General features: G+C 54.1%; 185 protein-coding genes and 1 riboswitch (2 of these 186 cut by a window edge). Of the genes, 98 read left to right on the plus strand and 87 right to left on the minus strand.

The features are described 5' to 3' along the window. Positions 1-1,692, plus strand: partial view of a cyanophycin synthetase gene (cphA, locus tag AC23NW_RS01605; protein ID WP_487447264.1) — the 3' portion only. Its footprint begins 942 nt before the window's first position; only the last 1,692 of its 2,634 coding nucleotides appear in the window; the start codon falls outside the window, past its left edge; it ends in the stop codon at positions 1,690-1,692. A 70-nt stretch (positions 1,693-1,762) separates the two neighbouring features. Here cphA and AC23NW_RS01610 read toward each other — a convergent pair whose 3' ends face one another. The 5 genes from AC23NW_RS01610 to AC23NW_RS01630 all read right to left on the minus strand — a co-directional run bounded on the left by AC23NW_RS01610 (position 1,763) and on the right by AC23NW_RS01630 (position 5,067). Further along, positions 1,763-1,984 (minus strand): hypothetical protein, encoded by a 222-nt coding sequence (locus AC23NW_RS01610; RefSeq protein ID WP_487447265.1) that lies wholly within the window; start codon positions 1,982-1,984, stop codon positions 1,763-1,765. Positions 1,985-2,265: 281 nt separating this feature from the next. Next, positions 2,266-3,474, minus strand: a complete 1,209-nt coding sequence (locus AC23NW_RS01615) for an acetyl-CoA C-acetyltransferase (RefSeq protein ID WP_487447267.1) — start codon at positions 3,472-3,474, stop codon at positions 2,266-2,268. A gap of 15 nt (positions 3,475-3,489) precedes the next feature. Continuing rightward, positions 3,490-3,885 carry a type II toxin-antitoxin system VapC family toxin gene (locus AC23NW_RS01620; RefSeq protein WP_487447269.1) on the minus strand — a complete coding sequence of 132 codons (396 nt, stop codon included), beginning with the start codon at positions 3,883-3,885 and terminating at the stop codon, positions 3,490-3,492. After that, positions 3,879-4,106, minus strand: a complete 228-nt coding sequence (locus AC23NW_RS01625; protein ID WP_293840582.1) for a hypothetical protein — start codon at positions 4,104-4,106, stop codon at positions 3,879-3,881. The genes AC23NW_RS01620 and AC23NW_RS01625 overlap by 7 nt, the downstream gene beginning before the upstream one ends. Positions 4,107-4,155: 49 nt before the next feature. Further along, entirely contained in the window at positions 4,156-5,067 is a 912-nt protein-coding gene (locus AC23NW_RS01630; RefSeq protein WP_487447271.1) for a TIGR01777 family oxidoreductase, read from the minus strand. Between the two features lie 124 nt (positions 5,068-5,191). On the opposite strand from AC23NW_RS01630, the gene AC23NW_RS01635 reads away from it, so the two are divergent. After that, positions 5,192-5,500 (plus strand): DUF4160 domain-containing protein, encoded by a 309-nt coding sequence (locus AC23NW_RS01635; protein ID WP_487447273.1) that lies wholly within the window; start codon positions 5,192-5,194, stop codon positions 5,498-5,500. Continuing rightward, positions 5,497-5,760 carry a DUF2442 domain-containing protein gene (locus AC23NW_RS01640; protein ID WP_487447275.1) on the plus strand — a complete coding sequence of 88 codons (264 nt, stop codon included), beginning with the start codon at positions 5,497-5,499 and terminating at the stop codon, positions 5,758-5,760. The genes AC23NW_RS01635 and AC23NW_RS01640 overlap by 4 nt, the downstream gene beginning before the upstream one ends. A 32-nt stretch (positions 5,761-5,792) precedes the next feature. Here the strand turns inward: AC23NW_RS01640 and AC23NW_RS01645 are convergent, their stop codons facing one another. The 4 genes from AC23NW_RS01645 to AC23NW_RS01660 all read right to left on the minus strand — a co-directional run bounded on the left by AC23NW_RS01645 (position 5,793) and on the right by AC23NW_RS01660 (position 11,547). After that, on the minus strand, positions 5,793-8,174 hold the full coding sequence (locus AC23NW_RS01645; RefSeq protein ID WP_487447277.1) for a TonB-dependent receptor: 2,382 nt from the start codon (positions 8,172-8,174) through the stop codon (positions 5,793-5,795). A 159-nt stretch (positions 8,175-8,333) separates the two neighbouring features. Beyond that, a riboswitch (TPP riboswitch) is annotated at positions 8,334-8,431 on the minus strand. Between the two features lie 32 nt (positions 8,432-8,463). Then, complete coding sequence (locus tag AC23NW_RS01650; RefSeq protein ID WP_487447279.1) at positions 8,464-10,020, minus strand: S10 family peptidase; 1,557 nt, start codon at positions 10,018-10,020, stop codon at positions 8,464-8,466. Between the two features lie 170 nt (positions 10,021-10,190). Continuing rightward, on the minus strand, positions 10,191-11,180 hold the full coding sequence (locus AC23NW_RS01655) for an aldo/keto reductase (protein WP_487447280.1): 990 nt from the start codon (positions 11,178-11,180) through the stop codon (positions 10,191-10,193). 175 nt (positions 11,181-11,355) lie between these two features. After that, complete coding sequence (locus AC23NW_RS01660) at positions 11,356-11,547, minus strand: cold-shock protein (protein WP_083421823.1); 192 nt, start codon at positions 11,545-11,547, stop codon at positions 11,356-11,358. Positions 11,548-11,823: 276 nt separating this feature from the next. On the opposite strand from AC23NW_RS01660, the gene AC23NW_RS01665 reads away from it, so the two are divergent. The 3 genes from AC23NW_RS01665 (at position 11,824) to AC23NW_RS01675 (ending at position 12,959) form a co-directional block, all read left to right on the plus strand. Next, complete coding sequence (locus tag AC23NW_RS01665; RefSeq protein WP_293840568.1) at positions 11,824-12,276, plus strand: cold-shock protein; 453 nt, start codon at positions 11,824-11,826, stop codon at positions 12,274-12,276. Positions 12,277-12,370: 94 nt separating this feature from the next. Next, positions 12,371-12,541, plus strand: coding sequence for a hypothetical protein (locus AC23NW_RS01670; RefSeq protein ID WP_177225785.1), 171 nt, complete (start codon positions 12,371-12,373; stop codon positions 12,539-12,541). 49 nt (positions 12,542-12,590) lie between these two features. Continuing rightward, positions 12,591-12,959 (plus strand): hypothetical protein, encoded by a 369-nt coding sequence (locus tag AC23NW_RS01675; RefSeq protein ID WP_293840564.1) that lies wholly within the window; start codon positions 12,591-12,593, stop codon positions 12,957-12,959. A gap of 228 nt (positions 12,960-13,187) precedes the next feature. On the opposite strand, the gene AC23NW_RS01680 is transcribed toward AC23NW_RS01675, so the two are convergent. The 5 genes from AC23NW_RS01680 to AC23NW_RS01700 all read right to left on the minus strand — a co-directional run bounded on the left by AC23NW_RS01680 (position 13,188) and on the right by AC23NW_RS01700 (position 17,163). After that, entirely contained in the window at positions 13,188-13,520 is a 333-nt protein-coding gene (locus AC23NW_RS01680; protein WP_487447281.1) for a potassium transporter KefB, read from the minus strand. 147 nt (positions 13,521-13,667) lie between these two features. Continuing rightward, positions 13,668-14,390, minus strand: a complete 723-nt coding sequence (locus AC23NW_RS01685; RefSeq protein ID WP_487447282.1) for a DoxX family protein — start codon at positions 14,388-14,390, stop codon at positions 13,668-13,670. 115 nt (positions 14,391-14,505) lie between these two features. Continuing rightward, positions 14,506-15,597 carry an alkene reductase gene (locus tag AC23NW_RS01690; RefSeq protein WP_487447284.1) on the minus strand — a complete coding sequence of 364 codons (1,092 nt, stop codon included), beginning with the start codon at positions 15,595-15,597 and terminating at the stop codon, positions 14,506-14,508. 92 nt (positions 15,598-15,689) lie between these two features. Next, a complete protein-coding gene (locus AC23NW_RS01695; protein ID WP_487447286.1) occupies positions 15,690-15,959 on the minus strand; it encodes an ArsR/SmtB family transcription factor in 270 nt (89 codons plus the stop codon). Positions 15,960-16,077: 118 nt separating this feature from the next. Further along, positions 16,078-17,163 carry a fatty acid desaturase family protein gene (locus AC23NW_RS01700; protein WP_487447287.1) on the minus strand — a complete coding sequence of 362 codons (1,086 nt, stop codon included), beginning with the start codon at positions 17,161-17,163 and terminating at the stop codon, positions 16,078-16,080. A 457-nt stretch (positions 17,164-17,620) separates the two neighbouring features. On the opposite strand from AC23NW_RS01700, the gene AC23NW_RS01705 reads away from it, so the two are divergent. Beyond that, complete coding sequence (locus tag AC23NW_RS01705) at positions 17,621-18,106, plus strand: response regulator (RefSeq protein ID WP_487447288.1); 486 nt, start codon at positions 17,621-17,623, stop codon at positions 18,104-18,106. A 101-nt stretch (positions 18,107-18,207) separates the two neighbouring features. On the opposite strand, the gene AC23NW_RS01710 is transcribed toward AC23NW_RS01705, so the two are convergent. Then, positions 18,208-18,765 (minus strand): RNA polymerase sigma factor, encoded by a 558-nt coding sequence (locus AC23NW_RS01710; RefSeq protein ID WP_293836769.1) that lies wholly within the window; start codon positions 18,763-18,765, stop codon positions 18,208-18,210. Between the two features lie 161 nt (positions 18,766-18,926). Here AC23NW_RS01710 and AC23NW_RS01715 point away from each other — a divergent pair, with 161 nt between their 5' ends. Genes AC23NW_RS01715 through AC23NW_RS01730 form a run of 4 tightly spaced genes read left to right on the plus strand, consistent with a single transcriptional unit; the run spans position 18,927 to position 27,753 of the window. Continuing rightward, entirely contained in the window at positions 18,927-19,931 is a 1,005-nt protein-coding gene (locus AC23NW_RS01715) for a FecR family protein (RefSeq protein ID WP_487447290.1), read from the plus strand. Positions 19,932-19,963: 32 nt separating this feature from the next. Next, the gene (locus AC23NW_RS01720; RefSeq protein WP_487447292.1) at positions 19,964-23,632 is read left to right on the plus strand and encodes a SusC/RagA family TonB-linked outer membrane protein; all 3,669 of its coding nucleotides are present in this window, start codon (positions 19,964-19,966) and stop codon (positions 23,630-23,632) included. Between the two features lie 12 nt (positions 23,633-23,644). Beyond that, positions 23,645-25,318, plus strand: coding sequence for a SusD/RagB family nutrient-binding outer membrane lipoprotein (locus AC23NW_RS01725; protein ID WP_487447294.1), 1,674 nt, complete (start codon positions 23,645-23,647; stop codon positions 25,316-25,318). Between the two features lie 23 nt (positions 25,319-25,341). Further along, positions 25,342-27,753 (plus strand): hypothetical protein, encoded by a 2,412-nt coding sequence (locus tag AC23NW_RS01730; RefSeq protein ID WP_487447296.1) that lies wholly within the window; start codon positions 25,342-25,344, stop codon positions 27,751-27,753. Positions 27,754-27,759: 6 nt separating this feature from the next. Here the strand turns inward: AC23NW_RS01730 and AC23NW_RS01735 are convergent, their stop codons facing one another. Further along, positions 27,760-28,782: a S66 peptidase family protein gene (locus AC23NW_RS01735; protein ID WP_293836760.1), complete on the minus strand. Its 1,023-nt coding sequence runs from the start codon at positions 28,780-28,782 to the stop codon at positions 27,760-27,762. A 147-nt stretch (positions 28,783-28,929) separates the two neighbouring features. Here AC23NW_RS01735 and AC23NW_RS01740 point away from each other — a divergent pair, with 147 nt between their 5' ends. Together AC23NW_RS01740 and AC23NW_RS01745 are read left to right on the plus strand one after the other, a co-directional pair. Further along, on the plus strand, positions 28,930-29,355 hold the full coding sequence (locus AC23NW_RS01740) for a hypothetical protein (protein WP_293836759.1): 426 nt from the start codon (positions 28,930-28,932) through the stop codon (positions 29,353-29,355). Between the two features lie 77 nt (positions 29,356-29,432). After that, entirely contained in the window at positions 29,433-30,350 is a 918-nt protein-coding gene (locus AC23NW_RS01745; protein WP_487447298.1) for a glycoside hydrolase family protein, read from the plus strand. Between the two features lie 39 nt (positions 30,351-30,389). On the opposite strand, the gene AC23NW_RS01750 is transcribed toward AC23NW_RS01745, so the two are convergent. From AC23NW_RS01750 to AC23NW_RS01805, 12 genes are all read right to left on the minus strand, one after another. Next, the gene (locus AC23NW_RS01750; protein ID WP_487447299.1) at positions 30,390-31,118 is read right to left on the minus strand and encodes a beta propeller repeat protein; all 729 of its coding nucleotides are present in this window, start codon (positions 31,116-31,118) and stop codon (positions 30,390-30,392) included. Positions 31,119-31,254: 136 nt separating this feature from the next. Beyond that, a complete protein-coding gene (locus AC23NW_RS01755) occupies positions 31,255-31,719 on the minus strand; it encodes a DUF2306 domain-containing protein (RefSeq protein WP_487447300.1) in 465 nt (154 codons plus the stop codon). Between the two features lie 182 nt (positions 31,720-31,901). Then, complete coding sequence (locus AC23NW_RS01760) at positions 31,902-32,726, minus strand: alpha/beta fold hydrolase (RefSeq protein ID WP_293836751.1); 825 nt, start codon at positions 32,724-32,726, stop codon at positions 31,902-31,904. Positions 32,727-33,182: 456 nt separating this feature from the next. Continuing rightward, positions 33,183-33,629, minus strand: a complete 447-nt coding sequence (locus AC23NW_RS01765; protein ID WP_487447302.1) for a hypothetical protein — start codon at positions 33,627-33,629, stop codon at positions 33,183-33,185. Positions 33,630-33,763: 134 nt separating this feature from the next. Next, positions 33,764-34,657: a class A beta-lactamase, subclass A2 gene (gene bla, locus AC23NW_RS01770; RefSeq protein WP_487447304.1), complete on the minus strand. Its 894-nt coding sequence runs from the start codon at positions 34,655-34,657 to the stop codon at positions 33,764-33,766. A 399-nt stretch (positions 34,658-35,056) separates the two neighbouring features. Next, positions 35,057-35,566, minus strand: a complete 510-nt coding sequence (locus AC23NW_RS01775) for a hypothetical protein (RefSeq protein ID WP_487447306.1) — start codon at positions 35,564-35,566, stop codon at positions 35,057-35,059. Positions 35,567-36,008: 442 nt separating this feature from the next. Further along, a complete protein-coding gene (locus AC23NW_RS01780) occupies positions 36,009-38,279 on the minus strand; it encodes a S9 family peptidase (protein WP_487447307.1) in 2,271 nt (756 codons plus the stop codon). A 51-nt stretch (positions 38,280-38,330) separates the two neighbouring features. Next, the gene (locus AC23NW_RS01785; RefSeq protein ID WP_487447309.1) at positions 38,331-40,457 is read right to left on the minus strand and encodes a xanthine dehydrogenase family protein molybdopterin-binding subunit; all 2,127 of its coding nucleotides are present in this window, start codon (positions 40,455-40,457) and stop codon (positions 38,331-38,333) included. An 86-nt stretch (positions 40,458-40,543) separates the two neighbouring features. After that, positions 40,544-41,536, minus strand: coding sequence for an FAD binding domain-containing protein (locus tag AC23NW_RS01790; protein ID WP_487447310.1), 993 nt, complete (start codon positions 41,534-41,536; stop codon positions 40,544-40,546). Continuing rightward, a complete protein-coding gene (locus AC23NW_RS01795) occupies positions 41,533-42,174 on the minus strand; it encodes a (2Fe-2S)-binding protein (RefSeq protein ID WP_487447311.1) in 642 nt (213 codons plus the stop codon). The genes AC23NW_RS01790 and AC23NW_RS01795 overlap by 4 nt, the downstream gene beginning before the upstream one ends. A 714-nt stretch (positions 42,175-42,888) precedes the next feature. Then, positions 42,889-43,245 carry a hypothetical protein gene (locus tag AC23NW_RS01800; protein ID WP_487447313.1) on the minus strand — a complete coding sequence of 119 codons (357 nt, stop codon included), beginning with the start codon at positions 43,243-43,245 and terminating at the stop codon, positions 42,889-42,891. A 191-nt stretch (positions 43,246-43,436) separates the two neighbouring features. Then, a complete protein-coding gene (locus tag AC23NW_RS01805) occupies positions 43,437-43,925 on the minus strand; it encodes a DUF6265 family protein (protein WP_487447314.1) in 489 nt (162 codons plus the stop codon). Positions 43,926-44,128: 203 nt separating this feature from the next. Between AC23NW_RS01805 and AC23NW_RS01810 the strand changes: the two genes are divergently transcribed. Next, a complete protein-coding gene (locus tag AC23NW_RS01810; RefSeq protein WP_487447316.1) occupies positions 44,129-45,244 on the plus strand; it encodes a hypothetical protein in 1,116 nt (371 codons plus the stop codon). Positions 45,245-45,377: 133 nt separating this feature from the next. Here AC23NW_RS01810 and AC23NW_RS01815 read toward each other — a convergent pair whose 3' ends face one another. Then, complete coding sequence (locus AC23NW_RS01815) at positions 45,378-48,875, minus strand: ThuA domain-containing protein (RefSeq protein WP_487447317.1); 3,498 nt, start codon at positions 48,873-48,875, stop codon at positions 45,378-45,380. 162 nt (positions 48,876-49,037) lie between these two features. Beyond that, complete coding sequence (locus tag AC23NW_RS01820; protein WP_487447319.1) at positions 49,038-50,948, minus strand: M14 family metallopeptidase; 1,911 nt, start codon at positions 50,946-50,948, stop codon at positions 49,038-49,040. A 147-nt stretch (positions 50,949-51,095) separates the two neighbouring features. Between AC23NW_RS01820 and AC23NW_RS01825 the strand changes: the two genes are divergently transcribed. After that, a complete protein-coding gene (locus AC23NW_RS01825; protein WP_487447320.1) occupies positions 51,096-51,764 on the plus strand; it encodes a TatD family hydrolase in 669 nt (222 codons plus the stop codon). Between the two features lie 99 nt (positions 51,765-51,863). Beyond that, positions 51,864-52,685 carry a tRNA threonylcarbamoyladenosine dehydratase gene (locus AC23NW_RS01830; protein ID WP_487447321.1) on the plus strand — a complete coding sequence of 274 codons (822 nt, stop codon included), beginning with the start codon at positions 51,864-51,866 and terminating at the stop codon, positions 52,683-52,685. Between the two features lie 264 nt (positions 52,686-52,949). Here the strand turns inward: AC23NW_RS01830 and AC23NW_RS01835 are convergent, their stop codons facing one another. Continuing rightward, positions 52,950-53,906 carry an NAD(P)-dependent alcohol dehydrogenase gene (locus AC23NW_RS01835; RefSeq protein ID WP_487447323.1) on the minus strand — a complete coding sequence of 319 codons (957 nt, stop codon included), beginning with the start codon at positions 53,904-53,906 and terminating at the stop codon, positions 52,950-52,952. A 41-nt stretch (positions 53,907-53,947) separates the two neighbouring features. After that, a complete protein-coding gene (locus AC23NW_RS01840) occupies positions 53,948-54,514 on the minus strand; it encodes a hypothetical protein (protein WP_487447324.1) in 567 nt (188 codons plus the stop codon). A 112-nt stretch (positions 54,515-54,626) separates the two neighbouring features. Between AC23NW_RS01840 and AC23NW_RS01845 the strand changes: the two genes are divergently transcribed. From AC23NW_RS01845 to AC23NW_RS01870, 6 genes are all read left to right on the plus strand, one after another. Further along, on the plus strand, positions 54,627-55,769 hold the full coding sequence (locus tag AC23NW_RS01845; RefSeq protein ID WP_487447325.1) for a lactonase family protein: 1,143 nt from the start codon (positions 54,627-54,629) through the stop codon (positions 55,767-55,769). Positions 55,770-55,865: 96 nt separating this feature from the next. Continuing rightward, the gene (locus AC23NW_RS01850) at positions 55,866-56,960 is read left to right on the plus strand and encodes an aminotransferase class I/II-fold pyridoxal phosphate-dependent enzyme (protein ID WP_487447327.1); all 1,095 of its coding nucleotides are present in this window, start codon (positions 55,866-55,868) and stop codon (positions 56,958-56,960) included. 193 nt (positions 56,961-57,153) lie between these two features. Next, positions 57,154-57,552, plus strand: coding sequence for a sugar 3,4-ketoisomerase (locus tag AC23NW_RS01855; protein WP_487447329.1), 399 nt, complete (start codon positions 57,154-57,156; stop codon positions 57,550-57,552). Next, positions 57,552-58,673, plus strand: coding sequence for a DmpA family aminopeptidase (locus AC23NW_RS01860; RefSeq protein ID WP_487447331.1), 1,122 nt, complete (start codon positions 57,552-57,554; stop codon positions 58,671-58,673). Before AC23NW_RS01855 ends, AC23NW_RS01860 begins: the two co-directional genes overlap by 1 nt. Positions 58,674-58,888: 215 nt before the next feature. Then, positions 58,889-59,110 carry a type II toxin-antitoxin system VapB family antitoxin gene (vapB, locus tag AC23NW_RS01865; RefSeq protein WP_487447332.1) on the plus strand — a complete coding sequence of 74 codons (222 nt, stop codon included), beginning with the start codon at positions 58,889-58,891 and terminating at the stop codon, positions 59,108-59,110. Continuing rightward, positions 59,110-59,376, plus strand: coding sequence for a type II toxin-antitoxin system VapC family toxin (locus tag AC23NW_RS01870; RefSeq protein WP_487447334.1), 267 nt, complete (start codon positions 59,110-59,112; stop codon positions 59,374-59,376). Before vapB ends, AC23NW_RS01870 begins: the two co-directional genes overlap by 1 nt. A gap of 132 nt (positions 59,377-59,508) precedes the next feature. Here the strand turns inward: AC23NW_RS01870 and AC23NW_RS01875 are convergent, their stop codons facing one another. Further along, on the minus strand, positions 59,509-60,249 hold the full coding sequence (locus AC23NW_RS01875) for an NUDIX hydrolase (protein ID WP_487447336.1): 741 nt from the start codon (positions 60,247-60,249) through the stop codon (positions 59,509-59,511). Between the two features lie 151 nt (positions 60,250-60,400). Here AC23NW_RS01875 and AC23NW_RS01880 point away from each other — a divergent pair, with 151 nt between their 5' ends. The 3 genes from AC23NW_RS01880 (at position 60,401) to AC23NW_RS01890 (ending at position 64,996) form a co-directional block, all read left to right on the plus strand. Continuing rightward, positions 60,401-62,038 (plus strand): carboxylesterase/lipase family protein, encoded by a 1,638-nt coding sequence (locus tag AC23NW_RS01880; protein ID WP_487447337.1) that lies wholly within the window; start codon positions 60,401-60,403, stop codon positions 62,036-62,038. Positions 62,039-62,243: 205 nt separating this feature from the next. Further along, positions 62,244-62,693, plus strand: coding sequence for an SMI1/KNR4 family protein (locus tag AC23NW_RS01885; protein WP_487447339.1), 450 nt, complete (start codon positions 62,244-62,246; stop codon positions 62,691-62,693). 500 nt (positions 62,694-63,193) lie between these two features. After that, complete coding sequence (locus AC23NW_RS01890; RefSeq protein WP_487447341.1) at positions 63,194-64,996, plus strand: ABC transporter ATP-binding protein; 1,803 nt, start codon at positions 63,194-63,196, stop codon at positions 64,994-64,996. A gap of 101 nt (positions 64,997-65,097) precedes the next feature. Here the strand turns inward: AC23NW_RS01890 and AC23NW_RS01895 are convergent, their stop codons facing one another. From AC23NW_RS01895 to AC23NW_RS01905, 3 genes are all read right to left on the minus strand, one after another. Beyond that, on the minus strand, positions 65,098-66,186 hold the full coding sequence (locus AC23NW_RS01895; RefSeq protein WP_487447342.1) for a glycosyltransferase family 4 protein: 1,089 nt from the start codon (positions 66,184-66,186) through the stop codon (positions 65,098-65,100). A gap of 126 nt (positions 66,187-66,312) precedes the next feature. Next, positions 66,313-67,392: a chorismate synthase gene (gene aroC / locus AC23NW_RS01900; protein WP_487447344.1), complete on the minus strand. Its 1,080-nt coding sequence runs from the start codon at positions 67,390-67,392 to the stop codon at positions 66,313-66,315. Continuing rightward, positions 67,392-68,786: a BatD family protein gene (locus AC23NW_RS01905; protein WP_487447345.1), complete on the minus strand. Its 1,395-nt coding sequence runs from the start codon at positions 68,784-68,786 to the stop codon at positions 67,392-67,394. The genes aroC and AC23NW_RS01905 overlap by 1 nt, the downstream gene beginning before the upstream one ends. A 153-nt stretch (positions 68,787-68,939) precedes the next feature. On the opposite strand from AC23NW_RS01905, the gene AC23NW_RS01910 reads away from it, so the two are divergent. The 3 genes from AC23NW_RS01910 to AC23NW_RS01920 all read left to right on the plus strand — a co-directional run bounded on the left by AC23NW_RS01910 (position 68,940) and on the right by AC23NW_RS01920 (position 72,979). Next, entirely contained in the window at positions 68,940-69,143 is a 204-nt protein-coding gene (locus tag AC23NW_RS01910) for a hypothetical protein (RefSeq protein ID WP_293840649.1), read from the plus strand. A 192-nt stretch (positions 69,144-69,335) separates the two neighbouring features. Further along, positions 69,336-71,321 (plus strand): NADH-quinone oxidoreductase subunit 5 family protein, encoded by a 1,986-nt coding sequence (locus tag AC23NW_RS01915; RefSeq protein ID WP_487447347.1) that lies wholly within the window; start codon positions 69,336-69,338, stop codon positions 71,319-71,321. Next, entirely contained in the window at positions 71,318-72,979 is a 1,662-nt protein-coding gene (locus tag AC23NW_RS01920; RefSeq protein ID WP_487447349.1) for a complex I subunit 4 family protein, read from the plus strand. Before AC23NW_RS01915 ends, AC23NW_RS01920 begins: the two co-directional genes overlap by 4 nt. Before the next feature lie 58 nt (positions 72,980-73,037). Here the strand turns inward: AC23NW_RS01920 and ffh are convergent, their stop codons facing one another. The 3 genes from ffh to AC23NW_RS01935 are packed head-to-tail and all read right to left on the minus strand — an operon-like array spanning position 73,038 to position 74,821. Beyond that, entirely contained in the window at positions 73,038-74,357 is a 1,320-nt protein-coding gene (ffh, locus tag AC23NW_RS01925; RefSeq protein ID WP_293840658.1) for a signal recognition particle protein, read from the minus strand. A 15-nt stretch (positions 74,358-74,372) separates the two neighbouring features. Then, positions 74,373-74,576 (minus strand): type II toxin-antitoxin system HicA family toxin, encoded by a 204-nt coding sequence (locus AC23NW_RS01930; protein WP_487447351.1) that lies wholly within the window; start codon positions 74,574-74,576, stop codon positions 74,373-74,375. A gap of 5 nt (positions 74,577-74,581) precedes the next feature. Next, positions 74,582-74,821 (minus strand): type II toxin-antitoxin system HicB family antitoxin, encoded by a 240-nt coding sequence (locus tag AC23NW_RS01935; RefSeq protein WP_487447353.1) that lies wholly within the window; start codon positions 74,819-74,821, stop codon positions 74,582-74,584. Positions 74,822-74,991: 170 nt separating this feature from the next. Here AC23NW_RS01935 and AC23NW_RS01940 point away from each other — a divergent pair, with 170 nt between their 5' ends. Then, positions 74,992-76,656, plus strand: a complete 1,665-nt coding sequence (locus AC23NW_RS01940; protein ID WP_487447354.1) for a hypothetical protein — start codon at positions 74,992-74,994, stop codon at positions 76,654-76,656. A gap of 53 nt (positions 76,657-76,709) precedes the next feature. Here AC23NW_RS01940 and AC23NW_RS01945 read toward each other — a convergent pair whose 3' ends face one another. Beyond that, on the minus strand, positions 76,710-77,651 hold the full coding sequence (locus AC23NW_RS01945; protein WP_487447355.1) for a polysaccharide deacetylase family protein: 942 nt from the start codon (positions 77,649-77,651) through the stop codon (positions 76,710-76,712). Between the two features lie 145 nt (positions 77,652-77,796). Between AC23NW_RS01945 and AC23NW_RS01950 the strand changes: the two genes are divergently transcribed. The 6 genes from AC23NW_RS01950 (at position 77,797) to AC23NW_RS01975 (ending at position 93,922) form a co-directional block, all read left to right on the plus strand. Next, a complete protein-coding gene (locus tag AC23NW_RS01950; RefSeq protein WP_487447356.1) occupies positions 77,797-79,452 on the plus strand; it encodes a hypothetical protein in 1,656 nt (551 codons plus the stop codon). Positions 79,453-79,632: 180 nt separating this feature from the next. Next, positions 79,633-81,585, plus strand: coding sequence for a helix-turn-helix domain-containing protein (locus tag AC23NW_RS01955; RefSeq protein WP_487447357.1), 1,953 nt, complete (start codon positions 79,633-79,635; stop codon positions 81,583-81,585). Between the two features lie 142 nt (positions 81,586-81,727). After that, positions 81,728-82,153 carry a hypothetical protein gene (locus AC23NW_RS01960; RefSeq protein WP_487447358.1) on the plus strand — a complete coding sequence of 142 codons (426 nt, stop codon included), beginning with the start codon at positions 81,728-81,730 and terminating at the stop codon, positions 82,151-82,153. Positions 82,154-82,236: 83 nt separating this feature from the next. After that, a complete protein-coding gene (locus tag AC23NW_RS01965) occupies positions 82,237-85,491 on the plus strand; it encodes a right-handed parallel beta-helix repeat-containing protein (protein ID WP_487447359.1) in 3,255 nt (1,084 codons plus the stop codon). 320 nt (positions 85,492-85,811) lie between these two features. Continuing rightward, entirely contained in the window at positions 85,812-90,095 is a 4,284-nt protein-coding gene (locus AC23NW_RS01970; protein WP_487447360.1) for a beta strand repeat-containing protein, read from the plus strand. Between the two features lie 263 nt (positions 90,096-90,358). Next, complete coding sequence (locus AC23NW_RS01975; protein ID WP_487447361.1) at positions 90,359-93,922, plus strand: carboxypeptidase regulatory-like domain-containing protein; 3,564 nt, start codon at positions 90,359-90,361, stop codon at positions 93,920-93,922. 25 nt (positions 93,923-93,947) lie between these two features. Here the strand turns inward: AC23NW_RS01975 and AC23NW_RS01980 are convergent, their stop codons facing one another. Both AC23NW_RS01980 and AC23NW_RS01985 read right to left on the minus strand, forming a co-directional pair. Further along, on the minus strand, positions 93,948-94,502 hold the full coding sequence (locus AC23NW_RS01980; protein ID WP_487447362.1) for a pyridoxamine 5'-phosphate oxidase family protein: 555 nt from the start codon (positions 94,500-94,502) through the stop codon (positions 93,948-93,950). A 116-nt stretch (positions 94,503-94,618) separates the two neighbouring features. Then, entirely contained in the window at positions 94,619-95,383 is a 765-nt protein-coding gene (locus AC23NW_RS01985; RefSeq protein ID WP_487447363.1) for a hypothetical protein, read from the minus strand. Positions 95,384-95,475: 92 nt separating this feature from the next. Here AC23NW_RS01985 and AC23NW_RS01990 point away from each other — a divergent pair, with 92 nt between their 5' ends. From AC23NW_RS01990 to nth, 8 genes are all read left to right on the plus strand, one after another. Continuing rightward, on the plus strand, positions 95,476-96,282 hold the full coding sequence (locus AC23NW_RS01990; RefSeq protein ID WP_487447365.1) for a glycosyltransferase family 25 protein: 807 nt from the start codon (positions 95,476-95,478) through the stop codon (positions 96,280-96,282). 35 nt (positions 96,283-96,317) lie between these two features. Beyond that, on the plus strand, positions 96,318-97,967 hold the full coding sequence (locus tag AC23NW_RS01995; protein WP_487447367.1) for an MFS transporter: 1,650 nt from the start codon (positions 96,318-96,320) through the stop codon (positions 97,965-97,967). A gap of 36 nt (positions 97,968-98,003) precedes the next feature. Then, the gene (locus AC23NW_RS02000; protein ID WP_487447368.1) at positions 98,004-100,562 is read left to right on the plus strand and encodes a family 20 glycosylhydrolase; all 2,559 of its coding nucleotides are present in this window, start codon (positions 98,004-98,006) and stop codon (positions 100,560-100,562) included. A gap of 162 nt (positions 100,563-100,724) precedes the next feature. Continuing rightward, on the plus strand, positions 100,725-102,779 hold the full coding sequence (gene metG / locus AC23NW_RS02005) for a methionine--tRNA ligase (RefSeq protein WP_487447369.1): 2,055 nt from the start codon (positions 100,725-100,727) through the stop codon (positions 102,777-102,779). 75 nt (positions 102,780-102,854) lie between these two features. Beyond that, the gene (locus AC23NW_RS02010) at positions 102,855-103,292 is read left to right on the plus strand and encodes a peptidylprolyl isomerase (protein ID WP_293838740.1); all 438 of its coding nucleotides are present in this window, start codon (positions 102,855-102,857) and stop codon (positions 103,290-103,292) included. A gap of 463 nt (positions 103,293-103,755) precedes the next feature. Beyond that, complete coding sequence (locus tag AC23NW_RS02015) at positions 103,756-104,355, plus strand: RNA polymerase sigma factor (protein WP_071502250.1); 600 nt, start codon at positions 103,756-103,758, stop codon at positions 104,353-104,355. Further along, complete coding sequence (locus tag AC23NW_RS02020; RefSeq protein WP_293838743.1) at positions 104,330-104,566, plus strand: hypothetical protein; 237 nt, start codon at positions 104,330-104,332, stop codon at positions 104,564-104,566. Before AC23NW_RS02015 ends, AC23NW_RS02020 begins: the two co-directional genes overlap by 26 nt. Before the next feature lie 164 nt (positions 104,567-104,730). Next, a complete protein-coding gene (nth, locus tag AC23NW_RS02025; protein ID WP_487447370.1) occupies positions 104,731-105,396 on the plus strand; it encodes an endonuclease III in 666 nt (221 codons plus the stop codon). A gap of 156 nt (positions 105,397-105,552) precedes the next feature. Here the strand turns inward: nth and AC23NW_RS02030 are convergent, their stop codons facing one another. Then, a complete protein-coding gene (locus AC23NW_RS02030; RefSeq protein ID WP_487447371.1) occupies positions 105,553-105,783 on the minus strand; it encodes a hypothetical protein in 231 nt (76 codons plus the stop codon). 138 nt (positions 105,784-105,921) lie between these two features. Continuing rightward, positions 105,922-106,737, minus strand: a complete 816-nt coding sequence (locus AC23NW_RS02035) for a T9SS type A sorting domain-containing protein (protein WP_487447372.1) — start codon at positions 106,735-106,737, stop codon at positions 105,922-105,924. 226 nt (positions 106,738-106,963) lie between these two features. On the opposite strand from AC23NW_RS02035, the gene AC23NW_RS02040 reads away from it, so the two are divergent. The 5 genes from AC23NW_RS02040 to AC23NW_RS02060 all read left to right on the plus strand — a co-directional run bounded on the left by AC23NW_RS02040 (position 106,964) and on the right by AC23NW_RS02060 (position 113,415). After that, positions 106,964-108,868 (plus strand): sensor histidine kinase, encoded by a 1,905-nt coding sequence (locus AC23NW_RS02040; RefSeq protein WP_487447373.1) that lies wholly within the window; start codon positions 106,964-106,966, stop codon positions 108,866-108,868. A gap of 80 nt (positions 108,869-108,948) precedes the next feature. Next, entirely contained in the window at positions 108,949-109,647 is a 699-nt protein-coding gene (locus tag AC23NW_RS02045; RefSeq protein ID WP_487447374.1) for a response regulator transcription factor, read from the plus strand. Positions 109,648-109,720: 73 nt separating this feature from the next. Then, positions 109,721-110,698: a porphobilinogen synthase gene (gene hemB, locus AC23NW_RS02050; protein ID WP_487447375.1), complete on the plus strand. Its 978-nt coding sequence runs from the start codon at positions 109,721-109,723 to the stop codon at positions 110,696-110,698. 377 nt (positions 110,699-111,075) lie between these two features. Beyond that, a complete protein-coding gene (locus AC23NW_RS02055; RefSeq protein ID WP_487447376.1) occupies positions 111,076-111,951 on the plus strand; it encodes a hypothetical protein in 876 nt (291 codons plus the stop codon). 21 nt (positions 111,952-111,972) lie between these two features. After that, entirely contained in the window at positions 111,973-113,415 is a 1,443-nt protein-coding gene (locus tag AC23NW_RS02060; protein ID WP_487447378.1) for a tetratricopeptide repeat protein, read from the plus strand. 3 nt (positions 113,416-113,418) lie between these two features. Here the strand turns inward: AC23NW_RS02060 and AC23NW_RS02065 are convergent, their stop codons facing one another. After that, positions 113,419-114,690, minus strand: a complete 1,272-nt coding sequence (locus AC23NW_RS02065) for a nucleotide sugar dehydrogenase (protein WP_487447379.1) — start codon at positions 114,688-114,690, stop codon at positions 113,419-113,421. 202 nt (positions 114,691-114,892) lie between these two features. Here AC23NW_RS02065 and nuoK point away from each other — a divergent pair, with 202 nt between their 5' ends. The 14 genes from nuoK (at position 114,893) to purB (ending at position 133,659) form a co-directional block, all read left to right on the plus strand. Continuing rightward, positions 114,893-115,237 carry an NADH-quinone oxidoreductase subunit NuoK gene (gene nuoK, locus AC23NW_RS02070; RefSeq protein WP_071502258.1) on the plus strand — a complete coding sequence of 115 codons (345 nt, stop codon included), beginning with the start codon at positions 114,893-114,895 and terminating at the stop codon, positions 115,235-115,237. Positions 115,238-115,327: 90 nt separating this feature from the next. After that, positions 115,328-117,229: an NADH-quinone oxidoreductase subunit L gene (gene nuoL, locus AC23NW_RS02075; RefSeq protein ID WP_293840498.1), complete on the plus strand. Its 1,902-nt coding sequence runs from the start codon at positions 115,328-115,330 to the stop codon at positions 117,227-117,229. Between the two features lie 67 nt (positions 117,230-117,296). After that, complete coding sequence (locus tag AC23NW_RS02080; protein ID WP_293840501.1) at positions 117,297-118,760, plus strand: complex I subunit 4 family protein; 1,464 nt, start codon at positions 117,297-117,299, stop codon at positions 118,758-118,760. A gap of 11 nt (positions 118,761-118,771) precedes the next feature. Continuing rightward, on the plus strand, positions 118,772-120,163 hold the full coding sequence (locus tag AC23NW_RS02085; protein WP_487447380.1) for an NADH-quinone oxidoreductase subunit N: 1,392 nt from the start codon (positions 118,772-118,774) through the stop codon (positions 120,161-120,163). Between the two features lie 145 nt (positions 120,164-120,308). Then, positions 120,309-120,791 (plus strand): GtrA family protein, encoded by a 483-nt coding sequence (locus AC23NW_RS02090; RefSeq protein WP_293840507.1) that lies wholly within the window; start codon positions 120,309-120,311, stop codon positions 120,789-120,791. A gap of 155 nt (positions 120,792-120,946) precedes the next feature. Beyond that, the gene (locus tag AC23NW_RS02095) at positions 120,947-121,144 is read left to right on the plus strand and encodes a hypothetical protein (protein ID WP_487447381.1); all 198 of its coding nucleotides are present in this window, start codon (positions 120,947-120,949) and stop codon (positions 121,142-121,144) included. 82 nt (positions 121,145-121,226) lie between these two features. Continuing rightward, positions 121,227-121,853, plus strand: coding sequence for a sprT domain-containing protein (locus AC23NW_RS02100; protein WP_487447382.1), 627 nt, complete (start codon positions 121,227-121,229; stop codon positions 121,851-121,853). Further along, positions 121,828-125,226, plus strand: coding sequence for a type IX secretion system sortase PorU (gene porU, locus AC23NW_RS02105; RefSeq protein ID WP_487447383.1), 3,399 nt, complete (start codon positions 121,828-121,830; stop codon positions 125,224-125,226). Before AC23NW_RS02100 ends, porU begins: the two co-directional genes overlap by 26 nt. A 109-nt stretch (positions 125,227-125,335) precedes the next feature. Then, a complete protein-coding gene (gene porV, locus AC23NW_RS02110) occupies positions 125,336-126,556 on the plus strand; it encodes a type IX secretion system outer membrane channel protein PorV (protein WP_487447384.1) in 1,221 nt (406 codons plus the stop codon). 91 nt (positions 126,557-126,647) lie between these two features. Continuing rightward, a complete protein-coding gene (locus AC23NW_RS02115) occupies positions 126,648-127,925 on the plus strand; it encodes a M16 family metallopeptidase (protein ID WP_487447385.1) in 1,278 nt (425 codons plus the stop codon). A 212-nt stretch (positions 127,926-128,137) separates the two neighbouring features. Next, positions 128,138-128,791, plus strand: a complete 654-nt coding sequence (plsY, locus tag AC23NW_RS02120) for a glycerol-3-phosphate 1-O-acyltransferase PlsY (protein WP_293844122.1) — start codon at positions 128,138-128,140, stop codon at positions 128,789-128,791. Positions 128,792-128,945: 154 nt separating this feature from the next. Beyond that, positions 128,946-130,313: a dipeptidase gene (locus AC23NW_RS02125; RefSeq protein ID WP_487447386.1), complete on the plus strand. Its 1,368-nt coding sequence runs from the start codon at positions 128,946-128,948 to the stop codon at positions 130,311-130,313. A 138-nt stretch (positions 130,314-130,451) separates the two neighbouring features. Further along, entirely contained in the window at positions 130,452-132,236 is a 1,785-nt protein-coding gene (locus AC23NW_RS02130; RefSeq protein WP_487447387.1) for a DUF1207 domain-containing protein, read from the plus strand. 82 nt (positions 132,237-132,318) lie between these two features. Next, positions 132,319-133,659 carry an adenylosuccinate lyase gene (gene purB / locus AC23NW_RS02135; RefSeq protein WP_487447388.1) on the plus strand — a complete coding sequence of 447 codons (1,341 nt, stop codon included), beginning with the start codon at positions 132,319-132,321 and terminating at the stop codon, positions 133,657-133,659. Positions 133,660-133,891: 232 nt separating this feature from the next. Here purB and proC read toward each other — a convergent pair whose 3' ends face one another. The 6 genes from proC to AC23NW_RS02165 all read right to left on the minus strand — a co-directional run bounded on the left by proC (position 133,892) and on the right by AC23NW_RS02165 (position 141,015). Next, positions 133,892-134,695, minus strand: a complete 804-nt coding sequence (gene proC, locus AC23NW_RS02140; RefSeq protein ID WP_487447390.1) for a pyrroline-5-carboxylate reductase — start codon at positions 134,693-134,695, stop codon at positions 133,892-133,894. A gap of 286 nt (positions 134,696-134,981) precedes the next feature. After that, a complete protein-coding gene (locus AC23NW_RS02145; RefSeq protein WP_487447392.1) occupies positions 134,982-136,112 on the minus strand; it encodes a redoxin domain-containing protein in 1,131 nt (376 codons plus the stop codon). Positions 136,113-136,181: 69 nt separating this feature from the next. Then, complete coding sequence (gene gatB / locus AC23NW_RS02150) at positions 136,182-137,699, minus strand: Asp-tRNA(Asn)/Glu-tRNA(Gln) amidotransferase subunit GatB (RefSeq protein WP_487447394.1); 1,518 nt, start codon at positions 137,697-137,699, stop codon at positions 136,182-136,184. Positions 137,700-137,883: 184 nt separating this feature from the next. Beyond that, on the minus strand, positions 137,884-138,720 hold the full coding sequence (locus tag AC23NW_RS02155) for a phytoene/squalene synthase family protein (RefSeq protein ID WP_487447395.1): 837 nt from the start codon (positions 138,718-138,720) through the stop codon (positions 137,884-137,886). 84 nt (positions 138,721-138,804) lie between these two features. Further along, the gene (locus AC23NW_RS02160) at positions 138,805-140,283 is read right to left on the minus strand and encodes a phytoene desaturase family protein (protein WP_487447396.1); all 1,479 of its coding nucleotides are present in this window, start codon (positions 140,281-140,283) and stop codon (positions 138,805-138,807) included. A gap of 216 nt (positions 140,284-140,499) precedes the next feature. After that, positions 140,500-141,015, minus strand: coding sequence for an RNA polymerase sigma factor (locus tag AC23NW_RS02165; protein ID WP_487447397.1), 516 nt, complete (start codon positions 141,013-141,015; stop codon positions 140,500-140,502). A 365-nt stretch (positions 141,016-141,380) separates the two neighbouring features. Between AC23NW_RS02165 and AC23NW_RS02170 the strand changes: the two genes are divergently transcribed. The 3 genes from AC23NW_RS02170 to AC23NW_RS02180 all read left to right on the plus strand — a co-directional run bounded on the left by AC23NW_RS02170 (position 141,381) and on the right by AC23NW_RS02180 (position 146,768). After that, a complete protein-coding gene (locus AC23NW_RS02170; RefSeq protein ID WP_487447399.1) occupies positions 141,381-143,747 on the plus strand; it encodes a TonB-dependent receptor in 2,367 nt (788 codons plus the stop codon). A gap of 133 nt (positions 143,748-143,880) precedes the next feature. After that, positions 143,881-144,327 (plus strand): hypothetical protein, encoded by a 447-nt coding sequence (locus AC23NW_RS02175; protein WP_487447400.1) that lies wholly within the window; start codon positions 143,881-143,883, stop codon positions 144,325-144,327. A 41-nt stretch (positions 144,328-144,368) separates the two neighbouring features. Beyond that, positions 144,369-146,768 carry an ABC transporter permease gene (locus AC23NW_RS02180; protein WP_487447401.1) on the plus strand — a complete coding sequence of 800 codons (2,400 nt, stop codon included), beginning with the start codon at positions 144,369-144,371 and terminating at the stop codon, positions 146,766-146,768. Between the two features lie 65 nt (positions 146,769-146,833). On the opposite strand, the gene AC23NW_RS02185 is transcribed toward AC23NW_RS02180, so the two are convergent. After that, positions 146,834-147,271: an energy transducer TonB gene (locus AC23NW_RS02185; protein ID WP_487447402.1), complete on the minus strand. Its 438-nt coding sequence runs from the start codon at positions 147,269-147,271 to the stop codon at positions 146,834-146,836. A gap of 111 nt (positions 147,272-147,382) precedes the next feature. Here AC23NW_RS02185 and AC23NW_RS02190 point away from each other — a divergent pair, with 111 nt between their 5' ends. After that, positions 147,383-147,865, plus strand: coding sequence for a formylglycine-generating enzyme family protein (locus tag AC23NW_RS02190; RefSeq protein ID WP_487447403.1), 483 nt, complete (start codon positions 147,383-147,385; stop codon positions 147,863-147,865). 130 nt (positions 147,866-147,995) lie between these two features. Here AC23NW_RS02190 and AC23NW_RS02195 read toward each other — a convergent pair whose 3' ends face one another. The 6 genes from AC23NW_RS02195 to AC23NW_RS02220 all read right to left on the minus strand — a co-directional run bounded on the left by AC23NW_RS02195 (position 147,996) and on the right by AC23NW_RS02220 (position 156,523). After that, the gene (locus AC23NW_RS02195; RefSeq protein ID WP_487447404.1) at positions 147,996-148,901 is read right to left on the minus strand and encodes a hypothetical protein; all 906 of its coding nucleotides are present in this window, start codon (positions 148,899-148,901) and stop codon (positions 147,996-147,998) included. 152 nt (positions 148,902-149,053) lie between these two features. Next, positions 149,054-150,895: a tetratricopeptide repeat protein gene (locus AC23NW_RS02200; RefSeq protein ID WP_487447405.1), complete on the minus strand. Its 1,842-nt coding sequence runs from the start codon at positions 150,893-150,895 to the stop codon at positions 149,054-149,056. 89 nt (positions 150,896-150,984) lie between these two features. After that, positions 150,985-153,849, minus strand: coding sequence for an immunoglobulin domain-containing protein (locus AC23NW_RS02205; protein ID WP_487447406.1), 2,865 nt, complete (start codon positions 153,847-153,849; stop codon positions 150,985-150,987). Between the two features lie 389 nt (positions 153,850-154,238). Beyond that, entirely contained in the window at positions 154,239-154,754 is a 516-nt protein-coding gene (locus AC23NW_RS02210; protein ID WP_487447407.1) for a hypothetical protein, read from the minus strand. A gap of 20 nt (positions 154,755-154,774) precedes the next feature. Continuing rightward, the gene (locus AC23NW_RS02215; RefSeq protein WP_487447409.1) at positions 154,775-155,290 is read right to left on the minus strand and encodes a hypothetical protein; all 516 of its coding nucleotides are present in this window, start codon (positions 155,288-155,290) and stop codon (positions 154,775-154,777) included. A 21-nt stretch (positions 155,291-155,311) separates the two neighbouring features. Next, positions 155,312-156,523, minus strand: coding sequence for a choice-of-anchor Q domain-containing protein (locus AC23NW_RS02220; protein ID WP_487447410.1), 1,212 nt, complete (start codon positions 156,521-156,523; stop codon positions 155,312-155,314). Between the two features lie 126 nt (positions 156,524-156,649). Here AC23NW_RS02220 and AC23NW_RS02225 point away from each other — a divergent pair, with 126 nt between their 5' ends. Then, the gene (locus AC23NW_RS02225) at positions 156,650-157,018 is read left to right on the plus strand and encodes a hypothetical protein (protein WP_487447411.1); all 369 of its coding nucleotides are present in this window, start codon (positions 156,650-156,652) and stop codon (positions 157,016-157,018) included. A 14-nt stretch (positions 157,019-157,032) separates the two neighbouring features. On the opposite strand, the gene AC23NW_RS02230 is transcribed toward AC23NW_RS02225, so the two are convergent. The 6 genes from AC23NW_RS02230 to AC23NW_RS02255 all read right to left on the minus strand — a co-directional run bounded on the left by AC23NW_RS02230 (position 157,033) and on the right by AC23NW_RS02255 (position 163,995). Beyond that, on the minus strand, positions 157,033-157,590 hold the full coding sequence (locus tag AC23NW_RS02230) for a hypothetical protein (protein ID WP_487447413.1): 558 nt from the start codon (positions 157,588-157,590) through the stop codon (positions 157,033-157,035). A gap of 176 nt (positions 157,591-157,766) precedes the next feature. Then, on the minus strand, positions 157,767-158,582 hold the full coding sequence (locus AC23NW_RS02235) for an aldo/keto reductase (protein WP_487447415.1): 816 nt from the start codon (positions 158,580-158,582) through the stop codon (positions 157,767-157,769). 77 nt (positions 158,583-158,659) lie between these two features. Continuing rightward, the gene (locus tag AC23NW_RS02240) at positions 158,660-161,113 is read right to left on the minus strand and encodes a hypothetical protein (RefSeq protein WP_487447416.1); all 2,454 of its coding nucleotides are present in this window, start codon (positions 161,111-161,113) and stop codon (positions 158,660-158,662) included. Further along, complete coding sequence (locus tag AC23NW_RS02245; RefSeq protein ID WP_487447418.1) at positions 161,076-162,071, minus strand: hypothetical protein; 996 nt, start codon at positions 162,069-162,071, stop codon at positions 161,076-161,078. The genes AC23NW_RS02240 and AC23NW_RS02245 overlap by 38 nt, the downstream gene beginning before the upstream one ends. A gap of 69 nt (positions 162,072-162,140) precedes the next feature. Further along, entirely contained in the window at positions 162,141-162,917 is a 777-nt protein-coding gene (locus AC23NW_RS02250; RefSeq protein ID WP_293833296.1) for a LytR/AlgR family response regulator transcription factor, read from the minus strand. Positions 162,918-162,924: 7 nt separating this feature from the next. Then, positions 162,925-163,995 carry a sensor histidine kinase gene (locus AC23NW_RS02255; RefSeq protein ID WP_487447419.1) on the minus strand — a complete coding sequence of 357 codons (1,071 nt, stop codon included), beginning with the start codon at positions 163,993-163,995 and terminating at the stop codon, positions 162,925-162,927. Positions 163,996-164,570: 575 nt separating this feature from the next. Between AC23NW_RS02255 and AC23NW_RS02260 the strand changes: the two genes are divergently transcribed. The 3 genes from AC23NW_RS02260 (at position 164,571) to AC23NW_RS02270 (ending at position 168,827) form a co-directional block, all read left to right on the plus strand. Further along, complete coding sequence (locus AC23NW_RS02260) at positions 164,571-167,255, plus strand: TonB-dependent receptor (RefSeq protein WP_487447420.1); 2,685 nt, start codon at positions 164,571-164,573, stop codon at positions 167,253-167,255. 127 nt (positions 167,256-167,382) lie between these two features. Beyond that, positions 167,383-168,336 carry a sugar phosphate isomerase/epimerase family protein gene (locus AC23NW_RS02265; protein ID WP_487447421.1) on the plus strand — a complete coding sequence of 318 codons (954 nt, stop codon included), beginning with the start codon at positions 167,383-167,385 and terminating at the stop codon, positions 168,334-168,336. A 26-nt stretch (positions 168,337-168,362) separates the two neighbouring features. Next, entirely contained in the window at positions 168,363-168,827 is a 465-nt protein-coding gene (locus AC23NW_RS02270; protein ID WP_487447422.1) for a heme-binding domain-containing protein, read from the plus strand. An 88-nt stretch (positions 168,828-168,915) separates the two neighbouring features. Here the strand turns inward: AC23NW_RS02270 and AC23NW_RS02275 are convergent, their stop codons facing one another. Then, a complete protein-coding gene (locus AC23NW_RS02275; protein WP_487447423.1) occupies positions 168,916-169,671 on the minus strand; it encodes an NUDIX hydrolase in 756 nt (251 codons plus the stop codon). 277 nt (positions 169,672-169,948) lie between these two features. Between AC23NW_RS02275 and AC23NW_RS02280 the strand changes: the two genes are divergently transcribed. From AC23NW_RS02280 to AC23NW_RS02290, 3 genes are read left to right on the plus strand one after another with little or no spacing between them, the layout of a single operon-like run. Further along, positions 169,949-172,705 (plus strand): PQQ-dependent sugar dehydrogenase, encoded by a 2,757-nt coding sequence (locus AC23NW_RS02280; protein ID WP_487447425.1) that lies wholly within the window; start codon positions 169,949-169,951, stop codon positions 172,703-172,705. Further along, a complete protein-coding gene (locus AC23NW_RS02285; protein ID WP_487447426.1) occupies positions 172,698-173,519 on the plus strand; it encodes a formylglycine-generating enzyme family protein in 822 nt (273 codons plus the stop codon). Before AC23NW_RS02280 ends, AC23NW_RS02285 begins: the two co-directional genes overlap by 8 nt. Continuing rightward, positions 173,516-174,214: a 3-keto-disaccharide hydrolase gene (locus AC23NW_RS02290; RefSeq protein ID WP_487447428.1), complete on the plus strand. Its 699-nt coding sequence runs from the start codon at positions 173,516-173,518 to the stop codon at positions 174,212-174,214. Before AC23NW_RS02285 ends, AC23NW_RS02290 begins: the two co-directional genes overlap by 4 nt. Positions 174,215-174,268: 54 nt before the next feature. On the opposite strand, the gene AC23NW_RS02295 is transcribed toward AC23NW_RS02290, so the two are convergent. The 3 genes from AC23NW_RS02295 to AC23NW_RS02305 are packed head-to-tail and all read right to left on the minus strand — an operon-like array spanning position 174,269 to position 176,332. Next, a complete protein-coding gene (locus tag AC23NW_RS02295) occupies positions 174,269-175,177 on the minus strand; it encodes a helix-turn-helix domain-containing protein (RefSeq protein ID WP_487447429.1) in 909 nt (302 codons plus the stop codon). 5 nt (positions 175,178-175,182) lie between these two features. Beyond that, the gene (locus tag AC23NW_RS02300; RefSeq protein WP_487447431.1) at positions 175,183-175,527 is read right to left on the minus strand and encodes a hypothetical protein; all 345 of its coding nucleotides are present in this window, start codon (positions 175,525-175,527) and stop codon (positions 175,183-175,185) included. A 28-nt stretch (positions 175,528-175,555) separates the two neighbouring features. Next, positions 175,556-176,332, minus strand: coding sequence for an SDR family oxidoreductase (locus AC23NW_RS02305; protein WP_487447432.1), 777 nt, complete (start codon positions 176,330-176,332; stop codon positions 175,556-175,558). A 186-nt stretch (positions 176,333-176,518) separates the two neighbouring features. Here AC23NW_RS02305 and AC23NW_RS02310 point away from each other — a divergent pair, with 186 nt between their 5' ends. Continuing rightward, on the plus strand, positions 176,519-178,138 hold the full coding sequence (locus AC23NW_RS02310; protein WP_487447433.1) for a serine hydrolase domain-containing protein: 1,620 nt from the start codon (positions 176,519-176,521) through the stop codon (positions 178,136-178,138). Between the two features lie 12 nt (positions 178,139-178,150). Beyond that, positions 178,151-179,857: a carboxylesterase family protein gene (locus AC23NW_RS02315; RefSeq protein ID WP_487447435.1), complete on the plus strand. Its 1,707-nt coding sequence runs from the start codon at positions 178,151-178,153 to the stop codon at positions 179,855-179,857. 45 nt (positions 179,858-179,902) lie between these two features. Here AC23NW_RS02315 and AC23NW_RS02320 read toward each other — a convergent pair whose 3' ends face one another. Beyond that, complete coding sequence (locus AC23NW_RS02320; protein WP_487447436.1) at positions 179,903-180,826, minus strand: LysR family transcriptional regulator; 924 nt, start codon at positions 180,824-180,826, stop codon at positions 179,903-179,905. Between the two features lie 89 nt (positions 180,827-180,915). On the opposite strand from AC23NW_RS02320, the gene AC23NW_RS02325 reads away from it, so the two are divergent. The 4 genes from AC23NW_RS02325 (at position 180,916) to AC23NW_RS02340 (ending at position 183,370) form a co-directional block, all read left to right on the plus strand. Further along, on the plus strand, positions 180,916-182,352 hold the full coding sequence (locus tag AC23NW_RS02325) for an NADP-dependent isocitrate dehydrogenase (RefSeq protein ID WP_487447437.1): 1,437 nt from the start codon (positions 180,916-180,918) through the stop codon (positions 182,350-182,352). 9 nt (positions 182,353-182,361) lie between these two features. After that, positions 182,362-182,607, plus strand: coding sequence for a hypothetical protein (locus tag AC23NW_RS02330; RefSeq protein ID WP_487447438.1), 246 nt, complete (start codon positions 182,362-182,364; stop codon positions 182,605-182,607). Between the two features lie 2 nt (positions 182,608-182,609). Continuing rightward, positions 182,610-182,789, plus strand: coding sequence for a hypothetical protein (locus AC23NW_RS02335; RefSeq protein ID WP_487447440.1), 180 nt, complete (start codon positions 182,610-182,612; stop codon positions 182,787-182,789). 74 nt (positions 182,790-182,863) lie between these two features. Next, entirely contained in the window at positions 182,864-183,370 is a 507-nt protein-coding gene (locus AC23NW_RS02340; protein WP_487447442.1) for a hypothetical protein, read from the plus strand. A gap of 6 nt (positions 183,371-183,376) precedes the next feature. Here the strand turns inward: AC23NW_RS02340 and AC23NW_RS02345 are convergent, their stop codons facing one another. From AC23NW_RS02345 to AC23NW_RS02380, 8 genes are all read right to left on the minus strand, one after another. Beyond that, the gene (locus tag AC23NW_RS02345) at positions 183,377-184,723 is read right to left on the minus strand and encodes an NAD(P)/FAD-dependent oxidoreductase (protein ID WP_487447444.1); all 1,347 of its coding nucleotides are present in this window, start codon (positions 184,721-184,723) and stop codon (positions 183,377-183,379) included. An 85-nt stretch (positions 184,724-184,808) separates the two neighbouring features. Continuing rightward, positions 184,809-186,371 carry a DUF1501 domain-containing protein gene (locus AC23NW_RS02350; protein ID WP_487447445.1) on the minus strand — a complete coding sequence of 521 codons (1,563 nt, stop codon included), beginning with the start codon at positions 186,369-186,371 and terminating at the stop codon, positions 184,809-184,811. After that, a complete protein-coding gene (locus AC23NW_RS02355; protein ID WP_487447446.1) occupies positions 186,368-187,921 on the minus strand; it encodes a DUF1800 domain-containing protein in 1,554 nt (517 codons plus the stop codon). Before AC23NW_RS02355 ends, AC23NW_RS02350 begins: the two co-directional genes overlap by 4 nt. A 292-nt stretch (positions 187,922-188,213) precedes the next feature. Beyond that, positions 188,214-188,666: a hypothetical protein gene (locus AC23NW_RS02360; RefSeq protein ID WP_487447448.1), complete on the minus strand. Its 453-nt coding sequence runs from the start codon at positions 188,664-188,666 to the stop codon at positions 188,214-188,216. 83 nt (positions 188,667-188,749) lie between these two features. Continuing rightward, positions 188,750-189,316, minus strand: a complete 567-nt coding sequence (locus tag AC23NW_RS02365) for a hypothetical protein (protein ID WP_293833332.1) — start codon at positions 189,314-189,316, stop codon at positions 188,750-188,752. Between the two features lie 122 nt (positions 189,317-189,438). Further along, on the minus strand, positions 189,439-190,122 hold the full coding sequence (locus tag AC23NW_RS02370; RefSeq protein WP_487447450.1) for a MarR family winged helix-turn-helix transcriptional regulator: 684 nt from the start codon (positions 190,120-190,122) through the stop codon (positions 189,439-189,441). 277 nt (positions 190,123-190,399) lie between these two features. Further along, positions 190,400-190,768 (minus strand): hypothetical protein, encoded by a 369-nt coding sequence (locus tag AC23NW_RS02375; protein ID WP_487447451.1) that lies wholly within the window; start codon positions 190,766-190,768, stop codon positions 190,400-190,402. 21 nt (positions 190,769-190,789) lie between these two features. Then, positions 190,790-191,308, minus strand: coding sequence for a DMP19 family protein (locus tag AC23NW_RS02380; protein ID WP_487447453.1), 519 nt, complete (start codon positions 191,306-191,308; stop codon positions 190,790-190,792). A gap of 219 nt (positions 191,309-191,527) precedes the next feature. Between AC23NW_RS02380 and AC23NW_RS02385 the strand changes: the two genes are divergently transcribed. The 7 genes from AC23NW_RS02385 (at position 191,528) to AC23NW_RS02415 (ending at position 202,547) form a co-directional block, all read left to right on the plus strand. Beyond that, entirely contained in the window at positions 191,528-192,211 is a 684-nt protein-coding gene (locus tag AC23NW_RS02385; protein WP_487447455.1) for an ABC transporter ATP-binding protein, read from the plus strand. A 36-nt stretch (positions 192,212-192,247) separates the two neighbouring features. Then, on the plus strand, positions 192,248-193,219 hold the full coding sequence (locus AC23NW_RS02390) for an HlyD family secretion protein (RefSeq protein ID WP_487447456.1): 972 nt from the start codon (positions 192,248-192,250) through the stop codon (positions 193,217-193,219). 12 nt (positions 193,220-193,231) lie between these two features. Next, positions 193,232-194,356: an ABC transporter permease gene (locus tag AC23NW_RS02395; protein ID WP_487447458.1), complete on the plus strand. Its 1,125-nt coding sequence runs from the start codon at positions 193,232-193,234 to the stop codon at positions 194,354-194,356. 41 nt (positions 194,357-194,397) lie between these two features. After that, on the plus strand, positions 194,398-195,717 hold the full coding sequence (locus AC23NW_RS02400; protein WP_487447459.1) for a TolC family protein: 1,320 nt from the start codon (positions 194,398-194,400) through the stop codon (positions 195,715-195,717). Between the two features lie 348 nt (positions 195,718-196,065). Then, entirely contained in the window at positions 196,066-199,302 is a 3,237-nt protein-coding gene (locus tag AC23NW_RS02405) for a SusC/RagA family TonB-linked outer membrane protein (protein WP_487447460.1), read from the plus strand. 6 nt (positions 199,303-199,308) lie between these two features. Beyond that, on the plus strand, positions 199,309-200,718 hold the full coding sequence (locus AC23NW_RS02410; RefSeq protein WP_487447461.1) for a RagB/SusD family nutrient uptake outer membrane protein: 1,410 nt from the start codon (positions 199,309-199,311) through the stop codon (positions 200,716-200,718). Between the two features lie 182 nt (positions 200,719-200,900). Then, the gene (locus AC23NW_RS02415; protein WP_487447463.1) at positions 200,901-202,547 is read left to right on the plus strand and encodes an amidohydrolase; all 1,647 of its coding nucleotides are present in this window, start codon (positions 200,901-200,903) and stop codon (positions 202,545-202,547) included. Between the two features lie 117 nt (positions 202,548-202,664). On the opposite strand, the gene AC23NW_RS02420 is transcribed toward AC23NW_RS02415, so the two are convergent. Next, positions 202,665-203,810, minus strand: coding sequence for an exo-beta-N-acetylmuramidase NamZ family protein (locus tag AC23NW_RS02420; protein WP_487447465.1), 1,146 nt, complete (start codon positions 203,808-203,810; stop codon positions 202,665-202,667). Between the two features lie 153 nt (positions 203,811-203,963). Here AC23NW_RS02420 and AC23NW_RS02425 point away from each other — a divergent pair, with 153 nt between their 5' ends. Both AC23NW_RS02425 and AC23NW_RS02430 read left to right on the plus strand, forming a co-directional pair. Further along, complete coding sequence (locus AC23NW_RS02425; protein ID WP_487447467.1) at positions 203,964-205,262, plus strand: aminotransferase class V-fold PLP-dependent enzyme; 1,299 nt, start codon at positions 203,964-203,966, stop codon at positions 205,260-205,262. 204 nt (positions 205,263-205,466) lie between these two features. Next, positions 205,467-205,850 (plus strand): hypothetical protein, encoded by a 384-nt coding sequence (locus AC23NW_RS02430; RefSeq protein WP_487447469.1) that lies wholly within the window; start codon positions 205,467-205,469, stop codon positions 205,848-205,850. Between the two features lie 84 nt (positions 205,851-205,934). Here the strand turns inward: AC23NW_RS02430 and AC23NW_RS02435 are convergent, their stop codons facing one another. After that, positions 205,935-206,357, minus strand: coding sequence for an OsmC family protein (locus AC23NW_RS02435; RefSeq protein ID WP_487447471.1), 423 nt, complete (start codon positions 206,355-206,357; stop codon positions 205,935-205,937). A 165-nt stretch (positions 206,358-206,522) separates the two neighbouring features. On the opposite strand from AC23NW_RS02435, the gene AC23NW_RS02440 reads away from it, so the two are divergent. After that, positions 206,523-207,278, plus strand: a complete 756-nt coding sequence (locus AC23NW_RS02440) for a hypothetical protein (RefSeq protein WP_487447472.1) — start codon at positions 206,523-206,525, stop codon at positions 207,276-207,278. A 109-nt stretch (positions 207,279-207,387) separates the two neighbouring features. Then, positions 207,388-208,263 carry a hypothetical protein gene (locus AC23NW_RS02445; RefSeq protein WP_487447474.1) on the plus strand — a complete coding sequence of 292 codons (876 nt, stop codon included), beginning with the start codon at positions 207,388-207,390 and terminating at the stop codon, positions 208,261-208,263. A 2-nt stretch (positions 208,264-208,265) separates the two neighbouring features. On the opposite strand, the gene AC23NW_RS02450 is transcribed toward AC23NW_RS02445, so the two are convergent. From AC23NW_RS02450 to AC23NW_RS02475, 6 genes are all read right to left on the minus strand, one after another. Then, entirely contained in the window at positions 208,266-209,495 is a 1,230-nt protein-coding gene (locus tag AC23NW_RS02450; protein ID WP_487447475.1) for an MFS transporter, read from the minus strand. A 1-nt stretch (position 209,496) separates the two neighbouring features. Beyond that, positions 209,497-211,500, minus strand: a complete 2,004-nt coding sequence (locus AC23NW_RS02455; protein WP_487447476.1) for a family 20 glycosylhydrolase — start codon at positions 211,498-211,500, stop codon at positions 209,497-209,499. Continuing rightward, the gene (locus AC23NW_RS02460) at positions 211,497-213,059 is read right to left on the minus strand and encodes a sialate O-acetylesterase (protein ID WP_487447477.1); all 1,563 of its coding nucleotides are present in this window, start codon (positions 213,057-213,059) and stop codon (positions 211,497-211,499) included. Before AC23NW_RS02460 ends, AC23NW_RS02455 begins: the two co-directional genes overlap by 4 nt. Positions 213,060-213,069: 10 nt before the next feature. After that, on the minus strand, positions 213,070-213,993 hold the full coding sequence (locus AC23NW_RS02465) for a dihydrodipicolinate synthase family protein (protein WP_487447478.1): 924 nt from the start codon (positions 213,991-213,993) through the stop codon (positions 213,070-213,072). 77 nt (positions 213,994-214,070) lie between these two features. After that, positions 214,071-215,588: a RagB/SusD family nutrient uptake outer membrane protein gene (locus tag AC23NW_RS02470; protein ID WP_487447479.1), complete on the minus strand. Its 1,518-nt coding sequence runs from the start codon at positions 215,586-215,588 to the stop codon at positions 214,071-214,073. Between the two features lie 14 nt (positions 215,589-215,602). Further along, positions 215,603-218,932: a SusC/RagA family TonB-linked outer membrane protein gene (locus tag AC23NW_RS02475; RefSeq protein ID WP_487447480.1), complete on the minus strand. Its 3,330-nt coding sequence runs from the start codon at positions 218,930-218,932 to the stop codon at positions 215,603-215,605. A gap of 153 nt (positions 218,933-219,085) precedes the next feature. On the opposite strand from AC23NW_RS02475, the gene AC23NW_RS02480 reads away from it, so the two are divergent. The 3 genes from AC23NW_RS02480 to AC23NW_RS02490 all read left to right on the plus strand — a co-directional run bounded on the left by AC23NW_RS02480 (position 219,086) and on the right by AC23NW_RS02490 (position 222,259). Then, complete coding sequence (locus AC23NW_RS02480) at positions 219,086-219,790, plus strand: FadR/GntR family transcriptional regulator (RefSeq protein WP_293833372.1); 705 nt, start codon at positions 219,086-219,088, stop codon at positions 219,788-219,790. 3 nt (positions 219,791-219,793) lie between these two features. Beyond that, positions 219,794-220,987 carry a sialidase family protein gene (locus AC23NW_RS02485; RefSeq protein WP_487447481.1) on the plus strand — a complete coding sequence of 398 codons (1,194 nt, stop codon included), beginning with the start codon at positions 219,794-219,796 and terminating at the stop codon, positions 220,985-220,987. A gap of 126 nt (positions 220,988-221,113) precedes the next feature. Beyond that, complete coding sequence (locus AC23NW_RS02490; protein WP_487447482.1) at positions 221,114-222,259, plus strand: n-acyl-d-glucosamine 2-epimerase; 1,146 nt, start codon at positions 221,114-221,116, stop codon at positions 222,257-222,259. A 16-nt stretch (positions 222,260-222,275) separates the two neighbouring features. Here AC23NW_RS02490 and AC23NW_RS02495 read toward each other — a convergent pair whose 3' ends face one another. Further along, on the minus strand, positions 222,276-223,004 hold the full coding sequence (locus AC23NW_RS02495) for a LytR/AlgR family response regulator transcription factor (protein WP_293833377.1): 729 nt from the start codon (positions 223,002-223,004) through the stop codon (positions 222,276-222,278). 156 nt (positions 223,005-223,160) lie between these two features. Here AC23NW_RS02495 and AC23NW_RS02500 point away from each other — a divergent pair, with 156 nt between their 5' ends. Then, positions 223,161-224,441 (plus strand): RNA-guided endonuclease InsQ/TnpB family protein, encoded by a 1,281-nt coding sequence (locus AC23NW_RS02500; RefSeq protein WP_487447483.1) that lies wholly within the window; start codon positions 223,161-223,163, stop codon positions 224,439-224,441. Here AC23NW_RS02500 and AC23NW_RS02505 read toward each other — a convergent pair. Then, complete coding sequence (locus AC23NW_RS02505) at positions 224,433-227,531, minus strand: sensor histidine kinase (RefSeq protein WP_487447485.1); 3,099 nt, start codon at positions 227,529-227,531, stop codon at positions 224,433-224,435. The two genes, AC23NW_RS02500 and AC23NW_RS02505, sit on opposite strands and share 9 nt — an antisense overlap. A 261-nt stretch (positions 227,532-227,792) precedes the next feature. Between AC23NW_RS02505 and AC23NW_RS02510 the strand changes: the two genes are divergently transcribed. The 4 genes from AC23NW_RS02510 to AC23NW_RS02525 all read left to right on the plus strand — a co-directional run. Continuing rightward, the gene (locus AC23NW_RS02510; RefSeq protein ID WP_487447487.1) at positions 227,793-228,668 is read left to right on the plus strand and encodes an SGNH/GDSL hydrolase family protein; all 876 of its coding nucleotides are present in this window, start codon (positions 227,793-227,795) and stop codon (positions 228,666-228,668) included. Positions 228,669-228,759: 91 nt separating this feature from the next. Beyond that, positions 228,760-229,368 (plus strand): hypothetical protein, encoded by a 609-nt coding sequence (locus AC23NW_RS02515; protein WP_487447488.1) that lies wholly within the window; start codon positions 228,760-228,762, stop codon positions 229,366-229,368. Positions 229,369-229,395: 27 nt separating this feature from the next. After that, complete coding sequence (locus tag AC23NW_RS02520; RefSeq protein WP_487447490.1) at positions 229,396-230,001, plus strand: cupin domain-containing protein; 606 nt, start codon at positions 229,396-229,398, stop codon at positions 229,999-230,001. A 38-nt stretch (positions 230,002-230,039) separates the two neighbouring features. Beyond that, positions 230,040-230,686 carry the start of a hypothetical protein gene (locus AC23NW_RS02525; protein ID WP_487447491.1) on the plus strand. 808 nt of this gene lie beyond the right edge of the window, so only the first 647 of its 1,455 coding nucleotides appear in the window; the start codon lies at positions 230,040-230,042; its stop codon lies beyond the right edge, outside the window.

The following is a 230,686-nucleotide window of genomic DNA, read 5'->3' on the forward strand; positions in this document are numbered from 1 at the left end:
TCGCTGCGTATGCCAGCCTCCGTTACCGGCGACGGGCAACAGACGATCCGGCAGCTGATTGAGCAGATCAACAACGATCCGCGCCGCGGCGACGATCATGACAATGTGCTGACCCGGATCAGCATTGACGACTGTGTAATGGCCCTGCTGCACCGGCAACACCTTACCCTGGACAGTATACCGGAAGCGGGCAGTGTGCTGGTTCTCAAGAAAACCGCCAACATCAGCACCGGTGGTACAGCAGTCGACGTAACAGACATGGTGCACCCGGCCATTGTTGCCATGGCTGAACGCATTGCACGGCTGATCGGTCTCGATGTGTGCGGCATTGATCTGATTGCAGAAGACATTTCGCAGGAGCCCGCAGCCGGTTCGCTGGCGGTGATTGAGGTGAATGCCGCCCCGGGATTCCGGATGCATACCCACCCCTCCGAAGGCAAACCACGCCCCGTCGGGAAGGCGGTGGCCGATATGTTGTTTCCCGGCAACGAAACCGGCCGGATTCCGGTCATCGCCATTACGGGTACCAACGGTAAAACGACTACCTCGCGGCTGACGGCGCATCTGTTCCGGCAGGCGGGGAAACAGGTCGGCTATACCACCACCGATGGGGTGTATATCGGGCAGGACTGCATCGAACAGGGCGACTGTACGGGTCCGGGCAGTGCCCGTAAAGTGTTGCAGGACAGCTCGGTTGAGGTAGCCGTGCTGGAGTGTGCGCGGGGTGGCTTGCTGCGTTCGGGGCTCGCGTTTGATCAGTGCGATGTCGCTGTTGTTACAAACGTTGCCGCTGACCACTTGGGGCTGAATAATATCAACACCCTCGACGACATGGCACATGTCAAACGTGTGGTACCCGAAACCGTGAAACCGGACGGGTATGCGGTGCTGAACGCCGATAACGAGTACACCTACCGGATGCAGGAGCAGTTGCGGTGCCGGATTGCGCTGTTCAGCACGCAGCCGGACAATCCGCTTATCGAACAGCATTGCGCGGCCGGCGGATTGGCGGCCGTTATTGACCGTGGCTTCATTGCGATCCGGCAGGGTGGGAAGGTTACGCAACTCATTGAGCTGATAGCGGTACCGCTGTCGTTCGGCGGCAAGGCTGGGTTCATGATCGAAAATATACTGGCGGCAACGCTCGCCGCATACTGTCAGGGGATAATGGCCGAAGACATTGCCGAAGGGCTGCGGACGTTTATTCCGTCGGGTACAAATACGCCCGGCCGGATGAATCTGTTTCAGTTTAATGATTTTGCCGTACTCATCGATTATGCCCACAATCCACACGGGTTGCAGGCGCTCGGTCAGTACATCCGGCAGGTTGAGGCAACCCACAAGGTAGGGATCATTACCGGCGTCGGCGACCGGCGCGACGAAGATATTGTGGCGCTCGGGCAGATTGCCGCGACTCTGTTTGATGAGGTGATCATCCGGCTGGATGAAGACGGACGGGGGCGTTCGTCTGAAGACCTGATTTCGGTACTGACCGATGGCATCCGCTCGGGCGATGAGCAGAAGCTGATCCGTTGTATACCGGACGAGCTCGAAGCGCTGACCTACGCCATCCACCATGCCCGGTCAGGGAGTTTGATTGTCCACCTGACCGAAAAAGTGAAGCGGGCCATTGAGGTGGTTACGGAAGCAAGGGCACAGGAAGAAACATATGGGCTGGTAGATGCCGTCTGACGGGCCGGACAAGTAAACGGGAGCGGCCCTTGACGAACCGCTCCCGTTTACAAATACAGCCTTGTGTGCTTTATACCATCACATGCGGGTTTTGCCGCATTTTATGATAGGTAGCAATAGCTCCCAGCATAAGTACCGGAATATGACGAAAACGTGAATCGGCCTTCAGTTCTTTCAGGCTCGAAAACGTATCGGAATTTGTATGATATTGATCCAGAAAAATTAACTGGGGCCACTGTGACGCCGGTTGACTGAGTAATGCTTTCATCATGCAGGTATAGGTTGGTTGCATGATTAATTCGTGTGCCGGATATTGTGCTTGTAATTGTTGGCGTAAGGTGTTGACTTCTTGACGGTTTCTGTTCGTCACAACCACTATTTTACTCATTGATTCGATGCAGGATACGGAGTCTTTGAAAACTTGTATAAAGATACCGCAAAAATCGATCAAAAACGAACAATTCCGGGAAAAGGTGAGGGAATGGGCTAATTTGTAATAAAACGAGTGTATGTAGTTTTGATGTACCTACACTCATTTTATACTATTCGAATATTACCAGCCGGACGGGCAGACTAATTCAGGCGTTCAAAAATCGTGGCAATGCCCATACCGCCGCCAATACAGAGTGTCGATAAACCGACTTGTTTGCCGGTTCGTTCAAGTTCATCGAGCAGGGTAGCGGAGATGATGGCGCCGGTTGCGCCCAGCGGGTGACCAAGTGCAATGGAGCCGCCGTTGACATTTACCTTCCCGTGATCGACGCCGAAAGCGTCCATAAACAGCATCGGGATGGCCGCAAACGCTTCGTTTACTTCGAACAGGTCGATGTCGGAAATGCTCATGCCGGCCTTTTTAAGGACTTTCTGCGTGGCCGGAACCGGGCCGGTCAGCATGATGGTTGGTTCGGAGCCAACCACGGCAAACGCCCTGATCCGCGCCCGTGGCTTCAGGCCGGCCTGTTCGCCGAATGCCTTGCTGCCAATCAGTAATGCGGCTGCTCCGTCGACGATCTGTGAGGAGTTACCGGCATGATGCACATGGTTGATCTGAACCAGTTCGGCATATTTGAGCAGGGCGAGTGCGTCCATGCCCATCTGTCCCATATTGGCAAATGCCGGTTTCAGGGTCGATAAGCTTTCCGCCGTTGTGCCGGGCCGGACGCCTTCGTCGCGGTCAAGCACCGTGATCCCGATTGAATCCTTCAGCGGTACCAGGGTGCGGGCAAACCGGTTGTCCTGCTGCGCCGCCACCGCCCGCCGGTACGATTCCGCCGCAAACGTATCGACATCGCGGCGGCTGTAGCCTTGTTTGGTGGCAATCAGGTCGGCCGAGATACCCTGCGGAACAATGTTGTGTCGGGCAACAATCTGCGGATTCATGAACAAAGCACCGCCGTCGGAGCCCATCGGCACCCGCGACATCGACTCTACGCCCCCCGCCACGACCGCGTCCACCTGTCCTGACATGACATAGGCCGCGGCCATGTTGATGGCTTCGAGGCCCGATGAGCAGAAGCGGTTGAGCTGTACACCCGCTACCGACTCGGCGTATCCGGCCTCCAGAACAGCGGTCCGGGCAATATCAGCGCCCTGTTCGCCGATGGGCGTCACGCAGCCCATGATCACATCATCGACCAGCGAGGTGTCGAGGCCATTACGGTCGCGCAGGGATTGTAACACAGTGGTCAGCAACTGAATGGGCTGAATGTCGTGTAAGGCCCCGTCGCTTTTCCCGCGGCCACGCGGCGTCCGGACGGCGTCAAAAATAAATGCATCTGCCATGTTGGTTCAGGAATACTAAGGGAGTAATGAATTGGGACTAAGAACGCTCAATGATTTGATATTCAGGAAGTCTTTTTCATTGTCTGTTACGAGTATCATATCGTGTGCCAGAGCGGTGGCAGCAATGAGCGCATCAGGAGTTTTAATTTTGTGCTTACGTCTCAGGTTAATTGTAATATCAATTATTTCAGGCGTTAATGATAGCAGTACACATTCTTCGACAAATACTTCAACTTTATGGAAAATATCAGCTTCAGTGGTTACCCAGCTTAGTAGTTCTATTTTGGTAATGACTGAAATAAACGGCGGCTCACTGAAGACAGCATCCAGAAAAACTAAACCTGATTCAGTGAACCGTCCATCTAAATATTTGCTGACTGCCGATGTATCAATCAGATAACGCTTTACCATTCGTTGCGAATCTCTTTTATATGCTGTTCGAGTGCGTCAGCCTCTTTACCCTTGATACTACCCCGCAGGCTATGGATTCGGTTTGGTTGGTCGCTTATCTTTTCCTGTGGATCATCAACCGGGAGAATGATTAACTGTACCCGTTTTGCCTTGAAATGATCAGGCAGTGTATAGTGAATTGTCCCGTTATGAATCGTTAATACTTCACTGATCGCTTCCATAACTAATTGTCTTTAAACAAATATACGAAAAAGAGGACGAACCTATCCGTTACGTCAGCAAATCCTGAAGCGCATCCGTCAGGTTCGGGAAGCCATAGCGGAAGGTGGTTTCTTCCTTAATCCGTTTGTTGAGAACATTGCTGCTGCCCAGCACGGCGATGGCCATTTCGCCGAACAGCAGCTTAATGCCAAAGGCCGGGATATTGGGCATAAACAACGGTTTGTGCAGGATGCCGGCAATCTGCTTCGTCAGCGATTCGTTCGTTACCGGTCCGGGGGCAACGCCGTTATAGACGCCCTGCCAGCTGCTGTCTTCCAGCGCCTGCATGTACATCCGGCAAATGTCATCCACGTGAATCCACGACATATACTGTTGTCCGGAACCCAGCGGAGCCCCGACGCCAAGCTTGATCGGCTGGGCAATTTTAGGCAGCGCACCGCCTTCCATTGTCAGCACCACACCCGTCCGGATTTTGACGGTCCGGATGCCGAGGGCGGCAACCTGATCGGCGGAGCGCTCCCAGAGCCGAACTACCTGCGCCATAAAGTCGGTGCCCGCCGGACTGGTTTCAACCTGCGGCCGGTCGCCCGAATCGCCGCCGTAGTAGCCAATCGCTGAGGAGGAGACAAAGGCTTTGAGGGGGTGTTTGTATTTCGTCAGAGCCGTTGCCAGCAACGCCGTTGACTGGGTACGGCTTTCGATAATTTCCTGTTTGCGGGCGTCCGTCCAGCGTTCATCGGCAATACCGGCTCCGGCCAGGTGGATGATGTAATCAGCGGTTTCGATGGCTTTCGGATCGATGGTGCCCTTTTTGATATCCCAGGTATACACCGTTACGCCCGGAACCGGTTTGGCTGAGCGGCTGAGCAGGCTCACGGCATAGCCTTTTTCCTGAAGCAGTTGGGTTAAGCGGCGGCCGATGGTGCCGGTGCCACCGGTTAAAAGTACGGTTTGCGACATAAAGCAATGCGTTTGTCAGTAGTAAGATTAACTAACGGGTAGCGGAAAAGTTGCGCACTTACCTTTATATCATACGTGTCTTTTGGCGAATAAGGCGTCGTAACTACGCACTAAACTGTATGGTATGCCTAAAATATTTGAGTATCTTGGAATTGTAATTCGTTTTTACTCCAACGAGCACGAACCGATTCATATACACGCACAATATGGAGCGGATGTAGAGCTGAAAGTAGAGTTTGAAATAGATAACCGTGAGATTGTCGCATTGCATTATTCAAGAGTAGCGGGTAAAGATGATTTCCCGCCGGCTCAGCGCAAAGAGCTTGAAAAACTCTTGAACGAATACAAGTATTTGATTGTAGAAGAGTGGGTAAATTACTTTGTTTATCATACAAAACCGGTACTTCGGAAAATAACCAAACGAATCAGATGAAAATTGTTCGGTTTGACATCCTGGGTGATTATCGACTCCGGGTTTGCTTCGATGATGGTGTAGAGAAAGTGGCTGATATGAAGTCTTTTCTATTGACGAGCGGTAACCCGTTAATCCGTAAGTTTCTGGATAAGTCGCTGTTTGACAGTGTGCAGTTAGATGATTTCGGGGTACTGGTTTGGGGTGATGACGATATGGATATCAATCCACAGGCAATCTACAACGGACAGTTTAGTATGTCTCATAACCAGACAACATAAAAAAAGCGAGCCCGTATGAGCTCGCTTTTCTGTTAGAACCGCAGCCGGACTCCGGCCAGGAAATTGCGGGTCGCCTGCGGGAAATACCAGTTGTCGGCCTGCACCTTACCCTCGCTGACATAAGCATAGGTGTAGCCGTTCGACTCGTACAGCTCGCTGAACAGGTTGTTGAGCAGGAGCGTAAACTCAATCGTATCGGCAAATTTCGGCTTCAGGGTGTAAATCAGCCGGATATCGTTCACAAAGTACGGATTCAGCTTGCGGCTCTCGTTCTGCGTATTGTCGAGGTACTGCTTCCCTACATACTTCGTCAACAGACTCAGCTCCAGATTTTTGACGGGTGTATACATGAACTGCGAACCGGCAATGACCGATGGCGAGAACGAAATATCGGTGTTGGTATGCGTGACCGACCGCTGATCGCCGGTATCGAAGTTGTCGAGGTACTCGGTGAATGTCTTTACTTTATTCTGGCTGAACGTAGCATTGACATTCCAGCGCCATTGCCGCGACAATACCGTGGCCAGTTCCAGCTCAATACCGGCACGGTAACTGGCCGGCACGTTAACACGGTTGTAGGCCCCGACATCGTTGATCTGACCCGTCAGCACCAGCTGGTTGCGGTAGTTCATGTAATAGGCATTGGCCGTGAAGGCATACCGCTGCGCCTGTCGCTTAAAACCGGCCTCCCAGTCATACAGGCTTTCGTGCTTCGGCCGGCTCGTCGGCGTACTTTGGGTATAATCGTCGCGGTTTGGTTCCTTGTTGCCGACCCCGAACGACCCGTACAGCGTATTCTGGTCGTCGAGGGTATAGGTCAGGCCGGCTTTCGGGTTAAAAAACGACAGACTGGCATCCTGCGTCACGTTCTGCAACTGGCTGTTAAAGCCAAGGAACGAATAGTTGACTGTCCGGACCTGGAGGTCTGCGAAGCCGTTCAGCCGCGTTGTCAGTTGGTAAAACGCTTTGCCGTACAGGTTGACATCGGTTTTTGTGGCATCGTCGTCATAATACCGCTGCCGGATGTTGCTGGTGCTGGCAAAACGGGCCCAGATGATTTCGCCGTAGTGCTTGCCTTTATACTGGTTCCAGCCCCCGCCGAAATTGGCCGTCAGCCGACCGCGGCCGTTGTAATCAAGGGAGAAGACAGAGCCGTAGAAGTCATTATCCAGCCAGCGCCGGCGGATAATGTCGGTTTTACGGATCGTATCGCGGCCGATAATCACATTCGGCAGCCCGTACTTCGAGAGTTTTTCGCCTTCACGATACTGTTCGTAGTAACCACGGCCTTTGGTATAAAACCCCGAGACGTTCAGCCGCCAGCTGCGGCTCAGCTCATGCGATGTAATAAGCTGATACTGATCCTGCTGGTAGTTGTCAGTTTCGTTGTCGTAGGTGTATTCGTTATAGCGGCGGTTGGTCGCCAGAATAGCTTCCGGTACGCCGTTCCACGCCTGATAGGTTTGCTCTTTACCCGAAAATACGTTCAGGCGGACAAAGCTTTTCTTGCCGTACCAGCCACCGGACACATAAAACGATTTCAGGTCAGAAAACGCGCGGTCGATGTAGCCGTCCGACTTGATCGCCGACAGCCGGGCGTCCATCACAAAGCCGCCTTTCAGCAGCCCCGAACTGGCCAGTATATTGGCCTTGCGGGTGTTGAACGAACCGCCCGACAGGTTTACTTCGGCCAATGGTTCGCGGTTCAGCTGGTTGGTCTGCACGTTGAGCGATGCCCCGAAAGCCCCCGCCCCGTTGGTCGACGTACCCACCCCGCGCTGGATCTGGATGCTGCTGACTGACGACGAAAAATCGGGCATATTCACCCAGAAAGTGCCCTGCGATTCCGCATCGTTATACGGGATGCCGTTCAGGGTTACGTTGACGCGGGTGGCATCGGAACCACGTATGCGGATGCCCGTATAACCGACGCCCGCTCCCGCATCTGACGTTGTTACGACCGATGGCGTAAAGTTGAGCAGCATCGGCAGGTCCTGACCAAGATTTAGTTTGCGGATGTCACGCTGCGTCACGTTGGTATACGCAACGGCCGACTTTTCGTTGGCACGGGTGGCCGAAACCACTACTTCATCGACCGCCACCACACTTTTCGTGAGCGACACATTGAGGCTCTGATTCTGGCTGATGGTAACCGGCTGCGTAACGGCCTCATAACCGACGAGCGAAATCCGGAGTTGGTAAGCGCCTTTCGGCAGGTTGGTGAGCCTGTAGGCTCCCGTTGCATCGGCGGTCGTCCCTTTGAAGGTGCCTTCGACAGTAATGGCGGCTCCCGGGAGGGTTCCGCCTTCGGCGTCCTTTACGGTGCCGGATAACGTAAACTGTGCCCATGCCGGCAGCGCAAACAGGCCAGGCAACAGGGCAAGCAACATACGATAGGTTGTTGTGTTTTTCATTAACTATGAAAAATGCAACGAACAGGTATAGGGGCTGTACCTATCGTTCAGTGAAAAATCAGGATGTATTCAGTGCTACCAGATAACGATGGAATCAGCATCGTCCCGTTGCTGACGGTTTCAGCATGGCTTCTGATTCAAGCCAATGCATGAAAATACGTCGAAACGTAGCTACTTTCCCTTCGCCGGCATTACCCGGATCAGGTTCGATGGGTATAATCTCAGCCCGTTGTATTAAGGCACCCCTTTAAGATTAGCAGCTACAAAGATAACGGAATTTTACAAATGTTTACTTTGACCCGCCGTATTTAGCCGGCTGGGGCTGATTCGTGCCGGTTGTGGCGGTCTTCTTCAGAAACTGGCGCAGGTGCTCGTTGCTGGTGGCCAGATCTTCTTTCCGCAGGTACATCATGTGGCCGCTGCGGTAACCTTCCCAGCTGATCCGGTCTTTCAGCTTGCCGCCTGCATCAATCTGCCACATGTTGTATTTGGCATTGAAGTAATCGCAGGCTCCGTCGTAGTAACCCGACTGGACCAGCACGTGCAGGAACGGGTTCATGGCCATTGCCTGCCGCAGGTTCTCGCCGGTCTGGTTACCATCGTTGTTCCACGGACGGACGGGGCCGAACATAAAGTAATTCAGGTCGGTCTTGTAGTTCAGCTCTTCCCGCATGTACTGGTTGATGGCCGGTGTAAACGAGTGCAGCCACGAGGTAAGCTCAGCATTGTAGTCAGGCGACATACCTGCGTCGCGGCTGTCGATGCCGAGGTAGCGGGAGTCCAGCCGGCCAACCGTGTAGCCACGGTCGCGGAGCAGTTCTTTCCAGAAAAAGCTGGTCGGAATGTCCATATTCAGCTGAGCAACTATCTTGTCTGACAGGCCGGAGTAACGCGCTACTTTAGCCGTAACCTCCTTTCGTTTCTGGTCGCTCAGTGCACCGCCCATTGTCAGGGCCGGTAAGTATTCCTGAACGGTAAAGGTCTCTACTTCAGGTAGTATATCGGTCAGATCTCTTTTCTGAAGATCGGCCGGAAGGGCTTTGTGGTACCATGCCGTGGCGGCGTAGTAAGGCAACATCAGGGCCGATTTGGCCGGACCGTCGCGCTTGATGCCTAAGTCAGTCGGCGACACCAGAATAACGCCGTTCAGGTACATCCAGTGGCTGTTCTGGAGTTCGAGGGCCAGCCCCGACACCCGCGTTGTTCCATAGCTTTCACCGATCAGGTATTTCGGGGATGCCCAGCGATTGTAGCGGCTCACGAAGGTATTGATCCAGTCGGCCAGGTACTTGATGTCGGCATTAACACCGAAGAACTTTGCCGTTGGCACATCCTTACTGGCTGGCCGCGAAAAGCCGGTATTAACGGGGTCAATGTACACAATATCCGCTACGTCAAGAATCGAGTTCGGGTTGTCGCGCATACCGTAGGGCTGCACCGGATAGCCTTCATCATCAACTTTCAGGATGCGCGGGCCGGTATAGCCGATCATCATCCAGACAGAAGCGGTGCCGGGACCACCGTTAAACGAGATAACCAGCGGTCGTGTTGAGCGGTCACTGACATCCGACCGCTCAAAATAGGTAAAAAACACACCGGCAATGGCCTTGCCTTCTTCGTCCCATACCGGAATGGTTCCGGCTGTGGTTTTGTACGGCACCTTCTGGCCTTTGATCGTCACCTCTCCTTTAGTAACAACCTGGGCATCCAGACTCAGGGTACGGGCTAACGCGCCGGCTTTTTCGGTTTTGGGCGCCGGTGTTTCTGCCGGGGCGGTCGCTGGTTTCTGCGCAAGGCTGTTCAGCATCAGGCAGCTGCCAGCCAGCGTAAGTAGTAGTTTGTTCATGAATAAAGAGTGAAAGAGCGAAAGAGTGAAAGAGCGAAAGAGTGAAAGAGCGAATGAGTGATAGAGTGAATGAGTGATAGAGTGAATGAGTGATAGTGTGAATGAGTGAAAGAGCGATAGAATAAGAGCATGACCGCTCTTTCGCTCTTTATCACTTTCACTCTTTAATATCAGTATTTTCCTCTGATTTTGGGTTTGATCTGGTTGTCGTACAGGGCACGGAGGGCAGCGTGTGTTTCGGCCGGGAGCGGGGGAAGAAGCGCGGCTTCGCCGTTGGTCTGTACCTGTTGTACCTTGGTTGCGCCCGGAATCACGGTTGTAACGGCGGGATGGTCCAGAATCCAGCGGATAGCCCAGGCCGCCAGCCGGTCGTCGGGCATGAGTGCGGCAATGGCCTGGGTTAGCGCTACACCATCCTCGAAGGCGACGCCCGAGAAGGTTTCGCCGACATTGAATTTTTCGCCGTTGGCGTTGTAGTTCCGGTGGTCGGTCGGGGCGAACTGCGTCTCCCTGGTAAATTTGCCCGTCAGCAGGCCGCTCGCGAGCGGCACCCGCACAATCAGCGCCACGCCTTTTTCCTGTGCCAGCGCGAAGAATTCGTCGGCGATGTGCTGCCGGAACAGGTTGAAAATAATTTGCAGGGAGGCAAGCCCGTCCTGTTGCAGGCAGATCATGGCTTCTTCGGCCGTTTCGACACTGACGCCCCAGTGGCGGATGAGTTTTTCATCCTGCAACCGGCGGAGATGATCGAACACTTCCCCTTTTTGCAGTTCTTCGGTCGGGATGCAGTGCAGCTGTTCCAGAAAAAGCTGATCAAGCCGGAGGTTTGTAAGCGACGATTCTACCTGACGCCGCATGGTGTCGTAGGTAAAGTTCTGTGGCCAGCCAAACCCGCTGTCGGAGCGGCGGCCGAGTTTGGTAGCGACCAGCATGGAGGCCGCGGATTGTTTCAGAAACCTGCCGATGGTCCGTTCGCTGATGCCGGTGCCATAGACGTCGGCGGTATCAATAAAATTTCCTCCCTGATCTGCATAGGCCTGCAGGATCGCGAAGGCGTCTTCTTCTGTAACATGACCCCAGTCGGCGCTGCCGAGCTGCCAGGTCCCGAGGCCAATTCCGGAAATTGTTTCAGACTGAAAAGGTCGTTTAGGTAAAATCATGTAAGCTAATGAAGTATACGCGGTTAAAATCCCGAATATACACAACAGGCCGTTAGAATGGTTGCCGGTTGTCCCGAAAACGGAGGAGATTTCTGATTGTTCCGGAGCAGGAGGGCAAAAAAAAAGCATGCTTCGGAAAGCATGCTTTTTACATTAACTAGCTATATCTTATGAATTAAGCCCGTTTTACATTTACTGCATTCAGGCCTTTTCTGCCTTGCTCAACATTAAAGCTAACCTTGTCGTTTTCACGAATGTCATCAATAAGACCTGAAACGTGCACAAAAATATCAGCGCCACCGTTAGCTGGGGTAATGAAGCCAAACCCTTTGGTCTCATTGAAAAATTTAACTGTTCCTTCTTGCATTTTTTTATTGTTTGCGGCAAATAAAAGGCCAATAAACGACATTTCCTAATACTTTGTCAGGAATTTTTGGTTTTATTTATTTGATTGTCAAGGCTGTCAACCCTATAGGGTATTTTTTAGTAGGAATGCTCCCGAACGCAACTTATTTATTAAGTTTGTGGTTGTAAAATAAATGTGGCCCGCTTCTGTCAAAACACGGTTACCTGTTTTCGACCCGAGCGGGCCACATTGCTATGCACAGCAGTGTAATTTTTAATTAAACCAACAGAGGTATTTATGGGTAGATCGCAGGAAACGTTTTCAAAAAAAGAAAAAGAAAAAGCCAGACATAAAAAGCGGCAGGATAAAGAACAGAAAAAAGAAGAGCGTAAGGCAAATGCCTCAAAAGGGCAGGGCCTGGATATGATGCTGGCGTATGTAGATGAAAACGGTAATCTGACGACGACCCCTCCCGATCCACGTAACAAGAAAACGATAGATGCCGGAAGCATTTCAATCGGTGTTGACCGGCAGGATGCCACACCGTCTGTTGCGGAGCGTAAAGGTGTTGTAACAACCTGGCTCGATACAAAAGGCTACGGATTTATTAAGGATACTCAATCGCAGCAGAGTATCTTTGTTCATAAAAATGGACTTATTGACGATATTCGTCAACAGGATAAAGTTAGTTTTCAGATTGAGACGACACCGAAAGGCCCGAATGCCGTTGAGGTGCGTAAAATCGGCTGATAACGCGGGTTAGTGTGCTTACCGGCGGGGTTACAGAGCGATATGTAGCCTGCATTATGTGTTTACATTTCCTCTGTTTTAACCAAACGAAACTATGCAAAAGCTAACTGTAAAAGAACGTCAGAAGGCTGCTCATCAGGCTGTTGAAGCCAGTAAAATGCCCTACTTAGTACGGAATATGCCCAAAACGATTCTTTATCTGACGGAAGAGCAGGCCGCAAAACGTTTCGATCTGATCCCGCAATTCCGGAAGCCGGCTAACTGAACTCATGTGATAAGCATTCGCTTGCTCTATTAAAATAATTAAATCCTCTATGAACAAACAGGAATTCATTCAGCAAGTAGCTGAATGGGCCAGAATTCGTGGCTACACTGATATCAAAGCAAATGCCGAGGGCTTTACTAAACCCGGAGGCTATGGCCGTCAGCAGGACGGTGAATCGTTTGTACCGGATGTTACAGGAATACAATCAGGAGCACGGACATACTTTGAAGTCATGCTGAAGACCAGCGATAAGGACTACCTGACCGCAAAACTCAAACTGCTACACCAACTGACAATCATTAACGGCGGCAAACTCTTCCTGATGGCTCCGAAAGGACATTCTATTTTTGCCAAAAATATTCTGGAAGGCAGCCGGATTAATGCTGAAATCGTTCCTCTTCCGGAGCGCCGGAAATAAATGCCACGATATAGCAACGGGCCGCCGCCTGAAAACGGTGTAGCAGCCTGTTGGTATATACCATATGCTTAAAACGGCCTGCGGCCCGTAGACCGGCTTGGTTACCAAGTCAGTTACGGGCCGCAGGCCGTTTGGTGTACGTCTCCGGAACATAAAAGCCCCGTTATAAAATTGTTCCGGCAATGTACAGGGAGTGCGTCGCTGCGTAAGCGACTGTTTAGCTGTTTTTTAGTGCCATAGTGTGCCGTTTAGTCCCAGAACAATACCTAACCATAAACCAATAAGACCTGCCAGCACACTGATAAACCGGGTGAGCAGTTTGTTCCAGCCATTCAGATGGGCAAAAAAGTCCATGAAGGCGGAGACAATCCCGCCGGCGGCGCCTGCCAGCGGAACAATAATCAACGGCTTCACCATCCAGTAGTCACCCCATTCCGGACGAGGGTGTTTTACCGACGACAGAAAAAGACTGATCACGGCCAGGCCGATCCCCGCACCGATTAAGGCCCGGATACTCACTGATTTCCGGCTGACCCGATTGAACGCATCCTGATGGTACATATTCATTTGATTTATTGGTTCGTACTTTATTTGTATACTAAAAGGACGTTGATTATCAACGTAAATGGATTGTTGTTTACTGTTCAGGCAGCAAGGTGCCATGCGTCATTCAGGTAATCTCAAAAAGCTACATTAATGGCAAAACGGCTATTTTTTCGCGGGACCCTGCCGGTCGTAATCAGCTAAACATTCATCGAGCGGACGCCCCTGCCGGTGGATACAGTCGCAGAACTCCTCGCAGGCCTGCGGGTTAGCACTGCCAGCACACTGCGTCAGACAGTCCCGGGTGTGGTTACGTGGTTTCAGGTCAAAGCCGGTCAGCAGCAGGAACGCCAGCAGTATTACGGTTGCGGCTACACCGGCGAAAAAACGTACCGGGAAGGTGCGGAAGGTTGCCTTTGCGACAGGCCTGACCTCGGGTTCCGGTAGCCGGTTGAAGGGAAAAATGTATTTCAGCTTGTCGTAGTCCCAGCACAGCAGGTATAGATTTGCCAGTACCATTAACGGTGATGTCAGCAGGGAGCCATCGAACCGGACAGCGACTGATAACACATATATATTCAGGATGATGGGTAAATAAATTAACGCTCCGATGATTGCCAGCCGCGGGATCAGCAGGAAAAAAGCGGCTGTCATCTGCAGCACACCGATAAAGGGGTAATAAAAGCCTGTTTTATGCAACGCTTCCAGGTAATGCCCCATCGGGTGATTTACCGACAGTGACGTGAACCGTTCACCCATAATTTTGACAAATCCTGATGGTAAAAAGCCTGCCGCCAGGGCAATACGGCAAAAGACCGTAAAATACCAGAACCACCTGTTTTTCTTTACCGATGCATGAAGCCGGTCAAGCGTTGTCGAAATCGGCATTGTCTTTTTATTTATAAAGTACTTTGTAGTGCAAAGTTATTTGAGAAAAATAAAAAGACAAGTAGTCTGTGAAAAAAAATCCGGCTGCCTGTAAGGGCAGCCGGAGAATAATGGTTTAGGCTTCAACCTCTTCCAGCGTAGGATAATCAGTGTAGCCTTCAGTGCCTGGTGTATAGAATGTACCAAAGTCCGGCTGATTAAGCGGGGCGCCGGCTTGCAGCCGTTCAACCAGATCAGGGTTGGCGAGGAACGGACGGCCAAAGGCAATCAGGTCGGCTTTACCGGCCTCTAAGTCAGCTTCGGCGCGGGCCAGGTCGTAGCCGCCGCTCAGGATTAAGGTACCCGTAAAGGTCGCGCGGATGGTATCGACAATGGCCGGATCCACAGCCGGTGCGCCCATTGAAGTATGGTCCACCAGGTGGATGTAGGTAACGAACGGGTTCAGTTGTTCGGCCAGATAGGCGTAAATAACGTCGTAGTCTGTTGAATACGGCATGTCATTGAAAACACCGTATGGCGATAACCGGATGCCGACTTTGTCTTTACCGATTTTTCCGGCGGTTGCCTGTGCGATTTCGAGGGCAAAGCGGGCGTAGTTTTCGGTGCTGCCACCGTACTGGTCAGTACGGGTATTTGATGTCGGGCGGATAAACTGCTCGACCAGGTAGCCGTTTGCCGCGTGGATTTCTACCCCGTCAAAACCGGCGTCAACAGCATTCTGCGCTGCCTGAACAAACTCGGCAACGGTTGCCTGCACGGCCTCAGTGGTCATCGCTTCCGGTGTTGGCTGCGGCTGCATGCCTTCGGTGTCGGTATAAATATCACCGGCTGCGGCGATAGCCGAGGGCGCTACCACTGTACCACCGGCATGCATGTTTGCCGGATGACCAATACGGCCGGTGTGCATCAGCTGCGCGAAGATTTTACCGCCTTTAGCGTGTACAGCATCCGTAACGGTTTTCCAGCCGGTTACCTGCGCGGGCGTGTACAGGCCCGGAACCCGTGCATAACCGTTGCCGTTCGGCGAAGGCGCAACGCCTTCCGTAATAAGCAGGCCGGCAGATGCGCGTTGTGCGTAGTAGGTAGCCATGATGTCGGTGACGTCATGGTCTGTTGTTGCCCGGTTGCGGGTCATCGGAGCCATTACAATGTGATTACTCAGCGTAATGTTACCAAGCTGAGCCGATGAAAAAATCGTTTCTGACATGTTTTCGGTCGTCTAATTGAGTTGTCGGGGACTATTCGGAGGGGTAACACTTTCAAACATTTAAAAGTTTAAATGTTTTTGGTGAAAAAAAATCAGATCAGACCATTCAGGAAGGCCGTAAGTTCGTGCAGGGCTTCCTTATTGAGGCTCAGGTGGAGGCTCCTGCCTTCTTTTTTAGCTTCGACAAGGCCGCTGTCAGTCAGGAGTTTAACATGGTGAGAGACGCAGGGTTGCGACAGGCCGGTAAGCTCCTGCACATCGGTGCTGGTCATGCAGCCTTTTTGGGCCAGTGCCTGTAAAATACCAAGCCGGTATTTATCCGAAATGGCATTTGTTGCTTTTTCGACGGCCCGGTTATCCATGCGTTGTGAATTGTGATTGTTCTGCAAAAATAACAGAATATCAGGTAGCCTGACTCTGGCGGTTGTTTTTTTGATGGCTGCCGAAGCCAGGCTACGGGGGAAATCAGCGGCGGCGGTTCTACCGGCTGCCGAGTTGCTTCAGCATCCGGGTGTGGGCATAAATAGCCCCCAGAAAAGACGGCTTCTGGTGATAGGTCAGGCCGAATTGCTCGGCGGTTGCCTTCACGATGGGCGCAATGGCCGGATAATGTACGTGGCTGATGGTCGGGAACAGGTGGTGTTCAATCTGATGATCGAGCCCGCCGATAAACCACGAAAATGCTTTTGAACTTTTAAAATTGGCAGTGCTTTCCAGCTGATGGATAGCCCAGGCGTTTTCGATACAGCCCTTTTGGTTGAGTACAGGCTCGTCAATGCCTTCAACAAGGTGGGCTACCTGAAATACAAGGCTTAGAATCATGCCGGCAATGGCGTTCATCACCAGGTACCCGATCAGCCACTGCCCTAAGGTAAGGTCGGTCAGCCAGAGCGGCAGCACGCATACAAATGCCACGTAAAACAATTTACCAAGAATCAGAATCAGGATTTCGTTCAGCGGGAACGGCTTGTTGTGCTTTGATTTTGACTGCTGCCGGTAGGTGCGTACCTGCCGGATGTCTTTCACCAGAAAGGAAAGCGTCATCATCGTATACAGCAGGAAAGCGTACAGGTGCTGATAGCGGTGGAAAAACCGATAGCGCTGACAGGTCGATAGCCGCAGAAACGGTTTACCGGTAATGTCTTCGTCCAGCTGATCAATATTGGTATAGGTATGATGGTTCAGGTTGTGCTGAATGCGCCAGTTGTAAACATTGCCTCCGAGCAGAAACAGGCTGGCGCTGAACAACTGGTTCATGCGGTTGCTGGTCGAAAACGATCCATGGTTGGCATCGTGCATGACGGCCATACCTACTCCGGCAATTCCGAAACCCATGATGATCGTGCAAAGCAGCATAGCCGGCAGCGGCAGACGGTTGGTCAGAATCAGACCGTACGGAATCAGATAAAGCGACAGCATAAAAACTGCTTTCAGGATCATCGGCAGGCCGCCGGTCTTGCAGAGTGTCTGCTGCTGGAAATGCGCTTCAACGCGGCTTTTAAGAACCGGAAAGAAACCGGACTTTTCGAGGTTCAGGAATTTAACAGATACGGGGGCGTTTGACATATTGTCGTTTAAGAGGGTAAACTGGAAGTAAGCTGTCCGTTTTGCTCACCAGGTAACGGGTGAGGCTACTTTTGCAAACTAAAACGACAATCATATACTGAGAACGTACGAATTGATGATAAGCGTATACGGACAGGGAACTTAATATTCTGATTTCTTTCAAATATATGATAAAATGCAGTCAGATGAACTATCATCAGGAGTATTAACAGCATTTTTTCAGTGGAATAAACCAGGGATTCCTTATTTTCCGGGTATATTTATAAAACCTATAAACTTTATTGGTTGATTGAGGTTAATTAGACTACTTTTGGTAAGTTTTAGTTAACAACTGACTACTACTCCTTCTTCTCCCGGTTGAGCAGATCGTATGTCCGTCCTTACCGCTTCACGCACACTTCCCGCTTCCTTTTGAGGCGTTTTTCGAAAACAGCAACAGTGATAAAACACATTGTACATGACTGACTTTCCTCAGATTTTTCCCGTTTTGGTGATTGATGATGACCTTGACATTTTCGACATAATGTCAAGGGCTGCGCATAAGCACTTTCCGGAGGTGTTGTTTATGCGTTGCCGTACTGCCGGCGAAGCAGTCGCGTATTTTAATAAACCGGATAATGTCCGGCCAAAGCTGATTTTGCTTGACCTTTTTCTGGAGGCTGCGGAGTCTGATGGCTTTGTCTTGTTGCCCGAGCTGAAAAAGCAGCTGGCTGAATTTCAGATTCCGGTTGTTATTTTGTCGGGTTATGCAAAGGAAGGCTCTGTATTACAGGCCTATGAGCTGGGAGCAAGTTCATTTATTGAAAAACCGGGCGATTTTCACGGCTGGGTAGCCATGATGGATAAGCTGCTGGAATACTGGAAAGGGAACAGCGTTCCGGAAGTTAAACCGCCTGATGAGCAAACGCCGTCAGTTGTGCCCGAAACACCGCCTTATGAATAAGCGGATCGGCCGGCTCATGCGGCTATATATAGTAATTTAACCTCAGATGCTTATAACGCCATGCCGGCTGGTGTGGTTTTATTTTTGACCTGCGGCTGGTTTCAGGCGATAATCAGCAGCAGAATCAGCGGAACCAGGTGTTCCCGGAGAAACCTGACGGCTTTGTAAATCAGGTTTACGACTGCCTGATAGGTCAGCGCCATAATTTCCGCAATTTCATCATACGTCAGCTGGCTGTAAAAACGCAGGTAGACCGCTTCCTGCTGGCGGCGTGTGAGCTGACGCATAAAGTGCTGCAGCCGTTCCTGCTGTTCAGAGTGGGTCTGCTGTTCAATCAACCGGCTTTCATGGCTGAACTCAAACCAGTGTTCGGGTTCTTCACTAATGCCTTCAAACTTCTCGCCCTTCCTGATTTCCCGGATAAGCTTATATTTCAGCGCCTTAAACAGATACCCTTTTACCGAACTAACCTCTTCGGGAAGCGCCGTATTGGTCCACAGCTCAAAAAACAGGTCCTGAATACAGTCGTCAAGGAGTTGCCCGTTGGGTATTGTTTTCAGGCCGTAGTGGTAAAGTGCCCGGTAATATCTGGTAAATAATGTTTCAAATGCCCGCCGGTCGGCGTTCCGGAAATCCTTCCATAGCTGACTATCTTCCATGGGTATGAAGGGGGGATTTATGCATATACCGGAATCAGGGCCGGTAAGGCTATTGGCGGTGGCAGAATTTTATCGTTTAAATAAATAATAAAAAAAAAGGAAAAAAAATGATTATCCCGTGAGGGTTTGGGGTACTGGTTAGTGTAAGGCTACTCAACGTTATGAAACCTGAACAACTAATCACCGACGATACCTTTCTGGCCTGGTACTTTCAGACCGATGCTGCCTGTGTCAGTAAATGGAATCAGCTGCTGCGCGAAGACCTTGACCTGAAATCGGCGGCCGATGAGGCTGTCTTATTACTGTCCCTGATTCACCGGCAGGAGGAACAACAGGTCACCGACCGGCAGATTAGTCAGTCGCGGCAAGTCCTTATGCGCCGGATCAGTGAATGGGAGCAGGCACAGCAGCGCCGTCCGGTGTTCCGGATTACCTACCGGCGGGTACTGGCACTGGCGGCCTGTCTGGCGCTGGCCGGGTTTGGTGTGGGCTGGTTTCTGCAACAGCGTCAGCCGGCGGGGACCTATGCTACTGCCGGCAACCGGATGGTAATGACACTGGCTGACGGGTCGCTGGTAACGCTCAATAAAGGTACGGCCATAAAGGTGTCGGGGATGGAGGCCAATGAAACCGGTAACCGCGAAGTATGGCTGGACGGGGAGGCCTTTTTTGATGTAAAACACCTGACCGGCAACCGGAAATTCATCGTTCATTCGGGTGATGTGGATGTGGTTGTGCTGGGAACCCGGTTTACTGTAAAAAGCGGTCCGCAGCAGACAGCCGTGGCCCTGGAGTCGGGGCGTGTGGAGCTGACGGTGGCGGGCAACAAGGCGGGCAAACTCATCATGAAACCCGGTGAACTGGTTGAGTACTCGCGGACATCGGGGCGGCTCGCCAGAACGGACATAAACGTGAAAAACTACGCCGCCTGGCAGGACGGGAAAATTGTACTGGAAAACGCCGGTGCGACCGACCTGCAGAAAATCTTCCGCGAGCGGTTTGATATGGACGTAGAAATCGAAGAAGGCGCTGACCCCGGCGAGTTTAACGGGGTATTTCCGGCCGACGATCCGGCGGTGCTGATCCATGCCCTCGAAAAAACGTATCCCGGTCAGGTCGTCCGGACAGAGGGTGGGCTGAAGTTTGTGAAGCCCGGTCAGCCGTGAGCAAAAGCGAATACCAAATCCTTTACCTGTATATGAAAAACCTTTCCATCCGAGTACTGGCATGCTGGTCCTGTTACCTGCTGCTATGTTGTCTGGCGCATCCGTCGCCGGGACAGTTACTGGCTTCCCGCCACGGCGAAGCCCCGCCGGAGCGCTATCAGGTGACTGCCGACGCAAAATCGTTAAAAGTAAGGCTTCAGGAATTACAGACGCGCTACAAGGTCTCGTTCTCCTACGACCGCCGGACCATTGATAATAAGGTGATTGACTACGGTACGCGGACATTTACGACGCTTGAGCAGGAGCTGTCCTTCATTGCGTCGTCGCTGCAGCTGCGGTACGAAAAACTGGCGGGTAATCTCTATGTGCTGACGCCGGTTAAGAAAACGGCGGCTTTGCTGCCGGAGCCGCTGCGAACCACAACTACCCTGGCCGGCAACCTAACCGGCCCTGATCCGGAGGCCATTACCGACCGGAAACGTATAGTGGGTGACGTGATTACGGGTAAGGTAACGGCGAAGGCCGGAGGGACTCCGTTGCCGGGGGTAAATATCATCCTCAAAGGCACACAGACCGGTACCGTAACGGGTACCGACGGGTCGTTCCGGATGGAAGTGCCGTCGGCCAGTGCGGTGCTGGTGTTCTCGTTTATCGGCTACCAGACCACAGAAGTACAGGTTGGGGGGCAGACCTCTGTTCAGGTTGCGATGGAGGAAAGCGTGGCTATGCTGAACGAAGCCGTGGTGACCGCGCTTGGCATCAAACGTGAAAAGCGCTCGTTAGGGTATTCGGTCGGTAATGTAGAAGGCACCGCCCTCACCCAGACGCCGCAGAACAACGTCCTGAATACGCTGTCGGGTAAGGTAGCCGGGGTGCAGATTTCGCAGATGGGCGGCGGTGTGGGCTCATCGGTCAGCATGATTATCCGGGGAGCCAACTCGCTCAACAGCGATAACCAGCCGCTGTTTGTCATCGACGGGGTGCCGGTAGCCAATAAGCTGACTAACTCGTTTTCGGGAGCAGACATGGGTAACCCGATCTCCGACATTAACCCCAATGATATTGCCAATATCTCGATTCTGAAAGGCCCGAGCGCGGCTGCCCTCTACGGCTCACGGGCGGGCAGCGGGGTGGTGCTGATTACGACCAAGTCGGGAGCCGGGGCGAAAAAGGGCCTTGGCGTGTCGTTCAATACCGCACTTGTCATGGACAGACCGATTCAGTATGTGCAGGTGCAGAACAAGTTCGGATCCGGGAAAACGGGTGCTCACGTGCTGGAAGAGGCCGAAAACGAAAGCTGGGGCGCGCAGCTGGATGCCGGCGAAATGTGGGTGCAGTGGAACAGCAACGGCCAGAAAGTGCCGCTGGTTTCGTATCCGGACCGGTTTAAGGATTTCTTTCAGACAGGATTCACCAACACCAACAACGTGTCGGTCAACGGCAATTACGAGAAAGGGAATTTCCGGCTGTCGGCGGGGAACATGAAAAATACCGGCATTATTCCGAATACCGATCTGTCGCGGTTTACGATTGCGCTCAACTCGGCCTACAACATCACGGACCACTTCCGGACGGCGGTCAGCCTGAACATAACCCAGTCGGGATCAGATAACCGGCCGATGATTGATGCGAGCCGGAATGATCCGGTCCGGAGCATTTACGAAATCGGGTCGCAGGTCAATATCAACGATTTGCGGGACTACTGGCTGCCGGGTCAGGAAGGTATTGCCCAGCGGAAATATAAGGACAAGCAGAACAACCCGTTTTTTCTGGTACACGAAAATACGACGGGCTTCGGCCGTGACCGGACAGTGGCCAAAATCCAGCTCGATTATGACCTGAGTAAAGAACTGATGCTGACCGGCAAATATGCCCGTGACTCCTACAACGAGATCTTTGAGGCGAAAAAGGCATACAGCAATTTCGAGGCGCTGAAAGGTGGCTACACGATTTCCAACGACTACCGCAAGGAAGAGAATATGGACATCATGCTGACCTACAAAAAGACCTTTTCGGACGACTGGAGCCTCAATGCGATGGTTGGTGCCAACCGGCTGAGTCAGTATTACCGCGCGTTTTATAATGCAACCACCGAGCTGGTTGTACCGGGGTTGTATACCATCGCCAACGGGGCGCCCGGTACCTTTAATCCTGTTAGCTCACTGGCGCAGAAACTGCTGTACGGCGTTTACGGATCGGCATCGCTGGGCTTCCGCGATTGGGCATATCTGGACCTGACCGCCCGTAATGACTGGACCAGCACGCTCAAAAAAGGGAATAACTCCTATTTTTATCCCTCTGCATCGCTGAGCGTCCTGGCGTCGGAACTGGTGCGGATGCCGCACTGGATCACGTTTGCCAAGGTGCGGGCCGGTTTTGCACAGGTCGGTAATGATGTGGAGCCCTACAGCCGTTCGCAGACCTATAGCACGGCCCTGGACTGGGGCAGCGCTAAGCGTATGTACATGGGGGGCGTGCTCCGCAATCCGGACCTGAAACCGGAAATTTCGACCTCACACGAGATCGGCATCGATATGAAGTTCCTGAAAAACCGGATCGGGCTGGAGGCTACGTATTACAAGCGCGGCAACAAAAACCAGGTCCTGTCGATTACCACACCGATTGAGTCGGGGGCCGGCAATAAGCAGATTAACGCCGGTCTGGTCGAAAGTGAAGGCTTCGAACTGGGTATCGTCACGACGCCGGTTAAAACGGAAAACTTCTCATGGGACATGAATTTTACCCTGACCCGCAACCGGACCTACATCCGTAAACTGGCCGAAGGGATTAAGTATTTCTCGTTTACCTCCTACAGCGGGGCCGAAATCCGGACCTACGAGGGCGGGCAGATCGGGGATATTTACATGGCACCGATGCTGAAGGTGAAAGACAAGGCGTCGCCCTATTATGGTTACCCGATTGTGACCAGCGGTGGCCTTTACCAGACGGATAACGACCCGAATAACCTCGTGAAAATCGGGAATTTCAACCATACGTTTATCATGGGTATCCAGCCGACAATCCGGTATAAGCAGTTCAGCCTGTTTGCGAACATTGACTGGCGGCAGGGCGGCCAATTCTATTCGAATACCATGATGTTTCTGGGCAACAACGGGATGCTGGACGAAACGCTGTCGGGTGTGGCCTATGACCGGTCGCGGAGCCTGGCCGATCAGATCAAAGCCGATCCGGAGCGGTACCTGGGTGAGTGGATCGGTGGCCGGAATGCGGCTTATGGCGGGTTACCGTGGCCCGAAGGCAGCGCCGAAGCGGCAAAGCGGGTACAGGATGCCAGCCTGAATCCGGGCGTACTGGCGACCAAAGATGCTGCCGGTAATACGGTTTATGTGGAAAATCTTGGCGGCGCCGGCAGCAAATGGATTGATCCGTTCAGCGCCTACCGCTACGCCAACCGGCCGTTTCCGGACCGGAATCTCTACAGCGCGACCTATGTGAAGCTGCGGGAAATTGCCATTACCTACATCCTGCCCAAAAGCCTTACCAGCCGCCTGAAAATCCAGAATGCCTCGTTTTCCATTGTCGGCAACAACCTCTATACCTGGACACAGCACGGTATTAAGGGCCTCGACCCTGAGCGGGCATTCCGGCCGACCGGCACAAGCTGGTCGCAAGGCGTTGAATACTATAACGTTATGCCGATGACAGGCTCGCTGGGCTTTAAACTGAATGTAGATATCTAACCACTGACACTCATGACATTCACAGGAATTAAATCACTGGCCTCTGTTTTTCTGACCGGCTGTCTGCTTTTTTCGTGTCAGGACCTGACGCAGATCGACAAAAACCCGAACAGTCCCGAACAGGTATCGTCGAATTACATCATGACCTATGTACTTTCCAATACCGGTAAGGCATTCTTCAGCCTGGGGCGGGACGGGTCAAAAATCGGCGCGGCTATGCAGTATATGCAGGCAGGTACCAACGAAGGAGCCGCCGTCATTAACCAGTATGCTTGGACGCAGGAGAATTGGGATACCTACTACGATATTCTCCGCAACAACCAGCTGATCTACGAAAAAGGGGTTAAGGAAAACAACCGGCTTTTTCAGGGAATCGCCCTCACCATGCGGGCACTGGTATACGGCCTGCTGACAGACCTGTACGGCAATATCCCGTATTCGCAGGCGCTCAATGCGTCGTCGGGTCTGTTTTTTCCGAAATACGATGAGCAGCAGACTGTTTACAAGGGCGTGCTCGCCGACCTGAAACAGGCTGTAACGCTGCTGAACAGTCTGGAAACCAAAGATGCTGTAAACAGTACCTCCGACATTCTGTACAAGGGCGACGGGGCCAAATGGCGGAAGTTTGCCAACTCGCTCCGGTTGCGGTATGCCCTGCGGCTGGCCGATAAGCGGTCGGAGATGTCAGCGCTGGACGTGAACATTCAGGCCGAGTTTACGGAAGCGGCGGCCGATGCCTTTACCAGCAATGCCGACGATGCGTCCATGCTGTTTCCGGGGATCAGCGCCGACAATTCGGCAGCGGGCGGACCACTCAATTCGCCCAACCCCAATTACCTGCTGAAGCCTGGAAAACCGTTTGTCGATAAACTGATTACGCTGAATGATCCGCGCCTGCAACGGTGGGTGCAGCCGGTGCTGCGGAAATGGGATGCGAAAGTGACCAAAGAAACCACCGTGACGGTGAAAAATATGTACGGCGAAAGCTATTCGGTTGTGTATGTACCTGCCACGACGGCCAGTGCCGATACGTCGCTCTATGTCGGGTTACCGATCGGTCTGCCGATTACCCAGGCCATTTCCTATAACAAAGGCAACGACGCCACGGCCTACAATAACGAACGGAATCCGTACATTTCGTTTCTGCACGAGCGCTACCGGAAAAATACGGATACCTATGTGCCGATGAACCTGATGACCTACAGCGAAGTTGAGTTTATCCTCGCCGAAGCAGCGCTGGCGGGCACTTTCGGGGCTACCGATGCCGAGGGACATTACAAAAAAGCTATTCGTGCGTCGATGGACAAGGCCGGTGTCTTTACCATATCGTATGATTTTGAGAAATACTATGCCCAGCCATCGGTTGCCTACGCATCGGCTACCAACAAGCAGGAGCGGATTCTGGAGCAGAAATGGCTGTCGTCGTGGTTTGGTATTCAGTCGTGGTTCGACTGGCGGCGGACGGGCTATCCGGCCCTGAAAGCCGGCGAAGTGGCCCAGTATGGCAAGGCGCTGCCGGTCCGGTACATGTATCCGGTCCCGAATCAGGATCCGTCGTACCTGACCAATTATAATGCTGCTGTAGAACGGCTGGGCGCAACCAATTATATTCCGGCCGGTCAGAGTAAAGACCACCCATATGCCAAAATGTGGGTGATACAGGGCACCGGAAAGCCCTGGAATTAACCAATTAAGCCGGAGAAACCCCGATGAGAACCTTTTCCCTTGTATTCGTTTGCTATCTGCTGTTTAATGCCGGTAAGGTGTCGGCGCAGGTTGATCTTTCCCGCGCCGGCATCTGCAATGTGGCCGGTAATGAACCACAGATTACCCAATCTATAACTGTCCTGCAGGAGGAGGTTGCCCGCCGGACCGGTATTGCCTTACCGGTATCGGCCGGGGTTGACAGCCGCCCGGGGCCAAAGATTGTTCTGGTACTGGAACAAAGGCGGCTTCAGGTACCGGCAGCACTGCGCAGGGCACTGGACGCATTGCCGGCACCGGCAGCGGAAGGGTTCCGGATTGCCACACTGGCGAATGAAGCGGTTGTGATCATTGAGGGAAAAGATGCCCGTGGCCTGTTGTACGGGATCGGGCGGTTGCTGCGGAAATCCGCCATGACCGGTGGCCGCATGGTGCTTGCGGAGGCGCTTACCCTGTCGTCGAGCCCGAAATACAGGGTGCGGGGGCATCAGCTGGGCTACCGGCCAAAAACGAATTCGTACGATGCCTTTACGGTGGCGGGGTTTGATCAGTACATCCGTGAGCTGGCGCTGTTTGGGGCCAACAGCATCGAAATTATGCCGTCGGGAACAGACGATGATTCGACGAGCCGCCACATGAAACTGCCGGCCATGGAAATGGTTACGGCACAGTCCCGGATCTGTATGAAATACGGACTGGATTGCTGGATGTGGTATCCGAACATCGGCAAGGATTTTTCGGATCCTGCCAAGGTAAAACGGGAGTTGCTGGCCAGGGAGCAGGTGTTCCGGACGGTCCCGAAAATTGACGCCGTTTTTGTGCCCGGCGGTGATCCCGGCGAACTCGAACCCGACGAGCTGTTTACATGGCTCGGAAAGGTAGCCGTGGTGCTGAAAAAATACCACCCGAACGCAAAAATCTGGGTATCGCCTCAGTCGTTCAAACCGGAAAAAGTGTGGTTTGATGCGTTTTTTAAACACGTCAACAGCGGTTATCCGTGGCTGGGCGGGATTGTATTCGGGCCTTGGGTGAAGGTGCCCGTCGAGCAGATCCGGAAGATCGTGAAACCCGCTATCCCGATCCGGAATTACCCCGATATTACCCACTCCATTGCCTGTCAGTATCCTGAGCCAGACTGGGATCCGATGTGGGCGATGACGCTGGGCCGCGAAGCCATCAACCCCCGGCCGAATGACCAGAAGCTGTTTCACAACGCCGTAGCACCCTACTGCATCGGCAGCATCAGTTATTCGGAAGGTACAAACGATGATGTGAATAAGTTTATCTGGAGCGATCAGGACTGGCAGCCGGGCACCGATGTGCGCGAAACGCTGAAGGACTACAGCCGTCTGTTTCTGGGGGCTGATCTGGCCGATGAGGGGGCGCTGGCCCTCGCCGCCCTGGAGCAGAATGTCAAAGGCCCTGTGCCGGCGGCGGAACAGATTGACCGTACCCTCGTGCGCTGGCAGGAGATGGAACGGCGTGCCCCGCCGCAATTGCTGGCGAATCCGCGTTTTCAGATGGGGTTGATCCGGGCGTATTTTGATGCGTATATCCGTGAACGGGGCCTCTACGAAACCGCTCTCGAACGACAGGCCTATGCCGCCCTGACCGCACCGGCGGAGACCGCAAAGAGCCGTGCGCAAAAAGCGCTGGCCATTCTGCGGAAAGCCTGGGAGGAGCCGGTGGCGGCACCGCTGAAAGCCCGGTGTCTGGCCCTGGCCGATTCGCTGTACCGGAGCATCGGCGCGCAGCTGACCGTAGACAAACACGGCGCCATGCCGGGGCGTGGCAATTTTATCGATAATCTCGGCTATCCGCTCAACGATGCACCCTGGCTGACCTATGAGCTGGAAAAACTGGCGGGTATGACAGAAGCTGAAGCCGGCAAAGCCCTCGGGCAGTTGCTCCTGCGGACGTATCCGGGAGAAGGCGGTCTGTATGATCACTTCAGCAGTACGCTGAGCCGGAGCCGTGTGGCTGGCCGCATGAGCCGCGAAAAAGACCCCGGCAGCCTGCAATCACCGCGGGTAAGCTATACCGTTACGCTGCCGGGTAAGGACTATTACCGTGCGTTTCCCGGCATGACGACGCCGGTGCCCATTGCGCCGAAAGCCTGGTACACCCAGATGGAGGTGCTGTACGAAAACGTGTTGCGGGTGGCCTACGATCAGCTGGATCCGTTGGCTACCTACAGGGTACGGGTGGTGTATACCGGCCGGTTCAAGTCGTCTATCCGCATGAAAACGTCGGATAATGTCCTGATCCATGACTACCTGAAAGCCGGTGTTCAGCCGGTCTACGAGTTTGCTGTTCCGGCGGGGGCCATTAAAAACGGGAAAGTAGTATTTGAGTGGAACTGCAAAGCCGGTGAACGGGGCCTGCAACTGACCGAAATTTCCCTGATCCGCCAGTAGCATCGCCTAGCGTACCGCCGGTTCGAGCAGCCGGATAGTGCCTTTGCCGGCATCAATTTCGGCTTCCAGCCCTACCGGAACCGTGAATTTATCTTTAATATGCCCGATCATGGCACCGGTGAAAGCCGGTTTGCCAAGCGGGGTAATGTGGTCGGCAAAAATGTCTTCCATCGTCAGCGAGCCGTAGCCGCCGCTGCCTGGATCGCATTTGGTACACTTACCGAACACAAAACCGCTGATCTGATCCAGAATCCCGGATAGCTTCAGCTGGGTCAGCATACGGTCCATGCGGTAAACGTCTTCGCCGACATCTTCAATAAACAGAATGCTGTTTTTCCAGTCGGGGAGGTATGAGGAGCCGATCAGGTGACTCAGCACGGTGAGGTTACCGCCCAGCAGCCGGCCACGCGCCGTACCGGTGGTCAGGGTGGTAATGCGGTCGGCTACCTGCGTCAGGTTATCGCCCTTTTCGGCCGGATTCTGCATCGTTACCGCCTCGCCATCCATCAGTACGCGCCGGAACCAGCCGACGGTATAGGCGTTCCAGGTGGCCGAGCCGACCGGCCCGTGAAAGGTAATGAGGCCGGTTTTCGCGTAAATGGCCAGCAACAGGGCCGTAATATCGCTGTAGCCGATAAGCGGTTTCGGGTTGCGCCGGATAGCAGCATAGTCGAGGAGGGGCAACAGACGGGCACACCCCCAGCCGCCGTGCATGGCGACAACACCCTTGATGTCGGGGTCGGCGAAAAAGGCGTTCAGGTCGGCGGCGCGGTCGGCATCGCGGCCCGCCAGATACCCGTACCGTTCGTAGAAATGAGCCCCCAGCCGCGTTTTGAACCCCAGTGCCTGCAACGATTCAATGGCAACCTGTACTTCTTCGCGGCTGTAGGCCGGAGCCGCCGGACAGAACAGGCCGATGGTGTCGCCCGGCTTCAGGCGGCCGGGTTTCAGAGAATCAGCAGACAAGGCTGGCAGGCTGAGTGCAGGAGCCAGTGAGGCAAGTTTGAGGAACGAACGGCGAGTTGACATAAGGCAAATATAAACAAATACGCCCGATCCGGTTAAACAGGACAAAACAACACCTCAGCCGGTGCTTTTGCCAGTTGGCGGAAAACGTGCTTCGTGAGTTGGATGCTGTGTGCCAGCTTTGTACCAGCAAACAACAACTACAAGCACATGAAAACGTCTTCTTTTGCCCGCACTGCCGTCATGGCAGTTTTATGCATCGCGGCCCTGACCGGCTGTAAAAAAGAAATTGAACCATCACCGGAGCTGTCGGCGCGGGTTACAGGATCGTATACCATCGCCAGTATCGAAACGGATGGTAAAACGTATCCGGCCGTACAGACCAACCTGAAAGGTGGCCTGACAGTGGTTCGGGAGTCAGAAACGTCGGTGGGTATCGACCTGAACATTACCACAAAAGATAACGGGGATTTCCTGCAGGGGAACGTGAGCGGTGTATCCGTAACGGATGCCGGCAACGGGCAGGTAAACCTGATGAAAAGCGGGGACAACTTCGGCAAGGGCGGTAACGGCCAGATCTCAATCAAGGTCTCGGATACGAACGATAAGGACATGGTTATTAACCTGAAAAAATAGCCTTTCAGCAGTACTGTAGCGTAATATGGTTATCTTGTCCGGAAACTGAATACTAACCTGTTCCGGAGATAATCGTTATGAAACTTCCGATTCTGCTGGTGTCGGCCCTGTGCCTGGTTGCCGGTGCGTTCCGTACGCCTGTCGTTGCGCCGGCCGACGCTGAATTTCCGGCCGGACTGGTATCCTTTACCCCTTATGCCGGTAATCCGGTGTTTACGGGTACTGGCGAACCAACAACCTGGGACCAGACGATCCGTGAGCGGGGGTATATCCTGCATGAAGGCAACACATACCACATGTGGTATACGGGTTACCGGAAAGCCGGTGAGGACAAAACCAAACTGTTGGGCTACGCCACCTCGGCCGATGGCCTGCACTGGACCCGGTATCCGGCCAATCCGATTCATCAGGGGCTTTGGGTGGAGGACATGTGTGTCCTGAAAGATGGTAACACGTATTACATGGCTGCTGAAAGCCGCGACGATATTGCGCATCTGCTCACCTCTGCCGACCGGATTCACTGGCAGGATCAGGGGGCGATTGACATCCGCTACAAAAACGGGCAACCGCTCAGCAAAGGCCCGTATGGTACCCCAACGCTCTGGAAAGAGGGAAAACGCTGGTATCTGTTCTACGAACGCAAGGACGAAGCGGTCTGGCTGGCCACGTCAACGGACCTGAAAACATGGACCAACGTACAGGATGAACCGGTTCTTGACAAAGGGCCGGACGACTACGACCGCTTTGCCGTGGCGATGAACCAGATCGTACGCCACAAAGGCCGCTACTATGCGTATTACCACGCCAGCGCGTTTAAGGACTGGCGCGAATGGTCGGTGAATGTGGCGGTTTCAAGCGACCTGGTGCACTGGAAAAAATACCCCGGCAACCCGATTATGGGCAACAATGCGTCGAGCGGTATTCTGGTCAGCGACGGCAGTAAGTACCGGCTCTATTCGATGCATCCGGATGTCCGGGTATATTTCCCGAAATAAGGCACAGGCCGCTTCCGGATTGTTCAGCAGCAGGATTTATCAGGGTTGCGGGCGTTTTGAGATATAGACTACGCCCCGGCCCGACTTGCTGTTACAGAAAAAAAAGTTTTCGCCGGAATGTCCCCTGCCACAGACAGCATCGGTACCGGCAATGTATAACCGTTGTTGCGCATCCAGATAAAGGCCCCGGATCTGATGCAGCTGAGGCAAGTCAATACGCCGGTTGGTTTGAGTGATAATGCCCGGAGTTTCAAAACGACGGGTTGACTGCGTCGGTGGATCCAGATACACCCGGTTGATGGCATACACTTCTCCGGACGCGGATTTGACCGGACTGATGGCAAGCGGTGAATCGTCTGTATTTTCAAATGCATTCAGGTCTCGGTTGTACCGGCGATAGAGCTGCCAGGTTAACCCGTCGTCGGTGCTGAATTTGCTTGCATTGGTCATCGACTGTGCCAGTCCATTTCGCGTAATTAGTCCGTCAAACGCAAACAGCGTGTCCCGGTACATCAGAAACCCAAAGACGGATGCCGTAGGCTGCGTTACCTTCTGCCAGTTCTTTCCCTGATCTGTCGACCGGAAAACAGAGGTAATGGTCGAAATCAGCAGTGTTTTATTGTAGTCACCCCATACCCCAAAGATTTCTTCGTCTATGGGCGCTTTGACAGTGTACCAGTCCGGATAGTCAGGAGAGATCGTATCCTGGTCGGATTTCTGGCAGGAGAATGCCAGTAAAAGCAGGGCGTAGCCAATAAAGCGGTACATAAAGGACATGATGTGTTTATTATTTTTGTGTAAATGTATACAAAAAGTACTTGCACGATCGATGACCTGATTTAACGGGATGTGTTGGTATCGGCCTGACACCTGCGGAACAATCGTACTGCTGCCTTGGGTTGCCTTACGACCCGATCAGCCGTTTGGCATGTTTCCGGATAAAGAATGACCCGATTCCGGTGGTGATGGCTGTTGCGATAAAGACAAGTATCCAGAAACGGCCCATTGGTAAGGTTCGTGTGGTCAGTTCGGCCCAGAAGGCGGCATACAACCCGACCACTGACCAGTTCATAAAATAATAATGCCAGTGCAGCCAGTTCTTCACCTGTTTACGGAAAAGTGCCGGCACAAAACCGCCAATAATGGTAATAGTGCTGAAAATAGCGAGGGCATGGAACGGGCCGAAACGGCCGAATAAATGGTAGATCAGGAACGCGCTGCCGTTGGTGAGCAGCATACTGATGACATACACATAACCAATACGCCGGTGCATCAGGCCTCTCTTAGGGAGTGCAACGACCATACCGCCTGCTACCATGGCAATTACGGCAAAACTTACGTGGATAATACCTGTCAGTGAATGTATCATAAGGCTATGGGTGTAAATAAAAGGATAGCCGAACATAGCACATTGACAGCCCATAAGCCGATATATTTCCGATAAACAAGGTATTTGTTCTGCTGTACAGGCGTTTTTCCGGAGTGGGTTAAAACGCCTCCGCCCGACAACAATCTGTTGTCGGGCGGAGGCTGTTGTTGTATAAAGACGGGTTATGCTGACTGAATAAACTTCAGCAGGTCGGCGTTGATCGTAGCCGCTTCGGTGGTTGGCATGCCGTGCGGGAAACCAGGGTAGGTAATCAGGCTGCCGTGCTGAAGCAGCTTGATCGCTTTGCGGGCCGTGATGTCAATCGGCACAATCTGATCGTCTTCGCCGTGCAGAACCAGTACGGGTACTGTTATACTTTTCAGGTCTTCCGTAAAGTCTGTTTCCGAGAAGGCTTTGATGCCGTAGTAATGCGCATTTATACCACCCATCATACCCTGCCGCCACCAGTTGTTCCGAACGCCGGGCAATTCGGTAGCACCCGGCCGGTTGTAGCCGTAGAACGGGATCGTGAACTCGTGAAAATACTGCTGACGCCGGGTAGCGGTGTTTTCGCGGATGTCATCAAAAATGGCCATTGGAACGCCGTCGGGGTTGCTGTCGTTCTGTACCATCAACGGCGTTACCGCACTGATGAGTACCGCTTTCGCAACCCGTCCCTGACCATATTTAGCCGTATACCGTGCCACGACACCACCACCCGTAGAGTGACCGATATGGATGGCATCTTTCAGATCCAGAAACTCCACCAGCTCGGCCGAGTCGGCTGCGTAGGTATCAATGTCATGTCCGTCCGTAGTTTGCGTAGAGCGTCCGTGGCCACGGCGGTCATGGGCGATTACCCGGTAGCCGTGTTGCAGGAAAAACATCAGCTGAGTGTCCCAGTCATCGCTTGACAGTGGCCATCCGTGATGAAATACAATCGGTTGACCGGTTCCCCAGTCTTTGTAATACAGTTCAGTACCGTCTTTCAGTTTTAACGTAGGCATAACTTTGGCGTTTATTGGTTTGAGAATGCGGTAAGGGCTAAATCCCCTGGCTTACGGTGGCAAAGTTGGTCACTGCCGGCTGACAGTTCGCGGTATGAATCCCTGATCGTGCGGTATTTTCAGCGGTTTTTAGGGACAGTCCTGCTTTTCGTACTCTTTCAGCGGTTGCTGCCGGCCGCCGTTGATGACCTGTGCGCCGTTTTGTCGGCATACGTTTACACTTTATCCGGCGGCCGCCAAAAGGGAAGTCAGTTTCAGGGCGAAAAGTAAAAATGCCGGGCAGGCAGCGTTATGGTTACTTTGGTGGGAAAGAAATAGCTTAAATGTGATTATTTGTAACTACTATTGGTATGGTGTTTATAAAACCATTAAAGTTTGGTTAATATTAGGTACGGTCATGTGGTGGCGTTTGCCGCTAAGTAAATAGATAGTTTCTTTGAGCGAACATATAAATATTCACTTGAACAAGCCTTTAATGCCCGGCCCTTTTGCGTCGGGCATTCTTTTTTGCGTATTCATCTGCCACCCGCACACCATCAGCAATATTCCGATGGCCGTCATGATAAAGTGAAGGGCATTAACATCGCGTACCATGGCCACCTGTACACCGATCCAGCCGGTCAGTAAAATGCCTTGTATAAACACCAGCGACGGGGCCAACCGGTAGTGTCGCAGCGTGAGTATTCCCGTAACCAAGTTGAACACGCCATTAACAAAAAAGAGTGTAAGGCCGGGGATGAGATACGACGAAAACGGTGAATGGACAAGGTACGCCCCCGACATACCCATTTGCCCGCCGCTTGGGTCAATAACGAACAGATAACCGGCGATGACGGCGTTTATACCAGTCAGAAACAGCAGAATGAGTGCTATGATGCGGCCGGCTTTCGGAAACGTGCGCATGGTAGTTAGCCTTTGACGAAACTACGCGGTTATAGGTAGCTATGGCGCAAAGATACCTGTGCGTTTGATTTGATAATCAATTACTAATGAGGATCATATAAGTGGCTGATGGCAGGCAGTATGGCGCTGCGTAATCACTTTGCTTTGGCAAAATGATCATAGGCCAGCTTCGCAATGTCGGCGATGATCCGTTCGTTGGCTTCGGCTCCTTCGGTTGAATTGGTGACGAATACGCTGATGATGAGGTGTTTGCCGTTGGGCAGCGTAATAAATCCGGCGTCGTTGACCGCGCCCATCATACCATCCTTATTTGTTCCCGAGGTCCCCGTCTTGTGGGCGACGACCGTACCGGCCGGCAGCCGTTTTTTGAGGCGGTCAGGGCCTGTAATGGTGCTGACCATTACATCCCACAGAAACTTGTGGCTGGCTGGTGCAAGGATTTTTTTATCGTAAAACAGTTTCAACAGGCTGATCATGGCCTTCTGCGTGGTCCGGTTGGTATACTGAATATCCCAGTTGCCCTTTGCCTGCATTGTTTCTTCCGTAGCTCTGATGGCTACGTCGCGGACGCCGAGGCGGTGAATGAAGGCGTCAACCTGTTTTGGTCCGCCGAGGAGCCGGAAGAGGTAATCACAGGCGCTGCCGTCGCTTTCGGCCACCATGTACCGGATAATCTCCGACAACGGCAGCTCTACGCCGTTCGGATATGCCTCGCCGATAGGGCTGTACAGATCGGGTACAAGGTCGCTTTTCCGGATACGCATTTTCTGCGTGAGCCGGAACCTACCCTTATCGACTTCGCTCAGCACCGCCAGCGCAACATGAAACTTGTAAACGCTCTGCATCGGCGCGTACTTGTCGCCATTGATGTAGAGCGATTGCCGGCTGCCGATGTCATAGATGCCCACACTTACCGTTGCCTTTTTCCGGGTAATGACCTGTTCAATGTTGGATTGTAAGGGAGTAATCTGGCCAAAGACCGGTAACAGCGTAATGAGCAGCCCGACAACGAGCAAGGTAGTTTTCATGTGTTTAGCAGAGGGTACGTGCGTTTTGTAGCAAAGATAGGGGGGCGGTGAAAATACCGGCGCAGCGCGGGCAAAAATGAGGGGGAATTAGGGGTATGTTTTAAACGGCATGTATAGCTCACGGGTACGATCATAAGAATGCGCCGTAGGAGCGTCACAGCGCCGCGTCGGTAGCAAAAGGGTTATCCCGTCCCCCAACCGCCCTGTAGGGGAATTCCCGGCATATGTGTCGTACCTACGGCACGAAATCGCTGGGGCAAATCCCGTTGGCGTTGGCTACCGACGTGCTACCGACGCTGCGCTGTTGTGTCCCTGACGGGACGAAGGGGATAACGACGCTGTCAGAGCGGGTTTGCTAGCATAAAGCATATCTTATAAGTTGAGAGAAAGCCAGATTTTTTATTCGGAAAGATCGTTTCTGCTAAATTCTTTTCCCCAACCTTCATTATCAGTGATTGTAAATCTTCTTACGAGTGCTATGTCAGGCAGGGATATAGTATGAAAATTTATTATCCTAATAATTTCTTTCAGGTAGTTGATGGTGTCTGGAGAACCGTTAGTAACAGATGAATATAAATCTCGTGTACCAATGTTAAAAATAAGATCTATAGTTGTAAGCAAGTCATTGTCGGCATACTGATAAAGTTGTTGTAGTAGGTCATGTTTGCCTTTATTTATATGGTCACAACCTTTCGATTCGAAAGGAATATTTTCATTGATTGCAAATGGCGTCATTTCGGACATATACTCATGCCATATGCCGGGGTTTGAATTAGTGAATTTCCATAGCTCATCTGTAATGATCAGCCATTTGTCTGCATTGTAACCTAAATGATTTATAAAGGATTCCAGACACAAAATTCCATATGCCACTCTGGCTCTGATTGATAGGGTATTAAATTTTTCCATATCACTGAAGTTACTCATCTTCTTTGATGTGTCTGCAAGATCGCTTTATATGACTGTCATTTCGCAGTGACGGTAGCCAATAGAGGAAGGCTCCGCGCTGTATGGCATTACCGGCATATGTGTCGTGCCTACGACACGAAATCGCTGGTGCAAATCCCGTTCGCGTTGGCTACCGACGTGCTACCGACGCTGCGCTGTATTGTCCCTGACGGGACGAAGGGGATTGGTGATGATTTGTTGCCGGCGTGCTACCGACGCTGCGCTGTTGTGTCCCTGACGGGACAAGGGATTGGTGATGATTTGTTGCCGACGTGCTACCGACGCTATGCTGTTGTGTCCCTGACGTGACAACAAGGGGATTACGACGATTTATGGTGTACCGCTCGCTCCGTAGGAGCGCCACAGCGCAGCGTCGGTAGGCCCCATCGATGTCCCCGCCCCCTCACGGCTTCGGCACCGTAATAGCCGGTGTCCAGTTCCAGGCCGGCGGGTCGATGCCAAGGAGGTGTTTGACGAAAAAATCGCGGCGTTTGTGCTCGCCGTAGTCGCCGCCGAGAGAATGGTTCATGCCCGGGACAAACAGAAAATCAAAGTTTTTGTTGGCTTTGATCAGGGCGTTGATCAGCTGGTAGGTCGAGGACGGGTCTACGTTATCGTCCAGTTCGCCCAGAATCAGGAGCAGCTTTCCTTTTAGGTTGGCGGCATGGGTTACGTTCGACGACGCGGCATAGTGCGCGCCGATGGGGTAGCCCATCCACTGCTCGTTCCACCAGATTTTGTCCATCCGGTTGTCGTGGCAACCCGACGACGAGACGGCAACTTTATAAAAATCAGGATAATGCAGCAATGCTCCCGCCGAACTCTGCCCGCCCGCCGAATTGCCCCAGATCCCTACGCGGCTCAGATCCATGTACGGATACTGCTGTGCTGCTGCCTTCATCCAGGCCATGCGGTCGGGGAAACCGCTGTCTTTCAGGTTCTGCCAGCAAACGTCGTGGAAGGCTTTCGAGCGGTTAGACGTACCCATGCCGTCGCACTGCACCACAATAAAGCCCAGCTCCGCCATTTCGTGCAGCGATCCGCGCGAATCGGTAACGAAGTTTTTGGGGACAAATGAATCGTGCGGGCCGGCATAAATGTATTCGATGACGGGGTATTTTTTGGCCGGATCAAAATTCGACGGACGCACGATGATGCCCCAAATGTCGGTTTTGCCGTCGCGCCCTTTTGCCGTGAAGACTTCCGGCCGCTTCCAGCCCGTCGCCAGCAGCGGGGCGATATCAGCCTTTTCGACGTCCATCAGCACCTTGCCCGTTGCCGCCTCGCGCAGCACCGTTACCTGCGGTTCATCAACCCGTGAGTAGCAGTCGGTAACGTATTGATAATCATCGGAAAAATAAGTGCGGTGGTTGCCGTTGCCCTGCGTCAGGGCGGTCAGGCCGGTGCCGTCGAAATTAATGCGGTACAGCTGAATAAAATACGGGTCCTGTCCGGCTTCCCGGCCACTGCCCTCAAACAGAATCGTGCGTCGGGCCTCGTCAACTGACACCACCCGCCGGACCACCCAGTCGCCTTTGGTGATCTGGTTTTTAACCTTGCCGTTGCCGTCGTACAGGTAGAGGTGGTTCCAGCCGTCCCGTTCGGAAGCCCAGATCAGTTCGCGGCCATCGGCCGGATCATACCGGAAATACTTACCGCTGTAATGAATAAAGGTCTTACTGGTTTCGTCGATCAGCGGCGTTGTTGTGCCGTCGGTACGCATCTCAAAAACGGTGTAGCGCTGATGACCCCGCTGGTTATACTCAAACGTAAACGCACGGCTGTCTCTGCGCCACTGCGGCGTCGTTACGTTATACTGCCCGGCAATGAGTGCGGCCGGTACCGGCAGTTGCTGCCGGGTGTCAATGACAAACAGGGTAGGCGTCCGCTGGGGCAGGGCATCGCCCGGTTTCAGGTAGGGGCGGGAGTGCAGTTTCGGTTGTAGCTGGTCTGTCGGCGATGATTCGATGAGGTAGATCAAGTGCGGAGCATTGGCACGTACCTTGTTCACGGCCAGCTTTTTACTGTCCGGCGACCAGACAATCCGCGCCGAATAGTAGTCTCCTTCCGACCCGTCGAAGCTCAGCGGAATTTCGTCGCCTGGCTTGCGGACCGGCCGGATATACACGTTGTGGTTTTTGATAAAGGCTACGTAGGCCCCGTCCGGCGAAGGCACCGGCCGGCCGTCGCGTTCGTCGTTCTGGCTGCCCCAGTACCGGTTCGGGCCGGCCGGCGACGCAACCTCCTGTAGCCGGCACTGGTAACTGTCGAGCGGGCAGACAAACGTAGAATCCCTGATTTTGAAGGACACCTCGCCGGGCAGCAGCGTAATCTCACTGAACGGCAGCTGATAGGGCGCGGCCGGTTGTCCGGTCAGGCGGCTGAGGGAGGCTGCCAGCCGTGTCTGGTCAAAGGCCGGACTTTTTTCGCGCTTATCGGCATCGACCTTGATAAATTCCTTGCCGTTGGCTGTCGTTTTCAGGTACCAGAACGTGTGGCCCTGCCACTGCACCTTGTCGGGGGCATGGTAGACCTTGTTCTGAAACGCCCCGTTCAGGGCTTCGGCCCGCTGGTAATCGGCCCGCGTGCCCTGCGGTTGGCCGGTAAACGGCAATGCCAGTAAAAAACTCAGAAAAGACAAATGCCGGAAAACCGGAAAGGAGAAAGCTGCCATACGTGCCGCTGAGCGAAGTGGTTTTACGGCTAAATATAGCGCATATTCTCCTTATGCCATCAGCTTGTCCGGTGTAATGGGCAGATTCCGGATGCGTTTGCCGGTGGCATGATAGACCGCATTGGCCACCGCTGCTGCAAATCCGATCATGCCGATTTCGCCGATGCCTTTTGCACCGATCGGGTCAAGAATGGTGTCGGGCTGGTCAATCAGGATCACATCAATGTCGGGTACGTCGGCGAAGACCGGCAGGTGGTAATCGGCCAGATCCTTGTTGACGTACCGGCCGAAGCGGTGGTCGATCTGCCCTTCTTCCATCAGTGCCATGCCAAGTCCCCACACTACCGACCCGAGCACCTGACTGCGGGCGGTTTTGGCATTGATCACTTTGCCGACATCCAGCGCCGACACGACTTTAACAACCCGTACCTGACCCGTCAGCGGATGTACGCGTACTTCTACAAAATTGGCGCAAAACGACTTGCCGGAGTGCGTTTTTTCTTCATTTCCTCCTTTCGATTCTTTGGTTACCGACAGTTGCGGCAGGCCTTTTTGCCGGAGCAGCTCTATGTAGCCGTCGCGGGTCGTAATGGCTTGTCCGCCGGCCAGTTCCAGTACTTTTTGCCGGAGCGCTTTGCACACATCGTACACCGCCGACCCGACCGAGGTGGTTGTATGTGATCCGAACTGACCCGGAGCGGGCGGCAAGGCCGAGTCGCCCAGTTCGAACCGGACATGGGCGGCATCCATCGACATCACATCGGCCGCAATCTGGGTCATGATGGTATAGGTGCCCGGTCCAACGTCGGCTGTGGCGCTCTGGACCAGCAGCGAGCCATCGGCCAGGAGCGTGGCCCGTGCCGTGGCCGGTGAACGGCCGGCTTTGTAAATCCCCGCACTCATGCCCAGCCCGACGAGCCAGTCACCGTCGCGCATGGAGCCGGGAGCAGGTGTCCGGCGGGCCCAGTTAAATTGCTGCGCCCCGCGTTCGTAGCAGGCCCGCAACTGGTTACTGGTCCAGGGATGCTGATTTTCAGGGTCATTTTCAGCAAAATTAGCCAGCCGCAGGGCGACGGGGTCCATACCAAGGGCATAGGCCAGTTCATCCATCGCGGACTCCAGAGCAAACGACCCGCTCGATTCGCCAGGGCCACGGGTCCAGCAGGGCGTGCTCAGGTCGAGGGGAACGAGTTTGTACGTCGTGTTCAGATTCGGGCAGCTGTAGAGCGATTTCGACGGATCGACAATGCGTTCGGTAAACTGTTCATAGCTGGATGTCAGGCCATAGGCTTCGTGTGTCAGGCCCACCAGCTTACCGTCCGGACTGGCACCGATGCCCACTTTCTGGATGGATTCGGGCCGGTAGCCAACCATGTTAAATACCTGATCGCGCCGCAGCACTACCTTGACTGGCCGGCCTACTTTTTTTGCGCCCAGAATGGCTGCCATTTCCTGCGGCCACACCCTCGACGAACTGCCAAAGGCCCCGCCCACAAACGGCGAATGAATCCGTACGTTTTCTTCTTTCAGGTTGAACGCCTTCATGATGTCCTGCTGTGCGATCTTCACGGCCTGCGTTTTGTTGTAAACCGTCACGTTATCGGCATCCTTCCAGACGGCCGTTGCGGCATGAGGCTCCATCGGGTTATGGACGTTGATGGGCGTTGTGTACTCCTGCTCCACACGCACGGGGGCAGTTGTATAGGCGTTGGCCTGTCCGCGCAGGTAGTCGTCTGCGCGTTTGGGGGTAGTGCCTTTGGTCAGGTTAGGCCGGAGCGCCGTTTGGTGCGGGGCCTTTGCATACTGCACCGTAACGAGCGATGCCGCATGGTTGGCCCGTTCAAACGTATCGGCCAGCACCAGCGCCACCGGCTGGTTATTAAACAGGATTTCGTCAGTATAAAACACCCTGAACTCCTGCCCTTCGACACGCGCCTGCCCTGCGGGTTTTGCCTCATAGCCCGGCACCTTCGGCGCATTCTGGTGCGTCATGACCTCCAGTACGCCCGGTGCTTTTTTTGCCGCGCGCGTGTCAATGGCCTTGATCCGGCCTTTGGCAATGGTACTCGTTACCAGTACGCCATACACGAGTCCGGTCAGTTGATTGTCAGCAGCATATGTCGCGCCGCCTGTAACTTTCAGCCGCCCGTCAACGCGGCTCATTGGATCACCGATCATAAGTCTTAAAGAGTGAAAGGGTGAAAGAGCGAAAGAGTGTCAGTTCCCCTCTCCTCATTTTGAGGGGAGGGGTTAGGGGTGGGGTGTTAACCGGCTGCTCTGGTCAGCGCCTCAACAATAGCGGCGGGGGCCAGCTTCAGCTTATAGGTATTGTGCTCAAAGGCCCGTGCACCACGCATGGCCACCTGCGCCGCTTCGCGGAACGTCGCTTCGGTAGCCGGTTTGCCAATCAGTACCTGCTCTGCTTCGGTCAGCCGCCACGGTTTGTGGGCCACTCCACCCATCGCCAGACGTGCCTGCTGAATGGTTTTACCCTTCAGGTCAAGCGCGGCGGCTACCGAAATCAAAGCGAAGGCATATGACGCGCGGTCGCGGATTTTGAGGTAGTGGCTGTGTGCCGCAAACCCGTTATCCGGCAACCGGAGTGCGGTAATCAGCTCACCGTGCCGGAGCGTGTTGTCCTGCTGCGGATTACTGCCCGGTAACCGGTGAAAACCCGTAAAGGGAATGGTCCGGTCGCCGTCCGGTCCCGAGAGTTCAACCGTGGCATCCAGCGCCGCAAGGGCTACGCACATATCACTCGGATGAACGGCAATGCACACATGCTGGTCGGGTACGGGTTCCAGTCCGAAAATGGCGTGCATGCGGTTGATACCGGCGACGGCCCCGCATCCGCTGCCCGGCGTCCGTTTGTTACAGGGCAGCGACGGATCGTAGAAATATGGGCACCGCGTGCGCTGCATCATGTTACCGCCGACCGTTGCCATGTTCCGGATCTGAGCCGAGGCCCCGGCGTTCAGCGCCTGTGCCAGTAAGGGGTGTTTTTTCAGCACGAGCGTATGATCGGCCACGGTGCTGTTGAGGGCCAGCGCCCCGATGCGGATGGCTTTCCCCGCGTCGGTAATGTCGCGCAGGGGCAGGTTATTGATATCGACCAGCTTTGGCGGGGCCATGACGCCGCGTTTCATCAGATCGATGAGGTTGGTGCCGCCGGCAATAAACTGCGCTGACGGGTCGGTCCGTACCCTGTCGATGGCACTTTTGGGCGATGAGGCCCGCAGGTACTGGAAGTTAATCATACCTTTTGCCCTCCTTTCTTCACTTCGGCGATGGCATCGACAATGTTATTATAGGCCCCGCACCGGCAGAGGTTGCCGCTCATGTACTCCCGGATTTCGTCGGGTGAGTTGGCGCGGTCTTCGCGGAGGCAGCCGATGGCCGACATAATCTGGCCGGGCGTACAGTAGCCGCACTGAAACCCGTCGTGCCGGATAAAGGCCTCCTGCACCGGATGCAGTTTGCCTTGCGGCCCGGCTTCGGCGAGGCCTTCGATTGTCGTAACGGCTTGTCCTTCGTGCATGACGGCAAACGTCAGGCACGACAGCGTGCGCCGGCCGTCGATATGAACGGTACAAGCCCCGCACTGGCCGTAGTCGCAGCCTTTTTTAGTGCCGGTGAGGTTAAGGCGTTCGCGCAGCAGATCGAGCAGCGTTACCCGTGGTTCAACCGACAGCGTATACGGTTTTCCGTTGATTGTCAGTTTAAGCGTTACCTGCTCGAAATAGGCGGCGGCTTTTTCGTCAAGATGCTTTTCGGCTGCCTGCACCACCACCGAAGGCGTCAGCGATAAAGCGGTCAGCAGGGTTGATTGCTTCAGAAAGTCACGGCGTGCTTCCTGTCCGGCGTTGTTATCCCGGTCGGGTTCATTGTGTTGCATAGCCCGGATAGTTTTCCGGTAAAGCCTGTGGCTGGCTCTAAGGTTTTTAAATGCCCCGAAAACCGAGCGTATGCGCCTTTGCTATGGCATGGTGGCAAAATCCTGTGTCGTACCTACGGCACGAAACGGTGGTTGGGAACATCGCGGGCGGACGTGCTACCGACGCGGTGCTGTGTTGTCCCTGACGGGACAAACTGGAAACGGTGTTTTGGGTGTCTACCGACGCTGCGCTGTGTTGTCCCTGACGGGACAAATGGGAAACGGTGTATTGGGGTAGGCGCAAACCAATTGATTATTCCCGTGCCTTTCGGGACGGCTATAAACGCTCCGTAGGAGCGCCACAGCGCAGCGTCGGTAGCCATCGATGTATCTACCCGACCAACCGCCCTGTAGGGGCATTACAAATCCTGTGTCGTACCTACGGCACGAAACGGTGGTTGGGAACCTCACGGGCGGACGTGCGTGCTAGCGACGCTGCGCTGTGTTGTCCCTGACGGGACAAGGGGGGAACGGTGTTTTGTGCTGTCTACCGACGCTGCGCTGTATTGTCCCTGACGGGACAAGGGGAAACGGTGTTTGGGGATGTATACCGACGCTACGTCGATTAATAATTTCCTTTCGGGACGGCTATAAAAGCTCCGTAGGAGCGCCACAGCGCAGCGTCGGTAGCCATCGATGTCCCGCCCTCTCACAGTAAACAGCCCTGTAAGGGCATTACAATTCATAGTGCGTCCCTTTTTTTAAAAGCTTTTGTAGTTCCTGCCAGTGGTTTTGATCGAATAGTACTTCATAATCAGAGGGTAATTCCTCCGAAAGCGCTTTGACTACTTCAGGAATACCCCTTAAAAATAATAATTGCTTATGATCAGGTAATTGCTTGATTTCGGGAGGATAAGCCTCATTAAAGGTTGATTGAAAGATACTATCCAACTCTGCTATTTTGATTTTTAACTCATCACTGACGGGTAATGTAACAATGTCCGTATTCTCAAATATACTTCTGGCGTCCTCCTGGTCCTTAAACCAGATTGGCGAACAACAGTATTCGGGCAAGAAACGTATCTGTTTCATGTCTATTTATAGTTTTCTTTGGTATTGATTGGACCGCAAAAACGGAAATAGAGACATTACTTCTGCAATTGGTTGTCAGACAGCCCGATAGACCAATCATTTGTTGTCAGGTTGTCTGAGGAAGCGTTTGCCGTGTTTTTTTATTATCTCTACGGCATGAAACGATGTTTGTCGACGCACGGCAGGCGAGCCTACTTCACCCGGTTAAACGTAAACAAATCCTTGAACACCCATTTGCCATCCTGCTGGCGGCCAAGGGCAATGACGAACTGGTCGGCGGCACGTTTTTCGTACAGCACGCGCAGGGCATCGCCGGTTTTCTCGAAGATAGCACGGCCTTTTGAGGCTCCGACAAAGGTGTAATGATCAGGCTTGTCCTTGTCTTCCTGGGCAATCAGGCCGGGTTTGAAGTGGCGCACCCGCACCACCGGCCCCTGTTCGGTTTGTTCGATGCCGAAGAGTTCATACAGCGTAATTTTGCTGTCTTTCATCATGCGGATAAATCCGATCATGTTATCACCCGCGGGGGCCGACCATACGGCTTCGATAGGTCCGCCGTTGTGGGTGCCCTGCCAGTGGCCTTCGATAAAGGCAAGATCAGAAATGTTGCCGGACTGCTGGGCGCGCGAAGCCGTCAGGCTGGTGAACAGAAGGCCCAGAATAAGAAAAAAACGGTTCATAGACGAATTGCGGAACGTTGCACACGATAAAGCGCCGGACCGGTACGGATTTACTGATTGGGGAAATGACCGGCAGAAGCAGGCATTGCGAAAAAATCAGGGATGGTCATAGGGGGATGTGCCGGTTGGGTGGTCATGGTACCGAAGCAGTTGAAAACGGCATCTTTGGATGCTCCCCGCTTAACAGCAAAAACACAAATACCATGAACCGGATCGTCTCATTTTTTACGTCGTTATGTTTAGTATCATCCATCGTGCATGCGCAGTCGCCGGATGCGCAGCGTGAGCAGCTCGCACAGGACCGGCAGGGCCGCTACCCGAAACGTGCCGTGCAGATCGGATTTGTTTCACCCATCAGCACCAATGGTCTGGACGCCGGCAAGGTCAGCAACCGGCTGTCGCTGAATGCACTCGGGAGCTACGCCGCCGCCCTTGACGGAGCCGAGTTCAGCGGGCTGGTCAATGTGGAAAAGGATTATGTGGCCGGTGTGCAGTTTGCCGGTATTGTCAATGCCGTGGGCCATGAGGTCGACGGGGCGCAGTTTGCGGGCATTGCCAACGTGGTGGGCGGGCCGGTATATGGCGCGCAGTTTGCGGGTATCAGCAACGTAGTGCGTCAATCAGTAAAGGGGACGCAGATCGCCGGTATCAGTAATCTGGCTGGTGGCCGCGTACAGGGTGCGCAGATTGCCGGTATCGTAAACGTTGGCCGCGATGTGACAGGTGTTCAGATTGCGGGTATTATCAACGCGGCGAAACACGTAAAAGGCTCACAGATCGGGCTGATCAACGTAGCTGATAACATCGACGGGCCACAGATCGGCCTCATCAGCCTGGCGCGGACGGGCGGTTACCGGCGCCTTGAGGTATGGGCCAGTGATGTGCTGCTGGGCAATGTGGCGCTCAAAATGGGTGGCAACCGTCAGTTTTACAACATATTCGCCGTAGGGGCCAACTGGCCGTCGGCGGGCACATACACCCGCTGGGGCTATGGCTACGGGATCGGTACAAACATGCCGCTGGGCAAACGCCTGCAACTGAGTGTAGAAGCCATGTCGTACCAGATTCACGAGGAGGCGACGAGCTGGGATAAACTGAATATGCTGAATCAGGCACGGGTGAGTTTTATTGTGCCTGTTTACAAACGTGTAGCCATTACCGTTACCCCGACATTCAACGTGCAGGTGTCACAACAGGAGAACCGCGAGCGTACCGCCATCGGCCCGAAATGGTCAAACCGGACCATATACGATCAGCTGGTTGACAACCGCACCCGTGTCCGGATGTGGCCCGGCATCAACGTCGGTATGCAGTTCTGAGAAAAGATTTTTACCGCGAAAGAATTTTACCACACAGGCACATAGCGCACAGAAGAACAGACGTCTTCGTGTGCTATGTGCCTGTGTAGGTTTGTGCCTTATTGGCAGTCAGTTATTTTGGTGAACTACGGCATCATTCGTTTGCGACCAGATAATTAAACTGAATGATCTCGTTATTCGGCTTGTCGCGTTTGACGGCTACGAAATAAAGGTCATGCCGGCCGGTAATGGCTTTGTCGAGCACACCCGTCACCTGCGCTGCTTTGCCAAAATCGCCCGTGGCCTTGTAGGCAACCCGGCTGACGACCGGCCCCGCGAAGGAATCAAGCCGTAGCTCAATTTCACCGTCCTTGTCTTTCGAACTGTAATCGTATGTAAACGACCGGATATTGGTCAGATCAATGTTTTTCAGCATTAGGTACGACTTATGATTGCCGGCGCTGAGGCGGTTTCCCCAACGCGGGAAACCGACGTGCGCATCCACAAAAGGAGCCATGACTTTGGCGTTGCGGAGGGTGATAAGCTCCGCTGCCGTCAGCGGACCGACGCCGTTACCGCCCTCATCGGTATAGGTTGCCAACAGCGAGTACTGGCCGCGCGGCTCGTCGGCCGTGTGTTCGTTGAGTGGTAAGGTGCCGGTTGCAGCCAGTGTCGCGGCGGATTTTTTGGTGTCGGTCAGTGAGAAGATGTACTTCACCATCTCCTGCGCGTCCTGAGCTGACAGCTGCGGGTGGGCGCTCATGACGTGGTCTTTGCTCCAGCGGCCCCCGCCGCCGTCGATGATCTTTTTGCCAAGCAGTGCCACCGCACCGTTCTGCGTTTTATAGCGTTGGGCAATGGCCGTAAAGGTTGGCCCCACGGATGGCTTGTCGATGGTATGGCAGGCCTTGCAGTCGCTGCCGGCAATAAGTCCTTTGCCCGGCAAATCGCTGCCCGGCAGTTCTGCCTGATGGCCTGAAGGCTGCTCATTGTTCATCGTGGAAGGCTGCGGGTTATAGCTGTACTGCACCTTGATCCTGCGCGCATCAACGGCCGGTGTTTCCTTGTCGGTCGCTACGACGCGGTACGAAAACGGCTTGCCTGGCCAGTAAAACGACTTGTTGTTGCTGGTCTGAACCGTGATTTCCGGTTTGGCATTGCCGACGGTGACCACAATCGTATCCCGCCCGACGCGGCCGGTCTGATCCGTTACGGCAAAAACGGCGTTATAAACGCCCGGCTGCGTGTAGGTATAAGTGGCAGCCGGTTTGGTAGCGCCGACTGTTTTGCCGTCGAACAGCCACTGGTAGGTCAGCTGGTCGTCATCGTCGAAGTCGGTGCCGCGGCCATTAAACCTGACCCGTAACGGAGCGGTTCCGGCCGCTTCGCGGAAGGAGGGGGCATTTCGGTTATCGGATGTCAGGAAGGCGCGGGAACTGGTCAGGGCTGATGCCGCCGAATCGAGTACGCTGGCCCGGGCAACGGGAGCGCGGTTGCCACGGTTGTACTCGATTTTGACCAGCCGCGCATCTTCGTTATCGGCGCCGTAGACCGACCCGTATTCGAGCATGTACATAACGCCGTCCTGCCCGAACGCCAGATCAATCGGACGGCGGAAATCGCCGTTGGCCGCCATAAACGGTTCACTGCGAACGTAGTTTTCGTCTTTGTCAAAGCGCAGCGCCAGTACCCAGTTCCGCATCCAGTCGAAGACAAAGAGCGCGCCGTCGTAGTATTCCGGAAAGCGGTTCGGGGCGGTAGATTGGGCATTATAGCTGTAAAACTGCCCTGCCATCGCACTGCGGCCGCCGAGCCCCAGTTCCGGAAATTCGGTGGAGGCGGCATAGGGGTACCAGATCATGGCGGGTGTGGCTGGTGGCAGGGTGGTCAGACCGGTATTATTCGGCGAGTTATTGACCGGAGCCGCCGGATTGAAGCGGGGACCGGCCATGTTGGTCGCGAAGTCCCATTTGGCATAGGGGTAGTTATTGCCGACAAAATACGGCCAGCCGTAGTTACCCGCTTTTTTCGCCTGGTTAAACTCATCATAGCCCCGTGGTCCCTGAATGCTGTCCTTACCCGCGTCCGGCCCGATTTCGCCCCAATAGAGCACCGAGGTTTTAGGGTTTACGGCAATGCGGTAGGGGTTCCGGCAGCCCATTGTGTAAATCTCCGGCCGCGTTTTGGCCATCCCTTTCGGAAACAGATTGCCATCGGGAATGGTATACGTGCCATCGGCCTCCGGGTGAATCCGCAGTACTTTTCCCTTCAGGTCGTTGGTGTTCGCAGCCGACCGCTGGGCGTCGAGGCTGTAGTATTCCGTGCCGGGGCGCTCGTCCATCGGGGCATAGCCGTTGGACGGGAAAGGGCTGGAACTATCGCCGGTCGACAGGTAAAGGTTGCCGTCTTTATCCCAGGCCAGTGACCCGCCGTGGTGCGAGCCGCTGTTGTATTGCACCGGCACTTTCAGCAGCACTTTCTCCGATTTGAGATCCAGCGTGTTGTCTGGCGTAACGGTGAATCGTGATAGCTGAAAGTCAATCGGTTCGCTTTCGGTCGGCGGGGCGTAGTAGAGGTAAATGTACTGGTTGCGGCTGAAGTTCGGGTCGAGCGTTACGCCGATCAGGCCCGTCCCGCCTTTGATAATTACCGGCAGTTTGTGCACCAGTTTGGTCTGCTTGGTGCGGGTATCGTAGACCGACAGATTGCCATTCAGTTCCGAAAAGAAAATACGGCCGTCGGGAGCCACAGCCAGTTCCATCGGCGCGTTGAGGTCATTAACCAGAATTGTTTTGACAAACCGGTTTTCTTCGGGGGCTTCCACGGCGTAGGCTTTGCTGTAGTCGAGTGGCTTGCCGGTACCCATCACGTACCGTAAACCACCAATCAGGTGCTGCACGAACAGCGGTTCGGTATAGGATTCGTCGGTATGGCCGCCACCGGTGTAAAACGCCCGTCCGCCGTCAAATTCATGGTACCAGGCAATGGGGTGGTTGGCGCCGTTGGTGCCGCCTTCATAGGAGTTTTCATCGAGGTTGGCCAGTACGCGGAGACCGGTATAGAGCGACCGGTAGCTGTACCATTCGTCGGTGCGGGGCCAGCGGTCGGGGAGGTGCGTGGTCGACGGATGGGTTTTGTCCAGTACATCCACCGTGGCCGGCCGGACATTGGGCATATTCGGGTGGCTGGAAAAATAACCGCCGACGAGTTTGTTGTACCACGGCCAGTCGTATTCGGTGTCGGCCGCAGCATGGATACCCATGTACCCGCCACCGGCCTGGATGTAGCGCTCAAACGCCGCCTGCTGACGGGCATTCAGTACGTTGCCGGTCGTACTCAGAAAAACAACGGCCTGGTAGTGTCGCAGGCTGTCGTCGTTGAACCAGGCTGCGTTTTCGGTGGTATCGACGCGTATCTGTGCGTTCTGCCCGATTTTCTGCAAGGCTTTGATTCCGAACGGAATCGATGTGTGCCGCCAGCCTTTCGTTTTTGAAAAGACGAGAATCCGGCCGGTAGATACAGGGGTAGCCGGACTGCTGGTAGCGGTTGTTGTCTGGCTGACGGGTTTGTGCTGAAAACAGGCATAGAGGCTGAGCGCAAGCGCACTCAGGCAGCCCAGCGCAAGCCTGCGGGAACGTATGGTTATGAGCATAGGAATAAGGGACGAAAAGCAATTGGTGAATGAGCGATTGAGCGGGTAATCGCCTTTATTCACTCAATCGCTCATTCACACAATCACTAATTAGTATAAATCCGGTATTCCGTTGTTTTTAACCATGACGGGCGCATGAAATTTTGGAATGGCCCGAAATCCCTATTTCCCGATCGTAATCTCTTTCTCAATATATCCGCCGCGCGTCGACGACAGCTTAACCTTGGCCTTAATGCTGCCTGGCTGGTTGAGTTTTACGGTGAAGGCTGCTTCTTTCGACTCGCCGGTGCCGGTGTAGCCCGCGTAGATGGTTTTGTCGGACAGGGCCGGTTTTGTAATGGTCACTTTGGCATTTTCGAAGCCTTTGAGCAGGTCTTTGTCAATGTCCAGCGATACCTGATCTTCCTGCACAATCTTGATGCGTTTGGCCTGCTCCAGCGCCACAGGCAGCTTGCCGGTATTGCTCCAGCTGACCGTAATCTCGTACTCGTTATTGGCCAGCGGTTTCACAATCACGTCTTTCAGCGTAATTTGCGGCAGTTCAAAGGCCATGGCCAGGTTAAACTTAGCCTGCTTCGAAATCCAGTTTTCGAGCTGCCACGCCGGGCCGTTCTGGGCGAAAAACTTTGGATGGAACCCGCCGATTTCAACCTCGCCCAGCTGCGGATGCGTCAGTTTAGTCCATGGCTTAAACCCGCGTTTGTTGTTGGCTTCGTCGTCCCAGCGGAGGCCGTCGTATTCGTCATACTGCCCGTCGCCGTCGTAATCTTTCATGGCCCCGCCGTTCCAGAGTTCGTCGCCGTACCAGACTGAGCCGTAGTAGAAATAGCCGAAATCGGGGCCGTGGCCGAACAGGGGTGTCGGTTTGGTCGGGTCGCCGGTCAGGCGGTCGGTTTTAGACCGGGTATGGTAGGTGTTGTACACATCGCCCGCCCACGGATAGCCGGTAAACGACAGGCCGAGGCTGTCCATGTGTTTGTAAATGGCCAGATCGGGCGGAAACATACTTTCTTCGCCGCTTGAGGTCGACGGCGGCCGAAGGTGCATCGGCACGCGCGTATCCATCGAGTTAACAACCGAAATATTCGGATGACCCAGCAGCCAGAGCACCGTCGCGCGGGTTTCAATTTCGCTCAGTGGATATTCACCCGCACCGCCCTGCGTAAAGCCACGGCCTGTAAAATCACCACCCTGATCGGGGCGCCAGTTTTCGGGGTAATTGCGGTGGTTGTCGAGTCCGCCTATGCCGTCTTCGTTGTATTTGCCGTCGCCGTCGTTGTCAATGCCTTCGGTATAAACCAGCCACTGTCCCTGGCCTGGCTGCACCTTTTTCATCAGACGCGGGTCGCGCGGATCGAGGATGTAATCTGCTTTTTCCAGTTCTTTCGCGGTGGCTTTCTTCCGTATCTGGTAAATAACACCGTCGTTATCAAGGTCTTCTTCCGGATCTTCGTCGAGCAGGCCATCGCGGTCATCGTCTTTCGGGTGAATCGTGCTGCGGTTGCGTTGCGCGGTGTAGAGGTACATAGTTGCCCCGTCGGGATTGTTCTGCGGGCGCAGGTAAACGGTTTTGGTGTCGAGGAGTTTGGTAATGGCGGGGTCTTTGCCGTAGTTGTCGAGCAGGTATTTGGCCAGCCACATGACCGCCTCGCTGCTGGTAACCTCGCCGCTGTGGCGGCCGCCTTCGAAATAAGCTGCCGGTTTGTTGGTATGTTTGCCCGTCTTTTTGTTGGTCAGGGTAAGTTGCAGAATCGGACGCCCTTCGTAGCTTTTCGCAACTTCGTAGAGGTCGACAAGGCTAGGGTATTGGTCGGCCCATTTGCGGCACCAGCTGTACATTACTTCCGGTGCGTGATACACGTCGAAGCTGAGTTTGGGGCCCGGGAAGTATTCAACGTCTTTGGCATAGTGCTTTTTAAAGAAGCTGATGCCGTGACGTTCACCCTTAACGGTATAAAACTTTTTGGTCGTATCCTGTTCCGGCCATTTCGGTTCGGTCCCGTAGTACGATTTCTGAGCCGATGCCCCGGCTGCCAGCAGCATGCCGGCCAGTAACGTAACGTACTGTTTCATAGGTTTTTTATAGTATTGCCTGGTTAAGTGCAGTTGGCTTGTTAACGCCGTTTCTGTCGTGTGATATTACAATAAAATGTAATTTGGTGACAGGAGTGTAAGGCAAAATATTCAGTTGGTTTTTACGAAAAAGAGGAGCGTGTAACGATGCCGGAAGCGCAGAAAGACATACAGTATGTAGATTCCCACACCCATCAGCGGACAGGCGATGTATCGGTGATTGCCATCCGGAACCTCATTGTCGGGCATGATCCGGAGTCGCCCGATGCGTTTCCGTTTTGTTCGGTCGGGGTGCATCCGTGGTATTGGCGTAAGGCCGACATGGGGCAGCTGCGGGCGTGGGCCGGTCACCCGTCGGTAAAGGCCATTGGTGAGTGCGGCCTCGACCGGCTGACCGACACGCCTTTGGCCGGGCAATGGCCTGTTTTCCGGCAACAGATTGCGTTGTCGGAAGCGGTACAGAAACCGCTGATTATTCATTGCGTCCGGGCGTTTCCGGAAATTGTGGCGGAGCATAAGGCGCAGCAACCAACGCAGCCGTGGGTGATGCATGGCTTCAATAACCGGCAGTCGTTTCTTGATTTGATGCTGGATGCCGGCCTGTACGTATCGCTGGGCGCGGCCCTGCTGCGCGCTGATTCACCGGCTTCAGCGGCTATCGCCCGTATTCCGGCCAACCGGCTGCTGCTTGAAACAGATGATAAGTCGCTGTCTGTTAGTGCAGTATATGCCGTTGCTGCCGGGCGACTAGGCTGGTCACTGCCGGAGCTGGTTGCGCAGGTGCGGGCGAATGCCGAAACGGTTTTTGGTGTGTAGTTGACAAAAAAGGCGTATTTTCGGGGTTACGTTTACAAGGTAGCTGACGGCGTAGTGGCGTTCAGCTGTACAGGAAAAACCGTAACGTACATAAGCATCATGCAAGATCGTTCCTGGCTCTCGCGTACGCAATTGCTGGTTGGTAATGAGGGGCTTGACCAGCTGGCCAAAGCCCATGTTCTGGTAGTCGGATTAGGCGGCGTCGGGTCGTTTGCTGCCGAGTTTATCGCCCGCGCCGGTGTCGGCCAGATGACCATCGTCGATGGCGACGTGGTTGATCCGTCGAACCGGAACCGGCAGTTACCGGCCTTATCAACCAACCACGGCGTGTCGAAAGCCGACATTATGGCCGAACGCCTTCTGGCGATCAACCCTGAGCTGACCCTGCGGGTGGTGAAGGATTTTATCCGCCCGTCGATGGTTGAGGACCTGCTCGCCGCCGGTCCGTACGATTACGTTATGGACTGCATCGACAGCATTACGCCGAAGCTCATTCTGTTGCAGCAGGCCTACGAAAAAGGGTTCCGGATTGTAAGTTCGATGGGAGCAGGTGGTAAAATGGACCCGACACAGCTGCGGGTGACCGACCTCTTTGACACCTGGTCGTGTACGATGGCGCAGTACGTCCGCAAACGGCTTAAAAAATTAGCGGTAAAGCAGGGGATTAAAGCGGTGTTCTCGCTGGAATATGTCCGTAAAGAGTCATTGATCATGACCGATGGCAGTAACTTCAAGCGGTCGGCCTACGGTACGATTTCGTACATTCCGGCAGCCTTCGGCGGCGTCTGTGCCTCGGTCGTCATCCGTGAGCTGCTGGGCGAACCGGTAGCCCTCGAAAAGCGTCCGGACATCATCAACCTGTCGAAGCCAAAGCCCGCCAAAAAGCGCAAAAAAAAGACACCGGCCCCTGAACCGGAATAAACATATCTGACAGGATTACAGGTTTTTTTCTCCCCGCTCCAGCATGTTTTTCTACTATTCATGCTAATGGGTTTATACCACATAGCCACATAGAAAAACAAAGATTTTTACTCTTTTGTGCTCTATGTGGCTATGTGGTAAACTTCTACAGGGATGATTTAGACCTGCATAGTTTAATTGTCTCTTACAAAGACATCTCCGGATAGGAAACTGTGCTCTCATTTTCCCCGGAAGGGGCAGGGTAGAAGTCTATTGAGGAAAGCACTACACGCGATAATCCTCTTCGGTTATAACGATAGCCAGTTTACCCTTGACTCGGCCGGTTTCGCTGTACGTATGGGCGTCCGGTAATTCCTCCAGCCGGTAGCGCCGGTCGATGATGCTTTGCAGGAAGCCTTTTTTTGCCATCGTGAGCAGATAATTCATGTCTTCGGCGGTGAACGACATCAGAATTGACTCTGCCTTTTGGGCGGTAAACACGCTCTTGACCTGATCGAACACCTGCCGGGCCGAAGGAAGCGTGGTGATGTATGTACCTTCGTCGGTTAGTACATCGCGGCAGGCTTCGAACGAGCTTTTACCGACCGCATCGAATACAACATGGTATTTTTCGGGCTCTTTGGCGAAGTCAGTAACGGCATGGTCGATGATGCGGTCGGCACCCAGCTGCCGGACCAGTTCCGCGTTTGCGGCGCTGCATACAGCCGTCACATCAGCATCCATAAAGCGGGCCAGCTGAACCGCAAATGTGCCGACGCCGCCCGACGCGCCATTGATCAGCACCCGGTCGTGCGGGCGCAGTTTGCCCTTGTCGCGCAACGCCTGTAAGGCCGTTAGCCCGCCCACAACCATGGTCGCCGCCTGTTCAAACGATACTTCATCGGGGATTTTGACCACGTTTTTATCCTGCGCAATAACATACTGCGCATAGCCGCCGCCCACCGGCCCGAGCGAGGCTACGACGCGGTCGCCGGGCTTCACGTTGGTCGCCAGTACGCCCACAGCCTCCACAACACCGGCGCATTCGCCGCCTAATATCTTCGGAAACTTACCCGGCAGGAGCAGCTTCATTTCGCCCTTGCGGACCTTCCAGTCCATTGGATTGATACCCGAGGCAAATACCCGGATCAGCACGTCGTGGCCGTCGGGTTCCGGCATGGGCAGGTCTGTGACATGTAGCACGTCACTGCCGCCATATTCGTTGATTACTACAGCTTTCATACGTACGGTAACTAACCGGCCGTAAAATGTTCCGGTCCTACTTAGCGGGCGGGCTGCGCAACCGGCCTGACAAAGAACCGGCGTAGCAGGCCGTAGAGGATAAGGACAAGCGAGACGAAGAAGCCGCCCCATTTTACCGCACTCAGAATGGCACAGATGGCGGCTACCGTCAGCGAGGTGTCAGGGTGGGTCCGGAGCAGGGTGATGATACAGATGTTCTCCAGATAGTCGGTCCACAGAAAAAGAAAAGGCAGTGTATTGACCAGGTCAAAGGGTTTTGCCACCCGGTTTTTATAGATTACCGACAGAATGATACAGAGCAGAAGCGTGTAGATCAGCGGATAGATCGTGTCGTAGAGCAGTTCACCTTCGGCGTAGACCTGCCGGCCTTCAGGGCCATACATGTCAACCATATCCAGAATTCTGGCCGGTTCAGTATTGAACATCAGCAGGTCAATCGGGCCAATGGCTTTTCCGGCATACCGGTTGATGGTCGCTTCGAGGTTGCTTAAAAAATAAGCGGGAAAGGGCACGTACAGCAGCATAGCCGGCAGCAGTGTTTTCCAGGAACCTATTTTGTACAGATAGTTTGATAAGTCACGTAGCATGAGTGGGTTAAGGGGGTATTTTATGGGGATAAAATAGCGCTAATCAGGAAAAAAAGCACGGATTTATCTTTTACCGGTGAATCTTTTACTAACCGTAGATAAAGTCATGATAATGCATACACTTTTTTCGCTTGTTTTAGGCGTAGCAGGCGTCTTTGCGGCAGCACCTCCGGCCAAAATACCAAAGGTCGCCGGACAGGAGATTTTATACGTCGGTACCTATTCACTGCGCGGCAGTGAAGGGGTTTACGTCTACGCCTTTGACCGGAAAACCGCTACACTCCGGAAACTACAGGCAGTATCCGGCCAGAAAAGCCCGTCGTTTCTGGCAGTCCATCCGTCGGGGAAGTATGTGTACTCGGTAAACGAGGGGGCACCGGTAGCGAACGGGGTCAGCGCGTATGTCGTGGACCGGAGTACTGGCCAGCTGACGGCCATCAATCAGGAATCGTCGCATGGGCGGGGGCCTTGCCACATCAGTATTGACCAGACCGGTAAGCTGGCGTTTGTGTCAAACTACGGGGGTGGAACATTTGCCGTACTGCCCGTTAAAGCAGATGGTTCACTGGGAGCGGCAACTGATTCGCTGACCTATACCGGAACAGGGCCGAATAAACAGCGGCAGGAAAAACCGCATATTCACTCCGCTATCGTGTCGCCCGATAACCGGTTTGTGTACGTATCGGATCTGGGCACGGACAAGATTTATAGCTACGAAATTGATAAGGCCGCCGGGAAGGTTAAACCGGCCGCTACGCCTTTTGTGTCGGAAATGCCCGGCTCGGGACCCCGTCACTTTGTGTTTCACCCGAACCGGCGGTTTGCCTACGGTGTGCAGGAACTGACCTCAACAGTTGCTGTGTTTGCGGTTGATCCGAAAAGCGGGGCATTGACCATTCTGGAAGAACGGATTCCGACCCTGCCTGCTGATTTTACCGGATCAAACACCAGCGCCGATATTCATATTGATCCGAAGGGCCGGTTTCTGTACCAGTCTAACCGTGGGGCCAATGTGCTGTCCATCTTTGCCATTCAGCCGGACGGACGCCTGAAAGCGGTCGGCCACCAGCCGACAATGGGTAAAACACCCCGTAATTTCATGATTGACCCGAAAGGCGAGTTTCTGCTGGCGGCCAATCAGGATACCGACAGCATTGTGATTTTCCGGATTGATCCGAAAACCGGTTTATTGACACAAGCCGGCGAACCTGTTTCCGTACCGGCGCCGGTTTGCCTTAAACTGGTGAATTTGTAACCGATGCGTAAAAATACGCACCGGAAAATTGGGTAATACTGCGCTAAAAGCAGTCGGTAGGTTTTGTCAATTTTGCATCGTAAGACAACAACTACGATGAACACAACCCTGATCACTGCACAGCATACTATCCAAAATGACCGTCCGGCAGCTGCTCGGAGCCAGTCTATTCACTACGGACAGCCGTCGGACGACACATCATTTTTACTTCAGGACTTTATTCGTAACGAGGTATTCGGGGCGTTTGCTGCCCGGCTCCGGAAGGGCAATTCCTCGGCCCGGCGGCAGTTTGTGGAGCGGCGGCTCAGCGACGCCCTGAACCTGCCGGCAGATACGATTGTGCTGGGCGACAGTGTGGTATCACTGGTCGGCCGGTTGCTGGAAACACTAAGCGCCTGTGTTTCGGCGGCGGTTGTGGTTAAGCCATCGGCGGCCGTTGTCCGTGCTCTGGCCAAAGACGCTTCGCTGGCAGTGTATGAGTGGCCGCTGACCGAAGAGTATACCTACCATGAGGCGCTGTTTCCGGAGGTTCCGGCCAGTGCGGTGGTCGTGATGGCCGCACCGGATCCGGTCGTTGGTGCCGCTATTCCCGAAAATACATTGCGGCGGTTGCTGGAGCGATATCCTGAAAATTATATTGTTATCGACGAATCCCATGCCCTGGCCCCCGCCGAAAACCTGCTGGCGATGACGCGTCAATATGCCAACCTGATTCTGGTACGGTCGCTGACTATTGCCGGAACAACCCTCGGTTATGCCGTTACCGAACCGGCGTTAACCACGGCGCTTCGTGCCAGTCTGCCTTCCTTTTCACTGAATCACGTGTCTGAGCTGGTACTCGACGGGCTGCTGACGGCGGGTTTACGGCAGGAGTGTCTGCAAAGCCAGCTGAATCTGGTAGCGCAGCGCCGGAACCGCTTCTATGAGCAGTTGAATGCCCTGCTCGCCCCGACGTTTCAGGTAAGCAATACCCGCAGCAATTTTATTCTTATTTCGGGTTATGACCGTGCTACGTATCAGTTGCTGCTCCGGGTTATGGAAAGCCTGGACATTACCATTCACGACTTGCATCAGGCCGGTCAGGTCCGGTACACCCTGCAATTACCGGTACGCCGCGCCGACGAAAATGACTGGCTGATCAACCGGCTGGCCGAGGCCATGGCTCCGTTTGATATGATGCTGTTTATGTGAGCATACCCCTGATGAGAGTACTATCCTGCACCTCCGGATTGGCTTTTTACGAATGACCGTACCGTTATATTACTGAAATTTGATGTGCGTGGTTAAAAGCTGATTAAAAATCTAGTCAATAAAATGTATATTTGTTGAGCGCTCCGTGGTGAAGTAGGTGGAGGGAGAGGAGCATCAGGCAAGTAATCCTTTTATGGCTCAGTTAATCACAAAAAAAGATACTGAAAACCGCGATCTGGAGTGGCTGCGGGATTATTGGGGACGTGGTGTTGAACGGATATTTTTTATTTACGGCGTTCCGGAAGGCGTCGCACGCGGCCGGCACCATCATGCCCGCTGTCAGATGGGGCTGATCTGTGTCTCCGGCTCGGTCAATGTCTATGTTCAGTCGCCGCAGCGGGATTATCATTTTACGCTGGATACCCCCGAAAAAGTCCTGTTGCTGGATCCCAAAGACTGGCGTATGATGTATAATTTTTCAGACGACGCCGTACTGATGGTTATGGCCGACCGGTCATACCAGGAAACGTCCTACTATCAGGAAATGTACCGCGAGGTGAAATTACCGGTCTCATTCCCTGTTTATGCCTGATGATCAGCCGTTCAGGGATTCTGCTGCTTATGGCGACACTGATCACCGGATTGTCGGCCGCCCAGCCACCGAAACGTGTCCGTGACTATGGCCTGCGGTTGGGCGTAATCCCAACCGGCCTGCTTAATGCCATTACAGATGTGCCGGGTGTACGCGTCGGGCAGGTAACGCTGCAACAGGGCAACGCAGTACGCACGGGCATAACGGCTATTATTCCCCATTCCGGTAATCTGTTCCGGCAGAAATGCCCCGCTGCTATTTACATCGGCAACGGCTTCGGCAAACTGACCGGCATCAGCCAGGTCGATGAACTGGGCACCCTCGAAACTCCGATTATCCTGACAAACACCCTGAGCGTTCCGACAGCGGCCGACGCGCTGATTGACTATACGCTGTCGCAGCCGGGCAACGAGCAGGTGCGGTCGGTAAATACCGTGGTGGGCGAGACCAACGATGGTTACCTCAACGATATCCGCGGTCGGCATGTTACAAAACAGCATGTGCTGGATGCGCTCCAACAGGCAACCACCGGACCCGTGGCTGAGGGCAATGTCGGTGCCGGTACCGGCACGGTTTGCTTTGGCTTTAAAGGCGGCATCGGCACGGCCTCGCGGAAACTACCGGCCTCACTCGGCGGCTATACTGTCGGTGCACTGGTGCAGACCAATTTCGGGGGCGTGTTGCAGATTGCCGGTGTGCCGGTCGGCGTCGAACTCGGAAAGTACTCCTACAAGGAAAATCTCGACGGCTCCTGCATGATGGTTATCCTTACGGATGCGCCCCTCGACGCCCGTAACCTGAAACGGCTGGCCAAACGGGCGTTTATGGGCCTGGCCCAAACCGGCGGCATTGCCTCTAACGGCAGCGGCGATTACGTCATCGCCGTCTCGACGGCCTATCAGATTCCGCACGAAAGCAAAAGTCCGTTCGACGAGCAGAAGGTTCTCCGCAACGATAACGTCTCTCCCTTGTTTATGGCGGCGATTGAAGCCACCGAAGAAGCCATTATCAACTCACTTTTCACGGCCCGGACCACTACGGGCGATCAGAACCACAAGGTTGACGCCCTGCCGGTTGACCGTGTCGTTGACTTATTAAAGAAAGCCGGTGCGATTAAGTAATCTTATCCACGTTATAGCCGTCCGGAGTGTGGATAACTATGTGGGAATGTGGATAACTTCCGAACGATGTTTGCTAAAACCGTCATTTGGCAGGTTGATCATTGGTTAATGGCGGGTTTGGCATCATATTACGTCAAGCTTGTCTGCACTTTGCATTGTAAGAAAGAAAACAGGATTTTGTTATTTTTGTAGTGCATAGAAAACGTGAGCATAGTATGACCTATCTTCAATTATATCAAAAATTTCAGAGCCTTCCTCCTGTATATCAGGCAGAGGTAGCTGATTTTATTGACTTTTTGAGTGTAAGGAGTCAACTCGTAAAGCCGGAAAATGAAGAGAAAGCAGGAGGAACGCCGGTTTTCGGTAGTGCAAAAGGGCAGTTTAAAATGTCACCTGATTTTGATGCACCTCTAGACGATTTTGCCGATTATCAGTGATGAACTTACTGCTGGATACACATGCGCTCATATGGTTTTTAGATGGCAATGAGAAGGATCTGTCTCAGAAAGCGAAGTCACTTATTCTTGATAATGCGAATAAGTCATTTGTAAGTATTGCTACGCTTTGGGAGATGGCAATCAAAATTCGCCTGGGAAGCCTTACGTTTGAACCCGGCTATGATAACCTGATTGACTTAATCGGGAAAAACGGGTTTGACATTTTACCTGTTACGTTCCTGCATACACGCTGTACGCTTCAGTAGCCAATGCATCACCGCGATCCTTTTGACAGAATTATGATCGCTCAGAGCCAGACAGAGGATTTAGTTTTCATTACGGCTGATGCTAATATTCATTTATATGACATCCATTGGATCTGGTAATACAACAAATATTTACCGGCATTCACTCTCCTGCACAAACCGATACAGAAACGGGGCTTTGTGAGCGCCACCGCTGAACCGCTTCTCCAGACGCTCCAGAATCCCCAACGCCAGCATCTTCCGCTGGAAAGCCGACCGGTTCATTTTTTGCCCCAGAATGGTTTCATAGAGCTGTTGCAGGTCGTTCATGGTGAACAGCTCAGGCAGCAGGTTGGCCCCGATTAACTTGTGGTCCAGATTAGCCCGTAAGGTGTCAAGGGCCTTGTGCACAATGGCGGTATGGTCGAGCATGAGCGGTGGCAGCGTGGCGAGGTCGTACCACGCACAACGGTCGGCCAGGGCGTCGGGGTTGGGGAGGGCACGGGTAAAATCGACCAGGGCGTAAAAGCCTACCGTCACAAACCGCCGGAGCAGCCAATGGTCATCGGGCGGGGTTTCTCCTTTGCCGATCAGAATGGACCGTAGCGGTTGCGGGTCGTGGCGGCCTACGTCCCCGAAAACATAAAACTGCTCCAGAAAAATGTCGCCGAGGCCGGTGCGCTGTGTCAGGGTCCGGCGGGCAGCGTCATTCAGATTTTCATCGTCGCGGATAAACCCGGCGGGCAGTCCGAGGAGACCTGTATTCTGGTATTCCAGCAGCAGAATTTTCAGCTGGGTTTCGTGAAAACCAAAAATAACAAGGTCCGTGGCAAGACTCTGTAAGTAGCCTTCTCCACGGGTATTCTGCCCGACCGATTCACTTGATTCACGCATTTAGTCAAAAATTTATTGGCAAGTAACAAAATAGTTGCTGTTTTCCGAATAACCCGCTATTATTGTCGCACTGTGAGACAATAAACCTTACAGCCTGACCTTAACAACTTAATTTTCTGCTCAGGCAGGAGTCAGTCCCTTAACTAACTGTATGAAAACGCTATTGATGATGCTGGCACTTACTGCCTTAACCGGCGCCGGTGCGGTGGTCTCCGACGCTGCGGCGCAGACCGGCCCGAAGGCGAAAACCGTGAATGGTATGGTAGAAGGCAACCTGGAGGCGAGCGGTGTGCGCTCCTTCAAAGGGCTTCCGTTTGCCAAGCCACCCGTCGGCGATTTGCGCTGGAAAGCCCCGCAACCCGCTGAAAACTGGACAGGCGTCCGCGAGGCGAAAAAATTCGGCCCGCGGGCGATGCAACGGGCCGTGTTCGGTGACATGAACTTCCGGTCGAACGGCGTGAGCGAAGATTGTCTGTATCTGAACGTCTGGACACCGGCCAAATCGGAAAAGGAAAAGCTGCCGGTGCTGGTGTATTTCTACGGGGGCGGGTTTATCGCCGGAGATGGTTCGGAGCCGCGTTACGACGGCGAGAGCATGGCCAAACGGGGTATCGTGGCCGTTACGGTAAACTACCGCCTGGGCGTGTTCGGGCTGATGGCGCATCCGGAACTGACCAAAGAGTCGCCGAACAAGGCGTCGGGCAACTACGGTTTCATGGATCAGCAGGCGGCGCTGGCGTGGGTACAGAAAAACATCGCGGCGTTTGGCGGTGATCCGAAGCGGGTAACCATTGCCGGCGAATCGGCCGGGTCGATGTCGGTGAGCGCCATGATGACCTCGCCGCTGTCGAAAAACCTGTTTTCGGCGGCTATCGGCGAAAGCGGCTCGCTGTTGGGCACCCTGTCGCCGGTAACGCTGGCGGAGGCTGAGCAGAGCGGCGTGAAGTTTGCCGAAGCCGTGGGCGCTAAATCGCTGGCCGACCTCCGGGCGATGCCGGGCGATCAGTTGCTGGAAGCGACGGCCAAACCAAACCTGCCACGGTTCTCGGCTAATATCGACGGTTACTTTTTCCCGAAACCGGCCGCTGCCATTTTTGCTGCCGGCGAGCAGGCCAAGGTTCCGCTGCTGGTTGGCTGGAATTCTGAGGAGATGAGTGCACGCATGGTGATGGGGCAGGAGAAACCAACGCCGGAAAGCTTCCGGACGGCGGTGCAGAAGCTCTATCCGAACCGCGCCGAAGATGCCCTGAAAGTATATAACGGCACGACCGAAGACGAGATTCAGCAGGCTGCCACGGACCTCGCCGGTGACCGGTTTATCGGGTTCAGCACCTGGAAATGGAGCGATTTGCAGGCACAAACGGGTGGCCATCCGGTCTACCGGTATTACTACACCCGCCCGCGGCCGGCGATGGTACCTGAAATGGGTAATGCCAGTACTGGTCTGGCTGGCGGGGTAGTCCGCAATGCTGACCCGAATGCACCGAAAATTCCGCAGGCCAAAGGCGCTGTGCACTCGGCCGAGATTGAGTACGCCATGGGCAACCTCTCGACCAACAAGGTATTTGCCTGGAGTCCTGACGATTACAAAGTGTCGGAAACGATGCAGAGCTATTTCGAGAACTTCATTAAGAACCACAATCCAAACGGTAAAGGTCTGCCGAAGTGGGATCCGGTCAAAGCCGGCAGCCCTGCCCCGGTCATGATTATCGACGTGAACACACGTCAGGAGACCGAGAAGCACCGTGACCGGTACCTGTTCCTGGACGAGTTTTTCCCGAAACCTTAACAACCCATTACCTAAAGTTAACCCTTCGCCCCGTCAGCGCCCTGCGCTGGCGGGGTTTTGTTTTGTTGGGTGGGAGCGACAGTACCAATTTATGAAAAAAGAATATTTTCTTTATTACGGTGATTGCGCACTCCGTGTATGGGTTAAGCGGGGGCCCTGGCTGTGTCCGTATGCGTAATGACAGATTGAAAATGATTTTATTCAGATGAAACAGTTTTTCGAGTCGATACCGGAGCAGTTCTTAAAAGCGGCGGAAGGCTGTAGTGAGCAGGCTATCACTGAGCTTGAGCAAACATTAGGCGTTTCTTTCCCGGCATCACTGCGTGAATACCTGACTATCTTTGGCAAAAAGCAATCGCATTTTCCTGAATGTCACATGCATGGATGTGATGATATGCTTAGGATTTGGGAACCGCTGAATTACATGAGGGCATTGTGGGAAGATGCAGGAATAAACACCGGATTTATGGATAACATAATTTTTTTCTTCAACTTCCAGGATACGTACTTCTACGTACCTTATGAAGCAGGTGATGATCCGGCTGTTTACGCTCTTGATATTGGTGACGAACCCACTATCAGAAAGCTGAATGACCACTTATCTGCATACATAAGGTATTGGATGGAGCAGATGCTAACAGGAAAGCATTGGTAGGCGCAAATATTGAATGTGTTGATTGTGAGTGCTAAATAGTAGTAGACAGGTTATTTCGCACATAGTCCAAAACGGGTCCTTCTCCTGTCAACCCCAAACTTCAGTTTGGGGCCTTTGGCCTCTGGCAAACCTTCCGGCCCGGCCTGGCCTCGCTATCTGTGTTACCGTAAAGCAGCACATTCGTGCTTCGATACCCTCGCCACGCCTGTTTAGCGGGGCTGTCCGCCCGTAACCCTGCGCTAAAGCACAGGGTTGGTTCAGGAAGGGCAGAATCCGTATAAGGTTAGGGCTAACGTACGGAATCGGTTAGTTTGGGCCAAACTCCGCCGAAGGCATAGTCCGGTAAGCCGCTGGCGGCAAACGGAATGGCATTCCGTTGTACAGGGCAGGGCGTGGCAACAAAATTCCGGTAAATCGGCAATGGCCGGGCGGTGAACCAGCGTAACCTATTAACTTTGTAGTGTATGAGGACTGCGCCTGCCGTTCTGTGACTTGTAATCATGAATAATCCGTATGTGTCCCTGCTGCGTATTGCCTGGCAATATGCCCGACACGAAAAGCACCGTTATGTATTCACCTACGGCTTGTTTCTGGGTGCCAACATCATCACCGCGCTGCACCCGCTACTCTTTGGCTGGTTTATCGACGCCATTCAGCGCAAAGGCACCGACATCCTCCATACGGGCTGGCTCTACATTGCCGGTTTTATGACCCTGAAGCTGGTCGAATGGTTTTTCCACGGCCCTGCCCGCATCATGGAACGCGAACTGGCATTCAACGTCAGCCGTAACTTTCTGGACGATCTCTATCATCAGACCCTGCACCTGCCCGTTGGCTGGCACAAAGACCATCACAGCGGCGCCACCATCAACCGCATCCGCAAAGCCTACGAAGCCCTGAAAGAGTTTTTCCAGAATGGCTTTACCTACCTGCACACCCTTTTGAAATGCCTGTTTTCGTTTGCCGCCATGTTGTATTTCTCGCCGGTCTTCGGCCTTATCGGCGTGGGCCTCGGCGTGCTGACGGTTTGGGTGATTATGGCCTTCGACAAGCCGTTTATCAAAACCCTCGAAGAAACCAACGAACGGGAGCATGTGGTGTCATCGACGCTGTTCGACAGCCTGTCCAATATCATTACGGTCATTACGCTGCGGCTCGAAAAGCAGATGGAGCACAGCCTGATGGCGAAGGTACTGGCGGTGTTGCCACCGTTCCGCCGCAATATCCGGATCAACGAATGGAAGTGGTTTGTGGCCAGTATGCTGGTGGTGTCGATTTATGCCGTCATTACGCTGGGCTATGTGTATCAGCACTATACACCCAGTCAGGTGTTTCTGGTGGGCGGCCTGGTCGCGCTGATCGGCTACGTCAACAACTTTACGAGCGTGTTCGTCGACGTGGCCTGGCAGTATACCCAGATCGTGCAGGACTACACCAACGTGCAGACCGCCCGCGACATTGCCAAAGCGTATCAGCAGCACCACCGTCCGGACGCCGGTGAACCGTTACCGGCTGATTGGCAGACCATTTCGATTCGGAACCTGACGTTTCAGCACCATGCCGGCACCGACCGGAAGGGGGCGGGGCTGGAACAGGTCAGTCTGGACATGCGGCGGGGCAAACGGGTGGCGCTCATCGGCGAAAGCGGCAGTGGCAAAAGTACCTTGCTGACGCTTCTGCGCGGCCTCTATACCCCTGCCGTCGGGGCGCAGATTGAGATTGACGGGGTGGCGCAAGCCGGCCTCGGGGTGATTGCCGATACGGTGACGCTGTTTCCGCAGGAGCCGGAGATTTTTGAGAATTCAATTGCCTACAACATCACGCTCGGGTTGCCGTTTCCGGAAGCCGATGTGCTGGCCGCCTGCGAAACGGCCCGCTTCAGCAGCATTCTGGCGCAGCTTCCCCACGGGTTGGAGACCAACATTCAGGAAAAGGGCGTAAACCTGTCCGGCGGGCAAAAGCAGCGGCTGGCCCTCGCGCGGGGCATTCTGGCCGCCCGCACCAGCGACATTGTGCTCTTCGACGAGCCGACCAGCAGCGTTGATCCAAAGACCGAATTTGAGATTTACAGCCAGATCATGGCTGAGTTTGCCGGGAAAGCCGTAGTCTCGACCCTGCACCGGCTTCACCTGCTGCCCATGTTCGACTACATCTACATCCTGGAGCAGGGACGGGTGATTGATCAGGGCACCTTCATGGAGTTGCGGGAGCGCAGTACGGTTTTTCAGTCGATGTGGGCCCATCAGAAGGGCTTTGCCGATGCCTTGCCCGGGGAGGTGGCTCTGCCGGCGGGGGTAGAATAGAGATTTTTTTTGGGGTACTAATACTTTCTGAAGTAATCCCGGCGGCACAACTTTCGGGTCGTGCCGCTTCTTTTATATGGTAGGGAGCTGGCGGTACTATCTTACCCGATCAATCCCTGATACACCTCCCAATACGCCTTCGCGGCTTTTTCCCAGCTGAACCGTTTGGCCTGCCAGCGGATGCGGTCGGCTTTCAGGGTATCGTCGTAATAGGCCATCATCCCGTTCCGGAAGGTTTCGACCATGTAATCCGGTTCAAAGTTTTCCCAGAATACCGCTTCGAAACCGCCGATTTCGGGCAGGCTGGTGCGGTTAGACAGAAATACCGGCTTACCGATGCTCATGGCCTCGACCACGGGCAGACCAAACCCTTCAGTCAGCGACGGGAACAGAAAGGCTTCACAGTGTTCATAGAGCCACCATTTGGTGTCCTCGCTGATGGGGCCGGTCATAAGCAGTTGTTCTGCCACGCCGATTTTCTGCGCCTGTTCGCGGATGTGTTGTGCATAGTCGTGCGAATCATCGCCGGCAACGACCAGTTTGTAGTCCGGGAAAGCCTGTAGCAGGGGCAGCAACACATGGCAGTTCTTTTTCGGATGCACAACGCCTAGAAACAGGAAAAACGGCGTATTGGTCAGCTGTTCAGCAAAGGACGGCCTGAAGTCCGGCGCGGGTGTATGGGCCGGTCGCTGATTCAAGCCATTGTAAATAACCTTCAGCGGCTGATCGGGCCGGAGCGTCAGGTGTTGAAGGACCACACTGGCTGTATATTCCGAAATGGCGGTTACGACGGCCGCGCGGTTTATTTTCTGTTGCAGCCGGGCCAGTTTCCGCCTTTTTTTTGCGTCAGAGTAATCGGGACGATCCAGAAAGTTCAGGTCGTGTACAGTCAGGACAATCTTTGCTTTTTTACCGGAGAGCGGACTGACCGGTGGCAGGTGCGCATCCTGGTGCAGGGCGTGCCACAGGTCATAGGGTTTAGACACGATACGGTCGACCCAGCCGGTGGTGTGGTAATTAACCTGATCGCCGAATAGTCCGCTTTGCCCTTTCGGTACACCAAACGTGAGCCGGAAGCTGCCATCAGCCGGTTGTTGGCGGATCAGTTCGTTGCTCAGGTGCAGACAGACCTGGCCAAGGCCGCTGTTGAGGTCGCGCAGCCGTTCTGTATCGATGAAGAGTGCAGGCATAAAGGTTATGGGTACTGGTAGAAATAACCAGTGCCACCGCGCTGTGCAGTGGCACTGATGGACCAGGATTTCCTAATTTTGACAAAATTAGGAAATATTGTGAAATCCGGATTGTGCTGTCTGCGCTTACACCCGGGCGGCCAGGTTACGCAGGTACATGTCGGCCAGGACCAGCGCGGCCATCGCTTCCACAATCGGAACGGCGCGCGGAACCACACACGGATCATGACGGCCTTTGCCCGACACCACCGCCGGCTGGCCGTTAACGTCAACGCTTTCCTGATCCTGCATGATGGTCGCAACGGGTTTGAACGCTGTGCGGAAGTAAATCGGTTCACCGTTGGAAATACCGCCCTGGATACCGCCCGAGAGGTTGGTACGGGTCCGGACCTTGCCTGTCTCGTCGGTATAGAACGCATCGTTATGTTCTGAGCCATACAGCTCAACGCCGGCAAAACCGCTGCCGTATTCAAAGCCCTTTACGGCGTTGATGCCCAGCATGGCCTTGCCCAACTCGGCATGCAGTTTATCAAATACCGGTTCGCCCCAGCCCGCCGGAACACCGGTAATCACGCAATCGACCACACCGCCGATGGAGTCACCTTTCTTGCGGGTCTCGTCGATATAGTCAAACATCTGCGCGGCCATTTCCGGATCCGGACAGCGGACGGCGTTGTTTTCGGTCTGGCTCAGATCCAGTTCCTGGTACGATTTAGTAAGTTTCAGTTTACCGACCTGCGAGACATAGGCCTGAATCTCAATACCCTGATGTGACAGCAGTAGTTTGGCTACTGCACCGGCAGCCACGCGGGCGGCTGTTTCACGGGCCGACGACCGGCCACCGCCCCGGTAATCACGGGAGCCGTACTTGGCCGTATAGGTGTAGTCTGCGTGCGACGGGCGGAACTGTTCGGCAATATGGCCGTAATCCTTGCTGCGCTGGTCGGTGTTGCGGATCACAAGGGCAATGGGTGTACCCTGGGTCTTGCCGTCAAATACGCCCGAAAGTACCTCAAATTCGTCGGCTTCACGGCGCTGGGTTGTAATCCGTGACTGTCCCGGTTTGCGCCGGTCCAGCTCCGTCTGAATAAAACCGGTATTGAAATCAACCCCGGCAGGGCAACCATCAATGACTACCCCAATGGCCGGACCATGGGACTCACCGAAGGTTGAAATTTTGAATATGGTTCCGTATGTACTACTCATCAGCGTCTAAAAAGCACAAATATCATTCCGATTATCATAACGATCAATATCACATTGGCAATTGCCCGAATTATCGCGGGGATGTTGATGAAGGGTTTGCTGCTGTCGAGCTGGCTCAGTCCGGTATAAATCGACACGGCTTCGGCAGTGGCCGACGGGATCACAACCGCCTCTCCGGCCGCTGCGGTTTGTCCGGCGCTGCCGCCCGCCTGCACCGTAATCGCTGACCGCAGGGTGTCATACCGCGCGGCGCCGGGATCAAAATATACCCAGAAAAAGACTTTCTTCAGCGGAAAGGACAGTGCCTGCCGGGGCATCAGAAAGTAGTCAAACGACTTATAGCCGTTGATCTGGTACCCGTTCCGGTTTACTGACTGGCTGGTACCGGCGGGCAGAATGGTCGGGTTGTCCGGGTCGTTGGCGGCGTCCTGCACGTTAGGTGCCTGTAAGGAAGCAATGTTGCCTTCACCTTCGATCCGGAACGAATAGCGTGTACTTTTTCCAACGTCAACTTTTGAGCGTTCGATACTTTCGGCGAGCCGGAATTTCCCGACGGCAATCTGACCGCTCATCGGGTGAGGCGGCAGGGGCTTGACGGCAACCGTCATCGGGCGGCTGATAAACGAAAACAGCTCGGCATTCGTTGCTGCCGGCCTGGCGGCTCCGGCAGACGGTTTGATCCGGCGCATCTGCAGGGTGATGGACGGCAGTTTAATGGGCTGGGCCGACAACGGGAAGAACGTGGCCTGATAGAGCCGGTGTTCTGTAAACCGGCGGCCGTTAATGAGGATCGGGACGGTCTGGATCTCCTTCAGGTTGGCATTTTCTTCCCAGGTATTCGGCGGATGAAGCTGCTTGGTGATGGCCTGAATCTGCTGGTCGAGCTGCCAGTAAGCAAGCTCAAACGGGTAATTGTCGGCTACAAAAAGTGATAAACGGACGGTTAATCCCTCGCCCACATAAACGGCCCCCTTCGACGGCCGTACCGCGAGGAAAGCCGTCCCCGATTCAGTAGGTAACAGAAGCAGATCCTGATCGTCGCCGGCTGCTGCCGGAGCACGCACAACCAAGGTAGCTCCCTCTGACCTGGCAACAAACCCGTTAGCATTAATACTGAACGGTGCCAGCCGGTAGGTACCGGGCTGGTTTGCCATGTACGACTGGGTAATGATCTGATTTGTAGTGGTTTTATCGCCGGTTTCGACATTAGTCGTACTGATGGAGGTAGCTCGTTTTGTGAATCCCGGGATGTCCGGAAAAACGATATTCGGGCGTGTTTCACTGTTCCTTACCTGTACCGTAATCGTGAACGGCCGTTCGATAGGAAAGGTAGATTGACTTAATTCTATAGTTACAATATTATCAGCACTTTGCGAAAAAGCGACCAGCGACACACAAAAAAATAATACAAAATTTTTTATAAAAATTGCAATATTCATCTTTACTTTACAGCAACAATCCGGGCGTTAGCCCGTTGTATTTAATGGATGTTCCTAATCCTTACCTTAATAGTTTGTAGGCTTATTTTAACCAAAAAGATTAATCATATGGCAACAATGCTGGAGTACATCAAAATGATCCTCGAGAAGGTCAGTTTCGATAAAGCCTTGTTTGAAAAAGAACTCCGAAAAGCCATTAAATCCCTTGTACGGGAAGAAATCAAAGAACTTAAAGCCTGGTGCTACGAACAGTTTGGTTCGGTGTACCGTATGGTTTTAAACCGTTGTTTCTCGCGGGTAAGGTTCAGTTAATACAAATTTACGGATTTTCCTTATGGAGCCCCCGGTTTTTTATCGGGGGCTTTTTATTGTGCTTAACCGGACCATTGGGCCATGCAGCGGGGAAAAATGCCGCCGGTTAGCCCCGAAAACTGTCCGGAAGCCGATTCTGATTTGTACGGCGTTAAGATAAACAGGATATTTGCGGCTAAATTTTTCCCCGGAATGATAAACGACCACGTTTTCTCCCTCCAGATTGTCACGACGCTGTTACTGCTGCTACCCTTCACAGGTTTTCCCGTGCTTTTAGGTGTTGGCAAACGGTGGGCGGGGCCGCTGGCAGCCGGACTGACGGGGGGAGGGTTACTGCTGTCGGGCTGGCTGGCCATGCATATGCCCGAAGTACCGGTATCTCTCAGTACCACCTGGGCGGGCCTGACGGGCTGGAATATTCCGTTTAGTATCCGGATTGATACGCTTACCGTAATGATGTTGCTGGTGGTCCACTTCGTGGCACTGCTGGTACAGCTCTACTCCATTTCCTACCTGCACGACCAACCCGAACGCCATCCGCGCTATTTTGCGTACCTGCAGCTGTTTGTGGGCGCGATGCTGGGCATTGTGCTGGCCGGGAACCTCATTGTCCTTTACGCATTCTGGGAGCTGGTAGGGCTGGCTTCCTACCTGTTGATTGGCTTCTGGACGTTTAAACCGCAGGCATCAAAAGCGGCTACCAAGGCCTTTCTGATGAACCGCGTCGGCGACGCGGGTTTTCTGATCGGTATTCTGGTGACCTACCGCCTCTTACATACTACTGAATTCAGCCTGCTGACGGGTGAAGCCGGGATCACACAACTGCCGGCGTGGGTTGGCCTCTGCCTGTTTATGGGCTGTGTTGGTAAATCGGCGCAGTTTCCGCTGCTGACCTGGTTACCGGATGCCATGGAAGGCCCGACGCCGGTCTCGGCCCTGCTGCACGCCGCAACGATGGTTGCTGCCGGCATTTTCCTGCTGGCACGCATTCACCCGCTGCTGCCGCCGGATGCCCTGCTGGTGGTTGCCATCGTCGGCACGATCACGGCGCTCTGGGGCGGCTATTCGGCACTCTTTCAGAACGATATTAAAAAAGTACTGGCGTTTTCAACCGTTTCGCAGCTGGGCCTGATGGTGGCCGGTATGGGTACCGGTAATGTATCCGGGGCACTGTTTCATCTGCTGACACACGCCTTTTTCAAGGCAGGGCTTTTCCTGAGCGCCGGAGCGGTGATTCACGCCGTACATACGCAGGATATGCGGGAGATGGGCGGACTGCGGAAAGTCTTACCGTCTACGTTTGTTGTGTATGCCATCTGCACGGCTGCCCTCGCCGGACTACCGCTTTTCTCCGGCTTTCTGTCGAAAGAAGCCATTTTATCCGGTGCCGTTGCGTGGGCCGGTGCGAAGGGGGGCGGTTTGGCCTGGCTGATTCCCGTGACGCTGCTGCTGTCTTCCGGACTGACGGCGTTGTACATGGCCCGTCAGCTGCAACTGGTATTTGGCGGCGATAGGCGCTATCATGCGTCGCATGTGCATGGCCCTGATGCCCTGATGCGGATTCCGTTGTTCCTGTTGGCGGCCCTGTCGCTGTTTATCGGTTTTTCCGTGAACCCGTTGTCGGCACACGGCAGCTGGTTCTTTACATTGTTCGGGACTGAAGAAATTGAAGGGCCGGTCTGGCTGGCACCGGCTTCACTGCTGCTGGCTGCCGCCGGTGGCTGGGCAGGTTACCGCTATGCGGATGCCTGGATGACACAGCTTAGCCCGCAATCGTTTTGGGTCAGGCTATCGGTTGAGTATGGTTTTCTTGACCGCCTGTATCACTGGCTCATCATCGCACCGGTTGAACACCTGGCCGCGCTGACGAAGCAGCATGATGAGGCAGAAGCTAAACAGCTTGCCGCCCCGAAATCGACACACGTAATCCGGTCGGTGCATCATACCGAAAAGGGGCTGGTCGATGGCCTGGTGCGCGGGCTGGGCGTCGGTACGGTAGTACTGGCGCATATTGTGCATGCATTCGACCGGCTGATTGTTGACGGCACCGTCAACGGAGCGGTCTGGCTGGCCGCGCAAACCGGTCAGGCGGTCCGGTCGGTGCAGAATGGACGTATTCAGTCGTATGTGACAGCGGCTGTTGTTGGATTGTTAGCGTTGCTTTGGTGGTTACTATGATTCTTTCACTACTTATTTTTTTGCCGTTGATTGGTGCGCTGGTGGTGGCCTTACTGCCCGACAACCAGCATATCCCGTTTAAATGGCTGACGCTGGGCGTAGCCATGGCCGAATTGCTGCTGAGTGTTGTTGCCTATGCCCAGTTTGACCAGAAACAGACAGGGTACCAACTGCTTGAACAGGCCGACTGGATCACGCTGCCCCTTGGTAATCTGGGCGTTGTCTCCATTGACTACCTGCTGGGCATCGACGGCATCAGCCTGCCGCTGGTGGTACTTTCCTCGGTAGTGCTGCTGATCGGCGTTATTTCGTCATGGACCATCGAACACCGGCAAAAGGCTTATTTCTCGTTGTATCTGCTCCTGAGCGGAACCATCATGGGGTGTTTCATGGCCCTTGATTTTTTCCTGTTCTTTTTATTCTTCGAATTCATGCTGCTGCCGATGTATTTCCTGATCGGGTTGTGGGGTGGTCCGCGCCGGGAATATGCATCGATCAAGTTTTTTCTATACACCTTACTGGGCTCGGTGCTGATTCTGCTGGTTATGATCGGATTATACCTGTCGGTGATGGATCCGGTCAGTACGGCGGTCATGGCGGGGCTGGCGACTGATGCTGCATCGGTCGATACCGACCTGATCCGGCTAGTACAGGCGCAGCTGGCCGATATGAACATCAGCTCGTCGCAGATTGTCCATACGTTCGATCTGCGGTACATGGCCGATGGCGGCAACTACCTGCCCAATGCGTTTCTGAGCGGTGCCGGCGAAACCTCGTTCTGGGGCGTACCGGCGCGTATGATTGCCTTCTGGGCGGTCTTTATCGGGTTTGCTATCAAACTGCCGATTGTACCGCTGCATACCTGGCTGCCCGACGCCCACGTCGAAGCGCCGACGCCGGTATCGGTGGTGCTGGCGGGTGTACTGCTCAAAATCGGTGGCTATGGCTTTATCCGGATTGCCTGGGGACTCTTCCCGGACGGCGCGGCGCAATACGCGCAGACGCTGGCTGGCCTGGGCGTACTGTCGATTGTATACGGCGGCCTGAATGCGCTGGCGCAGAACGACCTGAAGAAAATGATTGCCTATTCGTCGGTGTCGCACATGGGATTTGTGCTGCTGGGCGTGGCCTCGCTGACGTCGGAAGGTATCAACGGTGCGATTTACCAGATGGTGAGCCACGGGGTTTTGTCGGCGATGCTGTTCCTGATTGTGGGGGTGATTTACGACCGGACCCACGACCGCCGTATCGACAGTTACCGCGGGCTGTTGCAGGTGATGCCAAACTACGCGGTCCTGACGGCCGTTGCCTTTTTCGGATCGCTGGGGCTGCCGGGCTTTTCGGGGTTTGTCGGCGAATTATTTACGCTGATGGGCGGATTCCAGTCATTATGGTTGCCGGGCTGGCTGCCTTCGCTGGCGGTGTCCGGGATTGTACTGGCAGCGGCCTATCTGCTCTGGAGTCTGCAACGCATGTTTTTCGGACAACTCTGGACGCGCGACGGCGTTGACAATACGTTAACGGACCTGAACGGCCGCGAACGGCTGATGCTCATTCCGCTGGGGCTGCTGGCACTGCTGCTGGGGCTGTTCCCGAACCTGATCTTTAACCTGTCGAACGCGACGGTGGCGCAGTGGCTGGAGAAGTTTAGTGTGTAGCACAGCGCTACATAAAAGACATAAAAAAACGCGGCCAGGGCCGCGTTTTTCGTTTTAGCTATTTCATCATCTTGCTGAGCTTCCCTGATGCCTGCATGCGGTTCATCTGCTTCATCATCTTACGCATGTCTTCAAACTGCTTCATCAGGTTGTTGACCTGCGTGAGGCTGGTGCCGCTACCGAGGGCGATCCGCTTCTTGCGGTTAGCGTCGATAAGATCAGGCTTTTCGCGCTCCTTCGGCGTCATCGACTGAATGATGGCTTCAATCGGCTTAAACGAATCGTTGTCGATATCCAGATCCTTCACCATTTTGCCCATGCCCGGAATCATGCCCAGCAGGTCCTTCACATTCCCCATTTTCTTGATCTGCTGGAGCTGCGACAGGAAGTCATTGAAGTCGAACTGGTTCTGCCGCATCTTGGCGTTGATCCGTTTCGCTTCGTCTTCGTCGAACGCCTGCTGCGCTTTTTCAACGAGTGAGATTACGTCACCCATGCCGAGAATCCGGCTGGCCATCCGGTCAGGGTAGAAAACGTCGAGCGCTTCCATTTTTTCACCCGTACTGATGAACTTGATCGGCTTGTTAACGACCGTTTTGATGGAAAGGGCCGCACCACCGCGTGAGTCACCGTCGAGTTTGGTCAGTACCACCCCGTCGAAGTTCAGGCGCTCGTTAAACGTTTTGGCCGTATTCACCGCATCCTGACCCGTCATGGAGTCAACCACAAACAGGGTTTCGGCCGGCTGGATCGCGCGTTTAACGTTCTCAATTTCCTGCATCATCTGCTCATCGACGGCCAGACGACCGGCAGTATCGACGATAACGATGCGCTTGTTGGTTTTCTTCGCGTGTTCGATGGCGTGCTGCGCAATCTCCACCGCGTTTTTGTTTTCAGGCTCCGCGTATACCTCAACTCCGACCTGCTCGCCCAGTACTTTCAGCTGGTCAATCGCCGCCGGACGGTAAATGTCGCAGGCAACCAGCAATACGTTGCGGCCCTGGCGCTTGAGGAGGTTGGCTAATTTACCCGAAAACGTGGTTTTACCCGAACCCTGCAAACCGGCAATCAGGATAATGGCCGGGTCGCCTTTGGTATTGATGCTCTGGGCCTGACCACCCATCAGGTCGGTCAGTTCTTCCTGAACAATTTTGACGAAAAGCTGACCGGGTTCAACGGCGATCAATACTTTCCGGTCGAGGGCTTTTTCCTTGATCCGGTCGGTAATTTCTTTCGCTACCTTGTAGTTAACGTCGGCGTCGGTCAGTGCCCGGCGGACTTCCTTCACGGTCGCCGCCACGTTGATATCCGTAATCCGGCCTTGCCCTTTCAGGGTCTTGATGGCCTTATTGAGTTTATCCTGAAGATTTTCAAACATAATGTATGTGTCTGTTCAGACGTCAGTACGGTCGATCCCGGCTTGTTTTAGAATTGTATAAAAAGTCCCTTTCGGAATATCGCGGTTACCATGAACAGGTACCGGAATGGTTCGGTTCAGTTCTTTGTGGAAGTAGATATAATGACTTCCTTTGATCCTTGCCAGTTCCCAACCTCTTTCTTCAAGTAATCGCATTAGTCTTTTGGCAGAAAAATCCATAGCGATTAAGCTGCCTGATTAGTTGGTAATTGGATAGTATATTCAAAAGTTTCACTATCATCCGGCATAACAATACCTTGTTCGGCATAGACTTCCAGGCATCCTTCTGCCGCTTCTTTAGCCATGGCAATGGCTTCTTCAATGGTTTCTCCCCATGTTACACAGCCTGGAATAGAAGGGACCATTGCCGTATATGTTCCTTCCGGTTCTTTGCGTAATAAAACGCGGTAAGTTCCTGATCTCATTGAATTTTACAGATGTAGCCGCAAAGATAGCGATTTTCGGCCGCAGGTAGTAAACCATGCGCTAAACCTGATAGTTGTCCGTTAAGAATGATACCTCAACCCCGCTCAAACGCATGGAAAAAAGGTTTGAAGCCGTAACTTTGAGTCACGGCAGTTGATAATGTAATACTATGAAACACCTTACCTGGATACTCTTTCTGGTTTCGACGGTAACCTTTGCGCAAACCGATTCTGTGATTGTCAGTGGCCGTATCCGGCACCTGACACCGGCTATGTACCGTCAGTCGCCGCAAGTTGCGATCAGCCGTAATAATGTGCTGCAAGCCAGCCGCGAACTGATCCGGCCTGCCCAACTGGCTCCGGATGGCAGCTTCCGGGTGTCGGTACCGCTGATTTTTCCCTACGAGGAGATGTATTTCAATTTTAATAACATCACGACGGGGTTCTTGGCCTCTGCCGGTAACGTTATGATTGAACTGGACGCTGATTCGCTGTTTTCGTCGGCGGTTCCGTTCCGGTTCAAGGGCGCCAATGCCGCTGTAAACCAGCAATATGCGCGGTATAAGGCGTTTGAGGCGGGTTATAAAAGTAAAATGGACAGTAAATCGTTGTCGCGCCAGGCCAGCGGTATGAAAGACAAGGAACTGTATAACCTGCTCATGACGACCAACTGGGAGCCACTGGCTGGTTTTATGAAGCAGGAACGGCCGCTGCCGCTGCTGAACACATGGCTGATGAACGTGGCCCGGTACAATACGGCGGCATTCATGTATGAAAAAGCCGCCGCCGAGTTTGGCAACATAACGGTGACGCTGGACGATTCGCTGCGGCCGGCCAATGATAAAATCCTGACGGCCGCCCGCGCCAATGCCACAAACCGGTATGCCGATATGCTTGAAAGCAAGATCCGGAATTCTATAACCAATTCGCAGACCGGTGGCTTAGGCGTGGATCAGCTGGCCGCGATTCTGCGGGTGTATACCCCGGACCTAACCGTAACGGAGCTGACGCGGCTGAATGATATTGAAACCAAAAAAACGGCCCGTACGGTGGATATCCGCTTTTTTGAACAGCTCATGCGCCGCAACTCCGATACGCTTTCGCGGATTATCAATTACGAAGCCTGGGTAAACCGTGCCGATAAATTCCTGACGAGTAAAGATTCGCTGATGTTGCAGTACATGGCGGCCTACTGGGTTGCCAATACACTGCCTGAATTTACACTGGCAACGGCCGACTTACTGCATCAGTACTCGGCGCCTAAAATCCGGTATCCACTGTGGCAGGCGTCGCTGGAAGAATTATACTACATTCAGGTAAAAGACCGCGACCGGATTGAAAAAGCCATTTCCCGGATTAAGGGTAAGCGTGTGCTCACGAGTACGGAAATGGAAACCGGCATCCTGGTAACCACCGATAATCTGGCGGGTGCCGGTGTAATTCTGGGGGAGGTAATCAACGCCAATCGCGGGAAAGTCATCTATTTGCTGGCGTGGGACCCGAATGAAGAGCTGGGCCGGCAAATGGCCATTGAGGCCCAGCGGTTGAAAGCCATGTACAACCCCCGCGATTTTGCGCTGCTCTATGTGGCTCCGGCCGAAGATGGTATGAAGCGGTTTGTCCCCGAATTTATGGCGCGCTACAAGCTGCAGGGCGATCACCTGTTAATGACAAATACCCAGTATGAATCGGCCATGATCGAACTACAGTCTATCAGCACAACAACGGCGGCCATTATTAGTCCGACCGGCAAATTTGTCAAACGCAATGCGCCGCTGCCCGACAAACCGGCGGAGATTGACGCGCTGCTGAAAAAGGCAGTATCTAAAAAATAGAACAGTAGCCATACGGAGGGCTTCCGGAGTCGCAGACGGCTTTCCGGGAGCCCTTATTTTTTTTCAGTCAGGTCAGAAATCAGCTGCGGCACCTCTGGTTCGCCTTTGAAAAAGCCCCCGCGTTTTCCCTGCGTCAGTGCCCAGCGGTGTATCCAGGAAATACCGCCATTGTTCACAAATGTATCGGGTGAGCGATAGGCGGGGTCCTTCAACGCATCGTCCAGTGAAATAAAGTGATAGCCTTCCTGTTGCAGCGCCGACAGTATCGTACCCAGGTAATCCGCATTGACAGCATTGGCGTGGGTGAGCAAAATATGGGCAATGGGGCGTTTAAACAGCGAATCGGCCTGAGCTTCGTAATAGTGTACACACGCCAGCATGTAGCCGGTATAGGTTTTGCCGATGGAGGCGGCCAGGGCCGTATCCTTGCGGACGAGCGCTGTTTCGTAGGCCGCCGAAAACAAATAATCCGAGTTGTCGATACTCACCGGCGCTTCCCGATACTGGTGGTCGCGCAGGTAGGTGACCAATGAGTCCCGTTTGCTGACGGTATTCCCCCGCTGTAAAAACGGGTGCCGGAAATAGCGGAGCCGCTGCCCGTACGGCCTGAGTATGGGCCGGAGCACCCGGTCTGCACCGGCCACGTCCTGTTGGTATTCAGCCGCCGGGATATAGTTATAGCCTTTGTGCGCAAAGGTATGGTTCCCGAGTTCCATACCGGCTTTCAGCCACTGGTGCAACAGGCTGATCTGCTGCCGGTCAGGTTGGTTGTTGCGGAGCAGCGGCCGGCCGATGACAAAACCTATTGCGGGGACTTTGTAAGCCGTAAGATGCGTTAACAGCTTTCGGGTCAGGGTATCCCGTGCACCGGCGCTCAGCGGGCGTTGTGAGGCAACAGGCAGGTCATCGACAGTAATACAGATTTGTTTCGGAGACTGCGCCCATCCGCTGAGGTGGGTCAGAAGCAGGGCGATGATCAGGCGGGTTGTGCGCATAAGGTGTTGTTTACGTATTCGTATAAGAAGGATTCAGCCGGCAAAATATAATGACAGAAACTATCCGCTGCATCCGCCCCCGGATTACTGAGTAAATTCCCCTGATCCGGCCCTTTTGCGGCAGTACGATGACTCAACTAAACCCATGACAAAGTATACGCTTCTGACTGCCCTGCTGGTAATTCACGCGGTTTCGCTGCTGGCACAACCGAAAAGCCCGTCCGACAATGTGGTCATCACCTCTGAAAAAAAGAAAACGGAGGTAACCATTGGCGGAAACGGCGCATTGCTGGTCAATGTTGCCCCGAAAGATGTCGCCAGATTTAAAGCGGCCGGACAGGTGCGTTACCGTGATTTCGGAGCTAAGGGCGATGGTAAGACCGATGACATTGATGCCATTGCGGCAACCCATGCGTTTGCTAACCAACATGGTCTTACCGTGAAAGCCGACGAAGGAGCCACTTATTATATCAGCGGTAAGGAACAGACGGCGTATGTCCGGACCAATACCGATTTTGGGACCGCCGCTTTTATCATCGACGACACCGACGTACAGAACCGGAATGCATCTGTGTTTATGGTTAGTTCTGACCTGAAACCAATTAAAACGGCGGCTATCACGTCCTTGAAGCGGAATCAGCCCAAAATCGACCTGTCGCTGCCAGGGCCTTGCCTGATTACGGTCACGAACGCAAACGTAAAGCAATACATCCGGTTCGGGCTCAACCAGAACAACGGCTCATCGCAGACTGATATCTTTGTGGTCGATCAGAACGGTAACGTCGATATGCAATCGCCGGTGATCTGGGACTTTGACCAGATTACGGACATGACCGCCTTGCCGATTGATCAGACACCGCTGAAAATCACCGGAGGGCGGTTTACAACCATCGCCAACAAAGCGGAATCGAAGTATACCTACTATAACCGGAACATTGCCGTCCGCCGGTCAAATGTGGTGGTAGAGGGGATTCGGCATGAGATCACCGGCGAAGGAGATCACGGCGCACCCTACGGCGGTTTTCTGAACATCGGCGACTGCGCCTATGTGACGATTAAGGATGCTGTATTGACCGGACACCGGACGTATAGTACTATCGGTGCGGCCGGCAAGCCGGTGTCGATGGGCACCTATGACCTGTCGGCCAACCGCGCCCTGAATGTCTCGTTTGTGAATTGCAGCCAGACAAACGACATCAACGATGCGACTTACTGGGGTATTCTGGGGTCTAATTTCTGCAAAAACCTGCTGTATGACCACTGTGTCCTGTCGCGTTTTGATGCCCACCAGGGCGTAGCCAATGCGACCATCCGTAACTCGACACTCGGCCACATGGGGATCAACGCGATTGGCAGCGGCCGGTTGCTGATCGAAAAATCAACAATCCGGGGGCGGAGCATTGTGAACCTGCGTTCCGACTACGGCAGCACGTGGCAGGGTGAGCTGATCATTCGTGATTGTGTGTTTGTGCCGGCCAACGGCAAGCCCGTCAGCGCCGATCTGATCAGCGGATCGTATTCGGGGCAGCACGATTTCGGCTACACGTGCTACATGCCGGAGCGGATCACCATTGAAAACGTCCGGATTGAGGATACCAGCCATCCGGCTACGTATCAGGGGCCGGCTATTTTCGCCAACATCAATCCGCAGCTAACGGATGATTCCTACAAGGAAAAATACCCCTACATTACGCCGAAAGAGGTGATTGTCCGGAATGTAACGACCACCAGCGGCAAAACCCTGCGGCTCAGCGACAATGCCTATATGTTCCGGAATGTGAAGGTAATAGCCGGTCAGTGAGGTCTGCTGTCGGGCAGGCTCAGAGAATGCTTTGACGACTGCTCATTAGTAAAAAATATGTATATGATGTTGATATAAAATCATGTTAATGTACAAAAAAATAGCATGACAGTAAATACTAAGTAAACGAAATTAGGGGAAGCTAGTATATTTGTTGGTGACAGAGTCTATTGTAACCCTATGTACAATGCAGGAGAGAGTTTTATTGACATCCTTAATAAACTGATCGACGAACGGATTGATGACCCTTCTTTTTCCATAGAATCCATTTGCCAGTATCTGGGCATCAGCCGCTCTCAACTGTACCGTATTCTGAAAGACGAAGCCAGTCTGTCTCCGACGCGTTACCTGCGAAAGCGCAGGCTCCTGAAAGCCAGAGAATTATTGCTCGATACGGAGCTGCGGATCACAGAGATTTGCGATCTGACCGGTTTTACCAGTTCACAGAATCTGAGTACCTATTTTACGGAAGAGTTCGGTATACCGCCTACTGAGTTCCGGAAAACTCACCAGGCATACGATACCATACCGGAGCAGCCCGTGGCGGCCGGAATCGCTCCCGTACCTCTTATACCGGCAGCAGAGCCCGTGCAGCACATACCGGTAAAACCTGCTGCCAAACCGGTCAGGCAGCTCCGGCGGCGCTTGTTAGCCGGAGCCGGAGCGGCGTTTATACTACTGACTATTGTATTGCTGTGGGTATGGCCGCCTTTCCGCCAGGCAGATCCGGCAGTGATGCCGGGACCGGCCCGCAATACGGTTGCCGTGCTGCCTTTTGTGGATCTGGGTGCTGACGGGAAAAATCCGGCTTGCGAAGGCATTATGGATGAGTTATACGCCTCAGTGGCCCTGATGAAACACCTGAAGGTTATTGCCCGTTCCTCATCGGATCAGTACCGGGATACTAAAAAAAGCATGTGGCAGGTAGGCGATGAGCTTCAGGTGGCTCATCTGCTGAAAGGCAGTGTGCTGAAAACAGGCAATAAACTACAGGTAAAACTCGAACTCATCGGGACCGGCGACGATATCCGGGAATGGGAGCATGTTTACCAGGGCGATTACACGACTTTTTTCGCCCTGACCGACCAGATGGTCCGCGATGTGAAAACACAACTTAATGTGCTCAGTGGCACCGTTGTGGTGGATTCCGCTGCGGCGGCAGCCAGCGGGTTACGCAACCCCGCGCGGACCCGGAATCTGGCGGCGTATAACCTCTTTCTGCAGGGACGGCAGTTATTGATCGGGCGTAGTAAAGACAATCTGATCCGGAGCCTGAGCTACTTTGACCGCGCCATTGCCCTGGATTCAGCGTTTGCCGATGCCCATGCCTATAAAGCTACCGCTTACATGCTGCTCTGGGTACTGAATTATGCCGGGGCTGAAACAACCTATGAGCCAGCCGAGCGGGCGGCGTTAACGGCAATCCGGCTCGACGCGGCCAACAGTACTGCCTACGGGGCCCTTGGGTCACTATACCATAACAGCTATCAGTGGAAGGCCGCCGACAATGCGTTCCGGATCGGGCTGCAACATTCGCCTAACGACGCCCAGCTCACCTACTGGTACAGCCTTTTGCTGCGGTCGGTCGGCCGCCTGCCCGAAGCCGTGCGCCTCAGCCAGCGCGCTATTGAACTCGACCCGCTATATCCGGTTATGCTGACGGGCCATGTGCTGAATTGTGTGTACGTAGGTGACCGGAAAAAAGCCCTGGCCGCGCTGAGCAGCGGGAAGGATGTTTTCGGTAATGCGTTTATCTATTACCTCGGCGAAGGATACTATTACCTGGACGGCGCCGAATATGCGAAGGCAATCGGTAGTTTTAACACATTGCTCCGGCTGAACCCGTCCTACCGGAACTACGAGTCAGCGGCAGTCTACTGTAAGGCCCGGCTGGGTAAACGGGCGGAAGCCCTCGCCTGGATCCGGCAATTACCCCGTACGGTGCCCCGTGCCGATTATGACCGGGCCGTGGTATTTGCGGGTCTGAACCAGCAGGACAGTTGCCTGTATTACCTCAAAAAAGCAGCTGATGCCGGCTTTTATCACCGTGATATGAAGGTGATGAGCCTGTTTAAACCCTACCGTTCCCACCCGGTTTTTACCGCCATCCTGCGCCAGTATCAATTATACTAATTGGCTGTATTGGTTTACAAATGCAACAATACACGAAGTTTTTTTTCATTTTGACACGGAGCCAAACATTTTTGGACGAATAGCTAACAACTAAGTTGGGGGCGAGGGGGAACTTGCAGCTGCAAACGAACCCTTTTCTACCATGTTTTTCCGTGTGCTGTTGCTTGTCCTGACCGTGTGCTGGCTGAGTGACTGCCGTCCCCGGGCAGAGGCTGACTACCAGCCCGCGCAGGCGGCGAATCTGATGCTCACCCGAACGCTTCACCGCTTGCTGAGCCAGCGCGCCTGGTCGGGCGCTGACTCCCTTTTTGCACCCACCGTACACTATCGGGGCCGACTCCTTGGCGGGACTGCCGTGGAGATTCCCCGCGCTGAATGCCTGACCCGGTTGCGGCGGATGATACAGCCCGCAAGGTCCGACACGCTGATGCTGCGACAAGTCTATCCGGCGGGGGCCTACCACGTGATTGTGGAAGGTGTTACGACAGGTGTGGCCGATACCGCCCGTTCGTTTTGTCTGATCTATACCATCGAACACCAGCGGATCAGCCGGGTATGCGCCTACTAATCTGCCCGTCCGCTTCTTGCCGGAGCGAATACCCTTTTCTATTGAATTCAATCAACTGGTTCTACCGACTACCAACAATCCATATGAATGTACGAATACAGATCCGGGCCATTGGCCTGTTTTGTTGTCTGCTGCTCACGCATTGGGCCTTTAGCCAGACGACCCGCTACGTTTCCACGACGGGTATCACGCCGGCCGCTTCGGCCACCAGCTGGGCTGCCAGCACCACTAGCCTGCAAGGCGCTATTGACTATGTCGCCGCAAACGGGGGCGGGCAGGTCTGGGTGGCGGCGGGGGTTTACAAGCCTACTACCGGTACCGACAGGAATATCAGCTTTTCGATGCGGAATGGCGTGGCCATCTACGGGGGCTTTGCAGGGAATGAAACCAGCCTGGGCAGCCGGCCGGATATGAACCCGATAACCGGCAATCCGGCCAGCAGCACCCTGAGCGGAGAGATCAATAATGACGGGTTATTCTATGGCAATACCACTCACATTTTCTACCATCCATCGGGCACAAATCTGAATAATACCGCCATACTCGATGGCTTTTGTATTACCAGGGCCAACGATGGCGCTATCTACAACAGGGCAGGAAATAGCCCGGTGATCCGCAATTGCGTACTGACGGATAATTATGCCGACGGTCAGGGGGCAGCACTGTACAATAGCGGCAGTAACCCTACACTCACGAACTGCCTTCTGCAAAATAATAGTAGTGATGATGGAGGCGCTATCTACAATGACGGGAGTAGCCCGACACTAACAAACTGCCGTCTGCAAAATAATGATGGCAGCGGTCGGGGTGGAGCAATCTGTAATATTGCCAGTAACCCGACGCTGACAGATTGTCTGCTGCAAACTAATCGCAGCAGAGAGGGAGGCGCCATCTTCAACAGAGGTAGTAGCCCGACGCTGATAAACTGTAGCCTGCTGAACAATGGCAACAACGGTGGTGGTAGTATTGGCGGGGCATTTTATACCGAAGGAGGCAGCCCGGCGTTAACCAACTGCACACTTCGGGGCAATAACTCCGGCGACGGAGGGGCGTTCTATAACGTTGCAAACAGCAGTCTCAGACTTACCGGTTGTACGCTGGAAGATAACTCGGCAGGTACGACCGGTCTTGGAGGCGCTTTTTCCTCCCAAAGCAGCAGTATAACCTTAACGTCGTGTATCCTGCGCAATCACACAGCCGCTCAAGGAGGCGTCTTCTACACCAACAACAGCAACATCATACTGACCAATTGTACAATTGAAAAAAATCATTCCCTGCAGGGAGGGGTCTTTTACAATCGAGGCGGCAATACACGGCTGACGGACTGTACCCTGAAAACGAATGACGCTGGAAATGGAGGCGTTTTCTTTAACTACGGCAGCAGCCCGACACTAACCGGCTGTACGCTTAAGGATAATACGGCTGAAAACGGCGGCGTTTTCCTGAACGTCAACAGTAGTCCTGTTTTAATGAACTGCCTTTTGGAAAACAATCAGGCTAGCCGAAGCGGCGGGGTCATCAATTGTGAAGGCAGCAGTAACTTTGTTCTAACCAACTGTATCCTGTTAAACAACAGGACTAGCGGGCAGGGCGGAGCATTTTATTGTAATGAAGGTAATCCGGAGTTAAAAGACTGTCTGTTACAAAATAATAGAGCGTATCAGGGAGGCGTTTTTTATAGCGGTGGAGGCAATCTCCGTTTGACCGATTGCAGGCTACAGAGTAATACAGCTACTCAGGGCGGGGCTTTTTACTGCGACAGCAGTGCACCGGAGCTGACGAATTGTGTTGTGTCAGACAATACTGCCCAAAGTGGAGGCGGTTTCTATCTCTATACTAACAGCAACGTGAACCTGATCAATTGTACGCTGCAAAACAATCAGGCATCGACTCAGGGCGGGGCTTTTTACAATGAATATACCAGTAACCCCAATCTGATTAACTGTAGCCTGCAAGGCAATACAGCTCCAACCGGCAGGGCCTTTTACAACGATGACAGTACCCCCACTCTGGTCAACTGTGTGCTGTGGAATCATGGCGGCAGCCAGGCCGTGTCGAATCTGAACAGCAGCAGCCTGACAATAACCTATAGCCTCTTTGAGCCATCGCTGGCAGCCATCGCCGATGTAAATGTCAGTGGTCCGGGCAACCTGACCACAACGATCTCGCCGTTTGTCAGCGCCACCTCCGCCGCCCTGCTACCCGCTTCACCGGCCATTGACCAGGCCAACAGCACCACCTACGCCGCTGCCGGCGGACCGCAAACCGATGTAGCAGGCAATCCGCGTCTGGTAGGCACCAGCTGCCAGCTTGATATGGGGGCGGCCGAGTTTCAGCAAACGGGGGCTGGTATTAACACCTCCGTGCAGATAACCACCCAGCCACCTTCGGCCTCTGTAGTCTGCGCAGGAAGCACAGTGCCTGTCGCCGTAAGTGTTACGGGTACTGCCACCTATCAGTGGTACCTGGCCGGCACGTCAGGGGGGCCGGCACCCATCCTCAGCCAGACCGCTACGACCCTCAGTTTAACCAATGTACAATCCGCCGATCAGGGCAGCTATTCGCTGGTAGCAACAGGGGGCTGCAACTCAGCCACCAGCACGGCCTTCAGCCTGACGGTCAATCCGGTACCCAGCGTCAGTGTGTCGGCCCTCAGCAATCAGCTGAACTGCACCAACACCAACCTCACCCTGACGGCCACCGCATCAACAACCGCCCTGCTGTGGTCGACCGGCCAGACGACCACGACAATCAGCGTCAGCCAGACGGGGGGCTACTCGGTCACTGCGACGGGCGCCAACGGTTGTTCGGCGGTTAGCAACAACCTGCCGGTCACGGAGAATTTCAGCCTGCCGCCGTTTACCATCGCCTCTGCCACCGTCTGCCCCGGTCAGACCATTAACCTCACCGCCAGCGGTTGTGGCGGGCAAATCCTGTGGTCAACCGGTGCCACAACGGCCATGATCACCCTGACGGCGGGCAGCAGCACCAGTCTGCTGACGGCGACCTGCACGCTGGGTGTCTGCTCCACTACCGCCAGTGGTCAGGTCGTAGTCGGCGGCATCCAGCCCCCGCCGGCGCAGATTCTGAGCTTCACGGCTGATGAATCGGTTTGTCCGGTAAGGCTGACAGGCCGTGGTGTGGCCACCTCGTTTACCATGACGGGGCCTAAGGACTATGTCTTCAGCACGGTTTACCGCGAGGGCGCTATGCACGATACCGTCGGGCTGAACGTGAAGCAGGCGGGGACCTATACGCTGACGGCCACCTACACCAACAGTTGCGGCACCAGCGAACCGGTAACCAGGACGGTGACCGTGGGCCGCAATTGTCCATAAAAAAGCCGGCATACCTGAGCCGGTTTGCCGGCCTGAACGCGGTTTGTCCTCGACGGCATGCCAGACCGGCTCAAGTATACCATTTCCCTGTATCCATTGACAAATGAGACATATACAAACATTTTTTTTTCATTCTGACACGGAGCCAAACATTTTTGGACGAATGACTAACAACTAAGTGGGGAGCAAGGGGGAACTTGCAGTGACAAATAACCCCTTTTCGCCATGCTTTTCTGTATGCTGTTACCTGACCACGGGCCAAAACTGACCGCACCGGTCAACCCTTGTATTCAACCTTATACCGTTTTTTTCTGTATCGTATGAAACCTGGCAATCACCAATTCTTTTTCCCCTTTCTGGCGGGCCTCATCGGATTCGCACTCCTGCTGATTAGTGCTACCGGAGCCCTTGCCCAGACAACAAATACCTGGACGGGCCAAACCGGCAGCGACTGGAACACGGCCGCCAACTGGTCACGGACGGCGGTCCCCGGCACCGGTGATGATGTAGTCATTCCGGCCGGCACTACCAATGCACCGATTCTGAGCACCAATGCCGTTGCGAAGTCAGTGGAAGTACAACCCGGCGCTTCGTTTACCATCAGCACAACAGGCAGCCTGACGGTAAACGGCTACAAAGGAATACCCGTCAATAGCATCCCCTATGCTATAGCCTTTTTTAACGGCGGAACTGTAATCAATCAGGGAGGCCTGTCGGCGGGTAATACAGCGACGGTCGGACTATGTAATGCTTCCTCCTTCAGCAATCTGACGGGCGGCAGCATTACCATTGACGGCACAAGCAGCCAGGCCCTCTATAACAGTGCCGGTACATTTGTCAATGCGGCCACGATCCGCATCGGGTCACTTACCGGAGCAGGATCAGTAGGGATCGAAAATCAGGCGTCGTTCAGCAACGTAGCCGGTGGTACTATTACCATTGACCGGACCACTAGCAGAGGCATCTATAATACCTCAGGTACGTTTAATAATACAGGCACGGTCCGGATCGGGTCAATTGCCGACCCAGGGCCGTGGGGGATCGAAAATCAGGCGTCGTTCAGTAACGTAACCAGTGGTACTATTACTATTGACCGGACCAATAGCATCGGCATATATAACACGTCAGGTACGTTTAACAACGCAGGCACTATTCGTATTGGTGCTGTCAATGCGGTAAGCTCTTCCGGTTTATTAAATAAGGCCCTGTTCACTAATGTGGCGGGCGGTAGCATCGATATTAATCTGAAGAATCAAAACGGCACAGGATTATTTAACGAATCCCCGGGTAGCCTTGTCAATTCGGCAACCATTACTCTCGGGTCAATCTCCAGTGCAGGCGGGTTCGGTCTATCGAATCAATCGTCCTTCAGCAACCTGGCGGGCGGTAACATTATCATTGACCGGTCAGGCAGTTATGCACTGATCAACAGCAGCTCCGGCAGCTTTATTAACGCCGCATCCATTACGATCGGAACCGTCCCGGATGTGGGTGCCGGCACTTTTGGTTTATCTAATCAGGCGTCGTTCAGTAACGTAGCCGGTGGCAGCATTGCCATTAACAGAACGGGTAGTCTAGGGCTATCTAATAGTTCCAGCTTCGTCAATTCGGCGACCATCACCATCGGGACGGTCGCCGGTGTAGGATTTAGCGGTTTATCAAATTCTTCCTCCTTCAGTAATCTGACAGGTGGCAATATTTCCATTGACAGGACCGATAACATATCACTGAGCACCAGTAACAATTTTGTCAACCAGGCGACCATCACTATCGGCGCCAGTGTAACAGGTAATGCTATTGCTGCCGGCGGCGTTTTTACTAATCAGGGCTGTCAGGCGCTGATCAATAGCCTCGGCGATGCCGTGATTTCAGGGTCTTCGTCTTTCTCCAATACCGGCACGATCATCGAGCGCTCATCGGGCAACAGCAGCATCAGCTACAACGGCGGACTGGTGCAGGACCTCAACGGCGGTAACTTTAGCATTGGGTTGGGCAATGTGGCCGTAACGGGTGTGGGGCTCTTCTGGCGGGGGTGCGTCAGCAGCGACTGGAACACGGCCGCCAACTGGTCGGCGGGCACCGTACCCACTGCCACCGATGATGTAACAATTCCGGCCGGCACTGCCTATTCGCCTGTGCTGAGCACCACTGCCGTTGCGAACTCAGTGGAAGTACAAACCGGCGCTTCGTTTACCATCAGCAGCAGCGGTAGCCTGACTATCAACAGTAGTAAGACTTACGGCGTATTTACCAGAAGGTTTTCCAATAGCGGGCAGGTGCGTAACGCGGGCCGGCTGGTGCTGGGCAATACGGGCTCTGTGGGTTATTATGGCTTGTATAATGATGCATCGTTCACCAATACCGCCTCAGGAAGCATTCAGATCGACCAGACCAGTAACACTGGTTTGTATAATAATACAGGTGGCCACTTTGTCAACTCGGCGACCATAGTCATTGGATCGGTGGCCAGCGTAGGGCTGTATGGGTTGTATAATGCGTCATCGTTTACCAATACAGCCGGAGGAACCATCCTGATTGACAATGTCGATAACAGTGGTATAAGAAATCAGTCCGGAAGTTTTGTCAATTCGGCAACTGTGATCATTGGTTCCAAGGCCAATACAGGAATATCTGGGGTGAATAATACCGCCTCGTTCAGCAACACGATGGGTGGTTTCATCCAGATTGACAAGACGGTAACCTACGGTTTGAATAACAATGCCGGAAGTTCCTTCGTAAACTCAGCCTCCGTGATTATTGGCGCCAATGCCAGTGTCGGGAATTTTGGTCTGTACAATACCTCCTCGTTCAGTAACACTACAGGGGGAATATTACAAATTGACAGATTTAATGAATCAGGTTTAATAAATTCTGCCGGAAGCTTTGTCAATTCGGCTACGATAACCATTGGCTCAATAGCCAGTACGGGTTCTTTCGGAGTAGATAATTATGCATCATTTACGAACACAGCGGGAGGCGTTATTCAAATTGACAGAGTAACCGGCTTTGGTTTACGAAATAACTCCGGAAACTTTGTTAATTTGGCTACGGTAACGATTGGCTCGATAGCCAGTACGGGACCATATGGCATACAAAACCTGTCATCCTTTACCAACACAGCAGGAGGTATCATACAGATTGACAGGGCTTCTGACTCTGGTTTGGAAAATAACTCCGGAAGCTTTGTTAACTCCGCTACGATAACGATTGGTTCGATAGCCAGTACGGGACCATATGGCATACGAAACCTGTCATCCTTTACTAATACAGCGGGAGGTAGTATACAGATTGACAGGTCTGCTACTGATGGTTTAGCGAACAATGTAAACACATCCTTTATCAATTCCGCGACCATTACCATCGGCGCCAGCGCAACAGGTAATGCTATCAATAATTTCGGCGTTTTCAACAATCAGGGCTGCCAGGCGCTGATCAATAGTCTGGGGAATGCCACTATTACTAATTATTCTTCCTTCTCCAATACCGGCACCATCATCGAGCGCTCGTCGAACAACAGCAGCATCAGCTATAATGGCGGACTGGTGCAGGACCTCAACGGCGGTAACTTTGCCATTACGTCAGGGCAGCCGCCCCTGAGCGTGTCGGCAACGGGGCTGACCACCTGCAACCCAGTTAACGGCTCCTTTACCATCGCGGGCGTTCAACCCGCTACCGCCTACACCCTCAGCTATACCGTGGGCAACACAACCGCCAGCCTCACCCAGACCGGCAACGGCGCCGGACAGCTTAGCGTCGCTAACCTCAGCGGGGGCACCTATGCGCTGGCACTCAGCGGCTCCTGCGTTGCCCAAACCCTGCCCCTGTCGGCAACCCTCGGCGCCCCGGCCGCCTTCACCCTGACCACCCAGCCACCGGCTACCTCCGTGGTCTGTGCGGGTGCCGCTGTCAGCGCAACCGTCGGTGTCAGCGGAACGACCGCACCGGTCACCTACCAGTGGTATAAAAACACCCTGGCCAGCCCCGTAACCAGTCAGACCGCCGCGATCCTGTCGCTGACCAACCTGACGACAGCGGAATCGGGCAGCTATTTCGTGGTCATTACCGATAACTGCAGCTCCGCTACGTCCACAGCCTTTAGCCTCATGGTCAACACCATCAGTGGCTTTACCGTCTCGTCGGCTACGGTGTGTCCCGGCCAGTCGGCGAACCTCACCGCCAGTGGTTGTAGCGGGCAAATCCTGTGGTCAACCGGTGCCACAACGGCCATGATCACCCTGACGGCGGGCAGCAGCACCAGCCTGCTGACGGCGACCTGTACGGCAGGCGTCTGCTCGGCAACGGCTAACGGGCAGGTCGTGGTGGGCGGCATCCAGCCCCCGCCGGCGCAGATCCTGAGCTTCACCGCCGACGAATCCGCCTGTCCGGTACGGCTCACGGGGCGTGGTGTGGCCACCTCATTCACGATGACGGGACCGAAGGACTATGTTTTCAGTACGGTTTTCCGCGAGGGCGCCACGCATGAGGCCGTCGGGCTGAACGTGAAGCAGGCGGGCACCTACACGCTGACAGCCACCTACACCAATAGCTGCGGCACCAGCGCGCCGGTGACCAGAACGGTGGCGGTAAGTAAGACTTGCCCGTAACGAAGATGCTTATAGCCGGAAGCCGGTGTACCTTCACAGGTACACCGGCTTTTTGTGCCTGTCAGGCAAACGATTTAATCCACCAATCCCGCTTGCTACTTATCTTTTTGCCAGAATTGCGCCGTGGGCCGGCTTATTGAGTAATCATGCGGAGCGCAGGTTTAGAGGCCTTTGTATCCTGTTCATAACCACCCGCCCGGGCCGGTGACGGATAGGTATAATCACAAAATGGCCGCCTTTTCACGGCAGGTAATTCTATCACTATGCACCGCTCGTTCCTGTCCGGCCGGATGACTATCCTCCTCCTGCTGGTATCTACACTATTGACGTATGCGCAACCGGCAGCCGTACTGACCGGCTACGTGACGGATGCGGCTACAGGCAAGCCCATGCCGTTTGCCAATGTCTACATCAATGGCTCCACGCGGGGCACCAGCACCGACGAAAAGGGCTTTTATACATTGACGGGCGTGCCGCAGGGAACGGTTGAGGTAGCAGCTTCATTTGTCGGCTATCAGTCTGCTTCCCGAAAAATCCGGTTTGATAGTCCGGCTCCGCAAAAGGCTGACTTTCAGCTGAAGGTGAGTGAGCAGACGCTGGAGGCCGTAACCGTGCGGGCTAATCCGAAGCTCCGCGAGCGACACCTGCGCCAGTTTAAACGGCTGTTTTTCGGCGAACCTTTTGGCGGTCAGTGTGTGCTGGTAAACAGCGACGCGCTCCATTTTAAAGAAGAAAAGGAATACCTGTATGCAACGGCTACCGAGCCGCTGTTGATCGACAATCAGGCAACGGGCTATCGGGTGATCTATGATCTGCAGCATTTCGAAGCCCCCCCGTCGGGCGGTATTCTGGTGGCGGGTACGGCCCGTTTCGAAGAGCTAAAGCCCGAAGACGAACGACAGGCTAACCGGTTCCGGCGTAACCGGATTATTGCCTATAACGGGTCAATCCGGCACCTGATGGCCAGCCTGATCACTAATACTACCGAGCAGACCGGTTTTCAGGTATATCAGGAAGATGTCACAAAGCCGGTATCCCTGGATGCCCGTTCCGTCACGCTGTCGGCGATGGTCAACGACTACAAGCGGCTGGTTGCGGTTAAAGGGCCTGCGTTGATTCTGCCCGGCCGGTTGCCGTCTGAACGCCGGCTGGTATCGCCCATGAAGCTGATTGTGTTCTACACGAAAGCAACCTCAGAGTTTTCGCCCTATCCCGATGCGCGGTACGCCTACACCGAAATAAAACTGCCTGCCGGTCAGCTGCAAATGACTGTCGATGGGGTGATTACGATGCCGGAAAGCATGGAAGCCAAGGGCTCGATGGGCAACGACCGGCTATCGAGCCTGCTGCCCGCCGACTGGAAACCCGATGGCGGCAACAAAGACGCCACTGCCGGCAGCTCTCTGGCTACGCAGGGCCGGCTGGCGCCCCCTGATGCCCGGATGGGCCGGATTACGGAGGCGTTCAATGAGCGGTTTAAGGTGCTGTCACCCACCGCATTTGTGCACATTGATAAACCATTTTACGCAACCGGTGACCGGATCTGGATGAGTATATACCTGCTTGATGCTGCCACTCACCAGCGGGCGGGCGGCGAAACGGCGCTTCACGTTGACCTGCTGACGCCGGCCGGGAAATCTGTGCAGCACCAGTGGATACGCATCGCTGAGGGGCGCGGCGAGGGTACATTCCGGCTGTCGGATACGCTCAGAACAGGCACGTATCGACTGCGGGCCTATACCGATGACGATGATGCCCAGCAACGTCCGGCATTTGAGCGTTCGGTCGCGGTGTATAACCTGTTCCGGAATGATGCCGCAGTACAGGCTGATTCTACTCCCAAACAGGCCGATGTGCAGGTATTGCCGGAAGGCGGTCGCTGGATTGCGGGGCTGCCGGCGCGTCTGGGCGTAAAAATTGTGCGGCCGGATGGGCGCGGTCTGGCCATCGCGGGACGTATTGTCGATGACCAGGGTGCTGAGATTACCCGGTTCATGACCAGTCAGCAGGGGATGACCAGTGTGTTGCTGGAGCCAAAGCCGCAGCGGACCTACTACGCTGACGTGACCTATAATAACCAGCTGCAACACGTTCCGTTACCGGCTCCGGAAGCCGAAGGGTTGCTGCTTACTGCCGATGCCATCAGCGACACAACGCAGCTGGCACTGACCATCAGAAGTACCGGCAAGGCTGCGGCTGACTCGGCCTATATTCTCATTCAGCAACACGGACGGGTGGTTGATCAGCGGAAAGTGATCCTGCAAAACGGGTTGGCAAAGGTCGGATTGCCGATGATGAGCTGGTTGCCGGGGCTGGCGCAGATTACGGTATACGATGCTGTTGCCAGACCGCAGGCCGAGCGGCTGATATTCGTTCCTGAATTTGTTGCACCGGTACGGGTATTGACGGGTTTCAATAAAAACCGGTACCAGCCCCGTGAGCAGGTCATGCTGAGCATTAATCTGAGCGATAACGGATCGCCGGCCTTAGCCGCTTTGTCGGCCTCGGTTACGGATGCCGGTAAGGTACCGGATGATACGACGGCTGCTACCGTACATACCCACTTGCTGCTGACCGGTGAGCTGCGTGGCCATGTTGAAAACCCCGGTCAGTATCTGCTCAACCGTTCCGCCGAAACCCGTAAGGCGCTGGATGACCTGCTGCTGACGCAGGGCTGGCGGCGGGTTAGCGGCACGCCGGATACGCAACAGTCCGGCGGTATTTCGCTCATGGGGCGTATTCTGAACCCTAAAAATGACCCGATGCCGGGCGCTCAGGTTATGGTGATGGCGACCGCTCCCGGCCAGTCGTTTGTCAAGTCGGCGGGTGCGGATGAACAAGGGCGTTTCCGGCTGGCAGGTCTGACCATAAAAGATACGATTCAGCTGGTTGCCCAACTCACAGACCGTCAGTTAAAAAATCTGGCGCCTAAAGATGCCCGGCTGGTACTGGAGACACCGGGCAGTGGATGGGAACGCGGGAAAACAATCCCGGTGCCGGACTGGTCGGCGATGCGGGCACAGCTGGAAGCGGCCCGTACCCGGCAGCAGGCAGATACGGATTTTTATCGGGATAAAACGATGAAGGTACTGGCCGAAGTAACGGTCCGGGCGCAGAAGCAGACCGACCGGCCCAACGATGTTAACATGCGCAGTCTGCACAATACAGCAGATGCAGTTTTAGTATTTGATGATAAAATACCCGCTTATTCAAACCTGTACGAAATGATTCAGGGGCGCCTGGCCGGGGTGACTGTTAGCCGGAATGTGGCGCCGCCGGGTGGCACAACGGTACATGGCTATCAGGTATTTATGCGGGGCGGAAGCAGCATCAAAAGCGGTACGAAGCCGCTGTTTCTGATGGATGGCGTACCGATTCAGGACCCTGACGGCAACGCGTTAATGAACTTTAATTCAAGCGACATCGAGCGTGTCGAAGTGCTGAAAAGTGCCGGTGCCGCAGGCATGTACGGGGCACAGGGCGCAAATGGGGTAATTGCGTTTTACACCAAAACCACACGATCGATGCAGGCCGGCGCGAAAGCACCGCCGACGATGAAACCGATTCAGTTCATCGGTTATCCGTCGGTGCAGCGTGAGTTCTACGTACCCCGCTACGACACCGAAGCCGCAACCGGCGCCATTTCCGGTCCCGTCGACCAGCGGGATGTCTTATACTGGAAGCCCATCATGCAGACCGACGGTCAGGGGCGCAGTCAGCTCCGGTTTCCGCTGTCGGATGTGGTGCAAACAGTACGCGTCGTGATTCAGGGCATTACCGCCGATGGCCGCCCCGTGTCGGTTGTTCAGCTGGTACGGGTGCAGTGATGCGGGCGCATGTAACGCAATTTTCTTATTTTGATAAACTCAGGCTGGTTGGCAGACCGTCTAAACTAACCAGATTATTCTCATCAACATACTCCACAAGGCCATCAGGGCCTAGCTTTTCAGCCCACTTAAAATGCACATCGCGTTCTCCTTGATATTCGAACAAAGGGACGCCCCAACCGCACGAGGTTTGAACCAGGCTGATTTCAGCTATAATTAGTTGGCGTGTACTTGGGTAGATGGTGAACTGCGGAGCATATTCATTCCATAAATCCGTTCCGGGGAGAACTGTTGTTCCCGTTCCGTATAAACGTAAAATGTTAGGTGCCCCCTCAAAGGAGCAGAACATGAACGTTATCCGGCCATTCTCAAGAATATGAGCAGACGTTTCATTACCGCTACTGATTAGATCCATATAGCCTACCGTTGCAGATGATAGAAAGCGGAAACAATCAAGTCCTTTAGGGGATAAGTTAATGTGTCCATCTGCACCTAAGGGCGCCGTACTAACGAAGAACATATGCTGTTTCTCCGCGAATTTTTGGTGAGCTGTAGTGATAGAATTTGAAAATGTACCCATAGATTTTAGTGAGTTAAGGGAGGAAACCTTTGGATCGTGGTACAGATGTCAGACATCGCGACCGGAAATCTGACACCCGTATACCTCCACCGGACGAACAGCAATTGTCCTCAGTGTTAAAGCGTCCCGGCAAACGTCAGGGCCTTTACCAGATCGCTTTCGTTTTTGAAGTCCAGCTTGTTGGTTTTGGCATATTCATCGACTTTAGGGCCGGCGGCGTCCCCGAGGGCACTGATGATCGACTTTTTATTGAGTTTTACCTTCTCTGAGGTTCCGTCGGGCCGGATCAGGTAATAGGCGTTTTCGGCATAAATCTCGTCGTAGCGCACGTTGGAGCTGTACGCGCCTTTAAAATCTGCCTTTTGCATGTTCTTCTGAATCAACTCGGCCAGCGAATATTTGCCTTCGTATACAACACGGACAAGCTTGGTTTTCAGCGCATCGCCGGCATTACTAAGCCGCTGAAACGTTTGGGGGGCATCGTCCTGCTTTGCTGTAAACCGTTTAACGAAGGCTTCGCCGAGCTTGACCGAATCGTTGCGGGGCGTTTTCAGATACAGCATGTGGCCCAGCGCATCGAATTTGATCTGTACGTTGGTGATCTTATTGCCGTTGTTGAGCTCTACCTCGCCCGGCAGCCACTGGTCAACCCAGAACGGACTGCCCTTTACGCCTTCGTACCGGTTGTCGAAACTCCGGACAACCCCGTTGCCGTTACCCGTCGCACCGGCGAGTGCGTTGAGGTTCACCTGAGCGTCGTAACCAACCGGCGATCTGCTCTGGGTGGTCTGCGAAGCAGGCGGGGTAGTTGTCTGGGCACGGGCTGTTGAGACCAGTCCGCCTATACATAAGCTTGTGAGAAGAAGGCAAGGTAAACGCATTGACAGTGATGAGGTTGATTGTCTTTAAAACTATTGAATCTATTTTAGTCTGGCAAATAAAGAACGCTGTTTCATGGCCGGTCCGCATAACGATGCGTAATTTTACCGGAAACTATTCTGCCCGGCAACTGCCCATGACGACAAAGAGCTTACCACCGGAGGTGTGTGCCTTTCTGAAAAACTACTTCGATAAAATCTACATCATTACCCTCAAGCGGGCGCATGACCGGCATGCGCTGTTTAAAAGACTGCTGTCGGGGCTGGATTATGAAATTTTCTGGGCAGTGGATAAACAGGATCTGAACCGCGCGGACCTGATCCGGCGGGGGGTATATGATGATACAACCGCCCGGCATCCCCGCTATCGCCATGTAGAGGGGTTAAGTGAAGGGCAGATAGCCTGTTCGCTGTCACACCGGCAGCTGCACGAAAAGATCGTCCGCGAAGGGTATGATCGGGTGCTGATTTTTGAAGATGATGTGGTGCCCGTTTTTGAGCAGCTCCATCAGCTGGCCGATACGCTCCGGCAGCTGCCTGATAACTGGGAGCTGCTTTATCTGGGCTATACCAAAAATGAAGAGATAAACCTCAGGCAAAAGGTAAAGCAACAGTTTTACAAACTGACAAGCCCCTTTGGGCTGTTGCGCTGGACACCAAGAGAGGCTGCCCGGTACCTGCCCCGCCCGTATTCGGCGAATCTGCGGACGGCAGGCCTGCACGACTGTACTCATGCCTATGCCGTAAGCGGCCGGGCTGCGGAGAAGCTGGTGAAGGCGCAGCATCCGGTCATCGCCATCATTGATGCCATGATCAGCATCCTGGTACTGAACGGCGAATTAAACGCTTTTGTGACGCTCCCTAAATTTTTTGATCAGCAGGGGCCATCCTATATCGGCTAGCTCAACAAACGGCCGGTTCCGGTGGTTGTGAGGGCATGATACCCTCTACCGATCAACCGGTTGCTGCCAGACCGCTGCGGCTCTGGGATGCCTTTGCGTTTCCGCTTTTCCGGGCCATCTGGCTGGCGGCCTTTGTGTCAAACATCGGCACCTGGATGCAGAACATGGCCGGTGTCTGGCTGCTGACCACCCTGGCATCGTCGCAGGTGCTGGTTGCCCTGATGCAGACCGCCACCAGCCTGCCTGTTTTCCTGCTCAGTATCCCCGCCGGTGCCCTCGCCGACCTGATCGACCGCCGCCGCCTGTTGCTGATGACACAGGGGTTCATGGCCGTGGTTGCCCTGTCGCTGGGGATCGGCACCCTGCTGCACATCATCCGGCCCGAAGCCATTCTGGGCTTTACCTTTCTGCTCGGTATCGGTGCCGCCCTGAACGGACCGGCCTGGCAATCGCTCACCCCCGAACTGGTGTCGCGGCAGGTGCTGCCCGTCGCACTGACGCTGAACGGCGTGAGCATCAACCTGTCCCGTGCGATTGGTCCGGCGCTGGGCGGGCTGATTATTGCTTATTATTCGCCGGGCTACGTGTTTCTGCTCAACGGCATCTCATTCGGGGCTACGTTTCTGGTAATCTACCGCTGGCAACGAACGCCGGTAACCAGAACCTTACCGGTCGAGGATTTTGTGACAGCCTTGCGGGCCGGTATCCGCTATGTCTGGTTTACACCCCTGCTGCACGCCATTCTGATCCGTGCCTTTGCCTTTACCTTCGGAGCCAGTGCCTTATGGGCCTTATTGTCGCTGGTGGTAGCCCGCCAGCTGCACATGGATTCGGGTGTCTATGGCCTGATGCTCACTTGGCTGGGGGCCGGTGCGGTGACCGGTGCGCTGGTGCTGACCCGGCTGACGCAGCAACTCAGCGCCAATGTCCGGATTTTTATGGCCATTCTGGCGTTTATGGCGGTCAATGTCTGTATCGGGCTGGTAACGTCGTTGTGGGTACTTTACCCGGTCCTGTTTCTGGCGGGCATGGCTTGGCTCATGGCGTTGACGAGCCTCAACGTGTCGGTACAACTGAACCTGCCTAAGTGGGTGCAGGCGCGGGTACTGAGTATTTATCAGCTGGTTTTTCAGGGCGGAATGGCCCTGGGGAGCATTGTCTGGGGCACAGTAGCGGGGCAATACGGGTTGTCGGTTACCTTTCTGCTGGCTGCCGGCTGGATGGCGGTGTCTACGCTGCTGGCGATTCCGTTCCGGTTACCGGTGGGAGAGGTCAGGGACTTTAACCCGGCGGAACGCTCCACGCATCCGACGTTTACGGGCGTGATTCAGCCGGAGCAGGGGCCGGTAGTGGTTATGGTCGAATACCGTGTCCGGATGCAGGATCAGCCCGCTTTCCTGAAGGCGATGGAGGAGCTGAAGCGTCTGCGCCGCCGCGACGGGGCGCTGCGGGGGGGCGTTTTTACCGATGCTACTGATCCGGAGCGGCAGGTGGAGTTTTTTGTCGTAGCCTCATGGGCCGAACACCTCCGTCAGCATCAGCGCCTGACCAACGACGATCTGCATATCCAGCAGGCGGTGCGGCAGTATCACATCGGCCCCGACCGCCCGAAGGTGCACCACTTTGTCGCCCCGTCTGAAGACGCTATGCCGGTAGCGATGAACGACACTACCAATATTCTTTAGCCCTCCGTATCTTCGGCCGCAAATTCTGATCATTGTATGCGCGCCTTGTTCTCCTTTTTTGTCTGCCTGCTGTGGATGCCCGGTGCATTTGCGCAGAAAACCGCATTCGACCCGCAAAAGCTGGCTGTCCGCTGGGAAGTCATCGAAAATAATTACCAACAGAAAACCCAGACCTTGTCGGCCTTCACGCTGACCAATACCGGCAAAATACCGGTACCGGCTACGGGTTGGGGCCTGTACTTCAACTTTGTCCGGACCATTAAACCGGGATCAGCCAACGGCCCGCTGGAGGTAGACCACCTCAACGGCGATTTCTTCCGGCTGGTACCAAAACCGGACATGACACCCCTCAAACCGGGCGCGTCGATCCGCGTTGAATTTGTGTCGGATGCGTGGGTACTCAACGTAACCGACGCTCCCGGCGGCTTGTACTGGGTCCGTGATTCGCAGCCGGAAACGGGCGTTCCGCTAACGAATTACACCGTAGTCCCGTCAACAAATCCAAAACAGACTACCCGTTTCCCCGGCGATACACCCGGCTTTGTGAGCACGCAGGCAGTCTATGCCCAGAACAAGGCCCTGACGGATATTCCTGACAACCAGCTGCCCGAAATTCTGCCTTCACCGGTTACTTACCGTAAAACAGGCGGCACCTTTACCCTGACCGGTGACGTGTCGATTCTGACGGATGCGGCCTTTCAGCGCGAAGCCGGTTATCTGGCGGGCGAACTGGCGGCGGTGCTGGGGAAAAAGCCATCTGTGACCACACAAAAGGCCGCCGGGCAAATTCAGCTGCAAACCGCAGCCATGGCTCCCGGCGCGTACCAGCTCCGCGTGAATGGCGATGGGGTGGTGATCTCAGCTGCCAGCGGTGAAGGAATCTGCTACGGCATTCAGTCGCTGAAAATGCTGTTGCCGCCGATGGCATGGACAAAGCCGCAGCCTGCACTGACAGTGCCGGGCGTTGAGGTTGCCGACGCACCCCGGTTTGGCTGGCGTGCCATGATGCTCGATGTGGCCCGTAACTTCCAGCCGAAAGCGCAGGTGCTGAAACTCCTCGACCTGATGGCGCTCTACAAACTGAACGTGCTGCATTTTCACCTTAACGATGATGAAGGCTGGCGGGTCGAAATTCCGTCGTTGCCGGAGCTGACGGAAGTGGGCAGCAAACGGGGACATACGCTTGATAACAAAGCGTTTCTGCAACCGTCGTATGGTTCGGGGCCGGATGTGCAGAGCCCGACCGGCAGCGGCTTCTACAGCAAGGCTGATTTTATTGCGATCCTGAAATATGCCGCTGAGCGCCACATCCGTGTGGTGCCCGAAATCGAAACACCCGGCCATGCCCGCGCGGCCGTCAAATCGATGGATGCCCGCTATGCCCGGCTGATGGCGGCCGGCAAACGGGAAGAAGCTGAACGGTTTCTGCTGCGCGATCTGGAGGATCAGTCGGTCTACCGCTCGGTGCAGTCATGGAATGATAATGTTATGAACGTGGCGTTGCCATCGGTCTATCGCTTTCTGGAAACCGTAACCGACGACCTGCTGGCCATGTACCGGGAGGCGGGTGCGCCGATTCAGACCATTCACTTCGGGGGCGATGAAGTACCGGCGGGGGTGTGGGAAAAATCACTGGCCTGTCAGGCGCTCATGAAAACCGATCCGGCCGTAAAAAACGTAGATGATCTGTGGTATTACTATTTCCGGAAGGTCAATGACCTGGTCAAAAAGCGGGGACTTTACCTCTATGGCTGGGAAGAGGTTGGGATGCGGAAAACCAGACTGGACGGCAAGGCACACATGATTCCGAATCCGGATTTTGCGGGGGACCGTGTGCAGGTCGATGTCTGGAACAATGTTCTGGGCTGGGGCGCCGAAGACCTGGCCTATAAACTGGCGAATGCCGGGTATAAGGTAGTACTGTCGCCGGTGACGAATTACTACTTCGATATGGCGTACCAGAAATCGTTTGATGAACCAGGATACTACTGGGGTGGTTTTACGGATGTAGATAAGGGTTATTATTTTATTCCGTACGATTATTTCAAAAGTGCGCGCGAAGACCGGCTGGGCAATCCGCTCGACCGCTCAATTTTTACCGGCAAGGAGCGGCTGACGGATTACGGCAAAGAAAATATTGTCGGCATTCAGGGGCTTTTGTGGAGCGAAACCGTTTTGGGGCCGCAGCGGATGGAGTACATGATGCTGCCCAAGCTGATCGGTCTGGCCGAACGCGCCTGGGCCAGTGATCCGGCCTGGGCAACGGGAACGGATGAGGCGGCTAATCAACGGCTGTATGCACAGGCCTGGAATACGTTTGTTAACCAGTTGGGCAAACGGGAGTTGCCGCGTCTGGGGAGCTATGCAGGCGGGTTCGCCTACCGCATCCCGACCGTCGGTGCGGTGGTAGAAGACGGTGCAGTACGGGCTAATGTGCAACTGCCCGGGTTTACAATCCGCTACACCACCGATGGCAGCCAGCCAAACGCTAATAGTGCGGTGTACGCAGCGCCGGTAACGACCAAAGGCACCATTAAACTGCGGGCATTCAGCGCGCAGGGATTGGGTGGCCGTACGGTTGTAATTCAGCACTGACATAAGTTCTCTATCTACTTTGCTGGTTAAATCACTAATTTTGCAGCGATTCATCCGGATTGATGATGTATAGTAAGACTAGTTGAAATGTAGGCTTTTATGGGGCTTACGTAAACGGCTACCGGCACATTTGTCCAACAATCGCAAGAAGGAACACGCTTCATGGCTTTAGAAAACCCACAACGATACACCGTTACGGCGGCATTGATTTATGCCAATGGCCCGATTCACATCGGCCACATTGCCGGTTGTTACCTGCCTGCCGACATCTACGTGCGCTACCTGCGTTCGACGGGGAAAGATGTGGCCTTTATCAGCGGTACCGACGAACACGGTGTCCCGATCACGATCCGGGCGCAGAAAGAGGGCATTACCCCGCAGCAGGTGGTTGATAAATACTACGTGCAGATCAAACAGGCTTTTGAGGACTTCGGGATTTCGTTCGATATCTATTCGCGTACATCGAACCCGATTCACCACGAAACGTCGCAGGAGATGTTCCTGAATCTGTACAACAAAGGTTATTTTGACGAGGTCGTTACTGAACAGTACTATGACGAAACCGCCGGTCAGTTTCTGGCCGACCGGTATATTGTCGGGGTATGTCCGGTGTGCGGCAACGAGAATGCATACGGTGACCAGTGCGAACGCTGCGGCTCTACACTGAGCCCGACCGAGCTGAAACCGCCGCTCCGGTCGATGCTCTCGGGCGCGCAGCCTATCCTGAAACCGACAAAAAACTGGTATTTGCCCCTCGACCGGATGCAGCCGGAAATTGAGGCGTATGTCAACAGCCATCCGGAATGGAAAACCAACGTGGCCGGTCAGTGTCAGTCGTGGTTGAAAGAAGGGCTGAAGCCCCGCGCCATGACCCGCGATCTGGACTGGGGTGTTAAAGTGCCCTTGCCGGATACCGACGGGAAAGTGCTCTATGTCTGGTTTGATGCCCCGATCGGTTATATTTCCATGACCAAGGAGTGGGCAGAGCAGCAGGGACACAATTGGGAACGGTACTGGCGCGATCAGGATACGAAGCTGGTCCACTTTATCGGAAAAGACAACATAGTCTTCCATTGCATCATCTTCCCGGCCATGTTAATGGCGGATGGTAGTTATGTACTTGCCGACAATGTGCCGGCCAACGAGTTCATGAACCTCGAAGGAGATAAGATTTCGACGTCACGGAACTGGGCCGTCTGGCTGCACGAATACCTCGACGAACTGCCGGGCAAGCAGGATGTACTGCGCTATGTGCTGGCGGCCAATGCGCCGGAAACGAAGGACAGCGAGTTTACCTGGAAAGATTTCCAGGCGCGCAACAACTCCGAACTGGTGGCCATTTTCGGCAATTTCGTTAACCGGGCGGTTGTGCTGACGCATAAATTCTGCGACGGTAAGGTGGTCGGTCCGTGCGACTATACCGACTACGACCGTGAGGTACTCAATGAACTGGCGCAGTTCCCGGACCGTATTGGTCAGGCCATTGCCGCTTACCGGTTCCGCGAAGCCTTATCGAGTCTGATGGATCTGGCCCGCCTGGGCAATAAGTATCTGGCCGAAACGCAGCCGTGGCAGGTGGTGAAAACCGATCCGGTACGGGTGAAAACGATCATGAACGTGGCCTTGCAGATTGCGGCCAACCTGTCCATTGTCTGCGAACCGTTTATGCCGTTTACGGCGGCGAAGCTGAAAACACAGCTGGGCATTACCGAACACTTCAACTGGACCAACGCCGGCCGCGCCGATCTGCTGACCGACGGGCATGCGATTGGGCAGGGCGAACTGTTATTTGCCAAGATTGAAGACGACGAGATTACGAAACAAGTACAAAAACTACACGACGCGAAACGCATGAACGAACTGGCCACCAAAACGGTACCGGCTCCGAAGGCAGAAATTGCCTACGACGACTTTGCGAAAATGGACATCCGGATCGGCACGATTGTCGAAGCAGAACGGGTGCTTAAAAGCGATAAGCTGTTAAAATTAAAAGTGGATGACGGATTTGATAAGCGTCAGATCCTGAGCGGTATTGCCAAACATTTTACGCCGGAAGAACTAATCGGTAAGCAGGTAACGTTCCTCGCCAACCTGGCTCCCCGTAAAATGATGGGCCTTGAGTCGCAGGGCATGATCCTGATGGCCGAAGACCGCGACGGCAGCCTCGCGCTCCTGCCGCCCCACAAACCCGTCTGGAACGGAGGAACAGTAAGTTAATAATTGTGATTGAGCGAATTAGTGATTGAGCGTTTTTACTCACTAATTCACTCAATCACTCAATCACAAATTTTTATGAAAGCAGAAATGCGTACCGATAAGGGTACAATGACGATTGAGTTCTTTGAACAGGACGCACCGAAAACAGTAGAGAACTTTGTGAAGCTCTCTAAGTCAGGGTATTATGACAATACAACGTTCCACCGCGTGATCCCGAACTTTATGGTTCAGGGCGGAGACCCGACCGGTACAGGTGCGGGTGGTCCGGGGTATTCAATTCCGTGTGAACTGACAGGCGAAAACCAGTATCATGACCGTGGCGTCCTGTCGATGGCACACCGTGGCCGGAATACGGGCGGTTCACAGTTTTTCATCTGCCATAACCGTCAGAATACGCAGCACCTCGACCGTAACCACACGGTATTTGGCAAGGTTGTTGATGGACTGGATGTAATCGATCAGATCCGGCAGGGCGATAAAATTCAGGGTATTACTATTCTGGAAGAAGCATAATTTTTCGTATCTTCCGGTGTGCTGATCCGGTTAATGCACGGAGCCGGCGCACCGGAAGCTCATTTACCGGTCTGCTGAAGGCGCTGATTGCTGATGTAAAGTGTCTGTTAAAACGACGGGCAAAACAGTTTCATGCCTTTGCCGGAAATTAAATTCCTTTAATTTTTTAGGGGGATTTAAACCCTTTAGGCTAAAGCAGGGTCTATGCATAGCAATGGCCTGATAAGTACAAAAAAATCTTTAAAAAGCCATTTTTGATGGAAAAGTAAGCTTGTTTTGTATACGTTTTTCGCATTTTTATTGTATTTAGGTCTGTTTTTTTACAAAAAAAATTAGCGAAAACTTGCAAATTAGCGCGCTGAAAGGTTACTTTACTGTCAGAAGAAAATAACGCTACCAAAAAATTTAAACCTTCATATACTATCGGGAGAAAGCTCTACGTTACCTAATTGTCTTACTGAAAATGGAAAAAGCCCAGGTAACAGACAGTGAGCTTATATCTCTGTACATCCGTGGTAGCGAGAAAGCCTTCGAAACATTAGTACGTCGGCACAAGTCTAAGATCTATACAACGATTTATCTGATTGTAAAAGATCAATACATAGCGGAAGACTTGCTGCAGGACACCTTTATTAAGGCGGTCGATACAATCAAGACCGGTAAGTACAATGAAGAAGGAAAGTTCTTACCCTGGATCATTCGAATCGCTCATAACTTGGCAATTGACTATTTCCGGAAGGATAAACGCTACCCCAATGTAGTGTTTGAAGACGGAAGCAATGTGTTTAATACGCTTGAATTCTCGGAAGATTCAATTGAATCAATCCAGATCCGGCAGGAAACACATGAGCATTTGCGTGAGTTGATTCAGCGCCTGCCTGAACAACAACGCCAGGTGCTGATCATGCGGCATTACGAGGAAATGAGTTTCCAGGAAATTGCCGATGCTACCGGCGTCAGTATCAACACAGCTTTGGGACGTATGCGTTATGCGCTGATTAATCTGCGCAAACAACTGAGCAAACGAACCCCCAGTTATGATACAAACCTCTACTTACGATGATTTAATCCGGTACGTGTACGAAGAGACCTCCGAAGAGGAGAACCTCGCCGTCGAAGACACCCTGATGTCTGATCCGGAAATGATGACTCAATTCCTCGAAACGCTCGAAATCCGTGCGTTGATGAACAAAATTGAGCGTGAGCCCCGCGAGAGCTCTATCCAGAACATCCTGGCATATTCCCGTAATTATCCTGCAAACCCATCTGCTTAGGCTCTGCCTGATGTGATGGGTATTTTTTTACGGCATGAACTACACCTTACCTGTATTTCATGCCGTAAAGGAATTATTTTTGCCTGGCAGTAAGGAAATGGCTACTGTGCGGGGCCGTAAACCGGCTTTATCCGCGCAGCAGCTACCTGTGCCTGCGCCTGACTATGCTGAAAAAAGAACGCTTCCGCCGCTTTATAGACTACTTCACGGAACATTTTCCTGAACCGCAGACTGAACTGAACTTCAGCAATCCGTATGAATTGCTGGTAGCCGTTATTTTGTCGGCACAGTGTACGGACAAGCGGATTAATCAGGTAACCCCTGCCTTATTTGCGCGCTTCCCGGAACCTGAGTCGCTGGCGGCGGCTTCGGCTGATGAGATTTTTACCTACATCCGCAGTGTATCCTATCCCAACAACAAGGCAAAACATCTGGCCGGTATGGGGCGTATGCTGATGGAACGCTTCGGCGGTGAGGTACCCGGCTCGCTGGAAGAACTTCAGCAACTGCCCGGTGTAGGCCGCAAGACAGCCAATGTTATTTTATCAATCGTTTACAACCTGCCGACGATGGCTGTCGATACGCACGTATTCCGCGTATCGCACCGGCTTGGTTTAGCCCCGCTGACGGCGACCACTCCGCTTGCCGTGGAAAAAGCGCTGATGGCCTATATTCCCAAACAACACGTTCCGCGTGCCCATCACTGGCTGATTCTGCATGGCCGCTACATTTGTCTTGCCCGCTCACCGAAGTGCGATGAGTGCCAGCTGAAGGATTTTTGTAAGTACTACGAAAAACTGACCGGCAAAGCCAGGGGCTCAGTGGTTTAAACACGAATACAGAGGAAAACGTACCTTAAAAAGTCGTTGTGTCCCTTATTTATGTTCGTGCTTTTGTGGTGAAGGAAGTGCAATAAAAAAGGCGCCCGCTACCGGCGCCCGACGTATTAATCACAAAAAACGGAAAGCGTACCGTTGCTTTCTGAACTAGATTGTTTTAGCCAGTTGCATACAGGCAACCTTTACCCAATAGGCACAGATTTTTGCGGCATCAAAAGATGAACCGGTTGCCGGTGCTGTTACAGCAGTAGTAACGCCGTGTTTCGCTTTTATCTGTTTACGGGCGTTGAACAGATTGTGCGGATGGCCCATACCCATCGATTGTAAGCTGATCAATCCTAAAAGTAAGGCGGCTGTTAAGGTCTTTTTCGCTTTCATCGTCATTCGTATTTGTGATTTACATGACAAAGGTAAGTGAATTTTATAATACCTTGCAATACATAGTACTATATTTTTGAAAATATTTTCATAAAAAATAGCGGGACCGGATCGCTTTGACCCGATCCCTCCGGAAAATCAGTCAACAACGACGCGGCGTACGGCTCCGTCTTCATTCTGGGTTACCGTAATGAAATACAAGCCTTTAGCCTGTTTGCCCAGATCAATCTGACCGACAAATTCGCCGGAAAAGTCTTTTACCTCTTTGCGGGCTACTTCCTTGCCTTTCGGGTTCGTGACAGAAATGGTCACGTCACCTTTGGCCGGTGCGTTGAAACGCAGGTTCAGCTGATCTTTGTCCGGATTATTCGGGAAAGCATCCAGACCACGGATGGTCGGGGCTTTCATTTTGCCGTCGATACCCCGTGACCAGGCATCAAACGGGCGGATAATATGCTCATTGAAGTCTTTCGGGAAGGTAAACTCCAGGCGACTCAGCTTGTCATTCAGTGAATCCATGCCACGGTTGAAATCGCGCTGCCAGTTTTCGCTATCCAATACCCAGGCATCGCCCTTTGCCTGCCCCGGGCGGCCTTTGTAGAAATACAGCCGGTTCTGGCCCGGACCGCCTTTGGTCCGTAGGGATTCACGGCCGTCGTTATCTTCAACAACAATAGTAAGCTGGCGTTTCTTGCCGTCTTTACGGGTTGTTTTCAGCGAATCAACCAAGCGCTCCACTACCTTGTCGCGTTCTTCGGCAGGGAGATTTTTATAGGTACGGTCCACCTGACGCACATCGTCGCCGGAGCGTTCAATGATTTTTACGGTTACCTCGTTCGACTTTTCAGTCTTATCCTGCGCCTGAACCAAACCGGTTGTAGCAGCTGTCACCAAAAGAGCCACGGCGAACTGCCGGGCGACGAACTGCCGGGCGACGACAAATGTTGTTTTCATAGTTAGTACCTGTTTTACTGAGTACAGTTGGTCAATGATTTTTCTAAAGACACCGGCGCCGGGCTTATGTTGCATAAGTAGCCGTGTTAAAGTTTCTTAAAGACTCAATGAACCACCGGTTGCCTTCGTACTTTTAGAGGTATGGCAGCGGAAACGCCCTGTTTCATACCGTATTCAGCAGAAAGATGAAAAGTCAGCCCCAAAGGTTGCACAGCAATAGATTAAAATGTCGAAACAACGGATTCGCTGGATTGTCGCGCTGATGGCAGTAGGCCTGCTCGGTTTAGTAGGCTTACAGTTGTATTGGGTCAGGAGCGCGTACCGCCTGCAGAAAGAACAGTTCACCTATAAAGTTACGGATGCCTTGCAGGAAGTGGTCCGTACGCTCGAACGGCAGGAGATTTCGTATCTGGCCCGTCAGCGGATACGGGCGCAGGAGCAGCAGCAACGGCTGATTGCGATCTCTAAAAAAGATAGTCAGCCCGTCGTCACTAAGGCGGAGCCCAAACAGCATAAAGTACCGCGGGTGTCCCGTGAGCAGGTGCCAAACCGCATTAACGGCCAGTTAGTGCTTGATGGCAATGGCAATATTGTACGGGGTATGTCCCGGCTGGGCATTACCCCGTCGGATGCGCTGCACCCGGTCGATCAGACGCTTACGCCGGAGCAGGAAGCGGTTGTGGAGCACTTTTTACGGCGGCAGGAAATGCTGATGGCAACCGGCGACTGGCAGGCACAGCTCGAAGACCAGCGCCAGTTTGAGGAATGGGCCAGCGGAATCCTTGCCGACCAGATTGCCGATCTGAACCGGCAGCAGCAAAAACAGGATAGCCTGATCAAACTGGCCCGGAAGCGGCAGGCAAAGGCGAAAGTTGCCGAAGCGGCCTCGTCGTCAGTGCTGACCGCCAGCACGCTGAAGGATACCGGCAACCGGATGTCAGAGCATTCGCAGATTGTAAAAGATGCCTTGAAAAGCCTCTTTCTGTCGGACCGGCCCATTGAGGAGCGGGTTGACCGGATGACGCTGGATACGCTGCTCCGGCAGGCACTCGAAGACCGGGGAATCCGGCTGCCGTTTGCCTACGGCGTTAAAACGAATCAGACCAATAAGCCGTCCTTTCTGTTCACGACGTTTGGCGGCAATCCGAAATCATTTGTCGAAAACGGCTATAAAGCGGCGTTATTCCCGAACAACTTTCTGGATTCGGGAAACTATGTGTACGTCTATTTCCCGGGTCAGGACGAGTTTATTCAGGAGCAGATGACGTTCAACTTTGCCTCGTCGGTAATCCTGATTCTGGTTATTCTGGGCTGCTTCTACATTGCAATCAACACGATCATGAAGCAGAAAAAACTGGCTGACATCAAGAACGACTTTATCAATAACATGACCCACGAGTTTAAAACGCCGATTTCGACCATTGCGCTGGCCGTTGAGATGGCGCAGGACCAGATGGCGGTGGGTCAGGGTGTCGGGAGCAGGAACGTGGGAGCAATGTACGGTGATGCATTGGCCGCTGAATCCGGTAGCCCGGCTGCTGAATTCACAGGCCGGTTATCGCGGTACATGAATATCATCCGCGAAGAAACCCGCCGGCTGGGGTCACACGTGGAGAAAGTATTGCAGATGGCGATGCTCGACCGCGGTGAAATCAAGCTGAAGGTTACGCAGGTAAATATTCACGACATCATCGAAAAATCGCTGAATAACATCGGCATTCAGATTGAACAGCGCGAGGGCGAGGTCGATCTGGATTTCGAAGCGGAAAACGAAGTCATTGAAGCCGACGAGGTACACCTGACCAACATTGTCTATAACCTGCTGGACAATGCCATTAAGTACTCGCCGGATACCCTGCACATTACGATCCGGACCCGCAGCCTGCCCGAGGGCGTTTGCCTGACGATCGCCGATCAGGGCATCGGCATGACGAAAGAGCAGGTCAACCGTATTTTTGAAACCTTTTACCGGGTACCAACCGGCAACCTGCACGACGTAAAAGGCTTCGGGCTCGGGCTGAGCTATGTTCAGAAAATGGTGGACGCCCACCACGGCCGCATCCACGTAACCAGCGAACCCGGCCAGGGAAGTGCATTTGACGTTATTATACCTTATAAAATGAATGAGTGATTGGGCGGTTGAGTGATTGAGCGAAGGGACAACAGCCTTTCCAATCACTCAATCACTCAACGACTCAATCACCATTACCTATGCCACAAATACTAGTTGTTGAGGATGACCCGAATCTGGGTCAGCTGCTTCAGGAATACCTGATCCTGAAGGGATTTGATACCGACCGCGCGACGGATGGAAATCAGGGGCTCGAGATGTTTACCGACGGGCAGTATGATCTCTGTATTTTCGACGTGATGATGCCGAAGAAAGACGGGTTTTCGCTCGCTAAAGAGGTGCGGATGACCGGCCGCGATGTGCCGGTTATCTTTCTGACGGCCAAGTCGATGAAGGAAGATACTATTCAGGGATTCAAGCTCGGAGCCGATGATTATGTGACGAAGCCGTTCAGCATGGAAGAATTGCTGCTGCGTATTCAGGCGATTCTGCGCCGGTATCAGCGGGGAACGGCCGATGCCATCGAATCGACCACCTATCAGATCGGCTCCTTTGTGTTTGACTACCCGCACCAGACCCTGAGCCGGCCGGACGGGGGCGGAAATCCGGCGAGTCAGAAACTAACCAGTAAGGAATCGGAGTTATTAAAGTTGTTTGCCCAGAACCTGAATCAGCCGTTAAGCCGTAGCTTTGCCCTGAAAATGGTTTGGGGCGACGACTCGTACTTCAATGCCCGTAGCATGGATGTATACGTGACCAAGCTCCGCAAGTACCTGCGTGAAGACGAATCGGTACAGCTGGTGAATGTGCACGGCGAGGGTTTCAAACTGATTGTGTGATTGTTGTAATGGCAGAGCGGCTGATCGGGATACGGGGCTAATCATCCATTACAGCCTGTTAACGAAAAGACGGATGAATATTATTCGAAGACCACGCCGGAACCGGCAGTCGGCAGCGATTCGGGACATGGTGCAGGAAACGCGCCTTTCGGTCCATGATTTTATTTACCCCATGTTTGTCATGGAAGGGGAGAACGTACGCAGCGAAGTGGTGTCAATGCCCGGCGTTGCCCGTTTCTCCAAAGACCTGCTGCTCGACGAAATCGGGCAGTGCGTAGACCTCGGTCTGCGGACGTTTGCGCTGTTTCCGAATCTTCCGGAGAGCAGAAAGGATAAATACGCTACCGAAAGTCAGAACCCCGACGGGCTGTATCTGCAAACGGTACAGGCCATCAAAGACCGGTTTCCGGATGTAGTGGTGATGACCGACATTGCCATGGATCCGTACAGCTCAGACGGCCACGACGGCATTGTGGAAAACGGGCAGATTCTGAACGACGAAACGCTGGAAGTGCTCGGTAAAATGGCGGTTGCGCAGGCAAAGGCCGGTGCCGACATCGTTGGCCCTTCCGACATGATGGATGGCCGCGTGGGCTATATCCGGCAAACGCTTGATGCACAGGGTTTCAAAAATGTGTCCATCATGGCGTACACGGCAAAATATGCCAGTGCGTTTTACGGTCCGTTCCGCGATGCCCTCGACTCAGCCCCGCGCTTCGGCGACAAAAAAACGTATCAGATGAATCCTGCCAACAGCCGCGAGGCGTTGATTGAGGCTGATCTGGACCTGGCCGAAGGGGCTGATTTCCTGATGGTGAAGCCTGCTTTGGCTTACCTCGATATTATTAAACTGCTGAATGATCACTATCAACTGCCGATTGCAGCTTATAACGTTAGTGGTGAGTATGCCATGATTAAAGCCGCTGCCCAAAACGGCTGGCTCGACGGGGAACGCGCCATGATGGAGTCACTGATGGCCATGAAGCGTGCCGGTGCCAACGTTATTCTGACCTACTTCGCTAAAGAAGCGGCAGGGGTGTTGGGGGCTTAATATATTGGTTGTTCTGGGTTGCTGGTGGTTCTGAGTTGCAGGTGGTTCTGAGTTGCAGGTTGTTCTGAGTTGCTGGTAGTTCTGGGTTGCTGGTGGTTCTGGGTTACTGGTGTTTCTGGGTTATTGGTGTTCTGGATACTGTTTTATATTTTATGTGGTGGCAGGGTTATTCTGAGAGGCAGGATAGCCCTGCCACCATGTTTTTTTTCCTGTCACCCTGCCCTGTCTGGCGTCGCATGGCGACCGCTCTTTCACTCTTTAGCCGCTACGCGGCTCACTCTTTCGCTCTTTAAATGCCCATTCGCTCTTAAATCGGCGCACCTGCGGGACAGGCGGGCGTTTGAATCGTTATAGATAAAAACGGACAGCAAGTGGGTATGGCAGAGGAGGCAAAAAGGCAACCGGTACGGAAAGGGAGCACCCGGAAAAAGATAGATCCGGAACCCGCAATGGATGAACAAGCCGTAAAGCCCGGCCTGCTTACCGTTGACCGGCATTCGGTTCAGTTTCCGGTAACCCGGCAGGGGGCATGGACCGAGCAGACGATCTCCGTTGCCCAGCACTATGCCGACACGCCGGTGTCGCTGACATTCGACACGCCCGATGCGTTTTCGTTTGTGATTCCGCCCGATGACCGGCTGCTACCCGCCATCGGCTTTGTGCCGACACCGGCTGAAACTAAGCTGCGCATCCGTTTTTCGCCCCGAAAGCCCGGCACAACCACGGCCCGGCTGATTATCCAGACGCCTTATAGCCGCCAACAGGTTGAGCTGACCGGCCACAGTCCTGCGCCGTTCGCGGTTAAGTGGCGGCTGCTGGCGGGCATTGGCCTTGGGATTGCCGGTCTGGTTATCGGCTACCAGAACCGCTGCCGGATTTCGCCGGTACTATGCCCTGATATGCAGCTGCCTGCTGCGGTTGAGATACGGGCAGATACGCTGCTCCGGGAGCTGCCCCCGCCTGTCCGTACCCCCCCGCCGGATACGTTACTCAGCGCGGATGTTCCGCCGGTTGATACCCTGACCACTGTCGACGCTCCTCCGCTTCCGGCGCCTGTTGTCCGTCGTCCGCAATTGGCGGCAACCCCGGATACAATAAGGCCGCATGCCCCCAAGCCATTGACCAACCTGTCGGTTATGGCTCCTTCGCCGGTTGAACTGAATAAGAGCCCGAAGCCAGCACCGGTAAAACCTCGGCCGGTGACTGCCGAGAGTGATTTGGAGCGGGAGCTTAACGGCGATGTTAATCATTGATATTCTTTAATTTACGTACGTATGAAACGTTTTCTTTTCGGATTTATCTGGCTGTTTGTCCCGGTAGCCGCTACGCTGGCGCAGGATGCCCGTAACGTGCCGCAAGCCATTCAATACATTAAACTGGCCGGTACCCTGCGTGAACTGGACAAGCTGTCGGAAGCCATTGATCTGCTGGAGCGGGCTTTGCCGGCCGTGCGCACCAACGATGTGTACTGGGGGGCGGTGGCCTACGAGCAACTGGGACTGGCCTACAAAGACCAGAAAAATCCGGAGAAGGCAGCTTATTACCTTGAGGTTGCCCGCAGCCGGTATGCGAAACTGAATTTCGTGGCCAGTGCCTGGGCGGTCAATGAGCTGATCCGCGATGTGTCGGGGAAGAATTTTTATGCCGGTATTCAGATCAGTCCGTCGGAGGTGAAACTGGGTATTTACAAAACCCGCTATGAAACCGATTTTTACGAAAAGGAAATCAAGCTAAAAGTCGATGTGCCCAGCTCGCCGCTGCTGACGGATGCCTCGACGTCGTTCCGGAACCGGCAGGATGCCCTGAAGGTGTGTTTTGATACGATCCGGAAATACAATATTCCGAATGAGCGGGTATTTATTGCGTTCAGCAGCGAGATGAATCAGATTCCGGACAGCAAAAAACGCTTGTATGATCGCCTGATTGATGCCCTGCCAATCGGCGGGTTGCGGATTGACACGTCGATTACGGTAAACCGCGAAGCGGAGTTGTTTACGACGGGAGCCATTCCGCGCAAAGTCTGGCCGACCACATCGGCCCTGGCGATTAACGACAATTACACCGTTGGCGGGTACTTCGATTCGCAGCCTGATCCGAAAAGTACGGGCAGTGCGCAGAAAACGTTTTATGGACTAAGCATTCCGGTGGGGACGAACGGGCTGGTCAGTCAGATCGAAAGCCGCAAAACGCTGACGATGGATGCGTTCCGGCGCGAGGCCCCGCGTGTTATTGCGGCCATTGCCGATTCAACAGTACGTCCGCGGCTGAGCCGGCAGCAGGCGGGTTTGCAGGGGCGGCAGACGGTTGGTGTCGGGGGCGATATTGCGCTGGCTGTCGTAACATATCTGTATCCCGACAAAGCTGATCTGACCGCCGTGCCGCTTTCAGTAGAGGATATTCAGCGGTTTAAAAAGCTGGTGATGAGCGATTACGGTGCTATAAGCCAGCCTGATTTACAGGCGGTAAAAGATCCTGTTGCCCGTGAGCGCGCCGGACGCGACCTGGCCAATGTGCAGTCGATGCTGACTGAGAAGCAGCTGATTGCCGGTACGCTCTGGCTGGAGGCGCTGATGCAGGCCTATACCACTACAACGGGCCCGAAGCGGTTTGTCTTTGTCCGTAACGCTGACATCGGCTGGGTAACCGGCAAGTTTCTGGAAACCATCAGCGGAGAGTATGAACAGACAATCGCCAAAGGAGACTATTACACGCGGTAGCCATCACAGCCGCCCGTGAATCACTTCCACCGGCAGGACGCCTTTTACGTCATACACCAAATGACCCAGCTGTGGCAGCCTGGCCGAAAACTCAGGGGTCAGGAAGGGCTGGTGAGCAACGGCCAGCACCACGACATCATATACTATGTCTGACGGCAGGTCGGGGAGCAGGGTAATCGCATACGTGCGTGCCACATCATCGGGGTGGGCGAGGGGATCGTACACATCGGTTTGTACGCCGAACTCCCCCAGCTCCTGCACCACGTCGGGGACGCGCGAGTTGCGGATGTCGGCCCAGTTTTCCTTAAACGTAATACCCAGCACCAGTGCCCGTGCCTGATGCAGCGGCCGGTTGTGCCGGATCAGGAGTTTTACAATCTTATTGGCTACTACCACACCCATATTGTCGTTGATGCGGCGGCCGGCCAGGATCACTTCGGGGTGATAACCCAGCGACTCGGCTTTGTAGGTCAGGTAATACGGATCGACGCCGATGCAGTGACCACCCACCAGTCCGGGCTGGAAGGGCAGAAAATTCCACTTGGTATTGGCCGCTTCCAGTACGGTCCGGGTGTCGAGGCCCATCCGGTCGAAAATCAGCGCCAGTTCGTTGACGAACGCTATGTTGATGTCGCGCTGACAGTTTTCGATGACTTTGGCCGCTTCGGCGACCCGGATTGAGGGGGCGCGGTAAGTGCCCGCCGTGATGACGGACGCATACAACTGATCTACCCGTTCGGCAACGGAAGGGGTGGAGCCGGACGTAACTTTGCGGGTGTTGGTCAGCGTATGGTGTTTGTCGCCCGGATTGATGCGCTCGGGCGAATACCCGCAGAAGAAGTCCACATTATACCGGAGCCCCGACAATGATTCCAGTACCGGCACGCAGTCTTCTTCCGTGCAGCCGGGGTAAACCGTTGATTCATAGATAACAAGATCGCCTTGTTTTAACAAACTGGCAACCGTTCGGGTGGCCGTCAGAATCGGGCGCAGGTCGGGCCGGCGGTGGCTGTCAATCGGAGAGGGAACCGTGACAATAAAGATGGTACAGGCGGCAAGGTCACCGGGAGAGCTGGTAAAGGACAGGCCCTGGCTTCCGGCGAGTGCTGCGGCTGTAAAATCACCGTTCCGGTCCTGATGCTGTTGCAGGGCAGCAATGCGTACGGGATCAATGTCGAAACCCAGTACGCGGTATTTTTGTCCGAACGCAACGGCTAGCGGCAGGCCTACGTAGCCGAGGCCGAGAATGGCAATCTGAGGAGCATCCTGCATCATTAATCCGGAAAAAAGCCCGTACCTGCACCGAAAAAACAGGACGCACAGGTATCGGAAATGCAAAGGTAAAGCCAATCTGAACAAGCATAAACAGGAATAAATTCCGAATGTTGATGAATAAGGCCGCTGACAAACCGCAAATCGGTTTGAGTAAGCCCAATTTATCTATAACTTTGCCGCATCTTTTATCAACCGGCTTAATATGCAGCCCACGCAGCAAGTATCAATACCGGAACTTATTCAGCAAGTACCGCTCAACTATTACCTGATCGTTAGCACAGCGCTATTTGTCATCGGAATCATCGGCGTACTGACCCGGCGTAACGCCATTATTATCTTCATGTCGATTGAGCTTATGCTCAATGCCGTCAATCTGCTGTTAATTGCCTTTTCGTCGTATCGATCCGATTCGGCAGGGCAGGTTTTCGTCTTTTTCATCATGGCTGTGGCCGCTGCCGAAGTTGCGGTAGGGTTGGCCATCATCGTGATGATCTACCGGAATATCCGCTCGATTGATGTCGGATTGCTGAATAAACTCAAATGGTAAAACTGGTTTAGGAGCTTTCACGGGCAAAGGTCGCTGGCCGATCGGCGCCGGGAGAATGTTCCGCAAACGTCAAACGTTGAATTCAAGTACATGCAGACAGACCTACTCTGTAGTTTAATTCCGCTGTTCCCACTCATTGGTTTTGCCATCAACGGCCTGGGCTTCCGCAAGGTGCCCACAAGCCTGGTTGGGGCCATCAGCTCGGCAGCCGCGCTCGCTTCCTTCGCCGTAACGCTGATGTTGTTCAGCGGCTTCAGCGGGCAACCCATTAAAGCCACCTTATTCGACTGGATCAGTGTCGGTAGCTTACACATCAACTTCTCGTTCCAGATTGATCAGCTTTCCCTGCTGATGCTCCTGATTGTGACGGGCGTTGGCTCGCTGATTCACATTTATTCAATCGGCTACATGAAGCACGATGAAGGCTTCGGCAAGTTCATGGCATTCCTGAACCTGTTCCTGTTCTTCATGTTGCTGCTGGTGACGGGCTCTAACTACGTCATCATGTTCATCGGCTGGGAAGGGGTAGGGTTGTGTTCATACCTGCTCATCGGTTTCTGGAATAAAAACGTCAACTATAACAACGCTGCCCGCAAAGCCTTCGTCATGAACCGTATCGGTGACCTTGGTTTTCTGCTGGGTATCTTTTTGTTAATCACCACGTTCGGCTCGGTTGAATACACCGACATTTTCGAACAGGCGACGCGGTTCGCGGTGGGCGACAAGATGATTCTGGCCATTACCCTGCTGCTGTTTGTCGGCGCCATGGGTAAGTCGGCACAGATTCCGCTCTACACCTGGCTGCCGGATGCGATGGCCGGTCCGACACCGGTATCGGCCCTGATCCACGCGGCAACGATGGTGACGGCGGGGATCTACATGATCGTCCGTTCGAACGTGTTGTACACCCTGTCGCCGGTAACGCTCGAAATCATCGGCTTTATTGCCATCGCCACGGCTATTCTGGCGGCGTCGATCGGTCTGTTGCAGAACGATATCAAGAAAGTACTGGCTTACTCGACTGTTTCGCAGCTGGGTTATATGTTCCTCGGCCTGAGCGTAGCGGCCTACACGTCGGGTATGTTCCACGTAATTACGCACGCGTTCTTTAAAGCCCTGTTGTTCCTCGGTGCCGGTAGCGTCATCCACGCCATGTCCGACGAACAGGATATCCGCAAAATGGGCGGCCTGCGCAAACACCTGCCGGTTACGTTTATCACCTTCCTGCTGGGTACCATCGCTATTGCCGGTATTCCGCCGTTTGCCGGTTTCTTCTCGAAAGACGAAATTCTGGCCCACGTATTCCTGCATAATAAAGCGCTGTGGGCACTGGGTCTGGTTGGTTCAGCCATGACCTCGTTCTATATGTTCCGGCTTTTATTCCTGACGTTCTTCGGTGAATTCCGCGGTACTCAGGAACAGCACCATCACCTCCACGAATCACCGGCGACGATGACGCTGCCTCTGATTGTTCTGGCGGTATTGTCAGTTATCGGCGGTTTGCTGAACCTGCCTGGCGGTGGCTGGCTGACTCACTTCATGGAACCTCTGTTTGCCGGTTCGGCACAGGTGAATCCGGAAGCATTCGGTCACGAAATCGACCACGGTACCGAGTATATGCTGATGGGTATTTCAACGGCGGTAGCCATTGGCTCAGCCATTGCCGCCTACGTGGTTTACATCAGCCGTAACGCCGTACCGGCCCCTGAATCAGCGGAGCGGTCAGGTATCGCCAAACTGGTGTACAACAAATACTTCGTGGACGAACTGTACGAAGTGGCTATTGTTCGTCCGATCCGTGCTCTCGGTGATCTGCTGTACAATGCCGGTGAGTTTATCATCGACGGTATTGTCAACGCTGTTGCCTGGCTGGTACGGGCCGCGTCGGCGCAGCTGCGGTTACTGCAGTCGGGGTCAATCGGCTTCTATGTTTTTGCGATGGTATTCAGTATTGCGGTCATCGTGATTGTTCGGTTCTTTGTTCGGTTCTAAAAGGAGGTTATGGCCGGCACTCCTGCGATACGGGAGCCGGCGGCCATAGAGAGGAAACTTAACCTATATGCTTACGCTTTCACTTATACTACTACCGGTTGTAGCGGCCACGTTGCTACTGCTGATCAAGAGCCCGGCGGTCAAAACGCTTGCCCTGGGAGCAGCCCTGGTTGAGCTGGCATTAGCAGCCTACGCCTTTGCTACGTTCAAGGCCGATGCGCAGATGCAGTTTGAATTTGATTACCCGTGGATCGCCAGTGCCGGTATCCGGTTCAGCGGCGGTATTGACGGTATCAGCGTATTGCTGGTGCTGCTGACCGGGTTACTGACACCACTCATTGTCTTATCGGCCTTCGGGCGTGACTATGACCGTCCATCGACGTTCTACTCGCTGATTCTGTACATGCAGGCGGCACTGATGGGGGTATTCACCGCCCGCGATGCGTTCCTGTTCTACCTCTTTTTCGAAGCGGCCCTCATTCCGGTTTATTTTCTGGCGGCTATGTGGGGCGGCGAAAAGCGGATTGCCGTTACGTTCAAGTTCTTTATTTATACCATCTTCGGTAGCTTGTTCATGCTGGTGGCGCTGGTGTATCTGTATTACCAGACCGGCGTGCCGGGCAAACCAGGCGTTCACTCGTCGGCCATCGTTGATTTTTACAACCTCAACCTGACTCCTGCCGCGCAGGGTTGGGTGTTCTGGGCATTCTTTGTTGCCTTTGCCATTAAAATGCCGGTGTTCCCGTTCCACACATGGCAGCCGGATACCTACGTAGAGTCACCGACACCGGCGACGATGCTGCTGTCGGGCATCATGCTGAAAATGGGGGTCTACGGCCTGATCCGGTTCCTGCTGCCGATTGTACCGGTTGGGCTTGATACCTGGGGTACGCTGGCGACCACGTTATCCGTAATTGGTATTGTCTACGGGTCAATCATTGCCATTCGTCAGCGCGATATGAAGCGTCTGATTGCCTATTCATCGTTTGCACACGTGGGCCTGATGGCGGCCGGTGTGTTCTCGCAGACGGCAAACGGCTTGCAGGGTGCCCTGATTCAGATGCTGGCACACGGTATCAACGTAGTGGGTCTTTTCTTCGTTGCCGAAATCATTTTCGGCCGCACCAACAGCCGGTTCCTCGATCAGCTGGGTGGTATTACGCGTACAACGCCAAAACTGACCGTTTACTTCATGATTCTGCTGCTTGGTTCGGTGGCCCTGCCATTGACCAACGGCTTTGTGGGTGAGTTTCTGTTACTGAACGGCGTTTTTGCCTATAACAACTGGTTAGGTGCTGTGGCCGGCTTAACCATCATTCTGGGTGCTGTTTATATGCTGCGGATGTTCCAGAAGTCGATGTTCGGACCAACATCGGCGCGTACGGAAACATTCGATGATCTGAGCGGTGCCGAAAGCTGGGTGTTGCTGCCGCTGGCCGTAATGGTTTTCTGGATCGGGATCTATCCGAACTCGTTCCTGAAAGTGACAGAACCTGCTGTAATGAATTTGTTGCAATACGTTGTAAAATAACGACTAAAGAAATGCTACCCATTATCCTATTATCGGTTTTCGGAATTGTCCTGCTCTTCATGGGGTTTCTGAAGTCCAAAGTATTGTTACTGCCGGCAACACTGGTGTTTATCCTGGCTGCACTGGCGACCACGTTCACGGACTGGGGGAAAACGTACCTCTACTTCCAGAACATGCTGCTGACCAACAACCTCGCGATTATGTTTACGACAATCGTGTTGTTATCGGCGTTCATGGTCGTGGCGCTGTCGAATAGCTTTATTGAAGACGAACAGGCACAGCCTGCCGAATATTACGGCCTGCTGCTGTTCTCGCTGGTCGGCGCAATTATGATGATCAGCTTCGAAAACCTGATCATGCTGTTCGTCGGCGTTGAAATTCTGTCGGTGGCCATGTACGTGCTGGCGGGTAGTGACAAGCACAGCCCGCGTTCGAACGAAGCCGCGCTGAAGTACTTCCTGATGGGGGCTTTTGCGACCGGTATTATGCTGTTCGGGATTGCGCTGTTATACGGCGCCACCGGCACGTTTGTCGTTTCGGGCATTAAATCCTACGTGTACACAAACTCATACGGTGTATCGCTGTTGCTGTACATGGGTATTCTGCTGCTGCTGATCGGTATGTTGTTCAAGGTATCGGCCGCTCCGTTCCACTTCTGGACGCCGGATGTGTACGACGGAACACCAAGCCTCTTCACGGCATTTATGTCAACAGTCGTAAAAACAGCCGGTTTTGCGGCGTTATTCCGCGTGCTGTCGGTATCGTTTGTTGGTGTTTACTCGTTCTGGTGGGCAATTCTGGCGGCACTGACCTGCCTGACCCTGCTGATCGGTAACGTAACGGCTGTATACCAGAACAGCTTTAAGCGGATGATGGCTTACTCCAGTATTTCGCACGCCGGTTACCTGTTAATCGGTCTGACGGCTCTGGGGACACAAACCAAACAAGCCCTGGTATTCTATTCGCTGGCTTACTCACTGGCTACGATTTCAGCCTTCGGCGTATTGCTGGTTGTGTCCCGGCAGCGTCAGGATGAAAACGGAATAAATGAGAACTTTGATGCCTTCAACGGGCTGGCGCGGCAGAATCCGCTGCTCGGCTTTGTGATGGCGGTTTCGATGTTATCGCTGGCGGGTATTCCGCTGACTGCCGGTTTCTGGGGCAAGTTCATGATCTTCACAACGGCAGCCGATAAAGGTATTTTCTGGATCCTGGTATTTGCCGTGCTGATGTCGACGGTAGGTATCTATTATTACTTCCGGGTAATCATTGCCATGTACTTCCGCGAAGGTGCCGGTGAACCGGTTAAAGTCGCTCCGTTCTACCGGTATGTACTGATTGCCGCCACTATTTTAACCTTAGTGTTAGGTCTGGCACCCGGTTTGCTGGATGGGTTAGTATAAGTAAGAATGACGTAAATGAGTCTTCTAAAGAAAGAATAGATTCATCCGGGGTCAGGTTCTGGTACGACAACTACTTGTCTGACAGCCTGACCCCGGGTTTGTTTTAGTGAGTTGATAACCAGACAGCAAGTTACGGGCCGTGAACGTGAGTACTGTACCAGCAACGAAACGAAAGGGATATAAGGACTTTATCGCCTATTTCTTTACCGCCATTCTAGGCGCACTGATTAATTTTTTCAGCCAGATCGGCTACCGTGAACTGATCGGCCTGAGCTTTGCAACCAGCGTATTTCTGGGCTACGTAACAGCAATGGTACTGACCTTTGCCCCGACGAAAAACTTTGCGTTCGACGCAAAGAAAACCGACAACGCAGGACGGGAATTCGTCAAGTATGTCGGCATTGCACTGGTAGCGCTGGCCGTGCAGGTGTACTCCTCAGAAATTACCCTAAAGCAGATTGCCAACCCGTTTTTCCCGGAAACGTCAGCGTTTGCCAGAGAAAAAGCCTCGCACGTTGTCGGCATGGGATTAAGCTTTCTGGCCAACTTTTTCGGCCACCGGTTACTTACCTTCCGAAGTACAGGATTTTACGACCGGATCAAAGCTAAGAAACGAAGTGAAAATTAGATTTTTCTTATATCTGAAAAGCCTGGTCTGTCTGTAGGAAATAGAACTATATAAGGGTTTAGCATCAAACCACAAAAAATATACGTGTAAATTATTGTATTTTTCTGGAGAAGCCTATATTTGCGACCGGAACCATAAATTACCACTAAAAGAGCATGAAAAAAGTTATCGCTTTATTGTTCGTAGGTACAATGATTACCTTCGCTGCTTGCCAGAGCAAACCTAAAACTGAAGAAGCTGCTGTTGATTCAACTGCAACAATGACAACAGACTCAGCTGTTGTTGATTCAGCTGCTACAGACTCAGCTGCTACAGACTCAGCTGCTGTTGCTCCTGCAGACTCAGCGAAGTAATTTACCGCGGACAACCGCGCTCTCTACTTCAAGGAAAAAGCTCTATATTTATAGAGCTTTTTCTGTTTTTAAACGTGTCTACATGGATGTATTAGCAAAGTATTTGCCGGCAGCATCGGTATCATACTGTCAGAACCTGTGGCAACACTATGCTTTTCAACTCAGGATCGTCCGGGCCCGCAAAACCAAACTCGGCGATTTCAGAGCCCTTGCTCCGGGGCAGTTACAGATTTCGGTAAATGCCGATCTCAATCCCTTCGCTTTTCTGATTACCTACATTCACGAAGTCGCTCACGCCGATGTGTATGTCTCGCATACGCCCCGCCGGCTGCGTGCGATGAAGCCCCATGGCCCTGTCTGGCAGCAGGCCTTCCAGCGGCTTATGCAGCCTCTACTGACTGAGCAAGTGTTTCCGGCCGCTATTCTGGCCCCGTTACGGGTATATATGCAGGCGCCGGCGGCATCCAGTCATGCCAGTCCTGCTCTGGTGCAGGCCCTCCGCCTTGCCGATCCGGTACGCCATAATGAGCTGAACCCGCATAACCGGTTGCTATCCCTGCATGAGCTGGCAGAGGGCGAATTATTTCAATTCCGCGAAAAGACCTACCAGCGGGGTACGTTACGGCGCACCCGCGTCGTTTGTAAAGAAATAAGTTCATCAAAATCTTACGCAATCCTGGCTCATGCCCTGGTGGAAAAATGTGAATAGGTGGGGGCTGTTAACCGGTTTGCTGCTCCTGTGGGGCAGTCTGACGCAGGCACAGACTGTACTCAAATCAGGTAGCTGGATCAAAATAGGGGTAACTACTACGGGTGTTCACCGGCTCACCGCCGATATGCTCGCCAAAGCCAATCCGGCATTTGCGGCTGCCGATCCGCGCCGGCTGCGGTTGTATGGTAACGGAGGGGCTGCATTGCCCCAGGCAAATGCGGCGAAACGGGCCGTTGATCTCACTGAAAATGCCATCATGGTATCGGGAGAAGACGATGGCAGGCTGGATGCCGGCGATGCGGTTCTGTTTTTCGGTCAGAGCCCGCACGTGATCCGCTTCGACTCCGTAACTAACCGCTTAACGCACCGGATCAATCCCTACAGCGATACAACCTTTTATTTCCTGACCATCGGTGACGCGGCCGGTCTGCGGATACAACCCAAACCGTCGGCCTCCCTGAGCGGCGCTGCCATGACCACATTCGACGATTATCAGTTTCATGAGCAGGAGCTGACCAGTATCGCCAAAACGGGGCGTGAGTGGATGGGCGAGTATCTTGGCGTAAATACAACCCTGACAGTGTCGTTCAATGTGCCGGGACTGGTGCCTGCAACCCCGCTGCTGGTTACCTCGTCGGTGGTAGCCAATGCGGTTGTGCCGACTTCTTTCTCATGGCAACTTAACGGGCAGCCACTCGGCAGGCAGCCGGTTAATGCCCTGTCCGGCTATAAATACGACTATCAGGGGCTGGAAAACCGGCAGACCTTTACTGCAAGCACAACCCTCGCAACCGGCACCCTGCCGTTTGTGCTGACATTCGACAAAAACGGCCAGACCGGCTCACAGGGCTACCTGAATTTCCTGGCAGTACAATACCGACGCGACCTGCGCTGGTATGAGCAGCCGGTCATTGCCCGGCTACCGGCAGGCCGCTACAGCAGTAAGCAAGCGGCAACGGTCAGTAGACTCTGGGATATTACCGATCCGCTGAAACCGGCCGCGCAAGCGTTTAGCAATAGCGGCGGAGAGGCAGCCTGGGCGTCGGCTACGGCAGGCACTTACCTGTTGTTTACCGAGAGTCAGGCTATTGCACCGGTCAGCGTCAGGCCGATTGCGAATCAGCAGGTGCGCGGCCAGACAACCCCCGATCTGCTCATCATCACGGCGCCTGGCTGGAAGACCGAAGCCGACCGGCTGGCGGCTTTCCGGCGTAGCAGCACTGGTTTAGACGTACTCGTGCTGACGACGCAGCAGGTATTCAACGAATTTGGCTCCGGTCAGGCCGACCCGACCGCGATCCGCGATGCAGTCCGGTACTTTTACCGGCAGCAGGCCGGCAAGCTGAAATTTCTGCTGCTGGTGGGGAATTCAACCTACGACTACCGGAACATCATGGGCATGCAAACGGCCGTGCAGCAGTGGAACACAGTACCGGTCTACGAAAGCCGTGAGTCATTCCATCCGGTAGATGGTTTTTCGTCGGATGATTATTTCGGGTTCATGAAAGAAACCGACGGCGAATGGGCCGAAACGGAGGCGGGTGATCAGTTGCTGGATATAGGCGTAGGCCGCTTGCCGGTGCGTTCGCTGGAAGATGCCCGGACCGTAGTCGATAAGCTGATCCGGTACGATTCCGACAAGACGCTGGCCGGTGAATGGCAGAGCCGCTTAACGTTGGTGGCCGACGACGGGGATATAAATATTCACCAGTCTGACGCCGATTTTTTTGCCCGCTATGTTGAAACAGAGGCCCCCGCTTACCGCCCTGAGCGCCTGCTGCTGGATGCGTTTCCGCAGGAAGTAACGGCTACCGGACAGAAAGCGCCGCTCATGAATAAAGCCATTGACGAGGCTGTTACCGACGGTCGGCTGATCATCAATTACACCGGCCACGGTGGTGAGTCGGGTTGGGCCGAGGAGCAGATTCTGACCTTACAGGATATTTTCAGCTGGCGAAACCGCCGGTTGCCGCTTTTTGTGACCGGTACCTGCGAATTCGGCCGTTACGATGATCCGAACGTACGGTCGGGTGCCGAACTGGCGCTGACGAGCCGCCTTGGTGGGGCCATTGCCTTACTGACAACGACCCGCCCTGTTGCCGCCAATACGAATTTTCTGTTGAACCAGGCATTTTATCAGTCGGTGTTTGCGCCCGTAAACGGGCAGATGCCGCGCCTGGGCGATGTCCTGCGCCTGACCAAAAACAAAAGCCTCAGCGGTAGCCGGAACCGCAATTTCAGCCTGCTGGGTGACCCGTCGATGCGGCTGGCCTATCCGAAGGCGACGGTAGCCGTGACGAAAATCAATAGCCGGACCGTAACCGCCGGAAAGGCCGATACGCTGCGTGCCCTGCAAACGGTATCGCTCGAAGGACAGATTCAGGACCCGCAATCGGGGAGTCTGCTGGCCGATTTTTCGGGTATGCTGAAAGTATCTCTTTATGATAAGGCTGTAAACCAGACCACAAAGGGAACGGAGAGTTCGCCGATGACCTACAAGGTGTTTAACAGTCTGGTTTATGCCGGTCAGGTGGCGGTAAAACAAGGACGGTTCAGCATCCGGTTTACCGTGCCGAAAGACATTGATTACCAGTTCGGCCCCGGTCGGCTGGTGGCCTATGCGATCCGGTCAGACAGTCTGATGGATGCTGCCGGTAGTCTGTCTCAGTTAATTATTGGCGGCAGTACAACCGTCGATGCCATCGACCGGCAGGCTCCGGCGGTGCAGCTGACGCTGAATAATGCCGTGTCGGCTGAAACACCGGTGCGGGTCGCCGGTCCGGACGTAACGGTGCGGGTGCAGCTGACCGATAATGTAGGTATTAATCTGGCCCGTAACGGATTAGGTCATGAACTGACGGCCCGGTTGAACGATACCACGCTGGTTATTCTGAATGATTATTACGTGGCCACGACCGACGACGGCACGAAAGGAGAAGTGCAGTACACATTCCGGAATTTACCGTCCGGTACCTATACGCTGCGGGTAAAAGCCTGGGATGTCAACAATAATTCAGGAGAGGGCACGTTGACGTTTAGGGTATCGGATAAGCCTGGTCTGGCCGTTACAAGCCTTACCGCCTATCCGAATCCGGTTGTTCAGCAGGCCACCATTCAACTGACGCACAACCGCCCGGGCGATGCGCTCGACTGGACCGTACAGGTGCTGGATGTCAGCGGCCGCGTGCTTACGGAGCAGACCGGCAACTGTACGGACTGCCCCGCGACGGTGCCGGTTGCCGACTGGGCAGGACGGGTTGCCAACGGAGCTGTATTGCCCAACGGTCTGTATATTTACCGGCTTCAGGTTCGCTCCGTGAGTGATGGAACCGAAGCGAAAGGAGCCGGCAGGGTCTTTTTGAGCCGTTGAATGCCGCCACAGGCCCGGAATACTTTTTTATTACCAACGAATCGTCGTAATTTTGAGCGTTCAGTATAAAGCGGCACGCTGAGCTACTGACCTTTACAAACATCTATCTATGAAGCGCAGCTTTTCCCGCATTACTGGAGCTATCGGCTTTCTGTCTTTTTGTTCACTACTACACACTTCGGCGTTTGCCCAGACAAGCAGCCCGTCAAGTACAACGGGAAGCAACCTGAATGGTCAACCCTTAAATACAGTAACTACAGCGGTTCCGTTTCTGAACTTTACACCGGATGCCCGCAGTGGTGGTCTGGGCGATGCCGGCGGTGCCTTGCGGGACGCCGACGCGAACGCCATCTTCTGGAATCCGTCGAAGCTGGTCTTTGCGGAAAAAAGCGCCGGCGCTTCAATTTCCTATACGCCGTGGCTGCGTGACCTGATCGGTGATATGTATTACACCTACATTACCGGCTACAAGAAAGTGGGTAAAAATCAGGTTTTCGGGGCTTCACTGATGTATTTTGACCTCGGAACGATTGAGTTCACGACCAGTCAGGGCCTGTCGTCCGGAACGTTCAATTCACGGGAATATGCCTTCACTGCCTCCTATTCACGGCAGCTGTCGAAAAACTTTTCGATGGGGTTAAACCTGCGTTATCTCAACTCAAACCTGGCCGGTGCCTATAACCTGAACGGTACACAAATCAAACCGGGCGGTACGGCGGCGGCTGATATCAGTGCTTATTACCAGACTGAAGTCCGTGACGAGGTTACCGGAAAAGGCCTTGGCTGGACGTTTGGCGGTATGATCTCTAATATCGGTGGTAAAATCAGCTACGGTAGTCCGGAGCGGTACTTTATCCCGACGAACCTGCGTCTGGGTGGTTCCGTAACGTACTACTCTGATTTGTTTAACAAGTTTAACTTTGTGTTAGACCTGAATAAGCTGATGGTGCCGACACCACCTGTTAACCCGAACCAATCACCTGTTGCGTCGATTTTCGCCTCGTTTGCGGATGCACCGGGCGGTTTCAGCGAGGAACTCAAAGAAATTAACGTGGCAACCGGTGTCGAATACTGGTATAATAACCAGTTTGCGGTGCGGGTTGGTTACCACGGCGAATCGAAACTGAAAGGGGGCCGTAACTACTTTACGGCCGGTATCGGGTTACGCTTACAAGAGCGCTATGGCATTGACTTCTCATATGTTATGCCGACCGGCCGCCAGAGCCCGCTGTCAAATACATTCCGTATCTCCCTGCTGATCGACCTGACCAAGAGTGCCCGGGCGGCAGCAGAGGATGACGCCGACGAAGCTGACGATACAAACAACTAGTCAGTTTTATTGCTTTATTTGTCCGGAAAATGGCATTTCATTCAGGAATGCCATTTTTTGTATTATTCATTTCCGTACCTGAAGAGTAATTATGGTTTTAGATCGTACTCAGGCCCCCGGGTTTCAGGCAGTAAGCGAGATTCGGTTACCCGCCTATGAGACCTTTACCCTTGATAATAACGTACCTGTTTACCTGATTTCGGTAATGCAGCAACCGGTCGTCCGGCTGGAGATTATTCTGGATGCCGGGTCATGGTATGAACAGACCCCGTCAGCCGCCTTTTTTGCTGTCAAAATGCTGACAGAAGGCACAAAAACGCGTACATCGGCCGAAATCAGCGAGTACCTCGACAATTTCGGGGCTTTTCTGGAACTGAACAGCGGCCCTGACCGCGCCAGTATTGTCGTTTACTGCCTGACAAAATACCTCGGGCAGATACTGACGCTGATGCAGGAAGTGCTGACCGAACCGGTTTTCCCAGAAAAGGAACTGGAAGACCTGCGGAATATTACGCTGCAGAACCTGCGGGTGAGCTTTGAGAAAAACGCCTACATTGCCGGTGTCCGGATGCGCGAAAAGCTGTTCGGTAATAAACACCCATACGGGCGAATGCAGCAACCGGCCGCCGTGGAAGCCATTACCCGTGCTGATGTGGCCGGCTTTTTCGACAATACCATCCGTAACCGGCCCTTCAGGGTGCTGCTGGCTGGCCACGCTACACCCCTTGAGGTAGAGATGGTTAACAAGGCGCTGGGTCAGATCCCTACGTCAGTGCCGGTTGCGTTGCAGCAGGATTTTGTGCCGGCGCCGGATACCGCTGCCCTGACGGTCGATAAGGCGGCAAGCGTACAGTCGTCGGTGCGGTTGGGAAGGCTGCTGTTTACCCGTGAGCATCCCGATTTTATAAAGATGCTGGTAACAAATGAGGTGTTCGGCGGCTACTTCGGTTCCCGGCTGATGAAAAATATCCGCGAGGATAAGGGCTTTACTTACGGCATTTCATCGAGCCTGATTTCCTTCCGTCATGAAGGCTTCTTTACGCTCGGCACCGATGTAAAAAAGGAAAATACGCAGCAGACGCTCGACGAAGTTGCCAGAGAAGTGCGGATTTTGCAGACAGAACCTGTAACGGAAGATGAACTGGAGACGGTGAAAAACTTCATGGCCGGGGAGTTTGTCGGCTCGCTGAACACGCCGTTTGAAATCGCTGACCGGTACAAGGTTATTTTGCTGGACGGAATGCCCGACGATTTCCTGAACACCTATATTCCGAGGTTACGGTCCGTTACGGCAGCAGAAATCATGCAGATGGCCAATCAGTATCTGGATATCAGCAGCCTGACAGAAATAGTCGTTGGCGGGAAATGAAATTATTCTAGCTAGAATAGTGTTTTAGTAGTGTTAGTTAGCCGTTAACAAATGAAGAAATTCCTAAAATATAGCTAACTTTGACTGCCATTCGTATACCAATTCACTATCTTGCAAGGCAAAACTGCCTCGATTCATGAGGTTTGCCGGACTCAGACAAGCTAAATATAGATTGTTTCACAGTTTTAAACCTAATAGTAGCGTATTCCCGAATGAATGTTATTGCCCTTATAAGTGCTACAGTGCTGGCGTATTTACTCGGTTCAATCCCATCGGCTGTCTGGTATGGCCGTGCTTTCTTTGGACTCGATATCCGGAACTACGGTAGCGGAAACGCCGGTGCAACCAACACCTTCCGGGTGCTGGGTAAACGCGCCGGTACCGTTGTGATGCTGGTCGACGTGATGAAAGGGTTTACGGCAACCATCCTGGCGACATTGCTGTGGCGTTACCAGTTTATTGATGCTGATGATGTGCTGACCTGGAAGCTTGTGTTTGGTTTAACGGCGGTTGTAGGGCACCTGTTTCCTGTTTTTGCCAACTTTAAAGGCGGTAAAGGCGTGGCTTCGCTGCTCGGAATGGTGCTGGCCATTCACCCGGAAATGGCCGTGGTTTGCATCGGCATTTTCCTGCTGGTAGTGATTGCATCACAATATGTTTCCCTGGGTTCGCTGCTGGCAGCACTGGCTTTTCCGGTCCTGTTACTGCTGCGTATCTTCGGTGAAAAAGAAAGCCCGTTGCTGATTGCCTTCGGGTTTGTGGTTTTCCTTATCGTAGCCTTAACGCACCAGAAAAACATAGGGCGGTTACTGCGCGGCCAGGAGAACCGGACGGTCCTGATCCGGTTGCGTAAAAAGCGTGACTAATCAGCGACACTACCATAAGAATCTCGGTTTCCGACAATAATCTATGCCCCGGAGTTATACGAAAGTGTGTAACTTCGGGGCAAATTTTTTGGGTTAAATGCCGGGTTTGAGGCTCCGGTAGCCTTTATGACCTGACTGCTAAATGCCATCAGTGATGAAACAATATCTCGAGTCCAACAAACAACGCTTCTTAGACGAACTGTTTGATTTATTACGCATTCCGTCGGTGTCGGCCGATTCTGCATTCAAAAATGACGTGCGCCGTGCCGCCGAATTTCTCCGCGATAAACTGACTGCTGCTGGTCTGGATAAAGCAGCCCTGCACGAAACGGCGGGCCATCCGGTGGTGTATGCCGAAAAAATTGTTGACCCTGCTAAACCTACGGTCCTGATCTATGGCCACTACGACGTTCAGCCGGCTGATCCGTATGAGCTGTGGCACACGCCGCCGTTCGAACCAACCATCCGCAATGAGCGTATCTATGCGCGTGGTGCCTGCGATGACAAAGGCCAGGTCTATATGCACGTTAAAGCCGTTGAGGCCATGCTGGCAACCGATGGCCTGCCGTGTAACGTGAAGGTGATGATCGAGGGCGAGGAAGAAGTGGGCTCCGATCATTTGGGCCAGTTTGTGGCGGCTAACCGCGATATGCTGAAAGCCGACGTAATCCTGATTTCTGACACCAGCATTATTGCCAACGATGTACCGTCGCTGGAGATGGGGCTGCGCGGGCTGTCTTACGTGGAGGTAGAGGTGACCGGTGCCAACCGGGATCTGCATTCCGGCGTATATGGCGGGGCCGTGGCCAACCCGATCAACGTACTGTGCGAGATGATCGCCTCCATGAAAGACGCTAACGGGCATATTACCATTCCCGGTTTCTACGATAACGTAATCGAGCTGTCGGCTGAAGAACGGGAGGAAATGGCAAAAGCGCCGTTTGATCTCGACGAATACAAGCGTGATCTGGACATTGCCGAGGTGGCCGGTGAAGCAGGCTATACTACCAACGAACGTACGTCAATCCGCCCGACGCTGGACGTAAACGGCATTTGGGGCGGTTATATCGGCGAAGGGGCCAAAACCGTCCTGCCGTCGAAAGCGTTTGCCAAAATCAGCATGCGTCTGGTGCCGAATCAAAACGATGCCGAAATCACCGAACTGTTCAGCAACCACTTCAACGCTATCGCACCGCCGTCTGTAAAGGTGGCCGTTCGGCCGCATCACGGCGGCCTGCCGTATGTGACGCCAACGGATTCAATTGAGTTCGAAGCGGCCAGCCTGGCTATGGAAGAGTCATGGGGCAAAAAACCGATCCCGACGCGGGGCGGTGGCAGTATTCCGATTGTGGCGCTCTTTGAACGCGAACTGGGCCTTAAATCGATTCTGATGGGCTTTGGCCTTGATATTGACGCGCTGCATTCACCAAATGAGAGCTATGGTCTGTTCAATTTCTACAAAGGCATTGAGACCATTCCCTTATTCTTTAAACATTATGCCGCGCTGAAGGCTAATCAATAGTGGACAATGTAAAATGAACAATGTGAAATGAATAATGGCTTGCGCCCTCGACGTTAAACGTCCTTAGTGCAGCTCATTATTCATTTTACATTATCAATTATTCATTTCCCTGAACATTCTGTTTGCCAATCTTTTTACATGAACCAACCTTTCTACTCTTTCCGGCGGATGAGCTGTGTACTTGCCCTGACCGTTTTTTCGGCCACGATGGCATTGGCACAGTCAGCCACCCAACCTGCCTCAACCACGGTTCCGCTTGGCCCGAACGGTAAACCATTGACGCCTGCCGAAATCCGGCTTCGGGAGAAGCAGGCGAAATGGATCGAAGACCAGCGTCGTTACAAGGCAGAAATGGCCGAATTACAGCGTCGTGCGCAAATTGAACAGGCTGAAAAGGAACGGAAAAAGAAAGAAAAGGAAGAAGCTAAAGCCCGCGAAAAGCAGGAGCGCGAAGCCGCTAAGCTGGCAAAAGAACAAAAAGCGGCTACACCGGTGACGGAGACAAAACCGGCCGCGACTACTCCGGCGACTACGCCGGCCGCCACTGCACCCGTGTCATCAGCCTCGCCGTTTTCGACCGTTTCTTCATCGAACGAAGCGGAGGAAAAGCGGTTAGCCAAAGAAAAGAAAGAGGCCGAAGAACTGGCCCGTAAGCAAGCCAGAGAAGCAGAACGGGAGCGTGAACGCCAGCAAAAAGAAGCTGACCGCGTAGCCCGTCAGCAGGCTAAAGAAGCGGAGCGCACCAAAGCCGCGCAGGCAAAACAACTGGATGAGCAGCAGCGCCGGCAAACGGCCGAAGCTGAACGAACCAAAGCCACTCAGCAGCAGACTGCCACTGACCAGCAGCGTCAGCAGACACTGGAGGCCGACCGCGCCAGGGTAAAACAACAGAAGGCCGATCAGGCGCTGGCCGAACAACAGCGTCAGCAAACGCTGGAGGCTGAGCGGATAAAAACGGAGCAGGCAAAACAGACGCGTCTGGCTGAAGAAAAGACCCACCGGCAGGCCGAAGAGGCTGAACGTGCACGGAGTAAAGAAGCGAAAAAAGCTACTGAAACCCCGAAACCGGCTGCGACAGCTGAAGCGGCTGCACCGGAAAACATACAGTCGTCGTCGGTAAAAGCAGAATTTCTGCCGCGTGGTCACCTGTTTGCGCCTATTACCCTCGACCCGCTCGAAGCCCAGACCTACCTCAGCGTGCTGCCGGTATTTGTCATTGACGGGAACCGCTACGACGGATCGTATGTGCCGTTCTCGTTTGGATTCGGTAAGCCGTTTTACCGGTGGCCTACCAAAAAAGGACGCGCTGCCGAAGTCGGGCTGGATATTGTCTCGTTTACCCAGTTTGAGGTGTTCCGCGATGAGAAAAACATACAGCGCCGTCAGATCGTGAATAACGATTACAAGGTTAGTATTTTCTATAATCTGCGCAGTGGCCGGAACAGCTGGCGTTTCCGTGGCTATCACCTGTCGTCGCACCTCGGCGATGATTACCTGATCCGGAACCAGATTAACTACCGGACACCAAATCCGGTGAATTACGAACTGCTGGATGTAACGTACAGCCGCGACGTGCAGACGCTCGAAGGGATGCGGTATTACGTGAACCTTGGCTATGGCCTCCGCAAACCGGAGGAACGCCGCAAAATCAGCGCACAGGCCGGTTTTTACTACCGTAAGCCGAATCCGGCAACGGGCGCTGCTAAGTTTGTACGGCCGGTGGCAGGGATGGACCTGAAAGTCTGGCAGCAAAACGATTTCCGGCCGGGTATCCACTTTGCCGCCGGTATCGAACTGGGTAAATCAACCAGTAATTCGCTGAGCTTCCTGATCGAAAGTTACACCGGATTCCGTCCCTACAGCCAGTATGAGAACCAGCAGGTCCAGTGGGTTGGCCTCGGCGTTTACCTGAATCCCTTCTGAATCAGGCCAAATTGAAATTTAACGGCAGCTGACCGCCTGCGATAGGCCGTCAACTGCTACCTTTGCATTTTGAATCACATTTATGGAATTATCTGCTCTGACGGCTATCTCGCCGGTCGATGGTCGCTATCGTCGGCAAGTATCGGCGCTGGCGCCTTATTTTTCTGAATTTGGTCTGATCCGCTACCGCATTCGCATCGAAATCGAGTATTTCATCTCTCTCTGCGAATGGGAAATCCCCCAGTTGAAAGGCGTTGATCCTGAGGTGTATCCGTCGCTTCGGGCGTTGTACGAGAACTTCACGGAGGCCGATGCGCTCCGGATCAAGGAGATCGAGGCAACGACTAACCACGACGTGAAGGCCGTTGAATACTTTATCAAGGAGAAACTGAAAGGCCTGCCGGTTGAGCCGTATCTGGAGTTTATCCATTTTGGTCTGACCTCGCAGGATGTAAACAACACCGCCATTCCGCTGTCGCTGGCCGAAGCACTGGATCTGGAGATTACACCATTGTACCGGAAGGTATATCAGCGGTTGCAGGAACTGGCCCATCAGTGGGAGGACATTCCGATGCTGGCCCGTACGCACGGTCAGCCGGCTTCACCGACCCGTTTAGGCAAGGAGCTGCTGGTATTCTGTGAGCGTCTGGAAAAGCAGCTGTTTATGCTGGCTGATATTCCGACAGCAGCCAAGTTTGGCGGAGCAACGGGTAACTTCAATGCCCACCGCGTAGCGTATCCTGACATTGACTGGAAACGTTTCGGCGATGAGTTTGTGGGTAAGCTGGGCATGACGCGGAGCCAGTACACGACCCAGATTGAGCATTACGATATGCTGGCTGCAACCCTCGACGCCTTCAAACGCCTGAATACGATCCTGATTGACCTCGACCGCGACGTCTGGACGTATGTGTCGATGAACTATTTCAAGCAGAAAATCAAAGCCGGAGAAGTTGGCTCGTCGGCGATGCCGCACAAGGTTAACCCGATTGATTTTGAAAACTCGGAAGGTAACCTGGGCATTGCCAACGCCTTGCTGGAACACCTGTCGGCGAAACTGCCGGTTTCCCGTCTGCAACGCGACCTGACCGACTCGACGGTATTGCGGAATCTGGGCGTACCATTTGCCCATGCCGTTATTGCCTTGAAATCGACGCTGAAAGGACTGGATAAACTGGAACTGAACGAAGCAGCCATCCGGGCAGATCTGGAAGAGAACTGGGCAGTCGTGGCCGAAGGCATTCAGACGGTACTTCGCCGCGAAGGCTATCCCCAGCCTTACGAAGCCCTGAAAGCCCTGACCCGCACAAACGCAAAAATTACAGAAGCCAGCATCAAGGCGTTTATTCAGGACCTTGACGTATCAGATAGCGTAAAAGCTGAGCTGAGTGCCATTACGCCGTATAATTATACGGGGGTGTAGTAGCTTAGTGTTGGCACGACCGGACGTCGTGCCAACACTAAATGGTCACGTTGATGCAGTAAGGAGCGCTATAAGGTGTATGGCGCCTGATATAGCCAACGCTGGTCTGTTTGAACTGCCGCTGACTGAAATTTTTGCCGACTTGCCGGAGGAGGGTGTTTAAACGCTGCTTGCGGGCGGCATCCGTATTGGTTGTAGCGGTACGGTTTTGTACCGCTACAAGAAGAGATAGTTAGCCTTTCGATAATTCCGTGGCGCGGGTTTGGGCGGCTTTGATGCCCGCAATCAGCGTCTCGGCCAGCCCGCCGGCTTCAAACTGCCGGAGCGCGGCTTCGGTAGTACCGCCTTTCGATGCTACCGCCTTAATCAGCTCATCCAGCGATTTATCAGTATTCTGAATCAGGTTATAGGACCCCAGCATCGTTTGCTTCACCAGCAGGGTCGATACCGATTCGTCGAAGCCAAGCTGCTTCCCGGCTTCGACCATGGCTTTTACGATATAGTAAAAATACGCCGGTCCGCTGCCGCTTACGGCCGTAACGGCATCCAGCATGCTTTCGTCTTCCAGGAAAATTGACCGCCCTGTCGCGTTAATCAGGTTTTCGACCTTGCGGAGGTTGCCAATCTGTACTTCATCGGCAGCGGCAAAACCGGTAATGCCCAGCCCCAGCATCGCCGGTGTATTCGGCATCGCCCGGACGACCTGTTTGTGGGCCAGACGCTCCTGAATCAACGAAATCGGGATACCGGCCATGATCGACAGCACTACCTGCTGCGGTTGCAGGGCTTTCCGCAATTCGTCCTGCACGCTGGCAAAGTCCTGCGGCTTTACCGACAGAATTACCAGATTGTAGTCTGCCACGCGCGGGCCGATGGTGTCAACAACCATACCCGCTTTTTCGGCCTTCAGGGCTTCGGAGCGGTCCGCACTTTTTTCGATGAGCATCAGGTCATCGCGTTTCACCAGATCATACTGTAAAAATGATTTGGCAAACGCCATACCCATGTTTCCACAGCCGACAATAGCAACTTTCATTGGATTTAAAAACAACCCCCTGCGTATGTGATGACTCATGCTTCGGGGTATTTTGACAAGCACGAGAGTGATACATAAAACGGCTTTGGCTACCTGTCAGGGACAACGCCAAACGCTGAAAAAGGGATGTGATGAAGTAAATAGCCGGAAAATCCGGTCCGCAAAAGTACTTAAAATGAAGACCAAACTCCCCGAAAGTTCTAAACTTTCGGGGAGTTGAATCGGGGAGTTTACAAAAAAAGGTCAGGCATTACACCTGACCTTCTGCTTATGGGTTGGGGTTGACTTACTTTAGAATTTCGTCCAGTTTTTGCTCCAGAGCCTCACCGCGCAGGTTCTTGGCGATGATTTTGCCTTCCTTGTCAAGCAGGAACGTGGCCGGAATCGCCTGAACACCATACAACTGAGCGGCGGCCGACTGCCAGAACTTGAGGTCTGATACATGGGTCCACGTCAGATGGTCGTTGCGGATCGCGCGCAGCCAGTTGTCTTTCGTCTGGTCAAGGGATACACTGTAAATGGTAAAGCCCTTGTCTTTGAACTTGTTATACATCCGGACGACGTTCGGGTTTTCCATCCGGCACGGACCGCACCACGAGGCCCAGAAGTCGATCAGCACATATTTACCCTTCAGCGACGACAGCGGCACCACCGCACCAGTCGTATCCGTCAGCTGAATATCAGGAGCCACCGCACCGATCATCAGCCCGCGCAGCCGGTTCATGCGGCCAACAAACGACTGGGCAATCGGGCTGTCCGGCTTCTCTTTCTCAAACTTACGGGCGAGCTGATCCAGATCCTCAAAGTCTTCTTTTTCGTCGAGGAAGTTGGTCGCAAACAGGGCTACCAGATCGGTACCCATGTTCGGCAGCATCTGTTTTACCTTCACCTTCATATCGGCGTTGGCGGTATTGTATTGCTGCTCAATCTCGGCGATTTTCTTGTTGTCTTTCTTCGCACTGGCATCCTGATACTGCTTATTCCAGGTCTGTACGCGTGATTCGATGCTCTCGCGCAGACCCATGATCTGCTGGTAATAGTCCATGTTTTTGGAACCCGTTACCGTTGCCGTACCTTTTTGCTTTGTTTTAAGATTTTCGCGGAAGCCGTCGATGTTGGCCGTCAGTGTTTCGCCGCCTTCAACCAGCAGGGCAACTTTCTGATCATTTGCCGCCAGAATATAGATAGTGCCGCCAAAAGGCACCTTACTCGTCAGCTTAAACTGACCGTCTTTGCTGATCGTTGCGGAGTCGAGCCGCGCGGCCGGCTGGCCGTTGCTTTCCAGATACACTTTGCCGCCCGGGTTAAAGCTTTTCAGCTTACCGGTAACGGTAAAGTCTTTGGTGGCAGGTGTTTGTGCAAATGCGGTTAGGCTGAGGATAGACAGGCCGGCCAAAAGGCCATTTTTTACCTTCATGGTATTCTTGTTTTGTCATGCAGGCGGTGCAACAGCCGTTTACGAACGGGTTGCGCTGCCTGCCTGTGGTTATTGGTTCAACTTTTCCATTAGTAACGCATTAACCAGTTTCGGGTCGGCTGAGCCCTGCGATTTTTTCATGACCTCACCCATAAACATACCCAGCAGGTTTTTCTTGCCTTTTTTGTACTGAGCGACTTTATCGGGCCATGCGGCTAATACCTCTTCTACCAACGTTCCGAGCGCGTCGGTATTGCGGTTCTGAATCAGATTATGCTGTCCGGCCAGCTGATCCGGCATTTCGGTAGCACCTTCGGCCATCAGGCTGAACACCTTTTGCGCCGCCGTCTGACTGATCGTGCCATTATCGATCAGGTTGATCATAGCACCAATCCGCTCAGCATCAACCGGAAACTGGCGTTCGCGGAGCGTTTTTTCGTTCAGCAGCGACCGTACCGGGCCCATCAGCCAGTTCGAAATCGCTTTATAATTCGTGGTATACCGGCAAACGGACTCGTAAAATTCAGCCATTTCGCGGGCGTCGGTCAGCAGGGCGGCGTCGTATTCCGGCAGACCGTACTGTTCCACAAACCGCTGATACATCTGAGCAGGCAACACCGGCATAGTCGCCTCAATCGTTGCCATCCACTCGTCTGAAATCGTTACCGGTTGCAGATCAGGATCGGGGAAATACCGGTAATCGTTCATCGTTTCCTTTTCCCGCATGCCGAACGTCTGTCCGCTGCCGGCATCAAACGTACGGGTTTCCTGAATAATCCGGCCACCGGTTTCAGTCAGCTCAATCTGGCGGCGGAATTCTACCTCAATAGCCCGCTGTACGTTCCGGATCGAGTTCAGGTTTTTCACTTCTACCTTAGTGCCGAGCCAGGTTTCACCTTTCGGACGGATGGAAATGTTTACGTCGCAACGCAGTGAGCCTTCTTCCATGTTGCCGTCGCAGATGTTCAGGTAGCGCACCAGCCGGCGTACTTCGGTCAGGTAGGCACCGGCTTCTTCGGCGCTCCGGATGCAGGGGTCGGTTACCATCTCAATCAACGGGGTACCGGCGCGGTTATAGTCCAGGCAGGTGGCCCAGTCGTCGGCATCGTGGATAGATTTTCCCGCATCTTCTTCGAGGTGAATATGGTGAACCTCAATCACGCGTTCGTATGGCGCACCGGTCTCCGGATCCTTCACTTTGACCAGAATGCCGCCACCCACACAAACCGGACCTTTATCCTGCGAGAGCTGATAACCCTTCGGCAGGTCAGGATAGAAATAATTCTTACGGGCAAAAACGTTATGTCGGGTGATTTCTGACTGGCAGGCTAAGCCCATACGCACGGCGTATTCAACGGCTTTGCGGTTTACTTTCGGGAGCGTTCCGGGGTGTGCGAGGGTAATGACGCTGATATTGGTGTTCGGGTCCGCCCCGAACGCATTCGCATCAGCGGCAAACATTTTGCTTTCTGTCAGCAACTGACAGTGCACTTCCAATCCAATAACTGCTTCGAATTTTTCCGCGCCTGAAACAGGGCTATCGGGTTTGGCTACCTCGTCCGGTGATATAATCTCCTCTGCCACCATGTACAATATGTTGTGATTTTACAACAAAGATACAGCAAAATGAGACAGAATTAGAGCAGTTGGCACCACAAAGGCGCTAACAATCAAATAAGCATTCACATGAATAACCACGAGGGCACTAAGCAACAGTGGAGCACAAAGCCTTCGTGTATCGTCACGTCTTCGTGCCTCGGTGGTTCGGTAATTAAATAACGTTCAGGCGGTACTTGAGGTAGGTCTGGGCCAGCAGCGCAATTTTTTTCGTGTCAGGCACCCGCACCCGCTCCGTCTGTATGCGGGAAACCGGTAAGGCCTTGATTTTATTGAACAGCGTCTGGTAATAGACATAGGCCAGATAAACCCCCATACGTGCCCCTTTCGGCAGATTCATGATACCGATGTAAGCCTCGTCGAAATCGTTCTGGATATCGCGCTCAATCAGCTCCTTAGCATCGCAGGTGAAATCGTCGAAGTTGACGCCCGGGAAGTAGGTCCGCCCGCGCTCCTGATAGTCGCTTTTAACATCACGCAGGAAATTCACTTTCTGGAAAGCAGCTCCCAGTTTACGGGCCGGTTCTTTCAGGCGGTCATACATGGCAGAGTCGCCTTCACAGAATACCCGCAGGCACATGAGGCCCACCACTTCGGCCGAGCCGTAGATGTATTCATTGTAGCCGCTGGCGTCGTAATCCTGAAAATACAGATCCATTTCCATGCTCTTCAGAAATGCCTCAATCAACTCATGCTCAATGTCGTATTGTCTGACAACCAGCTGAAACGCATGTAATACCGGATTCAGGCTGATGCGTTCGTCAATGGCCGTATAAGCATCTTTCTTAAACTTTTCGAGCAGCGTTTTCTTATCGTAATCATGGAATGTATCCACAATCTCATCGGCATAGCGGACAAACCCATAAATGGCATAAATCGGGAAGTGGAACTTGCGGTCCAGCGTTTTGATTCCCAGCGTAAACGACGTACTGTAGTGTTCAGTAATCAGTTTGCTGCATTCCAGCGCCGTCTGGTTGAATAATGACATCATGTGCTTGTACGGGTAGTGGTACTGGCAATAAGTTAGGTATTTCTAAGTTACAAGTAAGGAAAAGATAGCCAACGGGACAACCGGTCAGGCAAGGGCAAATTCTTTTGCCACTTCATCGGCAACCACCAGCCCCGAAATCAGTGAAGGGGGGACGCCGGGACCCGGCACCGTCAGCTGACCAGTATAAAACAAGTTGGAAACTTTTTTGTTTTTCAAAGATGGCTTCAGAATGGCCGTCTGCATCAGCGTGTTGGCCAGCCCATAGGCATTGCCGCGGAATGCGTTGTAATCGCTCTTAAAGTCCTGATGGGCATAGCTGCGTTTGTAAACTACGTGATTACGAACGTCTTCGCCCACGTAGGTTTCCAGCCGGTCCATCAGCATGTTGTAGTATTTTTCCCGCGTGGCTTCGTCGTCGGTCAGGTCGGGGGCAACCGGAATCAGCAGAAATAAATTTTCGCAGCCTTCGGGTGCTACCGACGGATCCGTTTTCGACGGGGCCGACACATAGAACAGCGGCTTGCTTGGCCAGCGGGGGGTCTCGTAGATTTCCTGTGCATGGAGCGTAAAATCCTCGTCGAAAAACAGGTTATGATGCTGTAGTTTCGGAACCCGCTTGTTAACGCCCAGGTAAAAGAGCAGCGACGACGGGGCCATCACCCGCTTCTGCCAGTAGGCATCATCGTAGTTACGCAGCGGCTGGTCGAGGAGTTTGGTGTCAACGTGGTTGTAATCGGCACCGGCCACTACTACATCAGCTTCAAACACGCCGGCGTCAGTAATAACCCGTTGTGCTTCGCTGCCGGTGACGTCGATGCGCTGAACAGTCTGGTTGTAAAGAATTTTTACCCCTTTTTCTTCGGCCAGACTAACCATGCCCTTCACAATCTCATGCATGCCGCCCATCGGGTACCAGGTCCCCATCGTCATTTCGGCGTAATTCATGAGGCTGTACATGGCCGGTGTGTTTTCGGCGGTTGCTCCCAGAAACAGAATCGGAAATTCAACCAGCTGTAGCAGCTTCGGATTGGTGAAAAACTTCCGCACATGCGACGAAAAGGACTGGAAGACATCGAGCCGCGTGACATCGTACAGGAGTTTAAGGCTCAGAAACTCAGTGACCGACCGGCTTGGTTTCCAGACAAAATTATGGATACCGACATCGTACTTATAAGACGCCTGCCGCAGGAACTCAGCCAGTTTCTGGCCGCTGCCGGGTTCAATTGTGTCAAAAAGTGCCTGTAGGTTATTGACGCCGGCGGGGAGATCAACGGCGTCGCCGGGACCGAAAATAACGGTATACGACGGGTCGAGCCGGACAAGGTTGTAATAATCAGCGGGTTTACGGCCGAAGCGGGCAAAGTAGGTTTCGAACACATCGGGCATCCAGTACCAGCTGGGACCCATATCGAACACAAAGCCATTTGCTTCAAACACACGGGCGCGGCCGCCCGGCGTACTGTTTTTTTCGAGAATGGTCACGTCATAGCCTTTATCGGCTAAACTGGTAGCGGCTGCCAGACCGGCAAAACCGGCACCAATGACCAGAACACGTTTAGGCATGTAGGTAGTTTACGGTTAGTTAGTGGTGGCCTGCGGGCGATGGCCGTACTTTCACGCGCGCAGGTGTACAATTGATAACTAAAGAAGGAACATTTGGTTTACAAAAGCCAAAAAAGTTGGGCGTAAAACACCCAACTTTTCGGAACCTTCCTCTTTTTTAACCAAAAACTACTCAATCAAGGTTTTTGATGATAACCCGCTTGAGCGGTACTTTGTTCAGGCGCCGTAATAGGCATATATCTTCAGTTTATCTTTCAGCTCTTTCCGGGCAATGTGAATGCGGTTTTTCACAGTACCGATAGGAATGTCGAGGCGTTGCGCGATCTCATGGTATTTGAAACCACGGAAGTGCATCATGAACGGCGTCCGGTATGTATCATCAAGACCACTTACGGCACGGGCGATGTCTTCCTGAGCAAAGGTCGAGTAAGCCATGTTGTCGGTGCTGCTTTCTGTCGAGTTGATGTAATGCAGGTTATCCGTTGTGTCGATGAATGTGTTTTTACGAACCATACGCTGGTAGTTCGTGATGAACGTGTTTTTCATGATGGTGTATAACCACGCTTTAAGATTGGTACCATCCGTGTACTTGTCACGGTTGGTGAATGCTTTTAACAGGGTGTCCTGTAACAGGTCGTTCGCATCTTCAACGTCTTTTGTCAGGCGGAGTGCAAACGGACGTAGTGACTTCGAGACTTTACCGATATGTTGAGTGAATTCGAGCGCTGTCATGGATCTATATATTTTTTTGTTGAACCAAATTTATACATCAATTGAACAAAAATCCAACCAGTTTCAGAAATTTTAAATTCACTTAGCCAAAATACTGATAAAAATAGCTAAGTCGTTGATTTATAAATGGCTTAAATTATGCCAGTTTTAGGGTTGAGCTCTCAGTTTAAATTGTGGACTGTGGAAAAAAAGCCCCAAAATGTAGAAAACCCGTTCCCTGTTTTGTTTAATGTTTGGTAGTAATACGTTAAACAAGATGCTTTAGTTTGCCCAGACACAACTTTTTTTTTGTTAACCCTTGGGTTGAACCTTTTTGAAACATGGTTGCGTTAGTAAAAAAGCATTGAAAACTCTCTTACACGCGGATGCGGAGTCTCTGGATTAGTCTGATTGGTAGCTTATTTCTGGTTGTGCAGGCGGCATGGGCGCAGACACCCTGTTCCTGTTATATAAAAGGTAAAGTCATTGACCGGGAAAGTAATCAGCCTATTCCGGGCGCAACCGTGATCATTCAGGAAACCGGTCTCGGGGCCGTTACCGATACCAGCGGCAATTACCGTATCGACCATCTCTGTCCGCAACGCTACACCTTGCTGGCCCGGATTCTGGGCTATAAGGAAATCCGGCAGACGCTCACTATTGAACATGAATCGTCCCGCAATCAGGATTTTTTACTGGACGAAGATGCCGTTCACCTGCACGATGTGAATGTAACGGCCCAGAAGACAGCGGCACTGAGCAGCCAGGCGGTACAGGTGCTGGCAGGCAGGGAACTTGACCAGACGCGCGGGCAGTCGCTGGGTGAGGCACTGAAAAAACTGCCGGGCGTAACCACCCTCCAGACCGGCTCTACCATTGCTAAACCGGTCATTCACGGATTTCACAGCAACCGCATTCTGATTCTGAACAACGGCATCCGGCAGGAGGGGCAGCAGTGGGGCTCTGAACACGCGCCCGAAATTGACCCGTTTATTGCCAGCCGTGTATCATTAGTAAAAGGAGCGTCGGGTGTACGGTATGGCTCCGATGCCATCGGCGGCGTTATTCTGGTTGAGCCTGCACCGTTGCCGGCTACTCACGGGCAGCACGGCGAACTCAACATGGTTGGTTTTACGAACGGGCGGCAGGGCGTTGTGTCGGGACAGACCGAAAATACCCTCGGCAAGGACAATCAGTTTGCCTGGCGGGTGCAGGGAACCCTGAAACGGGGCGGCAACCTCCAGACGCCCGGCTATTATCTGAGCAACACCGGTACGTCGGAGCAGAACGGCTCGGTGGCGATGGCCTACCGTACCCGCAAGCTGACCACCGACTTGTTTTATAGTCGCTTCAACACCAAAATCGGGATTTTTACCGGTGCTCACATTGGTAGCCTGACCGATCTGGAACAGGTACTGGCCTCGGGTGAACCATATATTAAAAGCGGATTCAGTTATGCCATTGACCGGCCGTCGCAGCAGGTACAGCACGATCTGCTGAAATGGCGGACTACCTATAAACCATCTGAAAAAGGACTCTGGACGCTGACGCTGGCCCGCCAGTTCGACGACCGGAGTGAGTTTGACCTCCACCGGCCGCGTAATGACAGCCTCGCTGCCCTGAACCGGCCCGAGCTCCGGTTCCGGCTGACGACCTATACCGGTGATCTGGTGTTTGAACACAAGCCCGTCGGGGCGCTGAGCGGGCAGGCAGGCGTGACGGGCATGTACCAGTTTAATATCATGAACGGCCGGCCCCTGATTCCTAACTTCCGGACGTTTGCGGGCGGGGCGTTCTGGATTGAAAAACTCCGCAAGGAACGCTGGGAGTATGAAGCCGGTCTGCGGTTTGATGTCCGGCACATGCAGGTATTCCGCTACCAGAACGGGGTATTAACCAGCCCCGTCTACGCGTTTGCCAACGGTTCCGGCACGCTGGGCGCAACCTACACCCTTAATCAGGCATGGACGAGCCGCGTGAATCTCGGTACGGCCTGGCGCGCGCCGAATGTCAGCGAATTGTTCAGCGACGGGGTGCACCACGGGGCGGCTGCCTACGAACTGGGCGATCCGGGCCTTCAACCCGAAAAAGCATATAACCTGAACTGGAACACGACCTATACCGGCAAACGCATTCAGGCCGAGGTCGATCTGTTTTACAATTACATCCGCGATTACATTTACCTGCAACCACAGGCCGAACCCCGGCTGACGATCCGCGGGGCGTTTCCGTTCTTTAAATACACGCAGACCGACGTGATATACACCGGTTTTGACGCGTCGGCAACCGTTACGCTGCTGCCGGTAACGAATCAGGGCGGGTTGTTGTGGACGACCAAACTGGCGTATCTCTACGTACAGGATGTTGTCCATCACCAGCCGCTGGTCTGGATTGCCCCGAACCGGTTTGACAATGCCCTTCGCTTTGAGCTGCCGGTCTGGGGGCGGGATACGCAGAAAAAAGGCGAACATGCTCACTGGCATGATCTGTATGCCGAGATCAGTAATCTGCTGGTAGCGCGGCAGAACCGTGTGCCGGCCAACAGCGATTTTGTCGCTCCGCCACCGGCTTATGCGCTCTGGAATGCTGCAGTCGGAGCAACGTTTCCTTTCGCCGGTGAGCACGGCCTGACCGTTAGCCTGTCGGTCAATAACCTCTTTAACACCGTTTACCGCGATTACCTGAACCGCTTCCGCTACTTCGCCGATGATCCGGGCCGTAACCTCGCCGTACGGCTGAAATGGAGTTTCTGAGCCGTTTTTCTGAGCTACTCACCCTTAAGGGCTTGCTTCCGGAAGCAGGCCCTTTTTTATATTCTTATCCTTAGTGCTTGTATATATAATTTTCTTATATATTTTTGTTCCATATCATATCAATCAGCAAGCCATGCAACAACTATCCAGTGTACAAGTATACCGGCTACGGCAGGAACTGAGGCGGCGGACGTCGCAGCGTGAGGTACCGGAGCCATTAATCCGCCGGCTGGCGCTGGAGGTTGAGGTCTTGATGGCCTCCGGCAAGCCGTTTGAAGAGGCGTTGCTCATGACGAGACAGCGCCATAGCCCGGGAGGGCGGACCCGGCCGCGCTATGACGGTATCGCTGTACGGGGAACCGGCCGGCGGCCGGGGCAACGGCATCTGGTATCGGCGCAGTGGCCGGCATGGATGCGGGGTAGCGTGGTGGCCTTTGCCACGGTTATGATCTGCATGATGTGGGCAGGCCGGTTATTTGCCATCTCACCGGCCGTGTTTAAGAACGTCTGGATGGTAGCGCTGGGGGCGGCGGTATGCGCCTACGGCGCCCGGCGGCTGTTCCGGATGCGGGCCCGCTAACGCTTTCTGCCTTTTTCCTGAACCAATTAGTCATAAACTGTATGCTTACTCATTATCTGAAACTGGCCGGTCGCCGGCTTTGGCGGGAGCGCCGTGTCAACATAATCCGCATCGGCGGGCTGGCGCTGGGGCTGGCCTGCGGCATGGTCATTTTTCTGGTGGTCAACTACATGTTTAGCTTTGACCGCTATCATCCGCACATAGACCGGTCGTACTGGGTCGTTACGGATATCAAACGGGAGCATACCGTCCCGACCGATGCCGCGCCCCGTCCGATGGCAGATGTGCTCCGGCGCGAGTATCCGTTTGTTGAAACTGCGGTCCGGCTGGAAACATTTTTCGGCCGGAACATCAGCGTGCCCGACGGTAAGGGCGGCTGGGCTAAAAAATTCGGTGAGGCCCGCAACATGTGTTATACCGAGCCTCAGTACTTCGATGTTTTCGGCGTCGAATGGGTGAGTGGCGACCGCAAAACGGCACTGGCAACGCCCAACACCATTGTCCTCAGCGAGCGCTATGCACAGAAATATTTTGATACGGAAAATGCCCTCGGCAAGACCCTCCGGCTCGACAACCGCACGACGCTGACCGTTACCGGCATCATCAAAAATCCGCCGCCGAATACGCAGCTCCGGTATGACGCGCTGGTGTCGTATGGCACCATCCCGGTACTCGAAAACCAGGAAGCTCTTCAGGACTGGACGGGCTTACAGGCGATGTGTTTTGTGGTGTTGCGTGAGGGTGCGAGTCCGCAGCAGCTGGCGCAGGTGTTACCGGCGGTTAAGCAGAAATACCTGTCCGACGAAGACCGCAAGCATTTTGACTACCAGATGCTGCCGCTCAGAGAGCTGAACCACCAGCGCAGCGGCATGGCCCCGCGCCCGATTCTGTACGCGCTGATTCTGGTCGGGATGCTGCTGATTCTGGCGGGCTGCATCAATTACGTAAACCTGGCAACGGCGCAGGCTCTGCAACGGTCGCGGGAAATCGGGGTCCGGAAGGTGATGGGCAGTTCGCGCCGGCAGCTGATCCGGCAGTTTTTGCTCGAAACGTTGCTGCTGACGCTCGTAGCCGTTGCGGTAGCGCTGCTGCTGGCCCAGCTGGTCTTGCCGCTGGTGAACCGGACGCTGGCGGGTGTAGTCGAAAAACTGGATCCGTCCATTTCGATTCTGGACCTGCTGAAACCCCGGGCCATGGGCTGGTTTGCGGCCCTGATCCTGCTGGTTGTCCTGATGGCAGGCTTTTATCCGGCGCTGGTGTTATCCCGCTTCAATCCGACCAAAGTGCTCTCGGGGCGGTTGACAACCCGTTCGGCGGGCGGGCTTCGGGTCCGGCGGGGCCTGATAACCGGTCAGTTTCTGCTGACCCAGCTGTTTTTGCTGATCGTGCTGGTGATCACCACGCAGCTCCGGCATATGGATTCGGTCGACTGGGGTTTCCGGCACACGGGCGTACTGGCGGTCTGGATGCCGCGCGACGGAGCGGTGCCATTTAGCCAGCTGCGGGAGAACTGGCTGCGGGTGCCGGGAGTTGAGCAGGTCACGTTTGGCAGCGATCCGCCGGCCGCGCCGTTTAATCGGCCGGTACCGTTCAGCTACCACACCCGAACCGAACCCGAAGGCTTTGAAACCCGTCTCCGGGCGGCCGATGAATACTACCTGAAGGCGTTTGACCTGTCGCTGGTAGCGGGCCGTAACCTGAATCCGGCCGATACCGCCGGTCGGGAAATGATTGTGAACGAAACACTGGTTAAAAAACTGGGCGTTTCGCCGGCGAGTGCCATCGGTAAGCAGGTGCGTATGAAGGATGCCGACCGCGTGATTGTGGGGGTTGTCGGTGATTTCCGGAGCAGTGATCTGCGTAGTCCGGTGATGCCGGTTTCGCTGCTGCACGATGCGTCGCACAGCCGCATGGCGATGATTACCCTGAAGGCCGGCTATACCGATAAAACGCTGGACGCTATACAGGCCATCTGGGACAAAACCTTTCCCGATCAGGTGTATCGCGGGCAGGATGTAGACAGTATGCTGGAACGCTTTACTGAAACCGAAAAGCTGCTGGCTGGCTTTGTGCAGATTTTCGCCCTGATTGCCGTTGGTATGAGCTGCTTAGGTGTATACGGGCTGGTCATGTTTATGGCTGAGGCCCGTGGCAAGGAGATCGGGGTACGGCGTATGCTGGGTGCCCGGACAGTACAGCTGCTCTGGATTTTCGGCCGGGAGTTCGGGCAGTTACTGGCTATTGGCTTTCTGGTGGCCGCTCCGCTGGGCTGGTGGCTCATGGGGAGCTGGCTGCAGCAATACACCTACCACGTATCGATGAGTACCTGGATGCTGCTGGTTACCCTGCTCGTCACGTTGCTGATTACGGTGCTGACGGTGTACCGGTATGTGATGAAGGCGGTTTGTGCCAATCCGATCCAATACCTGCGGGCAGAATAGGCGGGTAGTATAATCCAGCAAAGCCGGACAGTGCAACAGTACTGTCCGGCTTTGCTGTTGAGTGGCTATGGCTTTTTGGGGCCGGCAACAAACCGGAACGGAATCTGCGTATAGGCCCGCAGTACGCGGCCATCCTGCGAACCCGGCTTCCAGACCGGCATCCGGCTGACAATGCGGAGTGCTTCCCGGTCATACGCTTCCTCTCCGGCTGAGTAGTGAATAACCGGCCGCGAAAGGCTGCCGTCTTTTTCCACAATGGCCCGGACAATCACCAGCGTTCCTTTCGGCTGTTTGTCGGGCTGGACAACAGGATAGTTGCTGGTTTGCTGAATAAACCGGAACAGGGCCTGGCTGCCACCGGTAAATGCCGGTGCGACCTGTACAATGGCGTACGCGGTCGTATCCTGCCGGGCCGGCTGGCTGACAGGTATTGTTGGCTGAACAGGGGAGATGCCCGAAAGCATCATGAGGATCGGGAAAAAGGTCATCGGCTGGCTGAACATGCTTTATCTTCAGATGCCTGAACGTGCTTTTTTCCACAAGGGAGTTAATTTGACAGCACCTATACGCTAAGCCGCTGCTACCGCGTTCTGAAAGAAAAACACAGACACACAATGAAAAAACTCCTCCTTGCCCTTGCTTGCGTAACCGGTTTAACGGTACAGGCGCAGGTCACACTTGATCAGCGGCCCGTATCGAATAAAGAGTGGGCAGCTTTTCTGCAGTTTGCTGAGCATGACCCCGCTTTTGCGAAAAATTACAAAACGCTGATTCCTGACCAATGGAGCAAGGCAGCCACCGCCCGCGCCAATGCCGATAAACCGGTGACGGGGGTGAGCTGGCAGCAAGCCGAAACCTACTGTCAGTGGCGCAGCGCCGTGGCGACGTACCGGCAGACCCATACCGCACCGGCGTCGTGGCAGGTTATGGAAAAGGCCAATGCTGCGGCCGGCCGGCAGGTCGTCTATCGGTTGCCAACCGAACAGGAGTGGGAAAAACTGGCCGTCCGCCAGGGCAGGAGCGAGGGGATTGGTTTCCGGTGTGTACAGTTACCAACCGAACAGGATTGGGAGAAAAGCATCCGTTCGCTCCGGTAGGGTACTGGCTTTGTGCATACCGCGCCGGATCGTTTAGTATATAAGTTAGTGGTTTACGGGCAGCTCCGGCCCACGGTCACCGTCCGGGTCACGGGTGCGCTGGTGCCGCATTCATTGGTAAGACTGGTTGTCAGGGAGTCAATTCTAAAGGTTGATTTGAGGCTGTCAGCGTAACTTTTCGCCGCCATACCGGGGGGGCATTTTCGGTACCGATCCAGGTGTATTCACCATTCGCGTCTGTGAAAGTAAAGCCGCTTACGGTCAGGTTGGTAATGCCATCGGGTGGTGATACGCTGCTACAGGCTCCGCTTAGCGTAGGACTGGTTAGCCCCAACCAGTTGGTGCAGGGTAGTTTTGTGATGGAACCGGCCAGGTTATATGATAGGAGCATAGTCAACGGATACGGAAGTACCAGCTCCCATCGGGTTTGCGTTGATGACCACTGGATGAAAGCAATAATCTCAGCTCCGCTAAACGTAACAGAAGCAGCCCACCGGTTGGCTCCGTTATAGGTACCCACCCACTGGTAGGTTGTATTTGCAGACGCCAATCCGGCAGGCATACCTGTCACCACTACATTACCGACTGCATTGGCCGGAGTTGTACAGCCTCCGCTCAGCGTTGGCATTCCACCTGTATTGATGCCTGAAAATTCAGGTATCCAGCCGGTGCAGGGAGGGCCGGCGGCAGTGCCGGTTTCATTATAGGCATAATATCGGGTATTATCCCTGATCTCCCAGCGGTTTCCCGACCAGCGGATAAAGACCGTGACCGTCGGTGAGCCGGCTGTCACGGTAACGTCCTGCGACCACTCATTGGCCGTTGAGGTCGGATTATACGTACCGTTAAGAAAAGATAAGGATGTGAATCCGGTAACGGTAATCGGGGAGGCGGCCGGTGCGGTTCCGGCGTGTGTATCAGGAGCTGTGGCCAGCCAGCAGATGAGTAAAAACAGACCGGTGCAGATAACGCCAGGAAGCTGATGTGCGGATAAACGGGGGCGGGACTGCCGGAGGAATAAGCGTAGTGTGTTCATACAGGAGCTATACATCTTGTGCATGTCTAAGGTAGCCACAGCGGCTGGTAGCGCGACCAGGAAGGGCATAGACAAAAACATAGACAAACTGTAAGTGTCTGCCTTACTGTGGTTTATGGGCAGGTGTTAAGCGGGGTGCTTCCGGCAGATGGTCATTGGTTTAATAAATCGTCCAGGTCGGTTTGTTCGCCGGCGCCGAGCCGTTTCCGTAATCGGTACCGCGTTGTCCGGACAGAGGCAGGTGAAATGCCCAGGATATGGCCCATCTGGCGGGTATCAATATTGAGTTTGGTCAGGGCCAGAAACCGCTCTTCGGCAGGGGTCAGGGCGGTGAACCGGGCACGCAGCATGGGAAAGAAAGCGGGGTACACCCGTTCGAAGCGCCGCCGGAATTCGTCCCAGTCTTCGTTGGTAAGCAGGGGCGTGGTGAACAATTGCCGGAGCAGGCTGCTGCCCGACGCGACCCCGGAACCGGTCTCCGGACCGGGATTCTGATCCTGCAGGCTGTCCGTAATGGCCTCGATCAGTGCATGCCGCTCGCGCAGATTATCCATAAAAACGGCCAGATCCTTATGGGCCCGCTGCAGTTCCTCTTCAACCAGCTGCTTTTCGAGCCGCCAGGATTTTTCCCGCTCGGCATTGATGGCGGCCTCCTGCCGGTTTTTCAGCCGGCTAAGCTGGTATAACCGCCAGAACAGCGCTGCAATCAGTATCAGTACCGTGGCTGCAACCCCGAACCGCAGGCGCTGTTGCCGGCGGTCTGCTTCGAGGGCGGCCACTTCGGTCTGATGCTTCTGAATCAGCAGCCTTTGCTCCACCAGTGAAATCTGATCGGAGTTGTAGCGTTTATTAATGCGCTGGTCCAGCACCGACATACTGTCCAGATACCGGTATGCCTGTACCGGATCGTTGACTGCCAGATAATACTGACGGGCAACGTCGCAGTAGTTACGGAGGTAATTTTCGTCGCCCAGGTTACTGCCGAAGGTGGCCGGTCCGGGACTGATATTGCGCTGATAAAGGAGCTTTGACCGGGTCAGAAAATACAGACAGCTGTCGGGTTGCCGGCGCATGAGGTAAGCACGGGCCAGGCTCAGGGATGCCTGATCGGGCAGTAACCCTTTATTGTTGGCATTGAGCGCAATGGTATAATCAAACCGCAGGGCATTGATCGCTTCGGATACCCGTTTCTGGTGCAGGTAAATTTTGGCCAGATTGCCATAGATATTACCGGTCCAGAAGACCGACTGCTGCGCCCGGGCAATGGCCAGTGCCTTTTTGAAATAACGTTCGGCCTGCCGCGCATCGGCTGGTTTTCCCAGCTGATTTATCCGCAGGTAACACAACGCCAGTGTATTCGGCGTCTGAACCCTGAAATTTTCGTTGAAGGCCGGATACCGGATCGCTTCCTGCAATAAGCGGATCGCCTTGCCGTATTCCTTGAAATAATAATAGCTGAAGCCCAGTTCGTAAAGATAGCGGTTGATTCCCGGAACGTGCTGATAGCCGATTCGCTGAAAGGTTCCGTTTGCTGCTACCAGATACTCAAATGCCTTGCCGTAGTCTTCACTCAGGAAATAATACAGTCCGGCAAAATGCTGACAAACACCCTGAATCTGATCGTTTCCGTCGCGGACAGCCTGGCGGCCGGCCGTCAGAAAGAGTTCTGCTTTCTGACGATTGGTTAGTGCATTGTTATTTTTTTCGTAGGTATTGCGCAGAAACCGGCCGTATTGGCGGAGAGATTCATCCTGCTGAATGCGGGCAAAGTCCTCTACGGTATCCAGTATACGGAACGCCGTTGTTTTGTGCTGTGCCACTACCAGGCTACTGTCGAAATAGTTAAGCAGGATCACGACCCGTTGCGGGGGCGCTGCCCGGCTGATCAGCTGTAGCAGCGGGTTGGCTTGTGCGGCAAAAACGGGGAGAAAAACCGTTAACAGAAAAATGATAGATGTGTCTGATACCGTGTACCGGCTTCTCCCCCTCGTCATTGCAACCAATTATATGTCTTCTTCCAGTATAAGTCTACAATTTATTGCTAAAAAGCGATACTTTCTTTCCTGAAAGCAGAAAAAAAACATCACGGGCAATTCCGGCCCACGGTCACCGTCCGGGTCACCGGCGCGCTGGTGCCACAACTGTTGGTGTAGGTGGCCATCAGGGTATAGGTCCCCGCCTGCTTCACGTTCAGCCCGATTGCCTCATGCGTGGCGCCCTCGCGGAAAACCGTACTGAAAACATAGTCCTTCGGACCGGTCATGGTAAACGAGGTGGCCACACCACGCCCCGTGAGCCTGACCGGACAGGCTGATTCATCGGCGGTGAAGCTCAGGATCTGCGCCGGCGGGGGCTGGATGCCGCCCACCACGACCTGACCACTGGCGGTAGTGGAGCAGACACCCGTTGTGCAGGTCGCCGTCAGCAGGCTGGTGCTGCTGCCCGCCGTCAGGGTGATCATGGCCGTTGTGGCACCGGTTGACCACAGGATTTGCCCGCTGCAACCGCTGGCGGTGAGGTTCGCCGACTGGCCGGGGCAGACGGTGGCGGAAGAAACGCTGAACGGCGGCAGGCTGAAATTCTCCGTCACCGGCAGGTTATTGCTGACCACGGTACAACCGTTGGCACCCGTCGCAGTGGCCGAATAGGCCCCCGTCTGACTCACACTAATAGTATTGGTTGTCTGGCCACCAGACCACCGCAGGGCCGTTACCGAAGCCGTGGCCGTCAGGGTGATGGTGGGCTGCGTACAGGTCAGTGTGCTGCTGAGGGCCGATACACTGACCGTCGGGCCGGTCTTGTCCTGCGTAATGGTCAGACTATTGCTGATGGCCGTGCAGCCGTTACTGCCGGTGACCGTCACCGAATAAACACCGGTGGTGCTGACCGTGACTGATGTAGTCGTTTCACCGGTTGACCACAGCAGGGCGGTGGCTGATGCCGTGGCTGTCAGGGTGAGGGTGGGCAGTGCACAGGTCAGGGTAGTGCTGAGGGCCGACACACTGACGGCCGGACTGGCATTGTCCCGTGCGATAGTCAGGTTATTGCTGACGGCGGTGCATCCGTTACTGCCGGTAGCCGTCACTGAATAAACGCCGGTGGTACTGACCGTGACCGACGTAGTCGTCTCACCGGTTGACCACAACAGGGCGGTGGCTGATGCCGTGGCTGTCAGGGTGAGGGTGGGCTGGATACACGTCAGGGTAGTGCTGAGGGCCGACACACTGACCGTCGGGCTGGTGTTGTCCTGACCTATGGTCAGGCTGTTGCTCACGGCCGTACAGCCGTTACTGCCAGTGGCCGTTACGGAATAAACACCGGTGGTGCTGATGGCTATCGTGGTAGTGGCTTCCCCGGTAGACCACAACAGAGCAGTGGCTGATGAGGTAGCCGTCAGGCTTATCCGGGGATTAGAGCAGGTAATCATATCAGACGGAGTCGACGTAAGCGATAGTGAAGGCTTCCCGTTAACGGTCAGAGCAAAAGCAGTACTGGTGACATTAAGCCCTCCCGTCACGACGACTGAATAGTTTCCTTCATCGTTAGTACTTACATTGCTAAGTATCAGCGTGGCTGAAGTCGCCGAGGTATTTGTCGTCAGGGGAGATCCGTTCCTGTACCACTGGTAGGACGGGGAAGAACCCGTGGCACTTACGCTCACCGTAACGGTAATGCCGGCACAGACTACCGAAGCCGAAGGGGGCTGCCGGACAATCTGCACTGAAACAGGACTGCCGTTCTGGTCTTCGTAAGCCCCCATGTCAATGCTATAATTGGTGCCAACAATACGGGGATTGCCAGCCAGATCTGTCGGAGGTCCGCCGACAGCGGTATAGCTGGCGAGATCGCCCCGGTCTCTGGCTACCGAATTAACTGCCAGTTGTGTGGTGGCTGTTCCGGCAAATGGCGATGTGGTTATACCCGTGAGGTTAGAAGGGTCGCTTATAAAGCCTGTAACACCATTCTCAAATAGCGAGTAACGGGCAGTTAGTGTAGAAATACTCGAAGCAACCGCGTTTGAGCCATTGTTGCCAAACACTACACAATTGGTAAGTAATAAGTTACATCCATTGGCATACACTGCCCCGCCACTTCCGGAAGTCTGATTGTTCTGGAAGCTACAGTTGGTCGCTATGGCAGTGACGCTCTCGACACTAATAGCCCCGCCCTTTGCGGAAGCCTGATTGTTCTGAAAACTACAGTTAGTCAGCACTACATTGCTTGTGGATCGGTCCAGCGAAAACCTTGAGTTATTACTGATGGCCCCGCCAATTTCAGACAGATTGTTTTGGAAGTTACAGTTGGCCAGCACAGGGCGGCTGTCAATAAAGTAAAGCGCCCCGCCGCCAAAGGTAGCCTGATTACTTAAGAAGTTACAGTTGATCAGTGTTGGAATGCTATTATCGGAGTAAAGCGCCCCGCCGGTAGCAGTAGCCTGATTACTTAAGAAGCTACAGTTAATCAGGGTTGGACTGCTGCCAGAATTGTATATTCCGCCCCCAAAAATCACATTTCCCCCTCCGGTAATGACAAAACCATCCAGCAAGGCAGTATTCGTCAGTCCGCCCGGGTTGGTAATGACCCGGCTCCCGTTTCCTGCCAGCGTCGTATTAGATGGGTTACCGATAACCGGATTTACAACAGGACGGCCTGACAGACTTTGTTCGTTACCGGCAAAACCACCGTAGACAGCTACGCCGTCCTTCATCGAAAAACTGCTGCCACTGGCAGGTTTATACATCCCCGCCGCGACCCATACCTGATCGCCGGGCTGGCTGGCATTAATGGCGCCCTGTAAATCGGTTGTGCTCGTCGCCCAGCTAGTGGCGGAGGCGGCCGGCGTGAAGCCCGTCGTGGAAACGTAGCGGGTGGTCTGGCTAAAAGCCCAGTGCGTAAGCAGCAGACAACAAAACAGGCCGATGGCCCGGATTCGTATTAATGGATTCATGGATTGTTCGTATTCAGTAGAAATCATTGATTAAATCTGATAAAAAGAAAACCCGGTTAGTAAGCGCATACACGGCTGATGCGCTGGCGTTCGATGGTATAAAGTGGTCGGCAGGCACTCAGCCGGCAGACGGTCAGGAGGGGCAACAGCACACGGAAAAACATGGCAAGAAAGGGGTTGTTTGTGGCTGCAAGTTCCCCTCTATACCCCACTTAGTTGTTAGTCATTCGTCCAGAAATGTTTGGCTCCGTGTCAGAATGAAAAAAAAAGTTTGTACATGTCTCATTTGTCAATGAATACAGGAAAATGGTATACTTGAGCCGATCTGGCATACCGTCGATGACAAACCGCGTTCAGGCCGGCAAACCGGCTCAGGTATGCCGGCTTTTCTACGGACAATTGCTGCTGATGGTTACCGTCCTGGTCACCGGCGCGCTGGTGCCACAACTGTTGGTGTAGATGGCCATCAGGGTATAGGTGCCCGCCTGCTTCACGTTCAGTCCGATTGCCTCATGCGTGGCGCCCTCGCGGTAAACCGTGCTGAAGACATAGTCCTTCGGCCCCGTCATGGTAAACGAGGTGGCCACACCACGGCCCGTCAGCCTGACCGGACAGGCCGATTCATCAGCCGTGAAGCTCAGGATCTGCGCCGGTAGGGGCTGGATGCCGCCCACCACGACCTGACCACTGGCGGTAGTGAAGCAACTGCCCACGGTGCAGGTCGCCGTCAGTAGGCTGGTGCTGCTGCCCGCCGTCAGGGTGATCATGGCCGTTGTGGCACCGGTTGACCACAGGATTTGTCCGCTACAACCGCTGGCGGTGAGGTTCGCCGACTGGTCTATACAGATGGTGGCCGAGGCAATGGTAAACGGCGGCAGGCGGAATGTTGTAGAGAACGAGTACATGTGTTCAAATAGCTTAACAATTATTGGGGTAGTGCCGCCGTTTCGTCCGGTGATCCGGCGGGGAAATAGAGGCTGTAATAGTCAATGCGTTTTTTCGGATCGAAATGGCAGCAGACATGCAGCGACTGGCGGCGGGTATGGCCGTCGGTAAACTGCAGGTCGGCCAGGCAGTACGAGATCACGTACACCCCCGCCTTGCCCATGAGCGGTAATTCCCCGCGGCTCCGGACCGGCAGGTGGGTAAGCTGGCTGAGCTGGAGGACATTAATCCGGTTTTTCTGCCGCCACTGCGACCAGTTCGCCACGACGACGGCCTTTTTGCGATAGGCCGGTCCGCCTTCAGACGGAATAAACACCACATCGTCGGCCAGCATACCGGCCCAGGCCTCCATATCGAAGTCGGCCTGATAGGAGAGTGCTTTCTGGGTAAGGACCACATAATCGTCGGAGGCGATGGAGAGATCCTCCGGCTCATCGGTCCGGGTGGTCTGGCAGGCAAACAGCCAGAGGGGAAGTGCCAGTAACAGGAGCTTCATACAGTAGTTGTATTCAGGGGTTTACGGGCAATTGCGGCTGACGGTTACCGTCCGGGTCGCCGGTTCGCTGGTGCCGCAGCTGTTGGTGTAGGTGGCCGTCAGGGTATAGGTGCCTGCCTGTTTTACGTTCAGGCCGATTGCCTCATGCGTGGTACCCTCGCGGTAAACTGTGCTGAAGACATAGCCTTTAGGACCGGTCATGGTAAACGAGGTGGCCACACCACGGCCCGTGAGTCTAACCGGACAAGCGGATTCATCGGCGGTGAAGCTCAGGATCTGCGCCGGCGGGGGCTGGATGCTGCCGACTATGACCTGTCCGTTGGCGGTAGTGGAGCAGGCGCCCACGGTGCAGGTCGCCGTCAGCAGGCTGGTGCTGCTGCCCGCCGTCAGGGTGATCATGGCCGTTGTGGCACCGGTTGACCACAGGATTTGCCCGCTACAACCACTGGCGGTAAGGTTTACCGACTGACCGGGGCACACCGTAGCGGAAGAAACAGTAAACGGCGGCAGGCTGAAATTTTCTGTGACCGGCAGGTTATTGCTGACCGCCGAACAACCGTTGGCGCCCGTTGCGGTGACCGAGTACGTACCGGTCTGGCTGACGCTGATTGTCGTGGTCGTCTGGCCGGTCGACCACAGCAGGGCGGTTGTTGATGCGGTGGCCGTCAGGGTCAGACCTGGGTTGATGCAGGATAGGGTGGTTGACGGGGGGGCGGTTACTGTCACCGATGGCAGGGCATTGACCGTGAGGCTGAAAGCCGTGGAGGTGACACTGTTGCAGGTCCCCGTAACGACCAGAGAGTAGGTGCCGGCATCGGCCGTGCCGGCCTGAGGAATGGAGAGCGCTGCGGCCGTCTGGCTGGTAACGGGTGAACCATTTTTGTACCACTGGTAGGCTGCTACAGTACCGGTCACCGAGGCCGGCAGGCTAACGCGCTCACCGGAACATACGGCTGTTGCTGATGCCGGTAGCGGTGCAAGCCCGACAGGGAGTGCCTGAGATTCGAAGGCACCTATATCTACCCGCCCGTCAACGATACGGGGATTCCCGGCCAGATCAGTAGACCCTGCTGTAGCTGCCGTGGTCGTGGGGTCGCCTGCGTTGATGGCCGGTGAGCACGCGGCTAAGGCCACTGAGCTTGCTGACTCGAAGGGAGAGGAGGAGGTCGTCAGGTTATTGGTGCTGGTGTAGCTCGTTACCGTACTTTCTATCAGGCAATATCGGGCCGTCACTGACGAGGCAGCGGAGTTAGAAAATGTTCTGGCTCCACCATTGCCAAACAGAACACAATTGGTTAATACAGGATAACATCTCTTGGAATTAAAAATAACACCGCCCCCGTAACTATCTGTGTTGTTTTGGAACGAACAGTTGAGCAGTACAGGGCTACAGTCAGTATAATTATTGATAGCACCGCCAGCACTCGACACATTGTCTATAAAACCACAGTTAGTGAAGGCCGGACTGCTAACGTTACTGTTAAATATCGCCCCACCGAAGCCAGCCGTTCCGGACACTACGTTTCTCTCAAAACGACAATTGGTCAGTTGAGGGTTACTGCCAATGTTAGCTATGGCCGCGCCACTGGCGTCATCTCCGCCCTGATTGTTTATGAAGCTACAGTTGAACAAAGCGGCATTACTGCCTTCTTTGTTGCACATACCGCCTCCTCCGCCATTTGTCAAGGTATTGGTTGTGCGATTATTTATAAACATACAGTTGACTAGTAGGGGGCTGCTGCTTATATTATACATTCCTCCTCCATTGGCGTCATTTCGGTTGGCCCGCTGGCATTACCATCAATAATGACAAAACCATCCAGCCGTGCACTACTTGTCAGCCCGTTGTTGTTATTGAATATGACGTGATAGCTGTTGTCGCCATTATAGCCGGCTGTGCCAATATCTCCGCTGAGAATGGTGGTGAAGCTGGCCGGGTTGCGCTCGTTGAAGGCAGGCGTTCCTGTCGCCGCAAAACCGCCGTAGATCGTTACTCCGTTTTTCATCGCGAAGCTGATCGTCCGGCTGTCAGGGCCGGTGGTTGTTGTGGGCTTGTAGGTACCCGCTGCCACCCAGACCTGTCCGCCGCCGTTGGCCGCTACGTAGTCGATGGCGCCTTGCAGACTGCTCGTGCTGGCAGTCCAGCCGGTGGCCGATGCGGCCGGGGTATTGCCCGTCGTAGAGACATAGCGGGTAATCTGTGCCAGGGAGGTGGTACAGGCGAACAGGGTCAGCAGACCGCTCAGCAGGTATGTGCGTTTCTGCGGACGGGGTAGGATAAACGAAAAGGTAGTCAGCATGGGTGATCAGGAATTTTCCGGAGGTAAAATTCCCTGATCACCCTGACAAAGACGTTCCCTATTTGACCAAAAAGTTTCCCTATTTGGTCAGGACTTTCCTTATTTGACCAAATTCGGTTTTTGAGGCCGAAAATGGTATGTAAAGGCGTAGTAGAAGCAATAGCCGGATAGTGTGCCTACAGATAATCCATCGGATCGTCAGCGATGCGGGTATTGTCGTGGAGGGTGTTCAGCAGCGCCATGTCGTCGCCGGAAAGCTCGAAATCAAACACGTCGAAATTCTCACGGATACGATCTTTTTTCACCGATTTCGGAATGGTTACCGCCCCCTGCTGCAGCGACCACCGGACCAGTACCTGATACGTACTCTTGCCGTATTTCCGGGCAACGGCAACCAGCGTGGGATCATGCTGTTTCAGGCCGCGGACAAGCGGCGCATAGCCTTCGATCTGAATGCCGTGACGGCGACAGTAAGCAAGCACATCGGGCAGGTAACAGTAGGGGCTCAGCTCAATCTGGTTAACGGCGGGCATGATGTCGGCGGTGGCCAGTAATTCGTCCAGATGTGGTTCGTAGTAGTTACAGACCCCGATGGCCCGCGCGCCTTTCTGCTGGTAAATGTGTTCGAGTGCCCGCCAGGTATCGCGCCGTTTTTCGCGGACCGGCCAGTGAATCAGGTACAGGTCAACGTAGTCGGTCCGGAGTTTGCAGAGGCTTTCTTCGAAGGCCCGCAGAGTAGTATCAAAGCCCATGTCGTCGTTCCAGACTTTGGTCGTAAGAAACAACTCCCTGCGGGGAACGCCGCCGGCCTCAATGCCGTCGGCTACTTCCTGTTCATTGCCGTATGCAGCGGCGGTGTCGATCAGGCGGCAACCCAGCCCGAGCGACCACTCAACGGCCTGCTGTACTTCGTGATTATGCGAGGGGGCGTATACCCCGAGGCCAAGGCGCGGCATTTCCACGCCATTGTTCAGAATAAGGGTAGGTATCATTACGGTAAGGGTTAGTCAACGTCAGTACATCATAGTGGTGTGGTGGCGCGATTCCGGGTCGTGCCACCACTCGCTTTTTATTCGCCCGCATGCGCCGTCTCGCCGGCGAGGAAGGCAGAATAGAGCGCACACTCCCGCACCATGTCGGCATGGAAACGGCTTTTGGTATATTGCTGCCGGTACTGGTTGAAGTAAGTCGCATACCCGTCCTGACGCAGGCTGTCCATCGACTTGTTGAACGGTTCCGGATCGGCATCGAAGCCGCGTTTGGCCTGTTCAACGGCCTTACGGGCCAGGAAGGCGTGTTCTTCGCAGCGGGCGGTCATGTAAAGCGAGCGCGCCGCCAGCTCCGGATTTTGGGCCGCTTTGGCCGATTGCGCAAAGTAGCGCTGGGCGGCGGCGGTGGTATAGTAGTTATCATCGGCGAGCCGTTCCAGACCGATGCGGTCGGTTTGGCCGCCATACGGCATATAGATATAGACGTTTGGCTCGGCACTGCTCCGGTAGCGGTGCACCAGCAGCCACGCATTGCCGTGCCAGCTCAGGTTGTAGGCCCCGCAGCCCAGCTGGTAATAGAGTTCAGCGGCCCGGTCCCCGGATGCCTGTTTCGCCTGTGTCTCCAGTTCGGCCATGCGGCGCGCAAACGTGACCGGCGTATACGGATTACCGGTTTTTTCGTCCGGCAGGTTAATGGTAAACGGATTAGTGTCGAAATAGAGCGTAAAAGCCTCGTCTTTCCAGGTTTTTTCGCTGACCCTGGCGAATGCTTCGGCAGCGGCATTGTACTGTTGCGCCGCCATCAGCCGGCGACCCAGAAACGCATATAGGTAATCATTGTCAAAACCGGTCAGTTTCAGCAGCCGCTTGTCGAAGTCGGTAGCCGACGGCTGCGTGGAAAACGCAACAACTTTCTGCGCCGTTGCGGCCGATGTGCTGTCTTCGATAATCAGCTGGTCGGTATTGTTCATGAAATAGCCCTGATCGGTTGCCAGTTCGTGGGTGGTCAGCATCGTCAGCAGGAAGGCTTTGGCCACATCAGCGTCGCTGGCATCTGCCTTTTTCGACCCCATGCACGACGTCAGCCAGCCCCAGCTGCTGCTTTCGCCGGTAGCGCTGCCCTTGTAACGGCCTGCAAACTGCTGGCAGGTGCGGACAAAGGCATTATTGAGCCGGAAACTGGCGGATTTACCGAAGCGTTCGAGGTAGCCGATCAGCTTGCTTTCGACCTCCGGGGTGATTTTATCCGTCTGCGCAGCCAGCAACAGCATTTGCTGCAGGACAATCTGCTTTTTCAGGGCTTCATTACTGGTTGGCGTCTGTTCTGCCTGTTCCAGCGTTTTTCCGGCTGATGCGTAGTCTTTTCTAAGGTAATCCAGATACGCGGCGGCGGTCAGGAAGAAGGCCGGTGATCCCGCGTTTTGCTGACTTAGCTGTTTATTACCGGCAGCATCCAGGGCAAAGGTTTTCAGTTTATCGATATACGAATCGGTCTCGGTCCGGCGTTTGACGAAGGCGATGGAGTCATTGCGTGATGACTCGTCATAGGCGTAAACGGGGTTCCCTTCGGCAAAGAAATAGTATTCGTTCCGGTTGATTTCCCGCGCAAAAATGAGCTCGATCAGCGGGTTTTGGGGTGTCAGTTTTACAATTTCTTCCAGAAATGACAAGGCGTCCTGTTTGGGCTGAATGGCACAGAGCGCATAAACAGCGGCCTTTTCCTGATCGGTCTGTGCCAGTCCGAGTGCTTTCTCCGTAAAGTGCAGGCCATAAATCCGCAAACTGGCTTCGGCCTCGCGGCGCCGTGACGGGCAGCGGTCAAACACCTGCGCAAATTCATAAATCGCACGGGCCGTATCGCCCAGCGCGAGTGAGGCGCCCGCGCACCGGCAAAGTGCCCAGTCGCTCACGTACGATTTTTTGGCCAGTGGCTTGATAAACTGGTCGTATAAGGTCTGGCTTTGCGCCGGATCACCGATCTGGTCGGCCAGTTTAACGGCTTGAAAGCCATACCGTTCCTTCAGAAACGGATCGGCGGCCGAGGCGTAGGCTGTCTTGGCTTGTTCCAGCAGGGCCGTCAGGCGGGTTGTATCTGCGTTTGCCGGTGTCCAGGGGTCTTCGCTGGCCGGAGCTGCCTGCTGCGTATCGTGCAGGAAGGTCAGATAGGCATGTGCCGGCGCATTGTTGGTTTGCAGGTAACGGCTCAGCGCACTGGTTGTGGAGCCGCCGTAGAGCGATTGCCGGATATCGGGCACCGGAAGCGCATTGTTCAGATAAACGGCCCATGCCTGTGTACTTTCATCAACAACCAGCGAATCGGTTTCGGCGGGTGAACCCGTTTCGGGCGTGTTATAAATCTGCGGGGAGAAAAAATAGAGCTGATCCTGCGGTTTGGCATTGCTGCTCTCCGGCATGAAAAAACTCATGAACTCATTGATGTCGGAAGGGCCGGGGCCACAGGCAAAACCCAGTAAAATCGCAAAGGCCAGCGCCGTTTTACGGGACAGAGCGGAAAAGGGATTTGATAAACGCATGGGGGTAGTTGGTCAGAACCGTGCTGTCTAAATGATAGAGCGCAAATGTAATTTTTTCGGTCTGAATCTTTTCCAGAACAGCGGCTTTCCCGCGGGCTAATTCGTTAACGGCACAGGCTTCGGCCCGGAACAGGTCGCCTTTGCGGATCGAAAGCCCGAGAGCGACGGTATCGCGTTGCGCCACGAAGCGGTTGGTGTCGGGCTGCATCGCCAGAAACGGCTGTTTGCGCAGGGTCGCCTGCTCCAGATTGTTCAGCAAAACCAGAAAGCGGTTGTTGCGGTAAACGACCGTCCAGCGGAAAAGCGGGAACACCACATCGAGTGGTAGCGGATACTGGTCCAGTCCGGTCAGGTACCGCCCGGCTACATCGGCGTCGTAGATGGAGTTGCGGGTATCGGGCTTTTTCCAGTCGCCCATGTTATAGACCATCAGCATGCCCCGGTCGGCGGGTGGTACCCCGGTTTGGGTCCTGTATTTAACCTGATGCAGCCGGATCGTTGCCGACACCGGCACACGGCCCTGCTTCCGGATACGTTTCAGGAGTGTAAAGTACCGGTCGCGGGTCGTTTGGGTCCAGTCGCAGTCGAGCTGGATTTCGGCAGGCTGAATGCCCTGTTCCTGCGCCATAACCCTGATTTTGGCCAGCATGTGCTCCGCGAGCTGCCGGATAGCGGCTGGCGGGGTCTGCCGGATGGTTTGATTGGTAATAAACACAACCGGCACAATCCGCAGGCCGGCGGGTAGTTTGCCGGCAAAGCGGATGGGCGCTTTGGGAATCGGTTGTCGCCGCTGAGCGTCCCAGTCCACGTCGAAAAAGCGGACGTACAGGGTACGGATGTGATGGGTTTTCAGCGCCTGTAGTTCGGTCCGGTTAAGCCGGAAAGTGGTTTGCCAGTAATAAAAGGCCGGAGTCAGTTCTTTGGGTGCTTGCCGGTCCGGCTGACAGGTGAACAGCAAGAAACAACACAGCAGGACTGTGAACCAGCCTGTTAGGGCTGCACCAAGCCGGTTAGCCGTCTGCACGCTTTAAATCCACTTACTGACAAACTGATTGAACTGCTCTTTGTACTGGTCGCTGACCGGAATCGTTACCTGCCCTATCTGGATGGAGTTCCGCGTGATGGCCTCAATTTTGTCGAGGGCGACGATAAACGAGCGGTGGACGCGCATGAAGCGGGTCGACGGCAGTTTTTCTTCCAGGGCCTTCAGACTCGTCAGGGACAGAATCGGTTTGTGGGTGCCGCCGTCACGGTCCTGTTTCAGGTGGACCTTGACGTAATCCTTCAGCCCTTCGATGTACAACACATCGTCGAGCGCCACCCTGACCAGCTGGTACTCAACTTTCAGGAAGAGATAATCTTCGGCTTTACGTTCAGTATCGGCGGCCGGCGGCGCCAGCGGGGCAGGGGTATTGGCGCGCTGCACTAATTCGGTGTAGTGGAGGGCTTTGGTAGCCGCCCGCAAAAACTCTTCGTAGTTAAAGGGTTTCAGGAGATAGTCAAGCGCATCGACCTTATAGCCGTCGACCGCAAACTGGTTGAACGCCGTGGTAAAGATAATGCGCGGACCACGGCCACCGGCCGACGCCCGTTCGATCACCCGGGCCAGTTCGATGCCGGTCAGGTCGGGCATCTGAATGTCCAGAAAAATTACATCAACGGCCTGCTGCTGAATGGCCTGCAAGGCTTCGACCGCACTCGAATAACGGCCGGTGAGTTTCAGAAAAGGCGTTTTATCAATAAAAGCAGCGACGAGGCCCAGCGCGAGGGGCTCGTCATCGACCGCGATGCAGTTTAAGACCATGTGTGTATTACCCGACATTTAAAGACAAATGTACGGCATACTCGTCATTCGGCGTATGTTCGTTTACACTTAAGGCATAGCGCTCCGGATACAGCAGATCCAGCCGGCGGCGGGTGTTGACCAGCCCGATCCCATTGCTCAGCTCCAGTGACGGGGTCTTTTCGCTGAACAGCGTATTCCGTACTTCAACGTTGATTTTCGGGCCGATCTGCTTGATAATGATCACAATGTGGCTCGGCTGAGTAGCACTTACGCCATGTTTAAAAGCGTTTTCGACAAACGGCAGCAACAGCATTGGTGCAATCGCCACATCGTTTAGCGGCTCAGGTACCTCCAGCGTAATTTTTACCTTATCGGTGAGCCGGAGCTGCATCAGCTGGATATAATCCTGAATAAAGTCAATTTCCTTACTGAGAAGCGTCGTTGTGCTCTGGGTTTCGTAGAGCACATACCGCATCATCCGCGACAACCGGTGCAGCGCCTCGCGGGCATTCTCGATGTCGATCAGGGTCAGGGCATAGATATTATTCAGGGTATTGAAGAAGAAATGCGGATTGATCTGGGCCTTCAGAAACGAAAGCTCCGAGCGCGTTTTGTCCTGTTCGAGGGCCTGCCGCAGCTCGGCGTCGTGCTGCCATTTCTGAACGGCGGTAATACTGGTACTGATACCGAGGATAAACGCCGTCGTCAGAAAGCGGAACATGTCAAACCACTGCTGCCCTTTTTTAGGATATTGCCGGCCTTTCGGGAAAAAGACCCGCTCCATTAATTCCTGTAGGTTGAGCCAGCTGTCGAGGGTTTTGACCGACAGCAGCACGAGGGCAATCATCGACAGACAGAAGATGATAAACAGGCCGGTGCGTTCGCTGAGGAGCAGTTTCGGCACGGCAAACCCGGTATTCAGGTAGTAAATACCCATCCATAACACAAACAGACAGCCTTGCCGCACCCAGAACTGAGGCGGAAGGTCAACCTGCCAGGTCAGGGGTTGAAACATGAGCAGGATAAAACCGAATAAGGCCCATCCTAACAAATGGATCAGTACAGGAACCGAACTACGGATCGAAAAAGAGGTCATTATAACGGACTATTATATCACAATACTACATTACAATTCACAATCATGCGCAGATAACCTACCGGCCGGAAGAATCTCCCGACTAACTATCGGATTTTATCTGCTAAAGGCCTCTGCCGGAAGGGCGGCCTTTACGGAAACGGCAAGTCTTCTCACGATGAGCAACGATACCGATCGCAATGGAACGGTATTCTTTGTTCTGATTTTCAGTAGGTAGCGATAGTGGAGGGCAGTCCTGAAACAAGACAGCCTCATTTCAGGGAAATGAGGCTGAATCTAACCTTTCTAATCTTATCATGAAACACGCCGACTTGTTCGAGCAGAGTGTTACACAACAAACTTAACAGATCAATGCAAGTTTCAAATCATAAATAGATAAGACTCCCGATTCTCCCGACTAAATCCCCCTTTTTTACCGACGAATCGTCTCTGCGCTGATCTTCAGCATACATAGAACGCTTTGTCGGTAAAAACAGAGATTTAGTCGACGTTCGCCGGTTCATTATCTATTGTACTTTTTTGATATAATAAGCAATTGTTGTTTTGCATCTGAAATGTGCAATCATATCAACTTCATGAATAAAAAGTTCTATTCTCTGCTTATTACATCAGCCCTGCTGTCGCAGGCATATGCCCAGTTTCCCGGGGGTGGTATGGGAGGAGGATTCGGTCGTCCCGGACAAATGCCCGGTCAGGGGGATCAGCGAAACCAAAAGACTTTTGTGCCCGGTACTGCCGACGATGATCGCCCGCGCGGTAACGGTAAATTAGCCGGTCTGCTGATGGATTCAACCAGCAACAAACCGGTCGAATACGCCACCGTAGCCTTGATGGACAAGAAAACCAGAAAGCCGGTTGACGGAACCACGTCTGACGAAAAAGGACGTTTCTCGCTCTCGAAACTGCCGGCCGGGGAGTTCTACCTGCAGGTATCGTTTATGGGCTACCAGAACGAAACTATCAATAACATTACCATCGCTAAAGGCACGGACATCAACGTCGGGATCGTAAAAATGAACCCGGATGTGCGGACGCTGAGCGAGGTAACGGTAACCGGTCAGGCGGCCGTTATCGAAGAAAAAGTAGACCGGCTGGTGTATAACGCCGATAAGGACATTGCCTCAAAAGGTGGTGATGCTACCGACATCATGCGGAAAGTACCGATGCTGACGGTTGACCTTGACGGTAATGTAAGCCTTCGCGGCAGCCAGAACGTAAAGGTGCTGATCAACAACAAGCCATCGACGATTGTGGCCAGCAGCGTAGCAGACGCGTTGAAGCAGATTCCGGCCGATATGATCAAATCGGTAGAGGTAATCACCAGCCCGTCGGCGAAATACGACGCGGAAGGCTCTGCCGGTATCATCAACATCATTACCAAAAAGAACACCCTGCAGGGCGCAACGCTGAATGTCGATCTGGGCGTGGGTAACCGCGGGGCCAACATGAACGTAAACGGTTCATACCGTCAGGGTAAAATGGGCTTTAACCTGGGTGGTTTCGGCCGGGCCAGCTACAACGTAAAAGGTGCGTTTGAAAACACGCAGAGCACGTTCGGCACAAACGGCACCACCCGTACCATTCAGATGGCCAACACGAAAAGCAGCGGCATGTTCGGCCACTACCAGCTGGGCTGGGATTATGATATCGACAAGAATACGTCGTTGTCGGCCAGCCTGCGCTACGGTGTCCGGAACCAGCTGTCGACTCAGGATAACCTGCTGACGCAAACGTTCCTGCCGAAAGCAACCAGTGCCATTCTGTCGGGCCGCGATGTAGAAACAAAGAACCTGTCAGGAACCCTGGATGCCAACATCAGCTACCAGAAGACCTACAAAACCAATCAGGAACTGAGCGTACTGGGCTTATACAGCCGTAACAACAACACGAATAACTTCGTGGCCGACCTCCTGAACGGGACGGATATGCAGACGATCATTGCCCGCCAGAAAAACGATAACCTGAGCTATAACCAGGAATCAACGGTGCAGGTCGATTACCAGACGCCGATCAAGCGTACCCAGTTGCTGGAAATCGGTGGTAAAGGGATTTTCCGCCAGGTAAACAGCGATTACGCGTACTATAACGCAACGCCGACCGGCGAGTACATTCTTGACAAAACACGGCCGGCCAACACCCTGAACTACGACCAGAACGTAACGGCCGGATACCTGTCCTACACCTATGCCAGCCGCAGCAAATGGACAATCAAAGCCGGTGGACGCTATGAGTATACGTTCATCAACGCGAAGTTCAACAACGAACAGGCCGGTGACCTGAGCGATATTCCGGACTACGGTACATTCGTGCCGAGCATTAACCTGTCGAAAGGTATCCGTGGCGGCAAAACCATCAAGGCGTCGTATAACCGCCGGTTGCAGCGTCCGGGTATCCAGTTCCTGAACCCGAACGTAAACGCGTCGAACCCGACCAACATCAGTGTAGGTAACCCATACCTGTCGCCGGAACTGACCGACAACTTTGAATTAGGATTCAGCGGTCAGGTGAAAGTACTGTACCTGAATGCAACTCTGTTTGCCCGCCGTACAGATAACTCGATCACGAGCGTACGGGATACGCTGACACAGAACATTACAACAGGTGGTGCCACAAGCCTGCAACAGGTGATCCGGACTACCTATAAAAACATTGGTTACGAAGATGCGTACGGGGTCAACCTCTTCCTGAACGCTACGTTCTTCTCGAAACTCCAGATTGGTGGTGGGGTTGATCTATACCATGCTTTCCTGACCAACAACGGCAGTGCCATGTATGGTGCGTCCAACTCGGGCTGGGTTGTTTCAGGTCGTTTATTCAGTAATCTGACGCTGAAAAACGGCTGGGGTGTGCAGGCATTCGGTGGTGCCCGTGGCCGTCAGGTGCAGCTGCAGGGCTATCAGGGCAGCTTTGCTTTCTATAACCTGGGTGTGCGGAAAGAATTTAAGAGCAAGCGCGGCAGTATCGGTTTTGCGGCCGAGAACTTCCTGAACTATCCGTTCAAGGTACGTTCGGAGTCGATGTCGCCGATTTTCTCGCAGCAGAGCGTAAACAGCATGTATAACGCCAACTTCCGGATCACGTTTAATTACCGGCTGGGTAAAATGAGCTTCGACGGCTCAGGTTTCTCACTCGGACGCAGAAAGAAATCAATCAGCAACGACGACGTGAAGAGCGAAGGCGGTGGCAATGATAACGGTGGTGGTCAGCAGCAGGGCGGCGGTATGCAGCAAGGTGGCGGCGGCGGACGTCCCCGTCAATAAGCGGCTGTTCTGTTAAAACATCCTTAAAAAGCGTTGGCAACCCGAAAAGCCAACGCTTTTTTACGTACTTTACCGACAAGAGTGCTATTTTTTCTATAATTTACCATACAACTAACCTTATCTTAACATGCTTAACCGAAGAAATTTTCTGAGGCAGGCCGGCGTGACGGCACTGGGCGGGCTGGCGTTACCAGCACTGGCAGACAGCCTGTCGGTAACTGGCTTACTGGCCGAACGACCGGTTGGTATCCAGCTGTTTACGCTGTTCCGGTTTATGAATGAAGACCCTAAGAGTACGCTGGAAAAAGTGGCGGCGGCAGGGTATAAAGAAGTCGAATCGGCGTTTAATTCGCGGGGTGGCTATTATGGCTACAACGCGAAAGAGTTTAAGGCTCTGGTCGAGAGCATGGGCATGAAGTGGCGGGCACACCACGCCGGCGGTGCTCCGTTCCGGCCGCGCCCGACCCCGCCTGCCAGCGGTACAGCCGCCGCCGGTGGGCCCCCGGCACAGGCACCGCGGATGCCGGCCAACATGCCGCCAATGCTGAACCTGCGCGATAACTACCAGCAACTGGTCGATGAAGCGGGTGAAGGCGGGCTGTCGTATCTGGTCTGTTCCAGTACGCCGGTTGGCACCATCGACGACATTAATAAGTCGATTGAGGTATTCCAGAAAACGGGTGAAGCCTGCAAAAAGGCGGGGATCGGATTTGCTTACCACAACCATGCCACGGAGTTTGACCCGGTCGACGGCGGCAAAACACCGTATGAACTTATCCTGTCGCAGACCGATAAGGATCTGGTAAAAATGGAGCTTGATCTGGCCTGGGCCGTGAAAGCCGGTAAAGACCCCGTGGAGTTGTTTAAGGGGCAGCCGGGTCGTTTCCCGCTCTGGCATGTCAAAGACATAAAGTCGGATCTGAAAACGATTACCGAAGTCGGCAACGGGGTGGTTGACTTTAAGAAAGCATTTGCCGCCGCAAAAATCGCCGGGTTGAAGTACATTTTCGTAGAACAGGACATGGCGCCTGGCGTTGAAAGCATTCAGACCAGCATTACCAATCTGAAAAAGGTACTGTAATCAGTAAGTTAATCCGCCGTAATTCTATGAAAAAGCGCATACTGATCGCCGCAGGTGTCTTATTGGTTGCTATTCAGTTTATCCGGCCCGCACGGAACACCGGTAGCGCCGATGGCCCGCAGGATATTACGCACGCTGTGGCTGTTCCGGCTCCGGTGCTGACCATGCTGAAAACAGCGTGTTATGACTGCCATTCCAACCAAACGGCGTACCCATGGTATGCTACTATTCAGCCGGTCGGGTTGTGGCTTGGGCATCACGTAGACGAAGGCAAGGAAGAACTGAATTTTTCGGAATTCGCAACGTATGCCCCGAAGCGTATGGCGCATAAACTCGAAGAAATTGCGGAGGAGGTAGAAGAGGGCCATATGCCCCTGCCGGCCTACACACTCATTCATACAGATGCAAAGCTGACAGAAGCGCAGGTATCTGAACTAACTGCCTGGGCTAAAGCGCAGCAGCAACAGGTAAAGGCGAAGATGGGGCAATAGTTTTTACCTTTCTGGCGGTTTTAACCTTCCTGGAAGTTTTGAACTTCCAGGAAGGTTAAAACGCCAGAAAGGTACTACCAGCCATTAGTCATTCCCCTTCCAGAAGGGCCGCTGCCCGCTTAGGGTCGAAGCGGTAAAGATAAGGAGCCTTATGGGCGCCCCCCGTCCATTTTTTATCGACCCGCTCCAGGATTTCCAGGCTCAGCATCTTCCGCTGAAAGTTAGCCCGCAGCATTTTCCGGTCCAGAATCGTCTCATACAGCGCCTGTAACTCGCTCATGGTAAATGTATCGGGCAGGAGGTTGAATGCGACCAGTTTATAATCCAGCATCAGACGCAGGGTTTCGAGGGCTTTCTCCGTAATGTGGTTATGGTCCAGAATCATCGCCGGAATCTGCTGAATATCAAACCAGTGATAGTCTTCATCGAGCATGCCGGTCGTGAGCACTACCTTCGAAAAGTCAACCAGCGCATAATAGCCGACCGACAGAAAACGGCCAAGTACCCAGTGGTCATCCGGCAGTTCAATGCCGACCGCCTGCATGGTGTCCCGATGAACCTTTGAAATGGAACGGTCGGCCTGACCGAAGGTGCAGAACTGTTCGAGGTAAATGTCGTGCAATCCGGTCCGTTCCCGCAGAATTCGCCGCGCCGCCTCATCGATGCCTTCGTCTTTAAAGACAAAACCGCCCGGCAGCGACCGTTTATCGGTGTTTTTAAACGTAAGCACTAGGACTTTGAGCTGGTTCTGATGAAATCCGAAGATGACACAGTCGATCGACACGTTCTGAAACAGAGCGTCGCCGTTGTCAAGAAAGTTTTTAAGAGCTTCGTTTGCTTGCATGGGGAACCGGACGATGACAAAAAAAGCGCCGTTAGAGCAGGTTACTGTTAGAAACGTTTGGTTGTACAGATTCTGTACAGAACAGCCGGACCGGCGGGTAAAATTAAGGCATTCGGTTATAGAACCAAACGGCCATACAAACAGGCGTAACTCCTTCTGCTGTCCTGACATACGGTAAATACATCAGCCAGAGCAGAATAGGGAGCATACCGGAAAGTAATATAAACTCCTGAAAGTTTCGTAATTTGTCCTTGATAAATCCTGTATTGATAGTTTTATGATGAAGATATGGCCGTTTGCTGGCCTGATCAGCCTCGTGGCAGGCGTTCTGCTGTCAGGTAGCGTTATTGATGACAAACCGCCGAAACCCGATGATAACCGCTTTACGCCGGTAGTGCTGACCCCCGAGGGCGTCCTGGACGAACCGATGGTTTTTCAGGTGCTGCCGGATGGTTCGGTGTACATCATTGAGCACAAGGGCGCCTTCAAAAAAGTTGATCCGGTTACCAAAACCGTCGGTCTGATTGCTACCATTCCGGTGTTTAAGGAAAACGAACAAGGGCTTGTCGGCTTTACAATGGATCCCGGCTACGCGAAAAATCACTGGATTTACCTCTATTATGCCCACCCGACCGAAAGCAAGATGCGGCTTACCCGTTGGGAGCTGCGGAACGATAAACTGATACAGGCTTCTGAAAATGTCCTGCTGGAAATTCCGGTCGACCGTGCCGAAACCAGCCATACGGGCGGGGGCATGACCTGGGACAGGGCCGGTAACCTCTACCTGACTGTGGGGAACAATACCGGCAACTCCTATACGGCCCAGACCGATGAACGGCCTGGCCGCAGCCGCTGGGACGACCAGCGCGGGGCCGGTAATACCAATGATCTGCGGGGAAAAATCCTGCGGATCCATCCCGAACCGAATGGCACCTACAGCATCCCGGACGGCAACCTGTTCCCGAAAAACGGCGACCGCCGCGCGCGGCCGGAAATTTATATCATGGGAACCCGCAATGCCTGGCGACCGTCTGTTGACAGTAAAACCGGCTGGCTCTACTGGGGCGAAATCGGGCCGGATGCCGATGTGGATTCGGAGAACGGGCCGCGCGGCTACGATGAGCTGAATCAGGCGCGGAAACCGGGCTTCTTCGGTTGGCCTTACTTTATCGGCGACAACTACGCGTACCCGATTTACGATTATGCCGCCAACAAGCCGACGTACAAGCTTGATCCGCAGCGGCCTGTCAACAAGTCGGTCAATAATACGGGCCTGACGGAGCTGCCACCGGCGCAACCGGCGTTTATTTACTATCCCTACGCGGTATCGGAGACGTTTCCGCTGGTGGGGTCGAGTTCGCGCTGTGCCATTGGCGGGCCGGTCTATCACCAGGCTGATTTCAGCAACCCGAAGCGCCCGTTCCCGGCCTATTACGAAGGCAAGTGGCTGGCCGCTGATCTGTCGCGGTTCTGGATTATGGCCATCAGCATGAAGCCCAACGGCGATTACGACCATATGGAGCGTTTCGCCCCTGACTACCATCCCCGCCAGCCGATTGACCTGAAATTCGGGCCGGAGGGCGATTTGTACGTGCTGGAATACGGCGGCAGTACGCTGAAATCGCCATCGGAGGCGCGGCTGGTGCGGATTGAGTATAATGCCGGTAACCGCAAACCGGTTGTGCAGGCGTCGGCCAGTAAGCGGGGTGGGGCCTTGCCGCTGTCGGTAACGCTGCTGTCGGAGGGGACCAAAGACTACGACGGCGACCGGCTGACGTACCACTGGCAGGTGACGGGTAAAGGTCAGCCAACCCGCTCGTTCACAACGGCTAATCCATCGGTTATTCTTGATAAGGCCGGTGTGTATACGGCGACGCTGACCGTTACTGACACACATGGCGCCCGAAACAGCCAGACACTACGTCTTGTGGCGGGTAACGAACCACCGGCCGTAAGCCTGACGCTGGCGGGCAATTCGCAGTTCTTTTTTCCGGAAAAGCCCGTGCAGTATGCCGTGGCTGTAATGGATCGGGAGGATGGCAGCCTGAGCAGTGGCCGGATCAAACCGGAGCAGGTAGCGGTAAGCGTTGACTATGTGTCGGAAGGCTTTGACTTTGCCGACGCGCACATCAACCAGCAGAAAGTCGATGCCTCGACGCAGTTTGCCGTGGCGCGGGCGATGATCAGCAAAACCGACTGCGGGAACTGCCACAATGCGGTTGGCAAAGGCGTCGGTCCGTCGTACCGGCAGGTGGCCGACAAATACAAAACCGATCCGGCAGCAACCGACCGGCTGGCCAGAAAAATCATTGCGGGCGGTACCGGCGTCTGGGGTACGGAGGCTATCATGCCGGCCCACCCGACCCTAGCGCTTGCCGATGCCCGGACCATCGTCAGGTATATACTGGCGATTGATACACAGAAAATCAGTACGTTGCCGGTACAGGGAACATACACGACGCGGGTGCCGGCCGATGATCCGGGACGAGGCAAATACCTGCTGCGGGCCGCCTATACCGACCGGCCGACCACCGTGCCGTCGCAGACAACGGAAGCGCTTGTGGTGCTGCGGACACCGCGTCTGCTGCCAACGGATGCGGAAGTGGTGCAGGGAGCGGTCCGCGATCAACTGGACGATTACACCTTTATGACCGCTAAGCCAAACACATACATCGGCTTCCGCCAGCTTGACCTGACGGATGTGCGGCAGGTTGAGTTCCGACCCAACTGGCACCTGTACGACATTTACCGTGGCGGCTTTATCGACATCCGGCTGGATTCGCCGACGGGGCCGGTTATCGGCACGACGGAGCTGAAGGAAGAGCAGTTTAACATCAAGAAGTTTCCGGGCGGCATCGGCAATTTCTGGGGAGGGCCGCCGGGCAGCGACCGTAACCTGAAAACAACCGCCTCCCGGGCGACGCTGACACAGGCGGTCCGTGGGCGGCATGCTGTCTATTTTATGTTCCGGAACGACAAGGTGCCAGCGTCCGATGCGTTGTTTCCGTTAGCCTCAATTACGCTATATGACTAGTTATCAACGCATATACGCGGTCCTGGCCGGTCTACTGCTGTCGGGCGGGCTGATGGCGCAGCCGGCATCATTTACCAATGTGGCCGGGATGGAGTTTGTGCTCATCAGGCCCGGTACGATGGTGGTGGGCCGGTTTGAGCCGGTGTACCCTAAGCCCGGCGACAAGGATGTGCACTGGACCGATGCGGAGTTTAAACTGGCCGAAAAGCTGGCCCGGCAAGATGCACGTCCGGGCTTTCCGGTCACGATCCGGAAGCCGTATTACATTGGCCGGTTCGAAGTAACCCAGCGGCAATGGACGCAGGTAACAGGCCGGAATCCGTCTGTTTTTCAGGGCGATAAAGTAGCCGGTGAAACGGCTGATCATCCGGTGGAGAACATTACCTGGGCCGATGCACAGGCGTTTGTCGCGAAGCTGAATCAACTGGACAAGGTACACCGGTACCGGCTTCCGACCGAGTTTGAGTGGGAATATGCGGCCCGCGCCGGTGCGGAGGGTGATATTCCGTGGAAAACCATCTGGCAAACGGCGCAGACCGGCACCCGCACCACCAACAAGGTCGGGCAGAAACTGGCCAATGCCTGGGGGCTGTACGATACGCTCGGTAACGTCTGGGAGTGGGTGCAGGACTGGTACAACGACCGGCAGTTTGCCGATCCGGTGCCGCCGCGTACGGGCAGGCAGCACGTGCTCAAAGGGGCGTCGTTCGTCGGTGATGTAAAAAATGCAACGTACATGACCCACGCTGCCGGGCCGGCCAATGGTTGGGATGTCGGGGTCCGGGTGGTGATGGAGGTAAACACAGAAAAATGAAACGAATTGTTCAGATAAGCTGGCTCCTGGTGAGCGTATTATCCGTAATCCATGCCTTCGGACAGACGGGCGGTATACCGGAAGGCTTCCGGCCGCTGTTCAACGGGAAAAATCTGACCGGATGGCACAAAAGCCGGACTACCCACCAGGGGACGACCGGTAATTTTTACGTGGAAAACGAAACGATTGTTCTTAAGCAACAGCCGTACGGGCAGGGAGGTGTTTTGCTGACCGACCGGAAGTTCCGCAATTTTGAGCTGTATCTGGAGGCGAAGATTGACTCGTTCTGCAACGGCGGCATTTTCCTGCGGTCGACGGAGAGCGGACAGGCCTATCAGATTGAGCTGGCCACGCCCGGCGGCACCGGCGACCTGCTGGGCGAAATGCTGCCCATCAGCCAGTCGGCCAAAGCCACGAAACTGGCGTCGGTCTGGCGGGCCAACGACTGGAACGCATTCCGGATCCGGATGGAAGGCGAGGTGCCGCACCTGACGTTGTGGGTAAATGATGTGCTGATGTGGGACATTACCGAACCCAAAAATGACTTTGTCGCCGGCGAGACCGAAGGCATGATCGGCTTACAGGCCCATTGGTCGTCGGCCTACCAGCCCGGCGTGCAGGCCTTCAGCATGGCCGGTTCCTGGAAGCCCGGCGGCGCCCACCGCTTCCGGCGAATCGCGGTGAAGGAGTTGTGAGGTGACAGGATACTGGATTAACTCCCCGAGGGTTCAAAACCCTCGGGGAGTTGATTAGTTAAACGACTGCCTGAATTCGAGCGGACTCTGTTTTGTCTTCGCCTTAAACAGCTTATTGAACGACTGGGAATGCTCAAAACCAAGCGCGTAGGCGATTTCGCTGACGGACAGTTCGGTGGTCGAGAGCTTTTCCTTGGCTTTCTCAATCAGCTTTTCGTGGATCAGCTGCTGGGTGGTGAGGCCGGTGAGCTGCTTCAGCAGGTTACTCAGGTATTTGGTCGACATGTGGAGCGCGTCGGCTATATAATGTACAGTGGGCAGACCTTCGGATAGCCGCTCTTCGTCGTTGATGTAGGTAGTCAGAATGTCCTCTACACGGTCAAGCGTTTTGCTGCTGGTGATCTTCCGGGTGATAAACTGACGCTCATAAAACCGCTGGGCATAGGTAAACAGGACGTCGAGCTGGGCAATGATCACATCCTGACTGAATTTGTCGATGTTGGCGTGATATTCTTCCCGAATGTTGTTTACAATGTTGTTAATGAGCGTTTCTTCCCTGTCGGATAGAAACAACGCTTCATGGGCCGAATAGCCGAAATATTCGTACTGTTTGATTTTTTTGGCAAGTGCCGTATTCCACAGAAAATCAGGGTGGATAAACAGCATCCAGCCGTCCAGATTGTGTGGTACACCGTTGTCTTCGCCGCGCAAAACCTGCCCCGGAGCCATAAACGCCATGAGCCCTTCATCGAAATCATATTTCTGCTGACCGTACAGCAGCTTGTCGCACCCCCGCTTCAGCGATACCACGTAGAAGTCTGAAACAACGGCGTTGATCCCCGTGTCGTTCCGAAGTCCTTTCAGGTCAATGATGCCGATGAGCGGATGATGTGGCTTTGGCAGGTTCATGAGCCGGTGGATCTCGGCGATGGATTTGATCCGGTATGGCTTTGTGTGGTCCATGACAGTTAGTTTTTGAACGGGTATTTTAACCAGATTAAGAGCAGCGGTAAGGCCAGAAACGGAATTTCGATGAGAGCCATCCGAACGTTTCCGGCCCGCAGCGACAAAGCCATGATCAGCAGAATAACAACCGCATTGAGCAGATTACCGATAAAAAAGGTCTGCGGGAAAAGCAGCATCAGGCCGATCAGGATGGAAAGTACGCCCACAAACGGTATCACGTATTTGGTAATCCCTAAGTCGGCCATCATTTTTGTCTGTTCGGCATTGGCCGGCTGAAACGCGTCCCAGCCGTGTTTGATGCTCAGAAAGGCGGAAACTAAAAGAAGGATAATACTGACGATTTTCATTGCTGGCGTTGTTTAAGAGACAAATTAATCATTTCCCGTACATGAAGGATGCGCCCATTTTGCCCGACTGCGCGATCAGCAGCTTAGGAGCAATCCGGCTCAGCATACGCATGACACCGGCAAGGCCCGGATACACTTCATCCTTGTCGTTTTGCAGCCCTTTGATGGCCGCGTCCACAATTTTGTCCGGCGCCATTAACATACCCGCATTGAAACCGTCTTCGTTGACAAATTTATCGTTCAGCGGGGTCGAAGAACCCGGCGCAACCAGCTCCATAACCTTAATATTCGTGTGCTTTAACTGGACCCGCAAGGCCTGCGTATAGGACCGGAGCCCTGCTTTGCTGGCACTGTAAACCGGCGAAATCGGGAAGGGCATCAGCGCAATGCCCGACGTCACGTTCATGATGGCGGCATCGGGTTTTGTCTTGAGGTGCGGCAGAAACTGCTGAATCATCCGGATAGGTCCATTCAGGTTGATGTCGATTTCGCGGGTAATGTCGGTCAGCTCGTGCTGATGATGCAGGCTGATTTTACGCATTTCACCCGCATTGTTAATGAGGATGTTGAGGGCCGGAAACGTCCGGACGACGGTCTCATACAGCTGTGTTATGTCGTCGGCTCGGCTCACGTCACTCTGAATGGTATGTACCTGCGGCAGCTGCCGTTTAACGTCCTGAAGTTTCTGCGTGTTTCGTCCGGTGATAATAACCGTGTTGCCCAACGCAATAAGTTTGGATGCGAATTCAATGCCGAACCCTCCCGTTCCGCCTGTTACTAAAACTGTGTTGCCTGATAGTTTCATTGTTTCTGTTTTTTGTTGATGCAAAGTTCTGCACTGCGCAAAAAACGGCTGTAGCCAAAAGTCACAATGTTGTAGTTGAAAAAGCCGGAGCAGATAGGTAAATCTGTGATCATCCGGGGTTTAGATAAATAACCTAACTCCCCGAGGGTTTTGAACCCTCGGGGAGTTTAAAAACAACCCTTACCAATGATGGAAACCAATCGCAGAGAATTCCTGAAACATATGGGCTGGGGGCTGGCCGGCCTGTATGCCGTTACCAGCCTGCCGCACGAGGCTCTCGCCGGACCCAACCGGACAGTTAGACTGCCGCGTGCCCTGCCGGAAACACAGGGCGTGTCGTCGGCTAAACTCCTCGATTTTATCAACGCCGTTGAGACCCGGAAACTAAACGTGCACAGTGTGATGGTTGTCCGGCACGGTCAGGTGGTGGCCGAAGGATGGTGGGCGCCTTATAGCCCGACGCTCAAACACACGTTGTATTCCCTCAGTAAGAGCTTTACCTCAACGGCCGTCGGACTGGCGGTGGCAGAAGGTAAACTGAGTGTTGAGGACAAAGTAGTGTCGTTTTTTCCGAACGACGTACCGGCCACGATCAGCGCGAATCTGGCGGCGATGCGGGTCAAAGACCTGCTCACGATGTCGACTGGGCACGACAAGGACACAACCGCCGCTGTGCGGGGAGGCAGCGACCCGAACTGGGTGAAAACCTTTCTGGCGCAGCCCGTTGACCACCAGCCGGGGACGCATTTCGTCTACAACAGCGGGGCCACCTACATGCTGTCGGCCATCGTACAGAAACTGACGGGCCAGCCAATTCTGGCGTATCTGAAACCAAGGCTGTTCGACCCGCTGGGCATCGAAGGCGCCGACTGGGAGGTCGACCCGAACGGCATCTGCGTGGGCGGCTGGGGACTGCGCGTAAAAACCGAAGACATTGCCAAATTCGGACAGATGTACCTGCAGAAAGGTATGTGGAGCGGCAAGCGCATTCTGCCCGAAGCCTGGGTTGCCGATGCGACCCGCTTCCAGGTACAGTCGGCAGGCGGCGGGCGGCCGAAAGAACAGAATGACTGGCTACAGGGCTACGGCTACCAGTTCTGGCGTTGCCGCCACGACGCGTACCGGGGCGACGGCGCATTCGGGCAATACTGCATTGTATTGCCGAAGGAAGATGCCGTAGTGGCCATTACCAGCGAAACGGGCGATATGCAGGGCGTTATGGATGAAGTCTGGACGCACATTCTGGGCGGGTTCCGGCCGGAGAGCTTACCGGCCGATGCCGCAGCACATCAGCAGCTTACCCAAAAGCTGGCGGCCTTATCCATGCCGTTGCCGGTGGTTTCGTCAACCTCGCCGATGTCGGCTCAAATTAGCAGTAAGACGTTTGCGATAGACGCGAATTCGATGGGCGTGAAAACTGTCGGGCTGAATTTCGGGAAGGAGGGTTGTCTGTTTACCATGCGCAACGACCAGGGCGAACACCGGATTCTGTGCGGGCTGGGTCGCCGTGTGCAGGGCGAAACCGGGCTGTCGATTATTCCGATTAAACTGGTGCCGACGCCGGTGCCAGGCGAAACAAAAACCAAAGTCTCCGCCAGCGGTACCTGGACCGACCCGAATACGTTCGAAATGATCTGGCGCTTCAACGAAACAGCGCACTATGACCGCGTAACCTGCCGTTTCGACGGGGATCAGGTACAGGTAACGTTTACGAAAAGTGTAGTGGTCATCAATCCGGCTACGAAGGATGACCGGCCGGTTTTACACGGAAAACTAACCACTTCTGTTCTGTCGCAGGGTAAATAACAGCTTAATTCTATGAAAATCAGCTATAAAATTGCGCTGACAATAGCGCTGGCTACCGGTCCGGGCGTGTTGCGTCCGGCTTTGGCGCAAAAACTGTCATCCGGTCCGCAGGTGATGACGTTTCACTCATCGGTCGATGACACCGAACAGCCGTATGGTCTGTATCTGCCCAAAAACTATAACCCCAAAAAGAAGTACCCGCTGGTAATGATGCTCCACGGGGCGGGGTCTAATCACCGCCTTGAACTAAAGCGGGTATTCGGCAAAAGCAACGTCGGCGACGAAACGGATGTTGAAGCATCCCGCTATTTTCAGGAGTGGGCCGATGTGGATTACATTGTGGCTTCGCCGTTTGCGCGGGGTACGATGGGCTATCAGGGCGTGGCTGAAACCGATGTCTATCAGGTGTTGGCCGATGTGAAAAAGCGGTTTTCGGTGGATGAAGACCGGACCTATCTGACCGGTCTGTCAATGGGCGGGGGCGGTACGCTCTGGATCGGCCTGACGCGTCCTGATATCTGGGCGGCCATTGCGCCCGTATGTCCCGCACCGCCGCAGGGTACCGATGCGCTCGCCGGAAATGCGCTGAATGTGCCGGCTCACTTTTTTCACGGGGATGCCGACCCGGCTGTGCCGGTTGCCGTTTCGCGTGGCTGGGTGAAAAACCTGAAAGACCTGGGCAGTCAGGTGGAGTATGTGGAATATCCGGGCGTAAAGCACAACAGCTGGGAAAATGCCTACAAGGATGGATTTATCTTTAGCTGGTTTAAGCAGTTTAAGCGGAACCGGTTTCCGGACCGGGTACGGTTTACTACGTCGCGCTACAACTACAATCAGGCGTATTGGGTAAGGCTGGATGAGCTGGACCCCGGCACGATGGCAACTGTAGACGCGAAGTTTACGGGCAAAAACCGGCTGGATATCAGCACCACCGGACTGACGGCGTTGACGCTGAAGCTGTCGGGGCATCCGACGTTCAAAGCCGGAAAACCACTGGATATTGCCATTGACGGCAAGAGCTTTTCGGCGCAGACCGCCGATTCGGTTTCGTTGGTACAGCGCAACGGTAACTGGCAGCTTGACGCCTATCAGCCGGCCATGACGGCTAAAAAACGCGGTGCCGAGGGGCCGATCAGTGAGGCCTTTGCGACCCGCCATGTGTATGTCTACGGTACCGGCGGCAACCCCTCGCCGGCAGAATTGAAGGCACGCGCCGAGGTCGCCGCACAAGCCGCCAACTGGCCGGTTGACCGGGGACCGTTTCTGGGCCGGATCATGGTTTTTCCGCGTGTTCTGGCCGATAAGGATGTCCGGCCAAGCGATCTGGCCGATGCCAACCTGGTTTTGTTTGGTACCAAAGAAACAAACAGCCTGATTGATAAATACAGCGGGCTGCTGCCGATGCAGCTGACCAATACCGGTGCTGACTATGGCTTGTTTTACGTCTTTCCGGCGGCCGGGCATTATGTTGTTGTCAGCTCCGGGCTACCGTGGTGGACGGACCCGTCATCGGCCCAGGGGCTTTCGTGGCTGCTGCCGAAGCCGTTGGCAAGTCCGGTGGTCGGGAAGGATTTCGTACTCTTCAAGGGGTCGGCCAAAAACATCATTGCCGACGGAAATTTTGATCAGAACTGGCAGCTGAAAGAGGCCGATGCGCAAAAGCTGAAGGGCTCAGAAGCGGTTCTGGTTCCGGGCGGGGCAATCAGTGCGAAGAAATAACCTTGTGGTGGTGGCGTCTTCTGACGGGGCGTCACCACCACAAGATCAGTATTTTTCAAACCAGTCAAACTTGTTCTGGATGATATTTTGCTTTTCCTGCCTCAGGTAATTGAGGTAGGCGCCGGCTACCGGCGACATTTTTTTATCTTTGAGCCAGATCAGGTACCAGTTTGATTTAATCGGAAACCCCTTTACCGGAATGATCTGTAACTGACCGATTTGCAGTTCATTTTTTATCCCGATCAAGGGCATAATGGAATACCCCAGACCGGCAATAACGGCCTGCTTAACCGCTTCGTTACTGGTGAGCTCCATCTTCTTCTGCACCGGGAGGCTATTGCTTTTGATAAACCGCTCCATGACATGCCGCGTGCCCGAACCTTGTTCCCGGTAAATAAGCGGAATGCGTTCGAAAATATCCCTGTCATATTCCGTGCTGTCGAACGCTACATCCTTGTTTCCGACCACAAAGAGCTTGTTCTGCATCAGCTCAACATGGTCTGTGCTTAACGTTTCCGGCAGTACGCTGACCAGTGAAAAGTCAACCTCGTTTTTTTCGAGGCTCTGCACCACCTGCGCCTTGTTGGTCACATCCATCAGCAGTTCTACGCCCTGGTGCTGTTTTATAAAATCAGCGATGAAATAGGGCGCAATATATTTGCCGGTCGATACAACAGACAGCTTTAGTTTGCCGGTAATCTGCCCTTTGTGGGCGTGCATTTTAAAACTGATGGCATGCACCTCCGTCAGAATTTTCTCCGCCGCTCCGGCTATTTCCTTTCCGAAATCAGTGACGTAAATCCGCTTGTTAATCACTTCGATTAACGGGATATCGAACTGATCCTGAAAGTTTTTAAGCTGAATGGAAACCGCAGGCTGCGTAAGGTGCAATTCATCAGCGGCCTTTGTAATGCTCAAGGTCTGCACCACTTTTGAAAAAACACGGAGCTGATTAAGTGTATAGTTCATAAAAAGTATTTATGATGAGCATTGCAAAGTTATATTTTTACTTATAATCTAGCTTGCTGAGTTTTGCACCGTCAATCAACACGAAGAAAATGCAACGCATAACGGTAGCAAAAGGTGACGGTATCGGCCCTGAGATTATGGATGCCACGCTCTCGATCATTAAAGCAGCAGGTGCCCGGATTGAGATCGATGAAATTGAAATAGGCGAAAAGGTGTACTTAGCCGGCAACACGTCGGGCATCGCCAGGGAATCGTGGGACGTTATCCGCCGGAATAAAGTGTTCCTGAAAGCACCGATTACAACCCCGCAGGGCGGCGGCTACAAAAGCCTGAACGTAACGACCCGTAAGTTCCTGGGGCTGTACGCCAACATCCGTCCGTGTATCAGCCTGCATCCGTTCGTCAAAACCAAACACCCGCAGATGGACATTGTGATTGTGCGGGAAAATGAAGAAGATCTGTACGCCGGCATTGAGCACCAGCAAACGGATGAAGTCGTGCAGTGTCTTAAGCTCATCAGCCGTCCGGGCTGCGAGAAAATTGTCCGGTACGCATTTGAATATGCCCGTCAGTATGGCCGGAAAAAAGTAACCTGCTTTACGAAGGATAACATCATGAAGCAGACCGACGGCTTGTTTCATCAGGTGTTTGACGAAATCGCGGTGGAGTACCCTGATATTGAGCATGAACACTGGATTATCGACATCGGGGCGGCAAAAATGGCCGATACGCCCGAAGCCTTTGACGTGATTGTCATGCCGAACCTCTACGGCGATGTCCTGAGCGATGTGGCGGCCCAGATTGCAGGGTCGGTGGGGCTGGCCGGGTCGGCTAACATCGGGGAGACCTGTGCCATGTTTGAGGCTATCCACGGATCGGCGCCCCGCCGTGCCGGTCAGAATATGGCCAATCCATCCGGTTTGCTGCAGGGAGCTATTCAGATGCTTACACACATCGGCCAGGCCGACGTTGCGGAGAAGGTGCAGAATGCGTGGCTGAAGACCATTGAAGACGGCATTCATACCTATGATATTTACAAGGAAGGAATCAGCACGCAAAAGGTCGGCACGAAAGAGTTTGCCGAAGCCGTGATTACGAATCTGGGGCAGCAACCGGCGCAGCTGAAGGCGGTTCACTACGCCAATGGCACAACCCTGACCCTGCCGGCGTACGAACGGAAACCGGCTAAGCATAAGGAGTTACAGGGCATTGACCTGTTTGTGCACTGGAACGGTAAAGATGTAAATGAGCTGGCATCGCTTGTTGAAAACCTGAATACGGCTGACATTCAGTTGAATATGATTACGAACCGCGGTATAAAAGTGTATCCGGATGGTTTCCCCGAAACGTTCTGCACCGATCACTGGCGCTGCCGCTTTAAACCTCTGGCTGGCAAACAGATCACGAAACAGCATATCATCGGGCTGTTGCAGGCAGCCGAAGCCGTAAACATAGATGTAATCAAAACCGAAAACCTGTATGCCTTCGATGGCAAACCGGCTTTTTCACTTGGTCAAGGGCAATAATCACAGAAAATGATGAACATAGAACTGATTAAAGGCGATTTTACACCCTCCGAAGCGCTTGATATTCTGACCCGGCTGGTAGCGGTTAAAATAAAATTTCACGAGCGTAAAATTGAGAAGAGTGACAGCGAAGAAGACATCAAAATGCGGGAACGGCGTATCCGGCAATTGCAGCAGTCAATGCATGATGCGCGGCAGGCAATTCTATCGGCCAAAACAAACTGCCGGCTGGCCTCCGATGTAGTAATCCGCTGATAATGAGAAGCCGTATTCTGCCGTTCTGCTATATCTTTCCGGCTTTAGTTTGTCTGCTACTGTCTTTTTGGATAAAAGACCGGTTGGTGTCCAGCCTGTTGACGGCTGCTTCACTGATCCTTATCCTGCTGGCTATGAAGTATCTGAGCGATGCAGGGTTTACCGATTCAGAAGAGCTATAAGAGGGTGGATTCCATCCTCTTATAGCTCTGCACCTGCCTGTGCTTAACAACCTTTCCCCTTCCCGTAAATTATCATGCATGTATTGACTGAAAATGGTCAGGACCGGAGCCACGCAGCTGGTACCGGTAAACTTACCCATTCACCACACAGCAGCCTGTTTTTAGTTTGTCCGTTTTGTCAGATAGAAAACTTCATTGGTAAACAGACCGGTGCCGTTTATTTTCTGACGGCTCCTGCGTCCGTTTTTCATATCTATGATGACGATTTTTTTGCGCCGGTTGACCGCTTCATTGAACGGGAGCATATCACGCATGTGTATATTGTCGCCGATACATCGTGTCTGTTCATAAACAATGTGCTGGCAAACGGCAGGAAATACGACATTGGTTGTGAGTTATTTATCCGGCAGCTGGCAAACAGTGAAGATACGCCCCAAACCCTTACCGAAAAAGTACTGAAGCAGGAAATAGCGTTATTACGGCAGAAAAAAGTCTTTGCCGGACGCATCGCCGCCGGAAAACTGATGGTATACGGCTTGCTGACGGATAAGGCAGAGGCAACCGTAGCGGTAATCTATTAATACCTGCTAACCCACTAACCGGCTCAGCCAGCTTCGTTTGGTTTTGGGTACCGGTACGGCCAGTTCCGGAAACATCCCGTTGAAGTGATGGATAATCGCCGGTTCGTGGCGTTGTGTGAATTCAGGATCAAAATTAGCTCCGGAAAGGTGCGCCATCGCGTGCTGAACCGGGGTGCCGGTCTCGATCCAGCCTTCCCAAATGCCCTGCCGCTGCCGGATGCCGAAGGTGTGTATACCGGTTACCGCCTGCCGTTCGTCGCCGGTAAATACGATGCGGAGGGCTTTGGTCTGGTCCGGATGTTGCCAGTAAAAACTTTGCAGGCTGCCGTCGTCGGGTAGTTGGGCCGGGACGATGCCGTAGGTCTGGTACTCAATATCGAAGAATTTGGCCGAGTTGAAAAATACGCCGGGCCGGTAAGCCGTTCGCTGGCCCAGAATGGTTTTAGCAACGGTTTCGCCCATGATGCGGCCGGTATACCAGATCTGTTCGACCGCTTTCCGGCCTCCGGGCGGGTTCCGGTGCTGCACACAGTCGCCGATGGCGTAAACACCCGGTACGTTGGTTTCCAGAAACTCATTCACCAGAATGCCCCTGTCTGTTTCAATGGCCGTATGCGCTGCCAGGCCGAGCTGCGGCCGTACGCCGATGGTAATGCCTGCAAACTGAGCCGGAATCTCATCGCCCTGTGTTGTCCGTACGGCCGATATCCGCCCTGTTCCGTCGTCAACCAGTCCGGCTAGTTCGGTCGAAAGGCGGAGGTCTACGTTGTGTTCACGGATATGGCGGGTGATCATGGCCGACTCGGCTTCGGGGAGTGTCTGATTCCAGAAACTGCTTTCCCGCACCAGAAACGTCACCTGAATGCCCCGTGACAGCAGCATTTCCACCATCTCGATCCCGATCAGACCGCCCCCTGCCACGACCGCCTGCCGGATGCCTTTCGTATCGGCCTCCATGCGCTCCAGATCCTGAAAACTGTAAAGCCCCTGCACGCCCCTGAGCGGTTGCTCCGGATTGCCAATGGCATTTGACGTTGAACCCAGTGCCAGAACAAGTACATCATACGACACGGCCTGACCAGTTGACAGGGTTAGCTGCCGGGCGTCCGTATCGAGGTGGCTGACATGGGCATGCACCAGGTCTATCCGGTTTTTGGCCCAGAACCAGTCTTCATAGGGCTTGGTATGCTGGTACTGCATGTGGCCCATGTAGATGTACATGAGGGCCGTGCGGGAGAAGAAGTGCTCCGTTTCTGACGAAATAACTGTGATGTAGTCAGCACTGTGTTTGCGGATTTCACGGGCGGCGGTAATGCCCGAAATACCGTTGCCAATAATGACGATTGAGCGCATAGCAAAGCCGGATAGGATGTAAATATAGACGAAAAGCGCCGTCCGGATCAATCCGGACGGCGCTTTTCGTCTCAGTGGTCTGTCGTTAGCGCGTTACCAGCAGGCGTTTGCTGATCCGCTGCTGATCCGTTTCAACCTGGATGATATAGGTACCCATCGGCAGGTCGCGGACGGTCAGCTGAAACTGATCGGCAGCCAGGCGGCGGGTCGGTACGCGCTGCCATTGCCCGGCCGAGTTCAGGACATCGACGGTATGGACGTTGCCCCGTAACACGTCGGATTGCAGGAACACCTCGCTGGAGGCCGGATTCGGATAGAGCCGGAACTCCGCGACGGGGTCTTCGGTGCCGAGGTAAAGCTGCTGGAAAATCGGCAGCAGCTGAAAGCTTTGTTGCAGCACACTCGTCACCGTTGAGGTCGTTTCGCCCAGCCAGTCGGTCAGCAGCGTGGCGTAAATCTGCCGGAAGTCATACTGCATTTTCAGGTTGCCGTTATCGAGGTCAGACAGGTTCGGGGTTTTGCCGATAAACTGTGTTTTAACGCCTTTGCCGAAGACAAACACCGGTGCAGCCGTACCGTGGTCGGTACCGACACTACCGTTCGACGCCACCCGCCGGCCAAATTCCGAGAACGTCATACCGGCAACGCGGTCTTCGGTGCCCTGTGCTTTCAGGTCGTCCATGAAAGCTTTGATCCCGTCAGAAACCTGTTTGAGCAGGTTGGCGTGAGTGCCGGTAGTGGTATCGGTGGCCGTTGTCTGGCTGGCATGGGTATCAAACCCGCCCAGAGAGACATAATAGACTTTGGTACGTGAACCGCCGTGAATGAGGCGGGCCACAATTTTCAGCTGGTCGGCCAGGCTGTTGCTGGTCGGGTAGGTAACGAGGTTCTTGCCTTTTGTAGCAGCGGTTTTCAGCTGGGCGGCGTACTGAACCGACGATACCTGCTGTTGCCGGATAAACGTCAGGTTCCGGCCGGCGGGGGTATTGGTGCTTGTGCCCGGATCCTGCACCGCTTTGTCTCCGACCAGTGTGGCGAATGTGTCAGGGTTCTGAATCGCAATGGCCATCGACTGAGCAGGGCCCAGCAAGGCTGTCGACGCAATGGCGCTGATCTGCACCGCCAACGGGTCGGGCATGCTGGTGTTCGGGTATTTATCGGGATAGCCCGGATATTCGGTATTCAGGTAGCGGCCCAGCCAGCCGGTTGTCAGCGTCTGGCTGGCGTTGGCACCGGTAAACCAGATATCACTTGCCCGGAAATGCGAAAAGTTCGGAGACGGGTAGGAAACCCCCTGTACAATTGCCAGTTTACCGTCGTTGGCCAGTGTCTGGAGGCCGGTCATAGCCGGATGCAGGCCTGTGGTGAGCGTATTGTACAGCTTCAGGGCTTTGGCTTCCGGAATGGCGATGTTCGACCGGAGCGAGGTATACTTACTCATCTGATCGAGCGGCAGTACCATGTTGATACCGTCGTTGCCGCCATTGAGCTGGATCATCACCAGTACCCGGTCGTTTACGTCGGCCAGTTTGGCCAGCGCCTGTACAAAGGCCGATTCCTGCCCGAAAGCGCGTGCGCCGTAGCCATCAAAAAACACCGGAAGCATCATCCCGGCAGCTGCCTGTTTGAGAAAATGACGACGTTTCATAGGAGTTGGAATTCGGCCATGCGGAGTAAGTACAGGAATAAATTGGTAAGCTTCATTTTCACGACCGTGCGTTTCGCCGCGATGTTATTCTGCGCCGCATCGATCCAGTCGGCCGGCCATTCGTAGCGCGGCAGTCCCGCCAGCAGTACCGTATCCACCAGAAAATCCTTCTGGGTATTGGTCAGCGTAGTGGCAAAAAGCTGCCCCGTCAGATCGTCAACCAGTTTAAAGGCATCCGACGGATCGGGCAGGGTTTTCGCTACCTCGACCGGATCAAACGTATAGGCCTTGCCGTTTACCTTGATCAGGCCGTTCACGAGCTGATCAGTAAAATATCCGCGTAACGCCAGCGTATTAGCCGAAATCCAGTTCTGATAGTATCCTGTATCATAATAGGCCTCCCAGCCAAACACCGTTGGCTGGTCCATCAGGTTCTGCTGCTGCTCACGGGCACGGGTCAGCAGATAATTGGTATAAGTGTAAAAGTTAGTCGTGTCCTTTACCGGATCGGGCGCCGGTACACCGAACCAGCGCAGGCAGCCTACAATCAACTCAACCGGAGATTTGATCATAGCCCCCCGCACTGCGTCGTCATAAAAATGACTGCTGGTAAACAGGGCCGTCAGCACCGGTTTGATCTGATAGTTATTGTCGCGGAAAATTTTGGCCAGGGGTTCTATAAAATTCGTTTCGACATCGGCCGTGATGTCTGCACCAACAAACCAGATATACAGCTTCCGGACGATAAAGCGTGCTGTTTCCGGCTGGGCCAGAATCATTTTGATGAGGTCCGCAATCTCGTCATCACCTGCGGTAGCCGTTGTCCGGCCTTTGATCAGCACCGAGCCATAGAGCTCCGAAAACGCTTTGTCGAGCGTATCGTGCTGGCCAATCCGGAAGGTTGCCCCGATCGTAGGGATGGTTGTGTTCCGGTAGCCGGTATCGGTCCAGCCCGTCAGGACGCGGGCGGCGGCTTTTACATCCGCTTCGGTATAGTTTCCTTTACCAAGGCCGATCGTAAAGAGCTCCTGCAATTCACGGGCGTAATTTTCGTTGGCTTTTCCCTGGGTGTTCTGGTTGCCGTTCAGGTACCGGAGCATGGCCGGATTTTTAGTCACCGCAATCACGAAATCGGAGAAATTGCCGAGGGCATGCTGCCGCAGCAGGGCGTTATAACGGTACATAAACCGGCTGTCGTTCACCTCGGCGAAGGTTGTCACGAAGTGATTCTGCCAGAAAAGCACCATTTTTTCCCGTACCGACGTACCCTCGCTGATCATCAGGTTCAGCCACCAGCCCTTAAGCCAGTTCTGGTGATTTCCCTGAGATGCTTCCACGAAAGGTTTGTCGGTGTAGGTCTCCCCCGTTGTTGCGTCGAGGGGCAGGGCAGGGACCGGCTGGTCGGCCAGCAACCGCGTAACAGCGGCTGCCGGCGAAAGGCCCGTAAATGACTTAACCTGCCCGGGGGTCGACCCGGACGTGGCCCGTCTGAGCAGGTGTGCCGCCTGCGCAGCGGTCAGTGGCTGGTTAATCGGAGTTAGCCAGGGCATATGTTTCTTTAGCTGTCGGATCGAAAACCTTCTTTCCGGTTTGTATGGCCGGACAGGAATTGGTTTCGAACCGTTGCATGCTGGTTGATAAGATTTGAAAATTTATAGACGGTTACGTGATTAACTAAAACCTGTGTCTTGTGTAAACTACTCATTAACAGGAAATAAAAAGTTTCTTTTTGTTTGTTAAATTAACAAAACTAATGATGTACGGGCTATTAAATTGTGCTTAAAACAAAAATGTCCGGCCAGTATGGCCGGACATTACAGACGCTTTTTCGGGAATTACGCATTAAAACAATTTATTCCAGGCATCTTTGGCTTTTTCTTTCAGTTCGTCAAACTGCTCCGAGGCTTCGGCCTTTAGTTCATCGAATTTTTTTTCGGCTGCCTCCAGCGTTTCGGCTGCTTCGGCTTTCAGTTCAGTAAGTTTTTCGGCGGCACCTTCCTTAAACTCCGACAACTCCTCGCCGGCTTCGGCTTTCAGGCTGTCGAATTTGGCAGAGGCGGTGGCGGCCACTTCGCCGGCTTCCGCTTTCAGTTCGGCTAATTTGGCAGAGGCCTGCGTTTTCAGCCCGTCAACGTCGACCTCAGCCGCCATTTCATTGACCTTGTTAACAACCTGATCCTTCAGTTCACCCAGCTTTTCCGAAGCGGCGTTAATTTGCTCGCCGGCTTCAGTCTTCAGGGTATCAAATTTATCAGAAACGCTCTCTTTGGCTTCGTTTTTTGTGCTCTCGTTCATGTGTCAGAATGGTTAGTAATAAGTCTGTAAGTTAGAGTCTCTTCCGGACATTTTCAATGACTCCCGGCATACCGTTGGCTAACTTATCCGATCCGGCGCACAATCAGGTTATTCACCAGCTCGAAGAGCATTTTGGGCTTCAGCGTCCGCCAGTTACCGACCTGTAGCGTACCCCCGAAATTGATGTAATAATCGAGGTGGTATTTCTTCCACTCACGCTCGATAAACTCCGGAACGTTGATGGCCGCAATCCAGCCTTCTTCTACATCGTCGAACCATTCTTCGTAGTAGCTGTCGTCGGAGCCGTGGAAGTTAAGCAGGTTCTCGGTAATGAGTACGTAATGGTTAATACCCTCGTCGTTGAGCAGGTCAACCACCTGCCGTTTCAGGTACATGATGTCGTTATGGAGCGTATCGTTCCACTCGCCGAATAGTTCGATGATGGCATACCGGCGTTCGTAGTCGGCAAACAAAATCTTGCAATAGAGCGTTTCGGAGCCGATTTCATCCCAGAGCGGATGAATGTAATACCCATAGATGGTGTTTTCGTACTGATTCAGGTTGTACTCCCGTCCGTAGAAGGGAGAACGCTCGTCGTCGGCTGAGACGTAATATTTTTCCCAGCCGTAGTAGGGTTCGATGTCTTGCATGGAGTAAAGAGTGAAAGAGTGGCCGCCTATACGGCTAAAGAGCGAAAGTGCGAAGTGATTCTTTCGCCTTTCACCACTATGCTAACATCAGAAAACCGGATTTGGTTGGCTTCGGGCAGGGCTTATGAGGCGTCGGACATGCGGGTGTAAACTTCTTCGAAACCGGCGTTCCGCAGGTCTTTATAATGGTCGGCATGATGGATGGCCAACCGGTCGAGCAGGTGCACCAGAACAGCCTTTTCGCCGTCGGTCAGCGTACCAAACGCAATGTCAGCCACGCGGGTTAGTTCGGGAAAGCACTGCTGTACGATAGCCATGCCCTGCGGTGTAATCCGGAGCCGTTTCGAGCGCCGGTCGGTCTCGTCCGGAAACTCTTCCATGTACTCCATTTTGATCAGCCGGTTAATGATGTCGATCCCCGACGGAAACTCCGACAGCATCTCATAAATCAGCTCGCTTTTCTTGGGGGTACCCATTTGCAGGAGTGCCATCAGGTAAAGCGGATCGTCAATACCCTTGAAATTCAGGGGCTGCATGGCTTTTTTGGAATAGATTGTCGCGTAGCGCGACAGCTTGCCGACCAGGGAGCCCAGCCGCGCATCCATGCTCATGGGCACACTTGCCCGCGGTGCCTGATTGCTCAGGCTTTCGGCCCAATGAGCCGCGTCCGTAGTCGGCGCAGCAAAGGATGAGTGTTCAGTCAGGTAATGCAGGCAAAAATCGGCCAGTCCGGCATTGGGGTGCTGTTCGCTGTACGTAGCCCACTGGTTCACTAATTCAACTAATTTTTTTTCTCCGCTGTCCATTATACTATGATCTCATAGCTTTTGCTATAAATATACGCAAAAGAGGGACAAAAAGTTTTAGGATGTCTAGTAATGGGAAGAGGTTCAGCGAGGGCTAATCCTCGACCGGCAGCTGCCGGTTGACCCAATCCACGTATCGCTGGTGTTTGAATGCAAACCATTGCTGCCGGTAATCACCTGCGTTATCGATCACATCCCTGAACGCCCGGAACTTTTGAAATCATTAGAGTATTTATAAGTTCTGGAAATCAGCATGTTGTGAGTCATGCCCTGTTGATTAACCATACTTAGGATCGAATGTATTAATTATATTTCGGTAGTATAGATTTTCGTCCTGGTCTATCCATATGATTCCTCGGTCTTCGTACAAACCTGAATGAATCAATTCATTTATAAGCTCTTCGGTGACATTTCGGTAATCATGAAAGTCCTTCCATGTATAATGAATTCCGAAAAAGTAAAAGTCGTCTTCGGAGTCGTTAGCAAAAGTGATTTTGTCCCCAATGTTTTTGAGCATATAGTAGCTCAGCAGACTACCAAACACCACGGTACCGGACAGCTCGAGGAAACTGCTGCCGATATCTATCCGGGCGAATCCTATTGTCTCTTTTTTATCCAGATTTACTAATTGATAACCAACGGGCATAATTCAGGGAGTATAAATAAGCTATTTTTTCGGGCTTGCGGTGTAAATGGCATGTATATGATCCCAATATTTACCACTACTTTGTAAATCGATTAACTTTTCTTCAAGAGCTTCTATCCGGTTAATTATTTTCGGGCCGAAGAACTCTTCAATATCAGCCTCCGGCAGGTCGTCTGCCATACTAATCCCGGCTTTCAGAGTGTATTTTGATTCTGCTAAAGAACGTGCCTTTTTAAATAGTGAAATATAGGTCTTATGGCCTGTTTGTTCAATTGCCGTTTCAAACCTGTCTATCTGGTTTCGGTCGTAGTTAATGAACACGGTCAGCAATCCATCATTGGTAATAATTGATTCCGTTTCGCTGATTAAATAGATCAGTCTAACTATCTCAGGGAGGTCATGAATGATCTGTTCTTCATGATCGGGGAACCTAATGAGTAATTGGTTAACACCGGCCCCTATTGCCTCAGGCAAATCAGGAAAAGATACGTTCTCAAAGTTCAAGAATTGTAATGCTTGTTGATAGGGATGTTCTTTCATGTTGTGAATAGTGTTGGCCTACAATGCTTTAACGTGTAAGAGGAGTGCCTAACTCTGGTCAACCTCTATGCTTGTAATTATAGATATACTCATTGATTTATCCAATCGTACTTGCTGGTCTTCTACGGCAAAAAAATCTTCCTTCCCTACTTACTTTTCAAAACCTTTTAGTCAAGCTACGGTTTCATAGTAAAAATAATCAATAGACGTCTATAAGCTATGATTGCAGAGCTTAAGTCTGTAGGAAAAGAATACAAAACGGGGGATCAGACCATTGTGGCGCTGCAACCGACGTCGCTTACGCTCAATGAAGGCGAATTACTGCTGATTATCGGGCCATCGGGGTCCGGTAAGACTACGTTGTTGTCGTTGCTTGGCTGTGTTATTTATCCGAGTTACGGCGACTTATGGGTTGACGGGAAGCACGTGAACAAACTGAATGCCGCAGAACTGGCGCGGCTCCGGCTGAACACCATCGGCTTTGTGTTTCAGAACTTTAACCTGCTGGCCCCGCTGACAGCGGAAGAAAACGTGATGATGCCGTTGCAGTTGCAGGGCGTCAGCGCCCGCGAAGCCCGGGACCGCACCGAGCAGGCCCTGGCCATCGTGGGTATGACTGATCGCCGCAAAAACCTGCCCAAAGCGCTTTCGGGCGGGCAGCAACAACGCATTGCCGTCGCCCGTGCGCTGGTGACCAACCCCAAACTCGTCCTGTGCGACGAACCCACGGCCTCGCTCGACAAAAACTCCATGGGCGTGGTCATGAACGAACTGCGGCAACTCGCCGATCAGGGCAAATCGGTAGCGGTCGTCACCCACGACCCGCGCCTGAAAAGCTATGCCCACCGCATTGTGGAGGTCGAAAACGGGGAGGTGACCGAAGTGAGCGGATTTGATGCCTAACCGATTACTAATCAACGCGAAGATCTATACGCTATCATGAAACGACTACTTATACTCTGTGTCCTGCCAGGGTTGCTCGCCTGCGGGGGTAAAGACGACAGTGCCAAAAACAAAGCCGCCGCCGATTCGCTGACGACTACCCGTAAACCGGCCTCCATCAGCGAGGTGCTGGGCATCGCCATCATTGAACCCGAAGCCCTCATTACGGAACTGTCGGCAGAGACCGGCGGCCTGATCCGTGACGTGAAGGTGAATATCGGCGAAAAACTGACCAAAGGACAGACCATCCTCGTGCTGGACAATGCCGTTGAATCGGCACAGTTGCGGCAGGCGACCACCAAAATCGGTACGCAGCAGGATGCCATCGAAGCCGCCCGGCAGAACCTGAATAAACTCCGCCTCCAGCTGACTAAAGCACAGGCCGACCTGCAACGCGACGAGAAACTTTTTAAAGGCAACGCGCTGACGCAGAAAGAACTGGAAGACTCCCGCTATACGGTATCGGATGTGCAGCAGCAGATTAAAGCGGCCGAAGCCGAACTCAAACAAAGCGAGAGCCGGATTACCGAACTCAGGGCTGACATCGGCTACTACAACACCGTGCAGGGACAAAAAACGGTGAAGGCCCCCGCCGACGGAACGCTGCTGTCGCTCGATGCAAAGGTCGGGCAGTACCTGACGACGAACCAGTCGATCGGCGAGTTTGCACCGGCGGGGCCGCTGATTGCCCTGACGGAAATCGACGAGCTGTTTGCGATCAAAATCAAGGTCGGGCAGAAGGCGGTCATCCGGCCACAGGGCAGCAACGAGGTCCTGACGACGGGGACTGTGGTGCTGACGTCGCCGTACCTGCGCAAGAAATCTCTGTTTTCGGACAATACCGGTAACCTGGAAGACCGGCGGGTGCGCGAGGTGCGGGTAAAAATCGACGAACCCGACAAAGTGCTGATCGGCGCCCGTGTCGAATGTCTTATTCAGGTTGGTAATCAACCGGCTGCTCAGCCATAGGCCCCTCAGCGTATGTTAAAAACGGCGTTTAAGTTCATAAAATACGATAAGCCTAAGTCGATCGGTGCGTTGGCGGGCGTTATCATTTCGGTGTTTCTGATCGGGCAGCAGGCGGGGGTTTTTATCTTCCTGACGGATGCCATGAAAAGCCTGGTGGCTAATAATCAGGGCTATATCTGGGTGACCGACGAGACGACACGCAATGCTAACCAGCTGTCGCCCCTGGATGTCCGGAAGGGCCGTGAGATTGCGTCGCTGCCGGGCGTAGAGCGCGTGTATCCGGTGGTGATTGCGTCGGGGGCCGCTAAGTTTGCCAACGGAGCCATTGGCGGCCTCGCTCTGATCGGCTCCGAAGCGCCGGATTTTGTCGGCGGTCCGTGGCGGCTGTACACTGCCCGCAAGGAAGATATGCTGCCCGAAGGAGCCATCCTGACCGATTTCTACGACGCCAAAGCCCTTGGTGGCCTGAAAGAAGGCGACTACTTTGAAGTAAACGGCAGGAAGGTATACAATGCCGGTCTGACCAAAGGCGTACGTGGTTTCGGAGCAGGGACCTACACCTTCACAACCATTGAGCGCGCCCGTGCGCTGACCGGTTTTTCGAACGACAAGGTGAGTTTTTACCTCGTTAAATGGAAAAGCAGTACAGATCCCGCAGCGGTAATTCAGGCCATTAACCAGACCATCAACGGGGTGCGGGCGTGGGATGCCGAAGATTTTGCCCAAACGACGGTAAAAACCGTACTGGCGACCAACGGCATTGCGGCTTCGTTCGGCAGCCTGATCGGTTTCGCGATCATTTCGGGGCTGGTCATCATTGGTCTGACGCTTTATTCGGCGGCCATCGACCGGATCAAGGATTACGGCACGCTCAAGGCCATCGGAGCCACCAACGGCTACATCCGACGCCTGATTCTGACGCAGGCGCTGCTGTTTGCCCTGCTGGGTTATGTAGTCGGCCGGTTGTTGGTGGAGGGCTTCCGGTTTGGCATTGCGCAGTCCGGCACGCTGTTTTACTTCCCCGCCTGGTTCGAATATGCGCTGTTTGCCATTACGCTCTTCATCTCATTGGGCGGCAGTCTGTTCGCCATCCGGCGGATCACGGCCCTGGAACCCGCTCAGGTGTTCAGGGGGTAGGACAGCGCGAAACGCAAGATATTTTTAAGAGACTATTTACTATGAGAAACAGCATTTATATAGTTGCTTATCTGGTTTGCTGGCTGACGGGCAGCGCCCTGGCACAGACGCCGGTTACGCTGGACGAAGCCCTGCGGTTGGGGCAGGAAAACCGGCCGGAACTCAAGGGCCAGCAACTCCAGCTCCGCATTGCCGAAGGGCAGGAGGCCAAACGGCAGGCGGGGTGGTTGCCGCAGGTCAACGCGTCGGCGGATTTGCGGTGGAATACGCAGATTCAGACTAGTGTGCTGAAAGACGCACCCTTTGCCAACGGGCAGGATGTACGGGTAAAATTCGGGGTGCCGTTTAACAACCTGCTGGGCGCGCAGGCCGATCAGAAGATTTATGACGCCCAGTCAAGGGTTGACCGGAAACTAAACCAGATCGGCGTTGAAAGTCAGCAGGCCGGGCTGGAAAAACTCCGGATTGATGTGCGGCAGCAGATCACCGAAGCCTACTATCAGGCGGTCTTCAACCGTGAAAAACTCCGGTTGTCAGACGGGGCACGGCAACGGGCACAGCGTTATCTGGAACAGGCACAGACGCGGTTTGACGCCGGTTCGCTGCTCAAAACAGACTTCGACCGCTTTAGCCTTGACCTGAGCAATGCCGAGCTGACGCACCGTAACAACCAGCGTGATTACGCGCTGAGTCTGGAAAACCTGCGCTACCGGCTCAATGCGCCGGAAGGGCGCCCTGTGGTGCCTGCTGATTCGCTGGCGGCTTTGTTTGTGGACGAAAAAGCCGGAACCGCGCTCCCGGCCGGACCGGCACAGCGGATTGAGGTGCGGCAGGAAGAACTGAACCGGCAAACCAACCTGCTGAATCTGCAACGCGAACGGGCCCGGCTGGCACCGACCGTCTCGGCTTACGGGGCGTATTTTGTCCAGCAGTTCAATGATGTATTCAACCCGTTTACGGCCAATACGTGGTTTCCGTACAATTACGTGGGTGTTAAGCTGAATATTCCGGTTTTTGATGGCCGGCAGACGCGCCTGAACCAGCAGGAATATACGTTACGGGCGCAAATTAACCAGACGACGATTGACCGGATACGGACCGATGTCGATTACGAAACTAAAAGCGCCCTGAATACGGTGCAGCAGGCCCGCGAAAACCTGACCGAAACCCGCCGGAATATTACCCAGGCACAGGCTATTCTGGCGGTGGACCGGGTACGTTTCGACGCTGGTACGCTCTTACTGGCCGACTTCCGGAATAGTGAGTACACCTTGCAGAATGCCGAAAACAACTACCTGAAGGCCGTGTATGACGTACTGGTCGGGCAGTTGCAACTGAAAAAAGCACTCGGTACCCTGTAATTGGTTGATTAGTCTCTGTAATCTATCTGTAAATGAGCTTTATAGGCTTGTCTTGTTGATAGAGTACAGGGACTACTCGTTTAATTCTATGAATTTTGTGTACTTGTTTGGAAGTTATCTATTTATCCGGTTACCTTTAGGCCATCATCCACTACGAAGCCTGCACGTACGCTCCTTTTATTGAACCACTATTCAGTTGCTGCTAAACAGGTACAGCCGTAATGGACGCCTGAATAAATCGTCAGCATGGTAAAGCGAATGATCCGGGATGTTTATGCTTAGCCTGGACGGAATTTGTTTGGTAAACCAAAAGGTTATTACTTAATGTAAGTTACTCAAAATCGTTATATGCAACACATTCTACCTACACATTCACTTAACAGAGCCCCGGTCCGCAACGGACTACGGGTCCGGGTGCGCAACCTGGCCCTATTCGCACTATTGCTTTGTCTGGCCTTTTCCGCCCGGGCCCAGAAGCAGATAACCGGTAAGGTGATCGATGCCGCATCCGGCGAAGCACTGGCGGGGGCAACCGTACAAATCAAGGCCGCTAATCAGGGGGCTACTACGGACGCCGAAGGGCGCTACCGGCTGAGTATTCCGGCTACTGTTGCCTCACCGGTTCTGGTTTTTTCCTTTATTGGCTATCAGCCCCTTGAAGTCGCTGCCGGTAACCGCTCGGTAGTAGATGTTAGTTTATCCAATGCCACCAATGCGCTTAATGAAGTGGTGGTGGTAGGTTATGGTGTACAGAACCGTCGGGATATCACCACCGCTATCGGATCGGTGCGGGCGCGGGATATAGCCAACCAGCCGGTTGTCAGCTTTGATAATGCGCTGGCGGCCAAGATCGCCGGCGTACAGGTGACCCAGACGTCGGGGGCGCCCGGCGCTGCACTGCAGGTACGGGTGCGGGGAACGGGGTCAATCAGTGCGGGCCTTGATCCGCTGTATGTTGTTGATGGCGTACCGCTCGCCCGTGATACCAAGTTTGCAACGGGCAGTACCAGTACGCAGTTTCCGGATAACCCGATCAATGTACTGAGTACCATCAATACCGATGATATTGAGAGCATTGAGGTGCTGAAAGATGCGTCTGCTGCGGCTATTTATGGCTCACGGGGCTCTAACGGTGTTGTGCTGCTGACCACCAAACGGGGTAAGGAAGGTAAGACAACCATAAACTACGATACCTACGCAGGCATTCAGAACGTATCTAAAAAGCTCGATCTGCTCAACGCCTATGAATACGCAACGCTCAACGCCGAGGCGAAAAATAATGCCTATATCGACCGTAACCCAACCGGCAAAATAACGGATCCTAATGATGTGCGGCAACGGGGTGTCGGCGCCCCCAGTACGCTTATTCCTCCCCAGGTTGTACCCTACCTGTCAGGGCAGGCCGGATTAACCAATACCGACTGGCAGAATGAAATTTTCCGGTCGGCACCCATTCAGAATCATACGTTATCCATCAGCGGGGGGAATGCCAATGTGCGCTATTACGTCTCCGGTAATTATTTAGATCAGCGCGGCACGGTCATCAATTCAGGGTATAAACGCTATGGTGCACGGGCGAACCTGGACATCAAAAGCGGACGGCTGACGGTTGGCTTTAACCTGAATCCATCCTATTCGTATCACGATCTTATCAAGGCAGAAGGCCCGTATCTGGCCGACGGTATTATCGGGCTTGCGGTGCAGATGGCGCCGATCTGGCCGGTTTATAACGCTGACGGATCGTATAATTTCGACGCCAACGGGTGGGGATACGGTGCCACGTCCATCCTGAATCCGGTAGCAATTGCCAGGGAAGTGAAAGACAAACTCGGTCAGTTACGCCTCCTTGGGAATGCATATGCCCAGTACGATATTGCTACCGGACTTTCGTATCGGTTAAGCCTTGGGGGAGATATCAATAACTTCCAGCGGGACTATTACCGCCCGTCTACCGTCGAAATCCGTGACCGTAAGGGACCGTCTATTCCGACGGGCTTTTCCCGGACCCAGAATGCCATCAACTGGCTGATTGAGCATACCCTGAACTACAATCGTTCGTTCGGGCAACACAATCTGTCGGCACTACTCGGTTTTTCGGCCCAGAAAGACCGCCGTACGGCCACCGAACTAACGGCGACCAACTTCCCGAACGACCTGGTACAAACCCTTAATGCCGGGCAGGTATCGGCCGGTGGTTCCGACATTCAGGAGTGGTCGCTGCTATCGTATCTGGGTCGGGTTCAGTACGATTACGCCGGAAAATACCTGCTGTCAGGAGCGATCCGGGCGGATGCCTCTTCGCGGTTTGGGGCCGCCAACCGCTGGGGGTATTTCCCGAGTGTATCCGCTGGCTGGAACCTCTCGCAGGAAGCATTTCTGAAAAATACGTCGTGGGTCAGTGACCTCAAAATCCGGGTAAGTTACGGGCTTACCGGAAACTTCCAGATCCCGAATTACGGCTCCGTCAGTTTGCTGAACTACCAGAATTATATTCTTGGATCCGATGTACTCGTCAGTGGATTAGCGCCCGGAAACTCCGCCAATGACCGGTTGAAGTGGGAAACAACGGCGATGCTCGATCTTGGTTTTGACGCTAACTTGTTCCGCAATCAGTTAACAGTGACCGTTGATTACTACAATGCCAATACATCCAACTTACTGCTGAACGTGCCGGTTCCGCGAGCATCAGGGTTCAGTACGGAATTACAGAATATCGGTAAAGTCAATAACCAGGGCATTGAGCTTACGCTTGGTACTCAGCAGACCTTCGGGCGTTTCCGGTGGAATGCCAGTGCTAACATCGCCGCCAACCGGAACAAAGTAAAAGCTCTGGGGCCATCCGGCGATCCGATCATCGTGTCCGGCGGGGTAGCGGGGGCGCAGTTTATCACCCGCATCGGCGAACCAATCGGCCAGTACTGGACCATGCAGCTTGATGGTGTTTTCCAGAATCAGGCCGCTGTTGACGGCTATCCGCATACGTCTACAACCAAACCAGGCGATTTCAAATTTGTCGATATCAACAAGGATGGCAAAATAGACTTCAGCAGTGACCGGACAGTAACCGGAAGTTATTTCCCTAAATACACATTCGGGTTCAGTAGCAATCTGTCTTATGCGGATTTTGATCTTGGGGTAACCGTACAGGGCACGCAGGGGAATAAGATCCTGAACCTTATCCGGCGGTATATCTACAACTCCGAAGGGAACGGTAACCAGTTCCGCGGCGCCCTTGACCGGTGGCAGTCAGATACGAACCCCGGTAGCGGGCTGGTCAACCGGGCGAACCGGCTGTCGACCGGCTCTAACGGCGAGATTTCGACATGGCATATCGAAGATGGTTCGTTTGTGCGTATCCGTACGCTGACGCTGGGCTATACACTGCCCAAAACACTGCTACAGCGGTTACGGTTAAACCGGGCCCGTCTGTATGTAACCACCCAGAATCCATTTACTTTCACAAAATACAGCGGCTACAACCCTGAGGTGAGCGCACGGCCGGATAATGCGCTGTCTCCCGGCGAAGATTATGGCACTTATCCCATCGCCCGTACTACATCTGTCGGTCTTAATCTCAGCTTCTGATCTCCCATGCAACTCATGACTCTACATAGTTTACGGAACATCGGCCTGGCTATGGCCGTCTCTGCCTTACTGACCGGCTGTAAGTCCGGATTTCTGGATCTGACACCCCAGTCGCAACCGAATGCCGACAATTTTTACCGGACGGCGAATGATTTCGGCAATGCTGTCAACGGCGCCTACGATGCCCTGCAATCGGCCAATCAGTACGGCGGTGATTTTAACACCCTGCTGGAAGCCAGAAGCGATAATGTGCTTGATAACGACCCCTCGTCCAATGCGGGCCTGCGCTACAACATCGACCGGTTTATCGAACCGACAACCAACACGGTCCTGCGCGATACCTGGGGAAGTCTTTACACCGGAATTAACCGGACCAACTTAATTCTGGATAAAATCGACGCCATCCCGTTTGATGCTACCCTGAAGGCCCGGTATACGGGCGAAGCACAGTTTATCCGGGCACTGTCTTACTTTAATCTGGTGCGGCTGTGGGGCAAGGTGCCATTGGTACTGAAAGCCGGCAGCACGGCCGACGCGCGGGCTTACATCCGGAACGAGGTGACGGACATTTATGCCGCCATTGAAAAAGACCTGACCGCTGCGGCCACGAATCTGCCGGCCAGCTATAGCGGATCGGATGTGGGGCGTGCAACGTCGGGTGCGGCGAAAGCGTTGCTTGGCAAGGTGCTGATTACGGAGCAGAAATATACGCAGGCCGTGCAGGTTTTGCGGGAGGTAGCCAACAGCAATACCTACCGCCTGCTGCCGGCTATTGGCGATGTGTTTGCCGTAGCCAACAAGAACAATGCTGAAATTGTCTTTGCGGTTAAGTTTCGCAAAGGAGTTGGTGGTGTATCTGAAGGCCACGGTCTGTGGTTCGGGACAAACATCGGGGATAATATTGAGAAGTCGTTGCGGTCGGCGTATGCGGCTGATGATAAGCGGTTGCCGCTGATTGCTCAGATCGCTGTGCCCAGCAATGTCAATGTTGTTCCCCGTAAATATTATGATGAGGTTTCGGCAACGAATGATGTTGGTAACGACTACCCGGTTCTCCGGTATGCCGACGTCGTATTGCTGCTTGCGGAAGCGCTTAATGAGGTCGGCTATCAGGCAAACGGGGAAGCACTGCAACTACTGAACCAGATCCGTACGAGAGCCGGGGTGTCGGTTTATACCGCCGCACAACTATCGTCACAGGCGGCCTTCCGCGACGCTGTACTGGCCGAACGCCGCCTGGAGTTCCCGCTTGAAGGCCAGCGTTGGTTTGACCTCATCCGTACCGGTAAAGCCATTGACGCCATAAAGGTGACGGGTATTACAGTGCCTGCCAACCGGCTTATTTACCCGATTCCGCAGTCAGAGATTGATGTGTATAATAATCCGGGAACATTTGCGCAGAATCCGGGCTATTAAACCGGTTAGTCTGTAACGGGAGCACAACCTGCATGTCCCTGCCGGCGGTATTTACAGATACCGTTTGCAGGGACATGCTCATTTAAGGCGTAGTGACGTTCAGGCTAAATTTACTGTTTCCGGTGCCCCTTTGCCGCCGGATGTTGCCATTTTGCGTAATTTGGATGGCATTCATCAAGACTATGAAAAAAATCGCTACGTCGCTTGTTGTGCTGGCTGTTGGGCTGGCCGGTTGTTCATCTAAAGAAAAAGCTGATTTACTCGTAACCAATGCTACGGTCTACACGGCCGATTCGGCCTTTACGACCGCACAGGCGTTTGCGGTGAAAGACGGCAAGTTCGTTGCTGTCGGGACAACCGCCGACCTGACGGCGAAGTTTGACGCTGACAGCATGGCCGATCTGGGCGGGGCACCGGTGTATCCGGGCTTCTTCGATCCGCATTCCCATTTTCTGGGCCTCGGCCAAAAACTGGATCAGGCCGATCTGGTCGATGCAACATCGTATGACGAGGTCATTACCCGCCTGAAAGCCTATGCGCAGCAGCACCCCGATGCCATGTGGATTACCGGCCGCGGCTGGGACCAGAATGACTGGCCCAAAACCGATTCGCCGGTGAGCGGCTTCCCGACCAAAGCTAAGCTGGATGCGGCCTTCCCGAATATCCCCGTGGCGCTGACCCGGATCGACGGCCACGCCCTGCTGGTGAATTCAAAGGCGCTCCAGCTCGCAAAAGTAACGGCTGGTTCCAAACTGGCCGGTGGCGAGGTGGTGCTGCAAGGTACTGACCCGACCGGTGTCCTGGTCGATAATGCCATGAACCTCATTAAGCGGGTAATTCCGAAGCCGGACGATGCCGACAAAACGCGGATGTTGCTGGCAGCGCAGCAGGTTTGTTTTTCGCTGGGCCTTACGTCGGTGTCGGATGCGGGGCTGAACCGCGAAGACATTGAACTGGTCGAGAAGCTGCAAAACGAAAACAAGCTGAAAATCCGCGACTACGTAATGATTTCGATGGGCCTGCCGAACATTGAGTACTACCTCAAAAAAGGCCCTTACCAGACCGACCGCCTGACGGTGAAGTCGTTTAAGCTCTATGCCGACGGGGCGCTTGGTTCACGCGGGGCCTGCCTGCGGAAGCCGTACAGCGACCGTCCCGAAACGGCGGGGTTTCTGTTGTTATCGCCGAAAGAGCTGGAGACGATCCTGACGCAGATTGCCGGCAGTAAATTTCAGGCTAATACGCACTGCATCGGCGACTCGGCCAACCACCTGATTCTGGACTTGTATGGTAAGCTGCTGAAAACCAAAAACGAGCGTCGCTGGCGGATTGAGCATGCGCAGGTGGTTTCGCCCGAAGATTTTCAGAAATTCGGCCTTTATTCGGTGATTCCGTCGGTGCAGCCGACACACGCCACGTCGGACATGTACTGGGCTGCCGACCGGTTAGGCAATGTTCGGGTCAAAGGCGCGTATGCCTTCAAGGATCTCATGAAGCAAAACAACCTGATTGCGTTCGGCAGCGACTTTCCGGTAGAGGCCGTGAACCCGCTGTTCGGCTTCCACTCGGCCGTGGCGCGGCAGGATGCGAAGAACTATCCGGCGGGCGGCTATCAGATGGAAAACGCCGTTGACCGGCAGTCGGCCCTGCTGGCCATGACGCGCTGGGCAGCTTATGCCAATTTTGAAGATCACCTCCGCGGCAGCATCGCCACCGGCAAACAGGCCGATTTTGTGGTACTGGCGCAGGATATTATGAAAATCCCGAACGAGCAGCTGCGGGCCGTTAAGGTCAACCAAACCTGGGTCGGCGGCGAACGCGTTTTCTGATCCGTGATAATCCCTCCCCCCCGTACGGGCGACCCCACGTGGTCGCCCTTTTTGTTGATAAATGGGCGACCACGTGGGGTTAATAAATGGGCGACCACATGGGGTCGCCCGTACGTTTTAAGGCATCATTCCCCATTCAGGCACGGCGAGCAGAGCCGGCAGGGCGGCCAGAAACGTATCCGGCGATTGTTCCAGATGCTGCCGGACGCCGGCTTGTCCCGTCAGCAGGTCAAAGTGATTGGCACCGGTCAGGTTAACGTGTGTGGGGTAGGGTGCCCACGCAAATTGTGCCGGATACATGGTCCGTAACAGATAAATCAGGGACAGTCCCGTCTGTACCGGCCGGAAGGTGGCATAGTCCGTAACGTGCAGCATAATGCCCTGACATAGTTGCCGCGTGAATTTCCCGTCCAACGGGGTAAAAAACAGCGCTCTCGCCCGTATTCCCGCCAGTTCTAGCTGATTAAACGCCCTGGCCAGCCGCACGCCATCGACCCACGGCGCACCACACACCCGGAACGGGTAGGCCGTTCCGCGCCCTTCCGACAGATTGGTTCCTTCCAGAAAGCACAGCGCCTGATAGGTGAACATCGTTCCGGCCGTCGGTATAGCCGGCGACGTCGGCACAAAGGGAACACCCAGGTCGTAAAAAAAAGCCTCCCGCGGCCAGCCTTCAGCCTTCACTACCGTCAGATCAACATCAATGTTCCGGTGCTGCTGCCAGTAAACGGCCAGCTCGCCGACGGTCATTGAGTGCCGGACCGGGATAGCCCAGCGCCCGATAAACGACGATAGATGCGCTTCATCAAGCATCGGTCCTTCGGCAAGGGACAGCCGGCCGCTGAGTGGGTTGGGCCGGTCAAGCACCCACAGCGGTGTCTGGGTACGGGCGCAGGCTTCGAGCGTGTAGGATAATGTCCAGATGTAGGTATAAAACCGGCTGCCGATGTCGGGTAAATCAAACAGCAGCAGGTCCAGCTGGTGCAGCAAATCTTCCGGTGGCCCGAGGCCGGGCCCGTACAGGCTGTAGACCGGCAGACCTGTCAGGTAGTCGGTCGTGTGGGGCTGGGCTTCCCCGTCGGTGCCGGTCGTCTGCAACCCATGTTCCGGTGAAAACAGCACCTCCACCCGAAAGCCGGCTTCCAGGAGCGCCTGCCGGACAGGGATCAGGGCGGTGGTTGTAACAGCATCATTGGTTATCAGACCAATGCGTCTGGTTTTCAGGCAGGTGTGCCCGCGAAGAAAAACGTCAATACCAAACACGGGTGTAAACTGGTAAAAAATTTGGATGAACTGGTAAAATACCGGTTTTAGGGCCGATAAACGAAATCTTTTGCCAACGAAATAGTACGTTTGCTGGCCAAAAGCAGTAGATTTACCTAACTACGGATCACAAACATTATACAAACCTGAACCATGTCTACTCGTCGTTCCTTCTTTCGTCAGGCGGGGGCTGCTGCGGCCAGCGCCATTACCCTGCCCGGATTCATGCCGGAAGCCTATGCGGAAAACCTGCAACGGCATATGCCTGCCCACCTGAGTCCGGCACAACTGGCGCAGGATGAGGATTTCTGGGCATGGATCAAGTCCGATTACACGGTTTCGCCAAACATTCTGAACCTGAACAACGGGGGCGTTTGTCCGCAGCCAAAGATTGTGCAGGATGCGCACATCCGTTTCTATCAGTATGCCAACGAGGCACCGTCGTACTACATGTGGCGGATTCTGGACCAGGGGCGTGAGTCGCTCCGGAGCAAACTGGCCAATCTGGCGGGCTGCTCAGCCGAAGAAATCGCCATTAACCGGAACGCGACCGAGGGCCTGAATACCGTTATCTTCGGCCTGAACCTGAAGCCGGGCGATGAGGTAGTGCTTACCAAACAGGATTACCCGAACATGCTGAACGCGTGGAAACAACGCGAAAAGCGCGACGGGATTAAACTGGTGTACCTGAACCTCGACCTGCCGCAGGAAAACGACGAGTATTTTGTGGAGCAATATACCAAAGCGTTCACGTCGAAAACAAAGGTCGTACACATCACCCACCTCATCAACTGGGTCGGGCAGATTACACCGGTCCGGAAAATTGCCGATGAGGCCCACAAGCGTGGTATCGAAGTAATCGCCGACGGAGCGCATACATTTGGCCTGTTCGACTTTAAAATTCCGGACCTGGGCTGCGATTATTTTGCGTCGAGCCTGCACAAGTGGCTTTGCGCACCGTTTGGCAGCGGGCTGATGTATGTCCGGAAAGACAAGATCAAAAACGTCTGGGCGCTGCTGTCGAACAACGAACCCGACGGGCCGGATATCCGCAAGTTCGAAAGCCTGGGCACCCGTTCGTTTGCCTCCGAAATGGCCATCGGTACCGCCGTTGACTACCACGAAGGCATTGGCACCGCCCGCAAATTTGCCCGCGTCCATTACCTCAAAAACTACTGGGCCGAACGGGTGAAAAACATTCCCGGCGTGCGCCTGCATACCTCGCTGAAACCGGAATATGCCGGTGGCGTGGCCCTGTTTTCCATTGATGGCATGAAGCCCTCGGAGGTGGACAGCGCGCTCTTCAGCCAGCATAAAATCCATACGGTGGGTATTGAGTGGGAGAATATCAAAGGCGTTCGGGTAACACCGCACATCTATACCTCCACCCGCGACCTCGACCGGCTGGTCAATGCCATCGAAGATATTAGCAGCAAACGCAAGAAATCCTGACCGTAGAGCCGCAACATCTTGCGGCTCCGTACGCGTACGCAATTTTTTTTATATTCCGGATAGGCGACAGATTTCATCTTGCGGCTCCGTACGCGTACGCAATTTTTTATATATTCCGGATAGGCGATAGATTTCATCTTGCGGCTCCGTACGCGTAAGCAATATTATTGCCTATATTTAGGAACTCAACGTATCATTACATGTATGAAACGAGTTTTTATAACGGCAATTGGCTGCTTCTGGGCGGTCTTTGCGTCGGCGCAGGTGTATGTAGACGGCGAAAACATTAATCAGAAAGACATTCAGTATTGCCAGCTGTTTGCCACCCGGGCGACACTACTAACCAAAGGGTACTTCTGGATTGATTACGGGCAACCGGGCCGGTCAAATAACTGGCGTAAAACAGAAATTGCCGGTAAAGACGGTAACCCTGTCACGTTTAATTCACCTATGGACGCGCTGAATTTTATGGTCAGAAACGGCTGGGAACTGGTGTCAACGGCGGTTAGCGCCGATAAGGACGGCAATACATCCATATTTACCTATCTGCTGCGGAAAAGGCCGGTGATCGGCGTTGTACCGGAATAAACAGAAAAAGACCGGCCGCCGCCGTCAGGCATCTGATCCTGACGGCGGCGGCCGCGTTATATAAACAGATTAAAATAAAACGGTTTACGCAACGTCCCAGCGGATGTTGACGTCCTGTACAATATCAGGGTGCAGGCTGATGGCAACCGGACAGGTATGGGCAATCTTTTCGAGTTTGGTCCGGGTCGCTTCTTCCGGCAGGCCGGTGGTTGTCCGCAGTGTCAGTTCCACTTCGATCCGGCTGATCCGGCGGGGAGCATCTGTCGACATTACTTTCGTCACGGCCATTTCGCTGCCGGTCAGGTCAACACCGTCGCGGCGGCCGAAAATCGCCATGGTGGTGATGATGCACGTACCCAGCGCATTAGCGACCAGGTCAGTTGGTGAGAATGCTTCGCCCTTGCCCTGATTATCAGTCGGAGCGTCGGTATTGATGAGCGTTCCCGACTGGAGATGTGTGCATTCTGTGCGTAAATCGCCGATGTAATTGATATGAATGGTTGCCATATATGCAGGTCGCCGTGGTTATTAGTAAGAATATGGGTAAAAATAGGGATTCATTACCCAGACTTACAAACTTACACGCCTTAAAAGCAGTTAGGTTGAAAGCCGGGGCACTTGTATTGGATATAAAAGAGAAAGTATTATTTTTATTCGTTGAATTCTACTGTAATGCAAACGATATACAAATGGTGGTGTGTGGCGGTTACGTTTGGGCTGCTGGCATCGGTTAGTGCGAACGGACAGGTAAAGCCAGCTGACAGCGACGATGATAATTACCATTCCGTAACGTCATTGGGAATTACCACGAATACCAATGCGGGCTTGCTCGGCGGATTTGTATTCCGGCAGTCGAAGCTGTTGCCGGGGACATTTCTGGGTAAAAAGCAGTTCCGGTATCTGGCCATTGAAGCGGTAAACGTGAAGCACCCGAAAGAGATTGCTCAGATGGCAAGCTACTCGGGTACGCGGTTTACGTACGGCAAGGAAAACTACCTGTTTGTCATCCGGCCGCAATACGGGCGGGAGATTTCGCTCTTCCAGCGCTCGGCCGATGAGGGTATCACCATCAACGGCATCTTTGCGGTAGGGCCGTCATTAGGTATCATCAAGCCCTATTATGTAGAAATTTCGGAAGGCAACCGGACCCGTACTGTTTCGTATGCAACAGCCGTTAAAAACTCCAGCAGCATCAGTGGTGCCGGTGGTTTTTTCCAGGGCTTCGGCGAGTCGAAATTCACGGTAGGTGTTAACGTAAAAGCCGCCGTCAGTTTTGAATTAAGTGCGTTCCGCAACAACACAACGGGTCTTGAAATCGGCTTCCTGGCCGAAGCATTCCCGCAGAAAATTGTGATTATGCCCGGCGCCCAGAACCGCAGCTTTTTCACGTCCGGCTTCGTAAGCCTTTATTTCGGTTCCAAAAAGTAGAGACGCAATATGTTGCGTCTCAGTCTCAAAACATATCATTAGTTAGTGGTGGCACGATGCTGAGGGGACAGCCCTCCGTTCGTGCCACCACTGTTTCAGGCCATTCCTTATGCGGAAATACATTACGCTCCTGTTCCTGTTGCCGGTCTTAACTTTTGCTCAGCGCCCAAAGCCGGTAAATGTTATTCCATTCCGGCTGACGTCTCATAATAACCTCGCTGTCAAGGTAGTCCTGAACGGGAAAGACACCGTTGATCTAATGTTTCATACTGCCGCCAACGCTGTTACGCTGACGGACGAAGCATTGCAGCGGGTCAAAAGTCTGGTGTTCAGCGGTGCCGATACCGTAAAAAGCTGGGGGGGCAGTCAGAATACATCGCGGTTCAGTAAGCAGAATCTGGTGCAGATCGGCGGACAGTCATGGCCGGACACCCCGATCTGGGAAAACAAAAACTCCGGTCCCGAAACCGACGGTAAGTTCGGCATTGACCTGTTTGCCGGTAACGTCATTGAAATCGATTTCGACAAAAGCCGGCTTGTGATCCACAATACCTTACCCCGCAAGGTAAAGGACTACGAAAAACAACCACTGACGTTCCGCAACGACATGCTGTTTCTGGAAGGCGGTTGTCTGGTTGGCGGGGAAACGCTTCGTAACCGGTTTTTGCTGCACTCGGGTTATTCGGGAGCGTTGTTGTTCGATGATCAGTTTACGAACCAGCATAAGCTGCCCGAAAAGCTCACCATCACCGACGAAAAAGAGCTGAAAGACTCCTTTGGCAACGTCATCAAAACACAAAAGGCGATTTTGCCTGCGTTCATTGTCGGTAAGGAAACCATTACCAATGTGCCGGCCGGTTTCTTCAAGGGTTCGCTCGGTCGTCAGCAAATGAGCATCCTCGGCGGCGAACTGCTGAAGCGCTTTAACCTGATCATTGATGCCAAACGGGAGTTTATTTATCTGAAAAAGAGTCGTTTGGGTTAGCCTTAGCCCATGTCTGCTGTTTTAGGGCGCAGGGAATACAATGATATAACCAGGGCCAATAACACAATTACTGACAGCATGGCAAAGCTGCTGCCCAACTGTCCGGCATCGGTTGATTTACCAAGCTGGTTTGTGATAAACGCCCCCGCGAAAACGCCGGTCATATTCATCAGTCCGTAGGCTGTTGCGCGGCTGCGCGCCGGTACAAACTGACACAGGATCGGCATGTTGTTGGCGTCGAACATGCCGAAGCCTACGCCAAAGCAGAATGCTGCCCCCAGAATGTGCGCCAGTGAATGCCCGAACCCGATCAGCAGCAGCGACGGGATGGTCAGAAACAAGCCAATGGCGCTGGTGTACATCCGGCCCCGGATATTGGTCTGAACCCACCGGTCGGAGAGCAATCCGCCGGCAATTACCCCGATAAACGACGATACGGCAATGGTAATGGTCGACAAAGGGCCGGCCTGCGTCATGTTGATGTTCAGGTTGTTGGCAAACAGCGTCGGCAGCCAGTTTTTGGTTGCCCAGCCCGGCAGACTGGGAATGGCGTAATACAGTAAAATAATCAGGAACGAAGCATTGGTGAGCAGGTGCCGGATGGCCTGAAACGCCGGGAGCCGGTCGGTATCGGCCGGAGCTGGCTGGCCGGCCTGCGGACGGGCTTCTTTCAGAAACAAGAGCAGGACGCCGGCATATACCACACCAACGAGCCCGAAAGCCTGAAAGGTAGTTTGCCACGAATACGAACCGGCGATAGTGGCCCCGAATCCGCCGAGCGCCTGACCCATATACAGGCCCGTCATGTGAATACCCGTTGCCAGCGACCGCGTTCGTGAGCTGTGAACATCAGCGATGAGCGACAGGCCCGCCGGAATGTAAATGGCCTCACTGATACCCATGACTGCCCGCAGCCCGTACAATTGTTCAAAGGTGGTGGCATAGCCCATCAGCAGTGTTACCCCCGACCAGATAAACAGGCTGCCGGTAATGAGCCATTTGCGGTTCAGCCGGTCGGCGATCACGCCCGACAGGGGGCTCATCAGTCCGTAAATCCAGAGAAAAACGGCCATGAGGTTGCCAAAGCTGGTCGCCGATTGCAGTTCGGTAATATCGCCCTGCATGGCCGGCCGCATGGTCGCCAGCATTTGCCGGTCGAGGTAATTCAGCATGGCCACAAACCACAGCAGGCCAACAACAATCCACGGGTAAAGGCTTTTTTTCGGATGCATGTTAAGGTTTCGAAAACGTTTTATCGGGCGAAAAAATGAGTTCACCGGCGGTCTCCCAATGACCGCTCGCCGGGTCCTGCCGTACAAAAACGCAGGTGAACAGCCATTTTACCAGCCGGTAGTCTTTGGTACTGAAGGCACCAACCGGTAGTTTGACCAGGAGTTTATTCCAGCCTTTGTGCAGGGTAATGCTCACCGGCGGGCGCAGCTCATACGGTTCATCGCGGTAAGGTTGTTCCATACCGGAGGGGTGAAGGCCCGGCTGTGTCCACTGCGGCGGACGTATTTCGGCGTCGTTTACCCAGATGCAGCTGCCTTTATAGTCCCACGTTCCGGCCATCGGCGAAGCATCCTTCTCTGACCGGCCGTAGTTATGAAAGTCAATCCAGGCGCCGGCTTGCTGCTCCCCGGGCGAATACACATAGGTGTACGCATAAGCCGTATGGTTTGGCTGCGGCGCATCGAGCCAGGCACGTACTACCTGCGGCCCCCAGGTATGTCGCAGGTAAATGGTCGCGCCGGTAACGTCAATGCCGGGGAAAGTCAGCTGACCGGTTTCCGGCGGGAAAACTGTATTTAACCGGCCGTTATTCGGAAAGGGATTCAGCAACCGCCAGTGTAGCGACTGCTGCCGGACATACGGAAAAGAAAGACCACGGAAATACTGCTTTTTATGGGCCAGCAACCGGTTTTCAAACGCAGCAAAGGCGGTTTTATCGGTCAGCACCACGCCCTGTCCGGTTTCCGGTTGCCCGCCGCCGCGCCATGCCCGTTCGGCAAGCGTCAGCATAAGGGGATAGAACCCGTTCAATGACTCGATCTGCGCTAGGTCTGCGGGTTTCCGGTCGTTCCATACACAGCCAATGGCACCGAGCCGCGTCAGTGATCCTTCGGTCGTATCACACAGGTTCCGCTGGAAAATACCAATCAGATCGGCCTGGGTAGCGGCATGATTAACATACAGATTCCTTGATTCGATGACAGGCATGGGCGGCAGGGGTTTATTGTTGCGGACCCAAAGCTGCCGGATAATGCCGGGTGCCATAGCCGCGCCGGGATACCAGCCAATGACCTGTTTGCCACACTGCTGCACTTCGGCTACCATCTCGCCGACGAACGCGGGGTCTTTAAACGCCACTTCGTCGGTGCCCAGATGCAGGTAGGGTACATCGAACAGGGCGCAGGCTTCACGGATGAGTTTTTTGACCAGCACTTTCCCTTCCGGCGACTGCATGTTGTGGCCCGTTGCCCGTTCGAAGGCGGCGCTGTGGCCGGGCATATCCAGTTCGGGAATCAGCAGGACATGGCGCGCTTTACAGAAACTGACCAGCTCGCGGGCCTGCTGTTTAGTGTAAAATAGACCCGGATCGCGCAGGGTCACGGCCGGATTGGTCAGGTTGGGCAGACTGTCGCTTTGCAGCCGCCAGGCAAGGTCTTCGGTCAGGTGCCAGTGAAATACATTGATCTTGTACGCCGACAGCCGGTCTATGTGTTGCTTAAGCGTGTCGAAGGGAATAAAGCTTCGGCCGGTATCGTGCATAAAACCGCGGACCGGAAACGCCGGATAATCCGTGATATGGCAACCGGCAAAACGCACCGGCCCCGGCTGAAGCAACTGGCGCAGTGTCTGATACGCTCTGAACAGACCGGTCTCGGAGGCGCCGGTCAGGGTAATGCGGCGGCGTGTGATGGTTAGGGTATAGCCTTCCGGCCGCTTGCTGAGTACACCGCCGGAGTCGATCCGTAACACAATGACCGGTTGCGTTCCTGATGGTTTTCCCACGTGTACCGCTGCCTGACTGATTTGCCGGATAAACGCCGCTACTGACTCGCCCACCACTCCGGCTGCCGATACCGTGGGGTGTATGGCTACCGTGCCGGTTAGTATAAATGACTCACGGGTCCACACCAGCCGCTGCGGGGCCGGCAACAATGCCGGAGGTGATTGCGCTGCCAAACGGGTAACGGACAACAGCAGAACGAAAAAAATCAGTAGACGCATCATGGGAGGGGTATGCGGAATGTGGTTAACGGCAGCCCGTCGCTGTTGACTACATTGACGGTTGTAAAGGGTTGCCAGCCATAGTACAGATAGCGCTCCGTGGCTGATGCCTGACCGGTAAGCTGAATGGTTGCGCCATCAGCAACGGCTGTGAGGTCTGTTGTCGGGCCGGTAGCATCGCCAATGGCAAAGCCGTGCACCGGCTGCCCGTTGCCGGTACGCAGACCGTTGCCGGTATCAGACAGGGTCAGTTGCCAGCCGGTGGCTGTCCGGACAAGTTGCCAGGATTTTGGGGCCGACACTAATGTATGTCCGTACGTGCGGATCAGAATCTCCCGTGCCAGCCGTTGGCCGACTGTCTTTTTGTTGGTCGGGTGCACGTCGGTCGGGTGGCCCAGATCGCTGGTAACCGCCATTCCCGTGTAGGGAATCTGTTCTGCCAGTCGCCGCTGGCTGTCACGGAATAAAGGCCAGTGTTCTGATTTATAGCCTTTTTCGGTACTGATAGATGACAGCTGGCAACTGTAAACCGGCAGGTCGGGCTGGTGCCGGTTTTGCCGCCACTGGGCGACCATCGCCGGAAACAAGGTTTCGTGCTGCTGTACACGGGCCAGGCTGAGGGCATTGCTTTCTCCCTGATACCAGAGAATGCCCTTAATTGCCAGTTGATTCAGCGGGGCAATGGCGGCAGCATACAGAAAACCGGGCTTATAAGGATGATTGTACCCCAGGGCATCGCGGGGAACAGCAACATCAGCACGGATTAACGCATCCAGATTTTCATGCCCCCGCTGGATGCACCACGGCTCAATGGCTTGATTTGCCCACCAGTCGCCGCTGAAAAAGACCGACAGCGGACCGTTCGTGACGGGCGGCACCCATGCTTCGGCCGGCGAGCCCCCAACCGCTACGTGAATCAGGCCAATGGGGATGTGCAGCACTTCCTGCAAGGCCAGTCCGGTATAAAAGCCAACGGCTGAAAACGGCCGTGCCGTAACCGAATCGGCGGTTTGCCAGGGCGTTGGGGTGAAATACCTGTCTGGATAAAGGTTAGCTGCCTCGCTGGTGGTGAACGGCTGATTGTATTGAAATGCGCCGGGCAGCCGGTTCCAGAGCCGGATGTGCGGATAGGTGGCCCCCGCCAGTGTCCGGGCCGCAAACTGTTCACGGGCCATTGGAAATGCCATGTTCGACTGACCGGCACAAAGCCATACATCACCGACAAGGATGTTAGTCAGCAGCAGCTGCGCAGTGCCGGCCCGTACACGAAGTTCAGCAGGGATGGCCGAGGCCTTCCGGGCCGGCAGATGCACCTGCCAGCCGGAATCAGGCGCAATACGGACCTTCGCAACCGACGGGCCAAACGAAACGGTAACGGTCTGACCGGGTATACCCCATCCCCAAACCGTTACCGGCTGATCGCGCTGAACCACCATGCCCGATTGCCAGACATCGGCCAACTGAAGTTGCGCCAACCGACGTTGCGGCAACCGCTGTTGCGCCGGAACGGCGGCCGGGCAGGTCAACACCAAGCACAATATGCAAAGAAGGCGCTGCATCATACCAACCGGTTTAGCCGATATGTACCGGCACTTTGGACGCATACCGGTAAAAACCAATCGCATCGAGGTCGGTCAGAAACTGGTCATACTGGCTGGCAGTCATGTTGCGGACCGGCAACCGGAATTCCCCGCAATCGAGGCCGATGGCCCGCATGTAGGCTTTCCCCGTAGCGATACCGCCGTACTTGCCCAGCAGGCGGACAATGGCAATCGAGGCGTCCTGCAATTGCCGGGCCAACTCAAGGTTTCCGGCATCGAAAGCCGCCATGAGATCGTGGTAAAGCGGCGCCGCATAGTTGAACGTACTGCCTACGCCCGCCTGGGCGCCCATCGCCATGGCGGCGAGCAGGATCTCGTCCCAGCCCCACAGCATATCATACTTGCCGTTGTCGAACAGCACACACTGACGGTATTCCATCAGGTCGTTGTGGGTGTATTTGATGCCCAGGAAGTTTGGCAGCCGGTCGCCGAGGCTTTCCAGAAACTGGATCATTGACAGATGAACGCCGGTCAGGGCCGGAATGTGGTAGAAATAAACCCCAAGGTCCGGCACGGCCTCGCCCACCTGCACGCAGAAATCAGCCAGTACGGCAGCATTGGCGGGTTTAAAGTAAAACGGGGCCAGAATCGCCACCGCCTGAAATTCGTTGCGCTGGGCTTCCCTGGCAAGGGAAATGCACTCGGCCAGCGATGTGCCGCCTACCAGCATGATTTTCAGCAGCGACGGCTGGTCAATTTCACCCCAGGCACGGAGCAGGGCTACTTTTTCGTCGGTGGTCAGCGAGACGCCCTCGCCGGTTGATCCGCCGATAAAGGCCCCCTTAATGCCATTCGCGACCAGCAGCTGTGCATACTGATCAATGACCGACAGTTTCAGGCTGCCATCCGCCCGCATCGGCGTAAACGGTGCCGCAATTAATCCGTTGATTTTCATTTTATTATTGAGTGGATGAGTGATTGAGCGATTGAGTGAATTTCCAAACTCACTCAATCGCTCAATCACTCAATAAATTAATAGCCCGGTGTTTGGGTGAGTTTGGGGTCGGTGTTGAGCATGGAAACCGAGACGGGGAGCTGGAGCTTGAAGGGCTGGGCCGATGGCAGGTAGGTCTGGCTTACGTTTTTGAATACAAACGCATTGCCGGCCCGCCGCAGCGCAAACCACCGTTTGCCCTCCGCAATAAACTCCCGCAGGTTTTCGTCCAGGATGGCGTCCATGTTCGCCTGCTGATCGCCGTTGGTGTAAGGCGTGTAACCGGTACCATAGGCCCGTGCGCGGATCGCGTTGATGTCGGCCGACGGATCGTTGCCCAGTTTGGTATTGGCTTCGGCCAGCAGTAACAGCACATCAGCGTACCGGTATACCGGAAAGTCGTTGTCGTAGAGCTGCGTACCGGCATCAACACGACCGATAAACTTGGTCAGCAGGACACCCGCAACCGGATTGCCCGCCGTTGTCCGGTGCATGGTGCGGAAGGTTACCCGCATCCGCCGGTCGGCCGGAATGTTCAGCCGTGTAATCATTGCCTGCGATAGACCCACCCGACTCGCTCCGGCCACATACGGATAGGCCGAACTGACCGTTGCGGAAGTGCTTGTGCCCGGATCAAGGACCAGGGTACCGGCCTGGGTGGTATTCACCAGAAAACTGCCGTAGGCTCCCTGCGTTGCTTCGTTTTTCTCGAAGCTGAGTGCAAAGATGATCTCACGGTTATTGGTTTCCTTCGTCGGATCAAAGACGTCGGCGTAGGCAGCCTGCAGGCTCAGTGCCGGGATTGCCTTTACCTCTTCCAGTGCGGTTTTGGCAGCGGTCAGGTCTGCATTGCCGCCGCCCATGAGGGTGCCCGACCACAGATAAACGTCGCCTTTCAGCGTCAGGGTAGCCGCGCGGTTCCAGTACACCCGCTTGGCTGTGAAGGCGTTATTGCCCGAAAATAAGGTCAGAGACTGGTCCAGGTCGCTTTTGATCAGTGCCATTACTTCCTCCGGCTTCGCCCGTTCGCGATACAGGTCGGTCAGGCTGTTGACGGCCGACACCGGCTCTGTTGTAATGGGGACGCCGCCCCATGTCCGCAGCAGTGTGAAGTACACATAGGCCCGTAAACCATACATTTCGGCCAGCGCGGCTTTACGCTGAGCGTCGGCCAGAGGCGCCTGCGGAAAGAGCTTGATTACCGTGTTGATCCGGTCGAGGAGGTTGTAGAAACCGCCCCAGTTGCCCGCCGGTACGTTGGTCGCGCTGATGTTGTGCGACCAGTATTGTTTGAGGCCTGTGTCTTCCGATTCGGTAAAGAGGCCGTCAGCCCAGATCTCCGACCGCATTTCGCCCAGATTGACGAGTGTACTGTGGTAGCCCCGCAGTGAGGCATATACGCCGGTATAGAGCGTCATGGCGGCGTTCGGATCGGAGAGGGCCAGTTGCTGATTCAGCGAGGTTTGCGGAATGACCTCATCTAACTGTTGCTGGCAGGAGAAAAGCCCTGAGCTCAGGCTTAATCCGGCGATTATGAGTAGCTTATGAAGTTTCATGCTGTTTTTCGGGTTTACAACGATACGGTAGCACCAAGGGTGAGCACGCGCGGCAGCGGGAAACGGCCCACGTCATTGCCGCCCACTTCGGGGAAGGTGCCGTTGTAGCGCGTCAGATAGAGCAGATTAGAGCCGGTGGCAAACACGCGGAGGCTTTTTACCCGGTCGCGCGAGAGGCGGGTCATGAGCGATTGCGGCATGTCGTAGCTCAGGGTCAGTTCGCGCATGGCTACGTAATTGCCTTTTTGCCAGAAGTTGGCCGGTGCGGTGGTACTGCCACCGGCATCCGTGAAGTAGTTCCGGCCGTAGTTTGCCCAGTAGTACCGTGGCAGCGTGCCGTCCGGCGTTTCCGGCGACCAGGTCTTTGTTACGTCAACCGGCCCGTTCTGAGAACCCTGTACCTGCGACATACCGCGCAGATACATCTGATTGGCAATGACAAAGCCCAGGGAGTAATCGAACTGACCGAAGAGCGTAAAGCCTTTCCATTGTAAGGTCGTTGAAAAACCACCCTGCACGGTCGGCGTTGTCCGGCCGACGAACACAAAATCGCGGTAGTCGAGCGTATCGTTGCGGTCGAGATCACGCCAGCGGGCATCGCCCAGGAGCTTGATACGTTTGTTGGTATACGGCAGGTAGGTGTTTACGAAGTTCGCGCGGGCGTCGATGTCGGCCTGCGTTTTGTAAATGCCGTCGTACACCGGTGCCCAGATTTCGTCGAGGCCGATGCGTTTGCCTTCCTGCAAACCGCCTACCCAGACCACCTTGCCCTGTGCCGGATCATAGACCTGAACGGCACTTTGCCGGTTACGGTCGAGTCCGTTGTTGGGTAGCTTAACGGCGTAGTTCTTAACATGGAAGAGGTTCGCACCTACGCTCCACGACAGGCCGCGCGGATGGCTGGCTTTCAGAATATTGCCCCGTACTTCCAGCTCAATACCCCGGTTCTGCAACTGTCCCAGATTGGTCTGGTAGCTGCTGTAGCCCGTCCACGCCGGAATGGTCAGCGAACTGATTTTGTCGTATACATTCCGGATAAAATAATCGGCCAGAATCGTTACGCGGTTGTTCAGCAAGCCAAGGTCAAGACCGAAGTTCAGCGTGTTGGCGCGTTCCCATTTCAGGTTGGTATTAACAATGCTGCCTGCCGCAAAGCCCGGCTGCCCGTTGTAGATACCCACGTTGCCGTATTGCGGGATTGTGGCAAAATCGCCCAGGGGGGTGATGCTGCCGTTTTCGCCCCAGCTGATGCGGGGTTTCAGGGTCGTAATGTACCGGCTCAGCGCTGATTTGGTAAAAAAGTCTTCGTAGTGCATGTTCCAGCCGAGCGACATGCCGGGGAAGAAGCCATACTGGTTGGTGGTCAGCTTTGACGTACCGTCGTAGCGGGCGTTCAGGGTTAGCAGGAAGCGGTTATCGTAGGTATAATTGATCCGGCCGATGCCCGAAACCAGCCGCTGCCAGCTTGAAAAGGCTGATGACGGAATACCGACTGCCGCCGTTGAGGCCGATAGCCACGGAATGAAGTCGGTAGCTGCGAGGTTGGCCGAGGCGCCATAGTCGTACTGCCGGAACTCAAAGAACTCGCCGCCGGCCAGGGCCGAAACGGTGTGTTTCCCAAACGTTTTATCATATTGCAAAAAGCCGTTGTACTGATACTGGCCAACCCGCTGGTTGCTGAACGACGCATTGCGTGTACTGACCAGCGCGCCGCCCGTGCCGTTGATGTAGGCTTTGGTGAAACTGTCGCTGTTGGTATACCGGTAGAAGCCTGATGCCGAGCCCAGTAACTTCAGCTCCGGCAGGATCCGGTACTCGATGTTGAGGCCACCGCTATATCGCTGTTCCAGTGTCTGGTTCAGGAATTTGTCCTGAAAATAAGCCGGATTACCCAGGGTGCTGCCATCGACGCCCGGCAGAATAGCTCCCGTCTGATCGTGGGTCAGGCGGACCGTCGGGGCAATGCCCGTGAACCGCTGAATAATCCCGCCGCCGACCCCGCCACCGCCGTCGGCAGTCAGGTAAGACGGGCTGTTTTTGGTGCTGTAACCGGCCAGATTGAGCGATACCGTCAGGTTTTTACCCACATTCAGTCCGCCGTTGAAGTTCATATTCATCCGCTTGAAGGCCGAGCCGATAAGCATCCCGACATCACTCAGATTGCCGACGCCCAGCGCGAAATTGCCCTGGTCGTTCCCGCCCGATACGTTCAGGTAGTGCTCATTTAGGTTGCTTTGCTGAAGAATCAGGTCTTCGAGCTGCCGCTGCGTTATCGACCGGAACAGGAGGGTATCCATCTGAGCGGCATTAAACGGGTTCTTGTGGATCAGCATCCGGTATTGCGGATCGCCCAGTAGGGTACGGTTGCTGTTCGAGAGCAGCTGCGTTGAGTACTTGCCGTCGGGAGCTGTCCAGCCGGAGTTGGTGCCCCAGCCCCACGCCCCTGCCAGCTGGTTGCGGGCGTTGTTCATTTCAGCGGTGTTGTTGTCGGCCCGTGCGGCTTCGAAACGCGCCGCCAGTCCGCGCCGGTTCCAGAGAATATAATCTTCGGCACTCATGTAGTCAAGCGGGTTGCGCCGGATGTAGTTGGTGGCCCGCTTGTAGCTGTACGTCACCTGCGTACGTCCTTTTTTACCTTTTTTCGTCGTTACCAGAATAACCCCGTTGGAGGCCCGTGCGCCATAAATCGCTGTTGAGGCGGCATCTTTCAGGAGGTCAATCGTTTCCACATCTTCCATGTTGATGCCGTAGAGCGACGGCACAATCACGCCGTCGATAATGACCAGCGGCGAACCGGAGCCGCTGAAGTCGGTGCCTCCCCGGAACGAAATGGCGGGTGTTGAGCCCGGCTGACCAGTCGTCTGCTGAATCCGCAGCCCCGGCACGGTGCCTTGCAGGGCGGTGGCCACGTTAGTACGCGGTACCGATTTAAAAACCGTCGGGTCAACTGTAGCGACGGAGCCGGTCAGGGTACGGCGGCTTTGCTGCCCGTAGCCGACCACCACTACCTCGTCGAGGCTCTTGGCGCTTTCGGTCAGCTGCATAGTCACGGCTGACTGATCGTTCAGGGTGATTTCCTGCGTGGTCATGCCGATCAGCGAGAAAACGAGTACATCGCCCTTATCTGCGCTGATTGAAAAACGGCCGTCGGCGTTCGTGACGGTTCCGCGGGTTGTGCCTTTGATCGTTACGTTGACGCCTGGCAATGCTTCGGCAGTACGGCCATCCCGTACCACACCAGTAAAAGGTTTAGGCTGTGCCATGCCTATCGTCGATAAGAACAGACCGACGATAAGTATGACATAATAGCTGCTGAGGAGCTTGTTAGTATAAAGATGCCACATACGAATAATAATTTTTGCATTATGTATGACTTGACAAAGGTATTATGTATTATTTAATATTCGCAACAGGCCTGTTAAAATTATTTTTTCGCGTATATTTTTTGTTTTTCGGATATGAATCTAAATTTGTCGCACTATTAAGTTATACATAATATGGATTACGCGAACATGCATGATGACCTGCGCTTACATGAGCAGACATCATTGGTTGATAAGGCCGAGACCGAGTTACTGGATTTCTTTCAGGAGCAGCAATACAAAACCGGTGATGTGATTCCGAAAGAGGTCGAACTCGCGGTTCAGCTGGGCGTAAGCCGTACGGTGATCCGCGAAGCCCTGCAACGGCTGCGGATGCGCGGGATGGTGGAGACGAAAAAAAAGCGGGGGACGGTCATTACGAACCCCGACCTGCTGTCGCTGCTCGAAAAAACGATGTATCCCGGGATTCTGGCCGACGAAACCCTGCGCGATATTTTTGAACTCCGGCTGGTACTGGAAATCGGCATGGGCGATCTGCTGTTCGAACGCATCACCCAGCGCGACATCGACGAGCTGTATGCCATCGTGGCCGATGAGCCGGTCAATACCGAGGAAATGATTTTTAACGCCGATCAGGAGGTGCGTTTCCACGGCAAGCTCTACGAAATTACGGGCAACCACACGCTCATGCGGTTCCAGCAGATGCTCCTGCCGACATTTGAGTATGTCCACAAAAGCGGCTTGCTGAAAAAGCAGGTGCAGCATAAAAAGTTTGTATCGCACCGGGGGCTGGTGGATATTCTGCAGCACGGTACTGCGGAGACGTTCCGCAACGCGATGCGCAATCATTTTGAGAATCACTTTCAACGTTTGTTTTAACGCATGTTTCCGCATATTATCCTTGCGGCGGGCCTGTTACTGGGTTGCCGTCAGGCGCAGCCTGTAGCCGCCGCGCCCCCTTATGTTGCTCCGGCAGCGGCCGGAACGGTCTTACCTGATGAGGTAACCGTGTTCAGTAACGGCACTGATGGCTATCTGTGCTACCGGATTCCGGCCATTGTCAACGCACCGGACGGTACTTTGCTGGCGTTTGCCGAAGGACGCAAAACCGACTGCGGCGATTTCGGCAACGTCGATATTGTGCTTCGGACCAGCCGTGATCAGGGTAAAACGTGGTCGCCGCTGTCGGTGGCCGTTGATTATGGCACCAATCAGGCGGGTAACGCGGCACCGGTTTTCGACCTGACTGATCCGCGCTATCCCGACGGCCGGTTGTTTCTGGTGTATAACACAGGCGTGGCGTCGGAAGGCGATGTCCGGAACGGCAAAGCGATCCGTGAGGTATGGTATGTGACCAGTACCGATCTGGGTAAAACGTGGTCGGCACCGGTCAACATTACGACGCAGGTAAACCGGCCCAATAAACCGGAAGCAAACCCTGCCTACACGTTTAAGGAAGACTGGCGGTCCTATGCCAACACGCCCGGCCATGCCTTGCAGTTGAGCCAGGGCCGGTATCGCGGCCGGTTGTTTGTGGCAGCGAATCACTCGGCCGGTCCCCCGCAGGCGCAGTTCCGCGACTACAGCGCCCACGGATTTTACTCCGACGACCACGGCAGCAGCTGGAAACTGAGCCCGACCGTAGCTTATCCGGGCAGCAACGAGAGCATCGCCGCCGAAACCCGCGACGGCGGTATACTGATGAACATGCGCAATCAGTCGGGAGACGTAAAAAGCCGGTTGCTGGCCTACTCGCCGACCGCCGGTGAACGCTGGAACGACGTAATTGTATCTACGGATTTACCCGATCCGGTTTGCCAGGGATCAATGATTAATTACAAAACGCCCTCCGGACAACCGGCGCTGTTGTTTGTGAACCCCAACAGCCAGACCAAACGCGAAAAGCTAACGATCCGGATGAGTCAGGACGATGGCAAAAGCTGGTCGCAGGGGAAGGAAATTTACGGTGGTTCGTCGGCTTACTCCGATCTGGTTATCCAGCAAAACGGTCAGGTCGGTGTCCTCTACGAACGCGACAACTACCAGACAATCACCTACGCAAGCTTCAGTTTCTAAACAGCTTAACGCCGTGGTAGCGCTTTCTGCCTTTCACCGCGCGGTGGCCGGACTGTGTGTCCCACCCGCTCTTTCTGTCTTTCGCTCTTTCTGTCTTTCGCCGCGGCGGCGGGCCGCTCTTTACCCATGTCTCTTTCCCAACAATACCGCGATGCGTTGCTGACGGATGTTATTCCGTTCTGGCAGCGGCACTCGGTTGATACGCAGTACGGCGGTTTCCTGACTTGTCTTGACCGGCAGGGGCAGGTGTTTGATACCGATAAGTTTGTCTGGTTGCAGGCGCGGCAGGTCTGGACCTTTGCCATGCTGTATAACCGGCTGGAGAAACGCCCCGACTGGCTCGATATGGCCGGCCACGGTGCTGATTTTCTCAAAAAACACGCGCGGGCCGCTGACGGGAGCTGGTATTTTTCACTGACCCGTGAAGGCCGGCCGCTGGTTCAGCCCTACAATATTTTCTCGGATTGTTTTGCGACGATGGCCTTCGGGCAGCTGTCGCTGGCGACAGGCAGTGATGAGCAGGCACAGCTCGCCGAAACTACCTTCCGGCAGATTCTGGCCCGCCGCGATAATACGAAGGGGAGCTGGAACAAGGCAGTACCCGGCACACGGCCGCTGAAGAACTTTGCCTTGCCGATGATTCTGTGCAACCTCGCGCTGGAAATAGAGCACCTGCTCGATAAACCGCTGGTCGAAGAAACCATTGATGCGTGCATCCACGAAGTGATGGACGTGTTTTATGATCCGGCGCTGGGGCTGATCCGCGAAAATGTAACGCCCGAGGGCAAGGTGTCCGACTCGTTCGAGGGCCGTCTGCTGAATCCGGGACACGCTATCGAAGCCATGTGGTTTATCATGGATCTGGCGGTACGGCGCAACGACCGTGCCCTGCTCGACCGCGCCGTTACGATCACGCTCGATACCCTGCAATACGCCTGGGATGAGCAGTTTGGCGGTATTCTGTACTTTATGGATGCCAACGGGCATCCACCCCAACAGCTCGAATGGGACCAGAAACTGTGGTGGGTACATGCCGAAACGCTGATTAGTTTGCTGAAAGGCTACCAGCTGACGGGTAATCCGGCCTGTTGGGCGTGGTTTGAACGGGTTCATGCCTATACGTGGTCGCATTTCCCGGACCCGGAACACGGCGAATGGTACGGGTACCTGAATCGCCGGGGCGAGGTACTACTGCCGCTCAAGGGCGGGAAATGGAAAGGGTGCTACCACGTGCCGCGCGCGTTATTCCAGTGCTGGCAGGCATTAAAGTAGGAAGATAGCACCGGCGTTAATTCAGCCGTTTCCGTTGCCGGCGCGACATGGTCAGCTGCGTATTATCGGTCAGGTGGATAACGCCCGCCGGATCAATCAGCCGCACAAACTGCATGTTGACCAAGTGCGATTTATGAACCCGTACAAAATCGTGGTCTTTCAGCATGCCTTCAAATTCCTTCAGGGTCTTCGAGGCGCAGAAACGCCGGTTGCCGGTCAGGTGAAAAAAGGTGTAGTTGCTTGAGGCTTCGCAGCGGACAATCTCGGCGATTGGCAGAAAATGCAGGCCCTCGGTGGTCGAAATCGGCAGCCGCTGCTGACCGGAATGGCTGACGGCCAGGTTGTCGGCCAGATTCCGGAGCAGTGCGCCGGGGCGGTGCGCTTCGGTTTGTTTCCGCAAAAACTTGTCGAAGGCCAGCCGCAGTTCATCCACATCAATGGGTTTCAGGAGGTAATCCAGGGCGCTGACCTTGATGGCCTGTAGGGCAAACTGCGAGTAAGCGGTCGTAAAAATGATGTCAAAATCAATATCGTCGATAGCATTCAGGACATCGAAACCGTTCTGCATCGGCATTTCAATATCCAGAAAGACAAGGTGTGGCCGCACCGACTGAATAAGCGCAATGCCCTCGGCGGGGGTGGTGGCCCGCCGGAACCGGGTGATTTCGGGGATGTACTTACTGACCAGAATTTCCAGAATGTGGCAGGCACGGGGTTCGTCGTCAATCACAAGGGCACGGTACATAGGCTGTCAGGGTTTGCATCTGAGTTAAAAAGTCTGAACATACTTATATAAATCTGAACAATCAGGCCATTTTTCAGGATGTTTGTTCAGATATTATAGTACTAAACCGGGCGCAATCGTTTGGTAATCAGGCTTATTTTGCCTATCTTTACTCAGATGAAGTCGCTCAAAATTCGCCTTGACCTCAACAAGAAGCAGACGACGCTGTGCCGCAAACACGCGGGTGTAGCCCGTCATGCTTATAATTGGGGTGTAGCCGAATGTCAGAAAGCCTTTGAAGCAGGACAGAAGATTCCATCGGCTATTGACCTCCACAAGCGACTGGTGGCCGAAGTCAAAACAGAACATAGCTGGTACTACGAAGTCTCCAAGTGCGCCCCTCAACAAGCCCTGCGCAACCTGCAATCGGCCTACCAAGCGTTCCATCGGATTCAGAAACCATCGGGATACAAAAAGAAGAAAACCATTCGTAGGGCCGGAAAAGTAGTGACTGTGTTGGAAGGCTTGCCACAGTTCAAAAAGAAAGGTTCTCACGACGGATTTTATCTGGAAGGTAGTATAAAAGCCGACTGGAAGCGTATCAAACTTCCTCATTTGGGATGGGTGCGTTTGGAAGAAGCGGTTCCTGATGGGACAGTTATTAAGAACGTTAGCGTTACCCGTACCGCCGACCATTGGTATGTCTCGTTTAAAGTCCCGCACACGCCAAAACAAACTACCAAAACATCGGAAAGCATTGGCGTTGACTTGGGCATTAAGACGTTGGCGACACTCTCTAACGGCACCGCCGGGCGGCCCCGTACATTTCAAGCGGTTAAGCCCTACAAACGGAATAAACGCAAGCTGAAACTGGCCCAACGCCGGGTGAGTAAAAAGTTTATCAAAGGCGCAAAGCAACAGAGTAAAAACTACCAAAAAGCACAAGCTAAAGTGGCCCGGCTTCATGCCCGGATTGCCAACATACGCGGGGATGCTCTGCACAAACTCACAACCCATCTGGTCAAGAACCACAGCCGGATTGTCATTGAAGACCTTAATGTGCGGGGCATGAGTAAAAACCATAAGCTGGCCTCGGCCATTCTGGATGGCGGATTCTTTGAGTTTCGCAGACAGTTGACTTACAAGGCCGAATGGTACGGCTCGGAAGTGGCAGTTGCCGACCGCTTCTTTGCCAGCAGCAAGACCTGTTCGGGCTGTGGTGGGAAGAAAGCAGGGCTGAAACTCTCGGAGCGTACTTACCACTGCGAAGAGTGTGGCTTGCAGATAGACCGCGATTTGAATGCGGCTATCAATTTGAGTCAATACACCGTGAGTTACACGGGTAGTGCCTGTGGAGCGGCAAACAACCCAACCGGTTATTCGGGCGGGGTCGTTATGAAGCAGGAAGCTAAGGGCAGTCTGGACAACCATGTTCAGATTTGTGTAAGTTTAGCGTAACGGTGTTTGGGTAGTTAAACCGGCATCGAAGGCCGTAATGAGTGGCAGGGTGATGGTAATGCGGGTACCGGTGGGCATACCGTCGGGGCTGACCAGATCATCAATCTGCATGGTTGCCTTACCCAACCCTGATTGATCAAGTAACATAAGCCGTTCGTGGGTAAGGGCTAGGCCTTTGGAGGTTCGTTGCCGGTAAGCCGCAGACCGTTGATTCAGCACACCAGCCTGTTCGCGGCCGATGCCGTTGTCTTCCAGGATACATTGCAGGCCGCCGCCGTCTGCGATGCTCAGGTCAACCGTGAGTTGCCGGAGGCCGCTTTTGTGCAGTAATCCGTGCCGGATTGCGTTTTCGGTCAAGGGTTGCAGCAGCAGGGCCGGTACCTGATACAAGGGTGGTTCAATGCCTGCCTCCACCTGGAGCCGGTAGGCAAACGAGCTTCCGAACCGGAGCGCTTCAAGGTCAAGGTACAGCCGCAGAATATCGATCTCCTGCTGGAGCGAGTGCATACTTTTGGTCGATTCTTCCAGCACCAGCCGCAGCAGCCGCGAAAACTTCGAGAGGTAGCGATAGGCGGTGTCGGTGTCGTCGGCCAGAATACATTCCTGAATGGCATTCAGGCAGTTAAAGATAAAATGCGGGTTCATCTGCGACCGGATTGCCCGTGTCTCCAGTTCGGCAATGAGCCGGGCAACCCGCGTTTTTTCCGCAGCACGCTGCCGCAGGGATCGTTCCCGCCACGCAAAATAACCGGCTACCGTGCCGAGGAGTACCACCACCATACCGGTCAGGAACCACCAGCGTTGCCAGACCGGCGGCAGGATGACAAACGAAAAGCTGGTAAGTCCGCTTCGGGTACCGGCTGCCGTAATGCCCTCAGCCTGAAAGGTATAGTTTCCGGATGCCAGTCCGGCATACGTAACGGTCCGGTCTGCGCCCTGTGCCAGCCGCCAGCCCTGCTCGGCACCCAGTAACCGGAACCGGTAGCGGTGCCAGACCGGATTGGCCAGACTCATCAGCGTAAACCCAAACGACAGGGCATTCTGCTCCGGTGGCAGGCGCAATTGCCGGGGCAGCCCCGACGGATCGTTGCCGGCTGAGAACTGCCGGAGATCAGTATGGGTCCCGAGCAGCCGGAGATCAGTGACCGACAGGGGAGCGGGTGGCGGTTGCTGCCGGAGCTGGCTGAGCGAAAAACGGAGCAGTCCCGCCGTAGTACCGATATACAGCGTCCCGTCCGGATACTCAAACAGGTGCATCGATTGGTAGGACTCGCCCAAAAAACCATCGCTGAAGCTGAAGGTCCGTAGTCCGGTGGCCGTCAGACAGTGCAGGGCAATGGCACTGCCGGTCCAGATGTTGCCGTCGCTGTCGGGAAAGACATCGAGCAGGTTGTTGGCCGACAGCCCGTCGGCGGTGGTGTATTGCCGGATTACGGTAAACTGCTGCCCGTTCAGCCGGCCTTTGATGAGCCCCTGCCCGTCGGTGGCCAGCCAGACGTTGCCCTGCCGGTCACGGGCAATGCGCAGCACCGACCGCACCAGCTGCCCCTGCCGTGTGATCCGGTGGGTGGTGAACCGTCCGTCGCGGAACGAAATAAGTCCGGCATCGCTTGCCAGCCAAAGGGTACGGTCAGCGGCTTCAAACCCATTGTAAAAAATAGTAAAGCGGTACCGGTTGGTCGGGTGCTCAAAAAAGGCAAACGTGTACGAATGTTTCAGGCTGTCGTACCGGATGCGGGTCAGCCCGACGTCGCCCGCCGCCCACAGATCCCCCGAAGCGGCCGGAATCAGCGCGTTGAACCCTTCGTCGCCCAGCCCGTCTTTCAGCGTAACATGGCGGGCTTGCCTGCCGTCATATGCCAGCAGACCCTGATAGGTGGTGGCCATCCACAGCATCCCCTGCCGGTCCTGCTGTATACCGGCAATACCGGCAATCGGCACCTGCCCCGTCAGCAGCGGCGATACCTGCCCCGACGATAAGCCGAACAAATTCCCGTGGTGTCCTCCGAAAACCAGTGTGTGGTTATAGAGACCGAATCCATTGATTTCGTTGCCCGGGACGGTGGCCGGCAGCGGAATCCGGTCAAAGGCTGAGGGCCTGATTTTCAATAATCCTTCGTTGGTCGCTATCCAGAAAATACCTTCTTTATCCAGCAGAAACCGGTTCAGCTGACTGGTCGTGCGCTCATACAGATCGAGCCGTTTCAGGGGTGTCTGCTGCTCCGGAAGCAGCTGTTTGAGGCCGTACGACAGGAACCAGTACGTCTTCCCGGTCCAAAGTACATCCGACGGGACAATATCGTTCAGCAAGGTTTCCGGAATTCCGTTGCGCAGCCGGATATAGCAGAAGCGGTCATGCGCCGAAAAAATCAGGTCGTTTTTTGACCGGATGGCCAGATGCTGAATTTCTGTTTTACGGCCGTCAGGACTTTGCCATATCCGGTCAAGGTTCCCCTTATGGTAGCGGAATAAGTCCAGTTTGCCGCCCACATACAAGCTCCCTTCTTCATCGAGCGCCAGCGAAAACACCCGCCGGTCGCGGGCTTTGGGCACGAGCCGGTCAAATCCGGTCAGCGGCCGGGGCGTTACCGGCTGACCGGGTTGTTGTTTCAGCTGTTGCTGCTGTGCCGGAGATAGCTGATACACCCCGCTGCTACAGCCGATCCAGAGCGTATGTTGCTTGTCGAAGAGTAAGGCATTGAGCCGCACAAACGTCTGATGCCGGATGGCGGGCAGAGCGGTTGCCTTGCCGTTGTGATACAGAAACAGCCCTTCTTCGGTGCCGATCCAGAGGTCACCGCCGGCGTCTTCCAGCAGCGTATTCACCTGTCCGATGGACTGCCCGTTTTCGGTAAGACCGATGCTCCGGAACGTAAAGCCATCGTACCGGACCAGTCCCGTTGTGGTGCCCAGCCACAGAAAACCTGCCTTATCGCGCAGGAGCGCGTGAATATCCGCCGCCGGTAATCCCTCTTTAAGTCCGATCTGCTCCACCGTAAAACCGGACGCATGGATAACCGGTGACTGACCAGACAGGACGTTGATCAGCAGCAGGTTAAACGTCAGGAAGAACAGCAGGCGACCGCGCATGAGGGGGTATTGATTGACCTCCGCAAGGTACGGCCGTAATACTACCTGATCAATAGGTATGCCTGCCGTTTACTAATCGCCGGAAGCCGTTCAATCAACGGATTCGGCCCGTGGCGGCTACGAGGCTAACCTTTACAAAATGTCTGTTTTTTACATCTGAGAAACCAACCCGGCAATCCAATTTTGTGTGTCAGAAAACGAAAGACACAAACGTGATAGCGGCGCCGCCGGGCGGGAAAAGATGATTCAACTACTGTGCGTATGAAAAAACTGATCGTGTGTTGCTGGCTGATGGTTATCGGGCTGGCGTGTCAGAAACAGGGCGACGGAACGACCACAACGCCCGATCCGGACCCGACCGGAAGCGGTAGTGCAGCGATGGGAAAGGGTGAGCCGGGTGTGGTTGGCCTGGCAGGTGTTACGGCCTGGGACAATGTGCCGGCCGCCGAAAAAGAGCGCATTAAGGGCTGGAATACCTTGTTCCTGCACCAGTCTGTCGGGCAGGATCTGGAAGAAGGCTGCAAGGCCAACGGGTTTGCCTTCGACTATTACGGGGCGAATGACAAAACCAACGGTGCTGCCAGCGGGAAGGGCCTGAAAGGCGGCATTTTCGTGGATGTGGGGGGGATTGCCAACGGAAATCCTTCCGAAAAAATTAGGGTGTTCCGCGAGCAGGCTACCCGGAACAAAGACCTGCTGCAGATTGCGGTTTTCAAATTCGGGTACGCCGACATTACCGATGATAACGCGGAGCGGGTAAAGACCGAATACAAGGCATTTGTTGATGCCTTACGGGGACAGTCGCCGGGGCTCCGGTTTGTACACGTGACGCCGCCGCTGGTCTACAGTACGGCCGCCTACGAAGGCAATGCGGCCAAACAGAAGGTCGGGCAATGGATGAAAGACACCTTCAAGGGCTCCGATGTGATTTTTGACCTTCAGGAGATTGAGTCGAACAACGGGCAGTGCCAGCAGAATAACGTGTGGCGGATCTGCACCGAAAACCGGAATACGGCCGGTGATCCGTCCGATGTCAACGGGGTCGATACTTCCGACGGGCAGGGGCATATCGGCAAAAAAGCCGGTCAGCGGATTGGCAAGGCACTGCTGATGAGTATTTATCGGGCCGGAAAATAAAGACGACTATGCCGGCACTTATCGCTTACGCCGATCTGCCCGGGATACAGCGGACCATGAAAACAATGACTGAACGAACAGGTATATCGTAATGGCAATGAATAGCTCACCGGCTAAAGGATGTCTGGTAGCACTGGCGGGTTTAGCCGTCCTGGCAATCCTGTTCACCGCCGTCCGGTTTTACGGCGGTAAATGGCTGGATCAATACGAACGGCCGTGGGCCTACAGCACCACCGAACCACTCCTTGTCGGGCAATGGGAGGGACAATTTAACGATCCCGACGGGGTAGCGAAAACCCTCCGCCTGACCATTGACCTGCCCGAAACCGACGAAGAACGCCTGGAGCGGGCAAGCCGCAAACGGCGTCTGCGAAACCGCAGGAACCGTGGCGGGTTCGACGGCTCCGCGACGGTAACCAGCCGGCTCGGCCGTGAAGACTATGAGGTGTATGGCGTTGTGGACCGGGAGGACGGCCATGTGTTCAGCCTCAACTTTGACACCGTTGACGGCCGTTTTGCCATCACGCCCAATTTCTACATCAACGACACCGACAAAACCGGTAACCGCTGGACGGGCGATCAGCTGGTAACACAGCTGGAGTTTGCCTATCACCTGCCCGGCCGCACCTGGTCGAGCAGTGCCGACCCGCGATTCAGCCGGAAAGTGCCGGTTCAGCTACACCGTGTAACGAAACAGTAAAGCATTAACCTGAAAACATAAAAGCGTATGCAACGCCGTGATTTTATGTCGGCCCTGCCATTGGGCCTGTTTGCCGGTCAGCTACCGGCTGTGACTGTCACCGACGACAAGAAGCCGCTGGCTCCGTTTTACATCGGGCCGGAAGCCGAACCCCTAACGCCCGGTCCGACGGGGCTCAACATCCGGACGCGGGTCCGCTCGGCCCAGACCAACGGGCAGTTTTCGTGCGTTGAGTTTGCCGTAGCCCCGAAAAAAATGGGTCCGGCGCCGCACCTGCACAAAGACCTGGATGAGCTGATGTATGTTATCGAAGGCACGGCCAGTGTATTGGTGGGTGATACGGTGTATCAGGTTGAGGCCGGTGGCTGGCACCTGCGGCCGCGCGGCATCATCCATACGTTCTGGAATGCGACCGACAAACCGGTGCTGGCCATCGACTGCTACTTTCAGCAACCGTTTGAAGAGTACCTCGAAGCCTCGTTCCAGACCATTCCGGCGGAGGCCCGTAAGCGTGGGCTGGCCATGGATTCTCCCGAAATCAGAAAGATGTATAACGACCTTCAGGCCCGCTTCGGCATGGTGGGTTTCCCCGAAAAGCGGCAGGCAATCGTGGATAAATACGGGCTGAAATAAGCCTGATTACAGCGTTGATCTCATTGTCATTCAACCCAATGGTTACTCGTTATCTCTTTCTTTTCGGGTTAGGGCTGATGGCCGGCCCGGCTACCGCCCAGACCCTGCAACTCAACCGCACCGGCGGCAGCGTGGTCGTCGGCTCCGATGGTAGCGCGGCCAACGCATCGGCCGCGCTGGAGGTCAAAAGTACGACTCAGGGTGTGTTGCTGCCCCGGCTGACCACGGCGCAGCGGACGGCCATCAGCAATGCGGCCAACGGGCTGCTGGTGTTTGATACCGACACACAGAGTTTCTGGTTCCGCCAGAACGGGGCGTGGGTTAATCTGGTGGGCGGAGGCAGTTCGGGGGCCGGTGTGGGCTGGCAGCAGACAGGTGCTAACATCAGCACTACCAACAGCGGCAATGTGGGCATCGGTACCACCAACCCGCTGGCCAAACTCAGTGTCGTGGGTAGTTCAAGAAGTGCAACGGGCACCAACACCGCCGATTTTGCCAATACAAATCTTGGCCCCAATGTGAGCTTTGTTCATCTGGGCAGCAAAGGCCACTGGCTGATCCGGTCGGCGGCTGATTCGGGCAATGTGGTGATGCAGGACATCAATCGCGGCCGGGTCGGTATCGGTACGGCCTTCCCCAACTCCACACTGTCGATTGTAGGGCGGCAGGCAACAACCAATGCCAG

Source organism: Arsenicibacter sp. R0_47 (genome assembly GCF_057652235.1).

Coding starts and splice junctions, on each gene's coding strand:
- AC23NW_RS02290 (WP_487447428.1), top strand. CDS start 173,516: ATGAAACGAATTGTTCAGATAAGCTGGCTCCTGGTGAGCGTATTATCC.
- AC23NW_RS02295 (WP_487447429.1), bottom strand. CDS start 175,177: ATGGACCACACAAAGCCATACCGGATCAAATCCATCGCCGAGATCCAC.
- AC23NW_RS02055 (WP_487447376.1), top strand. CDS start 111,076: ATGGCAGAGGAGGCAAAAAGGCAACCGGTACGGAAAGGGAGCACCCGG.
- AC23NW_RS02185 (WP_487447402.1), bottom strand. CDS start 147,271: ATGTTCAGCCAGCCGATGACCTTTTTCCCGATCCTCATGATGCTTTCG.
- AC23NW_RS02230 (WP_487447413.1), bottom strand. CDS start 157,590: ATGCTGACTACCTTTTCGTTTATCCTACCCCGTCCGCAGAAACGCACA.
- AC23NW_RS02345 (WP_487447444.1), bottom strand. CDS start 184,723: ATGCGCTCAATCGTCATTATTGGCAACGGTATTTCGGGCATTACCGCC.
- AC23NW_RS01880 (WP_487447337.1), top strand. CDS start 60,401: ATGAAAACGCTATTGATGATGCTGGCACTTACTGCCTTAACCGGCGCC.
- AC23NW_RS02370 (WP_487447450.1), bottom strand. CDS start 190,122: ATGGACAGCGGAGAAAAAAAATTAGTTGAATTAGTGAACCAGTGGGCT.
- AC23NW_RS01675 (WP_293840564.1), top strand. CDS start 12,591: ATGAACAAACAGGAATTCATTCAGCAAGTAGCTGAATGGGCCAGAATT.
- AC23NW_RS02340 (WP_487447442.1), top strand. CDS start 182,864: ATGCATGTATTGACTGAAAATGGTCAGGACCGGAGCCACGCAGCTGGT.
- AC23NW_RS02165 (WP_487447397.1), bottom strand. CDS start 141,015: ATGACAGCGCTCGAATTCACTCAACATATCGGTAAAGTCTCGAAGTCA.
- AC23NW_RS01640 (WP_487447275.1), top strand. CDS start 5,497: ATGAAAATTGTTCGGTTTGACATCCTGGGTGATTATCGACTCCGGGTT.
- AC23NW_RS01945 (WP_487447355.1), bottom strand. CDS start 77,651: ATGCGCACAACCCGCCTGATCATCGCCCTGCTTCTGACCCACCTCAGC.
- AC23NW_RS02515 (WP_487447488.1), top strand. CDS start 228,760: ATGGCAATGAATAGCTCACCGGCTAAAGGATGTCTGGTAGCACTGGCG.
- AC23NW_RS02425 (WP_487447467.1), top strand. CDS start 203,964: ATGTCTACTCGTCGTTCCTTCTTTCGTCAGGCGGGGGCTGCTGCGGCC.
- AC23NW_RS01895 (WP_487447342.1), bottom strand. CDS start 66,186: ATGCCTGCACTCTTCATCGATACAGAACGGCTGCGCGACCTCAACAGC.
- AC23NW_RS02020 (WP_293838743.1), top strand. CDS start 104,330: ATGATACAAACCTCTACTTACGATGATTTAATCCGGTACGTGTACGAA.
- AC23NW_RS01760 (WP_293836751.1), bottom strand. CDS start 32,726: ATGCCTACGTTAAAACTGAAAGACGGTACTGAACTGTATTACAAAGAC.
- AC23NW_RS01975 (WP_487447361.1), top strand. CDS start 90,359: ATGCACCGCTCGTTCCTGTCCGGCCGGATGACTATCCTCCTCCTGCTG.
- AC23NW_RS01855 (WP_487447329.1), top strand. CDS start 57,154: ATGGCTCAGTTAATCACAAAAAAAGATACTGAAAACCGCGATCTGGAG.
- AC23NW_RS01810 (WP_487447316.1), top strand. CDS start 44,129: ATGAACCGGATCGTCTCATTTTTTACGTCGTTATGTTTAGTATCATCC.
- AC23NW_RS01610 (WP_487447265.1), bottom strand. CDS start 1,984: ATGCAACCAACCTATACCTGCATGATGAAAGCATTACTCAGTCAACCG.
- AC23NW_RS02145 (WP_487447392.1), bottom strand. CDS start 136,112: ATGAAGGTAAAAAATGGCCTTTTGGCCGGCCTGTCTATCCTCAGCCTA.
- AC23NW_RS02265 (WP_487447421.1), top strand. CDS start 167,383: ATGCTTAACCGAAGAAATTTTCTGAGGCAGGCCGGCGTGACGGCACTG.
- AC23NW_RS02465 (WP_487447478.1), bottom strand. CDS start 213,993: ATGAAAATCAACGGATTAATTGCGGCACCGTTTACGCCGATGCGGGCG.
- AC23NW_RS01820 (WP_487447319.1), bottom strand. CDS start 50,948: ATGAAACAGTACGTTACGTTACTGGCCGGCATGCTGCTGGCAGCCGGG.
- AC23NW_RS01990 (WP_487447365.1), top strand. CDS start 95,476: ATGCGTAATTTTACCGGAAACTATTCTGCCCGGCAACTGCCCATGACG.
- AC23NW_RS01740 (WP_293836759.1), top strand. CDS start 28,930: ATGAAAACGTCTTCTTTTGCCCGCACTGCCGTCATGGCAGTTTTATGC.
- AC23NW_RS02250 (WP_293833296.1), bottom strand. CDS start 162,917: ATGGTCTTAAACTGCATCGCGGTCGATGACGAGCCCCTCGCGCTGGGC.
- AC23NW_RS02480 (WP_293833372.1), top strand. CDS start 219,086: ATGGATTACGCGAACATGCATGATGACCTGCGCTTACATGAGCAGACA.
- AC23NW_RS01650 (WP_487447279.1), bottom strand. CDS start 10,020: ATGAACAAACTACTACTTACGCTGGCTGGCAGCTGCCTGATGCTGAAC.
- AC23NW_RS02325 (WP_487447437.1), top strand. CDS start 180,916: ATGCAACGCATAACGGTAGCAAAAGGTGACGGTATCGGCCCTGAGATT.
- AC23NW_RS02310 (WP_487447433.1), top strand. CDS start 176,519: ATGATGGAAACCAATCGCAGAGAATTCCTGAAACATATGGGCTGGGGG.
- AC23NW_RS01670 (WP_177225785.1), top strand. CDS start 12,371: ATGCAAAAGCTAACTGTAAAAGAACGTCAGAAGGCTGCTCATCAGGCT.
- nuoK (WP_071502258.1), top strand. CDS start 114,893: ATGCAGCCCACGCAGCAAGTATCAATACCGGAACTTATTCAGCAAGTA.
- AC23NW_RS01985 (WP_487447363.1), bottom strand. CDS start 95,383: ATGCGTTTACCTTGCCTTCTTCTCACAAGCTTATGTATAGGCGGACTG.
- purB (WP_487447388.1), top strand. CDS start 132,319: ATGGAATTATCTGCTCTGACGGCTATCTCGCCGGTCGATGGTCGCTAT.
- AC23NW_RS01615 (WP_487447267.1), bottom strand. CDS start 3,474: ATGGCAGATGCATTTATTTTTGACGCCGTCCGGACGCCGCGTGGCCGC.
- AC23NW_RS02200 (WP_487447405.1), bottom strand. CDS start 150,895: ATGACGAGGGGGAGAAGCCGGTACACGGTATCAGACACATCTATCATT.
- AC23NW_RS02440 (WP_487447472.1), top strand. CDS start 206,523: ATGCAAACGATATACAAATGGTGGTGTGTGGCGGTTACGTTTGGGCTG.
- metG (WP_487447369.1), top strand. CDS start 100,725: ATGGCTTTAGAAAACCCACAACGATACACCGTTACGGCGGCATTGATT.
- AC23NW_RS01940 (WP_487447354.1), top strand. CDS start 74,992: ATGAAACACCTTACCTGGATACTCTTTCTGGTTTCGACGGTAACCTTT.
- AC23NW_RS02235 (WP_487447415.1), bottom strand. CDS start 158,582: ATGATACCTACCCTTATTCTGAACAATGGCGTGGAAATGCCGCGCCTT.
- AC23NW_RS01790 (WP_487447310.1), bottom strand. CDS start 41,536: ATGATTAACTTCCAGTACCTGCGGGCCTCATCGCCCAAAAGTGCCATC.
- AC23NW_RS02000 (WP_487447368.1), top strand. CDS start 98,004: ATGCGCGCCTTGTTCTCCTTTTTTGTCTGCCTGCTGTGGATGCCCGGT.
- ffh (WP_293840658.1), bottom strand. CDS start 74,357: ATGTTTGAAAATCTTCAGGATAAACTCAATAAGGCCATCAAGACCCTG.
- AC23NW_RS02175 (WP_487447400.1), top strand. CDS start 143,881: ATGCAACAACTATCCAGTGTACAAGTATACCGGCTACGGCAGGAACTG.
- AC23NW_RS01690 (WP_487447284.1), bottom strand. CDS start 15,597: ATGTCAGAAACGATTTTTTCATCGGCTCAGCTTGGTAACATTACGCTG.
- gatB (WP_487447394.1), bottom strand. CDS start 137,699: ATGGTGGCAGAGGAGATTATATCACCGGACGAGGTAGCCAAACCCGAT.
- AC23NW_RS01745 (WP_487447298.1), top strand. CDS start 29,433: ATGAAACTTCCGATTCTGCTGGTGTCGGCCCTGTGCCTGGTTGCCGGT.
- AC23NW_RS02130 (WP_487447387.1), top strand. CDS start 130,452: ATGAACCAACCTTTCTACTCTTTCCGGCGGATGAGCTGTGTACTTGCC.
- AC23NW_RS01950 (WP_487447356.1), top strand. CDS start 77,797: ATGACAAAGTATACGCTTCTGACTGCCCTGCTGGTAATTCACGCGGTT.
- porV (WP_487447384.1), top strand. CDS start 125,336: ATGAAGCGCAGCTTTTCCCGCATTACTGGAGCTATCGGCTTTCTGTCT.
- AC23NW_RS01885 (WP_487447339.1), top strand. CDS start 62,244: ATGAAACAGTTTTTCGAGTCGATACCGGAGCAGTTCTTAAAAGCGGCG.
- AC23NW_RS01850 (WP_487447327.1), top strand. CDS start 55,866: ATGAACACAACCCTGATCACTGCACAGCATACTATCCAAAATGACCGT.
- AC23NW_RS02415 (WP_487447463.1), top strand. CDS start 200,901: ATGAAAAAAATCGCTACGTCGCTTGTTGTGCTGGCTGTTGGGCTGGCC.
- AC23NW_RS01725 (WP_487447294.1), top strand. CDS start 23,645: ATGACATTCACAGGAATTAAATCACTGGCCTCTGTTTTTCTGACCGGC.
- AC23NW_RS01705 (WP_487447288.1), top strand. CDS start 17,621: ATGACTGACTTTCCTCAGATTTTTCCCGTTTTGGTGATTGATGATGAC.
- AC23NW_RS02355 (WP_487447446.1), bottom strand. CDS start 187,921: ATGCCCTGGCTAACTCCGATTAACCAGCCACTGACCGCTGCGCAGGCG.
- AC23NW_RS02170 (WP_487447399.1), top strand. CDS start 141,381: ATGCGGAGTCTCTGGATTAGTCTGATTGGTAGCTTATTTCTGGTTGTG.
- AC23NW_RS02490 (WP_487447482.1), top strand. CDS start 221,114: ATGTCTCTTTCCCAACAATACCGCGATGCGTTGCTGACGGATGTTATT.
- AC23NW_RS01870 (WP_487447334.1), top strand. CDS start 59,110: ATGAACTTACTGCTGGATACACATGCGCTCATATGGTTTTTAGATGGC.
- AC23NW_RS02210 (WP_487447407.1), bottom strand. CDS start 154,754: ATGTACTCGTTCTCTACAACATTCCGCCTGCCGCCGTTTACCATTGCC.
- AC23NW_RS02455 (WP_487447476.1), bottom strand. CDS start 211,500: ATGATGCGTCTACTGATTTTTTTCGTTCTGCTGTTGTCCGTTACCCGT.
- AC23NW_RS02510 (WP_487447487.1), top strand. CDS start 227,793: ATGAAAAAACTGATCGTGTGTTGCTGGCTGATGGTTATCGGGCTGGCG.
- AC23NW_RS02190 (WP_487447403.1), top strand. CDS start 147,383: ATGAAAAAACTCCTCCTTGCCCTTGCTTGCGTAACCGGTTTAACGGTA.
- AC23NW_RS01825 (WP_487447320.1), top strand. CDS start 51,096: ATGCCGGAAGCGCAGAAAGACATACAGTATGTAGATTCCCACACCCAT.
- AC23NW_RS01815 (WP_487447317.1), bottom strand. CDS start 48,875: ATGCTCATAACCATACGTTCCCGCAGGCTTGCGCTGGGCTGCCTGAGT.
- AC23NW_RS02035 (WP_487447372.1), bottom strand. CDS start 106,737: ATGAAAACAACATTTGTCGTCGCCCGGCAGTTCGTCGCCCGGCAGTTC.
- AC23NW_RS02040 (WP_487447373.1), top strand. CDS start 106,964: ATGTCGAAACAACGGATTCGCTGGATTGTCGCGCTGATGGCAGTAGGC.
- vapB (WP_487447332.1), top strand. CDS start 58,889: ATGACCTATCTTCAATTATATCAAAAATTTCAGAGCCTTCCTCCTGTA.
- AC23NW_RS02405 (WP_487447460.1), top strand. CDS start 196,066: ATGCAACACATTCTACCTACACATTCACTTAACAGAGCCCCGGTCCGC.
- AC23NW_RS01750 (WP_487447299.1), bottom strand. CDS start 31,118: ATGTACCGCTTTATTGGCTACGCCCTGCTTTTACTGGCATTCTCCTGC.
- AC23NW_RS02330 (WP_487447438.1), top strand. CDS start 182,362: ATGATGAACATAGAACTGATTAAAGGCGATTTTACACCCTCCGAAGCG.
- porU (WP_487447383.1), top strand. CDS start 121,828: ATGCCCTGGTGGAAAAATGTGAATAGGTGGGGGCTGTTAACCGGTTTG.
- AC23NW_RS02080 (WP_293840501.1), top strand. CDS start 117,297: ATGCTTACGCTTTCACTTATACTACTACCGGTTGTAGCGGCCACGTTG.
- AC23NW_RS02500 (WP_487447483.1), top strand. CDS start 223,161: ATGAAGTCGCTCAAAATTCGCCTTGACCTCAACAAGAAGCAGACGACG.
- AC23NW_RS01715 (WP_487447290.1), top strand. CDS start 18,927: ATGAAACCTGAACAACTAATCACCGACGATACCTTTCTGGCCTGGTAC.
- AC23NW_RS02195 (WP_487447404.1), bottom strand. CDS start 148,901: ATGAACACACTACGCTTATTCCTCCGGCAGTCCCGCCCCCGTTTATCC.
- AC23NW_RS02400 (WP_487447459.1), top strand. CDS start 194,398: ATGAGAAACAGCATTTATATAGTTGCTTATCTGGTTTGCTGGCTGACG.
- AC23NW_RS01625 (WP_293840582.1), bottom strand. CDS start 4,106: ATGGAAGCGATCAGTGAAGTATTAACGATTCATAACGGGACAATTCAC.
- AC23NW_RS01980 (WP_487447362.1), bottom strand. CDS start 94,502: ATGGGTACATTTTCAAATTCTATCACTACAGCTCACCAAAAATTCGCG.
- AC23NW_RS01795 (WP_487447311.1), bottom strand. CDS start 42,174: ATGCAACACAATGAACCCGACCGGGATAACAACGCCGGACAGGAAGCA.
- AC23NW_RS02010 (WP_293838740.1), top strand. CDS start 102,855: ATGAAAGCAGAAATGCGTACCGATAAGGGTACAATGACGATTGAGTTC.
- AC23NW_RS01840 (WP_487447324.1), bottom strand. CDS start 54,514: ATGCTACGTGACTTATCAAACTATCTGTACAAAATAGGTTCCTGGAAA.
- AC23NW_RS01835 (WP_487447323.1), bottom strand. CDS start 53,906: ATGAAAGCTGTAGTAATCAACGAATATGGCGGCAGTGACGTGCTACAT.
- AC23NW_RS02315 (WP_487447435.1), top strand. CDS start 178,151: ATGAAAATCAGCTATAAAATTGCGCTGACAATAGCGCTGGCTACCGGT.
- AC23NW_RS02275 (WP_487447423.1), bottom strand. CDS start 169,671: ATGCAAGCAAACGAAGCTCTTAAAAACTTTCTTGACAACGGCGACGCT.
- AC23NW_RS02505 (WP_487447485.1), bottom strand. CDS start 227,531: ATGCGCGGTCGCCTGCTGTTCTTCCTGACGTTTAACCTGCTGCTGATC.
- AC23NW_RS02300 (WP_487447431.1), bottom strand. CDS start 175,527: ATGAAAATCGTCAGTATTATCCTTCTTTTAGTTTCCGCCTTTCTGAGC.
- AC23NW_RS02380 (WP_487447453.1), bottom strand. CDS start 191,308: ATGAAAGAACATCCCTATCAACAAGCATTACAATTCTTGAACTTTGAG.
- AC23NW_RS01890 (WP_487447341.1), top strand. CDS start 63,194: ATGAATAATCCGTATGTGTCCCTGCTGCGTATTGCCTGGCAATATGCC.
- AC23NW_RS02385 (WP_487447455.1), top strand. CDS start 191,528: ATGATTGCAGAGCTTAAGTCTGTAGGAAAAGAATACAAAACGGGGGAT.
- AC23NW_RS01860 (WP_487447331.1), top strand. CDS start 57,552: ATGATCAGCCGTTCAGGGATTCTGCTGCTTATGGCGACACTGATCACC.
- AC23NW_RS02460 (WP_487447477.1), bottom strand. CDS start 213,059: ATGATGCAGCGCCTTCTTTGCATATTGTGCTTGGTGTTGACCTGCCCG.
- AC23NW_RS01845 (WP_487447325.1), top strand. CDS start 54,627: ATGCATACACTTTTTTCGCTTGTTTTAGGCGTAGCAGGCGTCTTTGCG.
- AC23NW_RS02125 (WP_487447386.1), top strand. CDS start 128,946: ATGAAACAATATCTCGAGTCCAACAAACAACGCTTCTTAGACGAACTG.
- AC23NW_RS02155 (WP_487447395.1), bottom strand. CDS start 138,720: ATGATGTCATTATTCAACCAGACGGCGCTGGAATGCAGCAAACTGATT.
- aroC (WP_487447344.1), bottom strand. CDS start 67,392: ATGAGTAGTACATACGGAACCATATTCAAAATTTCAACCTTCGGTGAG.
- AC23NW_RS01805 (WP_487447314.1), bottom strand. CDS start 43,925: ATGAACCGTTTTTTTCTTATTCTGGGCCTTCTGTTCACCAGCCTGACG.
- AC23NW_RS02030 (WP_487447371.1), bottom strand. CDS start 105,783: ATGAAAGCGAAAAAGACCTTAACAGCCGCCTTACTTTTAGGATTGATC.
- AC23NW_RS02390 (WP_487447456.1), top strand. CDS start 192,248: ATGAAACGACTACTTATACTCTGTGTCCTGCCAGGGTTGCTCGCCTGC.
- AC23NW_RS02520 (WP_487447490.1), top strand. CDS start 229,396: ATGCAACGCCGTGATTTTATGTCGGCCCTGCCATTGGGCCTGTTTGCC.
- AC23NW_RS01655 (WP_487447280.1), bottom strand. CDS start 11,180: ATGATTTTACCTAAACGACCTTTTCAGTCTGAAACAATTTCCGGAATT.
- AC23NW_RS02240 (WP_487447416.1), bottom strand. CDS start 161,113: ATGCGTTTATCAAATCCCTTTTCCGCTCTGTCCCGTAAAACGGCGCTG.
- AC23NW_RS01765 (WP_487447302.1), bottom strand. CDS start 33,629: ATGCGCACGTTTCCGAAAGCCGGCCGCATCATAGCACTCATTCTGCTG.
- AC23NW_RS02335 (WP_487447440.1), top strand. CDS start 182,610: ATGAGAAGCCGTATTCTGCCGTTCTGCTATATCTTTCCGGCTTTAGTT.
- AC23NW_RS01685 (WP_487447282.1), bottom strand. CDS start 14,390: ATGCCGATTTCGACAACGCTTGACCGGCTTCATGCATCGGTAAAGAAA.
- AC23NW_RS01755 (WP_487447300.1), bottom strand. CDS start 31,719: ATGATACATTCACTGACAGGTATTATCCACGTAAGTTTTGCCGTAATT.
- AC23NW_RS02260 (WP_487447420.1), top strand. CDS start 164,571: ATGAATAAAAAGTTCTATTCTCTGCTTATTACATCAGCCCTGCTGTCG.
- AC23NW_RS01785 (WP_487447309.1), bottom strand. CDS start 40,457: ATGATCGGTGATCCAATGAGCCGCGTTGACGGGCGGCTGAAAGTTACA.
- AC23NW_RS01920 (WP_487447349.1), top strand. CDS start 71,318: ATGATTCTTTCACTACTTATTTTTTTGCCGTTGATTGGTGCGCTGGTG.
- AC23NW_RS02430 (WP_487447469.1), top strand. CDS start 205,467: ATGAAACGAGTTTTTATAACGGCAATTGGCTGCTTCTGGGCGGTCTTT.
- AC23NW_RS02375 (WP_487447451.1), bottom strand. CDS start 190,768: ATGCCCGTTGGTTATCAATTAGTAAATCTGGATAAAAAAGAGACAATA.
- AC23NW_RS01995 (WP_487447367.1), top strand. CDS start 96,318: ATGATACCCTCTACCGATCAACCGGTTGCTGCCAGACCGCTGCGGCTC.
- AC23NW_RS01780 (WP_487447307.1), bottom strand. CDS start 38,279: ATGGCAGCTTTCTCCTTTCCGGTTTTCCGGCATTTGTCTTTTCTGAGT.
- AC23NW_RS02160 (WP_487447396.1), bottom strand. CDS start 140,283: ATGCCTAAACGTGTTCTGGTCATTGGTGCCGGTTTTGCCGGTCTGGCA.
- nth (WP_487447370.1), top strand. CDS start 104,731: ATGCTGAAAAAAGAACGCTTCCGCCGCTTTATAGACTACTTCACGGAA.
- AC23NW_RS02280 (WP_487447425.1), top strand. CDS start 169,949: ATGATGAAGATATGGCCGTTTGCTGGCCTGATCAGCCTCGTGGCAGGC.
- AC23NW_RS02255 (WP_487447419.1), bottom strand. CDS start 163,995: ATGACCTCTTTTTCGATCCGTAGTTCGGTTCCTGTACTGATCCATTTG.
- AC23NW_RS02450 (WP_487447475.1), bottom strand. CDS start 209,495: ATGCATCCGAAAAAAAGCCTTTACCCGTGGATTGTTGTTGGCCTGCTG.
- AC23NW_RS02320 (WP_487447436.1), bottom strand. CDS start 180,826: ATGAACTATACACTTAATCAGCTCCGTGTTTTTTCAAAAGTGGTGCAG.
- AC23NW_RS01935 (WP_487447353.1), bottom strand. CDS start 74,821: ATGAGATCAGGAACTTACCGCGTTTTATTACGCAAAGAACCGGAAGGA.
- AC23NW_RS02115 (WP_487447385.1), top strand. CDS start 126,648: ATGGTTTTAGATCGTACTCAGGCCCCCGGGTTTCAGGCAGTAAGCGAG.
- AC23NW_RS02045 (WP_487447374.1), top strand. CDS start 108,949: ATGCCACAAATACTAGTTGTTGAGGATGACCCGAATCTGGGTCAGCTG.
- bla (WP_487447304.1), bottom strand. CDS start 34,657: ATGAAAACTACCTTGCTCGTTGTCGGGCTGCTCATTACGCTGTTACCG.
- AC23NW_RS01965 (WP_487447359.1), top strand. CDS start 82,237: ATGAATGTACGAATACAGATCCGGGCCATTGGCCTGTTTTGTTGTCTG.
- AC23NW_RS02445 (WP_487447474.1), top strand. CDS start 207,388: ATGCGGAAATACATTACGCTCCTGTTCCTGTTGCCGGTCTTAACTTTT.
- AC23NW_RS02485 (WP_487447481.1), top strand. CDS start 219,794: ATGTTTCCGCATATTATCCTTGCGGCGGGCCTGTTACTGGGTTGCCGT.
- AC23NW_RS01630 (WP_487447271.1), bottom strand. CDS start 5,067: ATGTCGCAAACCGTACTTTTAACCGGTGGCACCGGCACCATCGGCCGC.
- AC23NW_RS01775 (WP_487447306.1), bottom strand. CDS start 35,566: ATGGAAAAATTTAATACCCTATCAATCAGAGCCAGAGTGGCATATGGA.
- plsY (WP_293844122.1), top strand. CDS start 128,138: ATGAATGTTATTGCCCTTATAAGTGCTACAGTGCTGGCGTATTTACTC.
- AC23NW_RS02015 (WP_071502250.1), top strand. CDS start 103,756: ATGGAAAAAGCCCAGGTAACAGACAGTGAGCTTATATCTCTGTACATC.
- AC23NW_RS02180 (WP_487447401.1), top strand. CDS start 144,369: ATGCTTACTCATTATCTGAAACTGGCCGGTCGCCGGCTTTGGCGGGAG.
- AC23NW_RS02410 (WP_487447461.1), top strand. CDS start 199,309: ATGCAACTCATGACTCTACATAGTTTACGGAACATCGGCCTGGCTATG.
- AC23NW_RS02470 (WP_487447479.1), bottom strand. CDS start 215,588: ATGAAACTTCATAAGCTACTCATAATCGCCGGATTAAGCCTGAGCTCA.
- AC23NW_RS02360 (WP_487447448.1), bottom strand. CDS start 188,666: ATGAACGAGAGCACAAAAAACGAAGCCAAAGAGAGCGTTTCTGATAAA.
- AC23NW_RS01645 (WP_487447277.1), bottom strand. CDS start 8,174: ATGAAAAACACAACAACCTATCGTATGTTGCTTGCCCTGTTGCCTGGC.
- nuoL (WP_293840498.1), top strand. CDS start 115,328: ATGCAGACAGACCTACTCTGTAGTTTAATTCCGCTGTTCCCACTCATT.
- AC23NW_RS01875 (WP_487447336.1), bottom strand. CDS start 60,249: ATGCGTGAATCAAGTGAATCGGTCGGGCAGAATACCCGTGGAGAAGGC.
- AC23NW_RS02495 (WP_293833377.1), bottom strand. CDS start 223,004: ATGTACCGTGCCCTTGTGATTGACGACGAACCCCGTGCCTGCCACATT.
- AC23NW_RS01970 (WP_487447360.1), top strand. CDS start 85,812: ATGAAACCTGGCAATCACCAATTCTTTTTCCCCTTTCTGGCGGGCCTC.
- AC23NW_RS02350 (WP_487447445.1), bottom strand. CDS start 186,371: ATGAAACGTCGTCATTTTCTCAAACAGGCAGCTGCCGGGATGATGCTT.
- AC23NW_RS01660 (WP_083421823.1), bottom strand. CDS start 11,547: ATGCAAGAAGGAACAGTTAAATTTTTCAATGAGACCAAAGGGTTTGGC.
- AC23NW_RS02285 (WP_487447426.1), top strand. CDS start 172,698: ATGACTAGTTATCAACGCATATACGCGGTCCTGGCCGGTCTACTGCTG.
- AC23NW_RS01710 (WP_293836769.1), bottom strand. CDS start 18,765: ATGGAAGATAGTCAGCTATGGAAGGATTTCCGGAACGCCGACCGGCGG.
- AC23NW_RS01700 (WP_487447287.1), bottom strand. CDS start 17,163: ATGTCAAACGCCCCCGTATCTGTTAAATTCCTGAACCTCGAAAAGTCC.
- AC23NW_RS02475 (WP_487447480.1), bottom strand. CDS start 218,932: ATGTGGCATCTTTATACTAACAAGCTCCTCAGCAGCTATTATGTCATA.
- AC23NW_RS01730 (WP_487447296.1), top strand. CDS start 25,342: ATGAGAACCTTTTCCCTTGTATTCGTTTGCTATCTGCTGTTTAATGCC.
- AC23NW_RS02395 (WP_487447458.1), top strand. CDS start 193,232: ATGTTAAAAACGGCGTTTAAGTTCATAAAATACGATAAGCCTAAGTCG.
- AC23NW_RS01620 (WP_487447269.1), bottom strand. CDS start 3,885: ATGGTAAAGCGTTATCTGATTGATACATCGGCAGTCAGCAAATATTTA.
- AC23NW_RS01960 (WP_487447358.1), top strand. CDS start 81,728: ATGTTTTTCCGTGTGCTGTTGCTTGTCCTGACCGTGTGCTGGCTGAGT.
- AC23NW_RS01915 (WP_487447347.1), top strand. CDS start 69,336: ATGATAAACGACCACGTTTTCTCCCTCCAGATTGTCACGACGCTGTTA.
- AC23NW_RS02305 (WP_487447432.1), bottom strand. CDS start 176,332: ATGAAACTATCAGGCAACACAGTTTTAGTAACAGGCGGAACGGGAGGG.
- AC23NW_RS01695 (WP_487447286.1), bottom strand. CDS start 15,959: ATGGATAACCGGGCCGTCGAAAAAGCAACAAATGCCATTTCGGATAAA.
- AC23NW_RS02365 (WP_293833332.1), bottom strand. CDS start 189,316: ATGCAAGACATCGAACCCTACTACGGCTGGGAAAAATATTACGTCTCA.
- AC23NW_RS01635 (WP_487447273.1), top strand. CDS start 5,192: ATGCCTAAAATATTTGAGTATCTTGGAATTGTAATTCGTTTTTACTCC.
- AC23NW_RS02095 (WP_487447381.1), top strand. CDS start 120,947: ATGAAAAAAGTTATCGCTTTATTGTTCGTAGGTACAATGATTACCTTC.
- AC23NW_RS01910 (WP_293840649.1), top strand. CDS start 68,940: ATGGCAACAATGCTGGAGTACATCAAAATGATCCTCGAGAAGGTCAGT.
- AC23NW_RS02100 (WP_487447382.1), top strand. CDS start 121,227: ATGGATGTATTAGCAAAGTATTTGCCGGCAGCATCGGTATCATACTGT.
- AC23NW_RS01800 (WP_487447313.1), bottom strand. CDS start 43,245: ATGAAACAGATACGTTTCTTGCCCGAATACTGTTGTTCGCCAATCTGG.
- AC23NW_RS01735 (WP_293836760.1), bottom strand. CDS start 28,782: ATGTCAACTCGCCGTTCGTTCCTCAAACTTGCCTCACTGGCTCCTGCA.
- AC23NW_RS01955 (WP_487447357.1), top strand. CDS start 79,633: ATGTACAATGCAGGAGAGAGTTTTATTGACATCCTTAATAAACTGATC.
- AC23NW_RS02215 (WP_487447409.1), bottom strand. CDS start 155,290: ATGAAGCTCCTGTTACTGGCACTTCCCCTCTGGCTGTTTGCCTGCCAG.
- AC23NW_RS02085 (WP_487447380.1), top strand. CDS start 118,772: ATGCTACCCATTATCCTATTATCGGTTTTCGGAATTGTCCTGCTCTTC.
- hemB (WP_487447375.1), top strand. CDS start 109,721: ATGAATATTATTCGAAGACCACGCCGGAACCGGCAGTCGGCAGCGATT.
- AC23NW_RS02205 (WP_487447406.1), bottom strand. CDS start 153,849: ATGAATCCATTAATACGAATCCGGGCCATCGGCCTGTTTTGTTGTCTG.
- proC (WP_487447390.1), bottom strand. CDS start 134,695: ATGAAAGTTGCTATTGTCGGCTGTGGAAACATGGGTATGGCGTTTGCC.
- AC23NW_RS02435 (WP_487447471.1), bottom strand. CDS start 206,357: ATGGCAACCATTCATATCAATTACATCGGCGATTTACGCACAGAATGC.
- AC23NW_RS01720 (WP_487447292.1), top strand. CDS start 19,964: ATGAAAAACCTTTCCATCCGAGTACTGGCATGCTGGTCCTGTTACCTG.
- AC23NW_RS01830 (WP_487447321.1), top strand. CDS start 51,864: ATGCAAGATCGTTCCTGGCTCTCGCGTACGCAATTGCTGGTTGGTAAT.
- AC23NW_RS01680 (WP_487447281.1), bottom strand. CDS start 13,520: ATGTACCATCAGGATGCGTTCAATCGGGTCAGCCGGAAATCAGTGAGT.
- AC23NW_RS02270 (WP_487447422.1), top strand. CDS start 168,363: ATGAAAAAGCGCATACTGATCGCCGCAGGTGTCTTATTGGTTGCTATT.
- AC23NW_RS02065 (WP_487447379.1), bottom strand. CDS start 114,690: ATGATGCAGGATGCTCCTCAGATTGCCATTCTCGGCCTCGGCTACGTA.
- AC23NW_RS02060 (WP_487447378.1), top strand. CDS start 111,973: ATGAAACGTTTTCTTTTCGGATTTATCTGGCTGTTTGTCCCGGTAGCC.
- AC23NW_RS01665 (WP_293840568.1), top strand. CDS start 11,824: ATGGGTAGATCGCAGGAAACGTTTTCAAAAAAAGAAAAAGAAAAAGCC.
- AC23NW_RS01930 (WP_487447351.1), bottom strand. CDS start 74,576: ATGGATTTTTCTGCCAAAAGACTAATGCGATTACTTGAAGAAAGAGGT.